This is a genomic window from Leucobacter sp. USHLN154 (assembly GCF_037145595.1).
In the GTDB taxonomy this organism is placed as follows: Bacteria; Actinomycetota; Actinomycetes; order Actinomycetales; family Microbacteriaceae; genus Leucobacter; species Leucobacter alluvii.
Map to the genome: position 1 here is coordinate 113,719 of NZ_JBBCXF010000003.1, position 230,686 is coordinate 344,404.

The 230,686-nt window shown below is 67.2% G+C and carries 207 protein-coding genes, 10 tRNA genes and 1 pseudogene (2 of these 218 running past the window's edge); 99 read left to right on the forward strand and 119 right to left on the reverse strand.

Annotated features, from left to right (window positions below; translation table 11 throughout):
- Both glnA (WFH23_RS06650) and WFH23_RS06655 read left to right on the forward strand, forming a co-directional pair.
- On the forward strand, positions 1-474 hold the end of the coding sequence (gene glnA / locus WFH23_RS06650) for a type I glutamate--ammonia ligase (protein ID WP_090148778.1). The gene continues 864 nt to the left of window position 1, outside the view; only the last 474 of its 1,338 coding nucleotides appear in the window; its start codon lies off the left edge, out of view; the stop codon is at positions 472-474.
- An 18-nt stretch (positions 475-492) separates the two neighbouring features.
- The gene (locus tag WFH23_RS06655) at positions 493-3,558 is read left to right on the forward strand and encodes a bifunctional [glutamine synthetase] adenylyltransferase/[glutamine synthetase]-adenylyl-L-tyrosine phosphorylase (RefSeq protein WP_336662009.1); all 3,066 of its coding nucleotides are present in this window, start codon (positions 493-495) and stop codon (positions 3,556-3,558) included.
- Positions 3,559-3,905: 347 nt separating this feature from the next.
- Here WFH23_RS06655 and glnA (WFH23_RS06660) read toward each other — a convergent pair whose 3' ends face one another.
- The 3 genes from glnA (WFH23_RS06660) to WFH23_RS06670 all read right to left on the reverse strand — a co-directional run bounded on the left by glnA (WFH23_RS06660) (position 3,906) and on the right by WFH23_RS06670 (position 6,607).
- Positions 3,906-5,330, reverse strand: coding sequence for a type I glutamate--ammonia ligase (gene glnA / locus WFH23_RS06660; RefSeq protein ID WP_090148784.1), 1,425 nt, complete (start codon positions 5,328-5,330; stop codon positions 3,906-3,908).
- A 155-nt stretch (positions 5,331-5,485) separates the two neighbouring features.
- Entirely contained in the window at positions 5,486-5,914 is a 429-nt protein-coding gene (locus WFH23_RS06665) for an RDD family protein (protein ID WP_211648345.1), read from the reverse strand.
- Positions 5,915-5,917: 3 nt separating this feature from the next.
- Positions 5,918-6,607, reverse strand: coding sequence for a DUF4191 domain-containing protein (locus WFH23_RS06670; RefSeq protein WP_090148789.1), 690 nt, complete (start codon positions 6,605-6,607; stop codon positions 5,918-5,920).
- Positions 6,608-6,762: 155 nt separating this feature from the next.
- On the opposite strand from WFH23_RS06670, the gene WFH23_RS06675 reads away from it, so the two are divergent.
- Complete coding sequence (locus tag WFH23_RS06675) at positions 6,763-7,350, forward strand: hypothetical protein (RefSeq protein ID WP_336662010.1); 588 nt, start codon at positions 6,763-6,765, stop codon at positions 7,348-7,350.
- Here WFH23_RS06675 and sucB read toward each other — a convergent pair.
- Both sucB and lpdA read right to left on the reverse strand, forming a co-directional pair.
- Positions 7,347-9,221: a 2-oxoglutarate dehydrogenase, E2 component, dihydrolipoamide succinyltransferase gene (gene sucB / locus WFH23_RS06680; protein WP_336662011.1), complete on the reverse strand. Its 1,875-nt coding sequence runs from the start codon at positions 9,219-9,221 to the stop codon at positions 7,347-7,349. The two genes, WFH23_RS06675 and sucB, sit on opposite strands and share 4 nt — an antisense overlap.
- A 40-nt stretch (positions 9,222-9,261) precedes the next feature.
- Positions 9,262-10,635 (reverse strand): dihydrolipoyl dehydrogenase, encoded by a 1,374-nt coding sequence (lpdA, locus tag WFH23_RS06685; RefSeq protein ID WP_336662012.1) that lies wholly within the window; start codon positions 10,633-10,635, stop codon positions 9,262-9,264.
- 163 nt (positions 10,636-10,798) lie between these two features.
- Here lpdA and WFH23_RS06690 point away from each other — a divergent pair, with 163 nt between their 5' ends.
- Positions 10,799-11,731: a PAC2 family protein gene (locus WFH23_RS06690; RefSeq protein ID WP_090148803.1), complete on the forward strand. Its 933-nt coding sequence runs from the start codon at positions 10,799-10,801 to the stop codon at positions 11,729-11,731.
- A 210-nt stretch (positions 11,732-11,941) separates the two neighbouring features.
- Positions 11,942-13,225, forward strand: coding sequence for an RNA polymerase sigma factor (locus WFH23_RS06695; protein WP_090148806.1), 1,284 nt, complete (start codon positions 11,942-11,944; stop codon positions 13,223-13,225).
- A gap of 67 nt (positions 13,226-13,292) precedes the next feature.
- Here the strand turns inward: WFH23_RS06695 and WFH23_RS06700 are convergent, their stop codons facing one another.
- On the reverse strand, positions 13,293-13,514 hold the full coding sequence (locus WFH23_RS06700; RefSeq protein WP_090148810.1) for a DUF7455 domain-containing protein: 222 nt from the start codon (positions 13,512-13,514) through the stop codon (positions 13,293-13,295).
- A 195-nt stretch (positions 13,515-13,709) separates the two neighbouring features.
- Here WFH23_RS06700 and WFH23_RS06705 point away from each other — a divergent pair, with 195 nt between their 5' ends.
- Positions 13,710-15,803, forward strand: coding sequence for a DNA gyrase/topoisomerase IV subunit B (locus WFH23_RS06705; protein WP_336662013.1), 2,094 nt, complete (start codon positions 13,710-13,712; stop codon positions 15,801-15,803).
- 184 nt (positions 15,804-15,987) lie between these two features.
- Here the strand turns inward: WFH23_RS06705 and WFH23_RS06710 are convergent, their stop codons facing one another.
- Positions 15,988-18,459: a DNA topoisomerase (ATP-hydrolyzing) gene (locus WFH23_RS06710; protein WP_090148817.1), complete on the reverse strand. Its 2,472-nt coding sequence runs from the start codon at positions 18,457-18,459 to the stop codon at positions 15,988-15,990.
- 10 nt (positions 18,460-18,469) lie between these two features.
- On the opposite strand from WFH23_RS06710, the gene WFH23_RS06715 reads away from it, so the two are divergent.
- Positions 18,470-19,660 carry an alkaline phosphatase family protein gene (locus tag WFH23_RS06715; protein ID WP_336662014.1) on the forward strand — a complete coding sequence of 397 codons (1,191 nt, stop codon included), beginning with the start codon at positions 18,470-18,472 and terminating at the stop codon, positions 19,658-19,660.
- Positions 19,661-19,714: 54 nt separating this feature from the next.
- Here the strand turns inward: WFH23_RS06715 and sepH are convergent, their stop codons facing one another.
- Complete coding sequence (gene sepH / locus WFH23_RS06720; protein WP_200328912.1) at positions 19,715-20,944, reverse strand: septation protein SepH; 1,230 nt, start codon at positions 20,942-20,944, stop codon at positions 19,715-19,717.
- A 212-nt stretch (positions 20,945-21,156) separates the two neighbouring features.
- Here sepH and WFH23_RS06725 point away from each other — a divergent pair, with 212 nt between their 5' ends.
- Positions 21,157-21,447: a DUF4193 domain-containing protein gene (locus WFH23_RS06725; protein WP_090148821.1), complete on the forward strand. Its 291-nt coding sequence runs from the start codon at positions 21,157-21,159 to the stop codon at positions 21,445-21,447.
- 147 nt (positions 21,448-21,594) lie between these two features.
- Here WFH23_RS06725 and WFH23_RS06730 read toward each other — a convergent pair whose 3' ends face one another.
- Positions 21,595-22,068 (reverse strand): DUF3093 domain-containing protein, encoded by a 474-nt coding sequence (locus tag WFH23_RS06730; RefSeq protein ID WP_234037040.1) that lies wholly within the window; start codon positions 22,066-22,068, stop codon positions 21,595-21,597.
- Positions 22,069-22,157: 89 nt separating this feature from the next.
- Here WFH23_RS06730 and dut point away from each other — a divergent pair, with 89 nt between their 5' ends.
- From dut to dxs, 5 genes are all read left to right on the forward strand, one after another.
- Complete coding sequence (gene dut, locus WFH23_RS06735) at positions 22,158-22,649, forward strand: dUTP diphosphatase (protein ID WP_336662015.1); 492 nt, start codon at positions 22,158-22,160, stop codon at positions 22,647-22,649.
- A gap of 17 nt (positions 22,650-22,666) precedes the next feature.
- Positions 22,667-23,341, forward strand: coding sequence for a DUF3710 domain-containing protein (locus tag WFH23_RS06740; protein ID WP_090148829.1), 675 nt, complete (start codon positions 22,667-22,669; stop codon positions 23,339-23,341).
- Entirely contained in the window at positions 23,338-24,186 is an 849-nt protein-coding gene (locus WFH23_RS06745; protein ID WP_336662016.1) for a DUF3159 domain-containing protein, read from the forward strand. The genes WFH23_RS06740 and WFH23_RS06745 overlap by 4 nt, the downstream gene beginning before the upstream one ends.
- A gap of 63 nt (positions 24,187-24,249) precedes the next feature.
- Positions 24,250-26,937: an aconitate hydratase AcnA gene (gene acnA / locus WFH23_RS06750; RefSeq protein WP_336662017.1), complete on the forward strand. Its 2,688-nt coding sequence runs from the start codon at positions 24,250-24,252 to the stop codon at positions 26,935-26,937.
- 139 nt (positions 26,938-27,076) lie between these two features.
- Positions 27,077-29,029 (forward strand): 1-deoxy-D-xylulose-5-phosphate synthase, encoded by a 1,953-nt coding sequence (dxs, locus tag WFH23_RS06755; protein WP_336662018.1) that lies wholly within the window; start codon positions 27,077-27,079, stop codon positions 29,027-29,029.
- Positions 29,030-29,138: 109 nt separating this feature from the next.
- Here the strand turns inward: dxs and WFH23_RS06760 are convergent, their stop codons facing one another.
- The 4 genes from WFH23_RS06760 to WFH23_RS06775 all read right to left on the reverse strand — a co-directional run bounded on the left by WFH23_RS06760 (position 29,139) and on the right by WFH23_RS06775 (position 34,408).
- Positions 29,139-31,274: a 3-hydroxyacyl-CoA dehydrogenase NAD-binding domain-containing protein gene (locus WFH23_RS06760; protein ID WP_336662019.1), complete on the reverse strand. Its 2,136-nt coding sequence runs from the start codon at positions 31,272-31,274 to the stop codon at positions 29,139-29,141.
- 3 nt (positions 31,275-31,277) lie between these two features.
- Positions 31,278-32,519: a thiolase family protein gene (locus WFH23_RS06765; protein ID WP_442918708.1), complete on the reverse strand. Its 1,242-nt coding sequence runs from the start codon at positions 32,517-32,519 to the stop codon at positions 31,278-31,280.
- Between the two features lie 75 nt (positions 32,520-32,594).
- Entirely contained in the window at positions 32,595-33,785 is a 1,191-nt protein-coding gene (locus WFH23_RS06770; protein WP_200330950.1) for a ribonuclease D, read from the reverse strand.
- A 5-nt stretch (positions 33,786-33,790) separates the two neighbouring features.
- Positions 33,791-34,408 (reverse strand): DUF3000 family protein, encoded by a 618-nt coding sequence (locus WFH23_RS06775; RefSeq protein ID WP_090148846.1) that lies wholly within the window; start codon positions 34,406-34,408, stop codon positions 33,791-33,793.
- A gap of 80 nt (positions 34,409-34,488) precedes the next feature.
- On the opposite strand from WFH23_RS06775, the gene WFH23_RS06780 reads away from it, so the two are divergent.
- The 3 genes from WFH23_RS06780 to WFH23_RS06790 are packed head-to-tail and all read left to right on the forward strand — an operon-like array spanning position 34,489 to position 37,302.
- On the forward strand, positions 34,489-35,685 hold the full coding sequence (locus tag WFH23_RS06780) for an alpha/beta hydrolase family protein (protein ID WP_336662020.1): 1,197 nt from the start codon (positions 34,489-34,491) through the stop codon (positions 35,683-35,685).
- Positions 35,686-35,713: 28 nt separating this feature from the next.
- Positions 35,714-36,772, forward strand: coding sequence for a cell division protein ZapE (gene zapE / locus WFH23_RS06785; RefSeq protein WP_090148851.1), 1,059 nt, complete (start codon positions 35,714-35,716; stop codon positions 36,770-36,772).
- 5 nt (positions 36,773-36,777) lie between these two features.
- Positions 36,778-37,302: a type II toxin-antitoxin system PemK/MazF family toxin gene (locus WFH23_RS06790; RefSeq protein ID WP_336662021.1), complete on the forward strand. Its 525-nt coding sequence runs from the start codon at positions 36,778-36,780 to the stop codon at positions 37,300-37,302.
- A 61-nt stretch (positions 37,303-37,363) separates the two neighbouring features.
- Here the strand turns inward: WFH23_RS06790 and WFH23_RS06795 are convergent, their stop codons facing one another.
- The 5 genes from WFH23_RS06795 to WFH23_RS06815 form a co-directional block, all read right to left on the reverse strand.
- Complete coding sequence (locus WFH23_RS06795) at positions 37,364-37,720, reverse strand: VOC family protein (RefSeq protein WP_090149783.1); 357 nt, start codon at positions 37,718-37,720, stop codon at positions 37,364-37,366.
- A 68-nt stretch (positions 37,721-37,788) separates the two neighbouring features.
- Positions 37,789-38,394, reverse strand: coding sequence for a class I SAM-dependent DNA methyltransferase (locus WFH23_RS06800; RefSeq protein WP_336662022.1), 606 nt, complete (start codon positions 38,392-38,394; stop codon positions 37,789-37,791).
- Between the two features lie 190 nt (positions 38,395-38,584).
- A tRNA-Val gene (locus WFH23_RS06805) sits at positions 38,585-38,656 on the reverse strand.
- A gap of 27 nt (positions 38,657-38,683) precedes the next feature.
- Positions 38,684-38,754: transfer RNA gene (locus WFH23_RS06810), tRNA-Cys, on the reverse strand.
- Between the two features lie 43 nt (positions 38,755-38,797).
- Positions 38,798-38,870, reverse strand: a tRNA-Gly gene (locus WFH23_RS06815).
- 161 nt (positions 38,871-39,031) lie between these two features.
- Between WFH23_RS06815 and WFH23_RS06820 the strand changes: the two genes are divergently transcribed.
- From WFH23_RS06820 to ruvC, 7 genes are all read left to right on the forward strand, one after another.
- The gene (locus tag WFH23_RS06820) at positions 39,032-40,051 is read left to right on the forward strand and encodes a hypothetical protein (RefSeq protein WP_336662023.1); all 1,020 of its coding nucleotides are present in this window, start codon (positions 39,032-39,034) and stop codon (positions 40,049-40,051) included.
- 116 nt (positions 40,052-40,167) lie between these two features.
- A tRNA-Val gene (locus WFH23_RS06825) sits at positions 40,168-40,240 on the forward strand.
- Between the two features lie 121 nt (positions 40,241-40,361).
- Positions 40,362-40,631: a hypothetical protein gene (locus WFH23_RS06830; protein ID WP_336662024.1), complete on the forward strand. Its 270-nt coding sequence runs from the start codon at positions 40,362-40,364 to the stop codon at positions 40,629-40,631.
- Positions 40,632-40,721: 90 nt separating this feature from the next.
- Entirely contained in the window at positions 40,722-42,689 is a 1,968-nt protein-coding gene (thrS, locus tag WFH23_RS06835; RefSeq protein ID WP_336662025.1) for a threonine--tRNA ligase, read from the forward strand.
- 35 nt (positions 42,690-42,724) lie between these two features.
- Entirely contained in the window at positions 42,725-43,288 is a 564-nt protein-coding gene (locus WFH23_RS06840; RefSeq protein ID WP_336662026.1) for an HIT family protein, read from the forward strand.
- A gap of 96 nt (positions 43,289-43,384) precedes the next feature.
- A complete protein-coding gene (locus tag WFH23_RS06845) occupies positions 43,385-44,149 on the forward strand; it encodes a YebC/PmpR family DNA-binding transcriptional regulator (RefSeq protein ID WP_090148870.1) in 765 nt (254 codons plus the stop codon).
- Positions 44,150-44,177: 28 nt separating this feature from the next.
- Positions 44,178-44,774: a crossover junction endodeoxyribonuclease RuvC gene (gene ruvC, locus WFH23_RS06850; RefSeq protein ID WP_090148872.1), complete on the forward strand. Its 597-nt coding sequence runs from the start codon at positions 44,178-44,180 to the stop codon at positions 44,772-44,774.
- Positions 44,775-44,814: 40 nt separating this feature from the next.
- Here the strand turns inward: ruvC and WFH23_RS06855 are convergent, their stop codons facing one another.
- Positions 44,815-45,618 carry a trimeric intracellular cation channel family protein gene (locus WFH23_RS06855; protein WP_336662027.1) on the reverse strand — a complete coding sequence of 268 codons (804 nt, stop codon included), beginning with the start codon at positions 45,616-45,618 and terminating at the stop codon, positions 44,815-44,817.
- Between the two features lie 107 nt (positions 45,619-45,725).
- Here WFH23_RS06855 and recO point away from each other — a divergent pair, with 107 nt between their 5' ends.
- The 14 genes from recO to clpX all read left to right on the forward strand — a co-directional run bounded on the left by recO (position 45,726) and on the right by clpX (position 58,457).
- The gene (recO, locus tag WFH23_RS06860; RefSeq protein WP_090148874.1) at positions 45,726-46,448 is read left to right on the forward strand and encodes a DNA repair protein RecO; all 723 of its coding nucleotides are present in this window, start codon (positions 45,726-45,728) and stop codon (positions 46,446-46,448) included.
- A 36-nt stretch (positions 46,449-46,484) separates the two neighbouring features.
- A complete protein-coding gene (locus WFH23_RS06865) occupies positions 46,485-47,270 on the forward strand; it encodes an isoprenyl transferase (protein ID WP_211648376.1) in 786 nt (261 codons plus the stop codon).
- 20 nt (positions 47,271-47,290) lie between these two features.
- Positions 47,291-48,478 carry a tRNA dihydrouridine synthase DusB gene (dusB, locus tag WFH23_RS06870; protein WP_336662028.1) on the forward strand — a complete coding sequence of 396 codons (1,188 nt, stop codon included), beginning with the start codon at positions 47,291-47,293 and terminating at the stop codon, positions 48,476-48,478.
- Positions 48,450-49,730 carry a deoxyguanosinetriphosphate triphosphohydrolase gene (locus tag WFH23_RS06875; RefSeq protein WP_336662029.1) on the forward strand — a complete coding sequence of 427 codons (1,281 nt, stop codon included), beginning with the start codon at positions 48,450-48,452 and terminating at the stop codon, positions 49,728-49,730. Before dusB ends, WFH23_RS06875 begins: the two co-directional genes overlap by 29 nt.
- Positions 49,731-49,872: 142 nt before the next feature.
- Positions 49,873-51,924 carry a DNA primase gene (dnaG, locus tag WFH23_RS06880; RefSeq protein WP_336662030.1) on the forward strand — a complete coding sequence of 684 codons (2,052 nt, stop codon included), beginning with the start codon at positions 49,873-49,875 and terminating at the stop codon, positions 51,922-51,924.
- Between the two features lie 94 nt (positions 51,925-52,018).
- Positions 52,019-52,867, forward strand: coding sequence for an ABC transporter ATP-binding protein (locus WFH23_RS06885; RefSeq protein WP_090148883.1), 849 nt, complete (start codon positions 52,019-52,021; stop codon positions 52,865-52,867).
- A 90-nt stretch (positions 52,868-52,957) separates the two neighbouring features.
- Positions 52,958-53,030 (forward strand) — tRNA-Asn (locus WFH23_RS06890).
- Between the two features lie 64 nt (positions 53,031-53,094).
- The gene (locus WFH23_RS06895) at positions 53,095-53,652 is read left to right on the forward strand and encodes a gamma carbonic anhydrase family protein (RefSeq protein ID WP_336662031.1); all 558 of its coding nucleotides are present in this window, start codon (positions 53,095-53,097) and stop codon (positions 53,650-53,652) included.
- A 72-nt stretch (positions 53,653-53,724) separates the two neighbouring features.
- Positions 53,725-53,795, forward strand: a tRNA-Gly gene (locus WFH23_RS06900).
- A 176-nt stretch (positions 53,796-53,971) separates the two neighbouring features.
- Positions 53,972-54,049, forward strand: a tRNA-Pro gene (locus WFH23_RS06905).
- Between the two features lie 56 nt (positions 54,050-54,105).
- Positions 54,106-55,635, forward strand: coding sequence for a trigger factor (tig, locus tag WFH23_RS06910; RefSeq protein ID WP_336662032.1), 1,530 nt, complete (start codon positions 54,106-54,108; stop codon positions 55,633-55,635).
- A gap of 55 nt (positions 55,636-55,690) precedes the next feature.
- The gene (locus tag WFH23_RS06915) at positions 55,691-56,371 is read left to right on the forward strand and encodes an ATP-dependent Clp protease proteolytic subunit (RefSeq protein ID WP_255536937.1); all 681 of its coding nucleotides are present in this window, start codon (positions 55,691-55,693) and stop codon (positions 56,369-56,371) included.
- A 27-nt stretch (positions 56,372-56,398) separates the two neighbouring features.
- A complete protein-coding gene (locus WFH23_RS06920) occupies positions 56,399-57,070 on the forward strand; it encodes an ATP-dependent Clp protease proteolytic subunit (protein ID WP_090148892.1) in 672 nt (223 codons plus the stop codon).
- A 115-nt stretch (positions 57,071-57,185) separates the two neighbouring features.
- A complete protein-coding gene (clpX, locus tag WFH23_RS06925; protein WP_090148894.1) occupies positions 57,186-58,457 on the forward strand; it encodes an ATP-dependent Clp protease ATP-binding subunit ClpX in 1,272 nt (423 codons plus the stop codon).
- A gap of 63 nt (positions 58,458-58,520) precedes the next feature.
- Here clpX and WFH23_RS06930 read toward each other — a convergent pair whose 3' ends face one another.
- The 9 genes from WFH23_RS06930 to WFH23_RS06970 all read right to left on the reverse strand — a co-directional run bounded on the left by WFH23_RS06930 (position 58,521) and on the right by WFH23_RS06970 (position 67,651).
- Positions 58,521-59,111, reverse strand: a complete 591-nt coding sequence (locus WFH23_RS06930) for a histidine phosphatase family protein (RefSeq protein WP_336662033.1) — start codon at positions 59,109-59,111, stop codon at positions 58,521-58,523.
- Between the two features lie 2 nt (positions 59,112-59,113).
- Positions 59,114-59,770: a hypothetical protein gene (locus WFH23_RS06935; protein ID WP_336662034.1), complete on the reverse strand. Its 657-nt coding sequence runs from the start codon at positions 59,768-59,770 to the stop codon at positions 59,114-59,116.
- A gap of 8 nt (positions 59,771-59,778) precedes the next feature.
- Positions 59,779-60,072, reverse strand: a complete 294-nt coding sequence (locus tag WFH23_RS06940; RefSeq protein WP_336662139.1) for a Fe-S oxidoreductase — start codon at positions 60,070-60,072, stop codon at positions 59,779-59,781.
- A gap of 2 nt (positions 60,073-60,074) precedes the next feature.
- Complete coding sequence (gene valS, locus WFH23_RS06945) at positions 60,075-62,669, reverse strand: valine--tRNA ligase (protein WP_336662035.1); 2,595 nt, start codon at positions 62,667-62,669, stop codon at positions 60,075-60,077.
- 130 nt (positions 62,670-62,799) lie between these two features.
- Positions 62,800-63,282: a GyrI-like domain-containing protein gene (locus WFH23_RS06950; RefSeq protein ID WP_200328864.1), complete on the reverse strand. Its 483-nt coding sequence runs from the start codon at positions 63,280-63,282 to the stop codon at positions 62,800-62,802.
- An 85-nt stretch (positions 63,283-63,367) separates the two neighbouring features.
- Entirely contained in the window at positions 63,368-64,258 is an 891-nt protein-coding gene (locus WFH23_RS06955) for a glycine betaine ABC transporter substrate-binding protein (RefSeq protein ID WP_336662036.1), read from the reverse strand.
- Positions 64,259-64,383: 125 nt separating this feature from the next.
- The gene (locus tag WFH23_RS06960; RefSeq protein WP_200328860.1) at positions 64,384-65,295 is read right to left on the reverse strand and encodes a glycine betaine ABC transporter substrate-binding protein; all 912 of its coding nucleotides are present in this window, start codon (positions 65,293-65,295) and stop codon (positions 64,384-64,386) included.
- Positions 65,296-65,369: 74 nt separating this feature from the next.
- Positions 65,370-66,275 carry an ABC transporter permease gene (locus tag WFH23_RS06965; protein ID WP_090148919.1) on the reverse strand — a complete coding sequence of 302 codons (906 nt, stop codon included), beginning with the start codon at positions 66,273-66,275 and terminating at the stop codon, positions 65,370-65,372.
- Complete coding sequence (locus WFH23_RS06970) at positions 66,275-67,651, reverse strand: quaternary amine ABC transporter ATP-binding protein (protein WP_370567877.1); 1,377 nt, start codon at positions 67,649-67,651, stop codon at positions 66,275-66,277. The genes WFH23_RS06965 and WFH23_RS06970 overlap by 1 nt, the downstream gene beginning before the upstream one ends.
- A gap of 681 nt (positions 67,652-68,332) precedes the next feature.
- On the opposite strand from WFH23_RS06970, the gene ileS reads away from it, so the two are divergent.
- The 5 genes from ileS to WFH23_RS06995 all read left to right on the forward strand — a co-directional run bounded on the left by ileS (position 68,333) and on the right by WFH23_RS06995 (position 75,379).
- Entirely contained in the window at positions 68,333-71,728 is a 3,396-nt protein-coding gene (ileS, locus tag WFH23_RS06975) for an isoleucine--tRNA ligase (RefSeq protein ID WP_336662037.1), read from the forward strand.
- Entirely contained in the window at positions 71,725-73,065 is a 1,341-nt protein-coding gene (locus tag WFH23_RS06980) for a glutamate ligase domain-containing protein (RefSeq protein ID WP_090148924.1), read from the forward strand. The genes ileS and WFH23_RS06980 overlap by 4 nt, the downstream gene beginning before the upstream one ends.
- Entirely contained in the window at positions 73,062-73,544 is a 483-nt protein-coding gene (locus tag WFH23_RS06985; protein WP_336662038.1) for a DUF4233 domain-containing protein, read from the forward strand. Before WFH23_RS06980 ends, WFH23_RS06985 begins: the two co-directional genes overlap by 4 nt.
- 78 nt (positions 73,545-73,622) lie before the next feature.
- Positions 73,623-74,039, forward strand: a complete 417-nt coding sequence (gene ndk, locus WFH23_RS06990; RefSeq protein ID WP_200328852.1) for a nucleoside-diphosphate kinase — start codon at positions 73,623-73,625, stop codon at positions 74,037-74,039.
- 146 nt (positions 74,040-74,185) lie between these two features.
- On the forward strand, positions 74,186-75,379 hold the full coding sequence (locus WFH23_RS06995; RefSeq protein WP_336662040.1) for a winged helix-turn-helix domain-containing protein: 1,194 nt from the start codon (positions 74,186-74,188) through the stop codon (positions 75,377-75,379).
- Here WFH23_RS06995 and WFH23_RS07000 read toward each other — a convergent pair whose 3' ends face one another.
- Positions 75,380-76,516, reverse strand: coding sequence for a serine hydrolase domain-containing protein (locus WFH23_RS07000; RefSeq protein WP_176698324.1), 1,137 nt, complete (start codon positions 76,514-76,516; stop codon positions 75,380-75,382).
- 101 nt (positions 76,517-76,617) lie between these two features.
- Between WFH23_RS07000 and uvrB the strand changes: the two genes are divergently transcribed.
- Both uvrB and WFH23_RS07010 read left to right on the forward strand, forming a co-directional pair.
- Positions 76,618-78,708, forward strand: coding sequence for an excinuclease ABC subunit UvrB (gene uvrB / locus WFH23_RS07005; RefSeq protein WP_090148934.1), 2,091 nt, complete (start codon positions 76,618-76,620; stop codon positions 78,706-78,708).
- A gap of 5 nt (positions 78,709-78,713) precedes the next feature.
- Positions 78,714-79,505, forward strand: coding sequence for an AraC family transcriptional regulator (locus WFH23_RS07010; protein WP_336662041.1), 792 nt, complete (start codon positions 78,714-78,716; stop codon positions 79,503-79,505).
- Here the strand turns inward: WFH23_RS07010 and WFH23_RS07015 are convergent.
- The 3 genes from WFH23_RS07015 to WFH23_RS07025 all read right to left on the reverse strand — a co-directional run bounded on the left by WFH23_RS07015 (position 79,457) and on the right by WFH23_RS07025 (position 81,286).
- A complete protein-coding gene (locus WFH23_RS07015) occupies positions 79,457-79,882 on the reverse strand; it encodes a VOC family protein (protein WP_200328844.1) in 426 nt (141 codons plus the stop codon). The two genes, WFH23_RS07010 and WFH23_RS07015, sit on opposite strands and share 49 nt — an antisense overlap.
- Before the next feature lie 100 nt (positions 79,883-79,982).
- Complete coding sequence (locus tag WFH23_RS07020; RefSeq protein WP_336662042.1) at positions 79,983-80,654, reverse strand: RES domain-containing protein; 672 nt, start codon at positions 80,652-80,654, stop codon at positions 79,983-79,985.
- Entirely contained in the window at positions 80,651-81,286 is a 636-nt protein-coding gene (locus WFH23_RS07025) for a hypothetical protein (RefSeq protein ID WP_336662043.1), read from the reverse strand. The genes WFH23_RS07020 and WFH23_RS07025 overlap by 4 nt, the downstream gene beginning before the upstream one ends.
- A gap of 120 nt (positions 81,287-81,406) precedes the next feature.
- Here WFH23_RS07025 and uvrA point away from each other — a divergent pair, with 120 nt between their 5' ends.
- From uvrA to WFH23_RS07070, 9 genes are all read left to right on the forward strand, one after another.
- A complete protein-coding gene (uvrA, locus tag WFH23_RS07030) occupies positions 81,407-84,313 on the forward strand; it encodes an excinuclease ABC subunit UvrA (RefSeq protein WP_336662044.1) in 2,907 nt (968 codons plus the stop codon).
- Complete coding sequence (gene uvrC, locus WFH23_RS07035) at positions 84,310-86,238, forward strand: excinuclease ABC subunit UvrC (RefSeq protein ID WP_336662045.1); 1,929 nt, start codon at positions 84,310-84,312, stop codon at positions 86,236-86,238. Before uvrA ends, uvrC begins: the two co-directional genes overlap by 4 nt.
- Positions 86,235-87,113: an RNase adapter RapZ gene (gene rapZ, locus WFH23_RS07040; RefSeq protein ID WP_090148950.1), complete on the forward strand. Its 879-nt coding sequence runs from the start codon at positions 86,235-86,237 to the stop codon at positions 87,111-87,113. Before uvrC ends, rapZ begins: the two co-directional genes overlap by 4 nt.
- A gap of 57 nt (positions 87,114-87,170) precedes the next feature.
- Positions 87,171-88,151, forward strand: coding sequence for a DNA-binding protein WhiA (gene whiA / locus WFH23_RS07045; RefSeq protein WP_090148955.1), 981 nt, complete (start codon positions 87,171-87,173; stop codon positions 88,149-88,151).
- Positions 88,152-88,266: 115 nt separating this feature from the next.
- The gene (locus tag WFH23_RS07050) at positions 88,267-88,884 is read left to right on the forward strand and encodes a superoxide dismutase (protein ID WP_090148957.1); all 618 of its coding nucleotides are present in this window, start codon (positions 88,267-88,269) and stop codon (positions 88,882-88,884) included.
- 29 nt (positions 88,885-88,913) lie between these two features.
- On the forward strand, positions 88,914-90,116 hold the full coding sequence (locus WFH23_RS07055; RefSeq protein WP_442918710.1) for a phosphoglycerate kinase: 1,203 nt from the start codon (positions 88,914-88,916) through the stop codon (positions 90,114-90,116).
- The gene (gene tpiA, locus WFH23_RS07060) at positions 90,113-90,949 is read left to right on the forward strand and encodes a triose-phosphate isomerase (protein ID WP_336662046.1); all 837 of its coding nucleotides are present in this window, start codon (positions 90,113-90,115) and stop codon (positions 90,947-90,949) included. The genes WFH23_RS07055 and tpiA overlap by 4 nt, the downstream gene beginning before the upstream one ends.
- 62 nt (positions 90,950-91,011) lie before the next feature.
- A complete protein-coding gene (secG, locus tag WFH23_RS07065) occupies positions 91,012-91,260 on the forward strand; it encodes a preprotein translocase subunit SecG (protein ID WP_090149806.1) in 249 nt (82 codons plus the stop codon).
- A 39-nt stretch (positions 91,261-91,299) separates the two neighbouring features.
- Positions 91,300-91,665, forward strand: coding sequence for an RNA polymerase-binding protein RbpA (locus WFH23_RS07070; RefSeq protein WP_090148964.1), 366 nt, complete (start codon positions 91,300-91,302; stop codon positions 91,663-91,665).
- A gap of 69 nt (positions 91,666-91,734) precedes the next feature.
- Here WFH23_RS07070 and WFH23_RS07075 read toward each other — a convergent pair whose 3' ends face one another.
- From WFH23_RS07075 to tkt, 3 genes are read right to left on the reverse strand one after another with little or no spacing between them, the layout of a single operon-like run.
- Complete coding sequence (locus WFH23_RS07075; protein ID WP_336662047.1) at positions 91,735-93,363, reverse strand: glucose-6-phosphate isomerase; 1,629 nt, start codon at positions 93,361-93,363, stop codon at positions 91,735-91,737.
- Between the two features lie 2 nt (positions 93,364-93,365).
- Positions 93,366-94,475: a transaldolase gene (gene tal / locus WFH23_RS07080; RefSeq protein WP_336662048.1), complete on the reverse strand. Its 1,110-nt coding sequence runs from the start codon at positions 94,473-94,475 to the stop codon at positions 93,366-93,368.
- Positions 94,476-94,504: 29 nt separating this feature from the next.
- Entirely contained in the window at positions 94,505-96,592 is a 2,088-nt protein-coding gene (gene tkt, locus WFH23_RS07085; protein ID WP_336662049.1) for a transketolase, read from the reverse strand.
- An 88-nt stretch (positions 96,593-96,680) separates the two neighbouring features.
- On the opposite strand from tkt, the gene WFH23_RS07090 reads away from it, so the two are divergent.
- Both WFH23_RS07090 and WFH23_RS07095 read left to right on the forward strand, forming a co-directional pair.
- On the forward strand, positions 96,681-97,613 hold the full coding sequence (locus WFH23_RS07090) for a heme o synthase (RefSeq protein ID WP_090148975.1): 933 nt from the start codon (positions 96,681-96,683) through the stop codon (positions 97,611-97,613).
- A 591-nt stretch (positions 97,614-98,204) separates the two neighbouring features.
- Positions 98,205-99,233 (forward strand): hypothetical protein, encoded by a 1,029-nt coding sequence (locus WFH23_RS07095; protein ID WP_336662050.1) that lies wholly within the window; start codon positions 98,205-98,207, stop codon positions 99,231-99,233.
- Between the two features lie 252 nt (positions 99,234-99,485).
- Here WFH23_RS07095 and WFH23_RS07100 read toward each other — a convergent pair whose 3' ends face one another.
- Positions 99,486-100,436, reverse strand: coding sequence for a COX15/CtaA family protein (locus WFH23_RS07100; RefSeq protein WP_336662051.1), 951 nt, complete (start codon positions 100,434-100,436; stop codon positions 99,486-99,488).
- 284 nt (positions 100,437-100,720) lie between these two features.
- Between WFH23_RS07100 and sufB the strand changes: the two genes are divergently transcribed.
- The 10 genes from sufB to WFH23_RS07150 all read left to right on the forward strand — a co-directional run bounded on the left by sufB (position 100,721) and on the right by WFH23_RS07150 (position 111,233).
- Positions 100,721-102,139 carry a Fe-S cluster assembly protein SufB gene (gene sufB / locus WFH23_RS07105; protein WP_090149813.1) on the forward strand — a complete coding sequence of 473 codons (1,419 nt, stop codon included), beginning with the start codon at positions 100,721-100,723 and terminating at the stop codon, positions 102,137-102,139.
- Positions 102,139-103,326 carry a Fe-S cluster assembly protein SufD gene (gene sufD, locus WFH23_RS07110; protein WP_200328821.1) on the forward strand — a complete coding sequence of 396 codons (1,188 nt, stop codon included), beginning with the start codon at positions 102,139-102,141 and terminating at the stop codon, positions 103,324-103,326. The genes sufB and sufD overlap by 1 nt, the downstream gene beginning before the upstream one ends.
- Positions 103,326-103,652, forward strand: coding sequence for a non-heme iron oxygenase ferredoxin subunit (locus tag WFH23_RS07115; protein WP_090148983.1), 327 nt, complete (start codon positions 103,326-103,328; stop codon positions 103,650-103,652). The genes sufD and WFH23_RS07115 overlap by 1 nt, the downstream gene beginning before the upstream one ends.
- 3 nt (positions 103,653-103,655) lie before the next feature.
- Positions 103,656-104,414 (forward strand): Fe-S cluster assembly ATPase SufC, encoded by a 759-nt coding sequence (gene sufC, locus WFH23_RS07120; RefSeq protein ID WP_090148986.1) that lies wholly within the window; start codon positions 103,656-103,658, stop codon positions 104,412-104,414.
- A gap of 17 nt (positions 104,415-104,431) precedes the next feature.
- The gene (locus WFH23_RS07125; protein ID WP_211648429.1) at positions 104,432-104,782 is read left to right on the forward strand and encodes a metal-sulfur cluster assembly factor; all 351 of its coding nucleotides are present in this window, start codon (positions 104,432-104,434) and stop codon (positions 104,780-104,782) included.
- Between the two features lie 88 nt (positions 104,783-104,870).
- Entirely contained in the window at positions 104,871-106,406 is a 1,536-nt protein-coding gene (gene zwf / locus WFH23_RS07130) for a glucose-6-phosphate dehydrogenase (protein WP_090148990.1), read from the forward strand.
- On the forward strand, positions 106,403-107,341 hold the full coding sequence (locus WFH23_RS07135) for a glucose-6-phosphate dehydrogenase assembly protein OpcA (RefSeq protein WP_090148993.1): 939 nt from the start codon (positions 106,403-106,405) through the stop codon (positions 107,339-107,341). Before zwf ends, WFH23_RS07135 begins: the two co-directional genes overlap by 4 nt.
- A complete protein-coding gene (gene gndA / locus WFH23_RS07140) occupies positions 107,338-108,792 on the forward strand; it encodes an NADP-dependent phosphogluconate dehydrogenase (protein WP_336662052.1) in 1,455 nt (484 codons plus the stop codon). Before WFH23_RS07135 ends, gndA begins: the two co-directional genes overlap by 4 nt.
- Positions 108,793-108,808: 16 nt before the next feature.
- A complete protein-coding gene (gene pgl / locus WFH23_RS07145; RefSeq protein WP_336662053.1) occupies positions 108,809-109,546 on the forward strand; it encodes a 6-phosphogluconolactonase in 738 nt (245 codons plus the stop codon).
- 88 nt (positions 109,547-109,634) lie between these two features.
- Positions 109,635-111,233, forward strand: a complete 1,599-nt coding sequence (locus WFH23_RS07150) for an ABC-F family ATP-binding cassette domain-containing protein (RefSeq protein ID WP_090148997.1) — start codon at positions 109,635-109,637, stop codon at positions 111,231-111,233.
- Here WFH23_RS07150 and WFH23_RS07155 read toward each other — a convergent pair.
- The 4 genes from WFH23_RS07155 to WFH23_RS07170 are packed head-to-tail and all read right to left on the reverse strand — an operon-like array spanning position 111,230 to position 113,660.
- Entirely contained in the window at positions 111,230-112,135 is a 906-nt protein-coding gene (locus WFH23_RS07155; RefSeq protein WP_336662054.1) for a cutinase family protein, read from the reverse strand. The genes WFH23_RS07150 and WFH23_RS07155 overlap by 4 nt on opposite strands.
- Complete coding sequence (locus WFH23_RS07160; protein WP_336662055.1) at positions 112,128-113,051, reverse strand: SURF1 family cytochrome oxidase biogenesis protein; 924 nt, start codon at positions 113,049-113,051, stop codon at positions 112,128-112,130. The genes WFH23_RS07155 and WFH23_RS07160 overlap by 8 nt, the downstream gene beginning before the upstream one ends.
- Positions 113,044-113,289: a hypothetical protein gene (locus WFH23_RS07165; RefSeq protein ID WP_336662056.1), complete on the reverse strand. Its 246-nt coding sequence runs from the start codon at positions 113,287-113,289 to the stop codon at positions 113,044-113,046. The genes WFH23_RS07160 and WFH23_RS07165 overlap by 8 nt, the downstream gene beginning before the upstream one ends.
- The gene (locus WFH23_RS07170; protein WP_211648435.1) at positions 113,286-113,660 is read right to left on the reverse strand and encodes a DUF3099 domain-containing protein; all 375 of its coding nucleotides are present in this window, start codon (positions 113,658-113,660) and stop codon (positions 113,286-113,288) included. Before WFH23_RS07170 ends, WFH23_RS07165 begins: the two co-directional genes overlap by 4 nt.
- A gap of 131 nt (positions 113,661-113,791) precedes the next feature.
- Between WFH23_RS07170 and fabG the strand changes: the two genes are divergently transcribed.
- Positions 113,792-114,502: a 3-oxoacyl-ACP reductase FabG gene (gene fabG / locus WFH23_RS07175; protein WP_090149010.1), complete on the forward strand. Its 711-nt coding sequence runs from the start codon at positions 113,792-113,794 to the stop codon at positions 114,500-114,502.
- Positions 114,503-114,566: 64 nt separating this feature from the next.
- Positions 114,567-115,376 (forward strand): isocitrate lyase/PEP mutase family protein, encoded by an 810-nt coding sequence (locus WFH23_RS07180; protein WP_336662057.1) that lies wholly within the window; start codon positions 114,567-114,569, stop codon positions 115,374-115,376.
- Between the two features lie 18 nt (positions 115,377-115,394).
- Here WFH23_RS07180 and serB read toward each other — a convergent pair whose 3' ends face one another.
- Entirely contained in the window at positions 115,395-116,045 is a 651-nt protein-coding gene (gene serB, locus WFH23_RS07185; RefSeq protein ID WP_336662058.1) for a phosphoserine phosphatase SerB, read from the reverse strand.
- A 24-nt stretch (positions 116,046-116,069) separates the two neighbouring features.
- On the opposite strand from serB, the gene WFH23_RS07190 reads away from it, so the two are divergent.
- Positions 116,070-116,861, forward strand: coding sequence for an ABC transporter ATP-binding protein (locus WFH23_RS07190; protein ID WP_090149017.1), 792 nt, complete (start codon positions 116,070-116,072; stop codon positions 116,859-116,861).
- Between the two features lie 121 nt (positions 116,862-116,982).
- Positions 116,983-117,231, forward strand: coding sequence for a type B 50S ribosomal protein L31 (locus WFH23_RS07195; protein ID WP_336662059.1), 249 nt, complete (start codon positions 116,983-116,985; stop codon positions 117,229-117,231).
- Positions 117,232-117,306: 75 nt separating this feature from the next.
- Here WFH23_RS07195 and WFH23_RS07200 read toward each other — a convergent pair whose 3' ends face one another.
- A complete protein-coding gene (locus WFH23_RS07200) occupies positions 117,307-118,005 on the reverse strand; it encodes an exonuclease domain-containing protein (protein WP_090149022.1) in 699 nt (232 codons plus the stop codon).
- A 125-nt stretch (positions 118,006-118,130) separates the two neighbouring features.
- On the opposite strand from WFH23_RS07200, the gene WFH23_RS07205 reads away from it, so the two are divergent.
- The 4 genes from WFH23_RS07205 to WFH23_RS07220 all read left to right on the forward strand — a co-directional run bounded on the left by WFH23_RS07205 (position 118,131) and on the right by WFH23_RS07220 (position 121,603).
- Positions 118,131-119,054, forward strand: coding sequence for an alpha/beta fold hydrolase (locus tag WFH23_RS07205; RefSeq protein ID WP_336662060.1), 924 nt, complete (start codon positions 118,131-118,133; stop codon positions 119,052-119,054).
- A complete protein-coding gene (locus WFH23_RS07210; RefSeq protein ID WP_090149028.1) occupies positions 119,051-119,905 on the forward strand; it encodes a TrmH family RNA methyltransferase in 855 nt (284 codons plus the stop codon). The genes WFH23_RS07205 and WFH23_RS07210 overlap by 4 nt, the downstream gene beginning before the upstream one ends.
- Positions 119,902-120,696 (forward strand): phosphatase PAP2 family protein, encoded by a 795-nt coding sequence (locus WFH23_RS07215; RefSeq protein WP_200328799.1) that lies wholly within the window; start codon positions 119,902-119,904, stop codon positions 120,694-120,696. The genes WFH23_RS07210 and WFH23_RS07215 overlap by 4 nt, the downstream gene beginning before the upstream one ends.
- 364 nt (positions 120,697-121,060) lie before the next feature.
- Positions 121,061-121,603: a GNAT family N-acetyltransferase gene (locus WFH23_RS07220; RefSeq protein ID WP_336662061.1), complete on the forward strand. Its 543-nt coding sequence runs from the start codon at positions 121,061-121,063 to the stop codon at positions 121,601-121,603.
- Positions 121,604-121,628: 25 nt separating this feature from the next.
- Here the strand turns inward: WFH23_RS07220 and chrA are convergent, their stop codons facing one another.
- Entirely contained in the window at positions 121,629-122,855 is a 1,227-nt protein-coding gene (chrA, locus tag WFH23_RS07225; protein ID WP_336662062.1) for a chromate efflux transporter, read from the reverse strand.
- A gap of 143 nt (positions 122,856-122,998) precedes the next feature.
- Between chrA and WFH23_RS07230 the strand changes: the two genes are divergently transcribed.
- The 5 genes from WFH23_RS07230 (at position 122,999) to WFH23_RS07250 (ending at position 131,095) form a co-directional block, all read left to right on the forward strand.
- On the forward strand, positions 122,999-123,661 hold the full coding sequence (locus tag WFH23_RS07230; RefSeq protein ID WP_336662063.1) for a phosphoribosylanthranilate isomerase: 663 nt from the start codon (positions 122,999-123,001) through the stop codon (positions 123,659-123,661).
- Entirely contained in the window at positions 123,654-125,555 is a 1,902-nt protein-coding gene (locus WFH23_RS07235; protein ID WP_336662064.1) for a BCCT family transporter, read from the forward strand. Before WFH23_RS07230 ends, WFH23_RS07235 begins: the two co-directional genes overlap by 8 nt.
- A gap of 231 nt (positions 125,556-125,786) precedes the next feature.
- Positions 125,787-128,792 carry a glycosyl hydrolase gene (locus WFH23_RS07240; RefSeq protein WP_336662065.1) on the forward strand — a complete coding sequence of 1,002 codons (3,006 nt, stop codon included), beginning with the start codon at positions 125,787-125,789 and terminating at the stop codon, positions 128,790-128,792.
- Positions 128,793-128,830: 38 nt separating this feature from the next.
- Positions 128,831-130,153, forward strand: coding sequence for a carboxypeptidase-like regulatory domain-containing protein (locus tag WFH23_RS07245; RefSeq protein ID WP_336662066.1), 1,323 nt, complete (start codon positions 128,831-128,833; stop codon positions 130,151-130,153).
- Positions 130,154-130,345: 192 nt separating this feature from the next.
- Positions 130,346-131,095 carry a M23 family metallopeptidase gene (locus WFH23_RS07250; RefSeq protein WP_336662067.1) on the forward strand — a complete coding sequence of 250 codons (750 nt, stop codon included), beginning with the start codon at positions 130,346-130,348 and terminating at the stop codon, positions 131,093-131,095.
- Between the two features lie 58 nt (positions 131,096-131,153).
- Here the strand turns inward: WFH23_RS07250 and trpD are convergent, their stop codons facing one another.
- A complete protein-coding gene (gene trpD, locus WFH23_RS07255) occupies positions 131,154-132,218 on the reverse strand; it encodes an anthranilate phosphoribosyltransferase (protein WP_090149049.1) in 1,065 nt (354 codons plus the stop codon).
- 196 nt (positions 132,219-132,414) lie between these two features.
- Between trpD and ctaE the strand changes: the two genes are divergently transcribed.
- From ctaE to qcrB, 4 genes are read left to right on the forward strand one after another with little or no spacing between them, the layout of a single operon-like run.
- Positions 132,415-133,029 (forward strand): aa3-type cytochrome oxidase subunit III, encoded by a 615-nt coding sequence (ctaE, locus tag WFH23_RS07260; RefSeq protein WP_090149051.1) that lies wholly within the window; start codon positions 132,415-132,417, stop codon positions 133,027-133,029.
- A gap of 20 nt (positions 133,030-133,049) precedes the next feature.
- Positions 133,050-133,859, forward strand: coding sequence for a cytochrome bc1 complex diheme cytochrome c subunit (qcrC, locus tag WFH23_RS07265; protein ID WP_090149053.1), 810 nt, complete (start codon positions 133,050-133,052; stop codon positions 133,857-133,859).
- A gap of 46 nt (positions 133,860-133,905) precedes the next feature.
- On the forward strand, positions 133,906-135,021 hold the full coding sequence (gene qcrA, locus WFH23_RS07270; protein WP_090149056.1) for a cytochrome bc1 complex Rieske iron-sulfur subunit: 1,116 nt from the start codon (positions 133,906-133,908) through the stop codon (positions 135,019-135,021).
- On the forward strand, positions 135,018-136,646 hold the full coding sequence (gene qcrB, locus WFH23_RS07275) for a cytochrome bc1 complex cytochrome b subunit (protein WP_090149058.1): 1,629 nt from the start codon (positions 135,018-135,020) through the stop codon (positions 136,644-136,646). Before qcrA ends, qcrB begins: the two co-directional genes overlap by 4 nt.
- A 619-nt stretch (positions 136,647-137,265) precedes the next feature.
- On the opposite strand, the gene WFH23_RS07280 is transcribed toward qcrB, so the two are convergent.
- From WFH23_RS07280 to WFH23_RS07305, 6 genes are all read right to left on the reverse strand, one after another.
- Positions 137,266-137,730: a TetR/AcrR family transcriptional regulator gene (locus tag WFH23_RS07280; RefSeq protein WP_336662068.1), complete on the reverse strand. Its 465-nt coding sequence runs from the start codon at positions 137,728-137,730 to the stop codon at positions 137,266-137,268.
- A gap of 2 nt (positions 137,731-137,732) precedes the next feature.
- Positions 137,733-138,176: a GNAT family N-acetyltransferase gene (locus WFH23_RS07285; protein WP_090149064.1), complete on the reverse strand. Its 444-nt coding sequence runs from the start codon at positions 138,174-138,176 to the stop codon at positions 137,733-137,735.
- 12 nt (positions 138,177-138,188) lie between these two features.
- Entirely contained in the window at positions 138,189-138,611 is a 423-nt protein-coding gene (gene ctaF / locus WFH23_RS07290; RefSeq protein ID WP_090149067.1) for an aa3-type cytochrome oxidase subunit IV, read from the reverse strand.
- A gap of 18 nt (positions 138,612-138,629) precedes the next feature.
- A complete protein-coding gene (gene ctaD, locus WFH23_RS07295) occupies positions 138,630-140,273 on the reverse strand; it encodes an aa3-type cytochrome oxidase subunit I (RefSeq protein WP_090149070.1) in 1,644 nt (547 codons plus the stop codon).
- Positions 140,274-140,290: 17 nt separating this feature from the next.
- The gene (gene ctaC / locus WFH23_RS07300; protein WP_090149074.1) at positions 140,291-141,139 is read right to left on the reverse strand and encodes an aa3-type cytochrome oxidase subunit II; all 849 of its coding nucleotides are present in this window, start codon (positions 141,137-141,139) and stop codon (positions 140,291-140,293) included.
- Positions 141,140-141,300: 161 nt separating this feature from the next.
- A complete protein-coding gene (locus WFH23_RS07305; protein WP_090149077.1) occupies positions 141,301-141,678 on the reverse strand; it encodes a HesB/IscA family protein in 378 nt (125 codons plus the stop codon).
- Positions 141,679-141,823: 145 nt separating this feature from the next.
- Here WFH23_RS07305 and WFH23_RS07310 point away from each other — a divergent pair, with 145 nt between their 5' ends.
- Positions 141,824-142,393, forward strand: coding sequence for a DUF3043 domain-containing protein (locus tag WFH23_RS07310; RefSeq protein ID WP_336662069.1), 570 nt, complete (start codon positions 141,824-141,826; stop codon positions 142,391-142,393).
- Here WFH23_RS07310 and WFH23_RS07315 read toward each other — a convergent pair.
- The 7 genes from WFH23_RS07315 to WFH23_RS07345 form a co-directional block, all read right to left on the reverse strand.
- A complete protein-coding gene (locus WFH23_RS07315; protein WP_336662142.1) occupies positions 142,390-143,451 on the reverse strand; it encodes a quinone-dependent dihydroorotate dehydrogenase in 1,062 nt (353 codons plus the stop codon). The genes WFH23_RS07310 and WFH23_RS07315 overlap by 4 nt on opposite strands.
- Positions 143,452-143,456: 5 nt before the next feature.
- The gene (gene nrdR, locus WFH23_RS07320; protein ID WP_200328774.1) at positions 143,457-143,951 is read right to left on the reverse strand and encodes a transcriptional regulator NrdR; all 495 of its coding nucleotides are present in this window, start codon (positions 143,949-143,951) and stop codon (positions 143,457-143,459) included.
- Positions 143,951-145,270, reverse strand: a complete 1,320-nt coding sequence (hisD, locus tag WFH23_RS07325; protein WP_336662143.1) for a histidinol dehydrogenase — start codon at positions 145,268-145,270, stop codon at positions 143,951-143,953. Before hisD ends, nrdR begins: the two co-directional genes overlap by 1 nt.
- A gap of 53 nt (positions 145,271-145,323) precedes the next feature.
- Positions 145,324-146,868 carry a class I SAM-dependent methyltransferase gene (locus tag WFH23_RS07330; RefSeq protein WP_336662070.1) on the reverse strand — a complete coding sequence of 515 codons (1,545 nt, stop codon included), beginning with the start codon at positions 146,866-146,868 and terminating at the stop codon, positions 145,324-145,326.
- A 73-nt stretch (positions 146,869-146,941) separates the two neighbouring features.
- Positions 146,942-148,393: a glutamate synthase small subunit gene (locus WFH23_RS07335; RefSeq protein ID WP_090149091.1), complete on the reverse strand. Its 1,452-nt coding sequence runs from the start codon at positions 148,391-148,393 to the stop codon at positions 146,942-146,944.
- Positions 148,386-153,038, reverse strand: coding sequence for a glutamate synthase large subunit (gltB, locus tag WFH23_RS07340; RefSeq protein WP_442918712.1), 4,653 nt, complete (start codon positions 153,036-153,038; stop codon positions 148,386-148,388). The genes WFH23_RS07335 and gltB overlap by 8 nt, the downstream gene beginning before the upstream one ends.
- 356 nt (positions 153,039-153,394) lie before the next feature.
- The gene (locus WFH23_RS07345) at positions 153,395-154,162 is read right to left on the reverse strand and encodes an SDR family oxidoreductase (protein WP_336662071.1); all 768 of its coding nucleotides are present in this window, start codon (positions 154,160-154,162) and stop codon (positions 153,395-153,397) included.
- Positions 154,163-154,320: 158 nt separating this feature from the next.
- On the opposite strand from WFH23_RS07345, the gene WFH23_RS07350 reads away from it, so the two are divergent.
- Positions 154,321-154,680 carry an RNA polymerase-binding protein RbpA gene (locus WFH23_RS07350; protein WP_090149102.1) on the forward strand — a complete coding sequence of 120 codons (360 nt, stop codon included), beginning with the start codon at positions 154,321-154,323 and terminating at the stop codon, positions 154,678-154,680.
- A gap of 39 nt (positions 154,681-154,719) precedes the next feature.
- Here WFH23_RS07350 and lnt read toward each other — a convergent pair whose 3' ends face one another.
- From lnt to WFH23_RS07390, 8 genes and pseudogenes are all read right to left on the reverse strand, one after another.
- Positions 154,720-156,366, reverse strand: a complete 1,647-nt coding sequence (lnt, locus tag WFH23_RS07355) for an apolipoprotein N-acyltransferase (RefSeq protein WP_336662072.1) — start codon at positions 156,364-156,366, stop codon at positions 154,720-154,722.
- Positions 156,363-158,657 carry a DEAD/DEAH box helicase gene (locus WFH23_RS07360; RefSeq protein ID WP_442918714.1) on the reverse strand — a complete coding sequence of 765 codons (2,295 nt, stop codon included), beginning with the start codon at positions 158,655-158,657 and terminating at the stop codon, positions 156,363-156,365. The genes lnt and WFH23_RS07360 overlap by 4 nt, the downstream gene beginning before the upstream one ends.
- Complete coding sequence (gene tatC / locus WFH23_RS07365; protein ID WP_090149110.1) at positions 158,654-159,505, reverse strand: twin-arginine translocase subunit TatC; 852 nt, start codon at positions 159,503-159,505, stop codon at positions 158,654-158,656. Before tatC ends, WFH23_RS07360 begins: the two co-directional genes overlap by 4 nt.
- A 44-nt stretch (positions 159,506-159,549) precedes the next feature.
- Entirely contained in the window at positions 159,550-160,578 is a 1,029-nt protein-coding gene (locus tag WFH23_RS07370) for a helix-turn-helix transcriptional regulator (protein WP_336662073.1), read from the reverse strand.
- Positions 160,571-161,635, reverse strand: a complete 1,065-nt coding sequence (locus WFH23_RS07375) for a helix-turn-helix transcriptional regulator (protein ID WP_336662074.1) — start codon at positions 161,633-161,635, stop codon at positions 160,571-160,573. Before WFH23_RS07375 ends, WFH23_RS07370 begins: the two co-directional genes overlap by 8 nt.
- 60 nt (positions 161,636-161,695) lie before the next feature.
- Positions 161,696-162,622 (reverse strand): peptidylprolyl isomerase, encoded by a 927-nt coding sequence (locus WFH23_RS07380; RefSeq protein ID WP_336662075.1) that lies wholly within the window; start codon positions 162,620-162,622, stop codon positions 161,696-161,698.
- Between the two features lie 135 nt (positions 162,623-162,757).
- Positions 162,758-163,813 carry a tRNA (adenine-N1)-methyltransferase gene (locus WFH23_RS07385; RefSeq protein WP_336662147.1) on the reverse strand — a complete coding sequence of 352 codons (1,056 nt, stop codon included), beginning with the start codon at positions 163,811-163,813 and terminating at the stop codon, positions 162,758-162,760.
- A gap of 135 nt (positions 163,814-163,948) precedes the next feature.
- Positions 163,949-164,518, reverse strand: a pseudogene (locus tag WFH23_RS07390) (HAD family hydrolase); the annotation flags it as partial.
- A gap of 41 nt (positions 164,519-164,559) precedes the next feature.
- Here WFH23_RS07390 and WFH23_RS07395 point away from each other — a divergent pair.
- A complete protein-coding gene (locus tag WFH23_RS07395) occupies positions 164,560-165,630 on the forward strand; it encodes a PAC2 family protein (RefSeq protein WP_200328757.1) in 1,071 nt (356 codons plus the stop codon).
- Between the two features lie 26 nt (positions 165,631-165,656).
- Here WFH23_RS07395 and mshC read toward each other — a convergent pair whose 3' ends face one another.
- From mshC to WFH23_RS07425, 6 genes are all read right to left on the reverse strand, one after another.
- A complete protein-coding gene (gene mshC, locus WFH23_RS07400) occupies positions 165,657-166,901 on the reverse strand; it encodes a cysteine--1-D-myo-inosityl 2-amino-2-deoxy-alpha-D-glucopyranoside ligase (protein ID WP_200328755.1) in 1,245 nt (414 codons plus the stop codon).
- The gene (locus tag WFH23_RS07405; protein ID WP_090149125.1) at positions 166,898-167,791 is read right to left on the reverse strand and encodes an undecaprenyl-diphosphate phosphatase; all 894 of its coding nucleotides are present in this window, start codon (positions 167,789-167,791) and stop codon (positions 166,898-166,900) included. The genes mshC and WFH23_RS07405 overlap by 4 nt, the downstream gene beginning before the upstream one ends.
- 116 nt (positions 167,792-167,907) lie before the next feature.
- Entirely contained in the window at positions 167,908-169,221 is a 1,314-nt protein-coding gene (locus tag WFH23_RS07410; RefSeq protein ID WP_336662077.1) for a M20/M25/M40 family metallo-hydrolase, read from the reverse strand.
- 25 nt (positions 169,222-169,246) lie between these two features.
- Complete coding sequence (locus WFH23_RS07415; RefSeq protein WP_336662078.1) at positions 169,247-169,609, reverse strand: hypothetical protein; 363 nt, start codon at positions 169,607-169,609, stop codon at positions 169,247-169,249.
- 66 nt (positions 169,610-169,675) lie between these two features.
- Positions 169,676-169,760, reverse strand: a tRNA-Leu gene (locus tag WFH23_RS07420).
- A 129-nt stretch (positions 169,761-169,889) separates the two neighbouring features.
- A complete protein-coding gene (locus tag WFH23_RS07425) occupies positions 169,890-171,701 on the reverse strand; it encodes a DEAD/DEAH box helicase family protein (RefSeq protein ID WP_090149134.1) in 1,812 nt (603 codons plus the stop codon).
- Positions 171,702-171,794: 93 nt separating this feature from the next.
- Here WFH23_RS07425 and WFH23_RS07430 point away from each other — a divergent pair, with 93 nt between their 5' ends.
- Both WFH23_RS07430 and WFH23_RS07435 read left to right on the forward strand, forming a co-directional pair.
- Entirely contained in the window at positions 171,795-172,622 is an 828-nt protein-coding gene (locus WFH23_RS07430; RefSeq protein ID WP_090149137.1) for an SGNH/GDSL hydrolase family protein, read from the forward strand.
- Positions 172,623-172,645: 23 nt separating this feature from the next.
- Positions 172,646-172,990 (forward strand): spore germination protein GerW family protein, encoded by a 345-nt coding sequence (locus WFH23_RS07435; RefSeq protein WP_090149140.1) that lies wholly within the window; start codon positions 172,646-172,648, stop codon positions 172,988-172,990.
- On the opposite strand, the gene gluQRS is transcribed toward WFH23_RS07435, so the two are convergent.
- Positions 172,980-173,927: a tRNA glutamyl-Q(34) synthetase GluQRS gene (gluQRS, locus tag WFH23_RS07440; protein ID WP_336662079.1), complete on the reverse strand. Its 948-nt coding sequence runs from the start codon at positions 173,925-173,927 to the stop codon at positions 172,980-172,982. The two genes, WFH23_RS07435 and gluQRS, sit on opposite strands and share 11 nt — an antisense overlap.
- Positions 173,928-174,021: 94 nt before the next feature.
- On the opposite strand from gluQRS, the gene WFH23_RS07445 reads away from it, so the two are divergent.
- From WFH23_RS07445 to pdxY, 3 genes are all read left to right on the forward strand, one after another.
- Positions 174,022-175,392, forward strand: a complete 1,371-nt coding sequence (locus WFH23_RS07445) for an FAD-binding oxidoreductase (RefSeq protein ID WP_336662080.1) — start codon at positions 174,022-174,024, stop codon at positions 175,390-175,392.
- A gap of 93 nt (positions 175,393-175,485) precedes the next feature.
- The gene (locus WFH23_RS07450) at positions 175,486-175,971 is read left to right on the forward strand and encodes a pyridoxamine 5'-phosphate oxidase family protein (protein ID WP_336662081.1); all 486 of its coding nucleotides are present in this window, start codon (positions 175,486-175,488) and stop codon (positions 175,969-175,971) included.
- A gap of 107 nt (positions 175,972-176,078) precedes the next feature.
- Entirely contained in the window at positions 176,079-176,930 is an 852-nt protein-coding gene (gene pdxY, locus WFH23_RS07455; RefSeq protein WP_200328743.1) for a pyridoxal kinase PdxY, read from the forward strand.
- 60 nt (positions 176,931-176,990) lie between these two features.
- Here the strand turns inward: pdxY and crcB are convergent, their stop codons facing one another.
- Together crcB and WFH23_RS07465 are read right to left on the reverse strand one after the other, a co-directional pair.
- Positions 176,991-177,362 carry a fluoride efflux transporter CrcB gene (gene crcB, locus WFH23_RS07460; protein ID WP_336662082.1) on the reverse strand — a complete coding sequence of 124 codons (372 nt, stop codon included), beginning with the start codon at positions 177,360-177,362 and terminating at the stop codon, positions 176,991-176,993.
- Positions 177,359-177,799: a fluoride efflux transporter FluC gene (locus WFH23_RS07465; protein WP_336662083.1), complete on the reverse strand. Its 441-nt coding sequence runs from the start codon at positions 177,797-177,799 to the stop codon at positions 177,359-177,361. The genes crcB and WFH23_RS07465 overlap by 4 nt, the downstream gene beginning before the upstream one ends.
- 140 nt (positions 177,800-177,939) lie before the next feature.
- Between WFH23_RS07465 and WFH23_RS07470 the strand changes: the two genes are divergently transcribed.
- The 3 genes from WFH23_RS07470 to WFH23_RS07480 are packed head-to-tail and all read left to right on the forward strand — an operon-like array spanning position 177,940 to position 180,583.
- On the forward strand, positions 177,940-178,935 hold the full coding sequence (locus WFH23_RS07470) for a metal ABC transporter substrate-binding protein (RefSeq protein ID WP_442918715.1): 996 nt from the start codon (positions 177,940-177,942) through the stop codon (positions 178,933-178,935).
- Complete coding sequence (locus WFH23_RS07475; RefSeq protein WP_090149158.1) at positions 178,932-179,681, forward strand: metal ABC transporter ATP-binding protein; 750 nt, start codon at positions 178,932-178,934, stop codon at positions 179,679-179,681. Before WFH23_RS07470 ends, WFH23_RS07475 begins: the two co-directional genes overlap by 4 nt.
- Positions 179,678-180,583, forward strand: coding sequence for a metal ABC transporter permease (locus tag WFH23_RS07480; protein WP_336662085.1), 906 nt, complete (start codon positions 179,678-179,680; stop codon positions 180,581-180,583). Before WFH23_RS07475 ends, WFH23_RS07480 begins: the two co-directional genes overlap by 4 nt.
- Here the strand turns inward: WFH23_RS07480 and WFH23_RS07485 are convergent.
- From WFH23_RS07485 to WFH23_RS07540, 12 genes are all read right to left on the reverse strand, one after another.
- Complete coding sequence (locus tag WFH23_RS07485; RefSeq protein ID WP_336662086.1) at positions 180,578-181,840, reverse strand: glutaminase; 1,263 nt, start codon at positions 181,838-181,840, stop codon at positions 180,578-180,580. The two genes, WFH23_RS07480 and WFH23_RS07485, sit on opposite strands and share 6 nt — an antisense overlap.
- Before the next feature lie 100 nt (positions 181,841-181,940).
- A tRNA-Ala gene (locus tag WFH23_RS07490) sits at positions 181,941-182,016 on the reverse strand.
- A gap of 94 nt (positions 182,017-182,110) precedes the next feature.
- Entirely contained in the window at positions 182,111-182,485 is a 375-nt protein-coding gene (gene rsfS, locus WFH23_RS07495) for a ribosome silencing factor (protein WP_336662087.1), read from the reverse strand.
- A gap of 65 nt (positions 182,486-182,550) precedes the next feature.
- The gene (locus tag WFH23_RS07500; protein ID WP_336662088.1) at positions 182,551-184,428 is read right to left on the reverse strand and encodes a hypothetical protein; all 1,878 of its coding nucleotides are present in this window, start codon (positions 184,426-184,428) and stop codon (positions 182,551-182,553) included.
- Positions 184,428-185,024 carry a nicotinate-nucleotide adenylyltransferase gene (gene nadD, locus WFH23_RS07505; protein WP_336662089.1) on the reverse strand — a complete coding sequence of 199 codons (597 nt, stop codon included), beginning with the start codon at positions 185,022-185,024 and terminating at the stop codon, positions 184,428-184,430. Before nadD ends, WFH23_RS07500 begins: the two co-directional genes overlap by 1 nt.
- Positions 185,025-185,039: 15 nt before the next feature.
- Entirely contained in the window at positions 185,040-185,252 is a 213-nt protein-coding gene (locus WFH23_RS07510) for a hypothetical protein (protein WP_090149188.1), read from the reverse strand.
- Between the two features lie 57 nt (positions 185,253-185,309).
- The gene (locus WFH23_RS07515; RefSeq protein ID WP_336662090.1) at positions 185,310-186,563 is read right to left on the reverse strand and encodes a glutamate-5-semialdehyde dehydrogenase; all 1,254 of its coding nucleotides are present in this window, start codon (positions 186,561-186,563) and stop codon (positions 185,310-185,312) included.
- Between the two features lie 95 nt (positions 186,564-186,658).
- A complete protein-coding gene (proB, locus tag WFH23_RS07520) occupies positions 186,659-187,432 on the reverse strand; it encodes a glutamate 5-kinase (protein ID WP_090149197.1) in 774 nt (257 codons plus the stop codon).
- Positions 187,429-188,934, reverse strand: coding sequence for a GTPase ObgE (gene obgE, locus WFH23_RS07525; protein WP_090149202.1), 1,506 nt, complete (start codon positions 188,932-188,934; stop codon positions 187,429-187,431). The genes proB and obgE overlap by 4 nt, the downstream gene beginning before the upstream one ends.
- A 69-nt stretch (positions 188,935-189,003) precedes the next feature.
- Positions 189,004-189,258 carry a 50S ribosomal protein L27 gene (rpmA, locus tag WFH23_RS07530; protein WP_010157307.1) on the reverse strand — a complete coding sequence of 85 codons (255 nt, stop codon included), beginning with the start codon at positions 189,256-189,258 and terminating at the stop codon, positions 189,004-189,006.
- A gap of 33 nt (positions 189,259-189,291) precedes the next feature.
- Positions 189,292-189,600 (reverse strand): 50S ribosomal protein L21, encoded by a 309-nt coding sequence (gene rplU / locus WFH23_RS07535; RefSeq protein WP_090149206.1) that lies wholly within the window; start codon positions 189,598-189,600, stop codon positions 189,292-189,294.
- Positions 189,601-189,746: 146 nt separating this feature from the next.
- Positions 189,747-192,203, reverse strand: coding sequence for an Rne/Rng family ribonuclease (locus tag WFH23_RS07540; protein WP_336662091.1), 2,457 nt, complete (start codon positions 192,201-192,203; stop codon positions 189,747-189,749).
- Between the two features lie 258 nt (positions 192,204-192,461).
- On the opposite strand from WFH23_RS07540, the gene WFH23_RS07545 reads away from it, so the two are divergent.
- Positions 192,462-193,073, forward strand: a complete 612-nt coding sequence (locus WFH23_RS07545) for a vitamin K epoxide reductase family protein (protein ID WP_336662092.1) — start codon at positions 192,462-192,464, stop codon at positions 193,071-193,073.
- Here WFH23_RS07545 and coaE read toward each other — a convergent pair.
- Positions 193,060-193,665, reverse strand: a complete 606-nt coding sequence (gene coaE / locus WFH23_RS07550) for a dephospho-CoA kinase (protein ID WP_336662093.1) — start codon at positions 193,663-193,665, stop codon at positions 193,060-193,062. The genes WFH23_RS07545 and coaE overlap by 14 nt on opposite strands.
- Positions 193,666-193,714: 49 nt before the next feature.
- On the opposite strand from coaE, the gene WFH23_RS07555 reads away from it, so the two are divergent.
- Positions 193,715-194,305: a DUF4126 domain-containing protein gene (locus tag WFH23_RS07555; protein WP_336662094.1), complete on the forward strand. Its 591-nt coding sequence runs from the start codon at positions 193,715-193,717 to the stop codon at positions 194,303-194,305.
- A 131-nt stretch (positions 194,306-194,436) separates the two neighbouring features.
- Here WFH23_RS07555 and rpsA read toward each other — a convergent pair whose 3' ends face one another.
- Both rpsA and polA read right to left on the reverse strand, forming a co-directional pair.
- Positions 194,437-195,882, reverse strand: coding sequence for a 30S ribosomal protein S1 (gene rpsA, locus WFH23_RS07560; protein WP_090149227.1), 1,446 nt, complete (start codon positions 195,880-195,882; stop codon positions 194,437-194,439).
- 239 nt (positions 195,883-196,121) lie between these two features.
- Positions 196,122-198,749, reverse strand: coding sequence for a DNA polymerase I (gene polA / locus WFH23_RS07565; RefSeq protein ID WP_336662148.1), 2,628 nt, complete (start codon positions 198,747-198,749; stop codon positions 196,122-196,124).
- 115 nt (positions 198,750-198,864) lie between these two features.
- Here polA and WFH23_RS07570 point away from each other — a divergent pair, with 115 nt between their 5' ends.
- A complete protein-coding gene (locus WFH23_RS07570) occupies positions 198,865-199,317 on the forward strand; it encodes a hotdog fold thioesterase (RefSeq protein ID WP_336662095.1) in 453 nt (150 codons plus the stop codon).
- Between the two features lie 60 nt (positions 199,318-199,377).
- Here WFH23_RS07570 and WFH23_RS07575 read toward each other — a convergent pair whose 3' ends face one another.
- Both WFH23_RS07575 and WFH23_RS07580 read right to left on the reverse strand, forming a co-directional pair.
- Complete coding sequence (locus WFH23_RS07575; RefSeq protein ID WP_029608346.1) at positions 199,378-199,986, reverse strand: ANTAR domain-containing response regulator; 609 nt, start codon at positions 199,984-199,986, stop codon at positions 199,378-199,380.
- Positions 199,987-200,025: 39 nt separating this feature from the next.
- Complete coding sequence (locus tag WFH23_RS07580; RefSeq protein ID WP_176698328.1) at positions 200,026-200,193, reverse strand: hypothetical protein; 168 nt, start codon at positions 200,191-200,193, stop codon at positions 200,026-200,028.
- A 240-nt stretch (positions 200,194-200,433) separates the two neighbouring features.
- Here WFH23_RS07580 and WFH23_RS07585 point away from each other — a divergent pair, with 240 nt between their 5' ends.
- Positions 200,434-200,787: a DUF7882 family protein gene (locus tag WFH23_RS07585; RefSeq protein ID WP_336662096.1), complete on the forward strand. Its 354-nt coding sequence runs from the start codon at positions 200,434-200,436 to the stop codon at positions 200,785-200,787.
- Between the two features lie 142 nt (positions 200,788-200,929).
- On the opposite strand, the gene WFH23_RS07590 is transcribed toward WFH23_RS07585, so the two are convergent.
- From WFH23_RS07590 to WFH23_RS07690, 21 genes are all read right to left on the reverse strand, one after another.
- Positions 200,930-201,011, reverse strand: a tRNA-Leu gene (locus WFH23_RS07590).
- A gap of 82 nt (positions 201,012-201,093) precedes the next feature.
- A complete protein-coding gene (pyk, locus tag WFH23_RS07595) occupies positions 201,094-202,569 on the reverse strand; it encodes a pyruvate kinase (protein WP_211648491.1) in 1,476 nt (491 codons plus the stop codon).
- Between the two features lie 16 nt (positions 202,570-202,585).
- Positions 202,586-203,587, reverse strand: a complete 1,002-nt coding sequence (gene lgt / locus WFH23_RS07600) for a prolipoprotein diacylglyceryl transferase (RefSeq protein ID WP_336662097.1) — start codon at positions 203,585-203,587, stop codon at positions 202,586-202,588.
- An 83-nt stretch (positions 203,588-203,670) separates the two neighbouring features.
- Positions 203,671-204,465, reverse strand: a complete 795-nt coding sequence (gene trpA / locus WFH23_RS07605) for a tryptophan synthase subunit alpha (RefSeq protein ID WP_336662098.1) — start codon at positions 204,463-204,465, stop codon at positions 203,671-203,673.
- Complete coding sequence (gene trpB, locus WFH23_RS07610; protein ID WP_336662149.1) at positions 204,462-205,625, reverse strand: tryptophan synthase subunit beta; 1,164 nt, start codon at positions 205,623-205,625, stop codon at positions 204,462-204,464. The genes trpA and trpB overlap by 4 nt, the downstream gene beginning before the upstream one ends.
- Before the next feature lie 104 nt (positions 205,626-205,729).
- The gene (gene trpC, locus WFH23_RS07615; RefSeq protein ID WP_336662100.1) at positions 205,730-206,500 is read right to left on the reverse strand and encodes an indole-3-glycerol phosphate synthase TrpC; all 771 of its coding nucleotides are present in this window, start codon (positions 206,498-206,500) and stop codon (positions 205,730-205,732) included.
- Position 206,501: 1 nt separating this feature from the next.
- Complete coding sequence (locus WFH23_RS07620) at positions 206,502-206,735, reverse strand: HGxxPAAW family protein (protein ID WP_090149265.1); 234 nt, start codon at positions 206,733-206,735, stop codon at positions 206,502-206,504.
- A gap of 100 nt (positions 206,736-206,835) precedes the next feature.
- Positions 206,836-207,438: a Trp biosynthesis-associated membrane protein gene (locus WFH23_RS07625; RefSeq protein ID WP_336662101.1), complete on the reverse strand. Its 603-nt coding sequence runs from the start codon at positions 207,436-207,438 to the stop codon at positions 206,836-206,838.
- Positions 207,428-209,011: an anthranilate synthase component I gene (locus WFH23_RS07630; RefSeq protein WP_336662102.1), complete on the reverse strand. Its 1,584-nt coding sequence runs from the start codon at positions 209,009-209,011 to the stop codon at positions 207,428-207,430. Before WFH23_RS07630 ends, WFH23_RS07625 begins: the two co-directional genes overlap by 11 nt.
- Positions 209,012-209,049: 38 nt before the next feature.
- Positions 209,050-209,418: a phosphoribosyl-AMP cyclohydrolase gene (hisI, locus tag WFH23_RS07635; RefSeq protein ID WP_370567871.1), complete on the reverse strand. Its 369-nt coding sequence runs from the start codon at positions 209,416-209,418 to the stop codon at positions 209,050-209,052.
- Entirely contained in the window at positions 209,415-210,197 is a 783-nt protein-coding gene (hisF, locus tag WFH23_RS07640) for an imidazole glycerol phosphate synthase subunit HisF (protein ID WP_336662103.1), read from the reverse strand. The genes hisI and hisF overlap by 4 nt, the downstream gene beginning before the upstream one ends.
- Positions 210,198-210,208: 11 nt before the next feature.
- Positions 210,209-211,051, reverse strand: a complete 843-nt coding sequence (gene hisG, locus WFH23_RS07645) for an ATP phosphoribosyltransferase (RefSeq protein WP_090149288.1) — start codon at positions 211,049-211,051, stop codon at positions 210,209-210,211.
- A gap of 93 nt (positions 211,052-211,144) precedes the next feature.
- Positions 211,145-211,408, reverse strand: a complete 264-nt coding sequence (locus WFH23_RS07650) for a phosphoribosyl-ATP diphosphatase (protein ID WP_090149295.1) — start codon at positions 211,406-211,408, stop codon at positions 211,145-211,147.
- Between the two features lie 55 nt (positions 211,409-211,463).
- Complete coding sequence (gene rpe / locus WFH23_RS07655; protein WP_090149299.1) at positions 211,464-212,126, reverse strand: ribulose-phosphate 3-epimerase; 663 nt, start codon at positions 212,124-212,126, stop codon at positions 211,464-211,466.
- A gap of 9 nt (positions 212,127-212,135) precedes the next feature.
- A complete protein-coding gene (locus WFH23_RS07660; RefSeq protein ID WP_336662150.1) occupies positions 212,136-213,539 on the reverse strand; it encodes an MFS transporter in 1,404 nt (467 codons plus the stop codon).
- A 103-nt stretch (positions 213,540-213,642) separates the two neighbouring features.
- On the reverse strand, positions 213,643-215,142 hold the full coding sequence (locus tag WFH23_RS07665; RefSeq protein WP_336662104.1) for an RsmB/NOP family class I SAM-dependent RNA methyltransferase: 1,500 nt from the start codon (positions 215,140-215,142) through the stop codon (positions 213,643-213,645).
- On the reverse strand, positions 215,139-216,071 hold the full coding sequence (locus tag WFH23_RS07670; protein ID WP_336662105.1) for a methionyl-tRNA formyltransferase: 933 nt from the start codon (positions 216,069-216,071) through the stop codon (positions 215,139-215,141). Before WFH23_RS07670 ends, WFH23_RS07665 begins: the two co-directional genes overlap by 4 nt.
- A gap of 54 nt (positions 216,072-216,125) precedes the next feature.
- Positions 216,126-218,162, reverse strand: a complete 2,037-nt coding sequence (locus WFH23_RS07675; RefSeq protein ID WP_336662106.1) for a hypothetical protein — start codon at positions 218,160-218,162, stop codon at positions 216,126-216,128.
- A gap of 9 nt (positions 218,163-218,171) precedes the next feature.
- Entirely contained in the window at positions 218,172-219,368 is a 1,197-nt protein-coding gene (gene metK, locus WFH23_RS07680) for a methionine adenosyltransferase (protein WP_336662107.1), read from the reverse strand.
- A 119-nt stretch (positions 219,369-219,487) separates the two neighbouring features.
- A complete protein-coding gene (gene rpoZ / locus WFH23_RS07685) occupies positions 219,488-219,775 on the reverse strand; it encodes a DNA-directed RNA polymerase subunit omega (RefSeq protein ID WP_090149311.1) in 288 nt (95 codons plus the stop codon).
- 92 nt (positions 219,776-219,867) lie between these two features.
- A complete protein-coding gene (locus tag WFH23_RS07690) occupies positions 219,868-220,515 on the reverse strand; it encodes a hypothetical protein (protein ID WP_090149315.1) in 648 nt (215 codons plus the stop codon).
- Positions 220,516-220,618: 103 nt separating this feature from the next.
- Here WFH23_RS07690 and WFH23_RS07695 point away from each other — a divergent pair, with 103 nt between their 5' ends.
- Complete coding sequence (locus WFH23_RS07695; RefSeq protein ID WP_090149318.1) at positions 220,619-221,488, forward strand: acyl-CoA thioesterase; 870 nt, start codon at positions 220,619-220,621, stop codon at positions 221,486-221,488.
- A gap of 22 nt (positions 221,489-221,510) precedes the next feature.
- Here the strand turns inward: WFH23_RS07695 and WFH23_RS07700 are convergent, their stop codons facing one another.
- The 3 genes from WFH23_RS07700 to WFH23_RS07710 form a co-directional block, all read right to left on the reverse strand.
- On the reverse strand, positions 221,511-221,978 hold the full coding sequence (locus WFH23_RS07700; RefSeq protein WP_090149322.1) for an acyl-CoA thioesterase: 468 nt from the start codon (positions 221,976-221,978) through the stop codon (positions 221,511-221,513).
- A gap of 79 nt (positions 221,979-222,057) precedes the next feature.
- On the reverse strand, positions 222,058-223,740 hold the full coding sequence (ettA, locus tag WFH23_RS07705) for an energy-dependent translational throttle protein EttA (RefSeq protein ID WP_090149327.1): 1,683 nt from the start codon (positions 223,738-223,740) through the stop codon (positions 222,058-222,060).
- Positions 223,741-223,828: 88 nt separating this feature from the next.
- Positions 223,829-224,317, reverse strand: a complete 489-nt coding sequence (locus WFH23_RS07710; RefSeq protein WP_336662108.1) for a DUF6993 domain-containing protein — start codon at positions 224,315-224,317, stop codon at positions 223,829-223,831.
- Positions 224,318-224,587: 270 nt separating this feature from the next.
- On the opposite strand from WFH23_RS07710, the gene ssb reads away from it, so the two are divergent.
- A complete protein-coding gene (gene ssb / locus WFH23_RS07715; RefSeq protein WP_336662109.1) occupies positions 224,588-225,121 on the forward strand; it encodes a single-stranded DNA-binding protein in 534 nt (177 codons plus the stop codon).
- On the opposite strand, the gene msrA is transcribed toward ssb, so the two are convergent.
- The 4 genes from msrA to WFH23_RS07735 all read right to left on the reverse strand — a co-directional run.
- Positions 225,118-225,642, reverse strand: a complete 525-nt coding sequence (msrA, locus tag WFH23_RS07720; RefSeq protein ID WP_336662110.1) for a peptide-methionine (S)-S-oxide reductase MsrA — start codon at positions 225,640-225,642, stop codon at positions 225,118-225,120. The genes ssb and msrA overlap by 4 nt on opposite strands.
- Entirely contained in the window at positions 225,639-226,478 is an 840-nt protein-coding gene (gene nadE / locus WFH23_RS07725; RefSeq protein ID WP_336662111.1) for an ammonia-dependent NAD(+) synthetase, read from the reverse strand. The genes msrA and nadE overlap by 4 nt, the downstream gene beginning before the upstream one ends.
- 54 nt (positions 226,479-226,532) lie before the next feature.
- Positions 226,533-230,039, reverse strand: coding sequence for a DNA polymerase III subunit alpha (gene dnaE / locus WFH23_RS07730; protein ID WP_442918717.1), 3,507 nt, complete (start codon positions 230,037-230,039; stop codon positions 226,533-226,535).
- Positions 230,040-230,209: 170 nt separating this feature from the next.
- A protein-coding gene (locus WFH23_RS07735) for an acyltransferase (RefSeq protein WP_336662113.1) crosses the window boundary here: on the reverse strand, positions 230,210-230,686 show its 3' portion. It continues 603 nt past the right edge of the window; only the last 477 of its 1,080 coding nucleotides appear in the window; the start codon falls outside the window, past its right edge — the gene reads right to left on this strand; it ends in the stop codon at positions 230,210-230,212.

Consider the following 230,686-nt stretch of genomic DNA (forward strand, 5'->3'; position numbering starts at 1 on the left):
CAGTACATCAACTCGTACAAGCGGCTCTGGGGCGGAGACGAGGCGCCGTCGTTCGTCAGCTGGGGCCACAACAACCGGTCGGCGCTCGTGCGCGTGCCGATGTACAAGCCGGGCAAGGGCGACGCGGCGCGCGTCGAGTACCGCGGCATGGACAGCGCTGTGAACCCGTACCTCGGGTTCTCGATGCTGCTCGCCGCCGGCCTGAAGGGTATTCGTGAAGAGTACGAGCTTCCGCCGGAGGCCGAGAACAACGTCTGGGCGCTGAGCGACGGGGAACGCCGCGCCATGGGCTTCGATCCCTTGCCGGCCAGCCTGGACCACGCCCTCGCAGTGATGGAGCGCTCGGAGCTGGTCGCGGAGACGCTGGGGGAGCAGGTATTCGCCTACTTCATCCGCGACAAGCGCCGCGAGGTGACCGAGTACCACAGCCAGGTCACGCCGTACGAGCTCTCATCGATGCTCGACACCATCTGATCGGTCTACGCTGGACGAATGGCACGCGAGCATTTCACCGTCACTCTGTCGGAGATCGCCCGCGCCGGATTCCAGGATCTGGCTGACGCACGGGACGCACTGTCGGAACTGGCAGAGCGATTGGCGCAACCGATCGCTCCGCTGCTCTCCGGGCTCGCAGCCGCAGCCGATCCCGACGCGGCGCTCCATCGCGTGCGGCAGCTCTCGGAACAGCACCGCGACGTGCTCGCGGCCATCGACTTCGACGACTTCGCACGGCTCTGCGTACTGGTGGGCGCGTCGCCCGCACTGGGGGATTTCTTCACGCGGCATCCGGCCCGGCTTCCTGAGATCTTGCACGAGGGTGGAGCGGTCATCTCGGCGGATGACGCGCGTGAGGAACTGCTGCGGGCGGTGTCGGATGACGACACCGCAGAGCCGCTCGTCGCAGAGGCGGGGTGGATCGCGCTGCGCACGCGCTACCGCGAGCTGCTCGCGCAGCTCATGCTCTTCGATCTCTACGCCGGGCGTGACGGGCGGGCGGAGCGCGTATTCGAGGCGGTAGCCGAGTCCCTCTCCGGCCTCGCAGCAGCTGCGATCGATGCCTCGCTGCACGTCGCGAGAGCGACGCTCGCAGCGGGTGCATCTGGCCCGGCCGTTTCGCCGGAACGACTGGATGCCCTGCAGCTCGGAATCATCGCGATGGGAAAGTGCGGCGCCGGCGAGCTGAATGTCGTCTCAGATGTCGACGTCATCTTCGTCGTCGAGAGCAGCAATGCCGATGCCCTCGACGGCGACGCCCTCATCCGTCTCGGTACGCGTCTTGCGAGCGAGGTGATGCGAGGCATCCATGATCCGGCGATCGAACCGCCGTTGTGGCAGCTCGACGCGAACCTGCGGCCCGAGGGCCGGCACGGGCCGCTCGTGCGAACTCTCGGCTCGATGCGCAGCTACTACGATCGGTGGGCGAAGGCGTGGGAGTTTCAGGCGCTGCTCAAGGCGCGCCCCCTGGCGGGCGACCTGGAGATCGCCGCAGCCTTCGTCGCAGACACGCGCCCGCTGGTGTGGACGTCGTCGTCGCGGGAGGACTTCGTCGGGTCCGTGCAGCGCATGCGCGAACGCGTCACCGAGCACATCGCCGATGAAGAACTCGACGTGCAGCTCAAACTCGGACCCGGCGGCCTTCGCGACATCGAGTTCAGCGTGCAGCTCCTGCAGCTCGTCCACGGCCAGTACGACGAGAGCCTGCACGTCGCCGGCACGCTGCCGGCACTGCGAGCACTCGTGGACGGCGGGTACATCGCGCGCAGCGACGGCGACTGCCTCGCGTCCGACTACTGTTTCCTTCGCGTGCTCGAACACCGTCTGCAGTTGCGCGACCTGCGCCGCACGGCGCTGATGCCGACCGAGGATCACGAACTCCGAGTGCTGGCTCGCGCGACCGGCCTGGCGCCGTCGGCCGCTGAGCTCCATTCCCGGTGGTCGGCGAGAAAGCGAGAGGTGCGCCAACTGCACCTCAAGATCTTCTACGCGCCGCTGCTCAGCGCCGTAGCGTCCCTCCCGGAGGAGGAGCTCGTGCTCGGCAGCGACGCCGCGCGGGCGCGCCTCGCGAGCGTGGGCTTCCGGGATCCCGATGGCGCTATGCGCCATATGGCGGCGCTCACGCGGGGCACGTCCCGGCGAGCGATGATCCAACGAAACCTGATGCCGGTGCTGCTCCAGTGGCTCTCCGACGGAACCGACCCGGATTTCGGACTGCTCGCGTTCCGCCGGGTGAGCGAGGCGAATCGTGAGACCCCCTGGTATCTGCGACTGCTTCGCGACGGCACCGAGGCCGCTGAGCGCCTCACCCGAGTGCTCTCGAACTCCAGGTACGCCGCCGAACTCCTCGAATCCATCCCCGAGGCCGTCGCGTGGCTCGAGCGTGACGAATCTTTGCAACCCATGCAGTTGCAGACGCTCTTCGACGAGATGCGGGCCATCGCCTCGCGGCGAGCCGGGATCGATTCCGCCGCGGTCGCGCTTCGAGCGGTGCATCGCCGAGAGGTGCTGCGACTCGCCATGGGGCGCATCGTCGGGGTGATCGACGATGTCGCGGTCGCCGCCGGTCTCGACGCGGCGCACACGGCCCTCCTCGACGCCCTGCTGCTCTCGGTGCGCGGCGGCACAGCCCCGTACGGCAGAGCTCCGGCGAACTCGGAATCGGGCGGTGAGGCGCCGCCCGCGATCGAGCTGGCGCTGATCGGCATGGGTCGGTACGGAGGGCGGGAGCTGGGCTTCGCGTCTGACATCGACCTCATCGCCGTGTTCCGTGCACCACCGGACGTTGCGAGCGACCGCGCCTCCCGGGAAGCGACCAGGCTGATCTCCGAGCTGCGGCGAGCGGTCGCCGATCCTCGATTCCCGGTGGATCTCGATTTCGATCTTCGGCCCGAGGGCAAGAACGGACCCCTGGTCAGGAGTCTCGACGCGTATCGCGCCTACTACGCTCGCTGGTCGGTCACCTGGGAGGCGCAGGCGCTCCTGCGCGCACGACCGGTAGCAGGCGACGCGCGCCTGGGCGCCGACTTCGTGTCGCTCGCCGATGAGATCAGATACCCTCAGCACTTCGCCGAAGAACAGGTGCGCGAGGTGCGCCGCATCAAAGCGCGCGTCGAGGCGGAGCGTCTCCCGCGCGGCGCCGATCCCAAGCGGCATCTGAAGCTCGGTCCGGGCGGAATCAGCGATGTCGAGTGGCTGGTGCAGCTTCTCCAATTGCGTTCGGGCGCAGAGCACCCTGCGCTGCGCACGGTGTCGACGGTCGCGGCCCTCCAGGCGGCGGGCGAGGTCGGCCTCCTGCGGGAAGACGACATCGAACACCTGCTCGATTCTTGGCGCTTCGCGAGCCGGGTGCGCACGGCACTGAAGCTGTGGACCGGCCGCTCTTCGAATTCACTGCCCACGGGTTGGAACGACCTGGCGGGGATCGCGGGCGTACTCGGCATGTCCCGGACGCACACGTCTGAACTCGAGGAACGGTGGTTCGCAGTGTCTCGCCGGGCGCGCGCCGTCTTCGAACGGGAGTTCTTCGGATACGAGGATGCTCCTCGGTTCACCGTGACATGATCGGACGTCGCTCGACAGCGCCGAACGACGACAAGCCAGACGGAATTCGGACACCGTTCACCGAAAACGCTCGCGCAAACCTCACCGGAAGCGTAACCTGATCGTTATGCAGTATTTGCAAAGGTTCCTCGAGGCGCTGCTCGCTGAAGACGGCGCCGAGTTCGAGGACGAACTCGAGTCCTAGTCCCTTCGAACCGGTGCGACACAGCCGTCGCGCCGCTCTATCGCGCCCCGAATCGCCGCACGCGAGCCGGGGCGCTTCTGCGTCCACGACACCTCCGCAACGCACACGGCGGCCCCGCTCCTATGATCAGGAGCGGGGCCGCCGTACGAGCGCCTCGCGAGCGTTACACGCCGTAGTAGAGCTCGAACTCGAAGGGATGCGGCCGCAGCGCCATCGGGGCGATCTCAGCATCGCGCTTGAACGAGATCCAGGTCTCGACGAGCTCCTCGGTGAACACGTCACCTTCGAGCAGGAACTGGTGGTCCGCCTCGAGCGCGGCGAGCGCCTCTTCCAGCGAGCCCGGCACCTGAGGAATGTTCTTGGCCTCCTCCGGGGGCAGCTCGTAGAGATCCTTGTCGATCGGGTCCATCGGCTCGATGCGGTTGCGAATCCCGTCGAGCCCGGCCATCATCTGCGCGGCGAAGGCGAGGTACGGGTTGCCCGAGGCATCGGGCGCCCGGAACTCGATGCGCTTGGCCTTCGGGTTCGACCCGGTGAGCGGGATGCGCACCGCTGCTGAACGGTTGCCGGCAGAGTAGGCGAGGTTCACGGGGGCTTCGTAGCCCTTGACCAGGCGACGGTAGCTGTTGATCGTCGGGTTCGTGAACGCGAGCAGCGCAGGGGCGTGATGGAGGATCCCGCCGATGTACCAGCGCGCGATATCGGAGAGCTGGGCGTAGCCGTTCTCGTCGTAGAAGAGGGGCTCGCCGCCCTTCCACAGCGACATGTGCGTGTGCATGCCCGAGCCGTTGTCGCCGAAGACCGGCTTCGGCATGAAGGTCGCGGTCTTGCCCCACAGCTCAGCGGTGTTCTTCACCACGTACTTGAACTTGAGCACGTCATCCGCCGCCTTGACGAGCGTGTCGAAGCGGTAGTTGATCTCGGCCTGGCCGGGAGCGCCGACCTCGTGGTGGGAACGCTCGAGCTTCAGGCCTGCCTCGATGAGTCGCAGCGAGATGTCGTCGCGCAGATCCGCCTGCTTGTCGACGGGGGAGACGGGGAAGTAGCCGCCCTTCTCGTGCGTCGTGTTGCCGAGGTTGCCGCCCTCGATCTCGCGCGCGGAGTTCCAGCTCGCCTCTTCCGAGTCGATCTCGTACATCGTGCGGCGAGGAGTCGTCTCGTACCGGACCGAATCGAGGATGTAGAACTCGGCTTCAGGGGCGAAGAACGCCGTGTCCGCGACGCCGGTGGACGCCAGGTACTGCTCCGCCTTCTTCGCGACCTGACGGGGATCCTTCGAATAGATCTCGCCGGTACGCGGGTTGAAGATGTCGCAGATGACGATCAGCGTGCGCTCTGCGCGGAACTGGTCAAGGTACGCGGTCGAGACGTCGGGGATGAGCTGCATGTCGGATTCAGCGATGCCCGCGAACCCGCGGATCGAGGAGCCGTCGAACATCTGGCCGATTTCGAAGAAGTCCTCGTCGACCGTCGCAGCCGGGATGTTGAAGTGCTGCTGCACCCCGGGCAGGTCGGTGAAACGGATGTCGACGAACTTCACATCGGTGTCCTTGATGAAGTCGATGACTTCCTGCGGGGTGGTGAACATTCTGCTCCTCGGGTTCGTTCCGGCCGCGGATATCGGATCTTCACCGCGCCGATCGTGTATCTCCACCTTAGGGGACCTTGATTTCAAAACCATGAGTCGTGTGTTTCACGGAGGTTACGCGGACCCGATGCACGATGCCTCGAGATACGGGTGTGTCAGGACCGGATCAGCACGGTTCCGGCGATCTTGTCGTGGAACGCACGCTGATCCGAGTCCCAGACGAGCACCGGGACGACGAGGCACAGGAGCACCGTTCGGACGATCGGCCTCCACGGCCCGACCCACCCGCCGGTGAGCGGTACAACGCGAAGCCCCACGATGCGATGGCCGAGCGACCCGCCGATCGTCGGGATGAAGACGATCTGCAGGATGGCGAACACGAGCACATTCCACAGTTCCGGGTGGGCGCCGCCGATGAGCAGGTAGGCGGGAAGCGCTGCGAGGCCCCAGTCGATGAGGATCGCCACGACGCGCCGACCCACCCGCGCCACCGATCTTGGTCCCTCGTCTGGGAGCCCGAGCCGTTCGCCGGGCCACTGGCTCGGCTCGAGTTCGCCGAAACGCTGGGGAGCTGAGGACGGCATGTATCAGCGAGGGCGCTGCGAGCGAACGCGGTTCGGGTCCATGCCCTTGGGAATGCCGACCGGCGAGCTCTGCAGTGACGACAGACGCGTGTAGACCGCCCCGACCTCGTTGCGGCTCATGACCGGCTTCAGCTTGACGAGCGTGCGGGAGAGCTTCGAGAGCGGGATGCCGTCGCCGTCGGGACCCACATACAGGTGGACGACCTCCACATTGCGGAGCGCCCGCTTCACCTTCCGCTCCTCATCGGCTGCCATGCGCTGCGTGCGCTGGCGCGAGCCCTCGGAGATCAGGACGACCCCTCCGCGGCCGACCACGCGGTACACGGCGTCCTGATTCCGGTTGATCGCAATCGGGGTCTCGGACCCGCGCCATGAACGGCGCAGGGCGCTCTGCACGACTGCGCCGACCGCGCCGGGTCGCCCCTCGATCTGGTCGTACGCAGTGCGCTCCGCGCGACGGCCGAGCACGATCATCACGAGGAGGATGCCGACGAGGATGCCGGTGACCGGCCACAGGATCCACGCGAACCAGCTGCCGGGCAGCAGCCAGGCGAGCAGTACGGACACCAGAATCGGCGCCACGAAGCACAGGAGCAGGATCCACGGCAGGTTCGTATCGTGCACCTTGGTGGTGCGGTAGATCTCGAACATCTGCCGAATACGTCCGCTGCGCTTCGCCTTTTCTGCTGCCATGCATCCAGGATATCGCGTCGCGGAGGTGAGGAATGACCCGGCTCGGACATTGAGGGCGCGCGTTCGCTCACAGTGGACCCCGAAGCGGCGGGCGGCGCGTCTATTCACAGAATGGAGCGCACAGCCGAACGGGCACACTCAGGGCCGGAACACTGATGGCGAAGACCTCGCGCGACGAGCCGGACCTCGCTCGGCGGGGCGGAGAGGAGGGTGCATCAGTGCGCACGAAACCGGGGGAGGCGCATCGCCGAGCGGGCGCCGCGGCTCGACTCGCGGGGGAGCTGCTCGAGTGGAGCGAGGCGGGGCTCAGTCGGCGGGCGGTCGGCCGGTGCGGGGTGCCCGACGGCGCCGAAGCCCGACACCGCGCGCGAGGCCACGACGCGGGGTGCGCTGCAATCGGCGTTCCGCGTCACGAGCTCGCGCGCATGATCGAACGAGCTGACACCGTCGGCGCGACGAAGCTGCTGCTCGACGCGGTGAACGAAGCCATCATCGACCTCGCCTCCCGCGGGGCGGGCTGGCGACTCGACACCGCGCGCGAGTTACTCGGCGAAGCGGTGGAGCGCCGCATCACGCCAGCCGTGAAGCGACCGGCCGCGGAAGGTCCGGGGCCCGCGGGCGCGATGCCCGCTGACAACCGCGTGACCGAGCCCGTGGCGGCCGAGGAGCGCCCCCGCAACACCAAGGAGGGGCCGCGACCATCAGGAATGACGGACGCGACCCCTCAGGGGCGGCACGGTTAGATGCCGAGGTTCGCCTCGAACTGGCCGCCCTCCAGGCGCTCGCGCACCTGCGTGAGGAAGCGCGCCGCGTCTGCGCCGTCGACGATGCGGTGATCGTACGAGAGGGCCAGGTACACGGTCGAGCGGATCGCGATCGAGTCGCCCTCCGGTCCGGAGACGACCACGGGCTTCTTGACGACCGCACCGGTACCCATGATGGCTACCTGCGGGAGGAAGACGAGCGGCGTGTCGAAGAGCGCGCCGCGCGATCCCGTGTTCGTCAGCGTGAAGGTGCCACCGCTGAGTTCATCCGGGGTCAGCTTGTTGTCTCGGGTGCGCGCCGCGAGGTCAGCGATCTCGCCCGAGATCTCACTGAGATTCTTCGAGCCGGCATCGCGCAGCACCGGGGTGAGCAGTCCGCGCTCGGTGTCGACGGCGATGCTGATGTTCTCCGTCGACGGGTAGGTGATGGAATCACCATCGACCGTCGCGTTGATGATCGGGTACGTCTGCAGTGCTTCCGCCGCCGCGAGAGCGAAGAACGGCAGGAAGGACAGCTTCGAGCCCGTCTTCTCCAGGAACTCGTCCTTCTTCGCCTGGCGAAGCTTCGCGATGCGGGTGACATCCACCTCGACGACCGTCGTCAACTGGGCGGTGCCCTGCAGCGACGCGACGGCGCGTTCGGCGATGACCTTGCGCAGGCGACTCATCTTCTGCGAGGTGCCGCGTAGCTCCGAGACCTGGGGAGCAGGCGCTGCACTCGCGGGCTCAGCTGCAGCGGCAGGCTGAGCGGACGATGCGCTGTCAGCGGCAGCCAGCACGTCCTCCTTGCGGATGCGGCCTCCGACGCCCGAACCGCTGAGCGAAGACAGATCCACGCCGCGCTCGTGAGCGAGCTTGCGCACGATCGGGGTGACGTACCCCGCGTTCGAATCGGCCGAACCTGACGCGGTTCCCGCTGCTGGTGCCGGTGCTGCCGGGGCCTCGGTGGCTGCGCCGGCCTGCTCATCAGCCGGAGCCGGCTTCTCGTAGCCGGCGGTGCCCTGCGTCTCAGCCGGCGCGGAAGCCGCCTGCGCAGGCGACGCCTCGGAAGGTGCCGACTCCGACGGTGCGCTGGTCTGAGCCTCAGCGCTGGATGCCGATTCGGCAGCCGGCTTCGGTTCTTCAGCCGGTTCCGCAGCGGAATCGTCCGCAGGCTGCTCATCTGCGGGGGCGGTCTCCGCGGCAGGAGCGGCTGCGCCGCTTCCCACACGAGCGAGTTCTCCACCGACCTCGACCGTTTCGTCCTCCTGCACGAGAATCTCCTGCAGCACGCCGGCGATCGGAGAAGGAACCTCGGTGTCCACCTTGTCGGTCGACACTTCGAGCAAGGGCTCATCGATCTCTACGGAGTCGCCCACGCTCTTCAACCAGCGCGTGACGGTGCCCTCGGTGATGCTCTCACCGAGTGACGGAAGCACGATGCTCTGCGAGTCGCCGGACGGCGATTCGGATCCCGCCGCTTCGGATGCGGGCGCAGACACTGGCTCCGAAGCCGACTCAGACGCCGGAGCCGATTCAGACGCGGGAGCCGATTCAGCAGCGGGCTCAGGAGACTGCTCCGCTTCCTGGGGCGCTGCAGGCTCTTCTGCTGGTGCCGCCTCCGCCGAGCCATTGCCGTCGCCGATCTTCGCAAGCACGGCACCGACCTCAGCGGTCTCGTCCTCCTGCACCAGGATCTCTTCGACGACGCCGGCGACAGGCGAGGGGATCTCGGTGTCGACCTTGTCGGTCGAGACCTCGAGCAAGGGCTCATCGACCTCGACGGAGTCGCCGACATTCTTGAGCCAGCGCGTCACCGTCCCTTCGGTCACACTCTCGCCCAGTGCGGGGAGGACCACCGATTCACTCATCGTGCATTTCTCCGTTCGTTGATCAATCTTCTCGCCGCGCTCAGATTGCGTGCAGCGGCTTGCCGGCGAGCTTCAGCATCGTCTCGCCGATGGTCTCGTTCTGCGTCGGGTGTGCGTGGACGAACGGCGCCACGTCTTCCGGGTACGCCTCCCAGTTCACGATGAGCTGCGCTTCTCCGACGAGTTCACCGACGCGTGCGCCGATCATGTGGACGCCCACGACTGGCCCGTCGTTGACCCGCACGGCCTTGACGCTTCCGGCGGTGCCGAGGATCGAGCTCTTCGCGTTGCCGGCGAGGTTGTACTCGTAGGTCGTGACCTGATCCTCCCCGTACTGCTCTTTCGCCTTGGCTTCGGTCAGCCCCACCGACGCAACCTCGGGATCGCAGTAGGTGATCTTCGGGACGTTCGCATCCAGCACAGTCACGGGGTTGAGCCCCGCGATCTGCTCGGCGACGAAGACGCCCTGCTGGTAGCTGCGATGCGCGAGCTGCAGGCCCGGCACGATGTCACCGATCGCGTACACGCCGGGAACGTTGGTCTCCAGCCGCTCGTTGGCGAGCACGAAACCGCGATCCATCTCGACTCCGACCTCCTCGAAACCGAGGCCCTGCGTGACCGGGCCTCGACCCACGGCGACGAGAAGGTAGTCGGCATCGATCGTCGCACCGTCTTCGAGCCTGATCGTCACGCTGTCGGCGTCCTGCGAGACCGACTTGAACCGCACGCCGAGCTTGAAGTCGATGCCGCGTTTGCGGAAGGCGCGCTCCAGCTGCTTCGAGATCGACTCTTCCTCGTTCGGGACGAGGTGGGGCAGACCCTCGATGATGGTCACCTCCGCGCCGAACGACTTCCAGACGCTCGCGAACTCGACGCCGATCACGCCACCGCCGAGGATCGCTACGCGCTTCGGAATCTCGTGCAGCTCGAGCGCCTGCTCGCTGGTGATGACGCGGCCTTCGATGTCGAGACCGGGGAGCGATCGGGAGAAGGAGCCGGTCGCCAGCACGATGTGCTTCCCGACGATGCGATCCGAGCCGACCTGCACCGCATCGGCGGCGACGAGCTTGCCTTCGCCCTCGATGACGGTGATCTTGTTGGCCTTGAGCAGGCCCTGCAGGCCCTTGTACTTGCTGGCGACGAGCTTCTCGCGGAAGCGCGTGACGCCCTCGATGTCGATTCCGGCGACGCTCGATTTGACTCCGTACGCCTCGCCATCGCGGGCCGCATCCGCGATCTCTGCCGAGTGCAGGAGCGCCTTCGTCGGCACGCAACCGCGGTGCAGGCAGGTGCCGCCGAGTTTGTCTTTCTCGATGACCGCGGCGCTGTATCCCAGCTGCGTCGCGCGGATCGCCGCCGCATAGCCGGCGCTGCCGCCGCCGAGTACTACGATGTCAAACTGCTGATCGGCCAAGTGGGGTCTCCCTCGGAAAGCTCGCAATGTGAAGGGCGCCCATGAGATGCCGGGCGCGCCTTGTCCAGACTACACCTGTGAGTGCGTGGTGCCATGCGGGTCGTTTCGCTGTGGGCGTGACCGAAACCGCCGGCAGAGCGCGCGGCGTTCGTAGGATGGAACAGTGACCGAATCGATCTTTTCCGCTGACTACGCCGAGCGCCGCGCTCGGGTTCCTCGCGGGCTCCCGCTCGTCGTTGCGATGCAGGGCCTCACGGACGCCGGCGGCGCCATCGCGCAACTCGAGGAGTACCTCTGGGAGCACTGCGGGCCTGAGGAACTGGTGCGATTCAACGCCGACCTGCTGCTCGACTACCGCGCTCGGCGGCCCGTCATCACCTTCGACGAGGATCACTTCGTCGATTACGCTCCCGAAGAGCTGACGCTCTCCCTGCTGCACGACGAACTCGGGGCACCCTTCCTGCTGCTCAGCGGGTACGAGCCCGACTTCAGGTGGGAGCAGTTCATCGACACCGTGCTGCTGCTCGTGCACGAGTTCGAGGTGTCCATCACGGTGTGGTCGCACGCGATCCCGATGCCGGTGCCCCACACCCGGCCGATCTCGACGACGGTGAGCGGGTCGCGAGACGACCTCATCGAGGCGCGCTCCGTGTGGAAGCCCACGACGAAGCTCTCCGCTTCGGCGTCCCATGTGCTCGAGTACCGGTTGCACAGCCTCGGGGAGGAGGTGGCGGGCTTCGCCCTCCTCATCCCGCATTACCTCGCCAATACTGAGTACCCCGACGCGCTCTTCGCCGCGCTCGACGGCATCATGGCGGCGACCGGTCTGATACTTCCGACGGATGACGTGCGGCGCCTCGCCCGTCAGTTCAACGCGCAGGTGGACACCCAGATCGCTGAGAACGACGAGTCGACGGAGATGGTGCGCACGCTCGAGCAGCGCTACGACGCGTACATGGAGGATCAGAGCCCGCGCTCGCCTCTGGTCTCGGAGGACGGCTCGATCCCGACTGCCGATCAGCTGGCGAGTGAGCTCGAACGCTATCTCGCCGAGCATCGGCGCCGTGGCGGGGACGACGACGCGCCCGTGAAGTGATGTGAATGCGGGTAAATATCACTTTGCGACGCGCGTGACAAGAACTTCGTGGTGGACGTGCAATAATTGAGGTGCTGCCCATGCAATCCGGTCGCAATTTCCGTTCCGCGGGAATACGCCGGGCTTGACATGGGTTTTCATGCTGTGAGCACTCGCTGACGGTTTTCGTCGGCGGCACAGGCCGAAATCTGAGATGAGAGAGGCGGCTGCGTGGCAACTGCAACCACGACCACAACTCGAGCGTCCACTGCGGATGCGAAGAAGAAGGCTGTCGAGACCGAGGAGGTCGGTGAAGTGACCGAAACCGCGGCGGCTCCGCGCAAGAAGGCGGCGGCGAAGAAGACCACGGCGGCGAAGAAGCCAGCTGCGGCGAAGAAGCCGGCCGCGACGAAGACGAAGCGCGCGACCAAGAAGAGCGAGGCCGATGAGATCGACCTCGACGCTCCCGACGTCGACGAAGAGGCCGAGTCAGCCGAAGAGGAAAAGCCCGCTCCGGCCGTAACCGAACCGCTGCCGACGGGCGCGATCGTGCTCAAGGCTCGGGACGAAGAAGACGTTCCCACGATCACGACGGCGATTCCCGGCGCGACCGCCGACCCCGTCAAGGACTACCTCAAGCAGATCGGCAAGGTCGCGTTGCTCAACGCGGCCGAAGAAGTCGAGCTGGCCATGCGCATCGAGGCAGGGCTGTTCGCGGAGGAGAAGCTCTCGACGGAGAAGGGCCTCCCGAAGAAGCTCGAACGCGAGCTCAAGTGGGTCGCCCGCGACGGGCAGCGCGCGAAGAGCCACCTGCTCGGCGCGAACCTGCGTCTCGTTGTCTCCCTCGCGAAGCGGTACACCGGTCGCGGTATGCAGTTCCTGGACCTCATTCAGGAAGGCAACCTCGGGCTCATCCGTGCGGTCGAGAAGTTCGACTACACCAAGGGCTTCAAGTTCTCGACGTACGCGACGTGGTGGATCCGCCAGGCGATCACCCGCGCGATGGCGGATCAGGCGCGCACCATCCGCATCCCGGTCCACATGGTCGAGGTCATCAACAAACTCGCCCGCGTGCAGCGGCAGATGCTCCAGGACCTGGGACGCGAACCCACGCCGGAAGAGCTGAGCCGCGAGCTGGACATGACGCCTGAGAAGGTCGTCGAGGTGCAGAAGTACGGGCGCGAGCCGATCTCCCTGCACACTCCGCTGGGCGAGGACGGCGACAGCGAGTTCGGCGACCTGATCGAAGACACCGAGGCCGTCGTGCCGGCTGACGCGGTGGGCTTCACCATGCTGCAGCAGCAGCTCGAGCAGCTGTTGGATTCGTTGTCGGAGCGCGAGGCGGGCGTGATCCGCATGCGCTTCGGCCTGGGAGACGGCATGCCGAAGACGCTTGATCAGATCGGCGACACCTTCGGCGTCACTCGCGAGCGAATTCGTCAGATCGAGTCGAAGACGATGGCGAAACTGCGCCACCCGTCGCGGAGCCAGCAGCTGCGCGATTACCTCGACTGAGCGAGCGAGCACGGAAAAGGCCCCCGGTGATGGAGAACATCACCGGGGGCCTTCTCGATCACGCAGCTTATGCGTTGAGCTTGTGGGTCTCGTCGTGCCAGGCCTCCGCCATCGGGCGGAGCTTCGGCTCGTGCTTGTTGGCGTGGTGCGCGCAGAACAGCAGCTCGCTCCCGCCCAGCAGCACTCGGACGTATGCCTGCGCGCCGCAGCTGTCACAGCGATCCAGCGCGCTCAGGGGACGATCCGCGGATTCGACCTCATCGGTGCGCTCCTGCTCGAGTGTCGTCATGGCAACCTCCTCTTCATCTTCATTCACTTCGTGACCATCCAAGCACGCTCTGCTCGGAATCCCCCCATTCGTGCTCGCGGGTTCGCTGACCGCGTATCCGACTCGTCCACCCGCTCACTCGCCGGGGCACCTCCGACTGAGTGTCGGCGGCGTGCCCTAGTGTTGAGCCGTCATCAACCTGAGGAGATCTGAGCAGTGGCAGATTCCAACTATTCCGCGCGGCACCTGACGGTACTCGAAGGGCTCGAAGCGGTCCGCAAGCGACCCGGCATGTACATCGGCACGACCGATTCGCGCGGGCTCATGCACTGCCTCTGGGAGATCATCGACAACTCGGTCGATGAGGCTCTCGCGGGGCACGGCGATGAGATCGGGATCACGCTCCACGACGACGGCAGCGTGACCGTCACCGACAACGGCCGTGGCGTCCCGGTCGATATCGAGCCGAAGAGCGGGTTGAGCGGAGTCGAGCTCGTGTTCACGAAGTTGCACGCGGGCGGCAAGTTCGGCGGCGGAGGGTACGCCTCCTCCGGCGGCCTGCACGGCGTCGGCGCGTCGGTCGTGAACGCGCTCTCGTCGCGGCTCGATGTGGAGGTCGACCGCGACGGCAAGACTTGGGCGATGTCCTTCCGCCACGGTGAACCGGGCGTATTCGCGGGCGACGGGCCCGACAGCCCGTTCACTCCGTTCGAAGAGTCGTCGGAGTTGCGGGTCGCTGGTAAGGTCAAGCGCGGCATCACCGGAACCCGCGTGCGATATTGGGCCGATCCCCAGATCTTTCTGTCCTCAGCGCGATTCGAGCCGGAGTCACTGGTCGCCCGCGCGCGCCAGACCGCCTTCCTGGTGCCCGGCCTCGCCATCGAGATCACGGACGAGCGAGCTGAATCGCTGGGCGAGGACGGGCATGCTCCCGTGCACCGCTTCGCGTACGAGGGCGGTCTCTCCGAGTTCGTGGACTTCCTCGCCGTCGATACGCCGCTGACCGACACCTGGCGTATCACCGACACCGGCAAATTCACGGAGACCGTGCCGGTGATGGACGAGAAGAGCGGGCACCTCGTCTCGCGAGAGGTCGAACGGGAATGCGAAGTCGACGTGGCGCTGCGCTGGGGAACCGGGTACGACACGGAGATCCAGAGTTTCGTCAACATCATCGCGACGCCGAAGGGAGGCACCCATCTGGCCGGCTTCGAGCAGGGACTCACCAAGTTCTTCCGCAAGCAGATCGAGGTCAACGCGCGCAAGCTGAAGGCGGGCAGCGACAAGCCCGACAAAGACGACATCCTCACCGGTCTCACGGCGGTCGTGACGGTGCGCGTTCCGGAGCCGCAGTTCGAGGGGCAGACGAAAGAGGTGCTCGGCACCGCGGCCGTGCGCGCCATCGTCTCGAAGGCGATCGTGCAGGGACTCACCGCGCGCTACGAATCGACGAAGAAGCCCGATAAGACCCAGACGAGCGCATTGCTCGAGAAGATGGTCTCTGAGATGAAGGCGAGGATCGCGTTGCGAGCGCAGCGCGACACCGCGCGTCGCAAGAGTTCGCTCGAGAGCTCCTCGCTGCCGGCGAAACTCATCGACTGCCGGTCGAAGACCGTCGCTGAGACCGAACTCTTCATCGTGGAGGGCGACAGCGCTCTGGGCACGGCGCGCCCGGCCCGTGACAGCGAGTTCCAGGCCCTCCTCCCGATTCGCGGTAAGATCCTCAACGTTCAGAAAGCCTCGGTCGCGGAGATGCTGAGCAACGCCGAGTGCGGCGCCATCATCAAAGTCATCGGCGCGGGGTCGGGCCGAGACTTCGAACTGGAATCCGCTCGGTACGGCAAGGTCATTCTCATGAGCGACGCGGATGTCGACGGCGCGCACATCCGAACGCTCCTCCTGACCTTGTTCTTCCGCTACATGCGCCCCATGCTCGAGGCGGGGCGCGTGTACGCAGCCGTGCCGCCTCTGCACCGCGTCATCGTGCAGAACGCCGGACGCAAGCCGAATGATGTGATTTACACCTACAGCGAGCGAGAGCTGACGACGCTTCTTGCAGATCTCAAGAAGCGGGGCAAGAAGTATCTGGAGCCGATTCAGCGGTACAAGGGTCTCGGTGAGATGGATGCGGATCAGCTCGCTGAGACGACCATGGATCGGGAGCACCGGGCACTCCGGCGAGTGCGCGTCGAAGACGCGCATGCAGCATCTCAGATCTTCGAGTTGCTGATGGGCAACGAGGTCGCTCCCCGCAAGGAGTTCATCATCGAGAACGCCGACGATCTCGATCGGGAGCGCATCGACGCCTAGCGCTCTATTGCTCTATCCATAGCGCTCTATCGCTCTATCCATAGCGCTCTAGCGCTCTATCGCGCCGAGACCTCCTTTCGCGCTCTGCTCAGACCCTTGAGAGCACGGAAAGCGCAGTTCGCGCTCCGCTGCGTGTGCGGAAGGGCACGAACTGCGCCTTCGAGCGCTGAGGCGCCTCCGCACCCTACGGAGCGACTCCGACGTACGCCGCGGACCCGTCGATGGGCTGGCCAGATCCATCGCGCTTGCCCAGCTCCGTCGGAAGCTTCCGGGCCGTGCCGTCCGAGGCGAGCGCGCGCGGCTCGCCCGTGCCGACCCAGGCGCAGGCGATCTGGTCTTCCCATTTGAGGAAGCGCTGGGCCCTGACTCCGCCCGTCGCACGGCCCTTGGCCGGAAACTCAGCCCAATCCGAGACCTTCGCCGTGGCGACGTCGGTGCCGGGAAGCGTGATCGAGCTATCCGCGACGGTCACGACGCGCGCCTCAGCGCCCTCAGGCACAGCCCCGGCGAAGACGACACGCGCTTCGGGCGAGAGCCGCATCCCTGCCATGCCCGCGGCGGGGCGCCCCTGCGGACGCACGGCTGTCGCCGGGAAGCGCAGCAACTGCGCATCGCTCGACACGGCCGCGATCTCCGTGTCGTCGGGCGCGGCGAACGCTGCGACCACGGCGTCACCCGACTTCACGCCGATGACCTCGAAGGACGGTTTCGCCGGGAGATCCGTCAGCAGCACGCGCTTCACGATGCCCTGTCGGGTGAAGATTCCGACCGGCGTATCCGATTCGAGGGGGAGTACCCCGACCACCTTGAGGTGCTTGTCGGTGACGCCGATGTAATCGAGGAGCTTCGCTCCGGCCGAGAACGCTATGCTCGCCGCGGGAACCAGCGGCAGATCCACCGGGGTGAAGCGGTGCAGCGTCCCGTCGGAGAGAATGGCTCCCATCTCACCGCGGACGGTGCCTTCGAGAGCGGTGAGCACGGCGCCGTGCTTCGTCGCCCGGGGCGCGGGGCGAATGGCGCTGGGCGCATCGGGATCTCGGTCGATCCGGAGCGCGCGACCGGTCACGGAAAGGAGAACCGTGCACGGGGTATCGGCGACCTCGAGCGAGGCCGCCGTCGACGCCGTGCGGGTCGGGCGAAGGACTGCGCCCGTGAGCACTGTGCGACGCGGGGTGCCGAAGGCTTCCGCTGCCTCGTCCATCTCCTGGGCGACGACGTCGCGCAGGCGATCCTGATCACCCAGAATGGCGAGCAGGCGATCGATCTCAGCCTGCAACTCATCGCGTTCGGCTTCGAGCTCGACACGCGAGAATTTGGTCAGTCGGCGCAGCCGCAGTTCGAGAATGTACTCGGCTTGCGCCTCGGACAGCTCGAAGACCTGCATCAGCCTCGAGCGCGCAGATTCCGCGTCATCGCTGGTGCGGATGAGCTGAATGACCTCATCGATGTCGAGGATCGCGATGAGCATGCCTTCGACGAGGTGCAGGCGCTCGCGCCGCTTCATCAGCCGGTACTCGGAGCGACGCGTCACGACGGAGATGCGGTGGTCGAGGAACACTCGGAGCATCTCTCGAAGCCCGAGCGTCTGCGGCTGCCCCTCAACGAGTGCGACGGAGTTGATGCTGAACGAATCTTCCAGCGGGGTGTATCGGAACAGCTGTTCGAGCACTGCTTCGGGGGAGAAGCCGGTCTTCAGCGTGATGACGAGCCGGAGCCCGTTCTTGCGATCGGTGAGGTCCGCGACGTCTGAGATACCCGAGAGCTTCTTGCCCTCTACGCCCTGCTTGATCTTCTCGATGACGCGCTCAGGACCGACGAGATACGGGAGTTCGGTCACCACGAGTCCGGTGCGTCGAGGAGCGAGCTGCTCGACGGCCACCTTCGCGCGCGTGCGGAACGCGCCGCGGCCCGTGCGATACGCGTCTTTCACGCCGTCGAGACCCACGATGGTGCCGCCGCCGGGCAGGTCGGGGCCGGGGATGTACTCCATGAGTTCATCGACGGTCGCATCGGGGTGTCGCAGGAGGTGCTTGGCCCCGTCGACGACCTCGATGAGGTTGTGCGGGGCGAGGTTCGTGGCCATTCCGACCGCGATCCCACTCGCTCCGTTCACGAGCAGGTTGGGAACCGCAGAGGGCAGCACCTCGGGCTGCAGCAACTGGCTGTCGTAGTTCGGTACGAAGTCGACGACGTTCTCGTCGAGCGATTCCGTCATCGCGAGCGCTGCTCCCGCAAGGCGCGCCTCGGTGTACCGCGAGGCCGCAGGCCCGTCGTCGAGCGACCCGAAGTTGCCGTGGCCGTCGACGAGCGGGAGTCGCATGGCGAACCCCTGGGCGAGCCTCACGAGCGCGTCGTAGATCGAGGAGTCGCCGTGCGGGTGCAGCTTTCCCATCACCTCGCCGACGACGCGCGCGGACTTGACGTGCCCCTTCTCCGGCCTCAGACCCATGTCTTGCATCATGTACAGAATGCGTCGCTGCACGGGTTTCAAGCCATCGCGCGCGTCGGGAAGTGCCCGCGAGTAGATGACGGAATAGGCGTACTCGAGGAACGACCCTTCCATCTCTTGCAGGATGTCGATATCTTCGATGCGCTCACCGGCGAGTTCGTGGGACGCGTCCGGTGTGCCGGCGGACGTACTGCGGGGGTCGGTCATAATGGATTTCATGCTACCGACGACCGCCGACAACGGCGCGAGGCTTGCCGCGATTCTGCCAAGCGGCCTCGCCGCGGTCGCGCGAGGCCTTGCGGCCCCACTCCCGCCGCAGCTGCACTATGCGGATTCCGAGCAGCTTCCCGCACTCCGATCGTTCGTGATGATCGTGGTGGACGGTCTCGGCAGTGCGAACCTCTCGGCTCGCGCCGGCCACGCTCCCGCCCTCGCCAGACTCCCGCGCAAACGGATCGAGACGGTGGCTCCGTCGACGACGGGGGCGGCGCTCACCACGCTGCTCACCGGGCGCCTTCCCGGTGACCACGGCTTGATCGGGTACCGCATTCGGCACCCGGAACTCGGTCTCGTCACGACGCTCCGTGATTGGGATGGCATCGAGGAGCGATCCTCCTGGCAGCACGCCACACCGCTGTTGACGCACGCCGCATCGATCGGTGCGCGTGCCGTCGCGATCGGCCGACCCGCTCATGCATCGGGAGGATTGACGGAGGCCATTCTCACGGGCGCCGAATACCTCGGCGGTCAGCGAATCGAGGACAGGTTCGCCATCGCGTCGCGGGTGCTTCGCGAAGACGCCCCCGCGATCGTCTACCTGTACATCGACGAACTCGACAAGGCCGGCCACGAGCACGGCTGGCAGAGCGAGCAGTGGGGGCGGCGCCTCGAGCAGTTCGACGCCTCGCTCGAGGGATTCTTGCGCAGCATTCCTGGCCAGGTCGGGGTAGCTCTGACCGCCGACCATGGAATGGTGGACATCGCACCGCACCAGCAGGTGATGCTCGAGGCGGATCCCGATCTGCTCGAAGGCGTTGCGGCGATCGGGGGCGAGCCGCGCTTCCGATCCCTCTACCTGCACGAGGGCGTCGACGCCGACGCCCTCGCAGCGGCGTGGCAACGAGCCGAGGGCAACCGGGCGTGGGTCGGCACACGCGCAGAGGCGATCGCCGCCGGCAGTTTCGGGCCCGTGCGGTCTGATGTTGCCCCGCGTCTCGGTGACGTGCTGATCGCAGCCCGCAAGCAGGTCGCCTACTTCACGAGTACCGAGGATGCCCGCGTGCTCTCCATGGTCGGCCAGCACGGATCGTTCACTGACGAAGAGCGCGGAGTGCCGCTCGCCCTCGGCGGAGCTCTCGCGGGTTCGTCATTCGGAGCGAGCGTTCAGGCCGCGGCGCGCCGAGCATAACCGGGCCGATCCGGGCGCGACGGCGGTCGACCGGCAGGGCCGCGCGACCGCCGGTCAGTTCGCGGGGTCTTCGTCGCTGCGCGTTCCGAACAGGATGTCATCCCAGCTCGGGATCGAGGCGCGACCCTTTTTCGTGGTGCGCTCGGCCTCCGGCGCCTCCGCCGATGATTCGGGCGGAGTGGGAGCCGGCGTGACCGTTCGAGACGGCGTTCCGGAGACGCCAGCGGTGCTCCAGATGCTCCGGGGAGCCGGGGGCGCATCCGACGCGGGCTCCGGGGTGCGGGTCGGTTGCGCACGCTCGCCGCGAGCGGGATCGGGTGCGGCGCCAGATCCCGACCCACCGTCGGCTTCCGAGTTGCCGAGCGCCGCGAGATCGAGCTCCTGCGGTTGCAGCTCGGGGCTGGGATCGGCTTCCTGGCGTTTTCCCTGATCACGCTCGCCGCGCCGCTTTCGCAGCGCATCGAGCAGGTCGGCGGTCTGACTGAGATCGGCGGGAGCCTCGGCATCCGACGAGATTGCGCGCTGGTCGATCTCCCGCCGCCGCGCGAATTCGACGTTCGGGTCGGCGGGCGACGACGTCGCCTCGTCACTCGTCTCCCGAGCTCCTTCGTCTTCGGGCCGACCCTCATCGTCGCCATCGCTCGGCAGGCCTTCGGCGTCGAAAGCGCCCGAGTCGAATCGACCGGAGCGCTCCGCCGTGTCCACGGCGCGGAGCTTGGGAATCAGTCGCTCGCCGACGTCGCCCTGCTTCGAGAGATTCACCGCATCCGGGTTGATCGGAGACAGCACGCTCTTGCGATGATCGAACGTCCACACCGCGCGGTGCCCGACATCATGGGAGGCGAATTCGAGGCTGACCATCCAGCCGCGCTCCTCATCTCGCCAGGACGACCACTCGCTGGTCTCCGAACCGAGAGCGGCGAGGCGCTCCGCTATGACTGCCCCGAACCGCTGATCTCCGTCGTCGTTGGCCTCAGTACGAACGGGAACCGCGTGAGCGCGTTCCAGGATGTATCGGCGCTCGGCGAGCACCGGCTCCTCGTAGCGCTCGATGTCCGCATCGTCGAGCCCGGTCTCCGAGGCGACCTGCGCGCGGGTCTTCCCGGCGCGGATCAACGATTGGATCTCGCGCGGCCCGACTTTGCCCGGCTGGCGCTCCCGACGCGCGAGGTGGCGGAGTTCGCTCAACGCGGCCTCGTCCACGACGAAGCGGAACTCGTCGCCAGCGTCGTTGGCGACGATCAGCGACCGGTCATCTCGGCGCACAAAGCGCAGTTCGTCCATCGGCGCATCCCTTCGTGAGTCGCGACCCAGAGTGTCACACGGAACGGCCTCTTGCGGGGATTGATGCGGCGCGTGGCGAAACGGGGGAGGCCGAAACTTCGCGCTCAGAGAACTTTCGGAGCAAGGGTTTGCGCGAGAAGTGCATCGTGCGGCAGACTATGGCCGCTCGAAGGATAAGGTGCCGACATACCGGCCCGGGAACGCAGGAGAGAATGGCCACGGATTACGACGCCCCGCGCAAGACTGAAGAAGACGCCGAGTCGATCGAGGCGTTGAAGGAGCGCGGGCCGGCAAAGGGCGCGTCGGGCCTCGACTCCGATGACGCTGACAACCCGAGTTTCGACCTCGGTGGGAACGACCTCTCCGACGTCGAACTCGACGTCATCGTGCTTCCGCAGCAGGACGACGAGTTCACCTGCGTGAGCTGCTTCCTGGTGCGCCACCGCTCGCAGATCGATCACGAGACCGACCTCGGCCCGGTGTGCCGTGAATGCTCCAACTGAATCGCATCGCGATTCAGGCATTCGCGGCTGACGCCACCGCACCAGACTGCTCCAGCTGAGCCGCGAATCCGCGGCTCGCGAGAACGGCCGCCCTTCCGTCGAGGAGGGGCGGCCGTTCGTATTGCAGCGGGCAGAGGCTGCGGCGACTCACTCCGCGCGGGCGGCAGTGATCGCGTCTGCGAGTTTTTGCGGGTGGCGGCTCGTGAGGATCCAGTGCGGAGCGGGATCGGCCGGGTCGACGTTGGCGATCCGCACGCCCCGATGGATCCATCCGCGCAGCAGCAGGTAGTTCCGCGCGTCGCTGCCCGGGCCGATGGCGGCCTTCAACCGTTCGGCGCCCAGCAACTCGATGTCGCCGAGGAGCGCGACCGGGATCTCGGCGCGTCCTGCGACCAATCGGCCATTCTCCACGGTGATCGACGGGCTCAGGAGCAGGAATGTCACTGCCAGGATCACGTACACGGCGACGCCCGTCGGGATCGCCCACTGCGCGTTGATCGGGGTGAGTACCAGCGCCACCGCGGGTATCACCAGCACCAGCGCGATGAAGAGGCTTACGCCAGGAAGAAGCCGCTCCCGATACGTCGTGGTGGGTGTGACGGTGCTGGGGTCTCGGGTCATACCCTCCATTATCCCGCGGCCCGCTTCGGAGAGTGCTCCGCGACTGCTCGCCTGTACGCATGCACGGAGGAATCCGCTAGCCTGAGCTGGTGACTGATGTGGTTGAAGTACCGATCGTGGCGGATCTTCCGCCGCACTACGCCCACGCCAACGATGCGGGCGCTGACTTGCGCGCGGCTGAGGCCGTCGAACTCGGACCGGGGGAGCGCGCCCTCATCGGCACGGGCGTGTCGATCGCTCTTCCCGATGGATACGCCGCGTTCGTGGTCCCACGGAGCGGTTTGGCGGCGAAGCACGGCATCACCGTCGTGAACTCGCCCGGAACGGTCGATGCCGGGTACCGGGGCGAGATCAAAGTGACGCTGCTGAACACCGATCGGTCGGAGCGCTTCGCCGTCGCCGAGGGCGATCGAATCGCCCAGCTGATCGTGATGCCCGTGACCCGCGCGGTATTCGTGCCGGTCGCTGAACTGCCGTCGAGCGAGCGCGGCGCTGCAGGGTTCGGGTCCACCGGCGTGAGCGATGCACCCCGCCCAACCGAGGCGGATGGCCGCCGAAAGCGTTCGACCCCCGCGGTCTAGATCAAGGAGTAGCAACTATGAGCGAATCGCAGACGCCGGAGCAGGGCTCCGCTGACGAAGTCGAATTGAGCGAACGGACGGCGGACGTCGTCGACGATGCGAAGTCAGCGCCCTCCGACCGCGATACCGCGGGCCCGTTCGACGCAGCAGAGGTTCCGGCGATGCGTCCCTACGTCGACCTCGGCGGCATCAAGGTCGCTCCGCGCGAAGGTCTGCAGCTGCGGCTCGAGGTGGACGAACGTGCGAATCGCGTGATCGCGGTGTCGCTCGAGTACGCGGAATCATTGCTGCAGGTGCAGGCATTCGCCGCTCCGAAGAAGACGGGGCTCTGGGGCCCGGTGCGAGCGGAATTGACTCAGCAGATGACGTCGCAGGGCGGCACTGTCTCCGAGGAGCACGGGGTGCTCGGTCCGGAGCTCCTCGTCAAGACCCCCGCCCCTGGAGATCAAGGGGGAACGCGCGTCGCCCGTTTCGTCGCGGTCGATGGGCCGAGGTGGATGCTTCGCGGAGTGATCATGGGCAAGGCGGCACTCGATGCTGAGGCGCGCGAACGCGTGATCGAGCTGTTCCGCGAACTCGTCGTCGTGCGAGGTGAACAGCCGATGCCGCCGAGCGAACTGCTGCAGCTGAAGGTTCCCGCGGGCGTCCAGGGCCAGCGACAGGCGCCTCCCGCCGGAACGCTCCCGGTGTGAACGACACCGGGCGCGGCTCTGCGGAGGAGCGGTTCGACGGCGCTGGGGCCGATCATCGAACACCGCTGACGCCTCCGGCATCGGAGCCCGATGCCGGAGGCGCTGGTGCGGCCGAATCCTCGGCATTCGGGGGTGCACTCGGGCGCACCGTGCGTGCCGGTATGTCAGGGGAGTCGCTCTCGGGTCGAGGTGTGCTCGACGCGATCGGCGGCTGGCGTGGAGTCGCGGAGACGCTCGTACCCGGTCTGCTCTTCCTCGTCATCTTCATCTTCACCCGGGATGCGCGAGTCTCAGCGATCGCCCCAGCCGCTCTCGCGCTCGTCGCTGTCGTCGTGCGTCTCATCCGGCGCGAGCCTCTCGTCTCCGTCTTCTCCGGCGCCGCCGGCGTTGCGATCGCTGTCGTGGCGACGCTTCTCACGGGCCGGGGCGCCGACTACTACGTTCCGGGGTTCATCACGAACATCGCGTGGTCGGCGGGCCTGCTCATCTCGATGGCGATCGGATGGCCGCTCGTCGGCGTCGCCCTCGGAGCGCTTCGGGGCGACCTCACCGGATGGCGGCGCGACCGCACCCTGAAGCGGGTGGCGATGTGGCTCACCCTGCTGTGGAGCGGGCTCTTCATCGCGCGCCTCGCCGTCCAGGTGCCTCTCTACTTCGCAGCGCGCGAGCCGGACGGTATCGCCGCGACCGACGCCCTCGGAATCGCTCGGCTCGTGATGGGGGTGCCGCTGTTCGCACTCGTGGTCGTCTTCACCTGGATGGTGCTCAGCAAGCTGACGCGATCATCAGATGAATCCGATGACGAAATTGGCGCGAGCACTGGGCAAAACACCCCGCGCACCTGACATCCTCCACGGCCGACTCGGGTGTAGAATTATCTTGACATCGAGACACATTGGAGGAGCTCAATGGGAGCCGTCAACAGCTTCGAAGCGAAGAGCACCCTCGCCGTCGGCGAGAAGGAATACGGGATCTACCGAATCGACCAGGTCCCCGGTCATGAGCGGCTGCCGTACAGCCTGAAAGTGCTGCTGGAGAACCTCCTCCGCACGGAAGACGGCGCCAACGTCACGCGCGCGCACATTGAGGCGCTCGGCAACTGGGATCCTGCAGCGCAGCCCGACACCGAGATCCAGTTCTCCCCGGCTCGCGTCATCATGCAGGACTTCACGGGTGTGCCCTGCGTCGTCGACCTCGCCACGATGCGCGAGGCGGTCGTCGATCTGGGTGGCAGGCCCGACCAGATCAACCCGCTGGCTCCGGCCGAGATGGTGATCGATCACTCCGTGATCTCCGACGTGTACGGCACGGCTGACGCCGCGGCGCGCAACGTCGAGATCGAGTACCAGCGCAACGGCGAGCGCTACCAGTTCCTCCGCTGGGGTCAGGGCGCCTTCGATGAGTTCAAGGTCGTTCCGCCCGGAACCGGTATCGTGCACCAGGTCAACATCGAGTACCTCGCGCGAGTGACCTTCACTCGCGAGATCGATGGCGAGCTGTTCGCCTACCCCGACACCTGCGTCGGGACCGACTCGCACACCACGATGGAGAACGGCCTCGGCGTGCTCGGCTGGGGCGTCGGCGGCATCGAGGCCGAGGCCGCGATGCTCGGCCAGCCGATCTCGATGCTCATCCCGCGCGTCGTCGGGTTCAAGCTCTCCGGCCAGATCCCTGCAGGCGTCACCGCGACTGACGTGGTGCTCACCATCACTCAGATGCTGCGCAAGCACGGCGTTGTCGGCAAGTTCGTGGAGTTCTACGGCGAAGGCGTCGGGTCCGTGCCGCTCGCCAATCGCGCGACCATCGGCAACATGAGCCCGGAGTTCGGCTCGACGGCCGCGATGTTCCCCGTCGACGATGTCACGCTCGACTACATGCGACTCACGGGGCGACCCGAGGATCAGATCGAGCTCGTCAAGGCGTACACGCAGGCGCAGGGCATGTGGCACGATCCGTCTCGCGAGCCTGAGTTCAGCGAGTACCTCGAGCTCGATCTCAGCACCGTCGTTTCGTCCATCGCGGGCCCGAAGCGACCGCAGGATCGCATCGAGCTGACGAACTCGAAGTCGCAGTTCGAAACCGACCTGAAGAACTACGCACAGGCAGCGAACCCGGCGAAGGTGAAGGACGAGCAGGGGCGCGAGTTCGAGATCGATCACGGCGCGGTGACGCTCGCGTCGATCACGTCGTGCACGAACACCTCCAACCCGTCCGTGATGCTCGCGGCCGGCGTCCTCGCACGAAATGCCGCCGCGCGCGGGCTTCGCGCGAAGCCGTGGGTGAAGACCACGCTGGCGCCGGGATCCAAGGTCGTCACCGACTACTACGAGAAGTCCGGCCTCAACCACGATCTCGAGAAGCTCGGCTTCTACACGGTCGGATACGGCTGCGTCACCTGCATCGGCAACTCCGGGCCGCTGAATCAGGAGATCTCCGACGCGGTCAACGAGCACGATCTCGCCGTGACGGCAGTGCTCTCGGGCAACCGCAACTTCGAGGGGCGCATCAACCCCGACATCAAGATGAACTACCTCGCCAGCCCGCCGCTCGTCATCGCGTATTCACTCGCCGGCACGATGGATTTCGATTTCGACACCGACGCGCTCGGCCAGGACGAGGCCGGAAACGATGTGTTCCTGCGCGACATCTGGCCCGACCCGGTCGAGGTGCAGAAGATCGCCGACGAGTCGATCGACTCGGGCATGTTCCTCGAGAAGTACGCGACGGTGTTCGACGGTGATGAGCACTGGACGTCGCTGCCGACCCCTGACGGCAACACCTTCGCCTGGGACGAGAAGTCGACGTACGTGCGGAAGGCACCGTACTTCGACGGCATGCAGCTCGAGCCGACGCCGGTCACGGATATCTCGGGGGCTCGGGTCCTCGCCAAGCTCGGCGACTCGGTCACCACCGACCACATCAGCCCTGCCGGCAGCTTCCGGGCCGAAACCCCTGCGGGCCGATACCTCGTCGAGAACGGCATCTCTCCGAAGGACTTCAACACCTACGGGTCGAGGCGCGGCAACCATGAGGTGATGATTCGTGGAACCTTCGCGAACATCCGCCTGCGCAACCAGCTGCTCGCCAGCGAGAACAACGGTGCCGGCGTCGAAGGCGGCTTCACGCGCGACTTCACGCTGGAAGGCGCCCCGAAGTCGTACATCTACGATGCGTCGCAGAACTACCAGGCAGCTGGTATTCCGCTCGTGGTGCTGGGCGGCAAGGAGTACGGATCGGGCTCGTCTCGCGACTGGGCAGCGAAGGGCACCAGCCTCCTGGGCGTGAAGGCCGTCATCACCGAGAGCTTCGAGCGCATTCACCGCTCGAATCTCATCGGAATGGGCGTGCTGCCGCTGCAGTTCCCGGAGGGGGAGAACGCGGAGAGCCTCGCACTCGACGGCACCGAGACCTTCGACATCTCCGGCATCACGGCGCTCAACGAGGGCGTGACTCCGCGAACGGTTTCCGTCACTGCGACGCGCGAAGACGGCACCTCGCTGCGTTTCGACGCGGTCGTTCGCATCGACACCCCGGGTGAAGCGGATTACTACCGCAACGGAGGCATCCTGCAGTACGTGCTTCGTTCGCTCGTCTAGTTCGGGAACGCACTTCTGCGTCCGTGCGCGATCAGCGCCCGGACGCAGAAGTGTGTGCGGCGGCAGTTCGGATGGCGGCCCCCGAGTAGACTGAGGGGATGCTCTGACCCTCCCGGTCGGGCGGAACGGAGGTCGGCAGGTGGCGATCCTGGATCGAATCCGAGAACCGCGTGATCTCGACCCGCTGACGCTCGAGGAGTGCGAGTTGCTCGCCGCGGAGATCCGTGAGTTCCTGATCGCCGCGGTGTCGCGCACTGGAGGGCACCTCGGACCCAACCTGGGGGTCGTCGAACTCACGATCGCGCTCCATCGCGTCTTCCGCTCGCCGAGAGACCCGATCGTCTTCGATACTGGCCATCAGAGCTACGTGCACAAGCTGCTCACGGGTCGACGGGACTTCTCAGGTCTGCGCAGTCGCGGCGGGCTCGCCGGCTACCCGCAGCGTGCAGAGTCGGAGCACGACATCGTGGAGAGCTCGCACGCCTCGAGTTCACTGAGCTGGGCCGACGGTATCTCCCGAGCGTTCGCGCGTCGCGCCGAGACCGACCCCTCGCAACAGCATCGCCACGTTGTCGCCGTCGTCGGCGACGGTGCGCTCACGGGCGGGATGACCTGGGAAGCGCTGAACAACATCACCGACGACAACGACCGCAACCTCGTGCTCGTCGTGAACGACAACGGACGGTCGTACGCCCCGACGATCGGCGGCATGGCCCGGTTCTTGAACTCCGTGCGTTCGAAGGACGCCTATCGCGACCTGCAGGAGGGGAGCGAGAAGCTGTTCTCCCGTCTCGGGACGCCAGGCCGCACCGTCTATCGTGCGGCGCGAGGAGCGATGCGCGGGTTCGTCAGCCGCGCTTCCGATAACCAGGACCTCTACTCGAATCTCGACATCAAGTATCTCGGACCGGTCGACGGCCACGATCTCCACGCCGTGGAGGAGGTGCTGCGCCAGGCGAAGGGCTACGGACGCCCGACCCTCGTGCACGTCATCACCGAGAAGGGTCGCGGCTACGCACCAGCCGAGAACGACATCGCTGACCAGTTCCACGCGATCGGCCAGATCGATCCCGGAAGCGGCGAACCCGTGGAAGTGGTGGGTGGCCGGAGCTGGACGTCGGTGTTCAGGGAGCGCATCCTCGACCTCGCGGAGGCAGACGATCGCATCATCGGTGTCACCGCGGCGATGCTCGTGCCGACCGGACTCGACCTGCTCGCATCACGGTTACCCGGCCGTGTGATCGATGTCGGTATCGCAGAGCAGCACGCAGTGGCGAGTGCTGCTGGCCTCGCATACGGTGGTCTGCACCCGGTGGTGGCCGTCTACGCGACGTTCATGAACCGTGCGTTCGACCAGCTCCTCATGGATGTGGCACTGCACCGGGCCGGCGTGACCTTCGTGCTCGACCGAGCCGGAATCACGGGCCCGGACGGCGCGAGCCACAACGGCGTCTGGGACCTCGCCACCTTGCAGGTCGTCCCCGGCATCAGGATCGCCGCACCGCGCGACGCGCAATCGCTGTCGGAGGAACTGGGCGAAGCGGTCGCGATCGACGACGGCCCGACAGTGCTGCGTTACCCCAAGGGTGCGATCGGCGACGACATCCCCGCGCTGCGTCGTCTGCACGACGGTGTCGAGGTACTCCGCGAGACGGAGATCGCGCGACGGGAGTACCGGGATGTGCTCTTCGTCGCGGTGGGGCCCATGGCTTCCATTGCGCTTGCTGCGGCTGAACAACTGGAGCGCGACGGCATTTCTTCCACCGTGATCGATCCACGCTGGGTCGTGCCCGTCTCCGGGTCACTCGTCGAGCTCGCAGAGCAGCACCGCCTGGTGATCACGATCGAAGACGGTATTCGCGTCGGCGGCGTCGGTACTCGCATTCGCCAAGCGCTCCGCGATGCGGGCGTCGACACCGCGGTGAGCGAACTCGGCACACCCGACGCGTTCCCGGGTCACGCCTCCCGTGCGGAGTTGCTGGCCGACGCTGGCCTCACTGCAGACCAGATCGCCGCTGCCGTGGCCGAGCAGGTGCGCGGCGATCGCGTACCGATCGCTCGGCCTGCAGCCAGCGATCGCCCTGTGAGCTGAGAGGGTCGGGCGAGTACGTCGCCGATGCCGATGCCCGACGGGCGCTGAACGGTGAAGCGGGGCGGGTGGGATCGACTCCCACCCGCCCCGCTTCACCGTCCCGTCGGCCTTAGCGAGCTCCCGCGATCCGAGGATCGTGGAACGTCCCGCCGAAGGCGCGCTCACTCGCGCCCGAGCGGTCGAGATACGGTGTCGCACCGCCCGCCTGGAAAGGCCAACCGGCGCCGAGGATCAGGCACAGATCGATGTCTTCCGCCGCAGCGACGACGCCTTCATCGAGCATGATCTTGATCTCACCCGCGAGCTCGTCTTCGACCCGACGGAGGATCTCCTCCTCGCTCACTGCTGTCTTGCCGAGCGTCACGACTTTCTTGCCCGACTTGGAGAGATCCTCGACCTTCCCCAGCCGTGACTTGACGAGGGGCTCTTCCACCTCAGCGAGCCGGTGCAGGTTCTCGGAGGCGTAGAAGCGGTCGGGGAACGCGGCCACCATGGTGTCTTGCACGTGGGCGGCGACCTTCCAACCGACGAGGTCGATGAGCTCGAACGGCCCCATCGGCAGCCCCATGGGAGCGAACGCACGTTCGACGACCGGGAGTGGAGTGCCAGCGTCGAGGGCGCGCGCTGCTTCGCCCATGACTTTCGCAAGGAGACGATTCACGACGAAGCCGGGGCGATCGGCGGTGATGACCGCACTCTTGCCGAGTTTCTTCGCGATGACCATCGCCGTCGCGAGGGACTCGTCGTTCGTCGTCGGTGTGCGCACGACCTCGATGAGCGGCATGACCGCGACCGGGTTGAAGAAGTGGAATCCGACGAGCCGCTCGGGGTGGGAGAGCCGCTCGCCGATCTCATGCACCGAGAGCGAGGAGGTGTTCGTCGCGAGGATGGCGGTTTCCGAGATGATCGACTCGATCTCCGAGAAGACCTGCTGCTTGACGCCGAGCTCTTCGAAGACGGCTTCGATGACCCAGTCGCAGTCTGCGTACTGCGACTTGTCGGTCGTGCCGCGCACGAGGTCCTTGATCTGGTTCGCGTCATCAGCGGTGAGCCGACCCTTGTCGAGCATCTTGTCGACTTCGCCGCGAATGTACTCGAGCCCCTTGTCCACACGCGACTGATCGAGATCCGTGATCAGCACCGGCACACGCAGTTTGCGGGCGAACAGCAGGGCGAACTGGCTCGCCATCAATCCCGCGCCGATGACGCCCACCTTCCGCACCGGCTTCGCGAGCTGCGCATCCGGGGCTCCCGCCGGTCGCTTCGCGCGCTTCTGCACGAGGTCGAAGGCGTAGACCGAAGCTGCGAACTGATCTCCCGAGATGAGCTGGGCGAGTGCTTCATCCTCGCGCTCGAACCCGCGCGCCAGATCATTGTCCTTGGCAGCGCTGAGCAGATCGAGGGCCGCATAGGGCGCTTTCGCGGTGGTGCCGATACGCGCCTTCAGCGTGTCCCGAGCGATCTTGATGGCAGCCGGCCACTTCGTGAGCCGTTCCAGCTTGCCGGGCACATGCTTGCGGTCCACCTTCACGGACCCCGAGATGACGCCGTCGGCCCACGCGATAGAACGCTCCAGGAAGCTCGCGGCGCCGAACATCGCGTCGAAGAGTCCCATCTCGAACGCCTGCTTCGGCTTCAGCATACGATTGTTCTTCAACGGATTCGAGACGATGATCTCGAGCGCCTGCTCGATCCCGATGAGGTTCGGAACGATCGTCGCGCCACCCCAGCCGGGAATGATGCCGAGGAACACCTCCGGGAAGGCGAGGGCAGCGGTCGAAGCGTCGAGCGTGCGGTAATCGCAGTGCAGAGCGATCTCCATCGCTCCGCCGAGCGCGAGGCCGTTCACGAATGCGAATGAGGGAACGCCGAGCTCACCGAACTTGCCCAGAACGAAGTGGCCGAACTGGGCCATGAGTCGCGCGTTCTCCTCCGTCGCGAGGGTCGACACCTTCGAGAGGTCGGCTCCGGCGGCGAAGATGAACGGCTTTCCGGTCACGGCGACGGCTGCGATCTCACCTGCGGCGGCGCGACGACGGAGTTCGTCGAGCACGTTCCCGAGCCCCTGGAGGGTTCGTGGCCCGAGTGTATTCGGGCGGGTGTGGTCGCGCCCGTTGTCGAGGGTGATGAGCGCGAGCGTGCCGCCGGACGGGAGCCGCACATCTTGCACGAGGGATTCGGTGACGACCTCGTCGTCGGACGCTGCGATGAGCGGAGAGAAGTCGATGCTGCGGTAGTCAGTCATGGCTTACTTGCCCTTCTTTCCGTCGAAATGCGGGTTCTCCCAGATGGCGGTACCGCCCTGACCGAGGCCGACGCACATGGCGGTGACGCCGTAGCGCACGTCCGGTCGCTGCGCGAACTGGCGCGCGAGCTGCGTCATCAGCCTGACACCCGACGCCGCGAGCGGGTGCCCGAACGCGATCGCCCCGCCCCAGGGGTTCACGCGAGGGTCGTCGTCGGCGATGCCGAAGTGGTCGGTGAACGACAGCACCTGCACCGCGAACGCCTCGTTCAGCTCGAAGAGACCGATGTCATCGATGGTCAGGCCGGCGCGCGCGAGCGCCTTCTCGGTGGAAGGCACCGGTCCGAGTCCCATGACTTCTGGCTCCACACCGGCGAACGCGAATCCAACCAGGCGCATCTTGACCGAGAGACCGAGCTGCTTGGCCGTGTCTCCTCCGGCGAGCAGGGAAACGGTCGCACCGTCGGTAAGCGGCGAGGCGTTGCCCGCGGTCACGCGGCCATGCGGGCGGAAGGGGGCCTTCAGCGTGGCCAGACCCTCCATCGTCGTCTCAGGGCGGCGCCCCTGATCCTCCGTCGCGAGGCCCCAGCCCGACTCGGAGCGCGTGGCGACCGGAATGAGGTCCGCCTGGATGTCTCCGCGGTCGTAGGCGGCCTGCACCTTCTGCTGGCTCAGCATGCCGAACCGGTCGGAGCGCTCCTTGGTGAGGGCCGGGAAGCGATCGTGCAGGCGCTCAGCCGTGATGCCCATGTTCAGCGCATCGGGGCTCACGAGCTTCTCAGCGACGAATCGCGGATTCGGGTCGGCGTCGAGCCCGATCGGGTGGCGCCCCATGTGCTCGACGCCTCCGGCGACCGCGAGGTCGTACTGCCCCGCTCCGATCGCTGCGCCCATGAACGAAGCCACGGTCAGTGCGCCGGCGCACATGCGGTCCAGCGCGAAGCCGGGCACCGTCACGGGGATGCCCGCGAGCATCGACACCGTGCGACCGAGTGTCAGCCCCTGGTCGCCCTGCTGCGTCGTCGCCGCGATGCCCACGTCATCGATGCGATCGAGCGGAAGCTCGGGATTGCGCTCGATGAGCCCCTGGAGTGCTTTGACCGCCAGGTCGTCCGCACGCGTTCCTGCATATATGCCTTTGTCGCCTGCTCGCCCGAACGGGGTGCGGACACCGTCTACGAACACGACTTCTCTCATTGCGGCCACTTCGCCTCCATCAGCATTGGTGATCTGCGTCGTTTCCATACTAGAGAGACGGAGTGTCACGCGGAACCGGACGTACCGAGGGCACTGTGATTTCGCGGGGGAGTTGCGATTCGCTTATGGAAGGTCTACAAAAGCTTCGGCAATGATTGGTGCAGTGATGCCAATCTGCCAGTCCCTCGCGCCGAGCTCCTTGAGACGGAGTGCGACGCCGGTCTCCGAACGATCCACGGGCGGGCGCCACACGAGGCGCCGAAGGGTATCTGGGGTGAGCAGATTCTCGAGCGGGATGCTCCTCGCGGCCGATTCCTGCTCGATCCGCGCTCGCACCGCGTCCAAGCGCGCCGCGGCATCGGGATCCCGCTGGGCCCAGAAGCGATGGTGCGGAATCGAATCGGGATCCCGACGCTTCTGGCCGGGAAGATTCTCGGTGGTCTTCCCCCGGAGGATCGCCGCCCACCACCGGTCGAGCTCGCTGCGGCTCGCCCGGCCCTTGAAGTCGCGCAACCGCGCAAGATCGCCTTTGGACCGAGGATTCGCGCTCGCTGCTGCGACCACGGAGGAGTCCGGTATCAGGCGCCCGGGTGCGACGTCGCGCTCACGAGCGAGAGCGTCACGGCCCTCCCAGAGCTCTCGCGCCAAAGCGAGTGCTCGCGGAGTCTTCAGCGAATTCCCGCCGGAGAGTTTGCGCCACGGTTCTTCCGGGCGCGGCTTCTCCGGCTTGGTGCGCGTCGCTTCGAATTCCTGGCGAGCGAACTCCGTCTTCTGCTGCGCCGCGAGCTGGGCCGCGACGGCGTTCCGCAGATCCGGCAGCAGGACGACGTCGAGCGCTGCATACTCCAGCCAGTCGTCAGGAAGCGGACGCTGCGACCAGTCCGCGGCCGAGTGGGCCTTCTCGAGTGTGATCCCGAGCAGGAGTTCGACGATCGCTCCGAGACCCACACGCTCGAATCCGAGCAGCCGCGCGGCCAGTTCGGTATCGAAGAGCTGCGTCGGCACCAGTCCCAGGGCGGCAAGACAGGCGAGATCCTGCGATGCCGCGTGCAGGATCCACTCGGCATCGCCGATCGCTCGCTGCAGCGGGGAGAAATCTTCGATCCCGATCGGATCGAAGAGATACGTGCCGGCGCCAGCGCGGTGCACCTGCACGAGGTACGCCTCGCCGCCGTAGCGGAATCCCGAGGCGCGCTCGGCATCCACGCCCACCGGGCCGTGCCCCGCCGCGAGCACCGTCGACGCGGCCAGGAGACCCTCCGCGTCGGTGACCATCGTCCACTCGATGTCGAGCTCCGACTGGGAGATCGTCATGCTGTTCATACCCCTTCCGCGGCTTGGCGGGATCGCCGTGCCGCGATGGAGTCTATTCCCTCAGCGTGGGGCAGTCCCGCCAGCAGGCAGACGAGCTCCGACCACGCCTCCGCATGGACGCCGAAATCCGAACCCGTCGGAGTCCATGAGGCTCGCAATTCGATCTGCGCGGAGTCACCGCGCGCCTCGAGTGCGCCAAAGCTGCTCGACAGGGTCTTCGTCGCGGTGCCGGACAAGTAGACGTATCGAGCGCCGCGCGAGTCCAGCGCGTCGACCAGCCACGACCAGGCCACATCGGAGATGAACGGATCGACGCCGATCTCGAGCTCGAGGGGTGCCTGGGCGAAGCACACGATCCGGAAGGGACCACCCCACTCGTCGATGGCTGATTCGTCGTGCATGAGCACGATCCGGCCGGCGCCATAGGGTGACTCGAGAGCGGTCTCCGCCGTCGCTCCACCGCGCGCTCCACGGGCGACGCCCGCTGCGAACGCAATCGACTTCGGAGCGATGCGCTCCGGCGCCGGGATCTCCTGGGAGACGAGTTCTTCACGCAGGCGCGCGTTCCGGAGTTGCTCGGACGCCGTGTCGAAGTCGACATGGGTGCCATTGATGCGTGCCATCACACAGGCGACACTAGAGTTTGCTGTGAACATCACGCCGGTGCCACGCCGTGATGCGGGGAACAGGGGAGGGCAAGCCCATGCAAGGACTGCGCTGGGGGCGAGCGCTCGCACTCGGGATTGCCGGCGTACTCGGCGGCGGTGCGATCGCGGCGTCCGTCGGCTCGATACTCGGCGGAGCCGCGCTCGCGCGACGAGCGGTGACCCCGGCTGTCGTTCCCGAATCTCCGGTCACCGTGATCCGGATATCCGAGGCCGGAGGCTCACCGGAGCGGAGGCAGGTGCATCTGCGGGGTGCCGATGCGGATCTCCCCGGCCGGTACTCGTTCATCTTCGACGGAGGCGCTGGCCATGCGCGACTGGGGGAGGTGATCGCGATCGAAGGCGAGACGGTGGTGCGCGAGCTCGTCGCCGTCGACCGCGGAGCGCTTCAGGCGGAGACCCGCGGAAGAATCACGGGGTGGTGGTTCACCGCTCCGGAAGAGCTCGGGTACCGCGTTGATCGGATCACGTACCGCACCGAGCTCGGCGAGGCGGACGCCTGGATCGTGCATCCGCGCTTCGCGCGCAAGCGTCGGTGGGCCGTCCACGTGCACGGACGCGGGGCGCTGCCGGAGGAGACGCTGCGAGGCGTGATCCCGCTCGCGCGCAGCGGGATCACGAACCTCGTCATCTCCTACCGCAACGATCCGGGCGCGCCTCCCGGCCTTGGCGGTCGTTACGGCGTGGGGTTCTCGGAGAGCCGAGACGTGGATTCGGCGATCGCCGAAGCCGGGCGACGAGGAGCCGAGCGGGTGACCCTCTTCGGCTGGTCCATGGGCGGTACCGCGTGCCTCGTTGCTGCCACCCGAGGCGTCCACCGCGCACTCATCGACGGTCTGATCCTCGACTCGCCCGCAGTGGACTGGAGCGCGTTGCTCCGTTACCACGCCACGGCGCAGTCAGTGCCTGCGCCGATCGCAGGTCTCGGGGTCGAGATGCTCTCCAGGGGCCTCGTCACGGGTGGCGAGAGCGGCGGGCTCCCGATCGCGACGCTGCACCCCGAGACGTTCGCGCCCGAACTCACTGTGCCAGTCCTCATCCATGCCAGTACAGCTGACACGTTCGTGCCGTCGGCGGGAGCGGAGCGGCTCGCCGAGTTGCGCCCCGACCTCGTACAGCTTCGAATGCAGCCCGGGGCCGAGCACGTGAAGCTGTGGAACGTGGACCGCAGCGGCTGGGAAGCGGTGACCCGCGTGTTCGTCCGTGCCCTGCCGCACCAGCCCTGGCGCGGCTGAGCAACGCGGCGACGGTACACTATCGGTGATGGTCTCAGACTCCCAGCACAGCACCGCCAGTCTCGTCGATCGGCGCCCCACGATCAGTGGCACCGAACTCGTAGCGACGCTGGTTCCACCGCCGCAGTTCGATCGCGCGTCGTTCGATTCGTACCGGCCGGACCCCGATTATCCGTCCCAGGAGGAGGCTCGGGAGCTGTTGCGCGCGTTCGCGGCTCCAGCTCCAGCCGTGTCTCGCGGGGGATTCTTCGGTTTCGGGCGGAAGAAGGCGGAGTCTGTTTCAGCTGCGCCCACCAAGCCCGGCATCTATCTCGACGGCGGGTTCGGGGTGGGTAAGACCCACCTACTCGCGGCGACCTGGCACGCCACGACCGGACGCAAGTACTTCGGAACGTTCATCGAGTACACCGCGCTCGTCGGTGCTCTCGGGTACAACGGCGCCGTCAGCGTGCTTCAGGGCGCTCGCCTGATCTGCATCGACGAGTTCGAGCTCGATGATCCGGGCGACACGATGCTGATGACACGCCTCATCGGCGATCTCACGTCCACCGGCACCAAGTTCGTCGCAACTTCGAATACGCCGCCCAACGCGCTCGGAGAGGGGCGCTTCGCGGCCGCCGACTTCATGCGCGAGATCCAGGCGATGTCCGATCGTTTCACGACGATTCGCATCGATGGCGTCGACTATCGGCAGCGCGACCTCGAAGGAGACGCGGTTCCGCTCTCCGACGAGGAGTACCGCTTCGCCCTCGCCGATGTCGCTGCAGCGCACGAGCGCATGACGGACGACGACTTCTCGGCGCTGATCGAGCATCTCGCGACCGTGCATCCGTCGAGCTACAGCGGCCTCCTGACGGGCGTGCAGTGCATCGGCCTGCGCGACGTTCACGTGCTGACGGACCAGTCGTCCGCCTTGCGATTCGTGGCTTTCATCGACCGCGTGTACGACGCTCAGATCCCCATCCGCGCTACGGGTGCGCCGATCACCACTGTCTTCGGCGGAGGCATGCTCGACGGCGGATATCGCAAGAAGTACCTGCGCTGCATGTCGCGTCTCAACGCGCTCTCGGCGAGCGAGATCGCGTAACGGAGATGGGGCGGGGGAACGTATCGCGCACGGTCTCTGGACTCCTGCGTTCGCTGGCCTCGGCGCTCCTGAAGCCCGCGCGGCCCACTCCTTCCGTCCGGCGGGATGTCGGGCGGAACGACGTCGCAGAGGATCGGGACCTCTCGCTCGCCGAGATTCGCGGGTTGCGCCTCGCCTACGCGCCAGACCCCGATGGCGCCCCGGATCCGGGCGAGATCGTCTGGGCCTGGGTGCCGTATGCCGAGCATGACGGCAGGGGCAAGGATCGCCCCGTGCTCATCATCGCGCGAATCGATGCGGCAACGACCGCCGGATGCTACCTGAGCACGAAGCAGCACCGCGGGTTCGTTTCGGTCGGAACCGGTCGTTGGGATGGTCAGGGGCGTGAGAGCTTCCTCGCGACCGACCGAGTGCTGCGCGTACCGGACGCGCGGGTGCGCCGAGAAGGACACGTGCTCGAGCGCGGTCGCTTCGTCGACGCCGCCGGCGCCGTGATGCGCGCGCACGGAGTCCACGCGCCCGAAGGCTGAATCGGGCGCAGCTCGCAGCGGTCGGCGCCCAGCCGTCCGCACGCTCAGTGATCCTGCCGCGCTACACGACAGTGCAGAACGGGTGGCCGACGGGATCGAGGTAGACCCGGAACGTGTCATGAGACTCGATGTGGCGAGCGCCGAGCGCGAGCACGTCGTCGTGGGCACCGGCCAAGTCAGGCACCGCGATATCGAGGTGCGCCTGCTGATCGCCGTCATCGCTCGGCCACACGGGTGCGGCGTAGCCTGGGGACTGCTGGAAGGAGAGCTTCGCCCCGATGCCATCGATCCGAAGATCGACCCAGTCGTCCCCGTCAGCCTGAATCGTGCCCCCGACGAGGCCGCGATAGAACTCGGCGAGCGCCCGCGGGTCCGGGCAGTCGAGAACGAAGCTGTGAAGGGTACCGAGGTGTGCCATGAGTGTTCCCATCTCGAAGCCGATGTTCTGGTCACCTCCATTGTGCGGTGCGGTTCCTCGCCCGGCAATCACTCTTCGGCACGTCGGGCTTCGAGCGAGCACTGCGGTCGCGCCCCCTCGGGTGTGCGCTCACTCACTCGATGCAGCTCGAACCCTGCAGAGACGAGCCGTCCGGCGAGTTCTCCGGGTGGCCACCGGTAGGCGGTGACCACGGCGTGCGCAAACGGCTCCAGCTCCGGCCAGGCGAAGGCCCCGAGAAGCAGACGGCCGCCGGGAGCCAAGATGCGGGCGAACTCGGCGAGAACTGCGTCGACCTCAGCCGGCGGAGTGTGGATCAGCGAGAACCACGAGAGGATTCCACCCGCGGAAGCCGTGGCGACGCCGCTCCGCGCGAGATCCGCGACGCGGTACTCGCTGTGCGGAAAGCGCTGGCGCGCGATCTCGATGAACGCGGGGGAGAGGTCGAAGCCCGATATCTCAGCGCCCTGACGGCGCAGATCGTCGGTCCAGTGGCCCGGGCCGCAGCCGGCATCGACGAGGGGGCCGCTGCACCGTGCCGCCCATTCGCGAATCTCTGCGACATCGTCAGCGGGGGCTGCGTCGACGGAGGCGAAGAGGTCGGCATATTCGGCCGCCCGCGCATCGTACGAGCGTCGGATCGCGGTGGCTGACATCGCTCCACCCTAGTGCGCCGCGTGACGCGAGGTCACTGGGGAAAGAAAAAGACCCGGCCGGGGCCGGGTCTATCTGTGCGCGATACTGGGATCGAACCAGCGCGAGCATCTCGGGCGAACGCATCGCGTTCGCGATGCTCGCGAGGTCACTGGGGAAAGAAAAAGACCCGGCCGGGGCCGGGTCTATCTGTGCGCGATACTGGGATCGAACCAGTGACCTCTTCCGTGTCAGGGAAGCGCGCTACCGCTGCGCCAATCGCGCCTGTTCAGGCTATTCAGTTGTGAGACGAGGTGGCGACGGGATTCGAACCCGTGTATACGGCTTTGCAGGCCGCTGCCTCGCCTCTCGGCCACGCCACCGTAGTTTTGTTACCATAAGTTTCCGAGCAAGCTCGGGCACTAGAGCGGATGACGAGACTCGAACTCGCGACCCTCACCTTGGCAAGGTGATGCGCTACCAACTGCGCTACATCCGCATTTCACCGCGTTACCGCGACCTGAATAACTATAGGGAAGCGGCGCCGGGGGTGCAAATCGGTGCGGCCATCCCGGGCGCGCCGCCTCGATTCGTGCCGTCTTCGCGCGGATCCGGCAAGTTTTTCCCACCGCCGGGCAGCCGCGCGGATACTGTTATTCCATGGCTGAAGGGGCGGCAGCGGTTCTGAAGCGATGGATCGGCTTCTCCGTGTTCCTCGCTCTCGTCGCCCTCGCGGTCGGCGCGATGCTGCTGCGTCAGGAGATCAGCGATCACCTCGCGGGAATGAACTACGAGATGAGCCCTCGGGTGAGCGATCTGGCAGACGATCTCGAGCTCACGGAGACCGGACGTCGCATCTTCATCGCGACGCACCCCACCGTGGACGGCAGCCAGCACTTCAACGAGCAGTGCGCCGACGTCGACCACTCGGAGCAGGGGCACGTGCTCGGCTGCTATACCGCCGACCGCATCCACCTCTTCGACGTCACGGATGACCGTGTGAGCGAGGTCGTTGAGATCACTGCGGCCCATGAACTGCTCCACGCGGCGTTCCATCGGCTCGGCGAGGGAGACCGGTCGCTGCTCGCCTCGCGCCTGCGGGAGGTGTACGACGAACTCGCGCCAACGGATGCGACGCTCGCAGAACGCATGAGCGTATACGAGCATCTGCCGGACGCTGCCTTCGCGAACGAGCTGCATTCGGTATTGGGCACCGAGGTGCGCGAGTTGCCGCAGTGGTTGGAAGATCATTACGCGCAGTGGTTCACGAATCGGTCCGCACTGATCGATGATTTCGAAACCTACGTGACGGTGTTCAACGATCTGCAGGCCAGGGTCGACGCACTGCAGGCCGAGATGGCGGATCTGCGCGCGGATGTGGAGCGGCGCAGCTCCGCATACGGCGAGACCGTCGAAGCTTTCAACGAGGATGCGACGGACTACGCTTCCCGACTCGAACGCGATGGATACCGCGATGATCCTGAGCAGCAGCAGCGCGATGCGGCCGCGCTGCAGCAACGGCGAGCTGAGATCGACTCCGAGCTCGCCCAGCTCCAGGCCGACATCGATCGATACAACGCGCTTCGCGACGAGCTCGAGACGCTCGGGAAGGTCAGTGCGGAACTCGATGAGCACCTCGACAGCGACCTCGCCCCCATCACGACACGCCCGAACGAGTAAGGGGGGATCCGCGGAAAGCTGCCGCTTGTCGGCGACGGTGCAATCCGCACTCTGGTTCCGTGTATGATCTTTGAGGTTGGCACGCACGGGAATCATCGCATTCCAGGAGTGCACACGGGCGATTGGCGCAGTTGGTAGCGCGCTTCCTTCACACGGAAGAGGTCATCAGTTCGAGTCTGGTATCGCCCACCGCAGCACCCCCGTGGTTCACACCGCGGGGGTGCTCTTGTTTGAGCGCCCGCGTGCACGCGAATGCTCGCGCCAGAGGTCCTGCACAGACGGCGCGCGGCGCTCCGGTAGTCTGGCGCCCATGCACGCTCCGGCCATCACCGCGCTCGACTTCCTGCCGGGGATCTTCGCCCTGACCCATGCGGTCCTCGGCCTTTGGGCGATCCTCTCGCTCGCGAAGTTCGGGGCGCAGCTCAGCTGGCCCAAGATGATCGCCTGGATCTTCTTCATCGCCGCCATTCCGCTCGTGGGAGCGACGGTCTGGTTCACGGCGGGGCGCCGACGGTTCACTGCGAGCGCCCCCGATGAGCGCGTCGACCCTCCGCAGGTCGACACCTCGCGAACCCAGTAGGATCGTACGGTGGCCGGCATCTGCGCCGACCCGGCGCGTTCGCGTTCGCGTTCCCGTCGTTTCCGACCTCCACAGTGAAGGAGTTCACCCGTGGCCGATGGCTTCTCCCGTTTCACCGATCGTTCGATCGTCGCGATGCGCGTCGATGGAGAATTGCGAGATCTCGCGGCGGAGATCACGGATACGGACACGGTGGAGCCCGTCACGGTCGACTCGGAGGACGGCCTCAACATCTTGCGGCATTCGGCGGCTCACGTGCTCGCGCAGGCGGTGCAGCGCATCAACCCTGAGACGAAGCTCGGCATCGGCCCGCCCATCGCCGATGGCTTCTACTACGACTTCGACCCCGCGGAGCCGTTCACGCCGGAAGACCTCAAGGCGATCTCCTCTGAGATGCAGAAGATCGTCAAGCAGGGGCAGCGCTTCGTGCGACGCGTGGTGACCGAGGACGAGGCTCGCGCCGAGCTCGCTGACGAGCCGTACAAGCTCGAACTCATCGGCTTGAAGGGTGGAGCAGCCGGAGATGAGAACGGTGAGAGCGTCGAGGTCGGCGGTGCCGAGCTCACCATCTACGACAACATCGACCCGAAGACGGGCGAGCTCTGCTGGAAGGATCTCTGCCGTGGGCCGCACGTGCCGAGCACGCGCATGCTCGGCAACGGCTGGGCGCTGATGCGATCGGCGGGCGCTTACTGGCGCGGCAGCGAGAAGAATCCGATGCTGCAGCGCGTCTACGGCACCGCGTGGCCGTCGAAGGACGAACTGCGTGCTTACCAGACGCGTCTCGAAGAGGCGGCGAAGCGCGATCACCGCAAGCTCGGGGTCGAGCTCGACCTCTTCAGCTTCCCGGACGAGATCGGATCCGGCCTCGCGGTGTTCCACCCCAAGGGCGGGATCATCCGTCACGAGATCGAGAACTTCATGCGCTCCGAGCTGCTGAAGAACGGGTACGAGGTCGTCAACAGCCCCCACATCACGAAGGGCACGTTGTTCGAGACCAGTCAGCATCTCAACTGGTACAAGGACGGGATGTTCCCGGCGATGCACCTGGACGAGCAGACGGATGGCGACGGCAATGTCGTCAAACAGGGGCAGGATTACTACCTGAAGCCCATGAACTGCCCGTTCCACAACCTGATCTTCCGCGCGCGCGCTCGAAGCTATCGAGAGCTGCCGCTGCGACTGGCCGAGTTCGGCACCGTGTACCGGTACGAGAAGAGCGGCACGCTCTCCGGCCTCACGCGCGTGCGCGGCCTGACGCAGGACGACGCGCACATCTACGTCACCGACGAGCAGGTGAAGGACGAGATCAAGCGACAGCTCGAGTTCGTGTTCTCCACCCTGCGCGCGTACGGGCTCAACGACTTCTATCTCGAGCTGTCGACCCGCGATCCCGAGAAGTCCGTCGGCTCGGACGAGCAGTGGGAACTCGCGACCGACACTCTTCGCGAGGTCGGCGAGGAGTCGGGGCTGGAGCTCGTCGCCGACCCCGGTGGGGCCGCGTTCTACGGGCCGAAGATCTCGGTGCAGGCCCGTGACGCCATCGGCCGCACCTGGCAGCTCTCAACCGTGCAGCTCGACTTCAACCAACCAGAGCTGTTCGAGCTGGAGTATGCGGCGGCGGATGGGACCCGGAAGCAGCCCATCATGATCCACCGGGCGCTGCTCGGCTCGGTCGAGCGCTTCTTCGCGATCCTTCTCGAGCACTACGCCGGCGCGTTCCCGGTCTGGCTGTCGCCGACGCAGGTCGTCGGCATTCCGGTGGCCGAGCAGTACGGCGAGTACCTCGACGAGGTCGTCACGCGCCTGCGCGAGCAGGGCGTGCGGGCCGAAGTCGATCACAGCGACGACCGCATGCCGAAGAAGATCCGCACGCACACGAAGGCGAAGGTCCCGTTCCAGCTCATCGCGGGCGAGGAGGATCGGGCGGCGGGCGCCGTCAGCTTCCGCTTCCGCGACGGCACGCAGTTGAACGGCGTGCCGGTCGACGAGGCGATCGATCGCATCACCGCTGCGATCCGCTCGCACGAGCAGGTCTCGACGGCATGGTCGGAGTAGTCGGAAGCGCGGGTTCGGGAGCTGACGAGGCGTCGATGCCGAGCTCCGCACCCGGTGGGGTGCGGCCGGAGTCGCTCGAGGAGAGCGGCGCCGTCGGCGTCGCCGATGACCTGCGTCGACTCTGGGTGCCGCACCGCATGGTGTACGTGTCGGACCATCATCAGCCCGGTGAGCACGACTGCCCGTTCTGCGCGGCTCCGGAGCGCGCCGATTCCGAAGCGCTGATCGTCGCGCGGGGCGAGCACGCATACGTCCTGCTGAACCTCTTCCCCTACAACAGCGGCCACATGCTCGTCTGCCCCTACCGCCACATCTCGAACTACGACGAGGCCTCCGACGCGGAGACCTCCGAGATCGCCGCGCTCACGCAGACGGCCATGCGCGTCGCACGATCGACGCTGCAGTGCGACGGATTCAATCTGGGTATGAATCAGGGAGCCATCGCCGGTGCCGGAGTCGCATCGCACCTGCATCAGCATGTCGTGCCGCGGTGGACGTCCGACGCGAACTTCTTCCCGATCATCGCGAAGACGAAAGCGATGCCCCAACTGCTCGGCGAGGTGCGCGAGCTGTTCGCCGAAGCCTGGCCCCGTCCCTGATCGGCGCAGGAGCCGACTGCGGCGGGGCGCCGCGCTCCGGCCCCATAGACTGAACTCAGACCACCCTCATTCCGAAACAATCAAAGAGGAGCTCCCGTGTCCGGACACTCCAAGTGGGCGACGACGAAGCACAAGAAGGCGATCATCGACTCGCGCCGTGCAAAGGCGTTCGCCAAGTACATCAAGAACATCGAGGTCGCGGCGCGCATCGGCGGCGCTGATCTCTCAGGGAACCCGACCCTCGTCGACGCCGTGCAGAAGGCGAAGAAGAACTCCGTTCCGGGCGACAACATCGATCGCGCCATCAAGCGCGGTGCCGGGCTCGACGGAGACGCAGTCGAGTACATGACGATCGTGTACGAGGCGTACGGCCCGAACGGCGTCGCCCTCATGATCGAGTGCCTGACGGACAACAAGAATCGTGCAGCGGCGGAGGTGCGCACCGCGTTGAATCGCAATGGCGGCACCCTCGCTGATCCGGGCAGCGTCGCGTACAACTTCGGGCGGAAGGGCGTCATCGTCGTTCCCGCCGAGGGCACCACGGAGGACGACGTGCTCGCTGCGGTGCTCGAAGCCGGTGCAGAAGAGGTCAACGCCGCTCCGAATGGCGAGACGTTCGACGTCATCACGGATGCTTCTGATCTCGTCGCTGCTCGCACCGCGCTCGTCGACGCCGGGATCGACTACGACTCGGCGGACGCGGAGTTCGTGCCGAGCCTCAAGGTCGAAGTCGATGCCGACACGGCGCGCAAGGTGTTCCGCCTGATCGATGCACTCGAGGACAGCGACGACGTGCAGAACGTCTTCACGAATGTCGACCTGACCGCAGAGGTGCAGGCCGAACTCGCTGAAGACGAGTGACGCACCGGTCGAGACCGGATCCTCGACGATGACGCGCATCATCGGCATCGACCCCGGCCTCACGCGCTGCGGCATCGGCGTGGTGACGGCCGGGGCCGGGCGGCGCGTGACGTTCGAGCACGTGGAGGTGCTCGGTTCGCCGGCGACGGCCGAACTGCCGGCTCGGCTCCATCAGCTGGGGTCCGCGATCGAACGGCTGCTCGACGGCGAGAAACCAGCGGCGATCGCTCTCGAGCGCGTCTTCGCTCAGCAGAACCTCCCGTCGGTGATGGGCGTCGCTCAAATCAGCGGCGTTGTGATGTTCCTCGCCGAGCGGCGCGGCATTCCGGTGGCGCTCTACACCCCGAACGAGGTCAAGGCGCAGGTCACGGGCTACGGCAGCGCCGACAAATTGCAGGTCACGACGATGGTGACGCGCCTCCTCAGGCTCGCCGCGCCCCCGAAGCCGGCGGACGCCGCTGATGCGCTCGCGTTGGCGATCACTCACGCCTGGCATCTCTCGCGGGGCGGGACGGCCGATCGTTCCACCCGGGCTACGGCGCCGGCGGGGGAGACGCCTGCTCAACGGGCGTGGCGCGAGGCCGAGGCCAAGGTCGGCCGACGCCGCAGCGGCCCTCGGGCGTAAGCGCCAGAACTCTCACGGCAGTCGGAACTCCGCCGACGCGTCAGGGCCGCTCTGCGGGAGGGTCCTGGTCGACGTCGCGATCTTCAGCGCCGGCGCGCGGTTCCCGCTCACCGATGTCTCCCGGTTCTGGCAGCGTGATCGGCAGTGTGATGGTGCCGGTGTGCAGCGCCTCTTCGATGACCTGTTCGACCTGGCGCTGACGCCGAAGTCGGATGCGGCTCAGCGCGCGCTGCTCGGGCAGGCTCCACCCGAACCGCACGGCGAGCAGACGAACGAGTGCAGTCACCACGACGCAGACGATGCTCGCGGGGATGACCGCGACGCCGAGCGCCAGCAGGCCGACGAGCACCGATACTCCGACCAGGCTCGCCACGGCGTAGAGCGAGCCGACATGCATGAGTGCGATCGGAATGTTGAGCATCAGGTCGCGCAGCACGCCGCCGCCCACCGCCGAGACGGTGCCGATGAAGAGCGCCGGTACGACCGGCATGCCGAGTGCGAGCGCTTTCGTCGCGCCGATCGCCCCGAACATTCCGATGCTGATCGCGTCGAGCACGGTGATCACCGGGTCTGCTTTCTCGAGCAGCCGCTGCAGCAGCATTCCGACGAGCGCGGCGCCTGTTGCCACGACGAGGTACCAGTTGTCGGCGAACGCCGCCGGCGTCGTGCCCAGGAAGACGTCGCGGAGGAAGCCGCCGCCCACCCCTGAGAAGATTCCGATGATCGCGACGCCCAGCAGATCGAGCCGTTTGAAGCCCGCGGCGAAGAGCGCGCCCTGGAGGCTGCCGACTCCGACCGCGGCGAGATCGGCGTAGAGCGGAATGCGGAACGTCTCGTCGAACACGACTCCATTCTCGCGCACGATCGGGCGAATGCGACGGGCCGCATGCGTCGTTGCGCCGCGGGCGGAATGGCGCACGCGCCGTCGCGAGGGTGGAGGATACTGGACCCGTGCCCCTCTACCGCGAACAAGGTGTTGTGCTCCGCACCCATAAGCTGGGTGAGGCCGATCGCATCGTCACCATGCTGTCGCGTGACCGCGGGCTGCTCAGGGGAGTCGCGAAGGGCGTGCGCCGCACTTCGTCGAAGTTCGGCGCCCGTCTCGAACCGTTCATGGTCGCGGATGTGCAGTGCTTCGAGGGTCGCTCGCTCGACACCATCACGCAGGCGGAGACGCTCGGCGCATACGGTCCGGCGATCAGCGCCGACTACGACCGGTACCGGGCGGGCAGCGTCATCGTGGAAACCGCGGAGCGCCTCGCCGAGGGCGACCCTTCCCGGCCGCTGTACGAACTGCTCGTGGGCGCGCTCCGCACCCTCGCGGCCGCCAGGATTCCGCCGGAGCTCGTGCGGGACGGGTATCTGCTGCGCGCGCTCTCCATCGCCGGCTGGACGCCCGGCTTCGTCGACTGCGTCCGGTGCGGCGCCGCGGGGCCCCACACCGCCGTCGTCGTGCAGCTCGGTGGCGTCGTGTGCGAGGACTGCCGCACCCCCGGCTCACCCAGGCTGGATCCGGGCAGCATTCTGTTGCTCGGGGCCCTGCTCTCGGGGAACTGGGACGACGCGCTGCAGGCCTCGGAGCGGGAGCGCGGTCAGGCCGCCGGCATCGCCGCTGCGTACACGCAGTGGCACCTCGAGCGCGGGTTGCGCTCGTTCCGCGCGCCGCGGCGCTGAGCTGCGGGGCCGCGGACCGCATCTACACTGGCAGTCATGCACCGCGCTCCGTCCTCGCTCGTGCCGGTCGACTGGACCGGGGAGCAGCCTCCGATCTTCGCCGGCCCGCCCCCGCAGCACGTCGCCATCGTCATGGACGGCAACGGGCGGTGGGCGAACCGGCGGGGCCTCCCGCGGGTCGAAGGGCACCGGATGGGGGAGCAGGCACTGCTCGACGTGGTCGCCGGGGCGATTCAGGCCGGGGTCGCCCATCTCAGCGTGTACGCGTTCTCGACCGAGAACTGGCGGCGCTCGCCCGATGAGGTCCGGTTTCTCATGGGATTCAACCGCGACGTGCTGCGCCGCCGTCGGGCGCAGCTCGATGCCTGGAACGTGCGGATGCGCTGGGCCGGGCGCCGCCCGAAGCTCTGGGGATCGGTGATCAACGAGCTGCAGGCGTCGGAGCGCGCGACTGCGTCGAACACCGGCCTCACGTTGACGATGTGCGTGAACTACGGAGGGCGCAACGAGATCACGGACGCGGTGCGCGCAATCGCCTCCGAGGTGCGCGCCGGTCGGCTCTCTCCGAACGGCATCACAGAACGCACCATCGAGCGTCACCTGTATGTTCCCGAACTGCCGAATGTCGATCTGTTCCTCCGCAGCTCCGGCGAACAGCGCACGAGCAATTTCATGCTCTGGCAGTCTGCGTACGCGGAGATGGTGTTCCTCGACACGCTCTGGCCCGATTTCGGCAGGCGGCAGCTCTGGGAGGCGATCGGCATCTATCACGACCGGGATCGTCGCTTCGGCGGTGCCGTCGACACGCCCAGCGGATCCTGATCTGCGAGAATGGTACGGATATGACTTCCCAGACTCTCGGTGACGCCCGCCTGCGCATCGGGCCGCTCGCACTCGATGTGCCCGTCGTGCTCGCCCCCATGGCCGGTATCACCAATACGGCATTCCGGCGGCTCTGCCGCGAATACGGCGCAGGGCTCTACGTGAGCGAGATGATCACGAGCCGGGCGCTCGTCGAACGCACGCCCGCGTCGTTGCGTCTCATCAAGCATCATGAGAGCGAGACGCCGCGTTCGATCCAGCTCTACGGCGTCGATCCGAAGACCGTGTCGGAGGCCGTGCGCTTCCTGGTCGATCAGAATCTCGCCGATCACATCGATCTCAACTTCGGGTGCCCGGTTCCGAAGGTCACTCGCAAGGGCGGGGGCTCTGCGCTGCCGTGGAAGAGCGATCTGTTCCGCGCGATCGTCGAGGGGGCGGTGCGGTCCGCTGGCGACATTCCGCTGACGGTGAAGATGCGCAAAGGCATTGATGAGGATCACCTGACGTACCTCGATGCCGCGCGTGCTGCCGAGGGCGCAGGCGTGGCCGCCATCGCGCTGCACGGGCGCACAGCGAATCAGTTCTACTCCGGCCAGGCCGACTGGAGTTCGATCGCGACGCTCAAGGAGACCATCACGAGCGTGCCCGTGCTCGGCAACGGCGATATCTGGTCGGCCGATGACGCCATCCGCATGGTCCGCGAAACCGGCTGCGACGGCGTCGTCGTCGGCCGCGGGTGCCTCGGACGCCCGTGGCTCTTCGGGGACCTCGCAGCGGCGTTCCGCGCTGAGGCCGGGGAGATCTCGGCAGAGGAAGCGGCGGCGTCGATCGCTCAGCCGCCGCTCGGGTTCGTCATGGATGCGATGCGTCGCCACACCGAGCTGCTCGTCGAGTTCTACGACGGCGATGAGCCGCATGCGTGCCGCGACATCCGCAAGCACGTCGCCTGGTACTTCAAGGGCTACGGGGTCGGCGGCGACACGCGTCGCGCGCTGGCGGCCGTCGAATCGCTCGAGCAGATGGACGAGATCTTCGCCACGATGGATGCCTCACTGCCGTACCCCGGCGAAGGCGCCGAAGGGCAGCGCGGTCGCGCCGGCAGCCCGAAGCGGGTCGTGCTGCCGGACCGCTGGCTCGAGAGCCGCACGAGCGAGAACATCGACTACGCCGATTTGGCGGATGCCGAGCGAGACGACTCGGGTGGGTGAGTCGGGCCTGCCCGCCGGATACGATGCGGTCGACGCCGAACGCTACGTGCCTGAGTCGCATTCGGGATCGCGCAGCGATTTCGCCCGCGACCGTGCGCGCGTGCTCCACTCGAGCGGCTGGCGACGCCTCGCGGCGAAGACGCAGGTGCTCAGCCCCACGGCCGGCATCGATTTCGCGCGGAACCGTCTGACGCATTCCCTTGAGGTCGCGCAGATCGGCCGGGAGCTCGCCGTCTCGCTGAACCTTGCGCAGGACGTGGTGGACACTGCGTGCCTCGCGCACGACCTCGGTCATCCGCCCTTCGGCCACAACGGGGAGAAGGCGCTCAACGAGTGGGCCGTCGACGCGGGCGGGTTCGAGGGCAACGCGCAGACGCTCCGAGTGCTCGCGCGACTCGAACCCAAACGGTTCACCTCCGACGGTGCGAGCGTGGGGTTGAATCTGACCCGCGCGACGCTCGATGCCAGCTGCAAGTACCCCTGGAGCCTTGCCGAGGCCGAGCCCGGCAGCGCGAAGTTCGGCTACTTCGCGGATGATGCTCCAGTCTTCGCGTGGCTGCGTGCGGGAGCGCCGGAGCGGAGGAAGTGCGCCGAGGCCCAGGTGATGGATCTCTCGGATGACATCGCCTACTCGGTGCACGATTTCGAGGACGCCGTCGTCAGCGGGTTCATCGACCCCGAGATCCTCACCGCCCGCTCAGGCCATGAATCGCTGATCCGTGCCGTGTCGGAGTGGGCCGGCGGTTCCTACTCGAGCGACGAGCTCGGGGCGGCGTACGACCGCATCTCCGAATCCGAGACCTGGCTGACCCGCTGGGACGAGAGCCGCGCCCACCAGGCGCAGCTCAAGAATTTCACGAGCGAGATGATCGGCCGGTTCGCGCGAGCATCGATCGGGGCGACGCTTGAGGCGGCGGACGGTTCACCGCTGGCGCGCTACAACGCTTCCGTCATCGTTCCCCGCGAGATCCGTGCAGAGATCGCCGTGCTCAAGGGGATCGTCGCCGCGTTCGTCATGGCGAGCGGGCGGCGTCAACCGACGTATCGTCGGCAGCGCGAGTTGCTGGGCGAACTGCTCGAGGTGCTGTGGGAATCGGGGGAGCACGAGCTGGAGCCCGCTTTCGCGGCCGACTTCCGCCAGGCTGCGGATGATGCGGGGCGGCGGCGCGCCATCGTGGACCAGGTGGCATCGCTGACGGATCAGTCCGCGATCGCCTGGCACAAGCGGCTGTGTGATGTGCCGCTGGTTTAGGCGAAACGCGCAGCGTTTCGCACCAGCGGCAGCGGCGCCACAGCGTCGCCTGGTGTAGGCGAAACGCGCAGCGTTTCGCACCAGCGGCAGCGGCGCCACAGCGTCGCCTGGTCAACGGGCTTCGGCAGTAGACTGTACAGCTATGGCAGGTCGGATCCGTGCGAGCGATATCGAGGAAGTGAAGCGTCGCACGAACCTTGCCGATCTCGTCGGTGACTACGTCACCTTGAAGAACGCCGGAATCGATTCGATGAAGGGCTTGTGCCCATTCCATGATGAGCGCAGTCCCAGTTTCCACGTGCGTCCTGCGCTCGGCTACTACCACTGCTTCGGGTGCGGGGAATCCGGTGACGCGTTCACCTTCCTCCAGCGCATGGACCATCTCACCTTCGCCGAATCGGTGGAACGTCTTGCAGCGCGGATTCACTACGGTCTGACGTACGAGGAGGGGAGTTTCGCGCGCGAAGACGGCCCGAATCGCGCCCGGCTGCTCGCGGCGAACACCGCAGCGGCCGAGTACTTCTCGGCGCAGCTCGCCGGTGAAGAAGCCGCGATGGCGCGCGACTTCCTCACGCAGCGCGGTTTCGACGAGGCCGCCTGCGAACGGTTCGGCGTCGGGTACGCCCCGCGAGGCTGGGATGGTATGAGCGGCCATTTGCGCGGACTGGGATACACGCCGCAGGAGCTGGTGCAGTCCGGTCTCGCCTCAGAAGGGCAGCGCGGTGCCTACGATCGCTTCCGCGGGCGAATCGTCTGGCCCATCCGCGACACGAGCGGCCAGACGCTCGGCTTCGGAGCGCGCAAGCTCTACGAGGACGACAACGGCCCCAAGTATCTCAATACGCCTGAATCCCCGGTTTACCACAAGTCGCAGGTGCTGTACGGCCTCGATCTCGCGAAGCGCGCGATCTCGCGCGGCAAACGCGCCGTGGTCGTCGAGGGATACACCGATGTCATGGCCTGTCATCTCGCGGGCGTGGAGACCGCGGTGGCGACCTGCGGAACGGCGTTCGGCAAGGATCACATCGCCGTGCTCCGACGCATCATGGGCGATGATTCCGCCGCCGAGGTCGTGTTCACCTTCGACCCGGATGAGGCCGGGCAGAAAGCCGCGCTCCGCGCCTTCAGCGAGGAGAAGCGCTTCACTGCGCAGACCTACGTCACTGTCGCGCCGGAAGGGCTCGATCCCTCCGATCTGCGTCAGCATCGCGGGGACGAGGCGGTTCGCGAGCTGTTCACGCGCAAGATTCCGCTCTTCGAGTTCGCGCTGAGGCAGGCGATCGCGCGTTTCGACCTGAACAGCGTGGAAGGGCGGGTCGCCGCGCTGCGCGAGGCCGCGCCGATCATCGCGGAGATCAGGGACCCGTCACTCCGCCCGGGATACACGCGAGAGCTCGCGCGCCTGCTGGGCGCCGAGCTGAATGAGGTGCAGCATGCTGTGCGCAGCGCCGAGCGCAGCCCTCGGGGCAGCGATCGCGGCGGCCAGGACCGGTCGGGTCAGGGCCAGAACGGGCCGCAACGGCAGGGCCAGCACGTGCAGAACCAACGACAGCAGCAGCGCGGCGGGTACGGGCAGCGCGGGGCCGCGCGCCGGCCAGGGTCGTCGGGGCAGCAGGAGGATTCGTACGCCTCCGGCCCGAGTGCCCAGTACGACGACGCTTCGGACCCGTACGGTGGACCCTCCGATCCGCAGCGTGATACGACACCCGCCGCGCCGCGTCGTATCGGACTCTCTTCGCTTCGCAACGCCCCTACGACCTGGCTCGAACGCGACGCCCTGATGGCGATGCTGCAGCAGGGCGAATCTGTGGGCCCTGACCTGCTGCAGCAGGCGGTGACGGCGCAGGTGCTCGAACCCGACCTGCGTGTCGTGCGCGATGCACTCGGCGCCGCATTGCCGGTACTCGGCACGCCGGCGTGGTGGGACGCCGTCATGGCGGCTGCACCCGAGTCGCATCACGGACTCATCCGCGAGCTCGCCATGGCCCCCATGCCGCAGCGAAATCTCGATCAGCTGGCGGCGTACGCCCGCGACGTGGTGGTCTCGCTGCTCGACCGGGACCTCGTGGAGCTCAAACGCGAACTGCTCGCACGCCATCAGCGCATCGGCGACTCCGCAGACCCGCGCGCTCGTCAGATTCAGGAGCAGCTCGTCGCGCTCGAATCAGCTCGCCGCAGTCTGCGCGCAGATTGAGCGGCGTGCCGAAACCGCTCCCGCCGTGCGCATCCCGATGCCCTAGGCTGCTGGTCAGCCGGAGCGCACCACGAGCCACCGAGGAGAATTCAGGATGCCCCACCCCGTAGTCGACGCCGATCCGATGATTCGGGTCTCGGACCTCTCGCTCTCGTACCCGGCGCACGCGGGGGGCCGGGAGTTCGAGGCCGTCGAGGGGCTTTCCTTCGATGTCGCGCGCGGCGATGTGTTCGCCCTCCTCGGCGAGAGCGGTTCGGGCAAGTCGACGCTTGCGAAGTTCTTGGCGGGCCGCGGGCCGGACGCCAGCGAGAAGTCGAGCCGCATTCGGCTCACCGGCGGTGAAGCCACCGTGATGGACGTGCCCATGAACCGCCTGTGGCGCCGCACCCGCGCGCGTTTGACGGCGTACGTCGGCCACCTCGCCCAGGATGCCGGCGCCACGCTCACGCCCGAGCTCAACGTCGGCGACATCCTCTTCGAGCCGATCGTCGAGCGAAGCAAGCACTTCGACCGCGATGAGCTCGGCGAGCGCATCGCGGAGATGATGGACATCGTCGCCCTTCCGCTCGCGAAACTACAGGAGTATCCGTACGAGCTGTCGAAAGGCCAGCGGCAGCGCGTCGCGGTGATGCGCTCGCTCATGCTCGACCCGCGGCTGCTGATCGCGGATGAGCCCACACTCGGCGTCGACGCGAACAACCGGCCGAAGATCGTCGAGCTGCTGCGGTGGTACCGAGAGCGCAGCGGTGCCACGATGCTGCTGATCAGCCACGACATCGGCATGCTCGAGGCCCTGGTGCAGGAGGTGCTCGTCATGCAGCAGGGCCGGCTCGTGGGGCGCGGGGAGATCAATGAGATCTTCCGCAACGCCGACCACGGGTACGTGCAGCGTCTCGCGCAGGCGCTGCGCGCGACGGCGTACGACGAGATCGCGGAAGAATAGCGTGCGCTCGGCCGGCGAATCGCCCGAACCGGGACGATTTGCACACCCGCTTCGGGGCTTGCTAACCTAGTCTGGTTGCAGTCGCAATGATCCCCTGTAGCTCAGTTGGCAGAGCGCTTGACTGTTAATCAGGATGTCGCTGGTTCGAGCCCAGCCGGGGGAGCGAGCGAAGCCCTTACCCTTGCGGTAAGGGCTTTTTCGTTTCATCCGACGCGCAGGGAGGCGCTATGACTTCGAACGATTCCTCTGCCCAGGCGGGTGCACGCGTGATCAGTGTGCCTCCGTACGGAACCCCCGTCGTGGACGAGCGCGCCTGGATCGCGCCTGGAGCCGTGGTCGTCGGTGACGTTCGCATCGGCGCGCGGTCGAGCGTCTGGTACAACGCAGTGCTGCGCGGCGACTCCGACTCCGTGCGGGTGGGGGAGCGGAGCAACATTCAGGACGGTGCGGTCGTGCACACGCAACGCGGGGATGCGGCGATCATCGGCGACGACGTCTCGGTCGGCCACCTGGCGATGATCCACGGTGCCACCATCGAGAACGGCTGCCTCATCGGCATGCACGCCACCGTGCTCACCGGCGCCGTCGTGGGGTCGGGCAGTCTCGTGGCCGCGGGAGCGGTCGTGCCGCAGGGCATGATCGTCCCGCCGCACTCGCTCGTCGTCGGCGTGCCCGGTCGAGTGGTGCGCGAACTGCGGGACGAGGACCGCGAGGCGGTGCGCCTCAACTCGGCGCGCTATCTGGAGACCACCGAGAATCATCGGGCCGCGACACGCGACGAGTGACGGCGCGTTCGTGTCGGGCTCGACGATGCAGTATGATCGGTGAGGTGCTTCGGCACGCGCTGCACGCAGCACGGGGATGTAGCTCAATGGTAGAGCCTCAGTCTTCCAAACTGATTACGCGGGTTCGATTCCCGTCATCCCCTCCGCCGAGAAGGCCCCGCTCACGCGGGGCCTTCTCCGTTTCTCCCGTCGCCGCGCCTCCGTGCGCGCGGATTCCGGCACTTCTCCGGGCACCTGCAGCGCAGCGGTTCGCGCATCGGCTAGACTTGCTCGGGTTGCGCGCGACCGCGCGCCAGCACGATGGAACTCCCGGGTACACCGGGGCGTAGCTCAGCTTGGCTAGAGCGCCCGCTTTGGGAGCGGGAGGTCGCAGGTTCGAATCCTGTCGCCCCGACCAGGGTCCGCCGGCCCGAAACCGGCATCCGAACGACATTCTGATGATGAGAGGCCAAATTGCCGAAGACGACAGCTGAGAAGCTCACTGCGACCCGCGCCAAGCTGAGCGTGGAAGTTACGCTCGACGAGCTGGAGCCCTACCTCAAGCAGGCGTACAAGACCATCTCCGAGCAGGTTTCGGTGCCCGGATTCCGCAAGGGCAAGGTCCCCGCGCCGATCATCGATCAGCGCGTCGGCCGTGAGGCAGTCATCCAGGAGGCTGTCAACAGCTCGCTGGACGACTTCTACCAGGCTGCTCTCGCCGAGGCGGACGAGCGCCCCATGGGCCGCCCCACCGCGGATGTCGAGCAGTGGCCGGAAGCCAAGGATCCGGAGAGCACCCTCGTGCTCGCGTTCGAGGTCGAGGTGCGCCCCGACTTCACGCTGCCCAAGTACGACGGCCTGAAGCTGACCGTCGACAACGTCGAGGTGGACGAGGATGCGGTCGAGGCCGAGCTGACCAAGCTCCGCGAGCGCTTCGGCACCCTCGTGACCGTGGATCGCCCCGCGAAGACCGGCGACTTCGTCGAGCTGGACCTCACCGCGACCATCGACGGCAACGAGGTCGATCAGGCGAGCGGCGTCTCCTACGAGGTCGGCGCCGGCAACCTGCTCGCAGGTACGGATGAGGCAGTCGAGACCCTCACCGCCGGCGAGACGACGAATTTCACCTCGCAGCTGCTGGGCGGGGAGTACGAGGGCCAGGACGCCGAGGTCGAGCTCACGGTCACCGCGGTCAAGGAGCGCGAGCTTCCCGAGGCCGACGACGAGTTCGCGCAGCTCGCGAGCGAGTTCGACACGATCGACGAGCTCCGCGAGAGCCTGAAGGATCAGGTTTCGAAGGCCTCCGTCTTCGCGCAGGGTCAGCAGGCACGCGATCTCTTCACCGCAACGCTCATCGAGCAGGCCGGCATCCCCGTCTCCGAAGAGCTGGTGGAGGAAGAGGTGCACCGTCACCTCGAGGGCGAAGGCCGCCTCGAGGACGACGAGCACCGCGCCGAGGTGCGGAAGTCGTCGGAGGAGCAGATCCAGCTCCAGCTGCTGCTGGACGCGATCGTCGAAGCTGAAGGCGTGACGCCGACGCAGAACGAGCTCTCGCAGTACATCTTCCAGTCGGCGCAGCAGTACGGCATGGAGCCGACGCAGTTCCTCCAGGCCATCAGCCAGGGCAACCAGATGGGCGTGATCCTCGGAGAGGTGACGCGCAACAAGGCTCTCGCGGTCGCGCTCGCGAAGGCGGAGGTCGTGGATCAGGACGGCAACGCCGTCGATCTGAGCGAGTTCACGGCCGTCGATTCCGATGAGGAAGCCGACGCATCGGACGACGCCGCTGAGGCGGTCGAGACCGAAGCCGCTCCGGAGTCAGAGGCTCCGGCTCCGGCTGCGAAGAAGGCCGCCGCGAAGAAGCCGGCCGCCGCGTCGACCGAGAGCGCTCCCGCTGACGACGAGGCCGCGAAGAAGGCCGCTCGTTCGGCTGCCGCCAAGAAGGCTGCCGCCACGCGCGCCGCCAAGAAGGCCGCCGCCGAGGCTGAAGAGGCCGGCAAGTAGGTCGCATCCCGCCGCATCCGCGATCCCCTGCCTCGAACTTCGAGGTGGGGGATCGTTGCGTATCGGCGGCCATGCGCCCACGGCGAACACGGCTCACGAGGCGCGAACGACTCGGTACGCTCGAACCAAGCAACAACGAATGGAGCGCCGCATGGCTGAACAGACGCCACCGAACAGCGTGTTCGAACGACTGCTGAAGGACCGTATCATCTGGCTCGGTTCCGAAGTCCGTGACGACAACGCGAATGAGATCTGCGCCAAGATCCTGCTGCTGGCTGCAGAGGATCCCAAGGCCGACATCTACCTCTACATCAACTCTCCCGGCGGCTCGATCACCGCGGGCATGGCGATCTACGACACGATGTCGTTCGTTCCGAATGACATCGTCACCGTCGGCATCGGCATGGCCGCGTCGATGGGCCAGTTCCTGCTCACCGCCGGCACCAGGGGCAAGCGCTACATCACCCCGAACGCCCGCGTGCTACTGCACCAGCCGCACGGCGGATTCGGTGGCACGGCGAGCGACATCCAGACCCAGGCGCAGCTCATCACCTCGATGAAGAACCGCCTCGCCGAGATCACCGCGGCGCAGACCGGGAAGACGCTGGAGCAGATCAACGAGGACGGCGACCGCGATCGCTGGTTCACCGCAGATGAGGCGCTCGAGTACGGCTTCATCGACTTCATCCGCGATTCAGCCACCGATGTCATCGGCGGCGGCGGCACCAGTAACTAACGTGACGGACAGGAAGCAACTCACTCGATGAATACTCCATACATGCCCCAGTCCGGCGGATCGAGCCTGCAGATGCCCGATGCGCGCTACGTGCTCCCGACCTTCGAAGAGCGCACGGCCTACGGCTACAAGCGTCAGGATCCGTACGCCAAGCTCTTCGAGGATCGCATCATCTTCCTCGGCGTGCAGGTCGACGATGCGTCAGCCGACGACGTCATGGCCCAGCTCCTGGTGCTCGAGAGCCAGGACCCTGAGCGGGACATCACCATGTACATCAACTCGCCGGGCGGCTCCTTCACCGCCATGACGGCGATCTACGACACGATGCAGTACATTCGCCCGCACGTGCAGACGGTGTGCCTCGGTCAGGCGGCGTCGGCTGCGGCGGTGCTGCTCGCCGGTGGAACCCCGGGGAAGCGGCTCGCGCTGCCCAACGCGCGCGTGCTGATCCACCAGCCATCCAGCGGTCAGGGCGGCCACGGCCAGGCCTCGGACATCGAGATCCAGGCCCGCGAGATCCTGCGGATGCGCGAATGGCTCGAGGAGACGCTGTCGAAGCACTCCAAGCGCAGCATCGAAGAGGTGAATCGCGACATCGATCGCGATAAGATTCTCAGCGCACAGGAGGCGTTCGAATACGGGCTCGTCGACCAGGTGCTGACGAGTCGGAAGAACCCGCAGCCGGTCATCGCGAAGTAGTCACACGGAGCCTCGGGGGCGACCCCGGGGCTCCGGCGCGCCGCCCATCAATGTCTGAGGCTCCCGCTAGTCTCGAAGGCATCGGATCAGACCGAGTTAGGTGAAGGAGCTCCGCATGGCGAAGATCGGCGAAAGCAGCGAGCTGCTCAAGTGCTCCTTCTGCGGCAAGTCGCAGAAGCAAGTGCAGCAGCTCATCGCCGGCCCGCAGATCTACATCTGCGATGAGTGCGTGGCGCTCTGCAATGAGATCATCGAGGAGCGCCTCGCGGAGCACCAGACGGGGGAGACCTCCGACTTCACTCTGCACAAGCCTCGTGAGATCGCCGACTTCCTCGACCAGTACGTCATCGGGCAGGACCGGGCCAAGCAGTCACTCGCCGTTGCGGTGTACAACCACTACAAGCGCGTGCGCGCGCTCTCGTCGCTCGCGAGCGCTGAGGTCGCCTCGGAGCAGGTGGAGATCGCGAAGTCGAATATTCTGCTCATCGGCCCGACTGGATGCGGCAAGACGTATCTCGCGCAGTCGCTGGCACGACAGCTCGGTGTGCCGTTCGCGGTTGCTGACGCCACGGCCCTCACCGAGGCGGGGTACGTCGGCGAGGACGTCGAGAACATCCTCCTGAAGCTTCTGCAGGCAGCCGATTTCGATGTCGCGCGCGCAGAGATGGGCATCATCTACATCGATGAGATCGACAAGATCTCTCGTAAAGCCGAGAACCCCTCGATCACGCGCGATGTCTCGGGCGAAGGCGTGCAGCAGGCGCTCCTCAAGATCCTGGAGGGCACGGTCGCATCGATTCCTCCGCAGGGCGGGCGCAAGCACCCGAATCAGGAGTTCATCCAACTCGACACCACGAACGTGCTCTTCATCGTCGCCGGCGCATTCGCCGGTCTCGAGGAGATCGTCGGGTCTCGCCTCGGCAAGGGCGGCATCGGGTTCGGTGCGCCGGTATCGAGCAAGCGCAACGACGATCAGCTCTTCGCTCAGGTGCAACCTGAAGATCTACACAAGTTCGGTCTGATTCCCGAGTTCATCGGACGCCTGCCGATCGTAGCGACGGTCGATCCGCTCGACGTCGAAGCGCTGACGCGCATTCTCACCGAGCCGAAGAATGCACTCGTGAAGCAGTACCAGCGCATGTTCGAACTCGACGGCGTGAGTCTCGAGTTCGAGGATGCCGCGCTCGAAGCCATCGCTGAACTCGCCGTCGAACGCAAGACCGGCGCTCGTGGGCTCCGTGCGATCCTCGAAGGGATCCTCGGGCCCGTCATGTTCGAGGTGCCTTCCGACGGTGACATCACGAAGGTCATCGTGACCCGGGAATCGGTGAACGGGGAAGCTGCGCCGCGCGTGCTGCAGGCCCGTGGAGGCCGCGAGAGCGCGTAAGTCATCGGCCTCTCTGTTGAGAGCTCGGGCGCGCCCGCGGCACGACTCCTGCGGTACGCGACGTCAAGCGCGGCGAATGCCCTCGCCAGGCTCCCAGGCGCGGCCTGCGATGGAACGCACGTGCCACGTGCCTGACTCGTCGCGCTCGACCTCGGAGATGGCGAGATTCTCGGCCCGGGGCACCTCATCTGCCGGCAGCCCGGAGATGTCCGCGAGCAGATGCCGGATGAACGAACCGTGCGTCACAGCGATGACGCGGCCGTTCCGAAACTGATCGGCGATGCGGTCGAGCGCCGATACCCCCCGCTCAGCGACCTCGTCATGACCCTCCATGCTCGGGTACTGGCGCGACGGCCAGTGCTCGAGGGCGACACTGTGCGACAAGCCTTCCGCATCGCCGAAGGAGCGCTCGACGAGCCCCTCGCACGTCACCGCCTCGAGACCGAGCCGCTCGGCGAGGATCTCAGCCGTCTGCCGAGCTCGGAGCAGCGGACTCGTCACGACCGCGTCCCACCCACCTGCTCGTGAGAGTCGCTCGGCGAGGTCGCTGGCCTGCTCTCGGCCGGTGGCGTTCAGCGGAATGTCGGTGCGACCCTGCATGCGACCGGAGAGATTCCAGTCGGTCTGCCCGTGCCGGATGAGCGCGATGCGCACGCTCAACCGCCCACTGCGGTGATATCGAAGCTCAGCAGTACGGACCCGTTCTTCTGGGGGATCTGCAGAGCGGTGACGCTCAGCGTGCCGTGTGCGAGTGTGGCGGCGACGCCGCCATCACCGGTCTCGGATCGCTCCGATTCGGCGAACCCGCTCGCGCTGACGATCGACTGCCACAGCGCATCAGCGGCAGCCTGGTCCTCAGCGGTGAGCACGAGATACCATTCGCTCGCCGATCGCTCACCGGCATCGTCGATGCGGGCGCCGTCGGGCACGACGAAATCGGCCACCGGGAATGACGCGGGGAGCGTCGTCGATTTCGACGTGTCCTGCGGATCGCCCTGCTGCGGCCATCCGCCCTCGCTGCTCCCGGAGGCGGCGCCGTTCGCTTTGCGGTCGCCCTCGCCGACGCTCGATGCATCGCTGCCCGCTTCATCGTCCGCCCCGGCGTCCTCACCGGAAGTCGCACTCTCGTCAGCCCCGGAGGAGTCGGCGTCCGCCTCCGCGGAGGCCGAGGCGGACGCCGACGATCCATCGCCGCGCGCACCGCCGTCCGCCGCAGGCTCGGGAGCACAGGCGCTCAGCCCCATGAGGGCGATGACTGCCACCGCCATACTCGCGCCGAATCGGCGCCCGACCAGGTCGTCTCCGCGAAACATCGAACTCCTCAACTCAGCCAGTCATCATCGTCGGCGTCGTCTGCGCTGTGGGCCAGACGCTCCTCCGCGAGCCCCGGCTCGCCGCCCCCGCTCACGGGCCCGGTGCGCACGCGACCGACCACGTCGAGCGCGACGAACACGAGGTCATCGAGCTCGCAGCGCGGCCGGCCTTCGAGCCAGGTCAGCGTCCACGAATCAGCCTCCGGATGCCCGTTCTCCTGCTCGGCGATCGCGGCATGCAGCGCCTCGGGCACGCTGCGGTGCGGTGGAGTGCCCCTCTGCCAGCGCGCCCCGAGCTGCATCGTCACGCCTCCACTGGTGCGAGCTGGATGTCGGCGACGGTGACTCCGCTCAGATCGTCCGGGCCGGCCTCGATCCGAAGCTCGGCGATCTTTCCGACTGCGGCGAGATCAGCCGAGGCCGACTCGAGGCGGGCGAGATCGGGCTGCCGGGCCTGCACGACCGCGATCGACACCGGGGTCTTCTGCGAAGCCTTCGCGGCCGTCTTCGCTCCTCGGATGCCCACGAGCGCCTCGCCGACGAGCCAGAGCAATGCGGCATCGGCGTCGTCCCCGGCGAGCGAGGCGGCCTCCTCGGGCACGGGCCAGGCGGCCTGGTGCACAGACCCTTCGCCGAACCACGACCACACTTCCTCCGTGGCATACGGCAGGAACGGCGCGAGCAGGCGCACGAACACGGAGAGCGAGGTGCGCAGGGCGGTCACTGCAGACGCCCGCGACTGGCCCTCACCGTTGTGCGCGCGCTCCTTCACGAGCTCGAGATAGTCGTCGCAGAAGGTCCAGAAATACGATTCGGTCAGCTCGAGTGCACGAGCATGGTCGTAGTTCTCGAATGCGCGCGTCGCCTGCTCGATCACTCCCGCGAGTCCGGCGAGCACGGCGCGGTCGAGCGCTTCCGTGACGGTCCCGGCGCCCGAGTCGTCGAAACTGAGGGTGAATTTCGCCGCGTTCAGCAGCTTGATCGCCAGACGACGGCCGATCTTGATCTGCGTCGGATTCTGCGGGTCGAACGCTGCATCCGTGCCGAGCTTCGCCGAGGCCGCCCAGTAGCGCACAGCGTCCGACCCGTGCTGCTCGAGCATGCCGGCGGGCGTCACCACGTTGCCCTTCGACTTCGACATCTTCTTCCGATCGGGATCCAGGATCCACCCGGAGATGCCCGCGTGCTGCCACGGCAGCTGGCCGCACTCGAGCTCCGAACGCAGCAGCGTCGAGAACAACCACGTCCGGATGATGTCCTGACCCTGCGGCCGGAGACTGAACGGGTATACGAGATCGAACAGCTCCGGGTCGCGCTCCCAGCCGCCCGCGAGCTGCGGGGTGAGCGAAGAGGTCGCCCACGTGTCCATCACGTCGACCTCGCCCTGGAACCCGCCTGCGACTCCGCGCTGATCGGCCGTGTACCCGGCGGGGACGTCACTCGACGGGTCAACGGGCAGCTGATCCTCACTCGGCAGGATCGGCTCGTCGAAGACCGGATTGCCGTCGGCGTCGAGCGGGTACCACACCGGGATCGCGACACCGAAGAAGCGCTGACGCGAGATCAGCCAATCACCGGAGAGGCCCTCGACCCAGTTCTCGTAGCGCACGCGCATGAAGTCGGGATGCCACTCGAGCTCTCGCCCGTGCGCGAGCAGGCGATCGCGGAGCGCCTCATCGCGCGCACCGTTCACGACGTACCACTGGCGGGTCGAAACGATTTCGAGCGGCTTGTCGCCCTTCTCGAAGAACTTGACGGGATGCGTGATCTTGCGGATGTCACCGACGAGTTCGCCGGAGGCGCGCAGCGAGTCGACGACGATCTGCTTCGCACTGAACACGGTCTTGCCCGCGATCTCCGCGTAGGCTGCCCGCCCGGTCTCGCTCGTGATGACGTCGGGCGCCTCAGAGATCACGCGGCCGTCGAATCCGAGGATGGCACGGTTCGGCAGGTCGAGTTCGCGCCACCAGACCACATCGGTCACATCGCCGAACGTGCAGATCATCGCGATTCCGGTGCCCTTGTCCTTCTGCGCGAGGTGGTGGGCCAGGATCGGCACCTCGACGTCGAACAGGGGAGTGCGCACTGTCGAGCCGAAGAGCGGCTGGAAGCGCTCATCGTCGGGGTGCGCGACGAGCGCGACGCACGCTGCGAGCAGTTCGGGACGCGTGGTGTCGATGAGGATGTCGCCCGATCCGTCCGACTTGTGGAAGGCGAGCGTGTGATAGGCGCTCGGCTGATCGCGATCCTCGAGCTCCGCCTGGGCGACCGCCGTGCGGAACGTCACGTCCCACAGGGTCGGCGCCTGGGCCTGGTAGGCCTCGCCGCGCTGGACGTTGCGGAGGAAGGCGAGCTGGGACGCGCGCAGCGACTCCGCTCCGATCGTTCGGTAGCTCTGCTTCCAGTCGACGGAGAGCCCGAGCGTGCGCCAGAGCGCCTCGAACTGCTGCTCGTCCTCCTCGGTGAGGCGCTCGCACAGCTCGATGAAGTTGCGGCGGGAGATCGGCTGCTGATCCGCCGCTTTGATGCTCTTGCCGTCGCCCCCTTCGTGCGGAGGGACGAATCCCTCGACGTACGGCAGCGACGGATCGCAGCGCACGCCGTAGTAGTTCTGCACGCGTCGCTCCGTCGGCAGCCCGTTGTCGTCCCACCCCATCGGGTAGAAGACGGCCTTGCCCTGCATGCGCTGGTACCGCGCGATGGTATCGGTGTGCGTGTACGAGAAGACGTGTCCAACGTGCAGCGATCCCGACGCCGTCGGCGGGGGCGTGTCGATGCTGTAGACGTTCTCCCGGGAAGCGCGCTCTCGCGGGAACGCGTACGTGCCCGCTTCCTCCCACACCGGGCCCCATTTCGCTTCGAGGCCTTCGAGTACGGGCTTGTCGGGAATCGCGCTCATGCGTGGGGCTCCGCTTCTCGATACCGCGCTCAGCTGCGGCATCGGGGTTCGATGTGGACGGCACCGCGTGGTCGCGCGGCAGCTCATCGCCGCGCTGGTGCCTGATGGTGTGGATCCAGCTTACCGGCCCTCAGTCACCGGCGAGCTGCACCCCGATCAGCGTCTCGTTGAGGGCAGGGTCGCCGCCGGGCTCGGGTTCGGTGAGGTACTGCTCCCAGGCGATGCCGGTCGGCTGCTCTCCCCGCTCGCTGATCCAGGCGTAGAGACGCTCGTAAGCGGCCGACAGCCCGCTGAAGTCACCGCGCAGCAGCATCGTGGCGGTGCGGGCGGCCGGAATCGTCTCGGCCGTGATCCCGCCGCCGGTTCCGGTGTATGGCTGAGGGATCGGCACGGCCACCGACAGGTCGAGGCCCTCCGCCGCCGGGGAGCCGTGCATCACGCCCATCGGGGCGGCGGCCGGAGACACGCCTGTCTCTGCCAACGCCTGGAAGATCGCCGGGTACGCGCGGTCGTAGAGCTCGGGAATGCGGTCGAACGGAACGGTCTCCCGCACGACGGCCAGATGCACTTCGGGTCGGGATTCGATCTCGGGTGCGAGGGCTGAATCGCTCATGGTCTCTCCTCGATGACAGGCCGAGCCGGAAGCGCCCGACGTCGCCGATCCTACGCGGCAACGGCGCCGGGCGCTCCTGATTTCTCTATTCGGCGAGCAGGCCGGGGAATGCGTCGGGGTGCTCGTCGATCCAGGCGTCGACGGCCTCGGCCTCTTCACCCACCTCGTATTCGTTCGTCATCGCGTTCTCGAGCGTGCTGAAGGCCTCGTCGTTCAGCTTGAAATCTGCGGCGTAGTCTGCCGCGTCGGAAAAGCGCTCGGTGAATCCCTGGGTCGCGAGCACATGAATGCCCTCGGGGGTGCCCATGACACCCTTCGGGTCTTCGAGGTCGCGCAGGCCGTACACCTCGTTCGCCCAGAACGGGCGCCAGCTCGTCACGACGATGTCGTCGCGGGTCTCGACCGCGTCGCTCACCGAGGCGAGCATCGCCGCCGTCGACGAGGACACGAGGGAGAACTCACTGTCGAGTCCGTAGGCAGGCATGCCGACTTCCTCCGTGTGCTTCATCTGACCCGCGCTCGGCTCGATGCCGATGATCTTCCCGTCGAATCGATCGGCACTCGGCGCGAGTTCTTCGAGTGACGTGATATCGACATAGTCGGGCACCGAGAGGGTGATCGTGCCGTTGTCGTACCAGGTGCCGAGATCCTCGAAGTCATCTTCCCGCCCCGCGACGTACTCGGCCTGCGTGCGCTCGGTCCAAGCACCCGAGAAGACGTCGATGCTGCCCTCCGCGAGACTCGTGTACAGCACGGCTGCCTCAGTGAGCTCCTGCATCTCAACGTCGTAGCCGAGCTTTTCGAACTGGTCCTTGAGGAGGAAGCCGCTGGTCTTGCCATCGCTCCAGGAGGGGACGTAGCCGATGGTGATGCTGTCTGCGCTGGCATCGGCGGCGTCTTCGGCAGAACATCCGGCGAGCGCCAGAGCGGCTGCTGCGGTGAGTGCGAGAGCAGAAGTGAGGGTGCGGAACTGCAAATGGTGTCCTTTCGTAAAGCGTGGTGCCGCTGTGCGGCATGAAAAAAGGAGCCCTTCCCGGAACTGTGTTTCGGGAAGGGCTCCTTTCGTACTGCGTGATTCCCCGAAGGGAAACGACGGATCGGTCAGCTGGTGATCAGACCCGGGTACGCATCTCCGTACTCCTCGAGCCATGCATCGACGGCGGCCTCGGGGTCGTCCTTGTACTCGTCACCGGTGACCATGCTCTCGAGCGCGCCGTAGGCGACGTCGTCGAGCTTGATGTCGGCGATGTAGTCGGCGACCTCGGGGTACTCCTCCGAGAGACCCTTCTTCCCCAGGAAGTGCAGGGTCTCGGGCTCGCCCATCGCACCCTTCGGGTCCTCGAGATCCTTCAGCGGGAAGGCATCGTTCGCCCAGAACGGGCGCCAGAGCGTCACGACGACGTCTTCTTCGTTGTCGATCTTGTCCTGCAGCGTCGCGAGCATCGTGGCGGTGGAGGAGGTCACGAGCTCGAAGTCGCCGTCCAGGCCGTACTCCGGCATCGCGACGTCCTGCGTCTGCGCGGTCAGCCCTGCGCCCGGCTCGATGCCGATGATCTCGCCGCCGAATCGATCCGCTTCACCGGCGAGGTCTTCGATGGAGTCGATGTCGACGTACTCGGGCACCGCGAGCGTCAGCACGGCGCCGTCGTAGTAGCCGCCGAGATCCTCGATCTGGTCGCCGAATTCCTCCATGTACGAGGCGTGCGTCACCTCCGGCCATGCGGAGGGGTAGATGTCGAAGTCTCCACCGGCGAGTCCTGCGTAGAGCACGCCCGCATCGGTCAGCTCTTCCATCTCGACGTCGTAGCCCATCTTGCCGAGCTGATCCTCGAGCAGGTAGGCGGTGCTGAGCCCGTCCGTCCAACCCGGCAGGTAGCCCAGTGTGACGGTGCCGTTCTCGCCGCCGCCGTCGCCGTCGGAGCCGCTGCCGGACCCATTGCCGGAGCAACCTGCAAGGGCGAGGGTTGCGGCGGCTCCCAGAGCCAGCATTCCGGTGAGAGTGCGCTTCTGCATACTTCGTCCTTTCGTTTCGTGCGCGGGGCGCACGGTGTGGGGGTACGTGTGTTGCGAGGGGTACGTGCGGTGCGTCATGCAGCCTTGGCGAGCGCGCCCGTGCGGCGCGCGTCACGGCGGCGGCGGATGCCGCCCAGCAACGAGTGCTTGTAGTCGCCGGGATTGCCGAGGGCCGCGGTCACGCGGTCGAGGAAGACGGCGAGGATCACGACGCTCAGGCCGGCCTCGACGCCCTGCGCGATGTTCAGGGTCGAGATGGCCGCGACGACCTCCTTGCCGAGTCCGTTCGCGCCGGCCATACCGGCGACGACGGCCATCGAGAGGGCGAGCATGATCACCTGGTTGATGCCGGCCATGATGGTCGGCATCGCGAGCGGCAGCTGGATGCCTCGGAGGATCTTCCCCGGTGCGGCTCCGAATGCATAGCCGGCCTCGACCGTCTCGGAGTCGACTCCGCGGATGCCGAGTTCGGTGAACCTCACGCCGGGAGCGACCGAGAACAGGACCGTTGCGAAGACGCCCGGCACGAACCCGATGCTGAAGAAGATCACGGCGGGGATCAGGTAGACGAAGGCCGGCATCGTCTGCATGAAGTCGAGCACGGGCTTCAGGATCGCGCTGAACGTATCGCTCCGCGCTGCCGCGATGCCGAGCGGGATCGCGACGACGATGGCGATGAGGGCTGCGATGAGCACGAGCGCGAGCGTCAGCATCGCGTTCTCCCACTGGCCCATGCCGACGACGAGGAGCATCGTGATGACGGTGCCGACCGCGAGCTGCCAGGAGCGCAGCAGCCAGCCGATCAGCCCGAACACGATGATGAGGACGGGGAAGGGAACGGACGTCAGTCCGTCGGCCAGCCCCTCGACGAGGAACTTGATCACCAGGGTGACCACGTCGAGGAAGCCGTCGAACGTCGCCTTGAACCAGTTGAGTCCATCGGCTACCCAGTCGCCGAGAGGAATGCGGAAGTCGTCCATCAGCGCACCTCCTCATTCTCGGGTGCGAACCCGGCTCCGGCGGCGCTCTCCGGAGCATCGCCCAGTGTCTCTGAGATCATCGCCGCCGACACGGTGGGTGTCGGTTCGATGATCGGAATCTCCGTCGTCATAGTCGGGAGGTCGGTCAGTGCTGCGAGGAGCGTGACGCGCGGAACGACGCCGATGAGCCGATCCTGGTCGTCGGTCACAGCCACGGGCAGCGGACTCTCCACTGCGAGCTCGAAGAGCTCGGAGATGTATTGATCGCGCTTCACGATCGAGGGCGTGGGCCGGAGGCGCTCCGTGATGTCGGTACCGCCTTCGCGGACCTGGCGCAGCACATCCTTATCGCGGACGACGCCGAGCAGCTTGCGCGACGAGGACGTGACGAAGCACGCCGACGTCTGCAGATCGCGCATGGTGCGCAGCGCGGTGCGCGGGCCGGCGGTCGCCGGGACCACGGCGCGGGGCGGCTCCATCACGTCTCCCGCGGTGAGCACCCGGGCGCGATCGACGTCCTGCACGAACTGGGCGACGTAATCGTTGGCCGGGTCGGTGAGGATGTCGTTCGGCGTTCCGACCTGCACGATCCTCCCGTCGCGCATGACGGCGATGCGGTCGCCCAGGAACATCGCTTCATTCAAGTCGTGCGTGATGAAGACGATCGTCTTGTTGAGCTCCTGCTGCAGTTCGACGAGCTGCTCCTGCATCTCTCGCCGAATCAGCGGGTCGAGCGCTGAGAACGCTTCATCCATGAGCAGGATGTCGGTGTCAGCGGCGAACGCGCGGGCGATGCCGACGCGCTGCTGCATGCCGCCCGAGAGTTCACCGGGCAAGTGCTCCTCCCAGCCGCCCAGGCCGACGCGCGTGAGCCAGTGCTGCGCTCGCTCTCGACGCTCAGCTGGCGCAACGCCCTGCAACTCGAGTCCGTAGGCGACGTTGTCGAGGACACTGCGGTGGGGGAGCAGTGCGAAGTGCTGGAACACCATCGACATCCGGTCGCGACGCAACTCGCGCAGTTCTTGTCCGCTCAGGCCGACGACCTCGGTGCCGAAGACCGTGATCGACCCGTCAGTCGTGTCGTTCAGGCCGTTGAGCATGCGGATCAGGGTCGACTTGCCGGAACCCGACAGGCCCATCACCACGAAGATCTCGCCTTGATTGACGCTGAAGCTCGTGTCGATCACAGCCGCGGTACCCTGCCCGCGGACCTCTTCCCGCGTTGCGCCCTTTCGGAGGCGCTTGACGACCTCTCTGGGGCGTCGCCCGAACACCTTGTAGGCGTGGGAGACCGCGATCGCGGGTGACACCGTGTCTGGGGTCTCACCCGGCCGCACTTCGCCCGCAACCCCGGGCTGTTCCGTTGTACTGGTCACTGTAAACTCCTCGTTCTTGGCACGACGAAATCGGAGGCACGCCGGCGACTCGCGGGATCGCGGCGATCGCGGCGCAAGCGTCGCCCGGCAGCCTCTCAATTGGCCAGTTCGTATTGCGGAGGATCGGGCCGCACTCGACTTCCCGCACTCCGGGGCACCGAATTTCGGCGCTGGATGTCCCGGAGCGGATCAGGAAGAATGGCACGCGGCCGCCCTCAACGCTGAGACGACGCTAACAACGTCGTGCAATGGAGTGCAAGGCGCGCCCGGGCGCATGCGGCGCTCAGGCGGGGTGATTCTCCGCGCTGATCTGGTATTTTTCGCTAACCGCATCGTTACTTGTTCGTTACCAACGGCGCACTTCCGGCCCGCCGCCGAAGCCCCTCGTCGCATGGCGAAGTCCGCCCGACGCTGCGCTAGACTGGCTTCAACGACTGCGAACCGACCATCATCGGGGAGTCTTCGGAAGAACAGCGGTTCGACGCTCTCGGATGTAACGGGGTGCGGGCCGCCCAGTAGAACCGAACGGGTCGGGCCCGTCATCGCCCAATGAAGTGGTCGATGTGTCTCCCGACGGGAGCCGCGAGCGGCAAGCGGGGTGGTACCGCGGGTGACGGAGAGCGATCCGGACCTCGTCCCGGCGCAGGCAACAACACTCACGCCGGAACCGAGAAGGAACCCATGCCGTACCCTCAGCAGCCCACGGGAACCCCGTCCACCGCATCAGCCGCAGACCCGCACGCGGGTGCCGCCTTCGGCGTCGCCGCTTCTCCGCGGCTTCCCGAGATCGAACGACGCGTGCTCGACTTCTGGGCGGCGGACGACACGTTCCGCGCCTCGATTCGTCAGCGAGAGAGCGCACCGGAATGGGTCTTCAACGACGGACCGCCGTTCGCGAACGGCCTGCCTCACTACGGTCACCTGCTGACCGGATACGCGAAGGACGTCTTCCCGCGATTCCAGACGATGCGCGGCAAGAAGGTGGAGCGACGCTTCGGTTGGGACACGCACGGCCTCCCCGCTGAACTCGAGGCGATGAAGCAGCTCGGCATCACCGAGAAGTCGGAGATCGAGGAGATGGGCGTCGCGGCGTTCAACGGGAAGGCGCGCGCCTCTGTGCTGCAGTACACGCGCGAGTGGGAGGAGTACGTCACGCGTCAGGCCCGGTGGGTGGACTTCGAGAACGGCTACAAGACTCTCGATCTCAGCTACATGGAGAGTGTCATCTGGGCGTTCAAGAAGCTCTACGACGACGGGCTCGCGTACGAGGGCTCGCGCATTCTGCCGTACTGCTGGCGCGATGAGACGCCGCTGTCGAACCACGAGCTGCGCATGGACGACGATGTCTATCAGATGCGCCAGGATCCCTCGGTCACCGTCGCGTTCCCGCTCTCGGGGGACCGCGCGGCACAGCTCGATCTGACCGGCGTTCGCGCCCTCGCCTGGACGACGACTCCATGGACGCTGCCGACGAATGCCGCTCTCGCGGTGGGGCCTGACATCGACTACGCCGTGGTGCCCGCCGGACCCGGCGGCGCCGGCGACGGCGGTGCGGCCGGAACGGCGCAGTACCTGCTCGCGCAGGATCTGGTCGGAGCGCATGCCAAGGACCTGGGATACGCCTCGATCGAGGATGCCGTCTCCGCGGTGTCCCGCACGGTGCGCGGCTCCGACCTTTCGGGTGTGACGTACGCCCCGCTCTTCGACTACTTCGCAGATGCCGAGACCTGGGGCACGGAGAACTGCTGGCAGATCCTCGTCGATGACTACGTCTCGACCACCGACGGCACCGGCATCGTGCACCAGTCGCCAGCGTACGGCGAGGACGACTACCGGATCACGACGGCGGCGGGAATGCCGACGATCGTCAGCGTCGATGCCGGGGGCCGCTTCATCAGCGCGGTGACCGACGTCGCCGGTGAGCTCTGGATGGACGCGAACCGCCCGTTGATCCGCCTGGTGCGCGAGCGCGGGCGGCTGCTCCGCGAGCAGAGCTACGAGCACTCGTACCCGCACTGCTGGCGCTGCCGCAACCCGCTCATCTACAAGGCGGTGTCCAGCTGGTTCGTGCGCGTCACCGACATCAAGGAACGCATGCTCGAGACGAACGAGCAGATCACCTGGGTGCCCGAGAACGTCAAGCACGGTCAGTTCGGGAAATGGCTCGAGGGGGCGCGCGACTGGTCGATCAGTCGCAACCGCTACTGGGGCAGCCCCATTCCGGTGTGGAAGAGCGATGACCCGGAGTACCCGAGGGTCGACGTGTACGGCTCCGTCGCAGAACTCGAAGCCGACTTCGGAGCATTGCCCCGCAACGAATCCGGCGACATCGACCTGCACCGCCCCTACATCGACGGACTCACGCGCCCCAATCCCGACGATCCGACCGGGCGCTCCACCATGCGCCGGATCGAGGACGTGCTCGACGTGTGGTTCGACTCCGGATCGATGCCGTTCGCCCAAGCCCACTACCCGTTCGAGAACCAGGAGTGGTTCGAGACCCATCAGCCCGCGGACTTCATCGTCGAGTACATCGGCCAGACGCGGGGATGGTTCTACGTCCAGCATGTGCTCGCAACCGCGCTGTTCGACCGTCCGGCGTTCACGAACGTGATCAGCCACGGCATCGTGCTCGGCTCCGACGGCAACAAAATGTCGAAGTCGCTCCGCAACTATCCCGACGTGAACGAAGTCTTCGATCGCGACGGGTCGGACGCGATGCGCTGGTTCCTCATGGCTTCGCCCGTCGTGCGCGGCGGCAACCTCGTGGTGACCGAGGAGGGAATCCGGGAGGGCGTTCGACAGTTCATCCTGCCCCTCTGGAACACGTGGTACTTCTTCTCGCTCTACGCGAACGCCGACGGCGTCACGGCCGAGCGCCGCACCGACTCCGTCGATCCGCTCGACCGCTACATCCTCGCCAAGACCGGACGGCTCGTACGAGACGTCGAGGCCCATCTCGACGCGCTCGACACCACCTCCGCCGCCGACGCCCTGCGAGGGTTCGCAGAGGTGCTCACGAACTGGTACGTGCGCCGCTCGCGCGATCGCTTCTGGGCGGGGACCGGCGGGGATCAGGGCGCGGGCGAGAATCGCCAGGCCTTCGACACGCTGTTCACCGTGCTCGAAACCGTCGCGCGCGTCGCGGCTCCTCTCGCGCCCCTCGTCACCGAAGAACTGTGGCGCGGGCTCACCGGCGGCCGATCGGTGCACCTCGCGGACTGGCCCGAGGCGGCCGAGTTCCCCGCGGACGACACCCTGGTGCAGGCGATGGACGAAGTGCGACAGATCACCTCCCAGACCCTCGCTCTGCGCAAGAGCCGCGGCCTTCGCGTCCGCCTCCCGCTCGCCGAGCTGACGGTCGTGGTCGAGCACCCGGACGCCGTTGCCCCGTTTGCGGACATTCTCCGGGAAGAGCTGAACGTCAAATCGGTCAAGCTCGTCGAGCAGACGGAGACGAGCGCGCAGGAGCACGGCATCGTGCAGACGCTCGCCGTCAACGCACGCGCCGCTGGGCCCCGTCTCGGAAAGCAGGTGCAGCAGGCGATCAAGGCGGCGAAGTCGGGCGATTGGAGCGAGGACGGCGGAGTCGTCATCGCGGGCGGCATCGCCCTCGAACCGCACGAGTACGAGCTCACGCTTCGAGCGGGAGACGACGCCGAGGGCGGTCCGGCGCTCACCCTGCTGCCAGGGGGCGGTTTCGCGCTGCTCGACACGACGCTGACCCCCGAACTCGAGGCTGAGGGCATCGCTCGTGACGCGATCCGTGCGGTGCAGGAGGCGCGGAAGAACGCCGGGCTCGAGGTCAGCGATCGGATCGTGCTGGCGTTGAACGCAGAGCCCGAGCACGCCGCCGCACTGCAGATGCACTCCTCGCTCATCGCCGCCGAAACGCTGGCTGAAGGGTTCGCCGTGCAGGAGGCCATCGGCATCGATGCGATCGCCGACGATATCTCCTCGCCAGGCGACGGCGTTCACGTGTCGGCAGCGCGGGCGATCGGCGCCGAGAAGGCGGCGATCGTCATCACCATCGATGCCACGGAAGCGGCATCGCAGCAGGCGGGAGTCGTGGCATGACCGGCGCGGAACGCGTCTACGCCGCTCTGCTTGAGCGCGTCGGAGAGGCGCAGCCGCGACCGCGCATCGACCCGGTGCGGCGGCTCGCCGAACTCGCGGGGTCGCCGCAGCTCTCGTTCCCCGTCATCCAGGTCGCGGGAACGAACGGGAAGACCTCGACCAGCCGCGCCATCGCGTCGTTGATGCGGGCGCACGGTCTGCGGACGGGGCTCTTCACCAGTCCGCATCTCGTCGATTTCACCGAGCGGTTCCAGCTCGACGGCGAGTCCGTCGACGGCGATGTGCTCGCCGCGGCATGGGATGAATTGCAGGTGCCGCTCGAAGTCGTCGATGCAGAACTCGCCGAGGCCGGCCACGGTCGGATCACGTTCTTCGAGGCCCTCGCTGTGCTCGCCTTCGCCGTCTTCGCCGACGCGCCGGTCGACGTGGCGGTCGTCGAGGTCGGCATGGGCGGCGAGTGGGACGCGACGAACATCGTGGATGCTCGCGTCGCCGTGTTCACCCCGATCGACCTCGACCACACGAGCATTCTGGGATCCGACGTCGCGACGATCGCACGCACCAAGGCGGGCATCATCAAGAGCGGATCCGTGGTCGTGTCAGCGGCGCAGGAACCCGACGCGCTCGCCGAGCTCGCAGAAGCGGCGGAGCGGCACGATGCGGCGCTCGCGGTGCTGGGGCGCGACTTCGCGCTCGTCGACGATCGTCTCGCGGTCGGCGGCCGGCAGATCGATGTCGTCGGTCTCAGCGGCCAGTCGTACGATCCGATCTTCGTACCGTTGTTCGGTCACCACCAGGCGGAGAATGCAGCACTTGCGATCGCAGCGGCCGAGGCGTTCTTCGGCGCAAGTCGCCCGCTGCCGGAAGAAGTGCTCGACGACGGCTTCGGATCGCTGACCTCGCCCGGACGTCTGCAGCTCATCGGCACCGACCCCGTCGTCTATGTGGATGCGGCGCACAACCCCCACGGTGCTGCGGCGCTCGTCTCGGCGGTGTCTGAGTCCTTCACCTTCGCAGAGCTCGCCCTGGTCGTCGGCGTCCTCGAGGAGAAGGACGTCTCCGGCCTGATGGCGACGCTCGCGCCCATCGCGCATCGCGTGACCGTCGCACCCGTCGACTCGCCGCGGAGCATCCCGGCTGGTGATCTCCAGCAGATCGCCGAGGACGAGATCCCCGGCACCCCGATCGAGATCGCCGAGTCGCTCCCCGAGGCGCTCGAAGAAGCACGAGGATGGGCGATGCGCGCCGAGGGACGGGCAGTACTCGTCGTCGGTTCAGTGCTCCTCGCGGGCGAGGCCATCGCGTTCGCCCGCTCCGAGGGCTGGGGCGCAGCGTGAACGGCGCTGAGGCATCACGCCGGCCGGATGACGACGGCGAGCCGGAACTCGTCCTCTCTCCTTCGGAGACCGTCGCGCACAACTCCGCGATGCGCATCGCCGGGGCACGGCGCGGACCCACATCGACGCAGAAGGCCCTCGCCTCGATCGTTCTGGGCTTCGAACTCTTCATCGTGGCGCTCTTCGGCCTGACGATCTTCGGGCTGAGCGCGCTCGAACCGCGGGAGCTGGGGCTCGTCCTCGGCGGTGGACTCGGAGTCGCGATCCTGATCGCCCTCGTCGGTATGCGGCGCGGCCGTTTCGGCATCCTGGTCGGATGGGTCGTGCACGTCTTGATGCTGCTCACCGCGATCATCCTGCCGATGTCGCTCATCGTGAGCGTGCTGTTCACCGCCCTCTGGGTCTACTGCATGGTGCGCGGCGCGCGAATCGACCGCGACCGCGCGGCCTGGGTGGCGGCACAGGGCGGCGCCGCCTGATTCGATACACTCTCAGATCGGAGCGCATCTGCGCGGCCACTTGCGAGTTTTCCCGCCCCCGACCCATGAGGAGTACGTATGTCGGTTGAAGAAACACTGATCCTGGTGAAGCCCGACGGCGTCGCTCGCGGCCTCACCGGCGAGATCATCCGGCGCATCGAGGCGAAGGGCTATCGCCTCGCGGATCTCCGTCTCGTCGCCCCCGATCGCGAACTGCTCGCCGCGCACTACGCGGAGCACGAGGGCAAGCCGTTCTACGAGCCGTTGCTCGAATTCATGGCCTCGGGCCCGGCCGTCGCGATTCGCGCGCAGGGCGAGCGAGTCATCGAGGGCTTCCGGTCGCTCGCCGGCACGACCGATCCGACGACCGCGGCTCCGGGAACGATCCGCGGCGACCTCGGCCGCGACTGGGGCCTGAAGGTGCAGCAGAACCTCGTGCACGGCTCCGATTCGCCGGAGTCGGCCTCGCGCGAGCTCGCGCTCTGGTTCGCCTGAGGTCAGGCACGAAATTGCCGGTGCGCGGTCGCGGGGGAGTTCACTCCGCGGCCGCGTCGCCGTGTGCGCGGATCCGCTGCGCGAGACGCGTCCCGGCCGCGCACGAAGCGATCCAGCGTGTCCGTGGCTCGCGGTAGCGTACGCTCATGCTTTCAATCTCAGCCGGAGAGGCGCGGCGCATAGCGCTCGCCGCGCAAGGCTTCGCGAATACCGCGCGCATCGGCAAACGCCGCCCGTTCGACGCCGCCCTCGAGCGCTTGCACGTGCTGCAGATCGATTCGGTCAATGTCTTCGCACGGAGTCACTATCTTCCGGTGTTCTCCCGTCATGGGAGCTACGACGCCACGGCGCTCGATCGGCATCTGTGGCGGAGCGGCCGGTTCACCGAGTACTGGGCCCACGAGGCGGCGTTCATTCCCGTGCAGGATCGGCCGCTCTTCGGCTGGCGCATGGCCGAGCGCAGAGCTCGCGACGAGCGGACGGGCAGAGCGGCAGAGCTCGCGCCCGCGCTCGACCGGGTGCGGGCCCGGCTGAAGAGCGATGGCCCCTCGTTCGTACGCGACCTCGAGGACGGTCCGCGCGCGAATCGCGGGCCGTGGTGGGACTGGAGCGAAACGAAACGCGCCGTCGAAACGCTCTTCGCCTGGGGCGAGGTGGCTTCTGCGGGCCGTGAGGGCTTCCAGCGCCGGTATGCGCTCGCCGATCACGTGCTCCCGGAGCAGCATCTCGGCAGCGCTCCAGTTGGAGACGCTCAACGCGAGCTCATCTCTCGCGCTGCCCGCTCCCTCGGCATCGGCACGCTGGCCGACTTCGCGGACTATCACCGGCTCCGGCTGGGGCCGGCGAGAGCGGCCGTCGCAGACCTCGTCGAGGCGGGCGAACTGCTCCCGGTCCAGGTCGAGGGGTGGACCTCCGCTGCCGGCGAGTTCTCCGAGGCGTGGGTGCACCGCGACGCCAGCGTGCCCTCGCGGCTCGCCCCCGATGCGCTGCTCACGCCGTTCGATCCCATGGTCTGGTACCGGCCCCGCGCGGAGCGGATGTTCGGTTTCCACTACCGCATCGAGATCTACACCCCCAAAGAGCAGCGGCAGTTCGGGTACTACTGCCTTCCGCTCATGGTGGGCGGGCGCATGGCCGGGCGCCTCGATCTGAAGGCGGACCGCGCGGGCGGCGCGCTGCTCGTGCAGGCCGCGTGGCGGGAATCGCGCGCGCCAGTTCGAACGGGCAGCGCGGCACGCGCGCTGCTCGCCCGGGCGGCGGCATGGCAGGGCCTCGCCGAGGTGCGCTGGTCGGGCGCGGGCAATCTGGAGCTGCCTCTGCGGTTCGAAGCAGCCGAGTGATCAGGGCGCGTCATCGATGACCGGCAGGATCTCTGTGAAGACGTGGGCCGGGAGATCCGGGTCCTCGCCGGTGCCGTTGATCAGCAGGGCGACCGTTCTCCCCGAATCGGGATCGTGCATCACGAGACCCTGGAATCCGAGACCGTTGCCCGTGTGCCCGACCCAGCCGTCGATCTCGCCGATGGCGAAGCCGTACGCATCGTACTCCGGACTGCGCGCGTCATCGTCCGTCGCGCCGAAGGAGTCGAGCCTCCACTGCTGCGTGTCGGCAGCGAGCTCGGCGCCCGTGCCCAGCGCACGGCCCCAGACGGCCAGATCCCCGACGTCTCCGGCAAGTGCGCCAGCGGCCCCGAACCAGCCGGGAGCGACCCACGGGAGTTCCTCCACGACGGCGCCGTCGGCGAGTTGGTACCCGGCCGCATCGCGATCGCTGTCGCTGAGACCGTCGGTGACGGAATCGAGATCGAGGGCGGCGAGCAGGCGGTCGTCGACCTCGTCGTACCATGGTCGTCCCGTCGCAGACGTGATGACCTCGCCGAGCAGCAGCGTATTCGTGTTCGAGTACTCGTACGCAGCGCCTGGGGCGAATTCGGGAGAATCCGGGAACGCGAGATCCAGGAGCTCGGTCACAGCGGGCTCTCGCGCCGGATCGACGACGAGAAGGTCGGTGAGTCGAGGGGAGCCCGAGTAGTTCGCGACCCCGCTGCGCATCGTTCCGAGCTGCTCGATCGTGATCTCATCGCCGTTCGGCACGCCGTCCACGTACAGACTCACCGGGTCGGAGAGCGAGAGGACGCCCTCGTCGGCGAGCTGGAGGACGACCGTCCCCACGAACGACTTCGTCATGCTGCGATACGCGAACGGTGTCTGCAGTGTGACGTCGCGACCCTCCGCTGCTCTGCCGAAGGCGTACTCGAACGCATTGCCGCCGTCGGAGCCCGTTACGACGATCGCACCCCCAGGAACACCACTCCCGGCGAGTGCCGCATCGACGGCTGACGCGAACGTCTCGGCATCACCGGAGGCATGCGGGGCATCCTCGCCGTGCTTCGCGTCAGCAGCGAGCGGCGCGCAGCCCGCCACCAGGAATCCGCTCAGCAGAACTGCGCTCAGGCCCCACCTCGCGCGCGTACTCATGCGGCAAGTGAAACACACGAGAGATGGTCGCACCAGAGCGGACGCGCAACCCTCTCGACGCGGAATCATGAATGTCGGTGGTCGCGAGTACTCTCGAAGACATGGAACCCACCCGTAGCGTCCGCCCATTCGAAGTGGTCAGCGACTATGAGCCGAGCGGTGATCAGCCCGGCGCGATCGAAGATCTGACGCGTCGCATCAACGCCGGCGAGACCGATGTGGTCCTGCTCGGCGCGACGGGCACCGGTAAGTCCGCGACGACGGCCTGGTTGATCGAAGCGGTGCAGCGCCCGACGCTCGTGCTCGCGCACAACAAGACCCTCGCCGCCCAGTTGGCCAGCGAGCTTCGAGAACTCTTTCCGCACAACGCCGTCGAGTACTTCGTCAGCTATTACGACTATTACCAGCCTGAGGCCTACGTGCCGCAGACCGATACGTTCATCGAAAAAGACTCCTCGGTGAACGCAGAGGTCGAGCGGCTCCGTCACTCGACGACGAATGCCCTGCTCAGCAGGCGCGACACCATCGTCGTGTCGACCGTCTCATGCATCTACGGCTTGGGCAAGCCTGAGGAATACTACGAGGCGATGGTGCCGCTCGCGGTGGGCGACCGGCTCGACCGCGACGTGCTCCTGCGCCGATTCGTCGACATGCAGTACCAGCGCAACGACATCGAGTTCGTGCGCGGCAACTTCCGTGTCCGGGGCGACACCGTCGAGATCATCCCGATGTACGAAGAGCTCGCGGTGCGCATCGAGTTCTTCGGCGATGAGATCGAGGCACTGTACTACCTGCACCCGCTGACAGGCGAGGTGATCAAGCAGGTGGAGACGATCTCCGTGTTCCCCGGGTCGCACTACGTTGCCAGTCGCGACGTGATGAACCGGGCGATGGGCCAGATCACGAACGAACTCGAGAGTCGTACGCGCGAACTCAAACAGCAGAACAAGCTCGTGGAGGAGCAGCGACTGCGCATGCGCACGACCTTCGACCTCGAGATGATGGAGCAGATCGGTTTCTGCTCCGGCATCGAGAATTACTCGATGCACATGGACGGACGGCGACCGGGCGAGGCGCCGCACTGCCTGCTCGACTACTTTCCCGACGACTTCCTCGTCGTCATCGACGAGTCCCACGTGACCGTGCCGCAGATCGGAGCGATGTTCGAGGGCGACGCGTCACGAAAGCGCACCCTCGTCGACCATGGGTTCCGGTTGCCCAGCGCACTCGACAACCGGCCGCTGAAGTTCAGCGAGTTCAAGGAACGGGTCGGTCAGACCGTCTACCTCTCAGCGACCCCGGGAAAGTACGAGCTGGAGCGCGCGGACGGCGTCGTCGAGCAGATCATCCGCCCGACCGGACTCATCGATCCCGAGATCGTGATCAAACCGAGCGAAGGTCAGATCGACGATCTGCTCGAAGAGGTGCGCGTGCGCGCCGAGCGCGATGAGCGAGTGCTCGTCACGACGCTTACGAAGAAGATGGCCGAGCAGCTGACGACCTTCATGGAAGAGGCCGGTGTCAGGGTTCGCTACCTGCACTCGGATGTCGATACGCTGCGACGCGTCGAGCTCCTGACGGAGCTGCGCGCGGGCGTGTACGACGTGCTCATCGGCATCAACCTTCTTCGAGAGGGACTCGACTTGCCCGAGGTGTCGCTCGTATCGATCCTCGACGCCGACAAAGAGGGGTTCCTGCGATCGAGCACCTCGCTCATTCAGACGATCGGCCGCGCCGCGCGCAACGTCTCGGGCCAGGTGCACATGTACGCAGACACGATTACGCGCTCGATGCGCGAGGCCATCGATGAGACGAACCGTCGTCGCGAGATTCAGGTCGCCTACAACACCGAACGCGGCCTCGACCCGCAACCGCTGCGCAAGAAGATCGGCGACATCACAGCGATGCTCAATCGCGAAGCGGCCGACACCGAAGACATCCTCTCGCGTTCCGGTGCACACGCGCAGCGAAAGAGTCCATCGCCGCAGCGCGGCAAGGGCAAGTCGGCAGCGCGCGCCGGAGCGATCGCGGGCGAGGGCGCTGCGAAGCTCGAAGAGCTCATCAGCGACCTCACCGACCAGATGCTGGCCGCGGCCGAGGAGCTGAAGTTCGAGCTCGCCGCGCGACTGCGCGACGAGCTCTCGGAGATCAAGCGCGAACTCCGCAGCATGGACCAAGCGGGACACCTGTAACGTCGATGTACTCGGAATGGGCGGTTCAGGGGCTCGGCGTCGTATGGCGGGTCGAGCCGCCGACGCCGCACGAGCACTCGGAGCCGGCGTCCACCATCGTTCCCGCTGACGGCTGCGCCGACTTCGTGCTGCGGGGAGATGCACTCCTCATCGCCGGCCCTTCGACGACCTGGCTGCGGAGCCCCGTCGAACTGGCGCGTCCAACCGTGGGCATGCGCTTCGCCCCCGGGACCGCCGCGACGGCGTTGCAACGCCCACTCCGAGCACTCCGCGACGAGCTGGTGCTCGCGGAGGACGCCGTCGAACGTGCGGCAGCCCATCGCACTGCCGGAGTGCTGCGCGCACTCGCAGCTGGCACAGTGTCGGCCGCTCGGCACCTGATGCACGACCGCACCTACATCGAGACCCTGATGACCTCGATCGACACCGAGGGCGACGCCGGCGGCTCGCCGCCCCTCTGGACGCGCACCGTGATTCGCGCAGCCGATCGGGAGGAGGCGTTCGGCCCCCTCGCCCGTCGGCTCGGACGATCGGAACGACAGCTGCACCGGAGCATGATCAGCGAGTTCGGATACGGGTACGCGGCGCTGCGCCGCGTGCGTCGAGGACAACGCGCCCGCGCCCGGTTGCAGGCCGGCGATACGCTCGCCGAAGTCGCGGTTGAGGCGGGCTACAGCGATCAAGCCCACTTCACGAGGGAGTTCTCACGACTGACCGGCGAGTCGCCCTCCCGATACGCGCGCTCGATTCAGGCTGTCGCGGAGTCGTCTGCCGGGGCCGTCGGGAGCGGTGCGTAGATGTCGACGGAGTTGCCGTCGGGATCCCGCACGGTGGCGTACCGCTGCCCCCACGGTGCGTCCCACGGCTCCGTGTCCGCCGCAGCGGGGTGCCGCTCGACGATCTCGGCGTAGGCGGAGTCCACCTCGGCCGGTGACGCCGCACTGCACGCAAAGGCGATGCGGTTCTCGCCCTCCGGGAGCTCGAACCCGGGGGAGAAGCTCTCGATCGTCGCCACCGGGTCCCACGCGAGCTTCATGCCGCCGGGCAGCTGAACCTCCACATGAGGCGCGTCATCCAGCCCTTCTGGAATCGGGACCCCCAGCGAACGATAGAAGTCGAGAGAACGCCCCAGATCCGCGGTGACGATGCCGATGAAATCAAAATTCAGTGTCATGGGCTCAGGTTACGCGGAGGGCGCGATCCCCGTCTTGTATGAATCGGACACGCGGCAAGCCGTCGTGACACCGGGGGAGGCGCCGCGCCACGACGGAGCTTCACACGACCACATAGCCGTACCGCGCTGCGATCCGGTCGATCACGCCGGTGAGTTCGTCTCGATCCAGACGCAGCTGGGCGATCGGATGGCGCGGCATCGCGTCCTCCGCCGGCGACCAGAGTGCGACGACCCGCGCACTGGGAACGACGGACGACGCGGAGACCACGCCGTCGAGGCTGGGATACCGGGTGCGAATCGCCCGCGCCCAGGCGCGGGACGCCATGCGGTCTCCCGACGAGATCGCCGCGTTGCCGCCCGCCACCGCGACCCAGTCGCTATCGCTCAGGTTGAGGAGGCGCAACGTCCTCGACGTCTCGAAGATGGCGAGTGTGGGTGTTCCGTCGGAGCGGCGCACGATTCGGGTGGACTGGAACACCTCCAGGAGACACGCAGCGAGTGGTGAAGCAGATTCTCGTGCAGCGCCGGGCAGTTCGAGCGCGGCGTAGAGCACGCCGGAATCCGCATACTCAGCAGGCGGCTCGGGATGCGGATCGAAACGTGCATCGACCGGTCCGTACGTGCGGAACTCGTGCCACGCGACCGGATAGCGTCCGCCCGCTGTGAAAATGCGCGCCAGCGCTGTGCCGCTGGGAACCTCTCGCACCCATCCGGGATCCCGCGCGAGGTCGGGGAGTGCGTCCGCTCGGGGCGGCGGCAGGTACTCGCTCACGGGAGCCGATGCAGTGCGTCGTCCACCGCCGTCGCCGCGACCTGAGGATCTCCGCCCTGCGCCAGCCATTCGAAGGGTGCGAGTTCTTCACCATCACTCAGCAGCGCGGGGGCGGGCGAAGTCAATACACGTTCGGCGAACAGCAGAGGGGTGCCGCGCGGGATCACCAGCGCGACCGACGCCCACCCCGGCAGCTCACGATCCTCGGGGAACTGGAAGCGAGGGAGATGCCACCCGTCGCTGCGGCGCTGCGCGAGGAGGGTGCCAGCAGCGCAGCGTTGACGCACCCGAGCCGGAGTGACGCCGAGCATGTCCGCAGCCTCCGCCACGGTCGCGCTCCGAGCGGCCAACGACTGGTCTGCCATGAGCCCCTGTGTCGTCGCCTCCAATGCGTCCGGTCGACGCAACGCATCTTCAGACACCCCGAAACGAGCGAGCGCCGAGACCTCCGTCTCCGTGAGCGCCCGAGTTCCCGCCTGCTGATGCGCGAGCAGCCCCGAGAGAAGCGCTTCCGCTGAATCCATCCGCGACGAATCGAGGTGAGCCACGAGATCGATCAGACGCTTCCGAGTGGGGTCGCCCGCGCGCGACGCCGCGCTGATCGGGGACGGGCCGAGATGCGCGATCGACATGAGTACTCCTTGCATTTGCTTACGACAATAGTAACCGATAATGCCGTCGATCGGTGCGCTCCTGGCGAAAGCATCGTAGGTATGTTCGAATTCGGGCGCAGGAGCGGATAGAATGAGTCGGTGACTTCGAAGCACTCAACTCCGATCCGATCCTCCGCAGCCCACGCGCAGATCAGCGTGCAGGGCGCCCGTGTGCATAACCTGCAGAACGTCGATCTTGCCATCCCGCGGGACTCGATGGTGGTCTTCACGGGGTTGTCGGGGAGCGGGAAGTCGAGTCTCGCCTTCGACACGATCTTCGCGGAGGGCCAGCGGAGATACGTGGAATCGCTGAGCGCTTACGCTCGGCAGTTCCTCGGGCAGGTCGACCGACCCGACGTCGATTTCATCGAGGGACTGAGCCCGGCGGTCTCCATCGATCAGAAGTCGACGAACCGCAATCCGCGATCCACGGTCGGCACGATCACCGAGATCTACGACTACATGCGGCTCCTCTGGGCTCGCATCGGCGTCCCGCACTGCGCCGTCTGCGGTGAGCGGATCGAGGCGCAGACGGTCCAGCAGATCGCAGATCGCCTCATGGGACTCGAGGAGCGGACGCGGTACCAGGTGCTCGCGCCGGTCGTCAGCAAGAAGAAGGGAGAGTTCGTCGATCTCTTCCAGGACCTCGCCGCGAGCGGATACTCCCGCGCGATCGTGGACGGCGACGTGATCCAGCTCTCCGACCCGCCGAAGCTCAAGAAGCAGGTCAAGCACGACATCTCGGTCGTGATCGATCGCCTCGTGGCAGGTCCCGATATTCTCGGCCGTCTCACCGACTCGCTCGAGACCGCTCTGCGCCTCGCCGGAGGCATCCTCGCCGTCGACTTCGTCGACCGTGAGGCGAAGGCTGACGATCGCGTGCAGCAGTTCTCGGAGCAGCTCTCATGCCCGAACCAGCACCCGGTGCAGCTCACCGAGATCGAGCCGCGAACGTTCTCATTCAACGCGCCGTTCGGTGCATGCCCGGTCTGCTCGGGGCTGGGCACGAGCATGTCCGTGGACGAGGATCTCGTGCTCGGCGATCCGCAACTCTCCATCTCAGAGGGCGTCATCGTGCCCTGGACGAGCCAGGGGAAGAGCCTCTACCAGTATTACGAGAAGCTCCTGATCGGCCTCTCCGACGATCTGAAGTTCTCGTTGCAGACGCCATGGTCGGGCCTGAGCGAGGACGTGCAGCAGGCGGTCCTGTACGGCAACGACTTCAAGGTGAACGTGCGGTGGCGCAATCGCTTCGGCCGGGAGGTGAAGTACTCCTCGGGATTCGAGGGTGTCATCCCGTTCATCGAACGCCAGTACGCGGAAGCTGAATCCGACGCCAAGCGCGATCGCTGGGCGGAGTTCCTCCGTGAGGTTCCGTGTCATGCGTGCCAGGGGCAGCGGCTCAAGCCCGAGGTGCTCGCGGTGACGGTCAATGATCGGTCGATCGCTTCGGTCGGCGAGCTCAGCCTGCTCAATGCGAAGACCTTCTTCGACGATGTCGTGCTCACCGAGCGAGAGGCGAAGATCGCGGCGCAGGTGCTCCGCGAGATCCGGCTCCGGTTCGACTTCCTGATCGAGGTCGGCCTCGGCTACCTCACGCTGGCGCGTGCGGCCGGGACGCTGTCCGGCGGCGAGGCGCAGCGCATCCGCCTGGCCACGCAGATCGGGTCAGGACTCACCGGCGTGCTCTACGTGCTCGACGAGCCGAGCATCGGACTGCACCAGCGCGACAATCGGCGCCTGATCGAGACGCTGATGAAGTTGCGCGATCTCGGGAATACGCTCATCGTCGTCGAGCACGACGAGGAGACCATCGAAGCGGCCGACTGGATCGTCGACATCGGCCCAGGGGCGGGCGTCGAGGGCGGGACCGTGGTGCACTCGGGGCACTACGATGAACTGCTGAACAACCGCGACTCCATGACGGGGGACTACCTCGCCGGGCGGCGGAGCATCGAAACCCCGAAGCGTCGTCGCAAGCGAGACCGCAAGCGAGAGCTCAAGGTCGTGGGCGCTCGCTCGAACAACCTCCGGAACGTCGATGCCACGTTCCCCCTGGGCGTCATGACCGCCGTGACCGGGGTCTCCGGATCGGGCAAATCGACGCTCGTCAACGACATCCTCTACCGGGTGCTCGCGAACCAGCTGAACGGTGCGCGACTCGTCCCAGGGAAGCACACGCGCGTCACCGGGCTCGAGCACCTCGACAAGGTCGTCCATGTCGATCAAGCGCCCATCGGTCGCACACCGCGATCGAATCCCGCGACGTACACGGGGGTCTTCGACAAGATCCGCAACCTCTTCGCCGAGACCCAGGAGGCGAAGACGCGAGGCTACCTTCCCGGAAGGTTCAGCTTCAACGTGAAGGGCGGCCGGTGCGAGGCGTGCTCCGGCGACGGCACGCTCAAGATCGAGATGAACTTCCTCCCCGACGTGTACGTGGCATGCGAGGTCTGCGGTGGGTCGCGCTACAACCGCGAGACCCTGCAGGTGCGCTACAAGGGCAAGAACATCTCCGAGGTGCTCGAGATGCCGATCGCCGAGGCTGAGCAGTTCTTCGAGCCGATCTCCTCGATTCATCGCTATATGAAGACGCTTGTCGATGTCGGACTGGGCTACGTGCGGCTCGGTCAGAGCGCGACAACACTCTCGGGCGGTGAAGCCCAGCGCGTGAAGCTCGCCACCGAGTTGCAGAAGCGATCGAACGGCCGCAGCATCTACGTGCTCGACGAGCCGACGACGGGTCTCCACTTCGAAGACGTGCGCAAGCTCCTGCTCGTGCTCAACGGTCTCGTCGACAAGGGCAATACGGTGATCACGATCGAGCACAACCTCGACGTCATCAGAAGCGCCGACTGGGTCATCGATCTCGGTCCGGAGGGCGGATCGGGTGGCGGCATGATCATCGCCGAGGGCACACCCGAGCAACTGGTGAACGCATCCGAGAGCCACACCGGTCAGTTCCTGAACGAGGTGCTGAACGGTCGGGCGAAAGCCTCCGCTTGAACGGCACCGATAACCGCGCGTCGTTCCGACCCGCCCAGGGGGAGATCCCGACGTCGCCCGGCGTGTACCGGTTCAGCGACCGGCATGGGCGAGTGCTCTACATCGGCAAGGCGAAGAACCTGCGAGCCCGCCTCGCGAACTACTTCCAGCCGCTGCACTCGCTCATGCCGCGCACGCGCACGATGCTCTCCATCGCCGCCAAGGTGGATTGGACAGTCGTCGCAACCGACACCGAGTCGCTCATCCTCGAGCACACGTGGATCACCGAGTACAAACCGCCGTTCAACGTCCAATTCAAGGACGACAAGACCTATCCGTACCTCGCGGTGACGTTGCGCGAGGAAGCGCCGCGCCTCGTCATCACCCGGAACGAACGCATCCGCGGAGCGCGCTACTTCGGCCCCTACCCGAAGGTGTGGGCGCTGCGCGAGACCACCGCGTTGCTGCAGCAGGCGTTTCCGATCCGCACCTGCAACGACGCCGATTACCAGCGCGCGATGAGCTCCGGCAAGCCCTGCCTCGCCGGGCAGATCGGGCGCTGCAGCGGCCCCTGCTCGCAGAAGCTCACCGTGGAGGAGCACCGCGCACGAGTGGGCGAACTGGTCGCCTTCCTCGGAGGCAGCGACACGAGCCATCTGAAGGCTCTGCAGCGCGCCATGCGCGAGGCCGCGAGCGAGCAGCGATACGAGGAGGCCGCCCGTCTCCGCGACCAGGCGCAAGCTGTGGAGCACGTCATGGAGAAGAACGCCGTGGTGCTCGGGCTCGACGTGAATCTCGACGTGTTCGGGCTCCGATCGGACGAACTCGCCGCCGCTGCGCATCAGTTCATCATCCGCGGCGGGCGCATCCGCGGCGAACGCAGCTGGATCGTCGACGTCGAACTCGACGATTCGCCCGAGACGCTGCTCGAGCAGGTACTGCAATCCGCGTACGAGGGCGATCGCGAGCCGCCGCCGCAGATCCTCGTTCCCCAGCTCCCGGCGAACTCGGCAGCGCTCGAGGAGGCGCTCGGCGCACGTCGACCTCGTCGCGGGCGCGTCACCGTGCGCGTGCCGGAGCGCGGCGACAAGGTGCAACTGATGGATCGGGCGATGCGCAATGCCGGTGAGCACCTGATCCGGCACAAACTCAAACGAGCTGCAGACCTCACCGCACGCACCGATGCGCTCGCCGAGCTGCAGCGCGCCCTCGACATGGACGAAGCGCCGCTGCGCATCGAGTGCATCGACGTGTCGCATCTTCAGGGCACGGGCGTCGTCGCGTCACTGGTCGTTTTCGAGGACGGGCTGCCTGCGAAGGGCGCCTATCGCAAGTACCGCATCGAGCAAACGACGGACGACACGGATTCCATCTACCAGGTCGTTTCGCGCCGTGCCGCACAACTGAACGCCGCTCGGGAAGCGGGGGAGCAGCCGAGCGGCATCTACCGCGATCGACCGCAGCTGCTGATCGTCGACGGCGGTGAGCCGCAGGTGAAGGCCGCAGCTCGGGCGCTCGCAGAGGCGGGAATCACCGATATCGCCCTGTGCGGGATCGCGAAGCGACTCGAGGAGATCTGGCTGCCAGGCGACCCATTCCCGGTCATCCTGCCGCGCACCAGCGAGGCGCTCTTCCTGGTGCAGCGCGTCCGTGACGAAGCGCACCGGTTCGCGATCACATTCCAGCGTCAGCGTCGCAGTACTTCGATCTCGAGCCGACTCTCAGAAATCCCCGGGCTCGGGCCCAAGCGCGTTCAGGCCCTGCTCAAGTACGTCGGTTCGGTGACACGGCTCCGTGCGGCGTCACTCGCCGAGCTCGCCGCCGCGCCAGGCGTCGGACCGAAACTGGGAGAGCAGATCCTGGCCCATCTGCAATCGGACGCAGGGGCGGGCGCTAAGCTAGAAGCTCACGTGGACGCGAAGCAGGGAGAGGAACTCGGCGCATGAACGACGCGGCATCCCAGCAGGAGATCCTCATCGTCACCGGCATGTCCGGAGCCGGCCGTAGCACGGTCGCCAACACGCTGGAAGACCTCGGTTGGTACGTCGTCGACAATCTCCCGCTCCCGATGTTGAAGACGCTCGCCGACATGGCCGACCGTTCGGGCGGCGCTCTGCCGCGCATCGTGGCGGTCGTGGACGTTCGCGGCCGCGACCTGTTCGCCGACATTCAGGCGACAGTCGACGAGCTGCGCGACAACGCGACGGTGCGCGTCGTCTTCCTCGACGCGACCGACGAGATTCTCGTGCGCCGGTACGAGTCGGTGCGTCGTCCGCACCCGCTGCAGGGCGAAGAGCGCAGTCTGCTCGAGGGCATCCGCCTCGAGCGCGAACGCCTGCAGGAGCTCCGCGCATCGTGCGATGTGGTCATCGACACCTCGCGCTACAACGTTCACGATCTCTCGACCGCAACGCGGGAGCTGTTCTCCGATGACAACACCCCCGGGCTGCAGCTCTCGGTGTCGAGTTTCGGGTTCAAGTACGGCGCGCCGACCGATGTCGACCTGATGGTCGACATGCGGTTTCTCCCGAATCCGTTCTGGGAGCCGGAGCTCCGGGCCCTCACCGGAGTCGATCCCGAGGTCAAAGAATACGTACTCGGCCGCGAGGGTGCCGCCGAGTTCCTCGATAATTATGTCGCTGCGCTCACTCCGGTCCTGGCCGGATTCCAGCGCGAGAACAAACGACATGCATCGCTCGCGGTAGGATGCACCGGCGGCAAGCACCGCTCGGTCGCCACCGCTCGAGAGCTCGCCGACCGACTTGCCGGGCTTCCCGGCGTCAGCGTGAGCCTGCGCCACCGCGACCTCGGTCGCGAGTAGTCGACGTTCCGCACGTCGACCGATTCATTGAAACACCCTCTCCGAAAGGACTCATTCGTGCTGTCTACCCCCGAGGTCAAGAGCGAACTCGTGCGATTCCCGGTGCAGAGCACCGGCGAACGCGTTGCCGAGGTCGCCACGATCCTCCGTCTTGCAGGCGGGCTGCACACCATTTCCGGCCGCATCGCTCTGGAGGCCGAGCTTCACACCCCCCAAATCGTGCAGCGCGTGCGCAAGGATCTCGCCGAATTGTACGGAATCCGCTCCGACGCCAAGCAGCTGCCCCCTTCGAGCACCCGACCCGGCGCGCCGCAGTTCCTCGTCCGCGTCCTCGACGGCGAGACACTCGCCCGACAGCTCGGACTGCTCGACCAGCGGCGCCGACAGATTCGCGGCCTGCCGAATCGACTGACCACAGGCGCGCAGGCCGAACTCGCAGCGATCTGGCGAGGCGCCTTCCTCGCCAGGGGCGGGCTGACCGCACCGGGTCGTTCCGCGAACCTCGAGATCGTGTGCCCGAGCAACGAGGTCGCCATGGCGCTCGTCGGAGCGGCGAGCCGCATCGGCGTCGACGCGAAGAGCCGTGAGATCCGCGGGCAGCACAAGGTGCTCATTCGCGACAGCGAAGCGATCAGCGAGATGCTGGGCTTGATCGGCGCCCAGGAGGCGCGGAAGAACTGGGACGAATTGCGTCGCGCCCGGGAGACTCGCGCAACCGCGAACCGCCTCGTGAACTTCGACGATGCGAACCTTCGCCGCTCCGCTCAGGCGTCGGTTGCTGCGTGCGCCCGAGTGGAGCGAGCCATGGAGCTGCTCGGAGACAGCATTCCCGAGCATCTGCGCTACGCCGGCGAACTGCGACTCACACATCGGGAGGCGAGCCTCGACGACCTCGGGGCACGGGCTGATCCGCCGCTCACGAAGGATGCCGTGGCCGGCCGCATCAGGCGGTTGCTCGCGATGGCCGACAAGGAAGCGGAAGTGCGCGGCGTGCCGGGCACGGAGGCGAGCCTGCCCGACGAACTCGACAGAATTTAGCGTCTGGCGAACAGCGGCGATCAGACGGTCGTCTCGGACTGCCTTTCCCACCACGGGGAGAGCTCCCGCCATAGACTGAATCCGACAACTGTTCACCGAGAGATTGGATCGCCACATGGCCGCCTACTCACTTCCCGAGCTTCCCTATGATTACGCCGCTCTCGAGCCGCACATCAGCGGCAAGATCATGCAGTTGCATCACGACAAGCACCACCAGGCCTACGTGACCGGCGCGAACACCGCTCTCGAGCAGCTGGCGGAGGCGCGCGAGTCGAACAACCTCGCGGCCGTCAACAAGCTGGAGAAGGACCTCGCGTTCAACCTCGGCGGCCACGTCAACCACACGATCTTCTGGAACAACCTCTCGCCGGAGGGTGGAGACCGCCCCGAAGGCGAACTCGCCGCTGCGATCGACGAGTACTTCGGCGGTTTCGAGAAGTTCCAGGCGCATTTCACCGCGACGGCTCTCGGCGTTCAGGGCTCGGGATGGGCAGTGCTCGCGTGGGACGTGCTCGGTCAGCGCCCGAACATCGTGCAGCTCTTCGACCAGCAGGGCAACCTCCCCGCAGGCACGATTCCGCTGCTGCAGCTCGATGTCTGGGAGCACGCCTACTACCTCGACTACCTCAACGTGCGCGCCGACTACGTCAAGGCGTTCTGGAACATCGCGAACTGGCAGGACGTGGCACGTCGCTTCGAAGCGGCGCGCACGCAGACTTCCGGCCTGATCTGAATTCCGCACCTCGAGGAGCCCACCTGTTCATGCGCACCATAGAATCACTCGGATCGCTGCGATCGAAGACGGTCGTCGTCCGATGCGATCTCAACGTTCCTCTGAGCGACGGCGTCATCTCGGATGACGGCCGTATCCGTGCTTCGCTCTCGACCATCCGCGAATTGCGCGATGCCGGGGCGAAGCTCGTGCTCATCAGCCATCTCGGTCGCCCGAAGGGCGAACCGGACGCTCGGTACTCGTTGCGTCCGGTCGCTGAACGCATGAGCGAACTGCTCGGGGCACCGGTGCGCTTCGTCGAGGAGACCATCGGAGACGCCGCCTCGGCTGCGGTCTCCGGTCTCTCCGACGGCGAGGTGGTGCTCCTCGAGAATCTGCGGTTCTCGGCCGCGGAGACAAGCGCCGATGCTGCCGAGCGACGTGCCTTCGCTGAGCGTTTGGCAGCCTTCGGTGACGCCTTCGTCTCGGACGGCTTCGGCGTCGTGCACCGGCAGCAGGCGAGCGTCTACGAACTCGCGCAGTTGCTGCCGAGCGCTGCCGGTCGTCTCGTCGCCGCAGAGTTGGACGTGCTGCAGCGCCTGACCGTGAACGCGGCTCGGCCGTACACCGTGGTGCTCGGCGGCTCGAAAGTCTCCGACAAGCTCGGTGTGATCTCCCATCTGCTCGAGCGGGTCGACACGCTGCTCATCGGCGGAGGGATGCTGTTCACATTCCTCGCCGCACAAGGTCACGCGGTCGCTGCGAGCCTCCTCGAAGCCGACCAGCTCGACACCGTGCGCGGGTACCTCTCGGAGGCTGAACGTCGCGGGGTGCGCATCGTACTCCCCACAGACATTGTCGTGGCCGAGAAGTTCGCCGCCGACGCCGCGCATGAGACGGTGCCGGCCGATGCGATCGAGGCCTCGAGCTTCGGAGCGAAGGGCCTCGGTCTCGACATCGGGCCGAAGTCAGCAGACGCCTTTGCCGCCGTCATCGCCGAATCGGCGACCGTCTTCTGGAACGGCCCGATGGGCGTGTTCGAACTCGACGCGTTCGCGTCGGGCACTCGGACCGTCGCACGCGCTTTGACGGAGACCGATGGCTTCACCGTCGTCGGGGGCGGTGACTCCGCTGCAGCGGTCCGCGCGCTGGGGTTCTCGGACGACCAGTTCGGCCACATCTCCACCGGCGGCGGTGCGAGTCTCGAATACTTGGAGGGCAAGTCACTGCCCGGCTTGGAGGTACTGGCATGACCGGAAACACCCAGGAAGGCGCGGATGCCAGGCAGCCGCTGCCGTTCACGGAGCGCACGCCGCTGATCGCGGGCAATTGGAAGATGAACCTCGACCATCTTCAGGCGATCGCACTCGTGCAGAAGCTCGCTTGGGGCCTGTCAGATGTGCGGCATGATTTCTCGGCCGCCGAAGTGGCCGTCTTCCCTCCGTTCACCGATCTCCGCTCGGTGCAGACCCTGCTCGCAGCCGACAAGCTCTCGCTCACCCTCGGAGCACAGGATGTCTCGCCGCACGAAGCCGGCGCGTACACCGGAGACATCTCCGCGGCGATGCTCGCGAAGCTCGACGTATCGTATGTACTCGTCGGGCACTCCGAGCGACGTCAGGGACACGGTGAGAGCGATGAGACCGTCGGGCTGAAGGCCCGGGCCGCTCATGCTTCGGGAATGGTGCCGATGATCTGCGTCGGTGAGACGGCTGCGGACTTGGAGGAGCACGGCGCTGCGGCGATCCCCGTCGCTCAGCTGACGACCGCTCTGGCGCAGCTCCCGGAGGATGCGGAGTTCGTCGTTGCCTACGAGCCCGTGTGGGCGATCGGCAGCGGGCAGGCGGCCACCCCGGAGCAGGCGGAAGACGTCGCTCGGGCGCTGCGCGAGCACCTGCGCAATCTGCGAGGCGATGACCGCGCCGCGCGCACGCGCATTCTCTACGGAGGATCAGTCGCCAGCCAGAACATCGCCGGATTCATGCGCCAGCCCAATGTCGACGGTGCTCTTGTCGGCGGAGCGAGCTTGAAGGTCGACGAGTTCACTCGGATCATTCAGTTCCAGAAGCATGTGACGGCCGGCTAAAAGGACTCCACGCTATACTGGACGTTGGCCTTACGCGCCCGCGACCTCGAAAGGTGCACTTCGTGCTCATTCTGAAGATCATCCTGCTCGTCATCCTCGTGATCACGAGCCTGCTGCTCACCCTGTTCATCCTGCTCCACAAGGGGCGCGGGGGAGGGCTCTCCGACATGTTCGGAGGCGGGGTGACGTCGAGCCTCGGCTCATCGGGAGTCGCGGAGCGCAACCTCAATCGCATCACCGTCGTCGTGTCCCTCATTTGGGGAGCTTCGATCATCGCGCTCGGGCTCATCGCGCGCTTCTCCGTCGTCTAGACGGCGCGCTCACCCGATCCAGCAGTAGAAAGGCAATTCGTGGCAGGCAGTAACGCCATCCGTGGCGCCCGCGTCGGTTCCGGCCCCATGGGGGAGAAGGATCACGGCTCACGCGCCGAACGCACGCAGATCTCATACTGGGATGCCCTCGGAAACGAAACGGTGCGCTATTTCGCATCCGACGTTCCCGATGAGGAGATTCCCGAGCAGATCGATTCTCCGACGACCGGCCTCCCCGCCGGGCGCGACAAGGAGAATCCTCCGCTGCTTCCGAAGAACGAACCGTTCAAGACGCACCTCGCGTACGTGAAGGAGCGTCGCACGCCCGAGGAGGCGGAAGAACTCCTCGAGGCTGCGCTGCAGAAGCTTCGCACTCGACGAGGCACCGCGCGCAAGTCGGCGTAGCCCCGCAGACGAAAACGGCCCCAGAGCACTGCGCTCTGGGGCCGTTTTCGTCGATCGGCGCTGTCGCACTCAGTCGAGCGATGACAACGCCTCGGTGAGTGCGCGGACCGTGGCTGCAGGGTCAGCGCACTCGATCGCGAACACCGGCCGATCGCGCTCGGCGAGAACTGAGCGATCGCCTCGGGCCTGCGCTGTGATCAGAGCGTCGAAGCCGCGATCCGAGCCTGGGATCGGCAGCGATTCCGGGTCCGTCTCCGTGAGCTGCAGGAAGACTGCCGCTGCAGGGCCGCCCTTGTGCAGCTGGCCGGTGGAGTGCAGATAGCTCGGGCCCCACCCGAGTGCGACCGGGCAGCCGGTCGCCTCCGCGAGCCGGTCGCGAAGCGTGCGCAACGGTTGCGACTCGTCGCCCTGCGGGTCGAGGTACGCCTGGAGCGAGAGATACCCCGCGTGCTGAGCCGCCTGGCGCACCTGCCCGATGAATCCCGTCACGTCGGACACGTCCACTCCGGACGGCGTCGAGAGTACCCGGGCGCCTCCGGAGCCGGCGAGTTCGGCTCCGTCGTCACCGCTCGGTGCAGCTGTGTCACTGTCGAGCGCTGACCGCGCAGCGACCTTCGCCGACTCGACATCGGGCTGGTTGAACGGGTCGATGCCCATGAGCCGGCCCAGCACTGCAGTTGCGACTTCCCAGGTGAGCACCTGAGCGCCCAGCGTGCCTGCGACGCCGATCGACGCGCGCTGGCCGGAGACCTCAGCTGCTTGGCCACCGTCGTCGGCAAGCCCGACCACGGTCGCGCTCGCGGGCACGGTCGCGAACTCCGGAGCACCCGCATCGAGTGCGACCGGCAAGACGCCCTGCCCCTCCTTGCCGGTCGATTCGGCGACGAGCTGCTCGATCCAGTGGCCGAGCCCCCAAGCGGCCGAACCGTCTTCCACGAGAGCCAGCACGAAGCGACGCGGCAGCCCGGCGTAGATCGCCGAAGCGAGGCGCAACGCGGGGTTCTCCGCGTGGTCTGAGGAGACGCGGGCGCGCACAGCCTCCGCATCCTGGAGGAGGCGCCCCAGGTCGGCTCCGGCGAGCCCGGCGGGCACCAGGCCGAATGCGGTCAGTGCTGAGAATCGGCCTCCCACATTCGGGTCGGCCGTGAACACGCGACGGCCGGCGGCACGGGACTCCTCGTCGAGCGGGGAGCCAGGGTCGGTCACGATGATGATGCGCTCAGACGGCTCGATCGCGGCCGCCCGGAACGCATCCTCGAACGCCGCGAGGTGGCTGCGGGTCTCGATCGTTCCACCCGACTTCGAGCTCACGACGACCGCGGTGCGGGCCAAATCTCCGGCGAGCGCGCGTCGCACCACATCGGGATGGGTGGAGTCGATCATGGTGAGATCGACTCCGGCCCAGCGAGTGATGACTGCAGGAGCCAGGCTCGATCCGCCCATGCCGCAGAGCACGATGCGATCGACTCCACCCGCGCGCAGGTCCGAGCGCAGCTGCTCGATCTCCGCGATCAGGCGCTCAGCGGTGGCGGCGACATCGGTCCAGCCAAGCCGAATCGCGGCTTCCGCCGCAGCCGCTTCACCCCAGAGGGTCGCGTCGTGGGCGAAGATACGTCCCGCGACACGATCCTCGACGAGCGTCGCGAGCGCTGCTTCCGCGTCCCGCAGACCGCCATCGACGGTGACCTCCAGGGCCATGCTCAACGAGCCTCTCGAAGTGCCTGCTCGACCGTGCCGAGCAGCTCCGACCAGGAAGCCTCGAACTTCTGCAGGCCCTCCTGCTCCAGCAGCTCGGTGACCTCGGCGTAGTCGACGCCGAGGGCGTCGATCGCGTTGAGCACCTGGTTCGACTCCAGGTACGATCCCGAGATCGTGTCGCCGGGGACGTGCCCGTGGTCGGCGAATGCCCGCAGCGTCGCCTCCGGCATCGTATTCACGGTGTTCGGAGCGATGAGACCCGTCACATACGCCGTATCCGCGAGCGCGGGATCCTTCACGCCCGTCGACGCCCACAGCGGACGCTGCGGATTCGCGCCGAGCCCGACGAGGAACCGAGCACGCTCGGTGTCGAAGGACTGCTCGAACACCTCGTATGCGAGGCGGGCGTTCGCGATGCCCGCCTGCCCGGTGAGCGCGAGCGCCTCCGGTGTGCCGATCTCGCGAAGCCGACGGTCGATCTCGGAGTCGACGCGAGACACGAAGAAGGACGCGACCGAATGAATCGTCGAGAGATCGATGCCCGCAGCACGAGCGCGCTCGAGGCCAGCGAGGTACGCGTTGATCACCTGGCGGTAGCGCTCGAGGCTGAAGATCAACGTGACGTTGACGCTGATCCCTGCCGCGATGGTCTCGGTGATCGCATCGAGTCCCTCGACGGTCGCCGGAATCTTGATCATGGCGTTCGGACGGTCGACGCGAGCCCAGAGATCCTGAGCCTGGGTCGCCGTACCGGCCGTATCGCGGGCCAGGCCCGGCTCGACCTCGATCGACACCCGGCCGTCTCGTCCACCCGTCGACGCGTACACGTCGGCGAGCAGGTCGCATGCGTCGGCCACATCCGCGGTCGTGAGCTCCACGATCGCCGCATCCGTGTCGAGTCCGCGCGCAGCGGCGTCCTTGAGCCGGTCTCCGTAGCCGTCGCCGCCGCCGATGGCGTTCGCGAAGATCGTCGGATTCGTGGTCACACCGACCACGTTCACCGTTTCCACCAGCGAGGCGAGCTCGCCGCTCTCGAGGCGATGGCGCGACAGATCGTCGAGCCAGATGCTGACTCCGGCCTCACTGAGAGCGGAGGTATGAGGGTTCGTCATCCTGTGATGATCCTTTCAGAGATGCGGGTTCAGGCGGCGAGCGACGCGTGCGCAGCTGCGACGACGGCGTCGGTCGTGATGCCGAACTCGCGGAAGAGTGTCTGGTAGTCGGCGGAGGCGCCGAAGTGCTCGATCGACACGGAGCGGCCGCGGTCGCCCACGATCCGGTCCCAGCCGAGGGAAAGACCGGCCTCGACGCTCACGCGCGCGGTCACCGCCTTCGGGAGCACGCTCTCGCGGTACTCCTCCGTCTGCTCGGCGAACCACTCGAGGCTCGGCGCCGACACGACGCGCGCTCCCACGCCCTCGGAGGCGAGACGCTCGCGCGCCTCGACGGCGAGCTGCACCTCGGAGCCGGTGGCGATCAGCAGGACGTCCGTCGAATCCGTGGGGGAGTCGGCGAGCACGTAGGCGCCCCTTCGCACTCCCTCCGCGGCCTGCTCGACGCTCACAAAATCTCCGCCGCGCGGCAGCACCGGCACGTTCTGCCGGGTGAGCGCGAGGCCCGACGGGCCAGCATTGCGCGTGAGGATCTCGTGCCAAGCGATGGCCGTCTCGTTGGCGTCGGCAGGGCGCACCACTGCGAGATTCGGAATCGCGCGGAGCGTGGCGAGCTGCTCGATCGGCTGGTGCGTCGGTCCGTCCTCTCCGAGGGCGACCGAATCGTGCGTCCAGACGAACACGCTGGGCACGTTCATCAGGGCGGCGAGGCGCACAGCGGGCCGCATGTAGTCGCTGAAGATCAGGAAGGTGCCGCCGTAGCTGCGCGTCTTCCCGTGCAGCTGGATGCCGTTGAGGATCGCGCCCATCGCGTGCTCGCGAATGCCGAAGTGCAGCACACGGCCGTAGGGATCGCCCTGCCACGCGTTGGTGGAGCGCTCCGCAGGGACGAAGGACGGCGCGTTCGGGATGGTCGTGTTGTTCGATCCGGCGAGGTCGGCGGATCCGCCCCAGAGCTCAGGCATCACGGGGCCGAGAGCGGCGAGCACCTTGCCGCTCGCGGAACGGGTCGCGATGCTCTCGCCGGGCTCGAACGTCGGCAGCACCTCGAGCGCTTCGGCCGGAAGCTGCTGGGCTTCGACCCGGTCGAAGAGCGCCTTGCGATCCGGATTCGCAGTCGCCCACGCATCGAATCCCACCTGCCACTCAGCACGCTTCTCCGCCCCGCGCTGCACGGCCGCGCGGGTGTGCTCGATCACCTCAGACGCGACGGCGAAATGCTGCTCAGGATCGAACCCGAGCGCGGTCTTCAGGCCGGCGAGCTCCTCGGAGCCGAGCTTCGCGCCGTGAATGCCGCCGGTGTTCTGCTTCCCGGGGGAGGGCCAGCCGATGATCGTGTTGACGATGATGAGCGAGGGCTTCGAGGTCTCCGCCTGAGCGACTTCGATCGCTCCGTGCAGCTCGGCGATGTCCTCGACGTACGACCCCGTCTTCTTCCAGTCGACCTCGATGACCTGCCACCCGTAGGCCTCGTAGCGCTTCGCCACGTCCTCGGAGAACGAGATGTTCGTGTCGTCCTCGATCGAGATCTGGTTGGAGTCGTAGATCGCGATGAGATTGCCGAGCTCCTGGTGACCGGCGAGCGACGACGCCTCGCTCGTCACGCCCTCCTGCAGATCGCCGTCTCCGGCGACGACGTAGATGAAGTGATCGAAGGGGCTCGTCCCGGGTGCCGCCTCCGGGTCGAACAGGCCGCGCTCGTAGCGCGCGGCGTATGCGAACCCGACTGCCGAAGCGAGGCCCTGCCCGAGGGGGCCGGTGGTGATCTCGACACCGTCGGTGTGACCGTACTCGGGGTGGCCCGGCGTCTTCGAACCCCAGGTGCGCAACGACTTCAGATCGTCGAGCTCGAGACCGTACCCGCCGAGGTACAGCTGCACGTACTGCGTGAGCGACGAGTGGCCAACGGAGAGGATGAACCGGTCGCGCCCGACCCAGTGAGGATCCGACGGATCGTGACGGAGCACCTTCTGGTGCAGCAGGTACGAGACCGGTGCGAGGCTGATCGCCGTGCCCGGGTGCCCGTTGCCCACCTGTTCCACGGCATCCGCCGCAAGTACCCGCGCGGTGTCGACCGCGCGATCGTCGAGTTCATCCCACTGCAGTTCGTTCGCCAAGACGTTCCTTTCCGGCTGAATCGGGGTGAACGCCGCCCTGGCGCACCCCCGCACAATCTTATCGAACGGCGGGGTACCATAGAAGGTGATGTCCACGCAGATCCCAGCCCAGACTCAGGCCCGCGCTACCGCAGGGCGACCCTCGTTCGGCCGTACGGTCAAGAACTACGTCGCCCTGACGAAACCCCGGGTCATGGAGCTGTTGCTGGTGGTCACCGTTCCCGCGATGATCCTCGCGCAGGGCGGCCTCCCCAACCTGTGGCTCGTGCTCGCGACCCTCATCGGCGGCGCCATGAGCGCCGGGTCGGCGGGAGCGTTCAACTGCTACATCGACCGCGACATGGATCGCAAGATGAAGCGCACGGAGAACCGCCCCCTCGTCACCGGTGAGATCTCCGATCGCAACGCCCTGATCTTCTCCTGGGTGATGGGCTCCCTCTCCGTCGTATGGCTGGCGCTGACGACGAACCTGCTCGCCGCCGCGCTCTCCGCAGGTGCGATCTTCTTCTACGTCGTCATCTACACGATCGTGCTGAAGCGTCACAGCGAGCAGAACATCGTCTGGGGCGGGATCGCCGGCTGCTTCCCCGTGCTCATCGGGTGGGCCGCGGTCACCGGCACACTGGACTGGCCCGCGTGGGTACTGTTCCTCGTCATCTTCCTCTGGACGCCGGCGCACTACTGGCCGCTCTCGATGAAGTACCGCAACGACTACGCGGCCGCCGGCGTGCCGATGCTCGGAGTCGTGCGCGGTCGGGTCACCGTCGGGCTGCAGGTCATCCTGTACACCTGGGCGACCGTCGCGGCGAGCCTGCTGCTGATCCCCGTCGCCGAGATGGGCTGGACCTACACCGTCGCGTCACTCGTATTCGGCGGATACTTCATCGTGCAGGCGCACCGGCTGTACGCGCACGCGATCCGGGGCGAGGCCGGGAAGCCGATGCAGGTGTTCCACACGGCGAACATCTACCTCTCGGTCATCTCGCTCGTGATCGCGGTCGACGCACTGCTGCCCTTCTAAGCGGCGCGCGCCGCTTCGCTCAGCACGCACGCTCCCGATACTTCGCGTCCCGCCCGCGCCCGCTCAAGCGCGCCCCGCCCGCGCGCGCTCCCGCGTGCCGCCCCGCCCGCTCAAGCGCGCCCCGCCCGCGCGCGCTCTCGCGTGCCGCCCCGCCCGCTCCCGCGCCCGCTCCCCGCCCGCTCCCGCGCGCCGTTCGAGAGCGCAATTGGTGCTCGATTCAGGGCGCGCTGCATGCCGAACTGCGCTCTCGAGCGCCTTCTCCAGGCCGCCGTCGTTCCCCCCGCGCCCTCCGCTCCCGTGCAACGCCGCGCGCGCCTCGGGGCCACTCCGCTCCCGCACCTTCGCCCCTCCGCACCTCTTCGCGTCCGCGCTCCGCCGAAAGCGCGGTTCGTGCTCGGTCCGAGAGCGGATCGGTGCCGAACTGCGCTCTCGCGCACAGACTCCGGGGGCAGCCGAGACCCACAGACCAATCGAAGTCCTCCAGATCGCGCATTGCACGTCGCGCATCGCACGTCGCACGTCGCGCTGTAGCGCTGGTGGGCCTGTGGATAACATCTGCGCGACCCGTCCCCACGGTGACAAGCTCTCCGCATGTCACGACAACTCCTGAGGATCACTCAGACATTCGGCACGCAACCGTTCTCCATCACAACGGCACTCGACGCCGGTTTCGGCAGGGGAGCGCTGCGCAACCGCACGCTCACTCGCCCGCACCGCGGCGTGCGCACGGCATGCGAGGTCGACCCTTCACTCGTGAGCCGGGCAATCGCCCTCCGGCCGAAGCTTCGCCCGGGGGACCGCTTCAGCCACGCGACCGCCCTTGCGCTTCTGGGCTGCCCCGTTCACGTCGCGCCCGGAGCCCCAGTGGACGTGGCCTCCGCGCCGGGTACCACGCCGATGCGTCGAGCTGGCGTGGCCGGGCACCGCACGACGAACGGACTCGCGCTCGAGCTGCAGGTGCCCGCAGGATTGTGGACGAATGAAAGTGCACTGGGCCTCCCCGTTTCGCTCCCGGCCGACGCTGTGAGGGAAGCCGCCACCATGCTTCCCGGGCCGGAGCTGGTCGTCGCGCTCGACTCGCTCCTGCACAGAGGCCCCGCTCACTTCGACAACGCGGTGGCGATTCTCTCAGAGCACCTGATGGAGGATCTTCGTGCAGCCCGCCGCACTCGAGGCGCCGTACGCCTCAGTATCGCGCTGAGACTCGCGAGGCACGGCGCTGAGTCGCGAATGGAGACGCTCTTGCGGCTCATCGGCGAAAGCGTCGGAATCTCGGACCTCATGACTCAGGGCGCGATTCGAACCGTGTACGAGGAGATCGGCCGGTTCGACCTCACCGACGAGGCGACGCGGAGCTTCTTCGAGTACGACGGAGCGCAGCACCGGACCTCTCGCACGCAGTACCTCCGGGACATCGCCCGCTATGACGGTGCGCGTGATGCCGGATGGCGCGGGCTGCGCTTCCATGCGGAGGACGTGCTCCTCACGCCCGATCGCACGGCGGCGCGCATGCTGGTTCGGCTCGGACGCGAACGGGAGCGCATTCCGAGGTCCGTCGCGAAGTTTCTCGCGGAGGGCCGCACGTCGTCGCTTGAGCCAGCCGCACCGCGCCAAAGATAGTCGCCGAAAGCGCGGTTGGTGCTCAGCGGGGACGAACTCAGATGCCGAAATGCGCTTTCGGGGAGGGTGAGGCAGGGATCGGACTCCGCCAGGCGGCGGGCGGCAGGCCCGTAGACGTCGGGCCTGCAGGCGCCAGGCGTCAGGCCCGTAGGCATCGGGCCTGCTGGCGGCAGAGCTCGGTAGGCGTCTGCGCCCCGGGCCGCTGCTGAGCGTCGCGGGCATTGCCGGAGAACGATCGGAGAGCGAGCAGCCCTATTCGACCTCGATCGCCGCCGCGGGTGCAGCTGCCGGCCGCTTGAGACGCAGCACTACGACCGTCATGGCCGCAGCGGTGAGCGCCGCGAGCACCATGTGCACCCCGACCGCGAACGGGGGGAGCCCGGCGCGCGCCTGGTAGATCCCGATCGCGATCTGCACGATGAGTGCCGCGAACAGCGCGATGATCCAGCGGAGCGGACGCAGGCGGCGAGCCGCGGCCCACACGAGGAGAGCCAGCGTCAACGCGAAGGCGATGTACCCGGGCCACGCGTGGATGTGGCTCATGAGCACTGCGTCGATGCCATCGCGCTGGATGGTCGAGTCGCCCGAGTGCGGGCCCGACCCGGTCGTCAGCACACCGAAGATCACCGTGACCGCCATCGCGAGCGTGGTCACGTGCGTGAGGATCGCGAACCCCTTCGGCACCACGCGTTCGCGCGGCCCGCCCATCTCGTACATGCGGGTGAGGTAGGCCGCCGTGATGCAGACGAGCGCGAGCGAGATCACGTAGTGAATGCCGACGAGGTTCGCGTTCAGGTGGAGCCAGACGATGATGCCTCCGATGAGGGCCTGCAGCACCACGAGACCCAGGACCACCGACGCGATCGCGAAGAGGTCGCGCCGGCTCGCGCGCAGCCGCCACGTGAGCACGAAGACGAGAATCGCGCTCATCAGCAACGGTCCGGAGATGGTGCGGTTTCCGAACTCGATCAGCGAGTGGTAGGTCAACTCCTCTGTGGGAACGAGCGAGCCGGGGGCGCAGAGCGGCCAGTTCGGGCAGCCGAGGCCGGAGCCGGTGAGCCGCACGGCACCGCCGGTGCCGATGATAAACGTGTTCAGCACGAAGGACGCCCAGGCCACGATCCGGAGGAAGCGCGAGGCGACCCCGAGATGCGGGACGGGCGGCCGCGGGGCGATGGTGCTTGCGGTGGGCGCGCTGGACAACGGGACTCCTCTCGGCTGCTTCCCAGAGTCATGAGATGCCCTGAGCGGACATCCCCCGAAACTATCGGAAACCTGTAGAATGGGAAGCTGTGGTTGCGAACGTCGAACCGAGTGTTTCGGTGCTCTGCATCGGATCTGCCCGGTGACGTACGAAGCCCAGAATACTGCACCGCTGCAGGGAACCCGATGTGCGCATCCATCCACGTAACGCGCGCACTTCGCCGACCGGATCCCTCCGGCTCGGCCAGGGTTTCCCGGGCGAGACGAAGAATGAGGGAGGGATCATGCCAGAGGTACTGATCGACCGACCCGAGCTCGAAGGCTTGGGCCAGTACGAATTCGGCTGGCACGACAGCGACGAAGCCGGCGCGATTGCAAAGCGCGGACTCAGCGAGCAGGTCGTGCGCGAGATTTCGGCACTGAAGAACGAGCCGGAATGGATGCTCCAGCGTCGCTTGAAAGCGCTGCAGATCTTCGGTCGGAAGCCGATGCCAGCGTGGGGCGCCGACCTCTCCGATATCGACTTCGACAACATCAAGTACTTCGTGCGCTCCACGGAGAAGCAGGCCACCACGTGGGAGGAGCTGCCCGAGGAGATCAAGGAGACCTACGAGCGTCTCGGCATCCCCGAGGCAGAGCGCCAGCGCCTCGTCGCTGGCGTGGCGGCTCAGTACGAGTCGGAGGTCGTCTACCACCAGATCCGCGAGGACCTGGAGGAGCAGGGCGTGCTCTTCCTCGACACCGACACGGCGCTCCGCGAGCACCCCGAGATCTTCGAAGAGTACTTCGGCACCGTCATCCCCTCCGGCGACAACAAGTTCGCGGCGCTGAACACGGCCGTCTGGTCGGGCGGCTCCTTCGTGTACGTCCCCAAGGGCGTCCACGTCGAGATCCCGCTCCAGGCCTACTTCCGCATCAACACGGAGAACATGGGCCAGTTCGAGCGCACGCTCATCATCGCCGACGAGGGCAGCTACGTGCACTACATCGAGGGTTGCACGGCGCCGATCTACAAGTCGGACTCGCTGCACTCCGCCGTCGTCGAGATCATCGTGAAGAAGAACGCGCGAGTGCGCTACACCACGATCCAGAACTGGTCGACCAACGTGTACAACCTGGTCACCAAGCGTGCGATCGCCGAAGAGGGCGCGACCATGGAGTGGGTCGATGGCAACATCGGCTCGAAGGTCACCATGAAGTACCCGTCGATCTACCTCACGGGTGAGCACGCCAAGGGCGAAACGCTGTCGGTCGCCTTCGCGGGACCGGGCCAGCACCAGGACACCGGTGCGAAGATGATCCACCTCGCGCCGAACACGAAGTCCTCGATCCTCGCGAAGTCCATCGCTCGGGGCGGCGGACGCACCGGCTACCGCGGTGAGGTGCGCATCGAGGCCAACGCCCGGCACTCCGCCAACTCGGTGGTCTGCGACGCGCTGCTCGTCGACACGATCTCGCGCAGCGACACCTACCCGGCGATCGACATCCGCACGGATGACGCGGAGCTCGGACACGAAGCCACGGTCTCCCGCGTCAGCGAGGAGCAGCTGTTCTACCTCATGAGCCGCGGGCTCGCCGAGGAAGAGGGCATGGCGATGATCGTCCGCGGCTTCATCGAGCCGATCGCTCGCGAGTTGCCCATGGAGTACGCGCTCGAACTGAACAAGCTCATCGAGATGGGCATGGAAGGATCCGTCGGATAATGACGCAAGCTGTTGCACCGAAGGAAACTGCTCAGCACGGCCTGACCGCGCACTCCGACGGGGACTGGGCGAACCGCGTGCCCGTCCAGACCCGGTCGGAGCGGCCCGTATCGACCGACGTCGCCGACTTCGCCGAGGTGACGGGCCGCGAAGCGGTCTGGAAGTACACGCCCGTCGCGAAACTCGACGCGCTGCTCAACGGCCAGCTCGACGGATCGCGGGTACCCGTGTCCGTTTCGGCGGTCGCCGGCGTGACGTCGGAGTGGGTCGCGCGATCGGACGCGCGCATCGGACGCGCCGGAACGCCCGAGGAGCGCGGCGCTGCTGCGGCCTGGTCGGCGTTCGGTGAGGCGCACGTCGTGACGGTGTCGTCGGAAGAGCCGGTGACCGCTGTGGTCACGCGTGACGCACTCGACACGACGCCGCGCGCCGGCCACACCGTCATCGAAGCGGCCCCGCACTCCCAGGGCCTCGTCATCCTCGAGAACACGGGCGCCGCTCATCTCTCCGAGAATGTCGAAATCGTCGTCGGCGACGGCGCGAAGCTGACGGTCGTGAGCGTGCAGCAGTGGAACGACGAGGCCATTCACCTCGCGAGCCACTACGCGACGGTCGGTCGTGACGCGTCGGTGACGCACATCGTCGTGTCACTCGGCGGGAAGATCGTCCGCTTGAACCCCTCGATCCATCTCGATCACGAGGGCGCCAACGGGGAAGCGCTCGGCGCGTACTTCGCCGACGCCGGTCAGCACTTGGAGCACCAGGTGTACATGGACCACGACGCTCCCCACACGCGCAGCCGCGTCACCTACAAGGGCGCGCTGCAGGGCGAGGGCGCTCACACCGTCTGGATCGGCGACGTGCTGATCCGCAACAACGCCAACGGCACCGACAGCTATGAGCAGAACCGAAACCTGGTGCTGACCGAGGGCACGCGGGCGGATTCGATCCCGAATCTCGAGATCGAGACCGGCGACATCGAGGGAGCCGGTCACGCCAGCGCGACCGGACGCTTCGACGACGAGCACATCTTCTACCTGCAGAGCCGAGGCATCTCCGCGGAGGAGGCGCGCAAGCTCGTGGTGCGCGGCTTCCTGTTCGAGGTCATCGCCCGGATCGGTGACGCTGCGACGGAGGAACGCCTCCACGCCGCCGTCGAATCCGAGCTCGCGGACTCCGTCCGCTGATGCCGCGGCAGAAGGTGCTCGCAGTCAGCGACCTCGTGCAGGACCAAGCGGTCCGCGTCGTCGTCGACGATGTGCCGATCGCGGTCGTGCTCGACGGGACCGGCGCCGTGCACGCGATCGGCGATACGTGCAGCCACGGTCAGGTCAGCCTCGCCGAAGGCTTCGTGGACGGCGACACCCTCGAGTGCTGGGCGCACGGTTCGGCGTTCTCGCTGGTGACCGGAGTGCCCGAGAATTTCCCGGCCTACGAACCGGTTCCCGTCTTCGTCGTCGAGATCGAGGACGGCGACGTGTACATCGACCCCAACGTTACGAAAGAGATTTAACACATGAGCTCCGTTCTTGAAATCAAAGACCTGCACGTCAGCGTCGAGACCGAGCAGGGCGCCAAGCCGATCCTCAAGGGTGTCGACCTCACCATCAAGCAGGGTGAGACCCACGCCATCATGGGACCGAACGGTTCGGGCAAGTCGACGCTCGCCTACGCGATCGCCGGCCACCCGCGCTACGAGGTCACGGGCGGGTCGATCCTGCTCGACGGCGAAGAGGTGCTCGAGATGGGCGTGGACGAGCGTGCGCAGGCCGGCATGTTCCTCGCGATGCAGTACCCCGTCGAGATTCCGGGCGTGACCAACGCGAACTTCCTCCGCACCGCAAAGACCGCGATCGACGGCGAGGCGCCGGCGATCCGCACCTGGATGAAGGACGTGAAGGAGGCCATGGGCAATCTGCGCATGGACGAGTCCTTCGCGGCGCGCAACGTCAACGAGGGCTTCTCGGGCGGCGAGAAGAAGCGCAACGAGATTCTGCAGCTCGAACTGCTGAAGCCGAAATTCGCGGTGCTCGACGAGACCGATTCCGGCCTCGACGTCGACGCGCTGAAGGTCGTCTCCGAGGGAGTGAACCGCGCGAAGCAGAACACCGGTCTCGGCGTCCTGCTGATCACGCACTACACGCGCATCCTCCGGTACATCCAGCCCGACTTCGTGCACGTCTTCGTCAACGGCCGCGTCGCCGAAGAGGGCGGGCCCGAGCTCGCGAACCGACTCGAGGAAGAGGGCTACGACCGCTTCCTCGAGAGCGCATAAGGCGTAGGCTGGTCGCTATGAGCGAGGAAACCACGACGGTACCCCAGTCGATCGATCCGGAGTTCCGCGAACAGGCGTACGAGGCGCTGAAGAATGTCTCGGACCCCGAGCTCGGCGTGAACATCGTCGATCTCGGGCTGATCTACGATCTCGCCTTCGACGAGGAGCACGACGCGCTCGTGATCAGCATGACGCTGACGAGCGCCGGTTGCCCGCTCACGGACGTGATCGAGAACGACATCGCTGAGGCACTCGACGGTCTCGTGACGGCGTTCCGCATCAATTGGGTGTGGATGCCGCCGTGGACGCCGGAGCGCATCACGGACGACGGCCGCGACATGATGCGGGCACTCGGGTTTGCGATCTGAGAGAGCCCGGTGGGCTCTCTCACAACCGAGTGCCCTGCCGGAGGCAGCTCGGGGCGTCTTGAATTCCTGATCTGTGAGAAAGGATGGGATGAAGCTTCCTTCCAACCCGCTCCGCTCTGCGGATGATCCCAGGCTCAGTCGTATCGCGGGGCCCAGCTCGCTCGTGATCTTCGGGGTGACGGGTGACCTGTCGCGCAAGAAGTTGATGCCCGCGGTGTACGACCTCGCGAACCGAGGTCTTCTGCCGCCTGGGTTCGCACTTGTGGGGTTCGCTCGCCGCGACTGGAAGGATCGAGATTTCGCGGAGATCGTGCACGATGCTGTGCGCAAGTATGCGCGGACCCCGTTCCGCGAAGAGACGTGGGAGCAGCTCGCGGAGGGTATTCGCTTCGTGCAGGGTCAGTTCGACGACCCCGAGGCGTACGACCGTCTCCGCGACACGGTCGAGACGCTCGACCGAGAGCGCGGCACGATGGGCAATCACGCGTTCTACCTCTCGATTCCGCCGACCGCGTTCCCGGAGGTTGCGAAGCACCTCTCGAGCTCGGGGCTCGTGGATCGCACGGGAGACGATCAGCGATGGCGGCGCGTCGTCATCGAGAAGCCGTTCGGCCATGACCTCGCCTCCGCTCGGGAGCTGAACGATGTGCTCGAATCCGCGTTTCCCGCTGATTCGATCTTCCGCATCGACCACTACCTCGGCAAGGAGACGGTGCAGAACATCCTCGCACTTCGCTTCGCGAATGCGATGTACGAGCCGATCTGGAACCGGAACTACGTCGACCACGTGCAGATCACGATGGCCGAAGACATCGGCGTCGGCGGCCGCGCCGGCTATTACGACGGCGTCGGCGCAGCGCGCGACGTGATCCAGAACCATCTCCTGCAACTCCTCGCACTCACCGCGATGGAGCAGCCCATCAGTCTGGGGGCTCAGCACCTGCGTGCGGAGAAGGAGAAGGTGCTCGAGGCGGTGTCGCTGCCGGAAGACCTCGAGCGATCGACGGCTCGCGGGCAGTACGCGTCCGGGTGGCAGGGCGGCGAGCTCGTGAATGGCTTCCTGGATGAGGACGGCATGGATCCGCAGTCGCGCACGGAGACCTTCGCGGCGATGAAGCTGCACGTCAACACGCGCCGCTGGACGGGGGTGCCCTTCTACCTGCGAACCGGAAAGCGGCTCGGCCGACGCGTCACGGAGATCGCCGTCGTGTTCCGCAAGGAGCCTGGAAACCTCTTCGGTCAGGCGCAGCGTTCTGAGCAGGGATCGAACGCGCTCGTGATCCGCGTCCAGCCCGATGAGGGCATCACCATTCGTTTCGGCGCGAAGGTTCCCGGCAGTGGCACCCGCGTGCGCGACGTGACGATGGACTTCGGCTACGGTCACGCGTTCACCGAGGCCAGCCCGGAGGCGTACGAGCGCCTCATCCTCGACGTGCTCCTGGGTGACGCGCCCCTGTTTCCCCGTCAGGCAGAGGTCGAGCTCTCCTGGCGGATCCTCGACCCGATCGAACGACACTGGGCGGAGAGCGACGCGCCCGTCGAGCAGTACGTTCCGGGATCCTGGGGCCCGGCGTCGGCCGACGAGATGCTCGCCCGCGACGGACGCACCTGGAGACGGCCATGATCGAGAGTCTGCCCGACACGACGGTCAGCGCGGTGACGCGCCGGCTCGTCTCGATGCGCCAGGAGAGCGGTGTCTCGGCGCTCGGTCACGTGCTCACCCTCGTCATCTCGGCCTCCGGCGAGCTCGACGAGTCGGCGATCGCGGCCGCGAATCACGCGTCCAGCGAGCACCCCATGCGAGTGATCGTGCTGCTCAGCCGCCCCGAGGCGGAGAATCGGCTCGACGCGGAGATCCGCGTGGGCGCGGACGCGGGTGCGAGCGACGTGATCGTGCTGCGCGCTTCCGGTGAAGTCGCCAGCGGAGTCGAGGCGCTCGTCACCGGTTTGCTGCTGCCCGACGCCCCGGTCGCGGTGTGGTGGCCGGAGGAGGCGCCGGATCGCCCAGGCGCCGACCCGCTCGGCCGAATCGGGCAGCGGCGCATCACGGACGCCGCAGCTCCCGACGGTTCGGCGTGGGACGTGCGTATCTCCGGGTACTCCGCCGGTGACACCGATCTTGCCTGGACGCGGCTCACGCGCTGGCGCGAGTACCTCGCCGCGGTGCTCGATGAGCCGCCGTTCGAGCCGGTGACAGCGGTCGAGGTCGTCGGCTCTGAGGCGTCGCCGTCGACGGAGCTGCTCGCGGCTTGGCTCGAGCTGGCGCTCGGGGTTCCGACGAAGTGCACGCTGCTCGATCGCGCTCTCCACGCGGAGGGGCTGCACTCGGTGACGCTGACGCGCCAGAGCGGCGACGCGGTGCTCAAACGCTTGTCGCCCGTGCACGCGGCGCTCAGCCAGCCAGGGCAACCGACGCACCAGATCGTTCTGCCTCGCCGCACGTTGAGCGAATGCCTCGCGGAGGAACTGCGCGGGCTGGGCGAGGACGTCATGTACGGCCGCGTACTCGAACAACTCGCGCGCAGCCGCGCTGCGCGCACCACCCACACTGACGCATGAATGAAGGAGCTGGCGTGTCTGAAGCCGCAGCGAACATCGGGGTCGTAGGCCTCGCCGTGATGGGCGCGAATCTGTCGCGCAACCTGGCCAGCCGGGAGGGGAACACCGTGGCGGTGTTCAACCGCAGCCCGCAGCGCACCGAGGCGTTGGTCGCAGCTCACCCGGAGGCGCAGTTCGTGCCGGCGTTCACCTACGAGGAGTTCGCGGCGTCGCTGCAGAAGCCGCGAACGGCCATCATCATGGTGCAGGCCGGCGCAGCCACCGATGCGACGATCGATGCCCTCGTCGACGTCTTCGAACCCGGTGACATCATCGTCGACGGCGGCAACGCATACTTCCCTGACACCATCCGGCGCGAGCGCGCCGTGCGGGCGACGGGCATCAACTTCGTGGGCGCCGGCATCTCGGGCGGCGAGGAAGGCGCGCTCAACGGTCCGAGCATCATGCCTGGCGGTTCCGACGAAGCCTGGCAGACGCTCGGCCCGATCCTGCGCTCCATCGCCGCGGTCGCAGAGGGCGAACCGTGCGTGACGCACGTGGGCCACGATGGCGCCGGCCACTTCGTCAAGATGGTCCACAACGGCATCGAGTACGCCGATATGCAGCTCATCGCCGAGGCCTACGACCTCATTCGACGGGGCACCGGAAAGTCGCCTGCGGAGATCGCCGACATCTTCGCCGAGTGGAACGACGGTGAACTCGAGTCGTACCTCATCGAGATCACGGCGGAGGTGCTCCGTCAGAACGATGCCGCGACCGGCAAGCCACTCGTCGACGTGATCCTCGATCAAGCCGGTGCGAAAGGCACGGGCGCCTGGACGGTGCAGACCGCGCTCGCGCTCGGCGTTCCCGTGTCGGGCATCGCCGAGGCCACGTTCGCGCGCTCGCTGTCATCTCACCCTGAGCAGCGTGCGGCAGCCTCGTCGCTTCCGGGCCCGAGCGAGCAGCCCGCAGTTGCCGACGAAGCCGCATTCATCGAGGACGTGCGCCAGGCGCTCTACGCCTCGAAGATCGTCGCGTACTCGCAGGGTTTCGATGAGATCCGCGCGGGCGCCGCAGAATACGGCTGGACCATCGATCTCGGTGCGATTTCACGCATCTGGCGCGCCGGCTGCATCATTCGGGCGCAGTTCTTGAACCGGATCGCCGATGCCTATGCGGCTGAATCCGACCTCGCCCTGCTGATGAGCGCACCGTACTTCGCCGAGGCTCTCGCGAAGAGCCAGGAGGCGTGGCGACGCGTCGTCGTCCACGCGACCGGGGCTGGAATTCCGGCACCGGCGTTCTCCTCGTCGCTCGCCTACTACGACGGGCTGCGGGCCGAGCGCCTCCCCGCCGCGCTCGTGCAGGGGCAGCGCGATTTCTTCGGAGCGCATACGTACCGCCGCACCGACCGCCCGGGATCGTTCCACACGCTCTGGTCGGGCGACCGCAGCGAGATCTCCGCCTAGGCGCAGGCGAATTCGTATGTCCATGCGCATCTCGCAGCACCCGACCCTCGATGAACTGGCCCACGCGCTCGCGGGAGCGTTCATCGAGGTCTGCCGGCAGCGCCAGGGCGATGGGGGAGTGCCGTGCGCGGTGCTCACCGGTGGCTCCGGCGGCGAGCGTGTGCTCGAGGCCCTGAGCTCCCATCCGGATCGCGACACCGTCGAGTGGACCCGGGTCCGGTTCATCTGGGGCGACGAGCGGTGGGTCCCGTCGGGTCATGAGGATCGCAATGATCTTCTCGCCGACCGCACGCTCTTCGACGCGGTCGCCGTCGATCCTTCGCTCGTGCACCGGGTGGCGGGGCCGGATTCCGGGCTCGCGCTCGACGAGGCCGCCGGCGCCTACGCAGCCGTCGTCCATGGCATCGACCGTATCGATGTCGCGTTGAACGGTGTGGGCCCCGATGGCCACATCGCATCTCTGTTTCCCGGCATGGACGAGCTCCAGATCGTCTCAGACGAAGCGCCGGAAGCGCTCCCGATCAGAAATTCGCCGAAACCACCGCCGGAGCGCGTCACCTTGACCCTTCCGGCGCTGCGACGTGCTGAGCGCGTCTGGCTCATCGCGGCGGGCACCGCGAAAGCCGAGGCGGTCGGTCGGACCATCGCTCGGAGCGCCCCGCTGCTCCCTGCGGCACGGGTCTTCGGAGCAGCGGAGACCGTGCTCTGGGCGGACACCGCGGCTCTGGGAGCGCCATCTGCTTCGAGCAGCTAGGATGGTGAGGTTGCCCATTCGCTCAGCCCTGGCGCGAGAACGTCTCCCCGTGATGCGCTGAGCCGGCACGATCTAGGAGCCTCACACCATGATTTCCGTCGAAGACCTCGCCATCGACGTCGGCGCCCGTCGCCTCATGTCGGGGGTCACGTTCCGCGTGAACCCCGGCGACAAGATCGGCCTCGTCGGTCGCAACGGCGCCGGCAAGACCACGCTCACCCGCACGTTGTCGGGGGAGCTGCCTCCCGCGGAAGGCGCGATCAAGGTCACCGGCGAACTCGGTTTCCTTCCGCAGGATCCGCGCACCGGCGATCCCGAGCAGATCGCGCGTCACCGCATCCTCGACGCGCGCGGGCTCGGCACGCTGCAGCAGAACATCGCGAAAGCGACGGAGGACATGGGCTCGAGCGACCCGGCGGTCGCAGAGAAAGCCATGAAGCGATTCGGCAATCTCACAGACCGCTTCCAGGCGCTCGGCGGGTACGCCGCCGAGTCGGAGGCGGCGTCGATCTCGAACAACCTCGGTCTGCCCGACCGCATTCTCGATCAGCCGCTGAAAACGCTCTCGGGCGGTCAGCGCCGTCGCATCGAACTCGCCCGCATCCTGTTCTCCGACGCCGACACGATGATTCTCGATGAGCCGACGAACCACCTCGACGCCGACTCGATCGTGTGGCTGCGCGAGTTCTTGAAGCACTCGAAGGCCGGCGTGATCGTCATCAGCCACGACATCGACCTCGTGGGCGAGACCGTCAACCGCGTCTTCTACCTCGACGGCAACCGTCAGGTCATCGACATCTACAACATGAACTGGAAGCTGTACCTGCGCCAGCGCGCCGCCGACGAGGAGCGTCGCCGCAAGGAGCGCAGCAACATCGAGAAGAAGGCCTCGGTACTGAAAGATCAGGCCGCGCGCTTCGGGGCGAAGGCGTCGAAGGCCGCTGCCGCGCACCAGATGGTCGCGCGCGCCGACAAGATGCTCGCGGGTCTCGAAGACGAGCGTCAAGTCGAGCGGGTCGCGAAACTGCGCTTCCCCGATCCGTCGCCGTGCGGCAAGACGCCGCTCATGGCCGAAGGGCTCTCGAAGTCGTACGGTTCTCTGGAGATCTTCGCGGGCGTGGACCTGGCGATCGATCGCGGATCGAAGGTCGTCATTCTGGGCCTCAACGGTGCGGGCAAGACCACACTGCTGCGCCTGCTCGCGGGCGTCGATGAGCCCGATACCGGTGAGCTCATCGCCGGTCACGGGCTCAAGGTCGGCTACTACGCCCAGGAGCACGAGACCCTCGACGTCAAGGCGAGCGTGCTGCAGAACATGGTCTCCGTGTCGCAGCACCTCACGGAGACGGAAGCACGTCGTGTGCTCGGGTCGTTCCTCTTCACCGGGGATGACGTGCACAAACCCGCCGGGGTGCTCTCAGGCGGAGAGAAGACCCGCCTCGCCCTCGCCATGCTCGTGGTGTCGAGTGCGAATGTGCTGCTGCTCGACGAGCCGACGAACAACCTCGACCCGGCGAGCCGCGAAGAGGTGCTCGACGCGCTCGCGCACTTCTCGGGAGCCGTCGTGCTCGTCTCGCACGATCCGGGAGCCGTCGAAGCGCTGAACCCCGAGCGCGTCCTCATCATGCCGGACGCGACCGAAGATCACTGGTCGAAGGAGTACCTCGAGCTCATCGAGCTCGCTTAGGAACGCGGGCGGGGAGTGGGCGTCGACGGCGGCGTTCGCTCCCCGCCATCCTCGCGGAACTCGGCACCGGCGTCGTCGAGTCGCGTGATCACGAACGCGGCGCCATCGCCCTGCATCCCGTTGGAGTAGTACTCGACGTGCGGCTCCTCGTCGAAGTCGAGGCTGCTCTGGCAGATGAAATCTCCCGCCACGCAGTAATCGCGCACGCGTTCTTCGACGGCGTCGAGCGCGCCTTCAGGTCGGGGGAGCAGCCCGTCGGTCTCCGGGTCGAAGCTCCCGACGTTGTACTCCTCGGCGCCCACGAAGCGCGGATCACCGTAGAAGACGACCGCGAGCACACGTTCGAGCGCTTCCTCGGCGACGGTACCGACGGTGGCTCCGACCATCCGGGCCTCCGGCTCGGCGAGCCCGTCGCCGACGACGAGAGCGCCCTGAGAGTAGCCGAGCAGCACGAATCTCTGTGCGGGGCAGGCGTCGGCTTGCACGTTCAGCACGTCGATGAGAGTGCGCACCCCCAGGGTGCCGCCCTCTTTCACATCCGTGTCGGCCGGGTAGTCGAGGTCGAGCACTCCCACATCGCCGGGTCGTGCCTGTGAAATGGTTCGCGCCACAGGTGAGAGCAGCTGGCCCTGGCTCGGCTCACCCGTGCCGCGGGCGGTGATCACCAGATAGGGATCGCAATCGACGGGATCCACAACCGGCTCCGGGTGCAGTTCGGCGTCGTAGAGCTCAGCCGCCTCAGGCGGTGCCGGATCCTCCGTCACGTCGGAGAGCGATTCTCGCGTCGCCGCCGGATCGACCGGCGCGGCGCACCCGCTCATCGCCAGCGCTGCGCCCAGGAGCACGATCGAGCCCGGCAGGGACAGCCGACGCAGCATCCCTCGCACATGTGACTCACCCATCGAGCAATGCATCCTCGATGTCGGAGTCGCTCGGTCCACGTCGGCGCTTTCGCTCCGCCGTCCTCCGGTCGTACTCGAGCACTTCGTCGCTGCCGATATTGAGGGTGCGGTACTCTCGCCTGGCTGCGTACGTCACGCCGATCGCCGCGATGGCGATGAAGATGTACCACTGCACGGCATACGAGAGGTGCGGCCCCTCGTCGCGTGCGGGCTTCGCGGGAAGCACCCCGTGCTCAGCATCCGGGGACTCGCTGACGAGCATCCCGTAGGCGCCCGTGTACGCAGAATCTGAGACTCCCGCCAGCGCGGCGATCTCCGGCAACTCAATGCTCGCGACCGCTCGACCAGACGTCGTGCGGCCCGGAATCTCGGGCTCCGAGGCGCGCAATCGCGCCTCTACCGTCACCGGCCCCTCCGGGGGCGACGGCAAGGCTTCTGGATCGATGTCCTCCGCCGACGCACCGTCGACGGGCACCCATCCGCGATCGACGAAGAACGTGGATCCTTCTGCGGTGCGCAATGCCTGGATCAGGTCCGAGCCGACTCCGCCGGGCCCGGGCCGGTTTCGTGCGAGGAACGGGTCTCCGGTGTACTCGCCCTCGACCAGCACCGTGCGCCACTTCTGGCGATCCTCGTCGAACTCCGACAGCTCCGGCAGTTCGTCGGCGAGCACTGCCGGCGGCGCGTCGTAGTTGTTGTCGATGCGGTCGATCTCAGCACGGGCCTCTGCGCGGCGCTCGAACTGCCAGTTGCCGAGGAGCACGCAGGCGATCGAGAAGATCAGCAGCATCGCGGCGTACCCCGCCCAGCGGCCGGATCGCAGAAACCCCCAGCCGACGCGGTCGCGCTGGTGCTGCCCAGCGTTCTCAGCGGACGGCGCGGGCATGTCGCGGTCGAGCGTTCCGTGTTCAGTCATCGAGCTCTCCCACCGTGCGCACCTCGAGCGGGAAGCTTCTGGCCTCGAGAAAATCGTACAGCGTCGCGCGATGCTCATCGCAGGCCAGCCAGGTCTTGCGGCGCTCGGGGCCGTGGATCTTCGGGTTGCGCCAGAGGATGGCCCACGGGGCATCCTCTCGACAACCGGCTCGCGAGCATTCGAAGCGACGCTCCGGAACGCCGCCAAGATTCAACGACGGCGCGACCACACCGTTCACAGCTCTGCTCCAGGAGTCTGCGGACGGGGGTGGGAACCGCGTCGCTCCGGGTCGACATCGACCACGATGACCTCGTGGGCGACGTCCGTCGCTTCGATGGGTTCGGCTTCCGATGCCTCGATCTGCAATGGCTCGGGCGCGTCCGGCACCTGCTCGCCTCCGTGCGCGACCGCGTTGCCGACGAGCACCGCGAACCAGGGCAGGAAGATCGCCCCAGCTGCAGACAGCAGCACCCACCAGTCCCTCACCCAGAACAGCGATACGACGCAGGCGACTCGCAGGGTCATCGCGATGAAGTACATGCGCATGCGGTGCGCGCGATCCTCGGCGGGGTTCACCCCAGCCGACGTCACGTCGTAACTCTTCGCCATGCGCCCCTTCTCCGTACCCGCCAAGCCTACGCCGTTCACCTGAATCCGCGCCCGGGATCGCCGTCTTCCCCGGCTTCCAGCGCCCTCGGATGGGTAGGCTGGTCGGCAGTTATTCAGACGGAAGGAATCCCATGCCCACCTCGCGCACCGTACTCGTCACCGGCGGAAACCGCGGTATCGGTTACGCCATCGCAGAACGCATGCTCGCGGACGGTCATCGCGTCGCTGTGACCTCGCGGTCGGGCGAGGGCCCGGAAGGATCGCTGACGGTACGCGCGGAGATGACCGACGCGGCTTCGATCGACGCCGCGTTCACCGAGGTCGAAGCGCAACTCGGGCCTGTCGAGGTGATCGTCGCAAACGCCGGCATCACGAAGGACACCCTGCTCCTGAGGATGACAGAAGAGGAGTTCACCAGCGTCATCGACACGAACCTCACCGGCACGTTCCGCGTGGTGAAACGCGCCGCGAAGGGCCTGCTGAAGGGTCGATTCGGACGCGTGATTCTGATCTCGAGCGTCGTGGGGCTGTACGGGGGACCGGGACAGATCAACTACTCGTCGTCGAAAGCCGGACTCGTCGGATTCGCTCGCTCGCTCACTCGAGAGCTCGGATCGCGCGGCATCACCGCCAATGTGATCGCGCCCGGCTTCGTCGAGACCGATATGACGGCTGCTCTCCCGGAGGCCCAGCAGCAGCAGTACCTCGGCTCGATTCCGGCCGGACGCTTCGGTCAGGTCGCCGAAATCGCCGGAGCGGCATCGTTCCTCGCCGGGGACGACGCCGCATACATCTCGGGCGCGGTGATCCCCGTCGACGGCGGCCTGGGCATGGGGCACTGACGGAGTCCGATCGGGTGCGGGAGCGCCCTTTCGCCCGTCGCGCCACGACCAGTAGCCTGTGCCCATGAGTTCATCACACCAGCCCCGCTCCCTGACCCGCGTCGCGGTCGACGCCCAGACCCTCGCCGACCTGTATGCGGCGCCGACCGCTCTCCGCGTCGTGAACGTGTGGGACGCCGTCAGCGCCCGCGTCGTCTCGCAGCTGCCGGGGACTCGTGCGATCGCCACGGCGGGTCACGGCATCGCGGCGAGCCACGGGTACGCCGACGGTGAGCAGATTCCGCTGGACACCATGATCGCGGCGATCGCGCGAATCGCTTCCGCCACGGATCTGCCCGTGTCCGCCGACCTCGACGGAGGGTTCGGCGATGCAGGCGAGACGGTGCGACGGGCGATCGGGGCCGGGGCCTCGGGCGCGAACATCGAGGATCAGATGCGACCGCTCGACGAGTCGGTCGCCGTGATGCGTGCGGCGATGGCGGCGGGGGAGCGCGAAGAGGTCTCCTTCGTGCTGAACGCGCGCACCGACGCGCTCGTCAAGGGCGGCGACCGCCCGCGCGAGATCGCGATCGCCGACGCGATCGAGCGGGGACGCGCCTATCTCGACGCCGGCGCCACGTGCGTGTTCGTGCCTGGCGTGCTCGATGCCGACGACACTCGGGCACTCGTCGACGGCATCGGCGAGCGCAAGATCAGCGTCATCGGCCTTCCCGGCGCCCTCACCGCCGCCGAGTACGAAGCGCTCGGCGTCGCTCGTGTCTCGTACGGACCCATGCCGCAGAACGTCGCCCTGACCGCGCTCAAGCGGCTCGGCGAGTCGCTGCTGGCCGACGGAGTCATCCCAGCGGATACGGAAGCGCTCAACAACTTCTGAGTGCTCAGGCGAGACGACTCAGGCGAGCCGTTCGAGCAGCGGGATGGCGAGCGCAAGATCGTCTTCGATCGAGATGTCGGCGCGCTCGCGCACGATCGGCTTGCCGTTGAAGGCCACGCCGATGCCGGCGATCGCCATCATCTCAAGATCGTTGGCACCGTCTCCGATAGCGATGGTGGCGGAGAGCGGGATCTCTTCGGCCGCCGCCCACTCGATCAGCGCCGCCGCCTTCGCCGATGCGTCGATGATCGGCCCAACGGTGCTCCCCGAGAGGATTCCGTTCACCAGGTCGAGCCGATTGGCGCGCCAGAGATCGATGCCGAGATCCGCCGCGAGCGGATCGAGCACCTCGTGGAATCCACCCGACACGACGCCGACCTTTCCGCCTCGGGCATGCACTGCGGCGATGAGTTCGCGGATGCCCGAGGTCGGCCGCACACGCTCGTAGGCTTCGGCGAAGACCGACTCGGGGGTCCCGGCGAGTGTCGCGACGCGATCTCGCAGGCTCTCCGCGAAATCGAGCTCCCCTCGCATGGCGCGCTCGGTGACCGCTGCCACCTCGTCGAGGCTCCCCGCCGCCTCGGCGAGCAACTCGATCACCTCGTCCTGGATGGTGGTGGAGTCGCAATCGAGCACGACGAGGGGGCGTGTGGTGCCGGGAGAAGTCATGATTCCCAGGATAGGCTGAGCGCTATGGTCAATGTGCTCCGCCTCACCGATGTCTCCTATGTGCGCGACCGCCGGCCGATCCTCGACGGGGTCACCTGGTCGGTCGAGGATTCGGAGCGGTGGGTGATCCTCGGGCCGAACGGCGCAGGGAAGACGACGCTCATGAAGCTCGCGACGGCCAACGACTACGCGACTCGCGGCACCGTCGAGGTGCTCGACGAGCGACTGGGCAAGGTCGACATCTTCGAGCTCCGCAACCGCATCGGATTCGTGTCTTCGGCGTCGGCCAGGCGCATCCCGGCGAACGAACTCGTGCGCGACGTCGTGCTGACCGCCGCCTATTCGGTCGAGGGCCGGTGGAATGAGCACTACGACAGCATCGACGTGCGTCAAGCCGAGCGCATTCTCGCGGAGTGGGACCTCGGAGCGTACGCTGACCACACCTTCGGCACGCTGAGCGACGGTGAGCGAAAGCGCGCCCTCATCGCCCGCGCGGTCATGACCGATCCCGAGTTGCTGCTGCTCGACGAGCCGAGCGCCAACCTCGATCTCGGAGCTCGCGAGCGGTTGCTGCAGATGCTCTCCGGCTTCGCAGCGTCCCCTTCGTCGCCGGCCATGATCATGGTGACCCACCATGTCGAGGAGATCCCACCCGGCTTCACCCACGTCCTCATGCTGCGCGACGGCAAGATCCAGGCCGCCGGCCCGATTGCGGACACGCTCACCGCCGAGTCCCTGGAAGCGACCTTCGACATGCCGTTCGAACTGTCGTCCACGGATGGCCGGTATTCCGCTGTGGCACGCCCGAAGCCCTGATCTCACTCATACGCCTCTCGGTCTGCTAAAGTATCACTTTGGTGCGACGAAATTCGCCGATCCCAAGACCTCCGGGCGTGCTGTTACACGCTCTCTCCCAGGCAAACACGAAGGAACTCTCATGAAGACCGATACCCACCCCGAGTACAACGCAATCGTCTTCCGCGACCTCGCGTCGGGGGAGACGTTCCTCACCCGTTCGACGCTCACCAGCGAGAAGACCATCGAGCTCGACGGCGAGATCTACCCCGTCCTCGATGTCGAGATCTCGAGCGCATCGCACCCGTTCTACACGGGCAAGCAGCGCATCATGGACTCGGCCGGTCGCGTCGAGAAGTTCAACCAGCGCTTCAAGGGCTTCGGCGCCTAAGTCGCGACTGCGGCACTGGAAAGGGCCGGGCGATCCTCTGCGGATCGCCCGGCCCTTTCTCGCTTCCGCGGCGCGTCAGCGGATCGGCCAGCGCCCGTCGGCGACGAATGATGCATCGCGCACCCTCCGCATGTAGTCCTGAAAACTCGCCGCCTGAGCAGCAGCCCACTCGATCTGCAGCCGATGAAGCTCGTCGAGCTCCGCCGGAACCACGTCCGCATACTTCGCCGCAATCTTCTGGAGCACTCGCCCCGCAGCGATCGCATCATCACCGGCATCGTGCGCATTGCCGATGTCGACTCCGTGATGCGCCGCCACTGCTTCGAGCGTGCGCTTGCCCTTGCGGTAGCGATCGAGCTGTTTGTCGAGGATGAGCGGATCGATCACCGGGGAGATCTCCGCCGGCCATGGCACACCATGCCGAGCCGCCTCAGCCGCGAGCAGCGTGAGGTCGTAGGGCGCGTTGTACGCGACGACGGGAAACCCGCGCTCGATCATTTCGAGCAGCTGATCGACGATCTGGCGCACTCCCACTGCGGCCTCGATGCCGCTGGTACGGGCGATCTCGTTGCTAATGCCGTGGACCTGCACCGCTGCGGCGGGAATCTCGATGCCTGGGTCGAGCAGCCAGTCGTATCGTTCCGACACTTCGCCGCCCGCACCGAGGAGGGCGATCGAAGCGCTCACGATGCGGGCGTGCGCGGTGTCGATGCCCGTCGTCTCGGTATCGAACACGGCCAGGTCTGCGGCCCACAGCGGGAGCGTTTCGGTCACGGAAGTCCTTTCGTCTCCGTCGATGGTATCGACTGCCGGGCGCGTCGTTTGTCTTCGGCCCGACCCCCTGACCGCCTGCCGCCAGCGGCAGGAGGCTGTCAGGGGGTCTCGGTAGAATCTGTCCCGTGACTTTCGCCCCTCGTTCTCTGCACGTTCCCGCCCTCGGTGTCGACACCCGAGCCTGGGAGTACGGTGACGAGACGGGGGAGACGCTGATCCTCGTCCACGGCTTTCGCGGCGATCACCACGGCCTCGAAGGCATCGCGGCCCGGATTGTGGAGCTCCGCCCAGAATTGCGGATCCTCGTTCCCGACCTCCCGGGTTTCGGTGAGAGCCCAGCGATTCCCGGCCGTACGCACGATCTCGCGCTGTACGGGGAGTGGCTCCGCTCGTTCGCAGCCGCGGCCGCGACCAGCGGATTCAACGTGCTCGGCCACTCGTTCGGCTCGCTCGTGGTGGCAAGGGCAATCGCGCAAGGCCTGGACCCGCTCCGACTGATCCTCATCAATCCGATCTCGGCTCCAGCACTCGCGGGGCCGCAGGCCGCTCTCACGCAGCTCGCGATCGGCTACTATCGGGCGGCGGAGCTCCTGCCCGAACGCGGTGCACGAGCACTCCTCGGCAATCCCGCCATCGTTCGGATCATGAGCGAGGTGATGGCGAAGACGAGGGATCCTGAACTTCGGGCTTGGATTCACGGCCAGCACGCGCAGTATTTCAGCACGTTCGCCGACGCCTCGACGCTGCTCGAGGCCTTCCGCGCTTCGGTCTCGCACACCGTCGTCGAGTACTCTGACGCGTTCACGATGCCGACGCTGCTGATCGCGGGGGAGCGGGATGACATCACCCCGCTCGCCAAGCAGCTCGACCTTCAGCGACGCGTACGCGGATCGCAACTCCGCATCATTCCCGGCACCGGCCATCTGGTGCACTACGAGGCCGTGCACGACGCGGCTGCGTATGTCGCAGACTTCATCGCCCCGCTCACGGTCGTGTCTCCCTCGACGCGCAGCACCGCCGCAGAAGCCATCATAGGGGGCCGCGCGTGAGGGTGACGCGAATCACTGATCTCGACATCCCGCAGCTCGCCGACTACACCCAGCTCACGGATGTCGCGCTGCGCCGGGTGCGGGAGCCGGAAGAAGGCCTCTACCTCGCCGAGTCGCCGAAGGTGATCGAGCGTGCACTGCGAGCGGGGCACCGCCCGCGCTCCGTTCTGCTGCTCGAAGAGTGGCTGCCGCGCGTCGAACCGCTGCTCGAAGCGTTCCCCGATGTGGAGGTGTACGTGGGGGAGTCGGATCAGCTCGCGGCGCTCACGGGGTTCCACCTGCACCGCGGAGCTCTCGCCTCCATGCACCGACCTCAGCCCCGAGACCCCGAAGCCCTGCTCAGGGACTCTCGGCGCATCGTCGTACTCGAAGACCTCGCCGACCACACCAACGTCGGAGCCATCTTCCGCTCCGTCGCGGCGCTCGGAGCAGACGCGGTACTGCTGACACCGGCATGCGCTGATCCGCTGTACCGTCGCGCTGTGCGCGTGAGCATGGGCGCCGTGCTGCAAGTTCCGTGGGCGCGGCTGCCCGATTGGCGGGAGGCCGGCCCGATGATCCGCGACGCCGGGTACGAACTCACCGCGTTCGCGCTGCGCGACGACGCTGAGGATCTCGCCGACTACGTCGACGAGCTTCCGGAGCGTCTCGCACTGATGTTCGGCACTGAGGGCGCCGGCCTGACGCATCGTGCGCTTGCCGCCTCGACGCGCGCCGTGGTCATTCCGATGGAGCACGGCGTCGATTCGCTCAACGTATCGACTGCGGCAGCGCTCGCGCTCTGGGCGGTGCGCACGGCGGATGCCCGCTCGGGGGCCGGCTCGGTCTCGGCGCTCGGAGCCCGCGCGTGAGCGGCGTCGCCGCGGGCGGCCGGCTCCGCGCGACCTGGTTCCTCGTATTCTGGGCTGCTGTCGGCATCGCGTCGTACGTGCTCGGCGTGCGCAACGTCGTCGGGCAGCGCGCCGAGGAGAGCGTGCTCGACGCCGCAGATTTCACGTTCACCCCGCCTCCGCCGCTCAACCTCGTGTCGATTCCGACGGTCGCGATCGCACTCGTCGTCGTCGGCGTGATCGCCTGGGTGTCGCACGGCTTCAGACGAGCGCTCGTCGTGACCGTCATCCCGGCGCTGTCGATCCTCGCCGCTCAACTGCTGAAGCTGCGGCTCCTGACCCGCCCCGAGCTCTTCGAGCTCGACGCGGCGAACACGTTTCCGAGCGGCCATATGACGGTCTTCGCCGCTATCACCGCGGCGCTCATCTGGGCGGTGCCGAGCCGCGTGCGCGCGTTCGTCGCGCTCGGAGGCGCTGCCCTGATCGCAGCTGTCGGGTGGCAGCTGCTCGCATACGGATGGCACCGTCCGAGCGACGTGTACGGGGGAATCGCGTTGGCTGTCGTCGCGTTCGCCGCTGCGTCGCTGATTCGACCGCCGACGTCGCGCGGTGAGACCGTACTCGGCGGCAGTGCATCGGTCGGTCTCGCAATCGCCGGGTGGGTGACCGTGGGCGCTGCCGTCGTGCTCGTCGGCGTAGCCGTCGCGACGGAGAATTCCGCCCTGATGCTCAGCGCGGGGGAGTTCGGCGGCGTCGGAGCGGCAGCCCTCGCTGCGCGCACCATGCTGCTGCTCGGCTCACGCCGGGCGTAGGCGTGTGAAGCGCGGATCGTGAACCGTGCGCGCGGATCGGCACGTGTTTCGATCGGAGTTATGTCAGAAATGGAATGCCCGAGCTCATCGACGACGATGAGTTCCAGAATCGACACATGCTGCGACGATTCGAGGCCAGAGATTCCGTGCCTCAGGTTTTCGACGGGCAGCTTCCAGGGACTGAACGCGCAACGGCGCATATGCGATTGTTGCGCGTAATGTTCGCGCCGAACGCACAGCCGTCAGCGTGGATCAGGTCTCGCTCGCACTCCGCCCAGCATGCATGATAATCTATATTATGTCAGCTTGGCTGACAGGCAGGGCTACGTAGAGCCTTCTCACCACGCTGACTAAACTGTTCGCCATGCTTCCGCTTAACACCGATCGTCTACGTTTCAGAGAGATGTCGCCTGAAGATTTGGACGCAATGGCGGCAATGCTCGGCGATCCGGACGTCATGGAGTTCTATCCATCGCCGAAGACACGGGCCGAGGCTGCCGAGTGGATTGAGTGGAATCAGAAGAACTACGCCACACACGGATACGGCCTCTGGATCATTGAGACGACGAGTGGTGAGTTTGTCGGCGACTGTGGACTGACCTGGCAATCTGTGAACGGCACGCGCATGCTCGAGGTCGGGTATCACCTCATTCCGGATTGGCACGGCCTCGGCCTCGCCACTGAGGCCGCAACATCGTGCCGCGATTTCGCACGAACGCGCTTGAGCGCAAACGAGCTCGTCGCGATTGTCCACCCTGACAATCGCGCTTCGGCGCGGGTTGCCGAGAAGATCGGCATGCAGCGAATCGCTGAAGACTTCAGCGACAGCAGCATTATGCGCATTGTCTTCGGCATGCAGCTCGCCGATTCTCCCCTGTTCCAGCCCCAACGGTCTGATACCCGTTGAACGCGCCGCGCAGACTGCCACGGCACTACAGCAGAGTCGACGCGGCGCCGCAGACCGCGCCCGTCACGACGACGATCCACGGCGGCACGCGCAGGTACAGGGCGACCAGCGCGGCGAGCGCCAGTGCGAGTGCAGCGACGTCCGTCACACCGTGAGTCAGCACGGGATCGATGAAGGCCGCAGCGAGCACGCCGACCACGGCAGCGTTGATCCCCCGCACCGCCGCGGCGATTCTCGGGGTTCGCTGGAGCCGCGCCCAGAAGGGCAGCACGCCGAGGAGCAGCAAGAACCCCGGGGTGAAGATCGCCACGATCGCAAGCACTGCGAGGCCCACGCGCTCTGAAACACTCCCCGCCCCGTCAGCGAGCGCGCCGACGTACGCGGCGATGCTGAACAGAGGTCCGGGCATGGCCTGCGCGGCGCCGTATCCGAAGAGCAGCTGATCCTGATCGATTCCGCGAGCGAGCGCCGGCTCCGCTTGCAGGGTCGCCAGCACGACGTGGCCTCCCCCGAATACGGTCGCTCCGGCGCGGTACGCGGCGTCGGTGACCGACAGAGCGGTGTGCTGCACCGCGCCCGCGATGATCGGGAGAGCGACGAGGAGTGCGCCACCGATCGCCAAGGCGACGGCTCCGCTCCGTCGCGAGACGCCCATGGCCCGCCCGCTCCCCTGCGCGCCCACGTCCGTTTCGAGCTCCGCAGATCGCCTCAGCAGGAGGACTCCGGCGGCGGCGCCACCGCACAGTACAGCGAGCTGCCCCCAGACGCCACCGACGAGCAATGCGACGATTCCTGCGAGCGCGGCGATCCCGGCGCGCGGCAGATCCGGCGCGAGGGATCGTGCCATGCCGTGCACGGCGTGCGCGACGACGGCGACAGCGACCGCGAGCACACCGTGCAGCACGCCGTCGGCGACTGGCCCCGTCAGAGAAGCCGCGCCCAGTGCGAGGGCGATCATGACGGCCACCGACGGAAGAGTGAACGCGATCCACGCCCCGATGGCACCGGGGAGGCCCGCCCGACGCAGTCCGAGCCCGAAGCCGACCTGGCTCGACGCCGGGCCGGGGAGGAACTGGCACAGCGCGACGAGTTGCGCGTACTCCGCGTCGCTCATCCAGCGTCGACGTACGACGAACTCCTCGCGAAAATACCCGAGGTGGGCGATCGGGCCGCCGAACGAGGTGCACCCGAGTCGCAAGAACACGGCGAACACCTCAAGCACTCGAGACCGGCTCTGCGCACGCCAAGACACCCCTTGAGCGTAACGAACATACGTCGACGCGTGGTCTCGGCGAGCCCGGTGTTCATCCGCTCGACTCCCGCGACCGGCGCCCCGTGATGTCGACCTCGCGGCCCATTGGGTACCCTGGAGAGTCGCCGAAACGAGGGATGGGTATGTACGTCAAGATCTGCGGGCTTCGCGAGCCCGCGCACGCAGCGCTTGCAGTCGAGCTCGGCGCCGATGCCATCGGCGTCGTCATGAGCCCGCGCAGCCCCCGCCACGCATCGGCGGATGACGCGCGGGCCGTGATCAGCGCTGCGCGGAGCGCTCGGCCGGACGTCGACACCGTGCTCGTCGTGAACACGATCCCCGCTGCGGAAGCGGCACGGCTGGCACTCGATCTCGGATTCGATGTCTTGCAGCTGCACGGGTCGTTTACCGCGGCTGACGTGGCGAGCGCGCAGGCGCTGCTCCCCCGAGTGTGGCGCGCGACGTCGCTGACCGAAGCTCCGCAGTTGTACGCCGGGGAGCTGAATGAGGAACGACTCCTCCTCGACGGCGCGATCCCTGGTTCGGGCGACACGTGGGATCTCTCTCCGCTCGGGAGCGACAGCGAACTCACGCGCCGTATCGGCCCGGACTGGCTGCTGGCCGGCGGCCTCTCCCCCGAGAATGTCGCAGCAGCGATCTCCACCGCTCGACCCGGCGGCGTCGACGTCTCCAGCGGCGTCGAGCGCTCCCCTGGCCAGAAGCACCCAGAACTGATCCGCCGCTTCATCGAAGCGGCACGCGCGCAACTCGCGCCTACCGACGAAAGCGATATTTCATATGAGTGACCGGCACGAGCCAGGCAAGCGCACGCGCAAGATCACACTGGTCACCCCGCCTCCGGTCCCCCACCCCGGCCTCATCCCGGGCATCGGGGTCGAGCAGACCGGAGTCCGCTTCGCCACGAACTGGGTGGTCCTCGGTGTCGCCGTCGCCTGCACGCTCGCAGTGATCGTCTGGGCCTTCATCGCGCCGGACACCATCGCCGTCGTCGGCGGGAACTCGCTCACCTGGGTCACCGAGAACTTCAGCTGGCTGTTCGGTTCCCTCGCCATCGCGGTGGTCTGCTTCATGCTCGTCGTTGGCTACGGCCGCACCGGCGGCATCCGCCTCGGTTCGGATGACGAGGAACCGGAGTTCTCGACCCTGTCGTGGATCTCGATGCTCTTCGCAGCTGGGCTCGGGATCGGCCTGCTCTTCTACGGCCCGCTCGAACCCCTGACCTACTTCCTCGATCCGGCACCGGGTCTCGAGGTCGAGCCCGGCAGCGGGGACGCAGCTCTTCCGGCACTCGCGCAGACCATCCTCCACTGGGGTCCGATCGCGTGGTCCTTCTACGCACTGGTCGGGGGCGCGATCGCCTACAGTGCGTACCGTCGCGGCCGCGCGCCACTTATCTCCGCCCTCTTCGAGCCGGTGTTCCCCGGAAGCAGCAACCGCATTCTGGGCCGGATCATCGATATCTTCGCGATCATCGTGACCTTGTTCGGCACCGCGGTTTCGCTCGGAATCGGCGCCCTGCAGATCGAGAGCGGTTTCCGCATTGTGACCGGGCTCGGCCCCATGGGCAACGCCTTCATCGTGGGTTCGATCGCGATCCTGACGGCCTGCTTCATCGCTTCGGCGGTCGCCGGAGTCAAGAAGGGCATCCGGCGCCTCTCGAACATTAATATGTTCCTCACCGGCCTGCTCGCCCTCTTCGTCTTCATCGTCGGACCGACGGTCTACCTGCTCAACTTCCTGCCGTCGTCCATCATCGAGTTCTTCCAGCAGGCGATGATCATGCTCGCGCGCAACCCCAATCAGGGCGAGGATGCGACGCAGTTCCTGTCGACCTGGACGACGTACTACTGGGCCTGGTGGGTCTCATGGACGCCCTTCGTCGGCATGTTCATCGCGAAGATCTCCCGCGGCCGCACCTTGCGAGAGTTCGTGACGACCGTGGTCCTCGTGCCCTCGGCGATCGTCATCACCTGGTTCGTGATCTACGGCGGTACGGCCATTTTCCAGACGCTCCAGGGCGCTCAGCTCGACACCGGAGGCTCCGGCGAGTCAGTGCTCTTCGACATGCTGAACGAGCTGCCGTTCGGCATGATCGCCTCCGTGGTCGCGATGATCGCTGTGCTCGTCTTCTTCGTGACGGCTGCCGACTCGGCATCCATCGTGATGGCCTCGATGTCGCAGATGGGACGGCCGGAGCCGGCGAAATGGGTGACGATCGTCTGGGGTCTCCTCCTCAGCCTCATCGCCGTCGCTCTCCTCCTTGCGGGTGGGCGAGACACGCTCGCCGGCCTCCAGTCGCTGATGGTGGTGTCAGCGCTGCCGTTCGCTTTCATCGTGATCGGGATCATGATCGCCTGGGCGAAGGACCTGCGGACCGATCCGTACATCATCCGTCGCGCGTATGCTCGTGCTGCGATCGCGCAGGGCGTGAGGCGCGGCATCGACGAGTTCGGCGATGACTTCGTCTTCGGTACGAACAGCGTGCCCGCCCACCAAGGCGCCGGCGCGGGCTTCGACAGCGAGGATCCCGCGCTCACCGACTGGTACGTCGACGCGACGACGGGGCCGATCGACACCATCGCCGCACCTGAAGCGGAGCCCACCCCCGGCTCCTCCCCCGGGGTCGCTCCCGCGATCGAGGATGCCGAGCGAGAGACGGAGCGAGAGACCGACCGCTGAGTCCGTGCGGTGCCGACGCGCGGCATGCAACCGCGTCGGCATCCCACGGACTCGCGAGCGTCATGCTCGATGCACGGATCGGCCGCGAATAGCACGTTGTGTTGCGTCTCGGCAACGTTGACATTGCCGATGAACGGTCAGTAGGCTTTTGCTGCACGGTTTTGAAACGATTCAACTCGACGGCGAGTGTGCGAAAGCTGCGTCGCCGTTGTCGCAAGGGAGCGCAATCGCATGCCACACCACGTCGACCGCCGGCCATCTGGTCTGACTCGCCGACAACTCATCCGCTACTCGGCGGTGACCGCCGCGGGGGTGGCCGCCCTCTCGGCGTCCCACCCCGCCGCCGCCCTCGCCGTCGCTGGCGCTGAGACCGGCACCGGAGCCGCGACGCTCGACGGGTTCACGAACCCGACGATGGCCACGGCTCCGCGGTTCCGCTGGTGGTGGCCCAACGGTCAGGTGGACCTCGAGCAGATCGCGGCAGAGGTGCGCACCGCAGCGCGATCCGGCTTCGGCGGCCTCGAGATCTCCGACGTCCACCACAGTGTCAAGGGCGGGCTCGACATCGACAACTTCGGATGGGGCGGTGAGCACTGGATCGCCGCAGTCGAGACCGCCCTCGCCACCGCGGAGGAAGAGGGCATCGAGATCGATATCACCCTCGGGCCGTCATGGCCCGCGGCGACGCCGAACATCACGCCCCAGTCCGAGGCCGCGATCAAGGAGATCGCCCACGGATCGACGACGCTCGCCCCGGGCAGCGCGTTCTCGGGGCCGCTCCCCGAGCCCATCACTCCCCCGGAGCCAGGGGTGACCGAGCGCGCGCTCATCGGCGTGCACGCGCTCGAGATCGTCAGCGTCGGAAAGACGACTGTGCTGAAGCGCAGCAGCCTCGTCGACCTGACGGGCGACGTCGCGAACGAACGCCTCGAGTGGACGGCGCCCGCCACGGGCGGCTCCTGGGTGCTCCTCGCGTACTGGGAACGCGGGAGCGGTCAGCGCCCGGAGGGCGGCGACCACACGAACCCCACGTCGTACGTGGTCGATCATTTCAGCGCGACAGGCGCGCAGACGCTCATCGACTACTGGGAGACGAACCTCCTCACTGACCGCATCAAAGGACTGCTCGGGTCCGTCGGCGGCAGCTTCTTCGAGGATTCGCTCGAGATCGAGACGCACGCCACCATCTGGACTCCGAAGGCTCGCGAAGAGTTCCAGAAGCGCATGAGCTACGACGTCTTCCCGTTCCTGCCCGCACTGGTCGAGACGAAGGAGAAGTACCTCTACGACTTCGACGACGTCGTCACCACTCGCGTCCGAGACGATTTCAACCAGGTCATGAGCGAGCTGTACTCCGAGTACCACCTCATTCCGCTGCGGGATTGGGCGCACTCGTACGGACTCGAATACCGCGTGCAGGCATACGGCCTCGAGCAGGATTCCATCGAGCAGGCCGGCATCGTCGACATCCCGGAGACGGAGTCCCTCGGTGCGAAGAACGTCGACGACTACCGCGTGCTCGCAAGCGGGCGAGACATCGCTGGGCGCAAGCTGCTCAGTTGCGAATCGTCGGCCTACCTCAACAAGGCGTATCTCACGACGTGGCGCAACGAAGTGCTCTACACGCTCGCCGAGACCTTCTGCGGCGGAGTGAATCAGACGGTGCTGCACGGATACGCGTACGCGGCCGCACCGGGCGCCGCATGGCCAGGGTTCGCCGCCTTCTCCCCCTACAACGGCGGCGTCGGCTACTCCGAGGCCTGGGGTCCGCGCATGCCCGTGTGGAAGCACCTCGACCGGGTCGCGGCAGCCATCTCGCGCACGCAGTGGGTACTCCAGCAGGGACGCCCCGTGTACGACATCGCGTTCTTCCGGCAGAAGGGCTGGGCGCAGACGGGCATCGGTGCGCCGTGGGCGACGGCTGCGGGCATCCCGATCGGGTGGTCGCACGGATTCCTGAACGAATCAGGACTCTTCCAAGAACTCTCGGTGCTCCAGGGCGGTCGCTTCGCGCCGGACGGCGGCAACTACCGCGCGTTCATCCTCGACATCGACCGGTTCCGCGGCAACGAGGCCACGATGTCGGTGCGGGCCGGTGAGGCGTTACTCGCCCTGGCACAGTCGGGCTTCCCCATCGTCTTCTTCGGCAATTGGAGCGCACCTGCGTCGACCGGGTTCCGCGACGCCGCCACGAATCAGCGAGTCGTCGACATCATCGCCCAGATGCGCGCACTCCCGAATGTGGCCGATGCCGCGGGCAACGACGACATTCCGCTGGCCCTGGCCGCGCTGGGTGTGACCCGAACCGTCAGCCATTCCAGCTCGAGCGTGAAGCACGTGCACCGGGTTTCCGACGGCGTCGACTACTTCTACTTCGTCAACGCCAAGCACAATCCGGGCAAGGATAAGCTCGCGTACGTCGAGCAGGATGTCACCGTACTCGCCACCTCGGATTCGCACGTGCCCTACGAACTCGACGCGTGGACGGGAGCGATCCGGCCGCTCGCGAAGTACACGCGAGACGGTGCGGCCATCACCGTGCATCTGCGATTGCAACCGGCGCAGTCGACCGTCGTCGTGCTCGCGCCGCAGGGCTGGGCCGGAGCGACGACGCCCCGCGCGGTCGTCATCGAGACGAGTGGAGACGATGTGTCCGTGCGCGCTGACGGAGCGGTGTACCTCCACGCCTCGCAGGCGGGCCCTCATTCGGTGCGCTTCGCCGACGGCCGGCAGAAGCAGACGCTCGTGCCCGCCCTCCCGGACCCCATCGAGCTCGCCGAGTGGTCGCTCACGCTCGACGACTGGCAGCCCGCTGCGGACGGCGTCGCCACCGACCATGTCTCCCACCGCGTGGAGAGCGGTGCGCTCGGTGCTTGGACGCAATTGGGGTACGCCGACGTCGCCGGAATCGGGGACTATCGCACCACCTTCGCGCTCGACGCGTCGTGGCGGCCCGGCTCGGGCGGTGTCCGCCTCTCCCTGGGGCAGGTACTCGACACCTTCCGCGTGTGGGTGAACAGCGTGCCGGTCGACCATGTGGATCTGAGTGATACGGAACTCGACATCTCCGACTACGTGCGCACCGGCCGCAACACGCTGCGCGTCGAGGTCGCGTCCCCGCTGATCAACCGTCTCAGGGTCGTCAATCCGGCTGTCTACGGCGTCGTCCCGTCGCAGGCCTACGGGCTCATGGGGCCGGTAACGGTCACGGCATTCGGGAAGGCGCGGGTGGCCTGAACATGCGCACGACAACCGTCACGACCAGAAAGAACAGCATGACCTCTCGCCCCGCCCTTCGCCGTGGAATGCCGGCCGCCCTCCTCGCTGCAGTGCTGATCGCAGCACCGTTGAGCGCGACGAGCGCAGCCGCCGTCGATGCCACCATCACCGGAAGCGTGACCGAAGACGACGCCCCCGTCGGCCGCGTGGAGGTCTCTGCCTACCGATGGGATGGGGATCAGCAGTCCTACGTCTTCGAGCAGGCGACCGAGACGGGCTCCGACGGGTCCTGGGCGCTCGATTTCCTGCCGGATGGCGCCTACACGCTGCAGTACGATACGTCCGTCTCGAACGCCCGTTTCGCGCTCGGGGAATCACTCGGCGGAAACTCCTCGTACGCGGACGATCGGCCCGCGTTCGAGATCACCGATGGGGTGAGCGATGCGGCACCGTTCGCGGAGCACGACCTCGAGCGGTGGGGCGGCGAGATCACTCTTTCGATCACCGAGGGCGGAGAGACGCTCATCGATCTCGATGATGCCGTCGCGCACGTGCGAGGCATCGATGTGAACGGCGCCCCGAGCGAGTCGCAGCGCGAATACGCCGACGAGGAGGGCGAGATCACGATTCCCCGGGTCCCGGCCGGAGGCTATGTGCCGTGGGTCGCCGCGCGAGGAGAGGCTGCCGCACCGGCGCCGCAGGATGCGCTGGTCTTCGCAGGCGCCTCCGTCGATTTCGGCTCGATCCCCCTGGGCACCGCGCCGGAAGGGGAGTTCGCTGCGGACCAACCGACCATCGCAGGAGAAGCGCGCTCGGGTGAAACGCTGACCGTTGTCGATCCCGCATTCGATCCGAATCCCGAGTCCGTCTCCCATCGTTGGAGCGCCGGGGAGAGGGCGCTCGAGAGCACCAGCACCAGCCTTGAACTGACCGACGAGCTCGTGGGCGAATCTGTGACGGCATGGGTGTTCGCGCACGGAACGGGAAGCTCCCCCTTCGTCTCGTTGGTGACCTCGGATGCGGTGCTCGCAGCGGACGCGGATCCGGATGCCGCTGCCGCAGCTGGCGGAGCAGGATCCGGATCCGATGCCGCCGGATCGAGCGCCGCCGACGGCGCCGATGCTGGGGGCGCGAGCTCCGGGGACGCAGACGCTTCGGCATCCGACGCCGCGGGCGATGCGTCGGGCGCCGCCGCGGGAACGCAGGCGGAGGCGGCAAGCGATGCGGACGGCGCGTCAGGCGGCGCCGGTGAACCGGGAGACGGATCATTGCCCGTCACTGGCGCCGGAATCGCGGGGCTCGTCGCACTCGCGGCAGCGCTGCTCGCTGCGGGCGGCATCCTCGTCGCGCGCCGTCGTCAGCAGCTCGGCACCGAGTGAGGGTAGCGGGCGGCATGCGTCATGCCGCCCGCGGCCCTCGGTGGCGCCCACGGACGCGAGCCGGTACCCTGGCCCCTATGCCCGAGCGGATCCACTCGCTCCCCCCAGATGAAAGTTTGCATGACGACCTCCGCACCTCCGCTAGACAGCTCGAACGGCACTGCTTCGGCAGAGTCCGCCGAACCTGAATACGTGACCAGTCCACGGCGCGAGCATGTGCCGGACGCTGAGATGCCGAACGCCCCGGCCGCTTCGCGAGCTCGACGGACCCGTCTCTCCCGCGGTGCGGCAGCGGTCAGCGTCTGCGGGCTGGTCGCCACGTTCGCGCTGCCGCTGATGCAGGAGTCGGGAACTGCCGACGCTGCGGCCGTGCAGCAGCGACTGTTCTCAGAGGTGTCCGTCGACGACCTGCCGTCGTCGCTCGCAGAGATCGATGTCGTCGACACCGACGCGCCCTCTTCGATCGGCTACTCGTTCCGGGCGCGCTCCGTCGTGAACTATCCGTTCGCGACCCCCGTGGCGCTCACCGACCCGTTCGGATATCGCACGGCGCCGGTCGAGCAGTTCCACGACGCACAGGATTTCGCGGCTGGCGCGGGCACGGAGATCCTCGCGATCGCCGATGGAGTCGTCTCGGAAGCCGGCGACGCCACGGACGGATGCGGTTTCGCGCTCACGATCGATCACGAGATCGACGGAAAGGACGTGACGAGCCGCTACTGCCACATGCAGTCCGGCTCCCACTCCTGGAATGTCGGCGATCGAATCGAGATGGGCGAGCCCGCAGGGCGGGTCGGTTCCACGGGTATCTCGTTCGGAGCTCATCTCCACCTCGCGCTGCGCGTCGAGGATGCGCCGGTGGATCCGATGCCGTTCCTCGCGAAGTACTACCGCACCGACCGCGATGCGTCACCGGTTCCCGCCCGAACGCCGGATCGGTAAGAGCCGCCCTCGAGTTAGACGGGCACTCCCGCGCAGCGCTCCCCCGTGCACGCCTGTATCAGGCGCCAGAGGCTGACGACGTGGCGCGAGCCCAGTCGTCGAGTTTCGCAGCCGCTTTCCCCGAGTCGATCGCCTCTGCGGCTACGACGAGCTTCTCGCCCAAGCGCTCGAGCAGCGCGCGTTCCGCCGTCTCGGGGCGCTGCGCGAGATCGAACGCGACGAGACCCGCCGCCGCATTGAGCAGCACGATGTCTCGAATCGGCCCGGACTCGCCGGCGAGGACGCGGCGGACCACCTCGGCGTTCTCATCGGGCGAGCCCCCGACGAGGTCGCTGATCTGAGCGCGCGGGAGCCCGAGATCACGTGGATCGATGTCATGCTCGGTCAGCCCGCCCCGGCTCACCTCCCAGAGTCGCGAGTGACCCGTCGTCGTCAGTTCATCGAGCCCGTCATCGCCCCGGAACACGAGCGCTGAAGCACCTCGCAGTCGGAAGACGCCGACGAAGATCGGGATGCGGTCGATGTCGGCCACGCCGACCGCCGATGCTTCCGGCCTCACCGGATTGCAGAGCGGGCCGAGGAAGTTGAAGACCGTCGGGATCCCGAGTTCCTTACGGGCTGCTCCGACATGGCGGAACCCCGGGAGGAACCTCGCCGCGTGCACGAACGCGATCCCTGATGCATCGAACGCGCGCGAGAGCTGAGGCCCGTCGAGAGCCAGATCGATGCCGAGCGCGCTCAACACATCCGAGGAGCCGGAGAGGCTGCTCGCCGCCTTGTTGCCGTGCTTCACCACCGGCGCACCGGCGGCGGCGGCGGTGATCGATGCCATCGTCGAGATGTTCACCGTACCGAAGCGATCTCCGCCTGTGCCGACGATGTCCAGTGACATGGCGGGCAGATCCAGCGGGAGCGCTTCCGCGAGAATCGCGTCGCGGAACCCGATGACCTCATCGACGGTGACGCCCTTCGATCGCAGCGCCACGAGGAACGCACCGATCTGCGCGCCGCTCGCGTCTCCCGTCATGAACCGGGACATCGCCCATTCGGCTTGCGAGACGCTGAGATCATCCCCTTCGAGAAGGGTGGTGAGTACGGTCGGCCAAGTCCGTTCGTCGATCATGCGTCGATTCTATCGACGGCTGGAAACCCCCGAGATCACGCCACTTCATCCGATGAATGAGGGCTTCGCGGTGCGATCCGTCGGCCACCGGAGACGGTAGGCTACCGGTGAACGATGCAGAAAGTTCGGCTCGCCGTGCCCGGGTGAAAATCCACACCTGACTTTCAGCCATAATGGAAGGGTGACAACGACCACTATGAATACCAAGTCAGCCGTGCCTGCGGTGAAGCGACCGAATCTCGTCGCCGTCGGCACGATCGTGTGGCTCGGCAGCGAGGTCATGTTCTTCGCGGGCCTCTTCGCGATTTACTTCACGCTGCGGGCGATGAATCCCGAATTGTGGGCCGAGCAGACCGAGAAGCACAACTTCACGTTCGCGCTGATCAATACGCTCATTCTGGTCGCATCGTCATTCACCGCACAGGCGGGTGTCTTCGCGGCGGAGCGCATGCAGCCGCGCGCCACCGGCGCCAGCATGAAGAAGTGGGGAACGGTCGAGTGGTTCTACCTGACGTTCTTCATGGGAGCCATCTTCGTCGCCGGCCAGGCCTACGAGTACGCGACCTTCGTGTCGGAGGGCATCACCCTGGCCTCCGATCCCTACGGCTCGGCGTTCTACATGACCACCGGTTTCCATGGCATTCACGTGTCCCTGGGCCTCGTCGCCTTCCTGCTGGTCATCGGCCGCATCTACGCCGTCAAGAACTTCACGCATAAAGAAGAGACCACCGCAGTCGTCGTGTCCTACTACTGGCACTTCGTCGACATCGTGTGGATCATCCTCTTCATCGTCATCTACGTCCTCAAATAGGGTCAGGAGCAATCGACATCATGGCTCGCGCCAAGAAGAATCTTCGCAAGTCCGGCCGCAGGCACCCGCTCGCGACGGCCGCACTCGTCGCCGTCGGCTTGCTCGTGACCGGCGCAGCGTACGCCGGTTTCAGCCAGACCTCCGCCACGGCAGAGGTCGACCTCACCTCCCCCGCGACGATCGAAGCGGGCGAGAAGCTGTTCGGCGCCAACTGCGCCACGTGCCACGGAGCAGCCGCAGAGGGCACTCCCGATGGCCCCACACTCATCGGTGTGGGAGCAGCGTCCGTCAACTTCCAGGTGGGCACGGGACGCATGCCCCTCGCCTTCCAGGGGCCGCAGGGCATGGTGAAGCCCCAGCAGTTCACCGAGGAGCAGACGCTGCAGATGGCGGCGTACGTCGCCTCGCTCGCTCCCGGACCCGGGCTTCCCGAGACCCGCTACCTGCAGGCGGACAGCGACGACGAGGGAGTAGCCAACGGCGCTGAGCTCTTCCGCATCAACTGCGCGATGTGCCACAACGTGGCGGCCGCCGGCGGCGCGCTCACCGAGGGCAAATTCGCTCCGAAGCTGACCGGGGTCGCTCCGACGCACATCTACGAAGCCATGATCACCGGACCGCAGAACATGCCGGTGTTCAACGATGCGAACATCACCCCGCAGGAGAAGGCCGACATCATCTCGTACTTGAAGTACATCGAGAATCAGCCGGCGGTCGGCGGCCTCACCCTCGGATCGATCGGCCCCGTCGCCGAAGGTCTGTTCATCTGGGTGATCGGCCTGGGAGCCGTCATCGGCCTCACGGTCTGGGTCACCGCGAAGTCGAACTAGTCGACAACGCGTCACAGTTTTCATGAGTCAGGAGTCAAGGAGCAACATGGCAGAGGAAGCGAAGAACAACGGCGGCGAGCACGCCGTTGTCGTTGCCGCCGGCCACGGCTCGGCCGAGGCAGCCGCAGGTACCGCGGTCATCCCGTCCGACGCCGTGCAGAATCCGGGCCTTCCCCCGCACCGCAAGCGTGTTACGGATCTCGATCCGAAGAAGGAGAAGCGCGCTGAACGCACGGTGTACAGCCTCTTCTACCTGTCGATCGCGGGCAGCCTCGGCGCCGTGCTCGCCTACATGTTCTTCCCGATCGAAACGGGCGAACTGATGGCGATCCGCCTGCACACGATGTTCGTCGGCCTCGGCATGGCTCTCGCCCTGCTCGCCGTCGGCATCGGCGCAGTGCACTGGGGCAAGGCGATCATGGCGGACCACGAGTCCATCGATTACCGCCACCCGACCCCGAGCGACGCGCCGACCCGCGAGGGCTCGGCCGAGGTCTTCAAGCTCGCTGATGAGGAGTCGGGCTTCTCCCGGCGCTCGCTCGTGCGCAACAGCCTCATCGGAGCGCTCATCGCATTCCCGCTGCCCGGCATCACGCTCCTGCGCGGTCTCGGACCGCAGGATCGCGATCCCGTCGAACTCGCGCACCACACGATGTGGGCAGAGGGCGTGCGACTCGCACGCGATCCTTCCGGCGTCCCCATCAAGGCCAGCGAAGTGACCATCGGCTCGGCATTCCACGTGATCCCCGAGACGTTGAATCACGAGGATTTCGAGAAGATGACGCTCGACGAGCGCGGTGGCAGCGTCCACCTGCTCGACGCCAAGGCGAAGGCCATCGTGCTGCTCATGCGCTTGAACCAGGAAGATCTCCGCGAACTTCCGGAGCGCAAGGACTGGTCGTACGACGGCATCGTCGCGTACTCCAAGGTCTGCACGCACGTCGGCTGCCCCGTCGCGCTCTACGAGCAGCACACCCACCATCTCCTGTGCCCCTGCCACCAGTCGCAGTTCGATGTCTCGGAGCACGCGAAGGTGATCTTCGGACCGGCGAAGCGTCCGTTGCCGCAGCTGCCGATCACTGTCGACGACGAGGGCTACCTCGTCGCTCAGAGTGATTTCCATGAACCCGTCGGCCCGAGCTTTTGGGAGCGCCTCAAGTGAGCAGCACCGTCACCGAATCCCCCGCGTCGAGCCAGCAGGCTCAGAACGGATCGAGCCGCTTCACGGCCGCCGCCGCGAACTACATCGACGAGCGCACCAAGATCGGCGTCGCCGTCAAGGAGTTCGGCCGCAAGGTCTTCCCCGACCACTGGTCCTTCCTTCTCGGTGAAGTCGCGCTCTACAGCTTCGTCGTCATCCTCCTCTCCGGAACCTTCCTGACGCTCTTCTTCCAGGCGTCAATGGTGGAGACCCATTACACGGGCCCCTACGTTCCGATGAAGGGCGTCGAGATGTCGGTGGCCATGGCCTCGACCCTCGACATCTCCTTCTCGGTGCGCGGCGGGCTGCTCATGCGCCACGTGCACCACTGGGCGGCTCTGCTCTTCGTAGCCTCCATCGGCCTGCACATGCTCCGCATCTTCTTCACGGGCGCATTCCGCAAGCCGCGCGAGCTCAACTGGGTGATCGGCTTCGTGCTGTTCATCCTCGCCATGGCTGAGGGCTTCACCGGATACTCGCTCCCCGACGATGTGCTCTCGGGCAACGGCCTCCGCATCATCGACGGCATCATCAAGGCGATCCCCGTCATCGGAACGTACCTCTCCTTCTTCTTCTTCGGTGGAGAGTTCCCGGGCACTGCGATCGTCGGACGCCTGTACATGCTCCACATCATGGTGCTGCCGGCGTTGGTGATCCTCTTCATCGCTCTGCACCTCGCGTTCGTGGTCATCCACAAGCACACGCAGTACCCTGGCCCGGGCAAGACGCAGCAGAACGTCGTCGGCTTCCCGGTCCTCCCCGTGTACGCGGCGAAGGCCGGCGGCTTCTTCTTCATCGTGTTCGGTGTGATCGTGCTGATCGCCTCCTTGGTAGGCATCAACCCGATCTGGAACTACGGTCCGTACGACCCATCCCCGGTGTCGGCCGGTACCCAGCCCGACTGGTACATCGGATTCGCGGACGGCATGCTCCGTCTGATTCCGCCGGGGCTCGAGACAGAGTGGTTCGGGTACACCTGGTCTTGGAACATGCTCCTCCCCCTCGGCATCATCGGGATCTTCATCGTTCTCGTCATGGTGTACCCCTTCATCGAGGCCTGGGTGACGGGCGACAAGCGCGAGCACCACATCCTCGACCGTCCCCGCAACGCCCCGACGCGCACCGCCATCGGCGCTGCCGGCGTGACGTTCTACGCGGTGATGTGGGCAGGAGCCAGCTCCGACCTCATGGCGACCCACTTCCAGCTGTCGATGGAAGGCGTGATCCACGGCCTCCAGGCGCTGCTGATCCTCGGGCCGATCATCGCCTACCAGGTGACGAAGCGCACATGCATCGCGCTCCAGAAGAAGGACCGCTCGATCGCACTGCACGGGTACGAGTCCGGTCGCATCGTGCGCATGCCCGGCGGCGAGTTCGTCGAGGTGCACAAGCCGCTCGACGAGTACGAGTCGTGGCAGCTCGTCAGCTACCACGACTACGCACCGATGATGCTCCGCCCGAACGACGACGGCCGCATCCCGTTCTCGAAGCGACTTCGTGCAGGGTTCAGCCGCTGGTTCTTCGAGGACCGCATCGTTCCGCCGAGCAAGGGTGAGATCGAGCAGGGTCACCACGAGGGCCACTAGCCCTCGCACGACCCAGCGGAGGGCTCCCCTCTGAACACACCCCGGGTGTTGGACCGCAGTTCTGGTCCGACACCCGGGGTGTGTTCGTCGTACCGGCCGTCGCGCGCTCGGGCGCGAGACCCCCCGGCGAAGTGTGACGTCATCATCGAACCTTCCAAAGATCCCGAGTTCCTCGCAGCACCGGGCAGTTGGTTGCGGAGTGCGATGCGGTGCGCCGCTTGGCACTCGGACCAGTGCACGCGCGTCACCGACACCGGGCAGTTCCACCCCTCCCAGAGCCCTTGCGCACCCGGGGAGACAGGCGCGGCCCGCCGCTCACCCGGCCTGTTTCAGCTGGCTGCCGCTCACCGACCGGCGCGAAGCCGCGACAGCGGCGCTCAGTGGACTCCGTCGGCGCTTGCCGCGCTCAGCGGACTCCCTCGGCGCTTGCCGTGCTCAGCGCACCTCGGAGCGGTGCGTACCCGATTCGTCGTGCATCGGCATCCCGGGAGTACCCCCCGGTGTTAGCCGACGACGGGGCGCCGACGACGGGGCGCCGACGACGGGGCGCCGACGACGGGGCGCCGACCGATCGCAGCAAGACGCAGACCGTGCCGATGCATGGGGTCGCGCCGGGAGCTCAGCGCAGGGTCAGCGCATGATCAATGAGGGTCGTGCTTGCGAGGCCGTAGTCGCGCACGAATCGTTCCATGCCGAGCCCATTGCGTAGCGGCACGAGAAGAGACAGCAGATCGTCTCGGAGTTCGGGGATGGCTACAGCAGAGATCGCCTGCAGCACGGCGCGCTGTGCGCTCGTGCGAACGTCTTCGGAGGTGGGGGGCTCGCTGCCGCGCAGTTGATCGGTCTCCGCAGAGTCGTCTGGGTGCGTACGCACGATGTGTGCGGCGGCGGCGCAGGTCTCGACGAAGAGCGCATGTTTGTTGGGAAAGTTCGCGTAGACGTGTGGCTGCGGGACTCCCGCTCGTGCTGCGATGGCAGCGGTCGAGGCCCCGTGAAAGCCGAAGAGGCCGAACTCGGTGAGTCCGGCCTCAATCAGGCGTTCGCGGTTCTCGCCGGGCTTTCTCCGAGCACGACGTTGGTTCACGATTACCCGAGTTCGAGAATCTTGCGGTAGTGCTCGCCCACCGCTTCAAAACCACGATGGTTGTAGAACGACCCGAAACGGGCAGTGGAGGCGGACAGCTGTCGCACGCCACGACCCATGCAGTAGTGCTCGTTCGCCTGCATCAGGCGATCTCCGACGCCGTGGCCTCGAGCGGCCTCGTCGACGACGATCTCTTGGAGGTGAGCGGTCAGTCCGGGTGCGTGCAGCAGGCGAGAGACCGTCATCAGCGAGTAACCGACGACCGTGTCGTCGAGTTCAGCGATGAAGAGCACGTTCGCCTCTTGATCGCGGTGCCGCAGCACGTTGTCGTAGGCGACCGAGAACTCGTCACGTCCGATCGGTTCGCGGCCAGTCGTGAACTGGCGCGCGAGTCCGAAGACTGCCGTGTCGTCGTCGCTTCGACCCCGCCGAATGATGATGCTCACACCGAACCGTCCTTAGCGGGCGAAGTTGCCGCGGTAGTACTCGTACACCCAGCCGACGATCGCGACGAGCACGATCGGCAGCGACAGGAAGGAGAGCCAGAAGTTGAAGCCGACGCAGAGACCGAGAACGACCATCGAGGCACCGAAGGCCAGCACGATGGGCCACCAGCTCCAGGGGCTGAACTCGCCGAGCTCCGGATCCCCGTCGTCGATGTCGGAATCGTCGCGGTCTTCGACCAGCACTCCGCCCTGCTTGCGCTGAACAAGCATGAGATAGGAGGCGATGAAGCCCGTCAGTCCACCCGACAGGAGGATCGCGGTCGACCCCGCCCACTCCGGGTAGCCGTGCGCCAGCATGTTCCACACGGTGTACACCGTGGCCAGAACGACCAGGTAGACCGTCAAAATCCAGAAGATGACGATATTGGATTTCATAGCTCGTTACTCCTCAGCTCACTGCTTTTCAGCGAGCTCGCGCTCAGTTTGCCGTACCGGTTGTTCCACGCCGCTGATCTCGGGGTGGTTGAGATCGAAGGCAGGAGACTCGGAACGGATACGCGGGATCGACGTGAAGTTGTGTCGCGGCGGCGGGCAGGACGTCGCCCACTCGAGCGATCGACCGTAGCCCCACGGATCGTCGACGGTCACCTTCGGCGCGCGCCGCGCCGTGAGGTAGACGTTCAACAGGAAGGGGATCATCGATGCGCCGAGAATCATCGCGCCGACCGTGGAGAGCTGGTTGCCCCACGTCACGCCGTCCGACGGCAGGTAGGTGTAGTAGCGGCGGGGCATTGCCATGACGCCGAGCCAATGCTGCACCAGGAACGTGGTGTGGAAGCCGATGAAGAGCACCCAGAAGTGGATCTTGCCGAGACGCTCGTCGAGCATCTTGCCGGTCCACTTCGGCCACCAGAAGTAGAATCCGGCGAACATGGCGAACACGACCGTGCCGAAGACCACATAGTGGAAGTGCGCCACCACGAAGTACGTGTCGGAGAGGTGGAAGTCGAGTGCGGGCGACGCCAGGATCACGCCGGTGAGGCCACCGAAGATGAAGGTCACGAGGAAGCCGAGCGACCAGAGCATCGGAGTCTCGAACGTGATCGAACCGCGCCACATCGTGCCGAGCCAGTTGAAGATCTTCACGCCGGTCGGGACCGCGATCAACATCGTCATCAGTGCGAAGAACGGCAGCAGCACGGAGCCGGTCACATACATGTGGTGCGCCCATACGGTCATCGACAGAGCCGCGATCGCGATGGTCGCGTAGATCAGCGTCTTGTACCCGAAGATGGGCTTCCGGCTGAACACCGGGAAGATCTCCGACACAATTCCGAAGAACGGGAGCGCGATGATGTACACCTCGGGGTGCCCGAAGAACCAGAAGAGGTGCTGCCAGAGAATTGCGCCGCCCTCTCCGTTGTAGATCTGAGCGCCGAAGATGCGGTCGGCGGCGAGGCCGAACATCGCTGCTGCGAGCACCGGGAAGACGAGGAGCACCAAGATCGAGGTGATGAGCGTGTTCCAGGTGAACACCGACATGCGCCACATCGTCATACCCGGGGCGCGCATCGTGATGATCGTCGTGATGAAGTTCACGCCACCCATGATCGTGCCGAAGCCGGAGACGCCGAGTCCGAGTACCCAGAGGTTTCCGCCGACACCCGGGGAGTACGTCATATCGGAGAGCGGAGCGTACGCGAACCAGCCGAACGACGCAGCGCCCTGGGGCGTCAGGAATCCGCCGACGGCGATGAGGGACCCGAAGGTGTACAGCCAGAAGGCGAAAGCGTTGAGCCGCGGGAACGCGACATCGGGAGCACCGATCTGCAGCGGCATGATCACGTTGGCGAACCCTGCGAACAGCGGCGTCGCGAACATGAGCAGCATGATCGTGCCGTGCATGGTGAACAGCTGGTTGTACTGCTCCTTGGTGGCCACGACCTCGAGCCCGGGGGCGAACAGCTGCGCACGGATCACGAGGGCCATGAGGCCGCCGACCAGGAACCATACGAAGGAGCTGATCAGATACATGTATCCGATCACCTTGTGATCCGTGGACGTCACCCACGAGACAATGACATTGCCCTTCTTCATCTTCTTGCTATCCCTCGTTACTCGTTCTGAGCCTTGGCCTGGTCACCTTCGAAGTGATCCTGGTTCGGGTTGTACTCCTCGGTCACCTGACCGGTGTTGCCGGCCTCGCGGAGCGTCTCGATGTACGCGTCGTACTCGTCCTGCTCGACGACCTTGACCTGGAACAGCATCATGGAGTGGTACTCGCCGCACAGCTCGGCGCACTTGCCCATGAACGTTCCCGTCTTGGTCGGGGTGAAGCTCATGTAGTTCGTCTGGCCGGGGATCATGTCCTTCTTGTACAGGAACTCGACCACCCAGAAGGAGTGGATGACGTCGCGGGTCTCGAGCCGGATCTCCGTGGTCTTGTCGACGGGGAGGTAGAGCACGGGCATCGTTTCCGCCTCGGCCTCGCCGTCACCGTCGGTCTGCACCTGGATGCCCTGGAAGAAGACGTCATCGTCGACGTAGTTGAAGTCCCACGACCAGCGCTTGCCGAGCACCTCGACAACGTTCTCGGGGTTGTCGTAGCGAGCCTCGATCTTGCTCTGCTCCTGCGCGGTGAACGCGAAGAAGCCGATGACGAGGATCACGGGCACGACGGTGAAGAACGTCTCGATCGGCATGTTGTACCGAAGCTGAACGGGAAGCCCTGTCTGGCCCTTGCGGCGACGGTAGGCGATCGTCGCCCAGATGATCAATCCCCACGTGATCACACCAACCGCGAGCAGGACGATCCAGGAGGTGACCCAGAGGCCAGTCACTCCATCAGTGAGGTTCGTTGCCCCTTCGGAGCCAGCGGGGAGGAAGCCTCGCTGCTGCTCGGGGGTACAGCCAGCCAGGACCAGCGCTGCGGAGAGCGCCACCGGGGCTGCGACCCATTTCATTCGACGATTGGAACGCACCGCATACCTTTCGAAAACGTTGTTTCGCCGCACGCATGCGAACGAAGCTGATGACTCCCTGACAGCTTAGCGCGAACGAGACGGTTCCCCGAACCACCGAGGGGTGTCGTCATCTTCGGTCGCCGATGCATCCCGCTGCGCGGTCAGCTGAAGCTGTCGCCGCAGGCGCAGCTCCCCTGCGCGTTCGGATTATCGATCGTGAATCCCTGCTTCTGGATCGTGTCCTCGAAGTCGATGGTCGCCCCGTTCAAGTAGGGGATGCTCATCATGTCGACGACGACTCCGACGCCGTCGAAATCGACCACGGCGTCATTCTCGAGCTCGCGTTCGTCGAAGAAGAGCTGGTAGATCAATCCGGAGCAGCCGCCGGGCTGCACCGCGATGCGGAGGCGGAGGTCGTCCCTCCCCTCCTGGGCGAGCAGGCTGCGAACCTTGTCGCGCGCATCAGCGCTCAGCTGCACCCCGTGCGCAGGCTCTGCGGTGATGGAAGCGCCCTCTGGTGCGATCGTGTCGGTGCTCATGCCTAACTCCTTGCTCACGTCGTGATCGTTCTGCTTCCAGTCTACCGCCCGGGCGCGGCGGGGCGACCAAGTCGCGGTACGCTAGAAGTCTTCGGCGAACGCCGGGAGAGGCGGCGCGCACAGCGCCCGGGACGGGAGGATCTGCGTGGCTCAGAAGGGCGCTGCGAACGAGCAGGGTGCAACGGACGGCAGTGAAGCCGTCGTCGGAAAAGGACGCCCGACGCCGTCGCGCAAGCAGGCGGAGGCCGCGAATGCCCGTCCGATCGTCGGATCGCGCGATAAAGCCGCGATGAAGGAGCAGCGCCGTCAGCAGGCAGAGCTGCGCGAGCGCGCCCGCGTGGGCATGATGCAGGGCGATGAGCGGTTCCTGGGACCGCGCGATCGCGGGCCGCAGCGCCGGTTCGTGCGCGACTACGTCGATGCCCGCTGGAACGTCGGCGAGATGCTGATCCCGATGATGCTCGTCGTGCTCGTCATGACCTTCATCCCCGGCACCGTGCAGGTCATCAGCCTGTTCGTGATCTGGGCGTTCGTTGGTCTCGCCGTGCTCGACGCGGTCTTCCTGGGGATGCGTCTCAAGCGCAAGCTGGCGGAGAAGTTCGGCGAGGATCGCGTGCAGCCGGGGTTCCGGTGGTACGCGGCGATGCGCGCCTTCCAGTTCCGCCCGCTCCGCGCTCCGAAGGCCGTGGTGAAGCGCGGAGCGTTCCCCAGCTAGCGGGTGTCGGCGGGTGCGCCGCTCCCCCGGAATCCGGCGCGCTGCAACCCGCGATTGATGCTGCGCGCCCACATCGGGCCGGTATAGAGGAACGCGGTGTACCCCTGCACCAGGGTTGCACCGGCGCGCAGCCGTTCGAGCACGTCGAAGGCGCTCTCGACGCCTCCGACGGCGATGACGCAGAAGCCCGGATCGGGCTCGACCGCCCGGATGCGGCGCAGTACCTCGAGCGAACGGTCTCGGAGCGGCTCGCCCGAGAGCCCGCCTGCACCGATCCGATCGATCTCAGCCGCTGACGCCTGCAGGCCGTCTCGCGACACCGTCGTGTTCGTCGCGATGATGCCGTCGAGACCCAGCCGCCGTGCGAGCGCGACGATGCCGTCGATCTGTTCGTCCTCCATGTCGGGAGCGATCTTCACGAGCAACGGGGTGCTGCCTGCGGCGTCGCGCACCGCGCTCAGCAGCGGTTCGAGCAGATCGAGCTCCTGCAGGCCGCGGAGCCCGGGCGTGTTCGGAGAACTCACGTTGATCGCGAGATAGTCGGCGACGGGAGCGAGACGCTGCGCGCTCCATACGTAGTCGGCGACCGCGTCCTCGACTTCGGTGACCCGGCTCTTTCCGATGTTCACACCGATGATGGGGCGTCGACGTCGCATGCGCGCACGCTCGACGCGGGGAACCGCGGCAGCAGCACCCCCGTTGTTGAATCCCATGCGGTTCACGAGGCCGCGATCGCCGACCAGCCGGAACATGCGCGGCTTCGGATTTCCATCCTGGGCATGTCGCGTCAGCGTGCCGACCTCGACGTGCCCGAATCCGAGCAGTCCGAGGCCGTCGATCGCCGTCGCGTTCTTATCGAACCCGGCCGCGATCCCGAAAGGACTCGGAAATGTCGTTCCGAGTGCGCGCACGCGCAGCGCGGGGTCCGGACCGCAGAGCCGGCGAACGAGACCGCCGGCGATCGGAGCTGCCTGGATCACGCGGAACGCCCAGTGGTGGGCTACCTCGGGGTCCATTCGGCTCAGCACGGTCTTGAAGAGAATCGGGTACCAGCGCATCGCGGTCACTCCCCCTCGTGTGGTTCGGAGCGCTGGCCGCGCACGGCCGATCCGCTCGGGCGGGTGCGGAGCTCTTCGATCGCGGCGTCGAAGTCGGCGAGCGATTCGAACGCTTGATAGACACTGGCGAAGCGCAGATACGCGACCTCGTCGAGTTTGCGCAGGTGGGGCAGGATCGCCAGGCCGATCTCGTTCGCGTCGAACTGCGCGATACCGCTCGAGCGCACGGACTCCTCGACCTGTTGGGCGAGCACCGCGAGATCCGCCTCGGTGACGGGGCGCCCCTGGCACGCCTTGCGCACGCCGCTCATCACCTTCTCGCGACTGAACGGCTCGACAACACCGGAGCGCTTGATCACGGTCAGGCTGGCGGTTTCGGTGGTCGTGAATCGACGACCGCATTCGGGGCACTGCCGACGTCGGCGAATGGAGAGGCCGTCATCGGCGGTACGCGAATCGATCACGCGGGAATCCGGGTGGCGGCAGAATGGGCAGTGCATCAGCTGGACTTCTTTCCGGTCTCGAAACGCGCGCTGACGGCGTCGGCATGTGCGGGAAGACCCTCAGCTTCTGCGAGCGCACGGAGTGGCTCCTCCACGTCACGGAGGGCAGCTCGGTCGTAGCTGACGATCTGCTGGGGTCGAAGGAAGGTGTGCGCGCCGAGGCCGGACGCGAAGCGCGCGGTACCGCCGGTGGGGAGCACGTGGTTCGATCCCGCGAGGTAATCACCCAGGCTCACAGGCGTGTACCCGCCGACGAAGATCGCTCCCGCATCGGTGATCTCGGCGAGCACCGCTGCGTCGTCGCGCGTCTGGATCTCGAGATGCTCCGGACCGTAGGCGTTGCTCACGCGAGCGGCCTCGCGAAGATCGTCGACGAGCACGATGCCTGACTGCGGCCCGGAGAGCGCTTCGGCGACCCGGCCTGCGTGTCGCGTCGCCGCGGCGCGCGATGCGATCTCGGCGGCGACCCGTTGCGCGAGCTCCTCGGAGTCGGTCACGAGCACGGACGCCGCGGCTTCGTCGTGCTCCGCCTGACTGATGAGGTCGGCTGCGACGAAGCCGGCTTCGGCTGAGGCGTCGGCGATGACGAGAATCTCAGTCGTGCCGGCCTCCGCGTCGATGCCGACGAGACCGGTCACCACGCGCTTGGCGGCCGCGACGAAGACGTTTCCCGGCCCGGTGACGACGTCGACCGCGTCGAGGCCGATGGCGGGGACGCCGTGCGCGAAGGCCGCGATGGCCCCGGCGCCGCCGATGGCGTAGACCTCCTCGATTCCGCAGAGGGCGGCAGCCCACAGCACCGCAGGATGCGGCAGGCCGGCGTTGTCCGCCTGAGCGGGCGAGGCGAGCGCAAGGCTCGGCACCCCGGCGGTCTGCGCGGCGATCGCGTTCATCACCACGGACGACGGGTACGCCGCCTTGCCGCCCGGGGCGTAGAGGCCGACGCGGCTCACCGGTTGCCACCGCTGACGGATGACAGCGCCATTTGCGAACCGGGTCACCTGCTCCTCGGGCACCTGGGCCGAGGAGCCGAGACGCAGCCGTTCGATCAGTTCGCGCAGCGCCGCTTCGACCGCCGGAGGGCAGTTGCGCAGCGCGTCGGCGATGCTCTCGCTCGGAACGCGGAGCAGATGTCCGTCGACACGGTCGAATTCGCGCGCCTGGTCGCGCAGCGCCGCTTCGCCGCGTGCGGCGACGTCGGCGACGAGCGGGCGGACTCGCTCGACCGCGATCTCGGCGTTCACCGCTGCGCGCGGCACCAGCTTGAGCAGTTCATCACGGGAGAGCGCGCGGCCCCGGAGATCGATCGTTCGCATCACCCGACCAGTCTACTGAGGCTGTCGCGCCCCGAAGCGCGGCAGCCACCGCCTCACGCGCCCGGAGCGAGCATGCCGAACCAGACCAGCTCGCGCACCCCGGTCACGAGGGCCTCCTGCGCGGCGGCGGCGTCGACGTCGAGCAGGGTCGCGAGAGCGTCGGCGATCTGCCGCAGCGAGAGTTCGCCGTCGCAGGCCCCGAGAGCTGCGGCGAGCAGGGTATCCGCCGCGACTCGGCGCGCGATCGGGCGCGCGGTCTCCAGAGTGATGCGACGCGGCGACTCCTCCCCCGGCTGGTGCTCGCGGATCTCCGCCACGGACCCATCGAGCATCCATCTCGTCTCCAGCACAGCATCGGAGGAGGCGCGCGCCGTGGCGGCGCTCACCTCGAATGCTCGCTGCAGTGCGTCGCCGAGCCCTCCGGCATCTGAGAACGCGCCGGTCGCCGTGTCCAGGTGGACGACCGGCGGTGCGGATGCGTCTCCCGACACGCGCTGCACGCGCACCGAGCCGAGTCCCACCGCGGTGATGCGGCGTTCAGCGAAGTCACCGATCCACGTTGCGAGCAGCTGCTCGAACGCGGGCTCGCCCGGCCGTGCGCCCCCGTCGCGCACCCAGGTCTCGGCATAGCTCGCCGGATCGACCCGGTCTCGCTCGATGACCCAGGCGTTCAGCGATCCCGCGGCGACCGCGGCCGCTCCGACCCACTCCGCGACGCGGGCGAGCCCGTTCGCGCCCCACGGCGACTCCCAGTTCGCGAGGCAGAGCAGGGTCCCCCCTGGTCGCAGGAACGCTGGGGCCGTCTCGATCACGGACTGCGCCAGGGCGTCTCCGGTGCGGCCGCCGTCCCGATACTCGTAGACCGGCGCGTCGTCCGTGCGAGGGGTGATGACGAAGGGCGGGTTCGACAGGATGAGGTCGAAGCGCTCCGATTCCACCGGTGCGAAGAGATCCCCCATTCTGAACTCGATGCGGCCGTCGACCCCGTTCAACCGGGCGTTCATCCGCGCGAGCCAGAGCGCGCGTTCCGAGATGTCCGTGGCGATGACCCGGTCTGCGTGCTGGGCGAGATGCATGGCGACGATGCCGCACCCCGTGCCGAGATCGAGCGCGGTATCGACTCGCGCCGACGGCGCCTGCGCGAGCAACGAGCGCGTCGCTCCGCCCACGCCCATCACGTGATCCCTGCGCGCGGGCGCACGCCGCAACTGGTCGTCGAGATCGGAGAGCACGACCCAGTGCTCGTCCAGGGAGACGCGCACAGGATTGAGCGAGAGCGCAGCGTCGAACCGAGGTCCGCTCGCATCTTCATCGGGCGCGGCGCCCACGAGACCGAGTGCCACTGCGCCGTCGGCCCGCAGTTCGGGAAACGCGACGTCGAGTTCACGCGATGTCGTACCCGCGCCGAGCAGGAAGCAGCGCACCAGGATCGCGAGGGGCTCGCCCTCCCGTCCGATGAGCGCTCGGCGAGCCGGTGCGAAGACTCCGCGCTGCCGCGCGCCCTCGGCGGAATCGCCGAGCAGTGCCGTCACGGACTCAGCGGAGAATGCCGCCGATCGGAGGTCGGCGCGGAGACGATCGACGAGTTCTGCATGCACCCGCCCAGCGTAGTCGCAGCCGGAAGGCGTGCGCGCGCGCCGACACGCGGACGCGGGCCGACGCGACGTGCGATCACGCGAACGCGCGGTCGTGCGCGGTCACCGGGCTCGGCAGCACCGTTGTGCCGGTGAGGTACTCGTCGACCGAGGCTGCGACCGCTCGACCTTCCGCGATGGCCCAGACGATCAGCGACTGCCCACGGCCCGCGTCACCGGCGACGAAGACTCCGGGCAAGCCGGTCGCGTAGTCGCGGCCCCGTTCGAAGGCGCCTCGTTGCGAGCGTTCGAGCCGATGAGCCGGGTCCTCGATCTCCTCCGGACCGGTGAAGCCCATCGCGATCAGCACGAGGTCGGCTGCGAGCAGCTGCTCCGTGCCCTCCAGGGGCGCGCGCCCGGTTTCCGTGAACCCGGTCTCGGCGACGCGAAGACCGCTCACCTCGCCTCGGTCGTTTCCGACGAATTCCACCGTCGAGGCGAGGAATCGCCGCTCTCCGCCCTCCTCGTGCGAGCTCGAGACCTCGAAGAGCGTCGGGTGCACGGGCCAGGGCTGGCCCGCGGTGCGAAACTCCGAGGGCTTCTTGCCGATGGCGAGGTTCGTCACCGAGGCGGCCCCTTGCCGGTTCGCGGTGCCGATGCAGTCGGCCCCGGTATCGCCTCCCCCGATGACGATGACGTGCTTGCCTGCGGCATCGAAGGGCGTCGCGGCCAGCGCACCCGATTGCACACGGTTCGACGCGGCGAGATATTGCATCGCCGGCAGAATGCCCGCGTACTCGCGACCGGGGATGGGCAGTTCGCGCGCGACCGTCGCGCCCGTCGCGACGACCACCGCGTCGTACCTGCGGCGGAGTTCGCTCCATGACATGTCGCGACCGATCTCGACGCCGCAGCGGAAACGGGTGCCCTCCGCCTTGAGCTGCTCGATGCGGCGCATGACCAGGTGCTTCTCGAGCTTGAAATCCGGGATTCCGAAGCGCAGCAGGCCGCCCGGCTCTTCATCGCGCTCGTAGACGGCCACCGTGTGGCCCGCTCTGGTGAGCTGCTGAGCGGCTGCGAGTCCGGCCGGGCCAGACCCGACGACTGCGACGGTCTTGCCGCTGAGGCGCGATGGCGGTTGCGGGACCACCCACCCGTTCATGAATGCCTGATCGATGATGTTGTTCTCGATCTGCTTGATGGTGACCGCAGGCTGGTTGATGCCGAGCACGCACGCTGATTCGCAGGGTGCTGGGCACGCCCGGCCCGTGAATTCTGGGAAGTTGTTCGTGGCGTGCAAGCGCTCGATCGCCTCCCGCTCGCGCCCCCGGAACATCAGGTCGTTCCATTCGGGGATCAGGTTGCCGAGCGGGCACCCCTGATGGCAGAACGCGACGCCGCAGTCCATGCAGCGCGACGCCTGCTTCGCGACCAGCTTCGGATCGGCCGGATCGACGACTTCGCGCCAATCCTGCAGGCGCAATGCGACGGGACGCTTCGGAGCGAGCTCACGCTCGCGAACCTTCAGGAATCCGCGGGGATCAGCCATGAGTCGCCTCCAGAATCTCAGACCAGACGTGGTCTCCATCAGGGTCGATCCCCTGTTCGCCGGCGCGCACTCGGATTTCGAGCACGCGCGAGTAGCCGCGCGGGATCAGACGGGTGAACCGGGCGAACGTCCGCTCGGGGTCGCGTTCGATGCTTTCGAGCAGTTCCGCCGCGACGCTCGATCCCGTCTGTTCTGCGTGACGCTTCACCAGGTCGATGATCTTCGCGCGCAGCGCCGCTTCCTCGCCGCTCGGAACGCCCGGCCCGCTCGCGCCGACGCGGCCGAAGCTCTGGAGCATCAGCGAGCCGGAGGCGAGTTCTGCGGAGTTGACGTGCGCGGGGTCGAGATCGAGCACCACCGCCTCTCCGCCCGACATCCCAGCGCCGATGTTCCGGCCCGTCGGTCCGAGAATGAGTGCGAAGCCTCCCGTGAAGTACTCCAGCGCGTGATCCCCCGTACCTTCGACGACCGCGGTCGCCCCCGAGCCGCGCACGAGGAAGCGCTCACCCACCACGCCTGCGATCCACAGGGATCCGCTGGTCGCGCCGTATCCGATGACGTTGCCCGCGATGACGTTGCCGGAGGCCGGGTGGCCCGCCTCCGGATGCGGGCGGATGACGACTTCCCCGCCCGAGAGCCCCTTTCCGACGTAATCGTTGGCGTCGCCGACGAGCCGGAGGGTGATGCCGGTCGGCAGGAATGCCCCGAGGGACTGACCCGCCGAACCGGTGAGCGTGATGTCGATGGTCTCCGGCGTCAGGCCCTCCGCCCCGAAGCGTCGCGTGACGGCATGGCCGAGCATGGTGCCGACAGCGCGATCGATGTTGCGGATGGGCAGGTCGATGACGACCGGTTCCCGACGCTCGAGCGCGTCCGCTGCCATGCGTATGAGCGAGCCGTCGAAGTGCGCATCGATCTCGTGATCCTGTGCGCGCCCGTGCCGCCGGGGCTCCCCCTCTGCGAAGACCGGACCCCGCAGGATGGGTGTGAGGTCGAGACCCGACGCCTTCCAATGGGAGATCGCCTCTTCGACGTCGAGGGCCGAGGTGTCGCCCACGGCCTCATCGAGCGAGCGGAACCCGAGGGATGCGAGGATCTCGCGCACCTCCTCGGCGATGAAGCGGAAGAAGTTGATCACGTGCTCGGCCTGTCCGGTGTAGCGCGATCGCAATTCCGGATTCTGCGTCGCAACGCCGACCGGGCAGGTGTCGAGATGGCAGACGCGCATCATGATGCACCCGGAGACGACGAGAGGCGCCGTCGCGAACCCGAACTCCTCCGCACCGAGCAACGCCGCGATGACGACGTCGCGCCCGGTCTTCAACTGACCGTCCGCCTGGAGCACCACGCGTTCGCGCAGCCCGTTCAGCATGAGCGTCTGCTGAGCCTCGGCCAACCCGAGCTCCCACGGTGAGCCGGCGTGCTTCAGGGAGTTCATTGGACTCGCGCCCGTGCCTCCATCGTGCCCGGAGACGAGGATGACGTCGGAGAGGGCCTTCGCCACGCCCGCAGCCACGGGTCCGATGCCGCTCTGCGCGACGAGCTTCGTGCTGATGCGAGCAGACGGATTCGCGCGCTTCAGGTCGAAGATGAGCTGCTTCAGATCCTCGATCGAATAGATGTCGTGGTGCGGCGGCGGCGAGATGAGCCCGACGCCGGGAGTCGCATGCCTCGTACGGGCGATCCACGGGTACATCTTGGTCGGAGGGAGCTGACCGCCCTCACCGGGCTTCGCCCCCTGCGCGAGCTTGATCTGGATCTCGTCGGCGTGGGTCAGATACATGGAGGTGACGCCGAATCGCCCCGAGGCGACCTGCTTGATGGCGCTGCGCCGTTCGGGATCGAGCAGACGATCCTCGGCCTCCCCGCCCTCGCCCGTGTTCGATCGCGCCCCGAGCCGGTTCATGGCGATGGCGAGCGTCTCGTGCGCCTCGGGTGAGATCGAGCCGTAGCTCATCGCCCCGGTCGAGAAGCGCTTCACGATGTCGCTCACCGGCTCGACCTCGGCGAGCGGCACCGGGGGCCGTTGGGGCGAGAACCGGAACAGACCGCGCAAGGTCATCAGCCGCTGCTGCTGCGCGTTGACGCGCTCGGTGTAGGCCGAGAAGATGTCGCGTCGGCCGGTGCGCGTCGCGTGCTGCAACCGGTAGATGGTCTCCGGGTCGAACAGGTGCGGTTCCTCGCCGCGGCGCCACCGGTACTCGCCGCCCGTCTCGAGTGTGCGGTGGGCGCTCGCCGCAGGGTCGTCGGGGTACGCCGCCCGATGGCGGGCGGCCACCTCTGCCGCGATGACGTCGAGGCCGACGCCGCCGAGGCGCGAGGTCGTGCCGGTGAAGTAGCGGTCGACGAGCTGCTGCGAGAGTCCGATCGCTTCGAAGGTCTGAGCTCCGCAATAGGACGCGACGGTCGAGATGCCCATCTTGCTCATCACCTTGAGCATGCCCTTGCCGAGCGCTTTGATGAGACCGGCGATGGCATCGGTCTCCGAGCGATCGGCAATCGAACCATCGCGAACGAGCAACCCGACCGTCTCCATCGCCAGGTAGGGGTTCACCGCTGCCGCGCCGTATCCGATGAGCGCCGCCACGTGGTGCACCTCGCGCACGTCCCCCGCTTCGGCGACGAGGGCGACGCGCATGCGCAGGCCCTCTCGGATCAGATGGTGATGCACCGCCGAGACGGCGAGCAGCGACGGCACGGGCGCGAGATCCTTGTTCGAATCGCGGTCGGAGAGGATCAGGAACTCCGCTCCGGCCTCGATCGCGGCGCTCGCCTCAATGCACATCGTCTCCAGGCGATCGGCCAGTCCTCTGGCCCCGGAGTCGACTTGATACAGGCCGCGAAGGGTGACGGCTCGTTCTCGCTCCGGGTCGTCGCCGAAGTGCTGGATGCGGGCGAGCGAATCGTTGTCGATGACCGGGAAATCGAGGATCACCTGGCGCGCGTGCTCCGCGGACTGGCTCAGGAGGTTCTCCTGCGGCCCCATACCCGCGCGGAGACTGGTGACGAGTTCTTCGCGCAGCGCGTCGAGCGGCGGGTTCGTCACCTGGGCGAACTGCTGCACGAAGTAGTCGAAGACGAGGCGCGGCCGGTCGGAGAGCGCGGCGATCGGCGTGTCCGTTCCCATGGCCGCGAGCGGTTCGATGCCGTCGCGCGCCATGGGCATGAGGAGCACGCGAAGCTCCTCCTCGGTGTAGCCGAACGTGCGCTGGCGTCGCTCGATCGATGCCGGCGGATGCACGAGGTGCTCGCGTTCCGGCTGCTCTGAGAGCCGGATCCGCCCCTCTGCGAGCCACTCGCCCCACGGCGCGGCGGCTGCGAGTTCCGACTTCACCGCCTCGTCGTCCCGAATGACGCCGCTCGCGAGGTCGACGGCGAGCATGCGACCGGGCTGCAGACGGCCGCGCCGCACGACGCGCTCCGGGGCGATGTCGAGTACGCCGGTCTCGCTCGCGATCACGAGCATGCCATCGGAGGTGACGAGGTAGCGTCCCGGTCGCAGGCCGTTGCGGTCGAGCAGTGCGACGAGCTCCTGCCCGTCGGTCGCGATCATCGCGGCGGGTCCGTCCCACGGTTCCATAACGAGCGAGTGGTACTCGAGGAAGTCGACGAGAGCCGGCGACATGCCGGGCTCGGATTCCCACGCCTCGGGAACCATCATCGCCAGTGCGTGCGGCAGCGTGCGGCCCGCCATGACGAGCAGTTCGAGCACCTCGTCGAAACTCGCGGAGTCGCTGCCTCCGGCGGAGCAGATCGGGAGCAGCGGCTCGATGTCTCCGATGTGCTCGGAGGCCAGTTGGGCTTCGCGCGCCCGCATCCAGTTGCGATTGCCCCGCACCGTGTTGATCTCGCCGTTGTGCGCGACGAGCCGCAGCGGCTGCGCGAGATGCCATGAGGGGAAGGTGTTCGTGGAGTACCGGGAGTGCACGATGGCGAAGCGGCTCGTGAAACGAGCATCGGTGAGCTCGGCGTAGAAGCCGGGCAACTGCAGGGTGGTGACCATTCCCTTGTACACGATGGTCCGGGAGCTCAGCGAAGGCAGGTAGCTGCCCGTCTCGTGCTGCACGCGCTTGCGCACTCGGAAGGCTCGGCGTTCGAGCTGGTCGGCCGAGAGCGCCGTTGCGGCAGCTGGCACGAGCACCAGCTGTTCGATGACCGGACTCGCGACGCGTGCGCTCTCCCCGAGCACATCGGGTCGCACTGCGACCGGGCGCCATGCGAGGACCGACAGTCCCTCCTCCGCCGCGATGGCGGCGATGCGGTACTGCGTGGCACGCCGCTCGGTCGATGCTTGCGGGAGGAACGCCAGCCCCGCGGCGTACGCGCCGGGCTCTGGCAGATGCAGGTGCGGATCGAGGCGGGCGAGCTCCTCGCGGATCAGCGCGTCCGGAAGGTCGGTGAGGATGCCGGCGCCGTCTCCCGTCCCAGCATCGGACCCCACCGCGCCTCGATGCTCGAGGTGCTCGAGCGCTTCGAGCGCCATCTCGATGATGTCGTGGCTGGCCTCCCCGGTCAGCGCGACCACGGAGGCGAGTCCGCATGCGTCGCGCTCATCCGCAGGATCGTAGAGTCCGACGGCGCTCGGGAGGGCCGATCCCGGCATGGAGGGGTGCACCGGATGGGATTTCGGCGAGCGCTCGGGCATCGACGTCCTCTCGGTCGACGGGACGTCGTCGGTCCCGGTACGAAGCCGCGCTGCTCGCGCGAGTCCAGAGGCGGTCCGGGCGGCAGGGCGGTGGCTGAGCTCCGAATGTAGCACTTCGTTTCTTCGACGAAATACGCGGCTGCTCGCATCTTGTGCCCCGCATTCGGAGGCGCGCCATCTGTTGCCGAATTTATGACGGAAGTTATTGACTTTTGCCGCACGCGACTCCAACGCGAAACACTCCTGAAACACGGCGGGGCCGCTGTGCAGCCGGGACACGCAGAACGCGGTGTTCGATAATCGGATTCGACCCTCTCGGCCGCTCAGATATCGAACACCGCGCTCGTGCCCCGCGCTTACGCCTCGGCGTTGAAGCTGCTCGTGTCACCCACCAGGCGCGTGCAGTCGTCCGGAACCGGATCCACCGCCGCGCGCGCCACTTCTGCCGCGAACTCCGATACGTTGTACAGCTTGCCCGCCTCTTCGCGCCGTGCTTCGATGGCACCGGGGTTCAGACGGTTCAACAGGGTGGCCGTCACCGTCCCCTCGATCATGTCGCCCGACACGACCGTGAACCCGATGCCTCGCGCAGCGAGCTCGGGAATGAGTTCCCGCAGTGCATCCTCGCCCGCTCGCTTCGATTCGGCCACGGGCACGTACTCCGGCATCGTCGGAGTCGTCCGGATGAAGTGAGCCTGGTGACTCGTGACGAACACCACACGCGCCCCCTCGCCCATCAACGGGAGCGCGGCGTCGAGCACGGACAGCTGCGCATCGCGGTTGAGACGCAGCGCGTAGTCCTCTCCCATATTGCTCTCCATGCCGCCGGAGGCGTTGAGCACCAGGATGTCGAGTCCGCCGAACTCCTCCCGCACGGCCGCCATCATGGCCTGCACGGAATCCCGGTCGGTCAGATCTGCACCTTGCACGAGCGCACGCACGCCGAGTTCGCGGAACTCCGCAGCGAGTTTCTCGGCGCGCGGCGCCTTGTTCCGGAAGTTGACGACCACGTCCGCACCCGCCTGCGCGAAGTAGCGCGCAGTGTCGGCACCGACGCCGCGAGATGATCCCGTGACGAGCGCGCGGCGGCCGGCGAGGCTGCCGGGTTCGAGAATCTGGGTCACATGTACTCCTCAATCGTGGTGATAACCGTCGTCCCAGGGTACTGGACGGCCAGCAGTTGCCCAGGTCGGGGCTATCGCCGGGGCACCGCAGGCGGGTACCCTGCAAGAGGAGGCACGGCGCCCCGGCAACGTGGGCGTCAGACATGAGGGGGTTCCACATGGCCGATCGAACACTCCGCGGGACGCGCATCGGCGCGACCAGTTTGCAGGGTGAAGAAGGCGTCGAGCTTTCCCCCCGCCGTTCAGTCGAGTACCTCACGGACCGCGGGGTCCGATTCACGATCATGTTCGACGCCGATGCCGAGCCGCCCGCCGAATGGGTGGACCAGAAGAGCGGCGAGGTCGGATTCCTGGACGACGAGGCGGGCCGCGCCGCGAGGGCCGAGTTCGAGGAGAAAGAGTCCTCTCAGCGCACACCCTGGGACATGCTCATCGAGCGACGCAGTCGCGAAGAACTCGAAGAACTGCTCGAGGAGCGCTTGCGATTGCTGCGCTCGCGACGCGGCTCCGCTCAGTAGCCGCTTCTCAGGCGATCGAATGTGGCCGCGCGCCTCGATCTAGCCGTGTCGCGACACGCGTCGAGCGCGTACGAGCCCGAAGACGCCGACCGCCAGGCCGACGACGCCGACGAGCGCCCCGACCGAGGCGATCGCGCCTCCGAACCGGAGGGCCGGAGTGAGACCCTCGACCAGCGGCACCTCGGCGACCATCGCGTCGCGCGTGAACGGCTGCAGTTCGTCGAGGCTCCGACCGTCGGGCGCGACGACGGCGCTCGTGCCGACCGTCGAGTCGTTGACGACAGCACGACCCATCTCCACCGCGCGGGTGCGGGCGATGGCCAGCTGCTGAGCGCTCTCATCGGTCCGCCCGAAATCGGCGTTGTTCGTCTGCGCGAAGATCACCTGCGCCCCGTCGCTCGCCATCGCGACCGCCTGCGGATCGAAGATGATGTCGAAGCAGATCGCGATGCCAGCCCGGATGACTCCCGCCGACGTGTCGACCTCCAGCGCCGAGGGGCGCGTGCCGGGCGCGTATTCGAGTTGCACCAGGTCGACGAGATCCGGCACGATAGCGCGGAAGAACGGCCGATTGGGCATGTACTCCGCGAACGGGACCGGGTACCGCTTGTCGTATCGGGCGTCGGTGGGCCCCTCGGAGTTCCAGACGAGCGAGCTGTTGCTGTACGTGCCGTCCTCGTTCGCGAGGACGGTGCCGACGACGATCGGCGCGCCTGCGCGCTCGGCGAGCTTCGCGAGTCGTTGACTTCGAATGAGCTGGTCCGGTGCGGCGAACTCCGCACTGTTCTCCGGCCAGACGATGACGTCCACCGTTCGCCCCTCCGCTTCGAGGCGATCGAGCAGCTCTTCGGTCGCGGTGAAATGGTCGCGGATCACGCCGCCCGCTTCGCGATCGTCGAAGATTCCCGACTTCGAGTTGCCCTGCACGGCAGCGACGCGCAGGGCGCCCGACTGCTCGAGCGGAGCCGCCGGCAATGCCGCGAGCGCGACCAGCACCGCGAGGGACGCCGCGACTCCGACGAGTACCGGCCGCACGGAAGCGCCGCGGTCGCGGGCGACGAGCGCTACCGCCACCGGAACCACGCTCGCGAAGGCCAGCAGGGCGGAAAGACCAGCGAATCCGAGCCAGGAGACGGATTGCAGGAGCGGCCCGTCGGCTTGCGTTGTGGCGAGCCGACCCCACGCGAAACCACCGTAGGGAATCGCGCCCTGCAATTGCTCCCGCAGCATCCAGAGGCCCGCGACCGACGCCGCCTGCGCTCCGGCCAGCGCCGCAGCGCTGCGGCGCAGGATCGCGATTCGGCGGAGCCCCCGTGTCGCGACCGCCGCTGCGACGCCGAAGAGCCCGAACCAGAGGATCATCAGAGCGCACAGCGCCGCCCAGGGAATCGGGCCGAGGTACAGGGTCAGCCAGCCGATGTGCGGCATCCAGAACGCAGCGCCCGCAAGGGCGCCGACCAGGAACCCCCATCGCGCACGCTGCTGCCAGACCGCCGCGCACACGAGCGCGACTGCGGGAAACGCGAGCGGCCACCAGCTCAATCCCGGCGTCGCGGCATCGAGCAGAAGGCCCCCGGCGACCGCCGCGATCACGGAGGCGTACCAGCGCAGAGCCCGCGTTCCGTTCGCGTCGGTGCGCACCAGCATCGAGCGCTCGGTCGGCGCCCCCGCAGTCGTCGCGCTCACGAAGTGCTCGACGCTGCGACGATGCCCCGCTTCACACCCCGCTTCGCCTCGCGGGCGAGATGAGCGAGCGCACCGAGTCGATCAGCGTCCACATCGTCCAGCACGGCCGCCTCGCACGCCTGCGCGACCTGGTCGAGCAGATCGATGGTCTGCTTCGCCCAGCGAACGAAGTCACCCGCTCCGATCCCGGCGGCTTCGAGCACCAGCTCGATCGGTCGCCCGGTCGCCCAGGCGTGCATCGTCTTCGCGAGGCCGGCGTGCGGCATCTCGCTCCGCGGCAACCGCGATCGCTCTGCCAGGTCGTCGAGTCGCACCCAGATGTCGAGCACCCGATCATAGGCGGCGCCGAAGGCAGCTCCGCCAGGCAGACGCTCCTCCCCTTCGTCGTCCCGCCGCGGTTCGTAACTCAGCACGCAGCACATCGCGGCGAGTCCAGGGGCGTCCAGCCCGCGCCATGCGTCCTCGCGAATGCATTCGGCGACGAGCAGATCGCGTTCGCCGTAGATCCGCCGGAGCAGGTTGCCCCACGGAGTGACGTTCGGCTCGCGTGTGCGGTCGGCTTCCAGATAGCCGAGTTCGAGCAGTTGGTCGACGACCCGGTCGAAGGTACGGGCGATCGTGCCCGTCCGGGAAGCGATCTGGCGCCGGCCGCGCTCCACGCGACGCCGGAGTTTGCGAGCGCGATCCTCCCATCGTTTCCGATCGGAGCCCTGCGCACGGCTCGCCGCCGCATCGTAGCCGGCGAGTGATTCCTGCTCCGCGCGCAGTTCTCTGGCCTGGTCGACGACGGCGCGATCGGCCTGGAACTGCGCGAACGAGAGCTCGAGCATCTCCCTCACGTGAGCTCGGTCCATGCGCTGCAGCAGATTCACAGTCATGTTGGCGGTGGGACGGAAGCTCGAACGCACGGGGAACGACCTGGCTCCGGCGAGATGGGCGAGTGCTTCGAGATCGACGTCGTCGCTCCACACGACAACGGCGTGACCTTCGTCGTCGATCCCGCGCCGACCGGCGCGACCCGTCAGCTGGGTGAACTCTCCGGAGGTGAGCGGCACCCGCTGCTCGCCGTTGAATTTATCCAAGCGCTCGATGACCACGGCGCGCGCGGGCATGTTGATGCCGAGGGCGAGCGTCTCGGTGGCGAAGACGAGCTTCACGAGTCGCCGCTGGAAGAGCCGCTCGACGACGGCTTTGAACGCCGGAAGCAGGCCGGCGTGGTGCGCCGCGACGCCGCGCTCCAAGCCAGCGAGCCACTCGCGCACGCCGAGCACACGACGCTCCTCGTCGCTCATCCCCGCGACCTCTGCGCGCGCGATGCGACGAATCTCGTCGCGCTCCTCCCGGCTGGTCAGCGTGATGCCCTCCATGAGGCACTGACGAACCGCCTGATCGCATCCGTTCCGGCTGAAGATGAAGACGATCGCCGGCACGAGATCCGTCTCGTCGAGTGCGCGAGCGATGTCGGATCGCGAGATGCGACGGCTTCGACGCGCCGGTGGCCGCCCGCGAGAGCGCTCTCCCCGCCCGCGGCCCCGCTCGCGGTCGCCGTCGCGGTCACGCCATCCGCCTCTGCGGTCGAGCGCGTACAGCTCCGGATTCACCCGCCCGCCAGTCGCGAGCTCGCCCGTCCGATCGACGTAGAGCGGGAGGAGCGCGCGGGAGGTGAGCACGTGCTGGTAGAGCGGCACCGGCCGGTGCTCGGAGAGAATCACGTCGGTGTCGCCGCGCACGGCGTGCATCCAGTCGCCGAACTCCTCCGCGTTCGAAACCGTCGCCGACAGCGACACGAGTCGCACGGCGGGCGGCAGGTGGAGGATGATCTCCTCCCACACCGCGCCTCGGAATCGATCGCCGAGGTAGTGCACCTCGTCGAGCACGACGAATTCCAGATCGTCGAGGGCGTCGGACCCCGCGTAGATCATGTTCCGGAGCACCTCGGTGGTCATCACGATGATCGGAGCGTTCGAGCGCAGATTCACATCGCCGGTGAGCAGACCCACTTCGTCTTCGCCGTACTCGTCGCAGAGCTCTCGGAACTTCTGGTTCGAGAGCGCCTTGATGGGCGCCGTGTAGAAGATCCGCGCGTCGCGCTCCCGCCTGGCGAGGTACACCGCGAACTCGGCGACCGTCGTCTTACCCGACCCGGTGGGAGCCGCGACGAGCACGCTTCTGCCTTCCTCGAGACGTTCGCACGCCGTGCGCTGAAACGCGTCGAGCGGATACTCGAGACGGGCCGAGAACGCGTCGAGCGCGCTCTCCTCCCGACTCGCGCCGGGGTCAGGCATGCTCATCGGCGTCCTTTCGTGCGGTCGGCGTCGCCGCGCTCGGCTTCCCGTCCGGTGTCGTCGTCGAGGTCGTACTCGGCGAGCTCGGCGGCCCGGCGTTTGTCCACCCTGCGGTCGTGCAGCAGTGCGACGCCGGCCGCCGCGAAGTAGAGCACGATGATGGGCGCCGCGAGCAAGAACATGCTCATCAGGTCGGCCGCGGGTGTCGCGATGGCCGCGAAGAGAATGATGACGAGGATCGCGACTCGCCAGCTCCGGATGATGGCCGCGCCGCGCAGCACTCCGATGAAGTTGAGCATCACCAGGAGCACCGGGAGCACGAAGCCGACGCCCACCGCGAGCAGGAGCTTGATCGCGAAATCGAGATAGTTGCGCGCCGTGAGATAGAACGCGTCCTCCTCCGGCTGGAAGCTCGCCATGAGGCGGACGATATTCGGGAGGACCAGCCAGCCGGCATACGCGCCGCCGAGGAACAGCGGTACCGCGGCACCGATGAATCCCACCCCGGTGAGCTTCTCGCGTCGCGTCAGACCCGGGGCGAGAAACGCCCAGACCTGGTAGAGCCACACCGGCGAAGCGATGAGCACCGCGATGAAGAGCGCGATCTGAACCTTGGTGTCGAAGCCGCTCGAGATGTCGCCGTACGAGATGATCGCATCACGGCCCTGCATCTCGAGATCGTTGATCGGCTTGCGGAGCATCTCCCACACCCACGTCGACAAGAACCAGCCGGCGATGAGGGCGATCACGATCGCGGCGGCCGAGATCAAGAGTCGTTTGCGGAACTCGATGAGGTGCTCGCCGAGGCTCATCCGCCCATCGGGACTTCGCCGCTTGCGAGCCTGGTTAGCCATTGGTTCAGTGTATCTCAGCGGTCGCCGCACCGCGCCAGGAACACTCAGCCGCCGTATGCCGCGAGCGCGCGTTCCGTCCACTCGCGCACCGACGCCCGCGCCCAGTCGGGCGACTCGATCTCCACGCCGCCGGGGAGCACCTGCACGATCTGCACTGCCGTACCTCGATGCCAGGCTTCGACTCGCACCCGGAAGCGCCCGTCTTCGATCTGTTCGAGCACCTCTGGGGCGAAGCCTTCGAGCGGCGCGAGTGCCGCCTCTGTCACTCGCGCGGTGATGTGCACCGGGCCTTCGTGCGCCATTGGTTGCTCGGCCGCGGTCGCGGGTGGCGCCGCGACGGGCACCGGTACGAGCGGCGCGTCCGGTCCGGCCGGGTCCGCGGTCCCGGGCGCTGCACCTGCGGCGCCCGGGATTTCCGCACGTTCGAGCTCGCGCATCTGGTCGACCCGGAAGGTGCGATCCGCCAGGCGTTCGAAGCAGTACCCGCGCAGGTACCAGGTGCCCGATCCCTGCGTGAGCGACTGCGGCCGCACCGTGCGACGGGAGTCCGAACCGGAGGCGTCGCGGTAGACGAACGAGACTGCTCGCCCCTCCTCGATGGCGGCCACGAGTTCCGGCACCCGCGCATCCCCGGGCCCGTCGGTCACCGACATCGGCGCTTCCGGAGTCGCTCCGAGCGCCGTGCCGAGTTTCTCGGCGGTGGCTCTGGCGAGCGCTGCGTCCTCCGGACCGAGCATGCTCGTGAGTGCTTGGAGCCCCGCGATGAGGGCAGCCGTCTCCATGGGAGCGAAACGCGGTGCATCATCGACGGCCACAGTCCGCGTGAGACTGACGAGGTCCTGCTGCTCGAGCGCGTCCCAGTCGATGTCGAAGAGATCCTCGTCCTGATAGTTCATCGTCTCTCCTGGCACACCGGCGGTGCCGAGGAACCGGACGAGGGTGCGCACGAGTTCCGGCGGCACCGAGAAGCGCTCCGCCAGTTCCCCGACTGTCGCCGAACCGGTATCCCTGAGGTACGCGACGAGCGAGAGGAGAAAGGTCACGCGTTCCGGAGCGAGGACTTGTTTACGCATCTGCCGTCCCTTCGTCATGCCGGGCATCGAGCTGGAACTCATTCCCCGACGGTGCGACCGGTGCGTGATGGACCTCGGCGATGCGCCGCAGGCCCGCGACGACGAGTTCGCGCAGCTGAGCCGGCTCGCACACCGATACATCCGCTCCGTATCCGATGAGTTCGACCGCGAACACGTGGAGATCGAGCACCCCGACTTCGAGCTCGACGTGATCGCCCGAACCGCAGCGCCCGGGCCGCAGGTCGCCCTGATCCCCTGACCGCGAGAGCAGTCGAGCCTCCGCGATGCTTCCGCGACGGACGCAGAGCACGGCGCGCCGGTCGGAGCGCAATCGCTCGAGGTCTTCCACCGCCGCATCGGCGCGCACCCGCAGCTCGGGGTCGAATGCCTCAGTCGACTGCTGCACGCGCCCCTCGATGCGGGCGAGGAGGAACGTGCGAGCCGCGTCGCGTTCGAGGTCCCACGACACGAGGTGCCAGCGACCCTCGGCGCGGTGCAGCCGCAGCGGAGCGACCCTGCGCATCAGCGGCGCCTCCCGATCCGGTAAGCGATACGCGAAGCGCACCACCCGCCCGGCATCGATCGCGCGCTGCAACGGCGCTGCAGCGGCCTCTGCCGTTCCCAGTCGCGGTGCGATGCCCAGATGCTGCACATCGAGCCCGGCGCCGAGGGCTTCGAGCTTCATCGCGGCACGGCGCGACTCCGCGCTGAGGCTCCCCTCGCTCCAGGCGAGAGCCGCGAGCCGCAGCAGCATGAGCTCGCGCTCGGAGAATCGAAGATCGGCTGGGAACTGCAGCCGCTCCTTGGAAATGCGGTACCTGATGAGCTGGTTGTTGCCGACGTCCTGCGGATCCTCGAACGCGTCGATCCGGATGCCGAGGGAGCGCAACTGTTCCTTGTCGCGCTCGAACTGCTTTTCCAGAGCCGCACTCGGCTGGCCGTGGCGATATCTGTCGGCGTACCCGTAGACCGAGGAGAGGAGCTCGCGCTTCGTAGCGCCGAACGGGCTCACGACGAGGGCGAGGACCAGGCTGAAGAGACGCTGCTCGCTCGGCACCGAGGAACGCGACCGCCGTTCCGGGGCCTCAGAGGCTGCCGAGCTGCTCGGCATGGCCGATCAGCTGACCCCGAGGATGTCGACGACCACGACACGGGCATTCGCGGCGCCCTCGTTCTCGACGACGACCACCTGCGAGCCGATCGGCTTGCCCGTCAGTTCCGCACGATACGTGACCCCCGACTGGGCGATGTCCGCTTCGGTGTAGAGCAGCTTGAGCCCCGTATCCCAGGTGTTCTCCTGCTCCATGCCGTCCCAGCCGACGGCGAGCACCTGCGCGATGACGTTGTCATCGGCAGTCACCTCCGCTCCCTCGCCTGCGATGCGCACTGCCGAGGTCGTGCCTGCGGGCGCTTCGGTGGGCGGCAGCACGACGCCGACACGACCCTCCTCGTCGGTGACCACTGCTGGGAAGCCATTGGGAAGACCGCGCTTCGAACCCTCCGCTACGGTCGGAGCCGTCGACACGACGTCCACCACGCCCACGACCGCGTCCGCTCCGGTCGCGCCGAGCTGACCTCCGAGCTGCGTGCTCTCCTCTGGCGAGAGCGCGAGGACGATGCGATCGCCGGGGACGGAGCATCGCACCGCCTCACTCAGTGGGTTCGCGGTCTCCTCGGCGACGAGCAGGGGCTGCGGCGGCTGCGAGGGATCCGTGAACCCCTCGCTCTGGAAGAGGGCGTCACCTGTGGCCGCGTCGAAGAAGGCCATGTTGACCCCGACGAGCGACTGCTCCTCGGCCACGTAGCCATCGGAGTCGCCGTGTTCGACGACGGTGCGCTGGGTGGAGAGGATCTCGAGATCCTCCGGCGCCGAGATCTCCGGGACGTCGCCGAAGCTCCCGAGAACCGTCGTGCCATCGCTCAGAGCGCCCGGCTGCAGCGTCGTCTTGCAGTCTGACGCCTGCGCCTGCTGCGCGCTGCAGCCGGTCACCCCGGCGAGAAGCAGCGCAGCAGCAGCGGTAGCGGGAATGATGCGACGAAGCATGAGCACCTCTCGAGGAAGCCGACGTGAACCCCGCTATCCTATCGAACCGCGACTGGGCGTATGCGCGCCTCGTAGTCGTCCGGCGCTGCGACCACCGGTCCGATCACGGGCGCCAGAACCCTCGCCGCCGCGCGATCAGTCGGTCACCGCGGAATCGGAGCCCGGGAGCTCGCCGCCGCGCTCCCGCGCGAACTGCTGGGTCTCACGCATCTTCTTGCGCAGCACCTTGTCGCTCTTCGTGCGCTCGCCGACCGCTTCCGGTGTCCACACCTCCGCGCTCGCCGGCGCCTCGTCCTCTGGGCCGAGGTCGGGCAGCCAGCTGCCGAGGTCGGTCTCGCTGAAATCGCTCTTCGACGCGCGTCGCTTCAGTTCGGGCAGCACGGTGCCGGGCGCGAGCCTTCGCGCCGTCACCAGGAAGCCGGTGTGCGCGACCATCCGGTGATCGGGCCGCACCGCCAGGCCCTCGACGTGCCAGCCGCGCACGAGCGTCTCCGATGCCTGAGCATGAGCGAACTCGCCGCTGCGGCGAATCTGCTCGACCGTGCGGGAGAGTTGAGTCACGGTGGCGACGTAGCAGATGAGCACGCCGCCGGGTGCGAGCGCATCGGCGGCGACGTCCACGCATTCCCACGGTGCGAGCATGTCGAGCACGACGCGATCGATGCTGCCTGCTGCGCACACGGCGGGCAGCGTTTCCTGCAGGTCTCCGACGGTCACGGTCCAGTTCTCGGGAACGCTGCCCGAGAAGGCGACGACGTTTCCGGTGGCGATCTCCGCGAACTCGTCGCGACGCTCGAACGAGAAGAGCGCACCCTCCGGCCCGACTCCTCTGAGCAGATGCAGCGACAGCGCGCCGGAGCCCACGCCGGCCTCGACGACACGAGCTCCCGGGAAGATGTCGGCGAGCGACAGGATCTGCGCCGCATCCTTCGGGTAGACGATCGCGGCACCCCTCGGCATGGACATCACGAAATCGGAGAGCAACGGACGCAGCGCGAGGTACTCCTCACCGCTGCTGTTCGCGACCACCGAGGCGTCGGGCCGGCCCACGATATCGGAATGCGGGATGACGCCGCGATGACTGTGGAACTCGCCATCGTGCACGAGGGTGATGGTGTTGAGACGCCCCTTCGGCCCCGTCAGCTGCACGCGATCGCCGTACTGGAAGGGGCCGCGCACTGCCGGCGACACGGTTGCCGAAGTCGCTCCGCGATGCGCGGCGTACCGTTCGCCGAGCACCGCCGCATCGACGCCGACCAGGGTCGGCCAGACTTCGTGAGCGGGTGCGTCGGACAGATCGATCAGATTCGGAATGCCGAAGGCAACGGCCCCGGAAGCGTGAGCGGAGCGCAGGCCCGTGACGGAGTCCTCGAGGGCGACGCACGCCTCGATATCGACGCCGAGCAGAGCCGCGCCCATGCGGTACGGCTCCGGGTGCGGCTTCTCGTGCGGGACCTCATCGCCGCCGATGATGTGGGTGAAGAGACGGTCGGGAAGCAGGGCCACGACCGCATCGGCGATCTCCCGCACAGCCATGGTCACGAGCACGCAGGGGATACCCGAGTCGCGCAGCGACTCCAGCAGTTCGACGGCGCCGGGCCGCCACATGGGCTCCTCCGCGCTGAGCCCGGCGATCACGCCGGCCGTCCACTCCGCGATGATGTCGTCGACCGTCATGGGAACACCGAGTTCCTGGAATCGCCGCGCGGCGGCGCGAAGCCCCGAGCCGATGAGCGAGTCGCGGATCTCGGACGTCAGTTCGATCCCGTAGCGACCGAGCATCGCCAGCTCCGAGGCGAGCCAGAGCGGTTCGGAGTCGATCAGTGTGCCGTCCATATCCCAGAGGACGGCGGCGGGACGAGCGTCGAGTGTCCGCTCAGAGAGGAATGCGTTCATCCGAACCAGTGTACTGTTCGTCAGCCGATACCCTTGAGCCTATGTCCACACCCTCGGCCCCGCACTCCCGCGTCCTGATCGTCGCGTTCCAGGGCTGGAGCGACGCCGGCGACGCGACGACGGAGGTGCTGCAGCACCTCGCCGGTCTGATCGATGCCGAGGTGCTCCACGAGATCGGTGCCGAGGGGTACGTCGACTTCCAGGTGCACCGCCCGAAAGTGCTCTTCGACGAGTCGGGCAAGCGGGTGCTCGAATGGCCCGACACCCGGTTGTTCGGCCCGGTGCAGCGCCCGGGCGAGTCGTCGGATGCCGTCGTCTCTCCGGAACCCGCTGACGGTGAAACGGTGCGACGCATCGACGGGAGCCCGGTTCGGGATCTCTTCCTCCTCGCGGGCGTCGAGCCGGCGAGGGACTGGCAGAACTTCGCCGACGAGATCGTCGAGCTGGTCGATGTCTGGGCGATCGATCTCGTCATCATCCTCGGGTCGATGTTCTCCGATGCGCCCCACACGCGGCCGATCGTCACCACCGTGACGTCGGAGTACGAGGCGCGCCGTGACGCAGTCGGAGCCGTGCGAAGCACGTACGAGGGGCCGGCCGGCATCTCCACGGTCATCGATCTGGCGCTCGCCGAGGCGGGCATCGAGACGCTGTCGCTCTGGGCGCAGGTGCCGCATTACGTGCACAGCACGCCGTCTCCCAAGGCCTCGCTCGCGCTGCTCGACAAGCTCGAAGAACTGCTCGATATCGTCATCCCGCGCGGAGAGCTGCTCGTTCAGGCGAACGAGTGGGAGGCGAACATCAATCGCATCGCCGACGCCGACGAGGACATGTCGAGGTATATCCGCCGGCTCGAGGAATCGCGGGACGAGGAACTCGCCGCGGAGACCACCGGAGACGCGATCGCCCTCGAATTCGAGAAGTTCCTGAAGGGCGGGCCGCGGTTCGCGCGCGACGTCGAGGTTCCCGACGCGGGGTCGCGGCGCTCGGGTGCGTCGGATTCCGTTGCGGATCCTGAGCACGATACGGATCGAGAGACGCCCGGCAGTCCGGAGACTCCGGACGGCCCTGCGGACCGCCGGGACGACGACTCCGGGCCCGGCTCGGCCTGAGACGGGCCCGGGTCACCCCGGTCGTACTAGAGCTGCACTCCGAGCAGCGCGAGCACCGCATCGGCCACGAGCCCCGGTGCGTCGACGCCTTGATCGAGCGCTGCGTCGAGGGTCGCCAGCATCACGGGCGTATCGAGGTCGTTGGCGATCGCCGACCGCAGCTGGCGCACCACGGCGGCGGCGGGAGTCGGATCCTCGCTCTCGCGCAGCAGCCCGGCCCGCCAGGCCTCCAGCCGGCGCTGCGCCACCGCGAGGTCGCTGTCGTGCCATTCCCACTCGGAGCGGTAGTGGTGGGCGAGAAGCCCCAACCGGATCGCCGAGGGGTCGGCTCCTCCGTCGAGCAGCCGCGAGACGAAGACGAGATTGCCCCTCGATTTCGACATCTTGTGCCCGTGGTACGAGACGAGCCCTGCGTGGCAGTAGGCGTGCGCCAGGGGCGTGCCCGAAAGGGCGGTCGCGTGCGCTGCGGTGAATTCGTGATGCGGGAACACCAGATCGGAGCCCCCGCCCTGCACGGTGAACGCTCCACCGAGCGCACCGCGTGCAATCACGGAGCACTCGATATGCCACCCTGGGCGCCCCGACCCCACCGGGGTCTCCCAACTCGGCTCCCCGGCTCGCTCCGCCCTCCAGAGCAGCGGATCGAGCGGGCCCCGCTTGCCCGGACGCTCGGGGTCTCCCCCGCGCTCGGCGCTCAACCGGAGCATCGTCTCGCGGTCGTACGGCGCGACGTCGCCGAGCCGCCACTGCGAGTCCCGCTCGGCGGCGGCCGTATCGAAGTAGATGTCGTCGCCGGCAGCGTCTGCGGTGGGCACCGTGTAGGCGAATCCGCGGTCGAGCAGCTCGCGCACCGCGGCGGCGATCTCATCGATCTGCTCGGTCACCGCGATGTAGTGCTCGGGCGGCAGCATGCCCATGCGATGCATGTCGGAGCGGAAGAGTCCGATCTGCTCGTCCGCGAGCGCGCGCCAATCGGCTCCGGTGGCGTTCGCGCGCTCGAGCAGGGGGTCGTCGACGTCAGTGATGTTCTGCGCGTAGACCGTTTCGATCCCGGCGTCGCGCCACGCGCGCTGCATGATGTCGAACGCGAGGTAGGTGAACGCGTGCCCGAGGTGCGTCGCGTCGTACGGCGTGATGCCGCAGACGTAGAGGTGCGCGCGTCCCTCGGGAATAGCCGGGTACTCGAGGCGCTCGGTGGCGGTGTTGAAGAGTTTCGGCGCGACGCCGGTTCCCGGCAGCGCGGGGAGCTCGGGCGGGGTCCAGGTTCTCATCGAACACCCCCCGCCGTCACCGCGTGCACGCCTGCAGCGCCTTCTGCGACGGATGCCCCGCCATCGGCTGAGAGTACGCCGGTCGCGAGGAGCACGATGATGATCCCGCCGATCAGCACACGGTAGACGACGAACGGCATGAAGCTGCGCTTCGAGATGTACTTCATGAAGAGACCGATGACGAAGAGCGCGATGACGAATGCGACCACCGTGGCCACCGCCGTGAGTCCCATGGGGGTTTCGCCTGCGGGAGCGCGCAGTGCTTTGAACACCTGGTAGAAGCCGGATCCCAGCACAGCTGGAATCGCGAGCAGGAAGGAGTAGCGGGCCGCGGCTTCGCGCGTGTACCCCATGAGGAGCCCAGCGGTGATCGTGCCGCCCGAGCGCGAGACGCCCGGGATCAGGGCGAGGGCCTGAGCGAATCCGTAGACGAGGCCGTGCTTCCAGGTGAGCGCTTCGATGGGGCGCACCTTCTGGCCGACGCGGTCGGCCACGCCGAGCAGCAGGCCGAAGACGATGAGGCTGATGGCGACGAACCAGAGGGAGCGGAGCGTCGTCTCGATTTGATCCTGGAACAGCAGCCCCAGCACGACGATCGGAACGGTGCCGATGATGATCCACCACCCCATGAGCGCGTCCGGATCGTTCCGAGGCACGCGCTTCCCGCCCAGCGACTGCGCCCAGCGTCCGATGATGCGCACGATGTCGCGCCAGAAGAACACGATGACGGCGGCTTCCGTTCCGATCTGGGTGATCGCGGTGAACGCCGCACCCGCGTCGCCGATGCCGAGCAGTTCGCTCGCGATGCGCAGATGCGCACTCGACGAGATGGGCAGAAACTCGGTGAGTCCCTGAATGATTCCCAGGAGGATCGCCTCGAAGATTCCCATGATTCCTTTCCTGGCTGCACCGCGCGCGCGAACGGACCGCGCCGGGTTTGGACCGCCGTCCAGACTAGCTCACAGCGCACTGAGAACCCGTGAGGGCGGGCCCGGGCGCCGATGATTCAGTAGGTGCGGAGCAGGTCCACGAGCACGCCGTGGCCGAAGTCGAGCGCTTCGAGCGGAACACGTTCATCGACGCCGTGGAACATGCCGGGAAAGTCGAGATCCGCGGGAAGCCGCAGCGGAGCGAACCCGTAGCCCGTGATGCCCAACCGTGCCAGCGACTTGTTGTCGGTGCCGCCGGAGAGCAGATACGGCAGCACGCGGGCTTCTGGGTCCGCGCGCTTCAGACACGCCGTCATGGCGTCCACCAGCTCCCCGGCGAACGGCACCTCGAGACCGATATCGGAGTGCACCTGCTCCAGCTCGATGTCGTCGCCGACGATCGCACGGATCTGGTCGAGGATCGACTCCTGATCGGCCGGCAGCGCGCGCACGTCGACGAGCGCCTCCGCCGTGTCGGGAATGACGTTGTGCTTGTATCCCGCCTGCAGCACGGTCGGGTTGCTGGTGCTGCGCAGGCTGGCCTGGATGAATCCGCCGCCCTTGCCCAAGCGGAGCACGAGATCTTCCGGGGACACGACGTGCGGGTCCTCCCCCAGGATCTCGGCGATGGCGTCGACCAGGTCTCTGGTGGTGTCGGTGAGAGTCACCGGCCACTCGTGCCGTCCGAGTGCGGCGATCGCTTCGGCGAGGCGGGTCACGGCGTTGTCGTGCCAGACGCGGGAGCCGTGGGCGGCCGTGCCGCGCGCCCGCAGCCGAATCCACTCGAGCGACTTCTCACCCGTCTGCACGAGGTAGGCCCGCGTGCCCGCGATATCGATCGAATACCCGCCGACTTCGCTGATCGCCGTCTCCGCTCCCGCGAACAGCTCCGGATGGTTCCGCACGAGATGCTGGGCGCCGTACACGCCGCCGTTCTCCTCATCGGCGAAGAAGGCGAGAATCACGTCGCGTCGCGGCCGCTCGCCGCCCCGCAGCAGTTCGGCGACGGCGGTGAGGATCATGGCGTCCATGTCCTTCATGTCGACCGCGCCGCGCCCCCACAGCATGCCGTCCTTGATCACGCCGGCGAACGGGTCGACGGACCAGTTCGCGGGATCCGCCGGCACGACGTCGAGGTGTCCGTGGAGCACCAGTGCCGGCAGCGATGCGTCGGCTCCCGCAACCCGCGCGATGACGCTCGCGCGACCGGGGTCGCTCTCGAAGATCTCCGGTTCGAGAGCGAGCTCGCGCAGGTACGCCGCGACGTAATCGGCCGCCGGCCGCTCGGGCTCGGCATCCCCGCCCCCGCGGTTGGACGTGTCGATGCGGATCAGATCGCGCGCAACGCGGGCCGTTTCAGACAGCGCGTGCTCGGAGGTCTCGAGGCTCATGCTTCCAGCGTAGCCCGGTGGACGCTCAGCCGCCCTGGATCACGAGGCAGAGCAGCAATCCGAGCACTCCGACGACGGCGGAGGCGATCATCGAGGCGGCCATGACCCGCAGCCGAAGGGGTCCCCGCTGCACGGCGAAGCGGGCGATGAACAGGACGCAGGTGCAGGCGAGCATGAGCGCTCCCGTCGCCACCGCGACCGGGACCATCGGTCCGGGTCGGAGCGCGATGATCGCGACGACCGGAACCGCACCCGCGACGAGCAGGAGGCTCCCCATGACCACCCAGATGGTCCCGGACGCCGTGGTGAGGGCGGGTTGCTGCGTTACCTTCGTCGGATCGGCGCTCGAAGCCCCACTCCGGATGCGTTCTCCGCGCGAATCGTTCATCGTCCACTCCTCCCCTGACGGTAACGCAAAAGAGGCCCTCCTCTCGGAGAGCCTCTTTCGTTCACGTGCGCGGAGGGGGACTTGAACCCCCACGCCCTAATACGGGCACTAGCACCTCAAGCTAGCGCGTCTGCCATTCCGCCACCCGCGCGAACGATTCGGAACCTTCATCGGCCGAACAGAAGATAACTTAGCACGGATCTCGAGGGCTGATCGAATCGGCCCGGGATCTCGCGCGCGTCGGCTTCCAGCGCCCCGCACCAGCGGGCGAACGAGCCGCTCACGGCCGGAGCCGTCGGCGCAGCAACTCGATCCGCTTCTGCAGCTGCGTGACCGACGCCTGCGCCACCGCAGGCCCGCCGCAGACCCGACGGAGCTCGGTGTGGATGTCTTTGTGCGCTTCGCCAGAGACCTTCGCGTACATGCCCACGAGCGAGCTCAGCAGCTTCCGCTGCTCCCCGAGCGTACGATGCAACGCCTCCGGCGATTCGGCTCGGTCGGGGGCGTGTTCGAGAATGCCCTGCTTCCCCGCGCTCCGGCGTGCTTGCCTGGCCTGCCGCTGCTGCAGCAGCGCCTTCACCTCTTGCGGCTCGAGCAGCCCGGGGAACCCGAGGAAATCGAGTTCCTCCTCGGTCTCCACCTCGGCGTATCCGCCGAATTCAGCACCGTCGAAGACCGCGCGGTCGAAGTGGGCGTCGGAGGCGAGGGCCTGATAGACGAACGTCTCCCCCTCGACCAGCTCCGATGATGCCTGGTCGCCTCGCTCGGCCTCCGCCATCAGTGCGGCCTCGGCGTCCCACATCTCCTCGGCGCTCTTCGGGCCCTCGAGCACATGGTTCCGCTCTTTCTCGAGCTCAGCCGCGAGCTGCATGAGGGCCGGCACGTTGGGGATGAACACCGAGGCGACCTCCCCGCGGCGGCGCGAGCGCACGAAGCGTCCGATCGCCTGCGCGAAGAAGAGCGGCGTCGAGGAGCTCGTCGCGTAGACGCCCACGGAGAGCCGCGGCACGTCGACACCCTCCGAGACCATGCGCACGGCGACCATCCAGCGCTGCTCCCCGCTCGAGAAGGCATCGATCTTCTCCGACGCTCCGGCGTCGTCGGAGAGGATCAGCGCCACGTCCTCCCCCGTGATGTCCTTGAGCTGCGCGGCGTACGACCGCGCCGAGGCGTGGTCGGTCGCGATCACGAGCCCTCCGGCATCGTGCACGTGCTGCCGCACCTCGGTGAGCCGGCGATCGGCCGCGCGCAGCACCTTGCCGATCCAGTCTCCCGCTGGGTCGAGCGCAGTCCGCCACGCCTGCGAGGTCACGTCCTTCGTGTTGCCCTCGCCGAGCGCCGCCTCCATCTCCTCGCCCGCCGATGTCTGCCACCGCATCTTGCCGGCGTACACCATGAAGATGACCGGGCGCACGATGCCATCCGCGAGCGCACGCCCGTATCCGTAGTCGTAGTCGGTCAGGGAGAGGCGCGACCCGTCCCCCTGCGGCGCGTACTGCACGAAGGGAATCGGCGCTTCATCTGACCGGAAGGGGGTTCCTGTGAGGGACAGCCGCCGTCGCGCGTTTCCGTAGGCTTCACGGATCGCGTCGCCCCAGCTCAGCGCGTCGCCGCCGTGATGCACCTCGTCCATGATCACGAGCGTGTCCTCGTGCTCGGTCAGCAGCCGGTGCTGCACCGGCTTCATCGCCACCTGCGCGTACGTCACTGCGACGCCGTGAAAGTGGCGCCCGTAGGCGAGCCCGTCGCTGTTCGAGTAATTCGGGTTCAGCCGAATACCCGCGCGTGCGGCCGCGTCCGCCCACTGCGTCTTGAGATGCTCGGTGGGGGCGACGACGATGATCTGCCGAACGGTGTGATTGGAGCGCAGGATCGCCGCGAGTCTGAGCGCGAACGTCGTCTTGCCGGCTCCCGGCGTCGCAGAGGCGAGGAAGTCGCGCGGGGCCGCGTCGAGGTAGCGTTTGATCGCCTCCTCCTGCCAGGCGCGCAGCGTACCCGCCGTCCCGTGCGCTGCGCGCTCGGGATAGGCGGGAGGCAGGTGCTCGGCTGCACTCGTCCCAGGAAGGTGGAGGCCCGGATCCGAATCTGTCACGACGTTCTAGACTATCGCTGTAAGCCGACCGCTGCGTCCTCGCCGACGCCCGCGAGCGGCTCCCCCACCGCCCCAGACACTCAGAGGTAAGCAATGGCACAGGATGACGGCGCTCCGCAGACCCGAGTCGAACTTCCGTGGTCGCGTTTCGTGGCCCTCGGTGACTCGTTCACCGAGGGCGTGGGAGATCCCGATCCTGACAGCCCGGGCGGGCTCCGCGGGTGGGCCGATCGCGTCGCGGAGGTGCTGAGCCTCTTCGATGAGGACTTCGCGTACGCGAACCTCGCCGTGCGCGGCAAGCTGATCCAGCAGATCGCCGACACGCAGGTGGACGCCGCCCTTGATCTCCGCCCAGACCTCATCAGCATCTGCGCCGGCGGCAACGATGTGATCCGTCCTGGGACGGATCCAGACGAGGTCGCAGCGAAGCTGGAGCGCATCGTCGAGCGGCTGAGCGTCGGCGGCGCGACCATCATGCTCTTCACCGGAGTGGATACCGCGTTCCAGCCCGTCTTCCGCTCGATCCGGGGCAAGGTGGCCATCTTCAACGAGAACGTGCGGAAGGTCGCGCAACGCCATGATTGCATCGTCGTCGACCAGTGGGCGCTCGACGAACTGCACGACAGCCGCTACTGGGCCGGCGATCGATTGCACCTGAACGCGCTCGGGCACCACACCATCGCCCGGGCGGCGCTCGCGGCGCTCAGCGTGCCTCACGATCTCGCTCCGCTCGAGGTGCCGGATCTCCCCGAGCGGAGCTGGCGGGCCGCACGTCGCGAGGACGTCGTCTGGGCTCGCGAGCACTTCGTCCCGTGGGTGATCAGGCGGATCAAGCACGTGTCATCGGGCGACCACATCGAAGCGAAACGGCCCATTGCAGCGGCACTGCGCCCGTCGAGACACGGGGCTGCCGAAGACTAGCGCGAGCGAGTAGTGTGGGGCGCATGACTCACCTGACGAAGCAGATCGCAGATACCCTGGTCGAGGTCGGCGTGCACTCCGCGTACGGCGATCCCGTCGAGGTCGACGGTTCGACACTGATCCCGGTGGCGTACACGGCCTACGGCTTCGGAGCCGGGGAAGGCGCCGGTGCCGGTGAGGGCGTCGCCCAGGGAGAAGGATCAGGCGGTGGCGGCGGCGGGTTCTCCATTCCCGTCGGCTCCTACATCACGCGCGAAGGCACCACCCGATTCGAGCCGAACATCATCGCTCTGCTCGCCGTCGGCACCCCGTTCCTCTGGGTCGCCGGCCGAGCGCTCGCTCGCATCATCAAAGCGCTCAAGAAGTAGCGGCGTTCTCCAGGCCGGGCCACACCCAGGCCGATCGCGGCAGGGCGCCGGGATCGAACCGCTCGACGAGCAGCTGCGGATGCACGCGTTCGCCAGGCGCAGCGAGATCGAGCGATTGCGCGAGCACCGCGAGCACCTCCTCGGCGCTCGCGCCGGCACTCCGCAGGTCGGCGAGCGTGACGGCGCCGTCGCGCTTGGCCAATCTGGCACCCGACGACCCGAGCACGAGCGGCACGTGCGCGAACTCGACATCGGGCGGTGACGGGAGCCCGAGCAGACGCTGCAGCACGATGTGCCTCGGCGTCGATGTCGCGAGATCGTCTCCGCGCACCACCTGGTCGATGTCCATCGCGGCATCGTCCACCACCACGGCGAGGTTGTAGGCGACCGTCCCGTCGCCGCGACGCAGCACGAAGTCATCGATCTCTCCGACAACGCGGCCCCGAATCCGATCGTCGAACTCCGGGGCAGCCATACCGGTCGGCACGCGCAGCCTCAGGGCGGGCCGACGCGGCGCGATGCGCTCGCGCTCTCGAGCCCGCTCAGCCTCGCTGCGGTCCCGGCAGGTGCCGGGATACGCGCCGGGCGGGGCGTGCGGCGCACTCGGGGCCGCGAGAATATCGGCGCGGGTGCACGTGCACTCGTACACGAGGCCCGCCTCGGCGAGCCGGTCGATCGCGGCGTCGTGCCCGCGACCCAACTCCGACTGGAGCACCGCCTCCCCGTCCCAGTCGAGGCCGATCCGGGACAGGTCGTCCAGCTGCCGTGCGGCCGCGCCGGCGTCTCTGGCGCGATCCAGATCCTCCACGCGCATGAGAAATCTCCGCCCGCTCGCTCGGGCGAAGCACCAGGCGAGCAGCGCGGTGCGCAGGTTCCCGACGTGCAGATCCCCCGAAGGACTCGGAGCGTAGCGTCCGGCCCCGTTCGCTCCCGTCATGCCGTTCATCCTCTCATGAGCCCGTTGCAGCGAGGAGCGTGAAGCGCCTGCGCCATGCGGGACTACGCTTGAGTTCGACCGCAAGGAGGCGCACGTGTCAGAATCCCACCCCGAACCGCACTTCGACCTCGACGAGCTGCACACCCTGCTGGGGCCGCGTCTCGTCCGCGACCCGGAGCTGATCGCACCGTACGCCGTCGATACGTCGCGCGCGGTCGCCGAGGGCGCACCCCTCGCCGTAGTGCTCGCCGAATCGACGGCTGACGTGGCGGCGGCACTCGGCTGGGCGAACCGTGCAGGCGTGAAGGTGAGCGTGCGCGGCGCCGGGACCGGCCTCGCGGGGGGCGCGATGGCCTACGCCGACGGCCTCGTCGTCTCGCTCGAGCGGATGCGCACCATTATCGACATCGACGTGCCGAATCGGCTCGCAACCGTGCAGCCGGGGGTCGTGACGGCCGACCTCGACGCCGCAGCTCGTGACCACGGGCTGTTCTTCCCACCCGACCCCGCGAGCGCGCGGATCAGTTCGGTGGGCGGCAATATCGCTACGAACGCCGGCGGCCTGCGCTGCGTGTCGCACGGCGTCACGAGCGATGCGGTTGCGGCGCTCGAAGTCGTGCTCGCAGACGGCCGGGTCATGCGGTCCGGCGCGCGCACCCGCAAGAACGTCGTGGGATACGACCTGACGCGGCTGTTCGTCGGGTCAGAGGGAACGCTCGGCGTCATCACCGAGGCGACCGTCAGGCTGAAGCCCGTTCCGCCCGGCTCTCCCCGCACCTTCCGCGCGAGTTTCGGGACGCTCGAGGACGCCGGGCGGGCGGTGACCGCGATCGTGAACAGCGCGGCGCGCCCCGAGGTGCTCGAGTTGATGGACGCCCTCAGCGTCGAGATCATCGAGTCGTTCCACCCCAGTGGCCTCACGGTGCCGGCGGGCGCCATGCTCGTCGGGCAGACCGTCGGGCGGGACGCCCAGGAGCAGGCGGAGGCCATCACCGCCATCTGCCGGGACGTTGGGGCCGACGATACCGAGATCTCCGAAACCGACGCGCTGCTCGAGGCCCGTCGCCTCTCGAATCCAGCGCTGAATGCGCGCGGACTCAAGATCTCCTGCGATGTCGGCGTTCCCGTCGCCGCTCTGGCGGAGGTATTCCACGGCATCGCCGAGATATCCGCGAAGCACGGCAAGCGGGTGTCGACGGTCGCGCACGCCGGCGACGGCAATCTCCACAGCACCGTCGAGTCTCCCGACACACCCGTCGGCATTCGCGAAGCCGACGCGGTCATCGACGACATCACGCGGCTCGCACTCGCGCTCGGCGGCACCATATCCGGCGAGCACGGCATCGGCTCGGTCAAACGGCACGAGCTCGGATGGCAGCTCGATACGGTCGCACTGAGCGTGCAGGTGGCGATCAAGCGGGCACTCGATCCGCTCGGAACGCTGACACCGGGGCGAGGCATCTGACGCGCTGTCAACGGGCTTGCCGCTCGGTCTACGGCAGCGGAAGACTGGCGCCAATCGTCTTTCGACGACCCGTACCACCGACTGGAGGCTGACATGAGCACACCGCGCGAGCTGACCCCCGAGACCGTGATCGACGTGATGCGCGAGGAGCGCTTCGTCATGCTGTCGACGGCGACCCCGGAAGGGAAAATCGTTTCGCACCCGATGACTCCGCAGGAGGTGACCGATGCGGGCGACGTGTGGTTCTTTATCGGCCTCCAGGGAGACCAGGCCGCTGCGATTCGCGCGAACCCTCAGGTGAATCTCGCCTTCGCTGAGACGGGCAGCTGGCTCTCCGTCTCAGGACTCGCGGAATTCGTGACCGATGAGGCGAAGGCGCGTGAGCTCTGGGACGGCGAGGTGGACGCGTACTTCGACGGCGGGCTCGACGACCCGAACCTCGGGCTGCTCCGGGTGACCGGGGAGTCGGCCCAGTACTGGGGTGTACCGGGCGGAAAAGTCGCCGCAGCCGTGAAGATCGCCGCTGCCAAGATCACCGGAAGCGAAGGCCCGGGCCGGTCGGGTACGACGGAGCTCTGAGCGGGCGCGAGCCTTCGCTGCGCCCGGCTTGATCGGGCGCAGCGAACTGGTCCGCCGCGGGCCTTGCAGACTGGTCCATTGCTCGGACCACTGGCAAGATCGAAGCCATGCGCATCCTCTCGATCCAGTCCTCGGTTTCGTACGGCCATGTGGGGAACTCCGCAGCAGTGTTCCCGCTGCAGCGCATCGGCGTCGATGTCATGCCGATATACACGGTCATGTTCTCGAATCACACGGGATACGGATCGTGGCGCGGCCCGATGATGTCCGGAGACGACGTCCGCGAAATCGTCGTCGGCATCGGAGAGCGGGGCGGACTCTCCGACGTCGACGCCGTACTGTCCGGCTATCAGGGCGGCGACAGCATCGGCGACGCGATCCTCGACGCGGTAGCTCGCGTCAAGGAGGCGAATCCCGACGCGATCTACGCCTGCGATCCGGTGCTCGGCAATGCGCGATCGGGATGCCACGTCTCGCCCGAGGTGCAGAACCTCATCCGCGACCGCGTCGTTCCGCGCGCAGACCTCATCACGCCGAACCAGTTCGAGCTCGGATTCCTCACAGGCACCTCACCCGATACGTTGGATTCGACGCTCGCCGCCGTGGATCTCGTTCGGGCCGCCGGCCCGAGCACCGTGCTGGTGACGAGCGTCGACCGCCCCGATCGGCCCGATGATGCGATCGAGATGCTCGCGGTGACCGATGCCGGCGCGTGGCTCATCGAGACGCCGCGCATCCCGTTCAAGGTCAACGGCTCGGGAGACGTCACCGCAGCGCTCTTCACCGCCCACTTCGGCCGCTCGGGCGATGGCGCCGACGCGCTCGAGCGCACGACGGCGAGTGTCTTCGCGTTGCTCGAGCGCACGTACGCTGCTGGTTCCCGCGAGCTGCAGCTCATCGAGGCCCAAGAGGCATACGCACATCCCGACATGCGATTCAGCGCACAGCGCGTCCGCTGACCACCGCCGGGCGAGGCAGCGAGCGGGCTCCGATCCTCCTGCCCCGACCAACCCCGTGCGTCACGCGAGCGCCGCCCCGAGCAGCACACCGCAGATCGCGAGCCCCGTCGCCGCTCCGAGCGCGCCGATGCCGTTCGCGATCGCGGCGCCGTAGCGACGACGCGCGAGGAGCTGCACGGTGTCGACGCTCGCGGTACTGAATGTCGTATAGCCTCCGAGGAATCCGACCGAGACAGCCATGGCCGCCGGATGCTCCAGCGCGAGACCGGTCACCACCCCGATCGCGAACGATCCAGTGAGATTCACCGTCAGGATTCCCCAGGGGAACCTCGCGCGGCGGTCGGCAGGGAAAGCGCTGTCCACCAGATAGCGGATGACGGCTCCGGCACCGCCCCCGGCTGCGATGCTCAGGGCCGACCACAGGTCGCTCACCGGGTCGCCTCCGATGCGACGGGGCGTGTATGCGCCCTCGCGATCCGTTGCCCGAGCAGTACTCCCAGCCCGCTCGCAATCGCACCGCCGGTCACCGTGGCGAAGGCGTATCCCATCGCCATTCCGAATCGCTCGTCCAGGAGCGAGGCCGCGAGGTCTGCGGCGAGCAGACTGTACGTCGTGAAGCCGCCGAGCAGACCCGTGCCGAGCAGCAGGCGCAGCCGCCGCCAACGCACCTCGTCCCGCGCCGTCGTGCCCGCGATCAGCGCGCCGAGCGCGAACGATCCGAAGACGTTCACGACGAGCGTCGCGAGCGGAAAACCGCCCGTGGCGTCGACCGGGCCGATGGCCGTCGAGACGCCGACCCGCGCGATCGAGCCGAGAGCACCGCCGAGTGCGACCAGGCCGAGATCGGGAAGTCGGGAACGAAGGGTCACCCGGATCAGTGTACGCGCCCGGATACGCTGACGCGGGAGCGAGCAGCCGGCATCCGCGACCCCGCCGCCGCCCCCGGCCGGAGCGGGAGGGAGCCTCGCGAAACACGTCGAATTCCGCTAGCATCGCATCAAAGTTCGCCATGCCGAACTTTCAGATTCGACTACACGAGAGGTGGCGGTACGTGCATCCGAGACCAAGACGACGAAGCGCTCGGGCAATCTGCTCACTGATCGGCGTCGTGCTCCTCGCGACGGGATGCGCGACGGCGGCTGCCGACCCCTCGAGCTCGGATGCCGCGGGAGAACGACCGGTCGTGCTCACGACCTTCACCGTGCTCGCCGACATCGCCCGCAACGTGGGAGGCGAACACGTGGAAGTGCGCTCCATCACCAAGGTCGGCGCCGAGATCCACGGCTATGAGCCCACCCCGCTCGACATCGCCAAGGCATCGGAGGCCGACCTCATTCTCGACAACGGACTCGGTCTCGAGGCCTGGTTCAAACGCTTCGTCGAGCAGGCCGACGCACCGCACGTCGTGGTATCCGAGGGCATCGATCCCATCGACATCGCCGGCGACGCGTACGCAGGGAAACCGAATCCGCACGCGTGGATGAGTCCGCGCAATGCGCAGATCTACGTCGATCGCATGGTGGCCGCCTTCAGCGAGCTCGACCCCGAGCACGCCGAAGACTTCGCGGCGCAGGGCGCAGCCTACCGCTCCGAGCTCCAGGCGGTCGATGACCGGCTCACCGAGGCCGTCGACGCGCTTCCCGAGTCGCATCGCGCGCTCGTCACCTGCGAAGGGGCGTTCTCATATCTGGCGCGCGATGCGGGACTCACCGAGCGGTACATCTGGCCGGTGAATGCCGAGCAGCAGGCGACGCCTCGACAGATCGCCGACACGATCGAGTTCGTCCGCGAGCACCAGGTTCCCGCAGTGTTCTGCGAGTCGACGGTATCGGATCGCCCGATGCGGCAGGTCGCAGAGTCCTCTGGGGCCGCCTTCGGAGGCACGCTCTACGTCGACTCGCTCTCCGACCCCGACGGACCGGTCCCGACCTACCTCGACTTGCTCGCGCACGACACCGATGTGATCGTCTCCGCGCTCAGCGGGGAATCGGAGGAAGCGTCATGAAGACGTCCATCTCGGTAGAGCATGTGACCGTGCGCTACGGCGATGTCGTGGCGCTCGACGACGCTTCGCTGGAAGTCGCGGCGGGCCGCGTGACCGGGCTGATCGGGATGAACGGCTCTGGGAAATCCACGCTCTTCAAGTCCATCATGGGCGCGGTCCGCCCAGAGCTCGGCAGCGTCCTCATCGACGGCATGGCCCCCGCCGCCGCACGGTCCAGCGGTCGCGTCGCATACGTGCCGCAGAGCGAAGACGTCGACTGGGCATTCCCCATCTCCGTTCGCGACGTCGTGATGATGGGGCGCTACGGCAGGCTCGGGGTGACCCGTCGCCCGCGCGCCGCGGACCGCGCTGCCGTCGAGCAGGCGCTCGCGCGCGTGGAGCTGGCCGAACTCGGCGATCGCCAGATCGGGGCGCTTTCCGGAGGCCAGAAGAAGCGAGCGTTCGTCGCGAGATGCATCGCGCAGGATTCCGAATTGCTCCTCCTCGACGAACCGTTCGCCGGCGTGGATCAGCGCAGTGAGGCGATGATCGTGCGCCTCCTCCGCGAGCTCGCAGCCGCCGGCCGCACCGTACTCGTCTCGACGCACGACCTCCACGCCCTGCCCGACCTCGCCGACGAGGCAGCCCTGCTGCTGCGACGCGTGCTGTTCCACGGTTCCGTCGAGGAGGCTCTGATGCCGGAGCGCTTGGCGCACGCCTTCGGGCTGGACGCTCGTGACGCGAGAGAGACGGGAGAGACGCTGTGACCCCGATCGATTTCATCCTCGAACCGCTGCAGTACGAGTTCATGGTGCGCGCCATCATGACGACCACGATCGCCGCGGTCGTCTGCGCGCTCCTCTCGTGCTGGCTCGTGCTCACCGGCTGGTCGCTCATGGGCGACGCGGTATCGCACGCCGTTCTGCCGGGCGTCGTCCTCGCCTACCTGGTCGGCGCCCCATTCGCTCTCGGGGCCCTCATCTTCGGATTCCTCGCCGTCGCACTCATCGGAGCGATTCGCGATACGAGCCGTGTGAAAGAGGACGCCGCAATCGGCATCGTGTTCACCACCCTGTTCGCTCTCGGCCTCGTGCTCATCTCCGTGACCCCGAGTCAGACCGATCTCACTCACATTGTCTTCGGGAACATCCTCGGCGTGTCCGATGCCGACCTGCTGCAGATCGCCGCCCTCGCCGCCATCGCATTCGCCGTGCTCATGGTGAAGCGCCGCGACCTGACTCTGTACGCCTTCGATCCGACGCATGCTCACGCCATCGGGCTCAGCCCGCGCTTCCTCGGAGCGCTCCTGCTGGGACTGCTCGCGCTGACCTCCGTGGTCGCGCTCCAGGTGGTCGGCGTGATCCTCGTCGTCGCAATGCTCATCATTCCGGGAGCGACCGCGTACTTGCTGACCAACCGGTTCCACCGGATGCTGATCATCGCGCCGGTGCTGTCGGCCATCTGCTCCGTGACGGGCATCCTGCTGAGCTACTGGATGGATGCCGCCTCCGGAGGCCTGGTGATCCTCGTCCAGGGCAGCGCGTTCGCCCTCGCCTACCTGTTCAGTCCGACGCACGGCCTGCTCGTGCGCGGTGCGGGGCGACGACGCCGGCCCGCGCGGCGCGCCCCGGCCTCGGCGACCGCCTCAGGGTCGGCTGCCGGGCTATGACCGCTGGGGCGTCGGAACCGGCCACGACTCGGGGACGTGCCCATCGCCCATATCCGGTCCGGGCAGGAGCCCGTCGGGATCGTGGAGCGCAACACGGTGTCCGTCGAGACGCAGCCGACGCATGCCTTCGAGCGTCATCCGACGGCCGACGTCGAGAAACCGATCGACCCGGCTCACATCGAACAGGACGAGCGTCGAGCCCGGTTCGATCGACTGCAGGCGATCGAGCACGGCCTCAGCCCCTGCGAATTGGATGGCTCCCTGCAGCACCACGGTGATGCGGTCATCGCTCCGTTCGATCGTGCGGATCGGGGCTGACCCGACCGGGCCGGCTGTCATGAGATGCAGGTTCATGTCCGAGGAAAGCCGGCGAAAGGCCTCAACTCCTCGCGCACTGTTCCCGTGCTCGTCCAGGCGTGGAGAGAAGAGCCCGATGCCGAGCTGTCCGGGCAACACGCCGAGCATGCCTCCCGAGACCCCGCTCTTCGCCGGAATCCCGACCTCCGAGAACCACGTGCCAGAAGCGTCGTACATTCCCGCCGCCGCCATCACCGAGAGCGTCTGGCGCGCGACATCACTGGGCACCACCCGGTTGCCGGTGTGCGGCTGCACGCCGTCATTCGCGAGACACGCGCCCATCACGGCGAGATCGCGCGCCGTCACCATGATGGAGCACTGCGCCGTGTATCCCGCCACGGCGTCATGAGCGGACGTCGAGAAGATGCCGTAGTTGCGGAGCAGGTGCGCGAGTGCCAGGTTGCGGTCGGCCGTTTCGAGCTCGGACTGCATGACCGCCTCGTCGATGCGCAATTCACGATCGGCCAGGACGGAGAGGAACGCCCGCGCACGGTCCGTGCGCTGCGCGCTCGTGGCAACCTCGCCGACCAGAAGCTGGTGGGCGGTGATCGCACCGGCGTTGATCATGGGGTTCCGGGGCCGATGCGACCCCTGCTCGAGGGAGAGTTCGTCGAACGCCTCTCCCGAGGGCTCGACACCCACCGAGCGCAGTACCCGCGGCAGGCCGCGATCCATGATCGCTGCAGCGTAGATGAACGGCTTCGATACGGACTGGATGGAGAACTCCGCATCCGCGTCCCCGGCGGCGTGGATTCGACCGCTCGTCGTCATCAGCGCAATGCCGAAGCGATCCGGATCAGCCGCTGCGAGTTCGGGGATGTAATCGGCCACCGCCCCGTCGACATGCCCGCTCAGGCCGTCGAGTACTTCCTGCAGGTATTCGGGAACGGGCGTATGCATGGGTCTCCTCGGTGCGCGGCTCGCCGAGCGCACAGCACCCACTGTAGTTGCCCGCACCGACAGCAGAACGGCCCCGCCGAAGCGGGGCCGTTCTCTCCTGTGGTGGATCTAAGGGGACTCGAACCCCTGACCCCCTGCATGCCATGCAGGTGCGCTACCAGCTGCGCCATAGACCCAGGGAAGTCGAGCGAATGCTCGCCCGACAACTCTTCTACTGTACATCACCCGGACACGTGAGAGCCAAATCGAGGGATCTCGGGCGCGTCATTCTCAGCTGTCGGCGTGCCCCTGCGGAACCGCAGGAATGAACTCCGTCGTATCGATCGTGGGGCAGTCCTGCCAGAGCTTTTCGAGCTGGTAGAAGTCGCGCTCCTCCTGGTGGAAGACATGCACGATCAGGTCGCCGAAGTCGAGCAGGATCCACCGGCCGCTCTCACGGCCCTCACGGCGAACCGTGCGCACGCCTGCTCCGTTCAGCGCATCCTCGATACCGTCGGAGATGGCCTGCACGTTGCGCTCGACGGAGCCGGTCACGATGAGGAACACATCGGCGAGGCCGAACTGCTCCGTCACTTCGAGAGCGACCTGCGCCGTGGCTCCCTTCTCGTCGGCCGCCACTACGGCGAGGTTCAGGTCGGATCGCACATCTCGTGTCTCAGTTGCAGCGTTCAGTTCGTGTCCTTCGTTCAACATGTTCGAGCTTCGGTCGGTCAACCGAAGAATCCGTTGCTCGCGCCCCAGGCGCCCAGTCCGACCACCACGATGAGCAGCCCTCCGCCCGTCAGTGAGAGCACGAGCGGCAGTTTGCTCTTCTCCCGGGTCGGCTTCGCCACGACCGGAATACTGGAATCGACCCGAGCGCTCACAGCGTGACGCGCAGACACCGGGGCCGGCCCCTCGTTCGCCTCGTCGCGGGGCGGCACCTGGTCGCCGGTGATCGGGTCCATCTCGATCGAATCGTGCAGCGCCGAATGCCCACCGGTTTCGCCCAGTGACTTCGGGAGCTTCAGAGAACCGGTGACGTAGAGATCGCCAGTCGCACCGAGCGGCCCAGTCAACCCACCCGTGTCTTCCGGCATCGTCGGCAGGATCAGCGCGGACGTCCCCGTCCCGCCAGTCGACCCCTCCTGGGCGACTGCACGCGAGATCAGATCGTCGAAGTCTCCGCTCTCGGGATTCTGCTCCGACTCGTTCTGGAACTTCCGCCCCGACGGGTCATCGAACACCGAGCGCCACTCCTCCGGAGGGGCGATGTCGGGGAACGAATAGCTCTCACGCTCCTGCGGATTCGCGCCGTTACTGCGGTCGGACCCGTCCGTCGCGGCAGCGCTCGCACTTGCGGCGCCGGCGAGCGGCGCCTCATCGCTCTGCTGCGCCGGAAACGCGACCGTCTGCGGCGACGCCGAAGGAAGATCTTCTGGGACTTCAGCGGGAGGCGTCGGGCGCGCGGCATCGAGAACCGTCGTCTCGGGCTCGGCCTCTGCCGCCGGCTCCTCTTCGGCGATGATCTCAGCCAGAACGGGCTCGGCATCGGAGGCCGAGGCCGACGGCGCGTCCTCCGGGCGCTCACTCGTCGGCTGGTCAACGCTCTCGTCAGCCGCTGCTTCTGCTTCGCGCGCAGCGGCGGTGTCGGACTCCGTCTCCTCTGTCGCCTCGGGGGCCCTCTGATCCGGGTCCTCGGCGGGCTGACTAGCCTGCTTCGAGCGCTGCCACGGGAACCGCCGCTTCGACTTCGCGGGAGCCGCATCGGCCGAGTCCTCAGCAGCCGGTGCGTCGACCGGGGCGTCCGACGCACCAGCGACCGCTGCCGCGTCGACCACGGGCGCGCCAGCATCGGAGGACTGGCCCTCCGTCGCCGCTTCCTCGGCGTCGATCTTCTCCGCCGACTCCGCCTCGCGCAGCTCTTCGACAGTGAAGGGCTCCGTCGGTGGCGACATCAGTGTGTCGAAGTCGGGCTCTCCAGCTGCCGGTTCCGCCACGACGACCTCGGGGTCGCCCGATTCGCTTGCAGCGCCGCTCTCGTCGGCAGGCTCGACCACGCTCTCGTCTTCCACCACGGAGGCAATCACAGCTGGCTCGTCCGATTCCGCTGCCTGGTCGACGATCTGAGCCTCGTCCACGACGACGGCTTGCTCGACGACGGGGGCATCATCCGCGACCGGGACTTCATCGGCGACGGGGGCATCATCCGCGACGAGAGCGTCATCAGCAACGGGTACAGTAACAGCTGCGTCTTCTGCAGTGGGAACCTCTCCAGCAACCGGAGCCCCGCCAGCAGACGGATCGTCCTCACCAGCAGCCGGCGCTTCGGCGCCAGACCCATCCTCACCGACGGGGTGACCGAGGGCCGCGAGCGCCTCCTCGCGCAACTGACGCATCTCGCGTCGGCTCCGAGGGGTCCCATCCGGATGGAAGGGTGAGATCTCGATGTCCGCTCCCGCAGCCGGTCGCGCAGCACTGACCGGAGGGCTCGGAGCGTCGCTGCTCCCGGCGCCGATCTCGGAGAGATCCATGGCGCCGGTCTCCTCAAGGTCGCGCATGCGCCGCTCACGCCGGGTCAGCGGTCGTTGTTCGTCCTGCTCGCTCATCACTCTGTCGCTTCCTCGGTGTATAGCCCGTGCTTCGCAATGTACTGCACCACACCGTCAGGGACGAGGTACCACACCGGATAACCTCGGGCGACTCGTGCCCGGCAGTCCGTCGACGAGATCGCCAGCGCGGGAACTTCCAACAAGCTTACGTGTTCCTCCGATAATCCCGAAAGCGAGAGGTCGTGACCGGGGCGCGAGACGGCGATGAAATGAGCGTAATCCCAGAGGTGCTCGACATCCTTCCAGCCGAGGATCTGCTCGACGGCGTCCGCGCCCGAGATGAAGAACAGTTCGGCATCGGGATGCTGCTCGTGCAGATCTCTCAGGGTATCGACCGTGTAGGTCGGCCCCGCGCGATCCACATCGACCCGGCTGACGGTGAATCGCGGATTCGACGCCGTCGCGATCACCGTCATCAAGTACCGGTGTTCGCTCGCTGAGACGTTCTGCTTCTGCCAGGGCTGGCCCGTCGGCACGAAGAGCACTTCGTCGAGGTCGAAGCTCTGAGCTACCTCACTGGCAGCCACGAGGTGACCGTGATGAATGGGATCGAACGTGCCGCCCATCACCCCGATCCGACGTGTGTGTGGCACGGTCGGTGCGCTCTTCTAGTGGTGCGTTGCCGAGCCGTGCTCGCGAGCGTACGCCTCTGCCTTCGCCGCGTGACGGTTGGCGACATCGCGGAACGAGAAGGTGACGGCCGCGATCGCGACGAACGCAGCGAAGACGATGACGCCGAAGACGACAGCCGGGAACGGCAGCTCATTGACGATGTGGTGCCCCTCTTCGGCGGCAGCTGCGATCGTGGCAAGAAGTGACATTGGTGGTCCCCTGCATTCGTTACGGTGGGTGGTACCGAACCAGTCTAGCGGGTGGCGTCAGCGGATCTGGCCAGCGCCGCGCACCAACCATTTCGTGCTGGTGAGCTCCGGAAGGCCCATGGGTCCGCGCGCGTGCAGCTTCTGCGTCGAGATGCCCACCTCGGCGCCGAAGCCGAACTCGCCACCGTCCGTGAAACGCGTCGAAGCGTTGACCATGACGACGGCGGAATCGACCTCTGACAGGAATCGCTCGGCATTCGCGTAGTCGCGTGTGACGATCGCCTCCGTGTGGCGAGTCGAGTAGCGCTGGATGTGCAGCAGCGCCTCGTCCAGCGAATCGACCACCTTGATGCCCATCTCGAGCGCCAAGTGCTCCGTGCCCCAGGTCTCGTCGCTCGCCGGCGAGACGCCCGGCACGCGCTGCGTGACCGCCGTATCGCCGTACAGTGTCACATTCGCGGCGAGCAGTGACTCTGAGAGCCGCTCGAGCAGACGGTCGGCTGCGCCGCGGTGCACGAGGAGCGTCTCCGCCGCGTTGCAGACGCTCGGCCGGTGCGTCTTCGCGTTGAGCGCGATCTCGACCGCCATGTCGTCGTCGGCGGTCTCGTCCACGAAGACGTGCACGACGCCGGATCCGGTCTCGATCACGGGGACGGTCGATTCGTTCACCACGGTCGAGATGAGTGCTGCGCTCCCGCGCGGAATGAGCACGTCGACGTAGCCTCGCGCGCGCATCAGCTTCCCGGCGCCCTCGCGGCCGAACGGATCGATGGTCTGCACGGCTCGGCCGTCCAGCCCCGCGCTCGTCACAGCGCTCTGGATCAAGGCCACGAGCTCGGCATTCGTGTGCTCCGCGGCGCTGCCGCCGCGGAGCACGACGCCGTTTCCGCTCTTCACGGCCAGGGCGGCGATGTCGATCGTCACGTTGGGGCGGGCCTCGTAGATCGCACCGATCACGCCGAACGGCACCCGCACCTGGCTGATCGCGATTCCGTTCGCCAGCGTGCTGCCGCGCACCACCTGCCCGACGGGGTCCGGCAGTGAGATGAGTTCTCGAACCGCGGCGGCCAGCGCACGCACTCGTGCCTCGTCGAGCCGCAGACGGTCGAGCAGGCCGGCGCCGATGCCGTTCCCCTCGCCCCTGGCGAGATCCTGAGCATTCGCGGCGACGATCTCGGGAACTGCGTTCTCGAGCCCGACGGCGATCGCCTCGAGCGCAGCGTTCTTCGAATCAGTGGTCGCAGCGGCGAGCGTTCGAGCGCCGCTACGGGCGCGCTCGAGCCGTTCGACGAAAGCATCGGCAGCAGACATGGCACACAGCTTATCGCGCCGCTCAGGGCTGAGCGGCGCTGAGGCGAGCGAACTCAGGCGAGCCAGCTCAGGCGAGCCAGCTCAGGCGAGACGGCTCAGGGTCGAGCGGCGAAGCGAGTTCCGTGATCCGCCCCGTCGAGCACCGCGGCCAACAGCCGTGTCTCAGTGAGGAGGACGGTGGCGCCGGCGTCGGCCGCCAAACGGGCCGCCTGCACTTTCGTCGCGGCTCCCCCGGTGCCCCAACCCGACTGGCTCTCGCCGATCTCGATCCCCTCCAACGGGTCGCCATAGGCCACCGCTGCGATGCGCTGAGCGCCGGCCATCATCGGGGGCGCCGTGTAGAGCGCATCGACGTCGGAGAGCAGCACGAGCCGGTCGGCGTCCACGAGGCGTGCGACGAGCGCGGCGAGACGATCGTTGTCGCCGAAACGGATCTCATGCGTCGCGACGGTGTCGTTCTCGTTGATGATCGGCAGAATGCCGAGCTGCAGCAACCGTTCGATGGCTCGTCGAGCGTTGTCGCGGTGCGTGGGATTCTCGATGTCCTGCGCCGTGAGCAGCACCTGCCCGGCGATGATCTCGTGCGTCGTCAGGGCCCGCTGGTACCGGTTGACCAGAATGTTCTGCCCGACGGCTGCAGCCGCCTGCTGGGTTGCGAGGTCATCAGGGCGCTCCTCGAGGCGCAGAAACGGCACTCCCGTCGCGATCGCGCCACTGGATACGAGGATCACCTGCGCGCCCGCTGCGTGCAGGCGTGCCAGCGAGGCGACGAGTTCGGGGATCTGAGCGGCGTTCGCCCCGCTCACCGAGGACGAGCCGACTTTCACGACGACTCTGCGGGCCGAGAGCAATTCGTCGCCGTGCGTCACGCCCGATCCTCCCAGAGCCCCGCTTTCCGCTCGCGCTCCAGCTCGGCGCGCGCTTCGGCCTTCGCATCCATGAGGCCGTGGTAGTCGACGCGACGCTCCTGGTTGGTGCGCCGTCCGTTCTGGTCGACGCGGAGGTCGGTGCCGCGAGCGCCCATCTGCACCTCTGCGGCGCTCGTCATCGTGGGCTCCCAGTCGAAGACGACTCCCGATCCGGGGCCGATCACCACAGTCGACCCAGCGACCGCCCCGGCCTTCACCAGCGCGTCTTCGATGCCGATCTTCTGCAACCGGTCAGCCAGATATCCCACGGCCTCGTCGTTCTTGAAGTCGGTCTGGGCCACCCAGCGCTCCGGCTTCGCGCCCAGAATGCGGTAGATCGTTCCGTAGCTGCCCCCCTCGGGCACGACGCGGAACCCGCCGTCGTCGACGGCCTTCGGCTGCAGGACGATGCGTTCCTGCACGGGCGCTTCGTCGATGCGCCGCTGCCGCTCGGTCTCGACGAGCTCGGCGAGCGCGAAGCCGAGCTCACGAAGCCCTTCGTGCGACACGGTGGAGATCTGGAAGACCCGGTAGCCTTGCGCCTCGAGCTCCGGTCGCACGAACTCGGCGAGCTCGCGCCCCTCTGGCACGTCGATCTTGTTGAGTGCGATGAGCTGCGGCCGATCGAGCAACGGGGTCTGACCCTCGGGCACGGGGTATGCGGCGAGCTCGTTCTTGATGACCTCGAGATCCGAGAGCGGATCGCGCCCCGGCTCCAACGTCGCGCAGTCGAGCACGTGCAGCAGCGCACTGCACCGCTCGACGTGACGCAGGAAGTCGAGCCCGAGGCCCTTCCCCTCGCTCGCGCCCTCGATGAGACCCGGCACGTCGGCTACCGTGAAGCGGTGATCGGCGACCTGCACGACACCGAGATTCGGGTGCAGCGTCGTGAACGGGTAATCGGCGATCTTCGGCTTCGCAGCACTCATAGCGGCGATCAGGCTCGACTTGCCGGCCGACGGATAGCCGACCAGGGCGACGTCGGCGATCGTCTTGAGCTCGAGGGTGAGCGTGCCCGACCAGCCTTCGGTCCCCAGCAGCGCGAACCCGGGGGCCTTGCGCTTCGTGCTGGAGAGCGCGAGGTTGCCCAGACCGCCGACACCGCCCTTCGCCGCGATGAACCGCGTGCCGGGCTCGGTGAGGTCGATGAGGGTCTCCCCCGCCTCGTCTTTCACCACGGTGCCGACCGGCACCGGGAGCACGAGGTCGGCGCCATTGGTGCCGGCTCGATAGTCGCCCGCGCCGTATCCGCCGTTCTCGGCGGTGCGGTGCGGTCGCCGATGGTAGTCGAGCAGGGTGGTCACCTGAGGATCGGCGACCAGCACGACGTCTCCGCCATGCCCGCCGGCTCCACCATCTGGACCCGCGAGCGGCTTGAACTTCTCGCGGCGGATCGACACGCAGCCGTTTCCGCCGCGACCTGACTGGACGTGCACTTGCACCTGATCGACAAAGGTGACCATTACTGTTTTCCTGCCCCTAGATACGGCAAAAGGCGAGCCGAAGCCCGCCTCGCCGTTGAATGCCTGAAGTTAGGCTGCGGCCACGATGTTGACGACCTTGCGGCCGCCCTTCGCACCGAACTCGACTGCGCCCGCCGCGAGGGCGAACAGCGTGTCGTCTCCGCCACGGCCGACGTTGGCGCCGGGGTGGAAGTGGGTTCCGCGCTGACGGACGATGATCTCGCCGGCGTTCACCTGCTGGCCGCCGAAGCGCTTGACGCCGAGGCGCTGCGCGTTCGAGTCGCGGCCGTTGCGGGTGGAGCTGGCGCCCTTCTTATGTGCCATGAGTCTCTACTCCTTGAATCGTAGTCGAAGCGATTACTTGATGCCGGTGACCTTGAGGCGCGTCAGATCCTGACGGTGCCCCTGGCGGCTCTTGTAACCGGTCTTGTTCTTGTATCGCTGAATCACGATCTTCGGGCCGCGGAGGTCGTTGAGCACCTCTGCGGTTACCGTGACCTTGGCCAGCTCGGCCGCGTCCGTCGTCACCTGGTCGCCGTCGACGAGGAGCACCGCGGGAAGCTGAAGCTTGCCCGTGGAGTCGCCCGAAACACGGTTGACGGTGATGATCGAGCCGACCTCGACCTTTTCCTGACGTCCGCTTGTGCGCACTACTGCGTAAACCACTTCATACCCTTTTCTCGAGGATCGCCTTGCGTGTCGAACCGCAGCGCCGCCGCGATCGAAGCTTGTGTTTGCCACCCCGAGGAGTGGCACCAACGGTCAATATTATCTCGAAGCACCGATTTTGGTCAAATAGGCGCCCCCGCGTGTCATGAGCGACCCGAATCCTTGCGCTTCGCCGTCGCGTCGAGCGCCTCGGCGAGGGCCATCTGGGCGGCCTGCTTCGGATCGACTGGCGGCGCCTCCGGAGACTCCGCACCGGCGTCTGAGGTTCCCTCCGTGCGACCAGCATCGACGCCGCCGCGCAGCTGCGCCGTTGACACTCGGCGATTGCGCGCGCGTCCGTTGCCGGCAGCCGGCGCCGCCGGAAGGGCTTCGAGCACCGAGTCGAGAAGTGCGTCGGCGACCGGCTCCGCTCGATCCCTGCGCGCTTCCGTCGAGCGCGGCGCCCGGTCAGAGCCCAGCTGAGCCCGACCCGTGGCCCGTGGCGTCTCCGGACCGTGCGACCGGGCCCCCTGCGGTCGATCCTCTGGCGATCGATCATCGCGGGCGGGCGCGCCGGTCTGCGCTGCACCCTGCAGGGCTCGCGCGAGATCCTCGTGCTCCGACTCCTTCGCCGCCTGCAGCGTCGAGGCGGCGACCTGAGCCAGCATGTTCTTCGCGCCATCGGTGATGGCGTGCGTGTGCGACTTCGCCTCGGCCTGCTGATGCTGCTGCTGTGGCTGCGGGTGCTGCTGCTGCCCTCGGCCGCGCTTCGATCCGCGCGCAGGCGCCTCGCTCCGGTGCTTGCTCACCGGCTCGTGATGCACGATGACTCCGCGGCCGGCGCAGACGTCGCAGGGCTCGCTGAACGACTCGAGCAGCCCGAGGCCGAGTTTCTTGCGGGTCATCTGCACGAGCCCGAGCGAGGTGACCTCGGCGACCTGATGCTTCGTCCGATCACGGCTGAGGCACTCCACCATGCGACGGAGCACGAGATCGCGATTCGACTCGAGCACCATGTCGATGAAGTCGACGACGATGATGCCGCCGATGTCGCGCAGTCGCAGCTGGCGCACGATCTCCTCGGCGGCCTCGAGGTTGTTCTTGGTCACGGTCTCTTCGAGGTTGCCGCCGGAGCCGACGAACTTTCCGGTGTTCACGTCGACGACCGTCATCGCCTCGGTGCGGTCGATCACGAGTGATCCGCCGGACGGAAGCCAGACCTTCCGGTCGAGCGCCTTCGCGATCTGCTCCGTGACACGGTACTCGTCGAAGATGTCGCGCTCTGCCTGGTACTGCTCGACGCGCTCGAGCAGATCCGGGGCGACCTGCGAGAGGTAGTTCTCGATCGTCGCGTACGTCTCGGCGCCCGAGATCGTCAGCCGGTGGAAGTCTTCGTTGAAGACATCGCGCACGATCTTGATGAGCATGTCCGGCTCGGAGTGCAGCAGCACCGGGCCGCCGCCCTTCTCGACGCGCTTCTGAATCGACTCCCACTGACGGGTGAGGCGCTGCACGTCATGCGTGAGCTGGTCCTCGCTCGCGCCCTCCGCGGCGGTGCGCACGATCACGCCGGCCCCGTCGGGCAGCACCGCTTTGAGAATCTTCTTGAGTCGAGCACGCTCGGTATCCGGAAGCTTCCGGGAGATTCCGTTCATGGCTCCACCGGGCACGTACACGAGGAACCGGCCTGGAAGGGAGATCTGACTCGTGAGCCTCGCGCCCTTGTGCCCCACCGGATCCTTCGTGACCTGCACGAGCACCTGATCGCCGGGCTTCAACGCGTTCTCGATTCGCCGGGCCGTATTTCCGCCCTCGAACTCTGACCAGTCGACCTCGCCCGAGTAGAGCACCGCGTTGCGGCCACGGCCGATGTCGACGAAGGCCGCTTCCATACTCGGAAGCACGTTCTGCACCCGGCCGAGATACACGTTGCCGATGAGGGAGTTCTCGCTGGATCGCGCGACGTAGTGCTCAACGAGCACCTTGTCTTCGAGCACGCCGATCTGCACGCGATCGGAGGTCGTGCGAACGATCATCTCGCGATCGACCGATTCACGCCGCGCGAGGAACTCGGACTCGGTGATGACCACGCGGCGTCGACCGGCGTCGCGCCCGTCGCGCCGCCGCTGCTTCTTCGCTTCGAGGCGGGTCGAGCCCTTGACCTTCTGCGGCTCGGTGATGACCGGCGCCTGCCGAGGCTGGCGGCGCGGCGCGTCCTCTTCCGGCGCCGCCGGGGCATCGCTCGACGTGCGCCGACGATTGCGCCGCTGGGACGAGCCTGCTTCCCGCTCGTCCCCCGCCTCATCGCGTGAGAAGCGCTCGTCCAGCAGGTCGTCGAGCTGACGCAGTTCGGTCGGCCGGAACTCCACGCGCCTGGGGCGGGGGGCGATCGGCGGCACGTCCGGTGCGAGGAAGAGCAACCTGGTCGTCGCCCTGAACCGCTCCTCAGGCGTCATCTCTGCGAACGGCAGGATCAGGGGCGGCGACTCGGCGAGCGGCCGCTCCGCCTCCGCTGCCTCGGTGGAGCCTGCGTGCGCCTCCACCGCCGCGGGAAGCTCCTGCTCCTGCGAGGGCTCTTCGCCCGGGTTGTCGTGCTGTTCGGTTGCTGTGTTCTTCACCATTCCTGGTGTCTCCTCTGCCCCGGGAGAATGCGCATTCCCCAGAGGTTGCTCATCGTGCGGTATGACCCGCGAATCCTGTTCTCCGCGAGCGGGTTCGCTCGCGCTCGGTCGTTCATCGACCGGTGAAGGCCTTCGACCTTCAAAAGACTGTGCGTGAGATTCGCCGTGCGGCGCCTCTCACCGACACCATTATGTCACGACGGTGTCCGCAAGGGGCCTGAGGAAAGAACTCGCAGCTGGGCGCAGTAGGATCGCGCCATGAGTTCAGAGCTCCGCGCCCCGTCGCGCTCCGTCGCCTTCGCAATCTTCACGATCGTCGCCGGAGTCATCGGATGGTTCGCATCGTTCGAGCTCCTCACGGAGTACATCAAGACGCTGCAGAACCCGGATTACGTTCCGAACTGCTCGGTGAGCATCCTGGTCACCTGCGGGCCGAACATGGCGTCCTGGCAAGGTGCGCTCCTCGGCTTCAGCAACACGATCATCGGTGTCGCAGCCTTCGTCGCGCCGATCGCCGTCGGCGTGGCTCTCCTGGCGGGCGCTCGATTCGCGCCCTGGTTCTGGGTGACGTATCAGATCGGCTTGCTGGGCGGGTTCGCGCTCGTCAGCTGGCTCGTCGTGCAGAGCGTGTTCATGCTCGGAACGCTGTGCCCCTGGTGCATGGTCGTCTGGACCGCGACCATCCCGCTGTTCTGGATCACGCTGTTCCGCCCGTACGCGGTCGGAGACATTCCAGTATCGCCGAACGCGCAGCGCGTGCTCGGGCGCTGCTACGCGTGGAGCTGGGTGGTCATCCTCGTCTGCTTCGCGACGATCGCGTTCGTCGCGCAGCTGCAGCTCGACTGGGTGTCGGAGTTCAGCCGAGGCTGAGCAGCTGGCGCCACAGCCGGTCTGCTTGCTCCAGCGTTTCGGCCTCAGTCCCAGAGGTATCGATCACCGCGTCGGCCACGGCCCGGCGTTCCTCGTCGCTCGCCTGCTGCGATATGCGCTGGCGCGCCGCATCCTCGCTCATGCCGCGCAAGCTCATCATGCGCGCGATGCGGGTGTCGGCATCGGCTTCAGCGACGACGATGTGGTCCCACGGTTCGTCGCGCGCCGCCGTCTCGACGAGGAGCGGCACCTCGTACACGACGATCGCGTCGGGGTCCTCCGCGCGCGCGCGTTCGACGCGCTCGCGGAAGAGTCGCCGCACTTCGGGATGGACGATCGCATTGAGCTCACCCAAGGCGGCCGCATCGCCGAACACGCGGGCTCCGAGCGCAGCGCGGTCCAGCGTTGCATCGGCACGCAGCACCCCCGAGCCGAATCGTTGCACGACGCGCGCGAGACCCGGCGACCCGGGGGCAACGGCGTCACGAGCGATATCGTCGGCATCGATGCGAATCGCGCCGTGCTGGGCGAGCCGCCGTCCGATCGTTGATTTCCCTGCGGCGATCCCGCCCGTCAACCCGATCAATCGCATGCTGTCAGCTTATCCGCCGGCGACGTAGGCTGGCTCACGGGAGGGAACCATGCTCGAAATCATCACCGGGGTCGTGCTCGCGGCGTCGGCGGGCCTCAACGCGTACGTTCCGCTGCTGGGCTTGGGCCTGCTCTCCAGGTTCACGGAGTGGGTGAGCCTTCCGACCGGCTGGAGCTGGATCGAGAACGAATGGTCTTTGGGCATCCTCGGCGTCCTGCTCGTGATCGAGATGCTCGTCGACAAGGTTCCGGCTCTCGATTCGATCAATGACGTGCTCCACACCATCATCCGCCCGGCTTCCGGAGGAATGGTCTTCGCCGCCGGGAGCGGCAGCGATACCGTCGCGGTGTCGGATCCCGCGGCATTCATCGCCTCCGCCGACGTCTGGCCCGTCGTCGTCGGGGCCTGCGTTGCGCTGATCCCCCATGCGCTCAAAGCCATCGCGCGCCCGGTCGTGAACGTGCTGACGGCTGGGGCAGGCGCGGCCGTCGCCAGCACGTTCGAAGACATCGGTGCGGTGGTGCTCACGGTGCTCGCAGTCCTCGCCCCGGTCGTCGCTCTCGTGGCACTCGGGTTCGTCATCGTCGCGCTCGTGCGCAGGCTCCAGCGCGCGCTGCGTGAGCGACGCGCGCGCGTGTGAGCGGATGCTCGCGCGTGTGAGCGGATGCTCCCGCGTGTGAGCGGATGGTCACGCCTCCCCGAGCTGCGGCGCGGACGCCAGAAGGCCCGGCCCCCGAAGCGGGGACCGGGCCTTCTGGCGTGCGATGAGGGTTAGTTGCCCTCGAGCTGAGCCTTCAGTGCAGCCAGCGCAGCGTCGTCGGCGAGAGCGCCGGCCGAAGCCGCATCGCTCGAGAACGTCGACGAAGGCGCCTCGGCAGCGGGCGCAGCAGCGGCCTCCGCGAGCATGGAAGCGACCTGCTTCTTGTGCGCTTCCCAACGCTCCTGAGCGGCAGCGTACTCCTGCTCCCACTTCTCGCGCTGCGACTCGAAGCCTTCCTTCCACTCCTGGGTCTCAGGGTCGAAGCCCTCGGGGTACTTGTACTCGCCGTTCTCGTCGTACTCCGTGGTCATGCCGTAGAGTGCGGGGTCGAACTCGGTGCCCTCGGGGTCGACGCCCTCGTTGGCCTGCTTGAGGCTGAGCGAGATGCGGCGACGATCGAGATCGATGTCGATGATCTTGACGAAGACCTCCTGGCCGGCCTGCACGACCTGCTCAGCGAGCTCGACGTGCTGACCCGAGAGCTCGGAGATGTGCACGAGGCCCTCGATGCCATCGGCGACGCGGACGAACGCGCCGAAGGGAACGAGCTTCGTGACGACGCCCGGGGCGATCTGACCGATCGCGTGGGTGCGTGCGAATACCTGCCACGGGTCTTCCTGCGTCGCCTTGAGCGACAGCGAGACGCGCTCGCGGTCGAGCTCGACGGAGAGCACCTCGACGGTGACTTCCTGTCCGACCTCGACGACGTCGGAGGCGTGCTCGATGTGCTTCCAGGAGAGCTCCGAGACGTGCACGAGGCCGTCCACGCCGCCGAGATCGACGAACGCGCCGAAGTTGACGATCGACGAGATGACGCCCTTGCGGACCTGGCCCGGCTTGAGCTCGGCGAGGAACGACGAGCGCGTGGCCGACTGGGTCTCTTCGAGCAGCGCACGACGCGAGAGCACGACGTTGTTGCGGTTCTTGTCGAGTTCGAGGATCTTCGCCTCGATCTCCTGGCCCAGGTAGGGCGTCAGGTCGCGTACACGGCGCAGCTCGATGAGCGATGCCGGGAGGAAGCCGCGGAGCCCGATGTCGACGATGAGGCCGCCCTTGACGACCTCGATGACGGTGCCGGTGACGACGCCCTCGTTCTCCTTGATCTTCTCCACGTCGCCCCAAGCGCGCTCGTACTGAGCACGCTTCTTCGACAGGATGAGGCGACCTTCCTTGTCCTCCTTCTGGAGCACGAGTGCCTCGACGGAATCGCCGACCTCGACGACCTCACCGGGGTCGACGTCGTGCTTGATGGACAGCTCGCGCGAGGGGATGACGCCCTCGGTCTTGTACCCGACGTCGAGGAGCACCTCGTCGCGGTCGATCTTCACGACGGTGCCCTCGATGAGGTCGCCGTCGTTGAAGAACTTCAGGGTCGATTCGACCGCTGCAAGGAAGTCTTCGGCTGAGCCGATGTCGTTAACTGCGACCTGCTTGCGTTCGGTCGTTGCGTTCGTCATGTAATTGGTCTCCAGAATGGACAGGGTATCGAGGCGGAAGCACGCCGGTCTTGGCCGAATCTCGCAGATTCGCAAGTGCCCCCACGCGTGGACATGGTTGAGTCGCCACAGATGTGACAATTCATACTACCCCGGGGCGCGCCCGGGATCAATCGCGTGATTCACCGGCGCGTCCCAACGGTTCAGGGGTCGTTCCGCTGGGAACCGCGACTGCCGTTGCCGGTTCGGCGCGCACCTGCTCAGTGCGCGGCGGCGTTCCAATTCGCGCCGTGACCGACCTGCACCTCGAGCGGCACCGAGAGCTCTGCAGCTCCGGCCATCTCTTCGCGCACGATCGCTTCGAGCGTGTCCCACTCCCCAGCGGCCACTTCGAACATGAGTTCGTCATGGATCTGCAGGAGCATGCGCGAAGCGAGTTGCGCCTCGCGCATCCGGAGTTCGACCCTGATCATCGCGCGCTTGATGATGTCGGCGGCCGAGCCCTGGATGGGTGCGTTGAGGGCTGCGCGCTCGGCGTTCTCGCGCAGGACGCGGTTGGGGCTCGCCAGATCGGGGAACGGCCGACGGCGGCCGTAGATCGTTTCGGTGAACATGTCGCGTTTCGCTTGATCGACCACCGACCGGAGGTAGTCGCGCACCCCGCCGAAGCGCTCGAAGTAGTCGGTCATGAGCTGTTTCGCCTCTGCCGAACTGATGTTCAGCTGCTTCGAGAGTCCGAACGCTGAGAGTCCGTAGGCCAATCCGTACGACATCGCCTTGACCTTCGAGCGCATCTCGCTGGTCACGTCTTGAGGATCGACGCCGAAGATGCGCGCGCCCACGAAGCGATGGAGGTCCTCGCCGGCGTTGAAGGCCTGAATGAGACCGGCGTCGCCTGAGAGGTGCGCCATGATGCGCATCTCGATCTGCGAGTAATCGGCCGTCATCAGGGTCTCGAACTCGCTGCTGTGGATGAACCCCTCGCGGATCCGTCGCCCCTCTTCCGAGCGCACCGGGATGTTCTGCAGGTTGGGGTCCGTCGACGCGAGACGACCCGTGCTCGATCCGGTCTGCACGAAGGTGGTGTGAATACGACCGTCCGGCTGCACCGATTTGATGAGAGTCTCGATCATCTGGCGCAGCTTGTTCGCGTCACGATGCCCGAGCAGGGCGTCCAGGAAGGGGTGCGGCTGCTTGGCCTGCAACTCAGCGAGAGCCGCCGCGTCGGTCGTGTACCCGCGCTGCGTCTTTCGCGTCTTCGGCATGTCGAGCTCGTCGAACAGCACTTCTTGCAGCTGCTTCGGCGATGACAGATTGACTTCGTGCCCGATGGCGTCGAATGCCTCCTGCTGCAGACGGGCGACGCGTTCCGTGAGCTCTGCGTGATGGGCCTCGAACAGCGGCTCGTCGACCTGCACGCCGCGGTACTCCAGGCCGTCGAGCACCGAGACGAGCGGCAGCTCGATCTCGCGGTAGATCTCCGCGGAGCGCGACTCGAAACGCTCCACCGCTGCGGCGTGCGTGCGCACCGTGTACCAGGCGAGTGTCGCGGTGTCCGCGACACTGCCTTCCTCGGGCACCAGCTGGTTCGGGTCGCCCTCCGGCACCTGCTCCCCCAGATACCGGAACACGGCGTCGGCGAGGCTCTTCTCCGCAGCCGACGGCCGAAGCACCCAGGTCGCAAGCAGCACGTCCCCGGCGATTCCGCCGATGCGCGCACCCGCTCGTCGCGCCAGGGCGAGCTGCTGCTTCGAATCGTAGAAGACCTTTGCGGCGTCGGACGCGAGCCATTGCTCGAAGAGCGCGTAATCGCGCCCCGCCGGCTGCCAGTCGAACTGCACCGATGAGTCTGCGGTAGCGATGCCGACGTCATAGCCGCCGTCGAGTTCTCGGATGAGGACCGCGGGAGACTCGTGCTTCGCGAGCCAGTCGGCGAGTTCCTCGTCGATGAGATTCTTCGGTACGGGCCGTTCGGGAGCGAGCGACGGCGACACCGTGGACGTCGCGCCGCCAGCCGGCACGGCGGCGCCGGCCAGTTTGCCGACGCGTTGCAGCAGGGTGCGGAACTCGAGCTTCGCGAAGATCTCCTGCACGGCGGCCATGTCGATCTCGCCCCGCTTCAATTCATCGAGCTCGACGTTGAGTTCGACGTCGCGCACCAGACGATTCAAGCGACGATTGCGCTCAGCCAGATGCGCATGCTCGCGAAGGCTCTCCCCCACTTTTCCGCCGACCTCGTCTTGACGCCGCAGAATCTCTTCGAGTGAGCCGAACTGATTGATCCATTTCACGGCCGTCTTCTCACCGACTCGCGGAATGCCCGGCAGATTGTCGCTCGTCTCCCCGACGAGCGCAGCGATCTCGGGGTACTGCTCGGGACGGATCCCGTAGCGTTCCATGACCTTCGCCGCGTCGTAGCGCGTCAGTTCGCTCACACCCTGCTTCGACGGGTACAGGAGCGTCACGCGGTCGTCGACCAGCTGAATCGTGTCGCGATCGCCGCTCACCACCAGCACCCGATATCCGTGCTCGGACGCCCGCGTCGCCAACGTCGCGAGAATGTCGTCGGCCTCGTAGTTCTCTTTCTCGATCGTGCGGATACCCATCGCGTGCAGCGCATCCTGCAGCAGCGGGATCTGCCCCTTGAACTCGGGCGGCGTCTCGCCGCGGGTCCCCTTGTACTCGGGATACTCCTCGGTGCGGAAGGAGTGCCGAGAGATGTCGAACGCCACCGCGAGCGCATCCGGTCGCTCGTTGCCGAGGAGGTTGATCAACATGGCGATGAAGCCGTGGATCGCGTTGGTGTGCTGCCCGGACTGGGTCTGGAAGCTATCGACCGGAAGCGCGTAGAACGCGCGGAAGGCAAGCGAGTGGCCATCGATGACCATGAGGGTAGGCTGAGTGTTCGACACGTGCCCAGCCTACAATCCGCCGCCGACATTCCGCAGGACGGACGCCGTCGCCCCCGGCTCGCGCGTGTCATCGACACGACGAAAGGCACCGATGTCCGCTCTTCCCAGCGCAGCAGCTTCCTCCCCTGAAGACGCGATCGAGTACATTCGTCACCGCGGTCTCGGCGCACTCGCCGACCGCATGGGCATCGAGATGATCGAGTTCACGCCCGAACGGGCGGTCGCGACGATGCCCGTGGAGGGCAACACGCAGCCGGTGATGTTGCTGCACGGTGGTGCGTATGTGGTGCTTGGCGAGACCCTGGGCTCGATGCACGCGAACTTTCACGCCCCCGATGGCTGCGTCGCCGTGGGGCTGGACATCAACGCCACCCACACCGGCTCGGCCACGGAGGGAGTCGTGACCGGCGTGTGCAGTCCGATCAAGCTCGGACGGAGTGTCGCGGTGCATGAGATCGTTGTCTCCGACGCGCGCGGGATCCGGTGCTCGACCATTCGCATCACCAACTTCTACAAGCGGATCACCCAGGACTCCGAAGCCTGAGAACGACGAACGCCCCGGACCGCATCAGCGGGTCCGGGGCGTTCGCCTCGACAGGGGGCGTCAGTCCTTCTTCGGCCCGAGCTGGTCGATGATGGTCTTCGCGACGTCCTGCATCGTCAGTCGGCGATCCATCGATGCCTTCTGAATCCAGCGGAACGCCTCGGGTTCGCTCAATCCCATCTTGTCGTTCAAGATTCCCTTGGCCCGATCGACGAGCTTGCGCGTCTCGAATCGTTCTGCGAGATCGGCGACCTCGCTCTCGAGCGCCACGATCTGCTGGAAGCGCGACAGCGCAATTTCGATGGCCGGGATCAGGTCGGCTGGCGTGAAGGGCTTCACGACGTAGGCAAGCGCCCCGGCCTCGCTCGCGCGCTCGACCAGCTCGCGCTGGCTGAACGCAGTGAGCAGCACCACGGGAGCGAGATGCGTCTTGTTGATCCGCTCGGCTGCCGAGATGCCGTCGAGCTGCGGCATCTTCACGTCCATCACCACGAGGTCAGGACGCAGTTCTTCGACGAGCTTCACCGCCGTCTCGCCGTCTCCCGCCTCACCGACCACTTCGAAACCGTTATCGCGCAGGGTCTCGACAATATCGAGGCGGATCAGGGATTCGTCTTCCGCGACGACAACGCGTCGCGGAGCGCTCGGTGCAGTGCTCTGGTCATTCACTCCACCAGCTTACGTCATTCTCGCTGTGGATTTCCGACCCTACTCGAGATTCGCGACAGGCTCCGGTTCTTCCGTGTCGTCCTCCCCGAACTCAGGCGCCTCAGGGTGCCCGTGCTGCACCAGGAGATCATCCTCTCCGCTCGGCTGCGAGATCGGTGCACGCCCCTCTTCGCCGTCGGGATGCGCGCTGGTATTGTTCATCGACATGGTGTCCTCCTCAGGTGGTTGGGGACCCAGTCTGCGCGGAGCAGGGCTCTGCCACCAGGGGCTAGCCCTCATCCCCGGCGCACCCGTACCCTGCGGCGCAGCGCACACCCGCACCGTGCAAGGGCGGCGAGCCCGCCCCCAGGAGCAATCACCTGAATAGGTCGCTCTGCGTCCGATGAGCTGCGATGCTTGAGAGTAGCTCCAGCGACCAAAGACGGTTGCGAACGAAAGGACCACATCATGGGATCCATCCGGTACAACGGTCTGACCACGCACTTCGACGATCGACTGCTCACCCACCTCCAGATCATCATCGTCCAGAAGCTCATGCGAGAAGAGTCGTTTCTCATGTCGTGGAAAGACAGCATGAGAACCGGCGATGGGCGCACTGCCATCTGGCTGTCTCCGGAGACGACGCTCACCTTCAAGTTCGTCGGCAGTCGAGTGCCTGAGATCAACAAGAAGTGGCTTCTGCGCCTCGGAGAATCGGCAAGCTCCACGACCGGCCTCATCGTCACCGGAGAAGATGGGGAACTCGCGGCGGCGGAGGCCACCGGCAGCAAGTATCCGGGCAACCTTCGCCCGGGAAACTGACTGCGGCGTCATCGCGATCACGCTGGCGGCTTCCGCCTGGTCGCCCCTCGATGTCCGAACGCCGGGAGCGCTCCGCGCCTCCTGAACCACGACACCCCCGGCTTCCGCGAAGTATCGCGCGAAGCCGGGGGTGTGTCGTTCGTGCCGAATGCGGGACTTGAACCCGCACGCCTTTCGGCAACGCATTTTGAGTGCGCCGTGTCTGCCAATTCCACCAATTCGGCGAACTCCCCAAGCCTATCGCATGGGGGCCGTGTCTCACGTCGGGCGGCGGCCCACGGGCGCGTCGCCGCCGCAGCCCGAGGATCAGGCCTGCGGGTCCTCCGCGATCTTCGTGAACTTACGCGGACCGGCCTCGGGCAGCAGACCGGTGGCCTCACCGATGCGATGGATCCGCAGCGTATTCGTCGTTCCCACGACTCCGGGAGGCGACCCGGCGATGATGACGACCTTCTCCCCGACCTCGATGCGCGAGTGCTCGAGCAGCACTTTGTCCACCTGCACGAACATCTCGTCCGTGCTGTCGACGCGCGGCACCTCGTAGCTGCGTGCGCCCCACGTCAGTTCCATGCGTCGACGAGTATCGGGATCCGGAGTGAACCCGATGATCGGCATCGGCCGTCGCAGGCGCGACATCCGTCGCACGGTGTCGCCCGACTCCGTGAAGACGCAGATGTAGCGCGCGCCGACGAAGTCGGCCACGTCAGAAGCTGCGAGCGTCAGCACGCCTCCCTGAGTGCGGGGAGCCGCCCCGAGGGGCTCGATGCGGTCGAGCGCGTGATCCTCAGTCGCCTCGATGATCTTCGCCATCGTGGCCACCGCTTCGATCGGGTAGGCGCCCACGCTCGTCTCTCCGGAGAGCATGACGGCGTCGGCGCCATCCAGCACGGCGTTCGCGCAGTCAGAGGCCTCCGCGCGCGTGGGGCGCGGGTTCTCGATCATCGACTCCAGCACCTGGGTCGCCACGATCACCGGCTTCGCATTCCGACGCGCGATCGTCACCGCCTCGGCCTGCACCAGCGGCACGCGCTCGAGCGGCAGTTCGACGCCGAGATCACCGCGGGCGACCATGATCCCGTCGAACGCAGCGACGATGCCTTCGAGGTGCTCGACTGCCTGCGGCTTCTCGATCTTCGCGATCACCGGCAGACGCACTCCGACCTCATCCATGATCTCGTGCACGCGGGTGATGTCGGCGGCGTCGCGCACGAAGGAGAGTGCGATGTAGTCGACGCCGAGCGCGAGCGCCCATCGCAGATCTTCCTCGTCCTTGTCGGAGAGCGCAGGAACGTTCACGGCAACGCCGGGGAGGTTGATCCCCTTGTTGTTGGAGATCGAACCGGGCACCTCGACCACGGTGTGCACCGTGTCCTCGGTCACGCGCACGGCGCGAAGGGTGACCTTGCCGTCATCGATCAGCAACGGGTCACCGGCGCTGACGTCACCCGGCAGTCCCTTGTGCGTGGTTCCGCCGACGGTGCGATTCCCGACCACGTCGCGCGTCGTGATCGCGAATTCGTCGCCGACAGCGAGCGCATACGGGCCGTCCTCGAACACGCCAAGACGAATCTTCGGACCCTGCAGATCCGCGAGCACCGCGATCGGGCGACCGACCTCGGCCTCGGCGCGACGAATATTCCTGTAGATGCCCTCATGCACGTTGTAGGTGCCGTGGGACATGTTGAGCCGCGCGACGTTCACGCCGGCCTGGATCAGCGCGAGCGTGTGGTCGTAGCTGGAAACAGCGGGTCCCCAAGTGGCGACGATCTTGGCGTGACGCATGCAGCGTGCTCCTTCGTTAGTGGGTCTTGCTGGGCTCGACGCCGCTCGCGGGCTCGAGCGACGCATCGGGCAGCGCTTCTGTCTCGGATGCCGAGACGGACGTACCGTCGCCGCGATCGATCACGTGGTAGTACTCGTTCGTGTCGGCGGTATCGGCGAGCACGGTGTCTCCCGGATGGCGTCGGCCGGGCAGGTACACGGTGTTCTCGAGCCCGACGTGGCGATGACGGCGCAGAATGAACAGCGCGATGCCGACCACGATCGCCAGGATCGCAGCGAGCACGTTGGTGCGCACGCCGAGGAAGAGCAGGCTGGGATCGACGCGCAGCGACTCGGTGAATGCGCGGCCGACGCCGTACCAGATGAGGTAGAGGGCGAAGAAGGTGCCCCACCGCGGACGCCACTTCCGCTCGATGGCGAGCAGCACGATGATTCCGAGGATGTTCCACAGCGCCTCGTAGAGGAAGGTCGGGTGGAAGAGGGTGCCCTCGGGCAGTCCGATGGGGAATGCCGCGTTCGTCGACTCGATCTCGAGCCCCCACGGGAGCGTCGTTGGGCCGCCGAAGAGCTCATGGTTGAACCAGTTGCCGAGACGACCGACCGCCTGCGCGATCAGCAGTCCGGGCACGAGCGCGTCCGCGAAGGACCAGAACCGGATGCCGGTGATCCGCGACGCGATGAGCACGCCGATCGCTCCCCCGATGAGCGCGCCGAAGATCGCGATGCCGCCGTTCCAGAATGCGAAGATCTCAAACGGGTTCTTGCCCTCGCCGAAGTAGTCTCCCCAGTGCGTGACGACGTGGTAGAGCCGGGCTCCCAGGATCCCGAGCACGAGCGACCACACGAGGAAGTCGAAGACTGCTCCCCGCTCGCCGCCGCGCTGTCCCAGCCGTCGCGCCGTCCAGATGCCGGCGATGATGATGCCGACGATGATGCAGAGCGCGTAGAAGTAGATCCGGAACGGACCGAGCTGCAGATACTGCAGCTCGGGGCTCGGAATGCTCAACGGGAGAATCATTCACTCCTCTTTCGCCGGCGGCCTCGCGCCGCAGGACTCGGGTGGATGCCGCGCGATCGTGCCGCGCGGCGGACGGGTCAATCTTAGCGCGCGGTGCCTCGCGCGATGCCCGCGACGGTTTCGGCGAGCTGCGGCACGCCGCCGTCGCGCAGCGCACGCACGAATGCGGTGCCGACGATGGCACCGTCCGCGTATTCGAGCGCACCGGCGACCTGCTCAGCCGTCGAGATACCGATGCCGACGCAGGCGAGCGTTGCGCCCTGCTCGCGGAGCCGCGCCGTGAGCCCCCGGGCTGCCGCGTCGAGCTCGGCGCGTTCGCCCGTGATCCCCATCGTCGAGACCGTGTAGACGAACCCGGTGCTCGCGCGACTCACGAGCGCGAGCCGCGCATCCGTCGAACTCGGAGCTGCGAGGAACACGCGATCGAGTCCATGAGCCTCGCTCGCCGCGATCCAATCGTCTGCGGAGTCCGGCGTGATGTCTGGTGTGATCAGCCCGGCGCCGCCAGCAGTCGCGAGGTCGCGAGCGAACGCGTCCACCCCGTACTGCATCACGGGGTTCCAGTACGTCATCACGAGTACCGGCACGTCTACGGCATCCCGCACGCGACGCACTGCCTCGAAGACGTCGGCGAGACGGAAGCCCGCCGCGAGAGCCGTCTGCGTGGCCTCTTGGATCACCGCGCCGTCCATCACGGGGTCGGAGTACGGTACGCCGAACTCCAACACGTCGGCTCCGCTTCGTGCCATCGCGATCGCGGCTTCCACACTGGTGTCCAGGTCGGGGAAGCCCACTGGCAGGTACCCCACGAGCGCTCCCCGGCGCTCCTGGTTCGCAGCGAGGATCGCTTTCGCGACGCTGGATCCGTGCTCGGTCATCCGTCGATCTCCGATCCGTCTTCCGGGAGCAGCCCGAAGTAGCGGCCTGCGGTCGCCATGTCTTTGTCGCCGCGGCCCGACAGGCTCACGAGCACGACGCCGTCCGACCCCAGATCGGTGCCGATCCGCTGCGCCCCCGCAAGGGCGTGCGCCGATTCGATAGCGGGAATGATGCCCTCGGTCCGGCTCAGCAGCCGAAGCGCCTGCATCGCCTCGTCGTCGGTGGCGGGAATGTACTCCGCGCGCCCGATGTCCGCGAGCCACGCGTGCTCCGGCCCGACGCCCGGATAGTCGAGGCCGGCGGAGATCGAATGAGATTCGATGGTCTGCCCGTCGTCATCCTGCAGCACGTACGTCCTCGCGCCGTGCAGCACGCCGGGGCGCCCGCGCTCGATCGACGCCGCGTGCTGGTCGGTGTCGACGCCGTCGCCTGCGGCTTCCACGCCGTAGAGGCGCACATCGGCGTCGTCGAGGAACGCGTCGAACATGCCGATCGCATTGGAACCGCCCCCGACGCACGCGACGACGGCATCCGGAAGACGGCCGATGCGCTCGAGCAGCTGAGCACGGGCTTCTTCGGAGATGATCTTCTGGAAGTCGCGCACCATCGCCGGGAACGGATGCGGCCCAGCGGCGGTCCCGAAGATGTAGTTGGTGCGATCGACGCTCGCGACCCAATCGCGATACGCCTCGTTGATCGCATCCTTGAGCGTGCGAGAACCGGTCCTGACGGGAACGACTTCAGCGCCGAGCAGACGCATCCGCGCGACGTTCAATGCCTGACGCTCGGTATCGACTTCGCCCATGTACACGGTGCATTCGAGGCCGAAGAGCGCTGCAGCCGTCGCGGTGGCCACGCCGTGCTGGCCGGCTCCGGTCTCGGCGATCACGCGAGTCTTGCCCAACCGTCGAGTGAGCAGCGCCTGACCGAGCACATTGTTGATCTTGTGCGAGCCGGTGTGGTTCAAGTCTTCGCGCTTCAGGAACACGCGTGCCCCACCTGCGTGCTCGGCGAAGCGCGGCACCTCGGTGATGGGTGATGGGCGCCCGGCGTACGAGAGCAGCAACTCCGCCAGTTCAGAGCGGAAGGCGGGGTCGGCCTGCGCTTCTGCGTACGCGTCGGTCAGCTCGTCGATCGCCGCGATCAGCGATTCCGGCATGAACCTCCCGCCGAACTCTCCGAAGAACGGACCATGCTGGTCGCGCAGGCTGGTGACGCCGGTCGTCGATTCGGTCACTGGTGTCCTTTTCAGCTTGAGACGCTTCAGACGCTCACGTAGGTCTGCAGCGTCGCGATGGGGTCGTTCGTCACGAGCGCCTCGCCGACGAGCACCGCGTCGGCTCCCGCTTCGCGGTAGTGCTCCACATCCGCGACGTTGAGCACGGCCGATTCCGCCACGCGGATTACGCCGGCCGGAATCTGGTCCGCGACTCGTCCGAACAGGTCTCGATCGAGTTCGAAGGTGCGCAGATCGCGCGCGTTGACTCCGACGAGCTGAGCGCCGAGGTCCACGGCTCGCGCGACCTCCTCAGCGCTGTGCGCCTCGACGAGCGGCGTCATGCCGAGCTCGCGGATCACATCGTGGAGGCGGATGAGGCGGTCCTGCGGGAGCGCGGCGACGATGAGGAGCACGAGATCGGCTCCGGCAGCACGGGCCTCGAGCACCTGGTACTCATCTCCGATGAAGTCCTTGCGCAGCACGGGAATGCTGATCGCTTTGCGCACGGCTTCCAGGTCGGCGAGGGATCCCTTGAACTTCCGCTCCTCGGTGAGCACGCTCACCGCGCTCGCACCGCCGGCCTCGTACTGAGCCGCGAGGTCCTGTGGAAGCGGGATCTCGGCGAGATCGCCGCGCGATGGGCTGGCACGCTTCACCTCGGCGATCACCTTCATGTGCTCGGCGGGCGCGAGCGCAGCGAGTGCGTCGAGCGCCGGGCGAGCGGCGAGGGCATCGGATTCGACTACCGAGTACGACCGGAGCTCGCGGCGCGAGGCCGCGTCCTCGAGCGAGCCGGCGAGCAGATCTTCGAGCACGTCAGTCGTGTGCTGGAGGGGTGAACTTCGGGCCGTTCACGCCGTATCCGGCCTTCGAGAGGATCCACCCGAGCAGCGCACCGACGACGACGACTCCGACACACGCCCATACGAGTACGGGCATATGAAGGAAGAAGAAGACGGTTCCGGCGGCGATGCCGATCAGCATCACCACGACCGCTGTCCATGCGGCCGGCGAATCACCGTGGCCGGGGTCTCCGTGCTGGGTACTCATGAATCTCCTCTGAACAGATTTCGACGTTCCCAGACTAGCGGAAATCCGGGATGGGTTCTGGCACCGCCGCAAGCGCCCGGCGAGCCGGCCGCCCACGACGTCACCGTTTCCGACCCGCGTCGTCGGCCTCGCCGTCGCTGGGATCGTCTCCGCCCGAGAGCGCGTCCCAGTCCGAGATGCGGTCCGGCGTGTTCGTGGAGACATCGGCCGGCCGCGGGGCGGCGTCGTACTTCCGCCCGCCTGCCGCCCAGGTGCCGCTGAAGACGGCGACGACCAGGCCGAGGATCGCGGCGAGCACGCCAGCGACGACGCACACCCAGATCCAGGCCGAGAGGCGGCTCCAGACGACGAGATCCGTGGTCGCTTCACCCGAGATCCCGGTGAGCGACGTGATCGTTCCCGTGAGCGCCGTGAGCGGCGCAGCCAGCACGCTGATCGTGAGCGCCGACAGCCCGGCGCCGAGCAGCGCGACCAGGACGCCGAGGGCGCGGCGGAAGACGGGGCCGGCGATCGTCAGCGCGAGGGCCGCGGCGACGATGGCGATCGAGATCGGGGACACCGCTGCGTTGACCTCGTGGCCGGCGACCGCTTCGACGCTGTGCGTCCCGTCGACCATGAACGAGACCCAGGTCTGAGATCCGGCGAGCAGTCCAAGCGCTCCCACGAGGGCGATCGCGGAGATGGTGAGGAGCTTAGGACGCATCAGCGGCCTCCCCGAGTGCGTGGAGCGTGTTCGCGATGGCGACGGCGCGCAACGGCGCAGCCGCCTTGCTTCGGCACTCCGCGTCCTCGGTCTCCGGCACCGAGTCCGCGACGACGCCGGCACCCGCCTGCACCATCGCGATCCCGTTCTTGATCGTCGCCGTACGGATCGCGATGGCGAGATCGGCAGCCCCACCGAGGCCGAAGTATCCGACGACGCCGCCGTAGACGCCGCGCTGCACCGGCTCGAGTTCGTCGATGATCTGCAGCGCGCGCGGTTTGGGAGCCCCCGACAGCGTGCCAGCGGGGAAGGTCGCGCGGAAGACGTCCACCGGATTCGCCTCTGGCCGCTTCTGCCCCTCGACGCTCGAGACGATGTGCATGATGTGGCTGAAGCGCTCGATCCGCATGAATTCGGTGACCTCGACCGACCCCGGTTCGCACACCCGCAGCAGATCGTTGCGCGCCAGGTCCACGAGCATGAGGTGCTCGGCGCGCTCCTTCTCATCGGCGAGGAGGTCGCGCTCGTACTGCTGGTCTTCCTCGATGCTGGCGCCGCGCGGGCGCGAGCCCGCGATCGGATGAGTGAGCACGTGGCCGCCCTCCTGGACCGTGACCAGCGCCTCCGGGCTCGACCCGACGACCGAGAACGGCTCGCCAGCTGCGTCTTCGAGCTGCAGCAGGTACAGGTACGGGCTCGGGTTGAGATGGCGGAGCACTCGGTACACATCGAGAGGGTCCGCAGTGCATGTCTGGTCGAAGCGCTGCGACGGCACCACCTGGAAGATGTCGCCGTCGACGATGTAGCGCTTCGCCGCCTTGACCGAAGCGACGTACTCTGGCGTGCTCGTCAATCGTGTCGGCTCAGCGGTCGCTTCGCGATCCACGGTGTTCAGCGGTGAGCGCTCGGGGGCCGCGAGCGCCGCCTGCAGGGCGTCGAGTCGGGTCTGCGCGTCGGCCCACTGGGCATCGGCCGACCCGGCGGCGCCGTGCGGTGCTGGATCGCCGAGCGCCGCATCGTTGAGCACATTCGCGAGCAGCACGACGCTGCCCTCGCGGTGGTCGATGACGACGAGTTCGGAGACGAAGCTGAGGCCCTGCGTCGGCAAGCCGGAACCCGTGGAGGGCCCGTGCTCGAGTTTCTCGAACTGTCGCACGGTCTCCCAACCGAGGTATCCGACGAACCCGCTCGCGAGTGGCGGAAGGCCAGCGACCTGCGGCGACCGCCAGCGCTCATAGAGCGCGCTGAGCGCCTCGACCGGCGCCAGCGCGTCGACTCCCCCGGGGAGCAACCGCTCGGCAGAGACGTCGAATGCCCGGTCCTGCGCCCAGTGCGCTCTTCCGTCGCGCTCCCCGAGCACGCCGAAGCTTCCGGCTCCGACAAAACTGAAGCGCGTCCAGACCCCTCCCTGCTCCGCCGATTCCAACAGGAAGGTGCCGGGGCGGGAGGCAGCGACCTTGCGATAGATGCCGACCGGCGTGTCGGCATCGGCGAAGATCTCGCGGCAGACGGGAATGACGGCATGGGAGTCGCGCGCGGCGTCGAACGCGGCGCGCGTGGTGGTCAGGCTCACCGCTTCAGCCTACCGCGGACGCCCGGGGCGCCCGTGCGTCAGGCATCTCCTGAGGGATCGCCGACGAGCGCGGTCACGTCGCGATCGGTGAAGCAGGTACGCGTCCCCGTATGGCACGCGGCGCCGATCTGAACGACACGCACGAGCAGCGTGTCTCCGTCGCAGTCCATGGCCACACCGCGCACGTACTGGCGATGCCCGGAGGTGTCGCCCTTCCTCCAGTACTCGCGACGCGAACGGGACCAGAACGTCACGCGCCCGGTCGTCAGCGTGCGCCGCACCGCTTCGTGATCCATCCACGCCAGCATGAGCACATCGCCCGACTCGTCGTCCTGGATGATCGCGGGCAGCAGGCCGTCGTGGGCGAAGACGAGATCGTTGGGTACGGGATCGATGTCGCTCATCATTCCGCCCCTGAGATCGCGGTGCGTACGGTGTGGCCCTCAGCCGCCAGCGCTGCCTTCACCTGACCGATGGTGAAGGTCCCGTCGTGGAAGACCGAAGCGGCGAGCACCGCGTCGGCGCCCGCGTCGGCCGCGGGCGCGAAGTGCTCGAGCCGCCCCGCGCCGCCCGACGCGACGATCGGCACCTCGGAGATCTCGCGCACGAGCGCGGTGAGCTCGAGGTCGAAGCCGGCGAGGGTGCCGTCGGCGTCCATCGAGTTCACGAGCAGCTCGCCAGCGCCTCGATCCACTGCTTCGCGGCACCATTCGAGCGCGTCGAGGTCGGTCTCGCGCTTTCCACCATGCGTGGTCACGACGAAGCCCGACGGCGTGCGCGGACTGCGCTTCACATCGAGCGAGAGCACCAGCACCTGAGCGCCGAAGCGGTCGGCGATCTCGCCGATCACGTCGGGACGGGCGATCGCGCCGCTGTTGATCCCGATCTTGTCGGCGCCGACGCCGAGGAGCCTCGCGACGTCCTCGGGGCCCCGCACTCCCCCGCCGACGGTCAACGGGATGAACACTTGCTCCGCGGTGCGACGCACGACGTCGTAGGTGGTCGACCGATCGTCCACTGTTGCCGTGACATCGAGGAACGTGAGTTCGTCCGCGCCCTGCGCGGCGTACCTGGCGGCGAGCTCGACGGGATCACCCGCATCGCGCAGGTTGAGGAAGTTGACGCCTTTGACGACGCGTCCGCAGGAGACGTCGAGGCAGGGAATGACGCGTGTCGCAATCGACATATCGCAGCCTCTCAGAGGCGCGCCGCGTGAATCGCGGTCACGAGAATGGCACGGGCGCCGAGATCGTACAGCCGATCCATGATCTGGTTGGCATCATCGGAGGGGACCATCACCCTGACGGCGACCCAGCGGTCGTCTTGCAGCGGCGAGACGGTCGGGGACTCCATGCCGCCTGCAACCCGAGACGCTTCATCGAGCTGCTCGACGGGCAAGTCGTAGTCCATGAGCACGTACTTGCGCGCCACGAGCACGCCCTGCAGTCGACGCAGGAGTCGATCGATGTCGGGGTGGGCGTTCGGCCCCCCGATGAGCACCGCGGTCGATTCGAGAATGACCGGCCCGAAGATCTCTAGACCAGCTGCGCGCAGGGTCGCTCCCGTCGAGACGACGTCGGCGACGGCGTCGGCGACGCCGAGCTGCACGGCGGATTCGACAGCTCCGTCGAGCTTCACGTGCTCGGCCTCCACGCCCCGCGCGCGCAGAAAGTCATCGACGAGCTTCGGGTAGCTGGTCGCGATGCGCTTGCCGGCGAGGTCGGAGAGATCAGAGATCTCGCTCGTCGCCGGTGCAGCGAAGCGGAAGGTCGAATCGCCGAACTCGAGTGCGGCGATCTCGCGCGATTCCGATCCGGAGTCGAGCAGCAGGTCGCGGCCGGTGATGCCGACATCCAAGGCTCCTGAGCCGACGTAGGTCGCGATGTCCTTCGGGCGCAGGTAGAAGAACTCCACCTGGTTGCGGGCATCGGTGTGCACGAGCTTGCGGCTGTCGCGGCGACCCGAGTAGCCGGCTTCGGCCAGCATCTCGGCTGCGGTTTCAGAGAGGGATCCCTTATTGGGGACGGCGATGCGGAGCATGATGCGTGAAAGTCCTTCCGTGCGGCCGAGGAGCCGGCCAGTGAGTGCGGTCAGCGGCGAGCATCGACGTGCGGAGCGACCCGCTCGTCGATGCTACAGATGCGCGTAGACGTCTTCGAGACGCATGCCCTTCGAGAGCATGAGCACCTGCAGGTGGTAGAGCAGCTGACTGATCTCCTCCGCGCACGCTTCGTCGGATTCGTACTCCGCGGCCATCCAGACCTCAGCGGCTTCCTCGACGATCTTCTTCCCGATCGCATGCACCCCGGCGTCCAGGCGGGCGACAGTGTCGCTCCCCTCAGGGCGGGCGGCCGCCTTTTCGCTGAGTTCGGCGAAGAGCGCCTCGAACGATTTCACGTGAACAGCCTAGCGGGTTTCGCGTCGACGGCGGATCGCGCCGACCGTCGCCCGGTCAGTGCGCGTGCGCCGCTGCTGCCGTGCGCAGTTCGGCGATCCGCTCCTCCGGCACCCCCGAATACACGGCCGAACCGGCCACGAAGGTGTCGGCACCCGCTTCGGCCGCGATCCCGATCGTATCGACCGTGATCCCCCCGTCGACCTGCAACCAGAGGTCGAGACCGAAGCGAGCCCTCGCCTCGGCGACGCGACGGAGCTTCGGCATCATGTCGTGCATGAACGACTGCCCGCCGAAGCCGGGCTCCACGGTCATCACGAGCACCTGATCGAACTCGGGCAGCAGTTCGAGGTAGGGCTCGGGGTCGGTGCCCGGCTTCAGCGCGATGCCGGCGCGCGCTCCCCGTGCCCGGAGCGCCCGCGCGAGTGCCACGGGATCCTCCGCGGCCTCCGCGTGGAACGTCACCGAGTAGGCGCCGAGGTCCGCGTATCCGGGCGCCCAGCGATCCGCGTCGGAGATCATCAGGTGCACGTCGAGCGGTACCGGAGAGACTCCCTGGATGCGCTCGACGATGGGCGGTCCCATCGTGAGATTCGGCACGAAGTGATTGTCCATCACGTCGACGTGCACGAGGTCGGCGGTGCTGATCGCCTCCAGTTCGCTCTGCAGGTTCACGAAGTCGGCGGACAGAATACTCGGGTTGATGCGCTGCGCGGTCACGACCCCAGCCTAGGGCGTCGTGCGCACGGGCTCGTCCCCGTCGCCCGTAACAGTCGGCCCCGCCGGGGCGGGTGGGGGCGCGGCAGCAGCGGATGGCGCGGGGGCAGCGGCAGCAGGAGCGACGGGAGCGGCGGCGTAGCTCTGCGAAAGCACGCGATAGGCGCGAGTGAAGCACGCACCGACTGCGACGAGCACCATGGCGGCGCCGGTCCACACGAAGATGAGCGCGATACCCCGGCTCTCGCCCGATCCGAGCAGCCAGCCCCAGCTGGCTGCTCCCGCGGGCTCCTCCATGTACGGCACGATCCAGAACTCCGCGATCGGGGCGATGAGCAGTGACGTGATCGGTGCTGCCGCGGCTTCGAATGTCATGGCGAGACCGAATACGCGGCCCTGCTTCTCGTAGGGGACCACGCGTTGGATGACCGTCTGCTCTGCAGCTTCGACCGCCGGCATCAGCGCCATGAACAGCCAGATCCCCGAGATGAAGAGCCAGGGCCAGTCGCGCAGCGTGAACACCATGCCGAGCACGCCCAGCAGCCCGGCGAGCATCAGAATCGTGCGGATCGGGTTCTTCCCCAGCCCCCATTTCGCAACGACGGCGCCGCCGACGATGAATCCCGTCGAGGCGACTCCGAACACGATGCCCCATACTTCGACGGGGAAGAGTTCGAGCCCGTACGGGTCGAGCAGCGCCATGAACACGCCGCCGGAGAGATTGTTGAGCGTCGAGAAGAACACGAGTGCGATCAGGCCGGGAACGGCGAGCATCGCCGCCATGCCGCCGCGGAAATCGACAGCGCTGCGCGTCGGGTCCTGCACGATCTCAGGCTCGGGAATGCGGAGCGCGAGCAGATGGACGATGGGCGCGCCGACGAGCACCGTCGCGATGAGGATCGTGACGCCCATGCCGAGGAACCCGACCGACAATCCGCTGAAGACGCTCGTCGCGATGAATGCGAGCCCCTGCACCGTGCCGACCAGGCCGTTCGCATTCGCGTGCCGCTCCGTCGGCACCAGGAGCGTCACGGTCGTGGACAGGGCGAGGTTGCGCAGCAACTCGACGACGCAGCCGGCGAGCACGATGAGCGTGAACAGCCAGAACCAGGGGCGGTCGAGACGCAGGAGCTCGGTCTCGGGAACGACGAAGAAGATCACGCACCCCGTGACGAATGCGACGAGCGACGACACCGCAGAGACGAGCATCACCCGCTGCTTGCGCATCCGGTCGACGAGTGAGCCGAACCACATCGAGCACAGCGCGATCAGAATCATGTAGACCGCCCCGAGCACCCCGGTCGCGAGAATGCTGCGTGTCTCGAGGTACACCCAGAAGACCACGGCGAACCAGAGGAAGTTGGTGGTGAGATTGGCGACCGCGGTGTTCACGAGCACGTGCAGGAACGTGCGCATGCCTCCCTCGGGAGGCGTCGGCGCGGTCGAAGGCGGCGGTGCCTCCGGCTCCGGATGCGGGGTCATGCTCACAGGGTAAGCCCGACCTCCGACATCCACCAGATCAGGAGTCGACCGCGCGGCGCTCGATGAGCGAGATGAACATCGCGTCCGTACCGTGTCGATGCGGCCAGAGTTGGACGCTCAACCCGTCTCCCGGCAGATCGAGGGGCTCCCGTGCCACCTCCCCGACCACCGCGCGCGCATCGATCTCCACCAGATCCGCTCGACTGCGCAGCAGACGATCCACGGTGACCCGCGTCTCCGCGAGGTGAGGCGAGCACGTCACGTAGGCGAGGATTCCTCCTGGAGCGAGGTGGGCGCACGCCTCCTGCAGCAACTCCGCCTGCAACCGCGTGAGCCCTGGGAGGTCGGATGGCTGCTTTCGCCAGCGGGCTTCGGGCCGGCGCCGCAATGCGCCGAGCCCTGAGCATGGCGCATCGACCAGGATGCGGTCGAACCGTTCGCCGCCGTACGCCTCGTCATCCCGGCCGTCGAACGAGACCACGTCGACCGCGCCCGCGACTCCCGCGACCGAGTTCCGCACGAGCTGCGCGCGATGCGCTGCAACCTCGTTCGCACGCACGCTCGCGCCCCCGATGAGCGCCTCCGCTCCCAGGACGGCCGTCTTTCCGCCGGGCCCGGCGCACAGATCGAGCCAACGCTCCCCGGGCCGCACCGGCCGCGCGCGGGTGAGCGCGAGCGCGGCGAGTTGCGAACCCTGATCCTGCACACGCGCGAATCCACGCCGCGCTCCACTGGCCGCGATGGCGCGTGCGGGGTCACCGCCCCCGATCTCGACGCCGAGCGGCGATGGTCCCGAAACGACGACCTCGGCCTCCGCAGCGCGCTCGGCAGCTTCGATCGGAGTGACCCCGGCGCCCGGCAGGATCGCGACGTTGACGCGCGGAGCCGCGTTGTCGGCGACCAGCAGTGCGTCGAGCTCGTCTTCACGCCCTTCGATCCGCAACGCGTCCTGCATGGCGCGAATCACCCACGCCGGGTGCGAGGCGAGCGCGGCGCGGGCATCGTCGACCCCGGCGGCGGACTCCGCGATCCGCGCATCCCATTCCTCATTCGATGCACGCCCGATGCTCCTGAGCACGCCGTTCACGAAGCCGGCCGCTGCGCGGTTGCCCACGCGCCGCTGCAGCTCGACGCTCTCGTTCACCGCTGCGTGCGGCGCGGTGCGCATGCCGAGCAGCTGATGGACGCCCAACCGCAGGACGTTGCGCGTTCTGGCATCGATGCGCTCGATCTCGCGATCTGCCGCGAGCTCGATGATCCGGTCGTACCTGCCGCGCCACCGCAATGCGCCGGAGGCGAGCTCCGTTGCGAGGCCAGCGTCGCGCGTATCGAGCCCCGCCTCTCGGATGCGCCCCGGGAGGGCGAGATTCGCATAGGCCTCGCGATCCTCGACATCGCGCAGCACATCGTAAGCGACGAGCCGAGCGGGCGAGATGGCCGCTCCGCTCCGCTCGGCGCTCTCGCGCCGGTCCGGCCTTCCGCCCCGTGCGCCGCCGCTGCGGCCCCGGCCGCGCGCGCCGTGCTGCGTTCCGCTCATGCGAGTTCCGCCCGTCCATCGCGTCCGCGCAACCACGCGGCGCCGTCCATCGCCGGTTTTCCCGCCGGCTGCACCCGCACCAGCTCGAGCATCCCGTCGTGGAGGGCGAGCATCGCCCTTCCCTCCAGCAGGCCGACCGCGCCGGCCTGCATCGCATCGACGCCCGGTGGTGAGTCGGAGCCCGACGGGGCGCGCAGTTCCCTGACCTTCAACGGCACCCCGTCATGCATCGCGTAGGCCCCTGGCTCCGGCGTCATCGCGGCCCACTGCGCCAGAACGTCACGGGCCCCGCGCCCGAGATCGAGGCGACCGTCTTCGCGCGTGAGCTTCTCGGCGTAGCTCGCCTCTCCGACCTGAGGCGCGCCCGCCGCGGGGTCCGCCCCGAGCAGTTCCACGGCTTCGACGAGCGCGCCGGTGCCGAACGAAGCGAGATCTGAGAGCGCAGCGCCCGCAGACGTTCCTTCCGGATACTGCCGCGAATCCGTCGTCAGAATGTCGCCGGCGTCGAGCGCTGCGACCAGGCGGAACACGGTCACGCCGAGGCGCTGCTCCCCCGCCTCCAATGCGCGCTGGACGGGAGCCGCACCGCGCCACTTCGGCAGCGCGGAGAAGTGCAGGTTGATCCACCCGAGCTCCGGCGTGCTGAGCAGCGGCTCTCGAACGAGGCCGCCGTACGCGACGATCACCCCGAGCTCGGGAGCGAGCTGACGCACCCAAGCAGTGGCCTCGTCATCGAGACGGTTCGCCCGGTGCACCGGAATTCCCAGAGCTTCGGACGCCACCGCGACCGGCGACGGGGTGAGCACGCGCTTCCGCCCGAGCGGAGCATCCTCGCGGGTGACCACTCCCACGACTTCGTGCCCGGCGGCGCGAAGCGCGTGGAGACTGGGTACGGCGAACTCAGGGGTTCCGGCAAAGACGATCCGCATCCGACCATTCTCCCACGCCCGCACCGCTCCCGCCGCGCGCACCAGATCCACCCGTCATCCGTCGAAGACTCCGCGATCGTCGAACCGGAGCCTGAGCGCCTCTGGCCGCGCTCGACCGGAGGCGCGGCCCCGCGTGCGGGACGCGGACCCGGCTGCGTCTGAGACCAGCGCACCGCGCAATCGCCTCGCGACCTCCGCACCGTGGCCGTAATCGAATCGGACGATCGCGCGGACGAGCCCCTGCGGGGTCTTCGCGATGCCGCCGGGGGGAAGCGGAGTCGGGCCGAGATGATCGACGCCCGGCAACGACTCGAGCTGCTGCAGCGCGCGCTGGACCTCCTCGGGCCCGCCGCTCACGCTCGCCACGCGCACGGCAGGGGGGTAGCGGAGGGCATGCCGGTCGCGCAGCTCCCCGTGCAGCCATTCGTCCGCGCGTCCGGTGACGAATGCGCGCACCACCGGCCCGCCGCCCGAGGCCATCAGGCAGACGCCGTCTGGGGCGGTGAGCGCGGCCGCGTTCTCCCACCAGCGCAGGCAGTCCTCACCCGCGCGCAGCGTCTCGATGCTGAGCAGGCGCTCGGCGTCGAGCAGCACGACGGCGCGGTATCCCCCCGCCGCCAGCGGCTCGGCCCCGCGGGTGGCGACCACGATAGCCGGGCGAGCGTCCACGCGCTCGCGGGGATGCTCGCCGTCGCTGAGCAGGACTCTGGCGCCCTCGAACTGGCGCTCGAACTGCTCGACGGTGCGCCCCGACCCCATGCCCCGCTCCACGAGTCGTCTGCCGTCGCAGGTGCGGCAGTGCCAGTCGCTCGCGTACTCGCCGCACCACCGGCACGAGGCGCGCCCGATCACCCGGAAGCCGATCGGCCCGTTGCAGACACCGCAGCGCGCGAGGTCGCCGCAATCTTCGCACACCGCAACCGGGGCGTAGCCGGGCGTCGCGACCTGCACGAGTACGGGGCCGGTGCGCAGTCCCTCGCGAATCGTCCTCGCCGCGAACTCGGGAACGCGCCCCGCGAACGCGTCGGGCGCGAGCGATGCGTCCGCGTGCACCACGCGGGCGCGCTTCGGCGGGTTGCGCTGCGCGTGCACGTACCCGAGATCGACGAGCCGCTGCACCTCGGCACTGCGGGCGTGCGCGGCGAAGAACAGGCCGGCCGATTCCTGCTCGGCTCTGACGAGCGCGGCGTCGCGGGCATGCACGTACGGAGCGAGCGGCTCGGCGAGCACGGGGTCGCCGTCGTCCCACATGATGATGGCCCCGAGCGCGTGGGCCGGGGCGTAGACGGCGGACCGATTGCCGAGGATGACGCGGGGCTCCGGGTCGCGAGCGCGCAGGAAGCCGGCGTAGCGCTCCGCGTTCGACTGCCGGGAATCGACGCGAACGACGTCCTCGTGCCCGAGCGCTGCGAGGGCGTCGCGCAATTGGTCCAGGTCGCGGTAATCGGGCGCGATGAGGATCGCGCTGCGTCCGAGCGCGTGCACGGCGAGCGCGGTGCGGGCGAGTTGCACCGCCCAGCCGCCGACCCATTCGCCGGTGTGCAGCCGATCGGGCCCGTGCGAAGCGGTGAGTGCCAGGCGGGAGCCGCCGACCAGTTGCTCGGCGATGCCCTGCTCCTGCGTTCCCGGCTCTTCGACCTCCGGCTCGGCGGCGTCGGGAGTGGTCGCGTCAGCTTCCGCGGCCGCCCGCGCAGCGAGATGCTGCTTCTCGACGCGCACCTGGCGGGTAGGGATCGCGAGCCGCAGGATGTCACCGGCTGACCCGCCGGCCCGATCGGCGACCGCCCGGGCGAGCCTCCACACCTCGGTGGAGAGCACGGGCACGAGGGTCACGATGTCGGCGATCGGCGAGAGCTCCCCGCCGAAATCGCTGCGTTCGGTGAAGCCGATCACGTACCCGAAGGTCTTCCGCTCCTTCGAGCGAAAGGGCACCCGCACGCGCTGGCCGACGCGGATGTCGTCGGCGAGTTCGGGCGGTACGGCGTAGTCGAAGAGATGGTCGAGCTGCGGGAGCGCCGAATCGAGCAGGATCTGGGCGATGGGTCGCCCCTGCGCTGATTCAGCCGTCGTGAACGCTGTCGCGGCCGGCATGCGGCTCGCCTACAGGCCCGCGGCGGCCCGCAACTCGGCGACGCGAGGAGTGGACTCCCAGGTGAACTCGGGCAGTTCGCGCCCGAAGTGGCCGTACGCGCTCGTCTGCGCATAGATCGGTCGGAGCAGCTCGAGGTCGCGGATGATCGCGAGCGGGCGCAGGTCGAAGACGTCGCGAACGGCTCGCTCGATCCGGTCGAGCGGCACCGTCTCCGTGCCGAACGTCTCGACGTACAGCCCGACGGGATGCGCACGTCCGATCGCGTAGGCGACCTGCAGCTCCGCGCGCGCAGCGAGACCGGCGCGCACCACGTGCTTCGCGACCCAGCGCATCGCGTAGGCCGCGGAGCGGTCGACCTTGGACGGATCCTTGCCGCTGAAGGCACCGCCGCCGTGACGGCTGGCGCCGCCGTAGGTGTCGATGATGATCTTGCGTCCGGTGAGTCCGGCGTCGCCCATCGGACCGCCGACGACGAAGGGCCCGGCCGGGTTGATGAACAGCTCGGCCTGAGCGCTCGCGAGTTCGACGCGCTCGAGCACCGGGCGGATCACCAAGCGCTCGACCGCATCCCTCAATGCCGGTTGCGTCATGTCGACGTGGTGCTGGGTCGACACGACGATCGCCTCGACACTCACTGCCCGATCGCCGTCGTAGCCGATCGTCACCTGCGTCTTGCCGTCCGGGCGCAGCTCGGGAAGTTCCCCGCTCTTTCGCACTTCGGTGAGGCGCTCGGCCAGCCGGTGCGCGATCCAGCTCGGCAACGGATGGAGTTCCGGCGTCTCATCGGTCGCGAACCCGAACATGATTCCCTGGTCGCCGGCTCCCTGCCGGTTGAGCTCGTCGTCGGCATCATCGGAGCCGCTGCGCACCTCGAGCGAGGTGTCGACGCCACCCGCGATGTCGGGCGACTGCTGACCGATCGAAACGGAGACGCCGCACGACGACGCGTCGAACCCCATCTCGGAGCTCGTATAGCCGATCTCTCGAACCGCGTCGCGCACCAGCTGCGGGATCTCGACGTATCCGCTCGTCGACACCTCACCCGCGACGTGCACGAGCCCGGTCGTCACGAGCGTCTCCACCGCTACGCGAGCGCCGGGATCCTGCGCGAGCATCGCGTCGAGAATCGTGTCGGAGATGCGATCGCAGATCTTGTCGGGGTGCCCCTCGGTGACTGATTCTGACGTGAACTGGCGCAACGACACGGTACTCCTCAAGATGACGGGCGGATGCGGGGAGGAAACCCCGGCCGGAAACGCCAGTGGCGCCGGACCCTGTTCAGGGTATCCGACGCCACCGACACTGCTGCGAATGCAGCTGAAGATTACGCTTCTTCGAGCTCGTCGGACGCAGCGGCCTCTTCGGCGCGACGCGTCATCGTGAGCTTGCCCTCGACGATCTCGTGCAGCGCGATCGAGAGCGGCTTGTCGTCCACCGACGAGTCGACCAGCGGGCCGACGTTGTCGAACAGATTGCCGTCGTGCAGATCCGTGTAGTAATCGTTGATCTGCCGCGCACGCTGCGAGGCGAAGACCACCAAGGCGTACTTCGAATCGACCTTCTCGAGCAGATCGTCGATGGGCGGGTCGATGATGCCGTTGGGATTGGCCATGTACACACTCCTCTAGTTGACCGTCCTATCCTACCTGAGGAATGCCGACTCCGCTGGTCGGAGACTGGATCGCCCCCGACTCCACGGGTCGACTACCCGATGAGCGAGCGGACGAGGACATGGCCGCGCGGCGTGGACACGCGAATCCACGTCAGTGATCGGGAGACATCCGCGGTGTCAGCACCCGTCAAGAAACCCATCGCCTCGGCAGCGAAGGCCGCGGCCGCCGGGATGCCGGGGGCGACCTCCAGCCCCCAGACCGAAGCGCGCACACGGTGCACGACGGCCTCGCCCGGGTCGGCCGGGAGCGAGGCCGCCACGCGGCCGATCCCCTCCTCCGCGACCGCACTCAGCGACGCAGCATCCAGCACGCCGGCGGCGGTCCACCCGGCGGCGGGCGGCAGCACACCGGCCCATGCCGCCATCGGACTCGACACGGGGATCTCCAGCTCGCGTCCGGCGAATCCCATCCGGGCGATCCGGTCGAGCAGAGCCCGACCGGGCACGGTGACGTCGACCGGCGTCCCCGGCGCGTCGCTCAGCGCGAACGCGCGCATGACGAGCACGACGGGCACGGTATCGGTGATGCCGCGCGGCGCTTGCGTGCATCCGTAGACCGCCAGCGCCGCACCGCGGGAGGTCATGCGCACGTCGGGCTGCCCCGCGCGCAGCAGGCGTTCCAGGAATATCCGCAGGTCGTCGCGTGTGGCGGCGTCGGAAAGCTGCATCGTCTCGGGCATACGGCCAGAGTCTAGTGGGCTGCCACGGGACGCGGAGCGGGCCGGGGCCCCGCCGCGCATAGACTGGTTTCAACGTTTCCCGCGTGCTGACAACGGAGGATCAATGACCGCGACGCAAGGGCTCATGGACATGCTGACCGTGCTCGACTCCGGAGCGCGCACGCGAGAGGACATCCTCACTGGCCCTCCGCTCCCCACGCCGCACGGCCGTTCGTTCGGCGGCCAGGTGCTCGGCCAGGCGATCGCGGCCGCGGGCCGAACAGTGCCGAACGACCGCGAGATCCACTCCATGCACGGGTACTTCCTCAGGCCCGGCGACGCCGACGCGCGCATGACGTTCGAGGTGGATCGCCTCCACGACGGACGCTCGTTCTCGACGCGTCGGGTGCAGGCGTACCAGCACGGTGAGGCTCGGATGTCGATGATCGCGTCCTTCCAAACCGAAGACCCCGGGCTGGAGCACCAGGAGCAGATCGATCTCAGCGGGCTCCCCGACCCGGAATCGCTCCCGACCGTGTGGGAGAAGTACGGCCACCTCTCCGGCAACGGCCGCGCATCCTGGGTGCTCGATCGCCCCTTCGACTTCCGATACGTGGAGTCCGACATCATCCTCGAGGTCGCTGAACGCACCTCCAGGCAACGCGTGTGGATGCGCAGCCGTGAGCCGTTCGAGGCGTCTCCGCTCCTCAACGCCGCCGCACTCGCATTCGGCAGCGACTACCTGTTGCTCGAACCGGTGGCGCGACGGCACGGTCTCCCCTGGGCCACTCCCGGGATGCGCGCCGCGAGTCTCGATCACGCGATGTGGTTCCACCGGCCGTTCCGGGTCGACGAATGGTTGCTCTACGAGCTCGACGCCCCCACCTCCCAGGGCGGCCGAGGCCTGGCCAACGGCCGCTTCTTCGATCGCGACGGCGTGCACGTCGCCTCGGTCGCGCAGGAGAGCATGATGCGCCTCCCCAGCCAGCGCTGACCGGCGGGGAACGGAGCCGCATTCAGGGGCGGCGCAGCTCCAGCGGCGCGTCCATCCACTCCGCTACCGAAGCGCGCCCGGCGTCCGAGAGCCGAATCGGCCGCAGCGTCTCGCCGTCGACGATCACAATGTGAGAGACCGCCCGGGCGACGACCGAACGCCCGCTCGCCGCACCGTCGACGATCTCGTAGTGCACCTCGAGGCTCGAGCCGCCGAGCTTTCCGATCCAGAGCTCCACGAGGATCGGCCGATCCGAGTATTCGAGCACGCGAAGATACTCGATCTGCTGACTCGCGACCAGCATCTTCGGTCCGGACGGGTCGTCACTGCGGAAGTGCCGCTCCATGCCGGTCCGTTCGCGGCCGGAGCCGAGCCAGAACGTGCGCACGCGTGCTTCCTCGAGAAAGCGCGCGAAGGCCACATTGTTCACGTGCCCGTACGCATCCTGATCGCCCCAGCGCAGCTCCATGTCGATGTGGGCGCGTGCCATTGCGAATCCTCTCGTCTCGCCAGAACCGCGTGATCGGCACGGGGCGCGCCTCAGTGCGCGAGGCGCGCCCCGTCCCCGACTAGTCGCGCGTGAGTTTGCGGTAGGTGACGCGAGAGGGCTTCGCAGCATCCGCTCCCAGGCGCTCGACCTTGTTGGCCTCGTACGCCTCGAAGTTCCCCTCGTACCAGTACCAGTTCGCCGGCTGATCCTCAGTGCCCTCGTACGCGAGGATATGCGTCGCGATGCGGTCCAAGAACCAGCGGTCGTGCGTGATGACCACGGCGCAGCCGGGGAATTCGAGCAGAGCGTTCTCGAGACTCGAGAGCGTCTCGACGTCCAAGTCGTTGGTCGGCTCGTCGAGCAGCAGCAGGTTGCCGCCCTGTTTCAGCGTGAGTGCGAGGTTGAGGCGGTTGCGCTCGCCGCCCGACAGCACGCCGGCCGGCTTCTGCTGATCCGGCCCTTTGAAGCCGAAGGTCGAGACGTAGGCTCGCGAGGGGATCTCGACGTTGCCCACCTTCATGTAGTCGAGCCCGTCGGAGACGACCTCCCAGACGGTCTTCTTCGGGTCGATGCCGCCGCGCGACTGGTCGACGTAGCTCAACTTGACCGTGTCGCCGATCTTCAGCTCCCCGCCGTCGAGCGGTTCGATGCCCACGATGGTCTTGAAAAGCGTGGTCTTGCCGACGCCGTTGGGGCCGATGATGCCGACGATGCCGTTGCGCGGAAGCGAGAACGAGAGACCATCGATCAGCGTGCGGCCGTCGAACCCCTTGTTTAGATCCTTGGCCTCCAGCACGATGCTGCCGAGACGCGGGCCCGCCGGGATTTGGATCTCCTCGAAATCGAGCTTGCGCGTGCGCTCCGCCTCAGTCGCCATCTCCTCGTAGCGCGCCAGACGCGCTTTCGACTTCGCCTGCCGACCCTTGGCGTTCGTGCGCACCCACTCGAGCTCCTCTTTGAGGCGCTTCTGCAGCTTCTGATCCTTCTTGCCCTGGACCTCGAGGCGAGTGGCCTTCTGCTCGAGGTACATCGAGTAGTTGCCCTCGTAGGCGTAGAGGCGGCCGCGGTCGACCTCGCAGATCCACGTCGCGACATGATCGAGGAAGTAGCGATCGTGGGTCACGGCCATGACCGCACCGGGGTACTTCGCAAGGTGCTGCTCGAGCCAGAGCACGCTCTCCGCGTCGAGGTGGTTCGTCGGCTCGTCGAGGAGCAGCAGATCGGGCTTCTCGAGCAGGAGCTTGCAGAGCGCGACACGGCGCTTCTCGCCGCCCGAGAGGTGCGAGACGATGGCATCCTGCGGCGGGCAGCGCAAGGCGTCCATCGCCTGTTCGAGCTGGTTGTCGAGGTCCCAGCCGTCGACGGCGTCGATGGCCTCCTGCAGTTCGCCCATCTCGGGGAGCAGCTTGTCGTAGTCCGCGTCGGGATCGGCCATCTCGAGCGAGATCTCGTTGAAGCGGTCGAGCTTTCCCTTGATCTCGGAGACGCCCTGCTGCACATTGGCGAGCACCGTCGCGTTCTCATCGAGCTCCGGCTCCTGCATCAGGATGCCCACGGAATACCCCGGGGTCAGCAGCGCCTCGCCGTTCGACGGGGTGTCGAGACCGGCCATAATCTTCAGGATCGTCGACTTGCCGGCGCCATTCGGCCCGACCACACCGATCTTCGCGCCCGGAAGGAACGCCATCGTGACGTCGTCGAGAATCACCTTGTCGCCGTGCGCCTTGCGCGCGCGAACCATTTGGTAAATGTACTCAGCCATATACACACTCGGGCGCAGAGGCGCCCCGAACTCCCTTATTGGAATGATGGGTTGCGGATCGCCACCACTCTACCGCCAGGAGCGCCGCTTAGCCGATCGGCGCCGTTTGCCCGATCAAACAGATGTCGCCGGCGGGGCCGACCGCCGGTTCGTTCTTCGCGACGAAGCTGCGATCAGCAGCGATGACCTGCCCGATGAGGCAATCCGACCCGATGCGCACCGAGACGAAGATATTGTCCGCCGGAAGGCTGGTCTTGCTCTGATCGAAGCTCACCTGCATCGCGGTGCGATCGAACCCGGCGTCTGCGACGGCCTGCACGATCGGAGCGCCCTGCACCGGCTCCTCCCCCGAGCTGAAGGTACGCAGCACCTCCGTGAAGTACGGCAGATTGTCTTCCGCGCTGCCTTCCGGGAAGAACTCGGGCGGCGTCTCGGGAGCAGCCGTTTCGGTGCGCTCGGGCGTTTCCGGTTGCGGACCTTCGAGCAGCGCGCAACCAGACAGCAATGCAGCGCTGAGACCGAGCGCAATGGATGCGAGAACAGCGGAACGGCGACGGGGCGTCAGAGCAGCAGGCACCCGCCCAGTGTACGCAACGACATCGCGCCGATACTGGCGATTCCCCGGAAGCGGCGGGCAGCGCGGGTGCCCCAGTGGCCACCGACCTTCGCTCACAACTCGCGCTTCGACGCGAAACGAAGAAGCGTTCCACAGAAGCTCATGGGCGTCCCGGTCCGTGTGCTCTCAGGTCCCAGGCTGGAGGCGAACGGGCGGATCGGACTCCGCACGGCACGGTCCGCCCGTTCACTCGTCTGCATCGCCGTTCAGGCCTCACCGAAGGAGCGCACCATGTCCACCACTGTCACCGTCGTCGGGACGATCGCCACCGACCCTCGCACCACCACCTCGCCGGGTCGAGCATCGTTCTGCTCGTTCCGTCTCGCCAGCACCGACCGCAGATTCGACCGCGAGCGGAACAGCTGGGTCGACGGCGAGACCAACTGGTTCTCCGTCAACGCGTTCCGCAGTCTCGCCGAGCACGCCGGGGCGTCGTTCGCGAAAGGGGAACGGGTGATCGTGCACGGGCGGCTGCGCATCCGGAGTTGGGAGTCGGACGAGAGGTCCGGCACGTCGGTGGAGATCGAAGCGGAAGCGATCGGACACGACCTGCGCTGGGGTGTGACGGCGTTCACCAGGCAGACGGCTTCGGAACCCGACTCGGCGATGAGCCAGCACTCATTCGCGGAGTCGACGGATGATGCGCCTCCGCCCCAGGGGTGGCCCGAGGAGACGGCAGATGCCCAGACGAGAGAAAGCCTCGACACCCACGACGGTGCCGAGACTCCCTCAGCGGATGGCGGCCTGCTGCCCGCCGCCGCCTAACGCAAGTACTGCGAGAACGCGGCTCGCACCTTGTTCACCTTGGGCACCGCTACGGCCAGGCAGTAACCCTGGGTCGGGTTCTTCGCGAAGAAGTCCTGATGGTACTCCTCCGCGGGGAAGACCTCGCCGAGCGGCTCGATCGTCGTCACGACGTCTCCTGGCCAGAGGTCGCCCGCGCGCGCTCGGGCGACCTCGAACGCCTCGCGCTGCTCGTCATCGGCTGGGAACATCGCCGAGCGGTACTGGGTTCCCACATCGTTGCCCTGCCGGTTGAGCTGCGTCGGGTCGTGCATCGTGAAGAACGCATCGAGGATGACTTCCGACGGAATCGTCTCCGGATCGAAGGTCACCGCGACCGCCTCGGCATGGCCTGTGGTCCCCGTGCAGACCTGCTCGTAATTCGGCTGCGCCGTATCGCCTCCGGTGTAGCAGGAGACGACCTCCGTCACTCCCTTGAGTGCGCGGTAGGCCGCGTCCAGGCACCAGAAGCATCCCCCTGCGAGCACGTATGTCGTCGTCATGATTCTCCTCCTGCCGATACCCACCAGTCGTCGCCGGGGGCGACGGGAAGCCGTCGCTTATGCTCGGTCGACCGGTATCGGCGCTCGAGATTCTCAACAGCCGCAGGAGCCACACTGTTCCCGGTCAGGTAGTCATCGATCTCCCGGTAGGTCACCCCGAGACTCGATTCGTCTGACTGGCCCGGCTCATCATCGAGAAGGTCTGCTGTCGGAGTCTTCTTCCACAGCCGCTCGGGCGCGCCGAGTTCGCGCAGCATCGCGGCACCCTGGCTCTTCGTGAGGCCTCCGAGAGGCACCACGTCGGCCGCGCCGTCTCCGAATTTCGTGTAGAAACCGGTCACCGCCTCCGCAGCGTGGTCCGTTCCGATGACGAGCAAGCCCCGATCCCCCGCGATAGCGTACTGGGCCGTCATGCGCATCCGCGCTTTCACGTTCCCACGGTTGAAGTCGGTGATCGGCAGCCCGGCCGCCGCGACCGCATCGGCCAGCGCGGTGGTCGCCGGGGCGATGTCCACCGTCAGCGATTCGTCGGGCTCGATGAACGACAGTGCGAGCTGCGCATCGTCCTCGTCGTGCTGCACCCCGTGCGGCAAGCGGACGGCCACGAAGGTCGCGTCCCTCCCCTCGGCGCGGAGCCGCTCCACCGCGAGCTGGGCCAGCCGGCCGGCGAGCGAGGAGTCCTGCCCGCCGGAGATTCCGAGCACATACCCGCGAACGCCCGGCACCGAGCGCGCGTACGCCACGAGAAATTCGATTCGACGCTCGACTTCCTCGGCAGGAACGACATCGGCACTGACATCGAGGGCACGGATGATCTGCTGCTGCGTCTCACTCATACGCCCACCCTACTCCGCGACCGTTGCAGAAGGGTTACAAGAATCGCCTCCGAATCAGACGAGATCCTCGACCGGCAAGAGACACCGCGGTCCGAGCAATCCCTTCAGTTCGCCGAAGAGATCAGCGGTGATGCGCACCTGTTGCGGCAGCTCGAACACCCGGATCGCGGTGGACGTCATCAGGTTGATGCGCACCTCGCTCTCCCCGCGATGACGCAGCAGCGTGTCCTTCAGCTCGTCCATGAGTTTCTCCGTCGCGCGAGCGTCGGAGAAGGTCAGCGTCAGCGTCGAGGCATCCTCCTGCGCTGAGACGTCGATGGGCTTCACGCCGTACGCGTGCATCGACATCCCGTCGTCGCGCGCATTCAACTTGCCTCGAAGCGCCACAACGCTGTCGGGCTGCAGCATGCTGCCGAACTCCTGGTACGACTTGCCCATGAAGAGCGCCTGCACTTCACCGGTGAAGTCTTCGATCGTGACCATTCCGTAGAGGTTGCCCGATTTCGCCGTGCGATGCTGCACGCTCGTGAGGAGACCCGCGACCGTGACGATCTCGCCGTCGAAGCTGGGGCTGGCGTCCGGGTTGGTGATCTGCTGCACAGTCGCGCTGGCCTCCTTCGCCAGCGCCGCATCGAGTCCGCGCAGCGGATGATCGGACACGTAGAGTCCCAGCATCTCGCGCTCGAACGAGAGCTTGTCCTTCTTCGTCCACTCCGGTCGGTCGGGGACCTGCGACACGGTCTCGGAGGAATCACCCTGCGCCTCCGCCGCTTCGGCGAAGAGACTGTCGAAGTCGAACCCGACGTTCCCGTTCTCCGCGTCGCGCTTCTCCTTCACCGCGCTTTCGATCGCCGGCTCGTGAATCTCGACGAGAGCCCGCCGAGTTCCTCCCAGCCCGTCGAACGCCCCCGCCTTGATCAGCGACTCCGTGGTGCGCTTGTTGAGCGCCGTGAGCGACACCTTCTTGAGGTAATCGTGGAAGGACTCGAAGCGCCCCTTCGACTCCCGAGCCTCGCGCACCGCGTCGACCACGTGCGTGCCGACGTTGCGGATGGCCCCGAGACCGAACCTGATGTCGGATCCCACTGCGGAGAAGTTCGCGAACGACTCGTTGACCGCCGGGGGCAGCACCTTGATGCCCATGCGCCGGCACTCGTTCAGGTAGATCGCGAGCTTGTCCTTGGAATCCCCCACGCTCGTCAGCAGCGCCGCCATGTACTCAGCCGGGTAGTGCGCTTTCAGGTACGCGGTCCAGTAGCTCACGACCCCGTACGCGGCGGAGTGCGCCTTGTTGAACGCGTAGTCCGAGAACGGGAGCAGGATGTCCCAGAGCGATTTGATCGCCGCATCGGAGTAGCCGCGGTCTTTCATCCCGCCGGAGAAGCCGGCGTACTGCTTGTCGAGCTCGGACTTCTTCTTCTTGCCCATGGCGCGGCGCAGAATGTCGGCCTGGCCGAGCGAGAACCCTGCGACGCGCTGGGCGATCGACATCACCTGCTCCTGGTAGATGATGAGCCCGTAGGTGGTGGAGAGGATCTCCTGGAGCGGCTCTTCCAGCTCCGGGTGAATGGGGGTGATCGGCTGCAAGCCGTTCTTGCGCAGCGCGTAGTTGGTGTGCGAATCCGCGCCCATCGGGCCGGGGCGGTACAGCGCGAGCACTGCCGAGATGTCTTCGAAGTTGTCGGGCTTCATGAGCCGCAGAAGTCCGCGCATGGGGCCGCCGTCGAGCTGGAAGACGCCGAGCGTGTCGCCGCGCGCGAGCAACTCGTAAGAGTCGGAGTCGTCGAGTTCGAGCCGCTCGAGGTCGAGCTCTTCGCCCCGGTTCAACCGAATGTTCTCGAGCGCGTCGGAGATGATCGTCAGGTTGCGCAGGCCCAGGAAGTCCATCTTGATGAGGCCGAGGCCCTCGCAGGTCGGATAGTCGAACTGCGTGACGATCTGACCGTCCTGCTCGCGCTTCTGCAGCGGGATGATATCGATGAGCGGATCGCTCGACATGATGACGCCCGCGGCGTGCACACCCCACTGGCGCTTCAAGCCCTCGAGACCGAGTGCCGTGTCGTACACGGTCTTCGCGTCGGGATCCTCCTGCAGCACGGCACGGAATTCCGCGGCCTCCTTGTACCGGGGATGCTTGTCATCGGTGATGCCCGACAGCGGAATGTCCTTCGCCATCACCGCAGGCGGCATCGCCTTCGTGAGCTTCTCCCCCATGCCGAACGGGAAACCGAGAACGCGCGACGCGTCTTTCAGCGCCTGCTTCGACTTGATGGTGCCGTAGGTGACGATCTGCGCGACGCGCTCATCGCCGTACTTCTCCGTCACGTACCTGATCACCTCACCGCGACGGCGATCATCGAAGTCGACGTCGAAGTCGGGCATGGAGACGCGGTCTGGGTTGAGGAACCGCTCGAAGATGAGGCCGTGCTGGAGCGGGTCGAGGTCGGTGATGCGCATCGCGTAGGCGACCATCGATCCGGCGCCGGAGCCTCGTCCCGGCCCGACGCGAATGCCGTTGTCCTTAGACCAGTTGATGAAGTCTGCGACGACGAGGAAGTAGCCGGGGAAGCCCATCTGCGTGATGACGCCGATCTCGTACTCGGCCTGCTTGCGCACCGCGTCGGGGATGCCCGATGGGTACCGGTACTGGAGCCCGGCCTCCACCTCTTTCACGAACCAGCTGTCCTCGGTTTCACCCGCGGGCACCGGGTACCGCGGCATGTAGTTGGCCGACGTGTTGAACTCGACGTTGCACCGCTCAGCGATCAGCAGGGTGTTGTCGCACGCTTCGGGGAAATCCCGGAAGATGTGGCGCATCTCTGCGGCGGTCTTCAGGTAGTAACCGGACCCGTTGAACTGGAAGCGATTGGGGTCGTCCAAGCGGGACCCGGACTGCACGCACAGCAGCGCGGAATGCGCCTCCGCATCCGCTTCGTGCACGTAGTGCAGGTCGTTCGTCGCGACCAGCGGAATCGACAGGTCGCGAGCGATCTTCACGAGGTCGGTCTGCACCCGGCGCTCGATCTCGAGACCATGATCCATCAGCTCGCAGAAGAAGTTCTCCTTGCCGAAGATGTCCTGGAACTCCGCCGCTGCCTGCCGGGCCTCCTGGTACTGCCCGAGCCGCAGGCGCGTCTGGATCTCCCCCGACGGGCAGCCCGTCGTCGTGATCAGCCCCGCGCCGTAGGTCTGCAGCAGTTCGCGGTCCATCCGGGGCTTGAAGTAGTACCCCTCGAGCGAGGCGTAGCTCGACAGGCGGAACAGATTGTGCATGCCCTGCGTCGTCTCGGAGAGCATCGTCATGTGCGTGTACGCACCCGACCCCGAGACGTCGTCGCCACCGCCGTCGCCCCAGCGCACGCGGGTCTTGTCCGAACGATGCGTGCCCGGGGTCAGGTACGCCTCGATGCCGATGATCGGGTTGAGGCCGTGGTCCTTCGCCTGCTTCCAGAAATCAAATGCACCGAAGGTGTTGCCGTGGTCGGTGACCGCGATCGCCGGCATGTTCTGAGCGGCTGCCGCTTCCATGAGCGGGCCGACGCGCGCTGCACCGTCGAGCATCGAATACTCGCTATGCACATGCAGATGAACGAAACCGTCGGAATCAGACACGGATAGAGCCCCTTTCGCCGCTCATCAAGCGTACCCCTCGCACGCCGATGATTCCCCGCCGCCGGGCGCGGCACCGGCCTCCGCCGGCTCCTTCCCGTGTCGAACGCGCGGCAACAGCTTCAGGCGAGCACCCCGCGCAGACGCGGAACGGTGCGCAGGAGCATCGACGCACCGAGACTCAGCACGAAGGCGAGCACGGTGACCGCGACGACTCCGACCAGCGGGAGCGCGATCTCGGTGGTGACGCCGAACCTGCGCAGCAGCCACAGGAAGAACGGATGCACGAGGTAGATGCCGAATGACGCACCGGCGACGAGCGAGACGACCCGATCCCAGCGAGCGGAGATCCGATGCGAATCGCCCCAGGCCTTCGCAGCGGCGAACACGGCGACCGAGACGACCGCGACATTGAGCGTCGTGAAGTCGAAGAACCGCTCGTCCGTCTCGCCGGCGGCGCGGGAGACGCCGCTCGTACCGACGATGGTGACGGCGATGCCCGCGACCGCGAGACACCCCCACACCGCGAGCGCTCGACCGCGGAGCGTCGTCGTGTGCAGCAGGTACCCGAGGACGAAGTACCCCGCGTAGCCGAGCAC

Bases quoted from the DNA above. Each gene is read 5' to 3' on its own strand.
- WFH23_RS06710 (WP_090148817.1), bottom strand. From the start codon at position 18,459: ATGACCGACCCCCGCAGTACGTCCGCCGGCACACCGGACGCGTCCCAC.
- WFH23_RS06715 (WP_336662014.1), top strand. From the start codon at position 18,470: ATGCTACCGACGACCGCCGACAACGGCGCGAGGCTTGCCGCGATTCTG.
- zwf (WP_090148990.1), top strand. From the start codon at position 104,871: ATGAAGCTTCCTTCCAACCCGCTCCGCTCTGCGGATGATCCCAGGCTC.
- tpiA (WP_336662046.1), top strand. From the start codon at position 90,113: ATGACCGGAAACACCCAGGAAGGCGCGGATGCCAGGCAGCCGCTGCCG.
- WFH23_RS07370 (WP_336662073.1), bottom strand. From the start codon at position 160,578: ATGCGTAAACAAGTCCTCGCTCCGGAACGCGTGACCTTTCTCCTCTCG.
- glnA (WP_090148784.1), bottom strand. From the start codon at position 5,330: ATGTTCACCACCCCGCAGGAAGTCATCGACTTCATCAAGGACACCGAT.
- WFH23_RS07555 (WP_336662094.1), top strand. From the start codon at position 193,715: ATGCTCGAAATCATCACCGGGGTCGTGCTCGCGGCGTCGGCGGGCCTC.
- gluQRS (WP_336662079.1), bottom strand. From the start codon at position 173,927: ATGACGGGAGCGAACGGGGCCGGACGCTACGCTCCGAGTCCTTCGGGG.
- ctaF (WP_090149067.1), bottom strand. From the start codon at position 138,611: ATGAAATCCAATATCGTCATCTTCTGGATTTTGACGGTCTACCTGGTC.
- WFH23_RS06675 (WP_336662010.1), top strand. From the start codon at position 6,763: ATGGCGAAGACCTCGCGCGACGAGCCGGACCTCGCTCGGCGGGGCGGA.
- WFH23_RS06665 (WP_211648345.1), bottom strand. From the start codon at position 5,914: ATGCCGTCCTCAGCTCCCCAGCGTTTCGGCGAACTCGAGCCGAGCCAG.
- valS (WP_336662035.1), bottom strand. From the start codon at position 62,669: ATGAGCGCGATTCCCGACAAGCCCGTACTCGAAGGCCTCGAAGCGAAA.
- WFH23_RS06965 (WP_090148919.1), bottom strand. From the start codon at position 66,275: ATGGACGACTTCCGCATTCCTCTCGGCGACTGGGTAGCCGATGGACTC.
- ileS (WP_336662037.1), top strand. From the start codon at position 68,333: ATGCCGTACCCTCAGCAGCCCACGGGAACCCCGTCCACCGCATCAGCC.
- sufD (WP_200328821.1), top strand. From the start codon at position 102,139: ATGACGCAAGCTGTTGCACCGAAGGAAACTGCTCAGCACGGCCTGACC.
- clpX (WP_090148894.1), top strand. From the start codon at position 57,186: ATGGCGAAGATCGGCGAAAGCAGCGAGCTGCTCAAGTGCTCCTTCTGC.
- sufC (WP_090148986.1), top strand. From the start codon at position 103,656: ATGAGCTCCGTTCTTGAAATCAAAGACCTGCACGTCAGCGTCGAGACC.
- WFH23_RS07410 (WP_336662077.1), bottom strand. From the start codon at position 169,221: ATGAGCCTCGAGACCTCCGAGCACGCGCTGTCTGAAACGGCCCGCGTT.
- WFH23_RS07350 (WP_090149102.1), top strand. From the start codon at position 154,321: ATGGCCGATCGAACACTCCGCGGGACGCGCATCGGCGCGACCAGTTTG.
- WFH23_RS06995 (WP_336662040.1), top strand. From the start codon at position 74,186: ATGCTTTCAATCTCAGCCGGAGAGGCGCGGCGCATAGCGCTCGCCGCG.
- polA (WP_336662148.1), bottom strand. From the start codon at position 198,749: ATGGTCATCGATGGCCACTCGCTTGCCTTCCGCGCGTTCTACGCGCTT.
- WFH23_RS07125 (WP_211648429.1), top strand. From the start codon at position 104,432: ATGAGCGAGGAAACCACGACGGTACCCCAGTCGATCGATCCGGAGTTC.
- WFH23_RS06790 (WP_336662021.1), top strand. From the start codon at position 36,778: ATGGGGCGGGGGAACGTATCGCGCACGGTCTCTGGACTCCTGCGTTCG.
- WFH23_RS06740 (WP_090148829.1), top strand. From the start codon at position 22,667: ATGAGCGAATCGCAGACGCCGGAGCAGGGCTCCGCTGACGAAGTCGAA.
- WFH23_RS07570 (WP_336662095.1), top strand. From the start codon at position 198,865: ATGTCCGCTCTTCCCAGCGCAGCAGCTTCCTCCCCTGAAGACGCGATC.
- hisF (WP_336662103.1), bottom strand. From the start codon at position 210,197: ATGTCGATTGCGACACGCGTCATTCCCTGCCTCGACGTCTCCTGCGGA.
- WFH23_RS07695 (WP_090149318.1), top strand. From the start codon at position 220,619: ATGACCGCGACGCAAGGGCTCATGGACATGCTGACCGTGCTCGACTCC.
- WFH23_RS07015 (WP_200328844.1), bottom strand. From the start codon at position 79,882: ATGACACTGAATTTTGATTTCATCGGCATCGTCACCGCGGATCTGGGG.
- nadE (WP_336662111.1), bottom strand. From the start codon at position 226,478: ATGAGTGAGACGCAGCAGCAGATCATCCGTGCCCTCGATGTCAGTGCC.
- WFH23_RS07180 (WP_336662057.1), top strand. From the start codon at position 114,567: ATGAGTTCATCACACCAGCCCCGCTCCCTGACCCGCGTCGCGGTCGAC.
- WFH23_RS07095 (WP_336662050.1), top strand. From the start codon at position 98,205: ATGTCACGACAACTCCTGAGGATCACTCAGACATTCGGCACGCAACCG.
- WFH23_RS07090 (WP_090148975.1), top strand. From the start codon at position 96,681: ATGTCCACGCAGATCCCAGCCCAGACTCAGGCCCGCGCTACCGCAGGG.
- WFH23_RS07580 (WP_176698328.1), bottom strand. From the start codon at position 200,193: ATGTCGATGAACAATACCAGCGCGCATCCCGACGGCGAAGAGGGGCGT.
- WFH23_RS07230 (WP_336662063.1), top strand. From the start codon at position 122,999: ATGTACGTCAAGATCTGCGGGCTTCGCGAGCCCGCGCACGCAGCGCTT.
- WFH23_RS07515 (WP_336662090.1), bottom strand. From the start codon at position 186,563: ATGTCTGCTGCCGATGCTTTCGTCGAACGGCTCGAGCGCGCCCGTAGC.
- WFH23_RS07475 (WP_090149158.1), top strand. From the start codon at position 178,932: ATGAAGACGTCCATCTCGGTAGAGCATGTGACCGTGCGCTACGGCGAT.
- hisD (WP_336662143.1), bottom strand. From the start codon at position 145,270: ATGCGAACGATCGATCTCCGGGGCCGCGCGCTCTCCCGTGATGAACTG.
- lgt (WP_336662097.1), bottom strand. From the start codon at position 203,587: ATGATTCTCCCGTTGAGCATTCCGAGCCCCGAGCTGCAGTATCTGCAG.
- ruvC (WP_090148872.1), top strand. From the start codon at position 44,178: ATGACGCGCATCATCGGCATCGACCCCGGCCTCACGCGCTGCGGCATC.
- WFH23_RS07195 (WP_336662059.1), top strand. From the start codon at position 116,983: ATGAAGACCGATACCCACCCCGAGTACAACGCAATCGTCTTCCGCGAC.
- WFH23_RS07670 (WP_336662105.1), bottom strand. From the start codon at position 216,071: ATGCGGATCGTCTTTGCCGGAACCCCTGAGTTCGCCGTACCCAGTCTC.
- hisI (WP_370567871.1), bottom strand. From the start codon at position 209,418: ATGATGAGCGACATCGATCCCGTACCCAACGATCTCGTCTTCGCCCAC.
- WFH23_RS07625 (WP_336662101.1), bottom strand. From the start codon at position 207,438: ATGCGTCCTAAGCTCCTCACCATCTCCGCGATCGCCCTCGTGGGAGCG.
- hisG (WP_090149288.1), bottom strand. From the start codon at position 211,051: ATGCTCCGCATCGCCGTCCCCAATAAGGGATCCCTCTCTGAAACCGCA.
- WFH23_RS06980 (WP_090148924.1), top strand. From the start codon at position 71,725: ATGACCGGCGCGGAACGCGTCTACGCCGCTCTGCTTGAGCGCGTCGGA.
- WFH23_RS07150 (WP_090148997.1), top strand. From the start codon at position 109,635: ATGATTTCCGTCGAAGACCTCGCCATCGACGTCGGCGCCCGTCGCCTC.
- ctaC (WP_090149074.1), bottom strand. From the start codon at position 141,139: ATGAAATGGGTCGCAGCCCCGGTGGCGCTCTCCGCAGCGCTGGTCCTG.
- WFH23_RS06875 (WP_336662029.1), top strand. From the start codon at position 48,450: ATGCCGAGCGAGACGACTCGGGTGGGTGAGTCGGGCCTGCCCGCCGGA.
- WFH23_RS07075 (WP_336662047.1), bottom strand. From the start codon at position 93,363: ATGGCCCTGGAGGTCACCGTCGATGGCGGTCTGCGGGACGCGGAAGCA.
- nrdR (WP_200328774.1), bottom strand. From the start codon at position 143,951: ATGCACTGCCCATTCTGCCGCCACCCGGATTCCCGCGTGATCGATTCG.
- sufB (WP_090149813.1), top strand. From the start codon at position 100,721: ATGCCAGAGGTACTGATCGACCGACCCGAGCTCGAAGGCTTGGGCCAG.
- zapE (WP_090148851.1), top strand. From the start codon at position 35,714: ATGGTCTCAGACTCCCAGCACAGCACCGCCAGTCTCGTCGATCGGCGC.
- WFH23_RS07190 (WP_090149017.1), top strand. From the start codon at position 116,070: ATGGTCAATGTGCTCCGCCTCACCGATGTCTCCTATGTGCGCGACCGC.
- WFH23_RS06895 (WP_336662031.1), top strand. From the start codon at position 53,095: ATGACTTCGAACGATTCCTCTGCCCAGGCGGGTGCACGCGTGATCAGT.
- uvrB (WP_090148934.1), top strand. From the start codon at position 76,618: ATGGAACCCACCCGTAGCGTCCGCCCATTCGAAGTGGTCAGCGACTAT.
- WFH23_RS07010 (WP_336662041.1), top strand. From the start codon at position 78,714: ATGTACTCGGAATGGGCGGTTCAGGGGCTCGGCGTCGTATGGCGGGTC.
- dnaG (WP_336662030.1), top strand. From the start codon at position 49,873: ATGGCAGGTCGGATCCGTGCGAGCGATATCGAGGAAGTGAAGCGTCGC.
- coaE (WP_336662093.1), bottom strand. From the start codon at position 193,665: ATGCGATTGATCGGGTTGACGGGCGGGATCGCCGCAGGGAAATCAACG.
- WFH23_RS07160 (WP_336662055.1), bottom strand. From the start codon at position 113,051: ATGACTGAACACGGAACGCTCGACCGCGACATGCCCGCGCCGTCCGCT.
- WFH23_RS07415 (WP_336662078.1), bottom strand. From the start codon at position 169,609: ATGAACGATTCGCGCGGAGAACGCATCCGGAGTGGGGCTTCGAGCGCC.
- qcrA (WP_090149056.1), top strand. From the start codon at position 133,906: ATGGCAGAGGAAGCGAAGAACAACGGCGGCGAGCACGCCGTTGTCGTT.
- WFH23_RS07235 (WP_336662064.1), top strand. From the start codon at position 123,654: ATGAGTGACCGGCACGAGCCAGGCAAGCGCACGCGCAAGATCACACTG.
- rpsA (WP_090149227.1), bottom strand. From the start codon at position 195,882: ATGACGAACGCAACGACCGAACGCAAGCAGGTCGCAGTTAACGACATC.
- rpmA (WP_010157307.1), bottom strand. From the start codon at position 189,258: ATGGCACATAAGAAGGGCGCCAGCTCCACCCGCAACGGCCGCGACTCG.
- WFH23_RS06730 (WP_234037040.1), bottom strand. From the start codon at position 22,068: ATGACCCGAGACCCCAGCACCGTCACACCCACCACGACGTATCGGGAG.
- WFH23_RS06885 (WP_090148883.1), top strand. From the start codon at position 52,019: ATGCCCCACCCCGTAGTCGACGCCGATCCGATGATTCGGGTCTCGGAC.
- sucB (WP_336662011.1), bottom strand. From the start codon at position 9,221: ATGAGTGAATCGGTGGTCCTCCCCGCACTGGGCGAGAGTGTGACCGAA.
- WFH23_RS07245 (WP_336662066.1), top strand. From the start codon at position 128,831: ATGACCTCTCGCCCCGCCCTTCGCCGTGGAATGCCGGCCGCCCTCCTC.
- ssb (WP_336662109.1), top strand. From the start codon at position 224,588: ATGTCCACCACTGTCACCGTCGTCGGGACGATCGCCACCGACCCTCGC.
- WFH23_RS07700 (WP_090149322.1), bottom strand. From the start codon at position 221,978: ATGGCACGCGCCCACATCGACATGGAGCTGCGCTGGGGCGATCAGGAT.
- WFH23_RS06950 (WP_200328864.1), bottom strand. From the start codon at position 63,282: ATGAGCGATTCAGCCCTCGCACCCGAGATCGAATCCCGACCCGAAGTG.
- msrA (WP_336662110.1), bottom strand. From the start codon at position 225,642: ATGACGACGACATACGTGCTCGCAGGGGGATGCTTCTGGTGCCTGGAC.
- WFH23_RS06865 (WP_211648376.1), top strand. From the start codon at position 46,485: ATGCACCGCGCTCCGTCCTCGCTCGTGCCGGTCGACTGGACCGGGGAG.
- WFH23_RS07000 (WP_176698324.1), bottom strand. From the start codon at position 76,516: ATGAGTACGCGCGCGAGGTGGGGCCTGAGCGCAGTTCTGCTGAGCGGA.
- acnA (WP_336662017.1), top strand. From the start codon at position 24,250: ATGGGAGCCGTCAACAGCTTCGAAGCGAAGAGCACCCTCGCCGTCGGC.
- WFH23_RS06800 (WP_336662022.1), bottom strand. From the start codon at position 38,394: ATGTCAGCCACCGCGATCCGACGCTCGTACGATGCGCGGGCGGCCGAA.
- WFH23_RS07430 (WP_090149137.1), top strand. From the start codon at position 171,795: ATGGCACAGGATGACGGCGCTCCGCAGACCCGAGTCGAACTTCCGTGG.
- ctaE (WP_090149051.1), top strand. From the start codon at position 132,415: ATGAATACCAAGTCAGCCGTGCCTGCGGTGAAGCGACCGAATCTCGTC.
- WFH23_RS07620 (WP_090149265.1), bottom strand. From the start codon at position 206,735: ATGAGTACCCAGCACGGAGACCCCGGCCACGGTGATTCGCCGGCCGCA.
- WFH23_RS07135 (WP_090148993.1), top strand. From the start codon at position 106,403: ATGATCGAGAGTCTGCCCGACACGACGGTCAGCGCGGTGACGCGCCGG.
- pyk (WP_211648491.1), bottom strand. From the start codon at position 202,569: ATGCGTCACGCCAAGATCGTCGCCACTTGGGGACCCGCTGTTTCCAGC.
- WFH23_RS07380 (WP_336662075.1), bottom strand. From the start codon at position 162,622: ATGCTTCGTCGCATCATTCCCGCTACCGCTGCTGCTGCGCTGCTTCTC.
- WFH23_RS07155 (WP_336662054.1), bottom strand. From the start codon at position 112,135: ATGGGTGAGTCACATGTGCGAGGGATGCTGCGTCGGCTGTCCCTGCCG.
- WFH23_RS07545 (WP_336662092.1), top strand. From the start codon at position 192,462: ATGAGTTCAGAGCTCCGCGCCCCGTCGCGCTCCGTCGCCTTCGCAATC.
- WFH23_RS06780 (WP_336662020.1), top strand. From the start codon at position 34,489: ATGCAAGGACTGCGCTGGGGGCGAGCGCTCGCACTCGGGATTGCCGGC.
- WFH23_RS07405 (WP_090149125.1), bottom strand. From the start codon at position 167,791: ATGGGAATCTTCGAGGCGATCCTCCTGGGAATCATTCAGGGACTCACC.
- WFH23_RS06655 (WP_336662009.1), top strand. From the start codon at position 493: ATGGCACGCGAGCATTTCACCGTCACTCTGTCGGAGATCGCCCGCGCC.
- dnaE (WP_442918717.1), bottom strand. From the start codon at position 230,039: ATGCTCGACGGTGCAGCGCGCGTCGGCCCGCTCATGGAAGCGGCAGCC.
- obgE (WP_090149202.1), bottom strand. From the start codon at position 188,934: ATGGTCACCTTTGTCGATCAGGTGCAAGTGCACGTCCAGTCAGGTCGC.
- WFH23_RS06820 (WP_336662023.1), top strand. From the start codon at position 39,032: ATGGCTGAAGGGGCGGCAGCGGTTCTGAAGCGATGGATCGGCTTCTCC.
- WFH23_RS07025 (WP_336662043.1), bottom strand. From the start codon at position 81,286: ATGTCGATCGCGCATCTCGGCCCGTCCCCGATCAGCGCGGCGTCGCGC.
- WFH23_RS07510 (WP_090149188.1), bottom strand. From the start codon at position 185,252: ATGTCACTTCTTGCCACGATCGCAGCTGCCGCCGAAGAGGGGCACCAC.
- ndk (WP_200328852.1), top strand. From the start codon at position 73,623: ATGTCGGTTGAAGAAACACTGATCCTGGTGAAGCCCGACGGCGTCGCT.
- gltB (WP_442918712.1), bottom strand. From the start codon at position 153,038: ATGCCCGAGCGCTCGCCGAAATCCCATCCGGTGCACCCCTCCATGCCG.
- dusB (WP_336662028.1), top strand. From the start codon at position 47,291: ATGACTTCCCAGACTCTCGGTGACGCCCGCCTGCGCATCGGGCCGCTC.
- sepH (WP_200328912.1), bottom strand. From the start codon at position 20,944: ATGGACGAACTGCGCTTTGTGCGCCGAGATGACCGGTCGCTGATCGTC.
- WFH23_RS06940 (WP_336662139.1), bottom strand. From the start codon at position 60,072: ATGCAGCTCGGGGCGCGCTGGCAGAGGGGCACTCCACCGCACCGCAGC.
- WFH23_RS07450 (WP_336662081.1), top strand. From the start codon at position 175,486: ATGAGCACACCGCGCGAGCTGACCCCCGAGACCGTGATCGACGTGATG.
- WFH23_RS06960 (WP_200328860.1), bottom strand. From the start codon at position 65,295: ATGCAGAAGCGCACTCTCACCGGAATGCTGGCTCTGGGAGCCGCCGCA.
- WFH23_RS07055 (WP_442918710.1), top strand. From the start codon at position 88,914: ATGCGCACCATAGAATCACTCGGATCGCTGCGATCGAAGACGGTCGTC.
- mshC (WP_200328755.1), bottom strand. From the start codon at position 166,901: ATGAGAACCTGGACCCCGCCCGAGCTCCCCGCGCTGCCGGGAACCGGC.
- WFH23_RS07435 (WP_090149140.1), top strand. From the start codon at position 172,646: ATGACTCACCTGACGAAGCAGATCGCAGATACCCTGGTCGAGGTCGGC.
- WFH23_RS06935 (WP_336662034.1), bottom strand. From the start codon at position 59,770: ATGTTTCGCGGAGACGACCTGGTCGGGCGCCGATTCGGCGCGAGTATG.
- WFH23_RS07240 (WP_336662065.1), top strand. From the start codon at position 125,787: ATGCCACACCACGTCGACCGCCGGCCATCTGGTCTGACTCGCCGACAA.
- WFH23_RS07500 (WP_336662088.1), bottom strand. From the start codon at position 184,428: ATGAGCGAGCAGGACGAACAACGACCGCTGACCCGGCGTGAGCGGCGC.
- WFH23_RS07305 (WP_090149077.1), bottom strand. From the start codon at position 141,678: ATGAGCACCGACACGATCGCACCAGAGGGCGCTTCCATCACCGCAGAG.
- trpB (WP_336662149.1), bottom strand. From the start codon at position 205,625: ATGCCGGAATCGCTGATCGCGGCGATCGACGAGCTGACCGACGCGTAC.
- WFH23_RS07540 (WP_336662091.1), bottom strand. From the start codon at position 192,203: ATGGTGAAGAACACAGCAACCGAACAGCACGACAACCCGGGCGAAGAG.
- WFH23_RS07585 (WP_336662096.1), top strand. From the start codon at position 200,434: ATGGGATCCATCCGGTACAACGGTCTGACCACGCACTTCGACGATCGA.
- WFH23_RS07470 (WP_442918715.1), top strand. From the start codon at position 177,940: ATGCCGAACTTTCAGATTCGACTACACGAGAGGTGGCGGTACGTGCAT.
- WFH23_RS07335 (WP_090149091.1), bottom strand. From the start codon at position 148,393: ATGGCTGATCCCCGCGGATTCCTGAAGGTTCGCGAGCGTGAGCTCGCT.
- WFH23_RS07315 (WP_336662142.1), bottom strand. From the start codon at position 143,451: ATGCGCTGGTACCCGATTCTCTTCAAGACCGTGCTGAGCCGAATGGAC.
- rpoZ (WP_090149311.1), bottom strand. From the start codon at position 219,775: ATGGCCAATCCCAACGGCATCATCGACCCGCCCATCGACGATCTGCTC.
- rapZ (WP_090148950.1), top strand. From the start codon at position 86,235: ATGAACGACGCGGCATCCCAGCAGGAGATCCTCATCGTCACCGGCATG.
- WFH23_RS07675 (WP_336662106.1), bottom strand. From the start codon at position 218,162: ATGCCGGCCGCGACAGCGTTCACGACGGCTGAATCAGCGCAGGGGCGA.
- WFH23_RS07115 (WP_090148983.1), top strand. From the start codon at position 103,326: ATGCCGCGGCAGAAGGTGCTCGCAGTCAGCGACCTCGTGCAGGACCAA.
- serB (WP_336662058.1), bottom strand. From the start codon at position 116,045: ATGACTTCTCCCGGCACCACACGCCCCCTCGTCGTGCTCGATTGCGAC.
- WFH23_RS06760 (WP_336662019.1), bottom strand. From the start codon at position 31,274: ATGACTGACTACCGCAGCATCGACTTCTCTCCGCTCATCGCAGCGTCC.
- tatC (WP_090149110.1), bottom strand. From the start codon at position 159,505: ATGGCTAACCAGGCTCGCAAGCGGCGAAGTCCCGATGGGCGGATGAGC.
- WFH23_RS06840 (WP_336662026.1), top strand. From the start codon at position 42,725: ATGCCGAGCTCCGCACCCGGTGGGGTGCGGCCGGAGTCGCTCGAGGAG.
- WFH23_RS07690 (WP_090149315.1), bottom strand. From the start codon at position 220,515: ATGCCCGAGACGATGCAGCTTTCCGACGCCGCCACACGCGACGACCTG.
- WFH23_RS07220 (WP_336662061.1), top strand. From the start codon at position 121,061: ATGCTTCCGCTTAACACCGATCGTCTACGTTTCAGAGAGATGTCGCCT.
- WFH23_RS07360 (WP_442918714.1), bottom strand. From the start codon at position 158,657: ATGAGCATGCCTGACCCCGGCGCGAGTCGGGAGGAGAGCGCGCTCGAC.
- ettA (WP_090149327.1), bottom strand. From the start codon at position 223,740: ATGGCTGAGTACATTTACCAAATGGTTCGCGCGCGCAAGGCGCACGGC.
- gndA (WP_336662052.1), top strand. From the start codon at position 107,338: ATGAATGAAGGAGCTGGCGTGTCTGAAGCCGCAGCGAACATCGGGGTC.
- WFH23_RS06770 (WP_200330950.1), bottom strand. From the start codon at position 33,785: ATGACGATCTCCCAGTCGGAGCTCGACATCGAGTGGACGATGGTCACC.
- pgl (WP_336662053.1), top strand. From the start codon at position 108,809: ATGTCCATGCGCATCTCGCAGCACCCGACCCTCGATGAACTGGCCCAC.
- WFH23_RS06700 (WP_090148810.1), bottom strand. From the start codon at position 13,514: ATGACGACACTCGAGCAGGAGCGCACCGATGAGGTCGAATCCGCGGAT.
- qcrC (WP_090149053.1), top strand. From the start codon at position 133,050: ATGGCTCGCGCCAAGAAGAATCTTCGCAAGTCCGGCCGCAGGCACCCG.
- tal (WP_336662048.1), bottom strand. From the start codon at position 94,475: ATGACGAACCCTCATACCTCCGCTCTCAGTGAGGCCGGAGTCAGCATC.
- WFH23_RS07050 (WP_090148957.1), top strand. From the start codon at position 88,267: ATGGCCGCCTACTCACTTCCCGAGCTTCCCTATGATTACGCCGCTCTC.
- ctaD (WP_090149070.1), bottom strand. From the start codon at position 140,273: ATGAAGAAGGGCAATGTCATTGTCTCGTGGGTGACGTCCACGGATCAC.
- WFH23_RS06670 (WP_090148789.1), bottom strand. From the start codon at position 6,607: ATGGCAGCAGAAAAGGCGAAGCGCAGCGGACGTATTCGGCAGATGTTC.
- WFH23_RS07395 (WP_200328757.1), top strand. From the start codon at position 164,560: ATGTCCACACCCTCGGCCCCGCACTCCCGCGTCCTGATCGTCGCGTTC.
- WFH23_RS06920 (WP_090148892.1), top strand. From the start codon at position 56,399: ATGAATACTCCATACATGCCCCAGTCCGGCGGATCGAGCCTGCAGATG.
- trpD (WP_090149049.1), bottom strand. From the start codon at position 132,218: ATGATCGACGAACGGACTTGGCCGACCGTACTCACCACCCTTCTCGAA.
- WFH23_RS06765 (WP_442918708.1), bottom strand. From the start codon at position 32,519: ATGGAAACGACGCAGATCACCAATGCTGATGGAGGCGAAGTGGCCGCA.
- WFH23_RS07660 (WP_336662150.1), bottom strand. From the start codon at position 213,539: ATGCGCACGTTCCTGCACGTGCTCGTGAACACCGCGGTCGCCAATCTC.
- WFH23_RS07665 (WP_336662104.1), bottom strand. From the start codon at position 215,142: ATGAGCGGAACGCAGCACGGCGCGCGCGGCCGGGGCCGCAGCGGCGGC.
- WFH23_RS07485 (WP_336662086.1), bottom strand. From the start codon at position 181,840: ATGCATACGCCCGTTCCCGAATACCTGCAGGAAGTACTCGACGGCCTG.
- WFH23_RS07170 (WP_211648435.1), bottom strand. From the start codon at position 113,660: ATGGCGAAGAGTTACGACGTGACGTCGGCTGGGGTGAACCCCGCCGAG.
- WFH23_RS06795 (WP_090149783.1), bottom strand. From the start codon at position 37,720: ATGGCACACCTCGGTACCCTTCACAGCTTCGTTCTCGACTGCCCGGAC.
- WFH23_RS06775 (WP_090148846.1), bottom strand. From the start codon at position 34,408: ATGGCACGCATCAATGGCACCCATGTCGACTTCGACACGGCGTCCGAG.
- pdxY (WP_200328743.1), top strand. From the start codon at position 176,079: ATGCGCATCCTCTCGATCCAGTCCTCGGTTTCGTACGGCCATGTGGGG.
- fabG (WP_090149010.1), top strand. From the start codon at position 113,792: ATGCCCACCTCGCGCACCGTACTCGTCACCGGCGGAAACCGCGGTATC.
- WFH23_RS06725 (WP_090148821.1), top strand. From the start codon at position 21,157: ATGGCCACGGATTACGACGCCCCGCGCAAGACTGAAGAAGACGCCGAG.
- trpA (WP_336662098.1), bottom strand. From the start codon at position 204,465: ATGACCGAGCACGGATCCAGCGTCGCGAAAGCGATCCTCGCTGCGAAC.
- WFH23_RS06830 (WP_336662024.1), top strand. From the start codon at position 40,362: ATGCACGCTCCGGCCATCACCGCGCTCGACTTCCTGCCGGGGATCTTC.